Source organism: Chitinophaga sp. XS-30, from assembly GCF_008086345.1.
Classification (GTDB): Bacteria; Bacteroidota; Bacteroidia; order Chitinophagales; family Chitinophagaceae; genus Chitinophaga.
Genome location: NZ_CP043006.1, coordinates 3,171,931 through 3,402,616 on the forward strand (window position 1 = coordinate 3,171,931; position 230,686 = coordinate 3,402,616).

Annotated in this window: 186 protein-coding genes and 3 tRNA genes (1 of these 189 cut by a window edge); 126 read left to right on the top strand and 63 right to left on the bottom strand. The window is 51.3% G+C overall.

The window, feature by feature from the left end:
* Together FW415_RS13060 and FW415_RS13065 are read right to left on the bottom strand one after the other, a co-directional pair.
* Positions 1–1,197, bottom strand: partial view of a TonB-dependent receptor gene (locus FW415_RS13060; RefSeq protein WP_148385650.1) — the 5' portion only. The gene continues 1,188 nt to the left of window position 1, outside the view; only the first 1,197 of its 2,385 coding nucleotides appear in the window; the start codon lies at positions 1,195–1,197; the stop codon falls past the left edge of the window.
* A 267-nt stretch (positions 1,198–1,464) separates the two neighbouring features.
* Entirely contained in the window at positions 1,465–1,674 is a 210-nt protein-coding gene (locus FW415_RS13065) for a hypothetical protein (protein WP_148385652.1), read from the bottom strand.
* Between the two features lie 93 nt (positions 1,675–1,767).
* On the opposite strand from FW415_RS13065, the gene FW415_RS13070 reads away from it, so the two are divergent.
* A complete protein-coding gene (locus FW415_RS13070) occupies positions 1,768–2,766 on the top strand; it encodes an AraC family transcriptional regulator (protein ID WP_148385655.1) in 999 nt (332 codons plus the stop codon).
* An 81-nt stretch (positions 2,767–2,847) separates the two neighbouring features.
* On the opposite strand, the gene FW415_RS13075 is transcribed toward FW415_RS13070, so the two are convergent.
* From FW415_RS13075 to FW415_RS13110, 8 genes are all read right to left on the bottom strand, one after another.
* The gene (locus tag FW415_RS13075; protein WP_148385657.1) at positions 2,848–5,097 is read right to left on the bottom strand and encodes a sodium-translocating pyrophosphatase; all 2,250 of its coding nucleotides are present in this window, start codon (positions 5,095–5,097) and stop codon (positions 2,848–2,850) included.
* 93 nt (positions 5,098–5,190) lie between these two features.
* Entirely contained in the window at positions 5,191–6,699 is a 1,509-nt protein-coding gene (locus FW415_RS13080) for an NAD(P)H-hydrate dehydratase (RefSeq protein WP_148385659.1), read from the bottom strand.
* Positions 6,700–7,031: 332 nt separating this feature from the next.
* Positions 7,032–7,556 carry a hypothetical protein gene (locus tag FW415_RS13085; RefSeq protein ID WP_148385661.1) on the bottom strand — a complete coding sequence of 175 codons (525 nt, stop codon included), beginning with the start codon at positions 7,554–7,556 and terminating at the stop codon, positions 7,032–7,034.
* Positions 7,557–7,581: 25 nt separating this feature from the next.
* On the bottom strand, positions 7,582–8,046 hold the full coding sequence (locus FW415_RS13090) for a hypothetical protein (RefSeq protein WP_148385664.1): 465 nt from the start codon (positions 8,044–8,046) through the stop codon (positions 7,582–7,584).
* Positions 8,047–8,080: 34 nt separating this feature from the next.
* On the bottom strand, positions 8,081–9,271 hold the full coding sequence (gene nhaA / locus FW415_RS13095) for a Na+/H+ antiporter NhaA (RefSeq protein ID WP_148385666.1): 1,191 nt from the start codon (positions 9,269–9,271) through the stop codon (positions 8,081–8,083).
* Positions 9,272–9,285: 14 nt separating this feature from the next.
* The gene (locus tag FW415_RS13100; protein ID WP_148385669.1) at positions 9,286–11,382 is read right to left on the bottom strand and encodes an OstA-like protein; all 2,097 of its coding nucleotides are present in this window, start codon (positions 11,380–11,382) and stop codon (positions 9,286–9,288) included.
* Between the two features lie 5 nt (positions 11,383–11,387).
* On the bottom strand, positions 11,388–12,383 hold the full coding sequence (locus tag FW415_RS13105) for an MlaD family protein (RefSeq protein WP_148385673.1): 996 nt from the start codon (positions 12,381–12,383) through the stop codon (positions 11,388–11,390).
* Positions 12,384–12,479: 96 nt separating this feature from the next.
* Entirely contained in the window at positions 12,480–13,751 is a 1,272-nt protein-coding gene (locus FW415_RS13110; protein WP_148385676.1) for an N-acetylmuramoyl-L-alanine amidase, read from the bottom strand.
* Between the two features lie 436 nt (positions 13,752–14,187).
* On the opposite strand from FW415_RS13110, the gene FW415_RS13115 reads away from it, so the two are divergent.
* The gene (locus FW415_RS13115; protein WP_148385678.1) at positions 14,188–16,752 is read left to right on the top strand and encodes a putative LPS assembly protein LptD; all 2,565 of its coding nucleotides are present in this window, start codon (positions 14,188–14,190) and stop codon (positions 16,750–16,752) included.
* 28 nt (positions 16,753–16,780) lie between these two features.
* On the opposite strand, the gene FW415_RS13120 is transcribed toward FW415_RS13115, so the two are convergent.
* From FW415_RS13120 to FW415_RS25385, 4 genes are all read right to left on the bottom strand, one after another.
* Complete coding sequence (locus FW415_RS13120; RefSeq protein ID WP_148385681.1) at positions 16,781–17,119, bottom strand: helix-turn-helix transcriptional regulator; 339 nt, start codon at positions 17,117–17,119, stop codon at positions 16,781–16,783.
* A gap of 283 nt (positions 17,120–17,402) precedes the next feature.
* Positions 17,403–17,894: a hypothetical protein gene (locus FW415_RS13125; RefSeq protein ID WP_148385683.1), complete on the bottom strand. Its 492-nt coding sequence runs from the start codon at positions 17,892–17,894 to the stop codon at positions 17,403–17,405.
* Positions 17,895–18,135: 241 nt separating this feature from the next.
* Entirely contained in the window at positions 18,136–18,420 is a 285-nt protein-coding gene (locus FW415_RS25380; protein ID WP_246858734.1) for a helix-turn-helix transcriptional regulator, read from the bottom strand.
* Between the two features lie 175 nt (positions 18,421–18,595).
* Positions 18,596–18,982, bottom strand: coding sequence for an AraC family ligand binding domain-containing protein (locus FW415_RS25385; protein ID WP_246858735.1), 387 nt, complete (start codon positions 18,980–18,982; stop codon positions 18,596–18,598).
* A 214-nt stretch (positions 18,983–19,196) separates the two neighbouring features.
* On the opposite strand from FW415_RS25385, the gene FW415_RS13135 reads away from it, so the two are divergent.
* From FW415_RS13135 to FW415_RS25145, 5 genes are all read left to right on the top strand, one after another.
* Positions 19,197–20,015, top strand: coding sequence for a phytanoyl-CoA dioxygenase family protein (locus tag FW415_RS13135; RefSeq protein WP_148385685.1), 819 nt, complete (start codon positions 19,197–19,199; stop codon positions 20,013–20,015).
* Positions 20,015–20,884, top strand: coding sequence for a sugar phosphate isomerase/epimerase (locus FW415_RS13140; protein WP_148385687.1), 870 nt, complete (start codon positions 20,015–20,017; stop codon positions 20,882–20,884). The genes FW415_RS13135 and FW415_RS13140 overlap by 1 nt, the downstream gene beginning before the upstream one ends.
* Positions 20,885–20,969: 85 nt before the next feature.
* Complete coding sequence (locus FW415_RS25135) at positions 20,970–21,713, top strand: hypothetical protein (protein ID WP_148385689.1); 744 nt, start codon at positions 20,970–20,972, stop codon at positions 21,711–21,713.
* A 1-nt stretch (position 21,714) separates the two neighbouring features.
* Entirely contained in the window at positions 21,715–21,984 is a 270-nt protein-coding gene (locus FW415_RS25140) for a hypothetical protein (RefSeq protein WP_148385691.1), read from the top strand.
* A 19-nt stretch (positions 21,985–22,003) separates the two neighbouring features.
* A complete protein-coding gene (locus FW415_RS25145; protein WP_148385694.1) occupies positions 22,004–23,443 on the top strand; it encodes a hypothetical protein in 1,440 nt (479 codons plus the stop codon).
* A 173-nt stretch (positions 23,444–23,616) separates the two neighbouring features.
* Here the strand turns inward: FW415_RS25145 and FW415_RS13160 are convergent, their stop codons facing one another.
* The gene (locus FW415_RS13160) at positions 23,617–25,125 is read right to left on the bottom strand and encodes a sulfatase (RefSeq protein ID WP_148385696.1); all 1,509 of its coding nucleotides are present in this window, start codon (positions 25,123–25,125) and stop codon (positions 23,617–23,619) included.
* A gap of 210 nt (positions 25,126–25,335) precedes the next feature.
* Between FW415_RS13160 and FW415_RS13165 the strand changes: the two genes are divergently transcribed.
* From FW415_RS13165 to FW415_RS13205, 9 genes are all read left to right on the top strand, one after another.
* Positions 25,336–28,497 carry a TonB-dependent receptor gene (locus FW415_RS13165; protein WP_148385698.1) on the top strand — a complete coding sequence of 1,054 codons (3,162 nt, stop codon included), beginning with the start codon at positions 25,336–25,338 and terminating at the stop codon, positions 28,495–28,497.
* Positions 28,494–30,464, top strand: a complete 1,971-nt coding sequence (locus tag FW415_RS13170; RefSeq protein WP_148385701.1) for a RagB/SusD family nutrient uptake outer membrane protein — start codon at positions 28,494–28,496, stop codon at positions 30,462–30,464. Before FW415_RS13165 ends, FW415_RS13170 begins: the two co-directional genes overlap by 4 nt.
* A gap of 26 nt (positions 30,465–30,490) precedes the next feature.
* A complete protein-coding gene (locus FW415_RS13175; protein WP_148385704.1) occupies positions 30,491–31,417 on the top strand; it encodes a DUF5017 domain-containing protein in 927 nt (308 codons plus the stop codon).
* On the top strand, positions 31,414–33,477 hold the full coding sequence (locus tag FW415_RS13180; protein WP_148385706.1) for a VCBS repeat-containing protein: 2,064 nt from the start codon (positions 31,414–31,416) through the stop codon (positions 33,475–33,477). The genes FW415_RS13175 and FW415_RS13180 overlap by 4 nt, the downstream gene beginning before the upstream one ends.
* Before the next feature lie 2 nt (positions 33,478–33,479).
* Positions 33,480–34,616: an exo-alpha-sialidase gene (locus FW415_RS13185; RefSeq protein ID WP_148385708.1), complete on the top strand. Its 1,137-nt coding sequence runs from the start codon at positions 33,480–33,482 to the stop codon at positions 34,614–34,616.
* 37 nt (positions 34,617–34,653) lie between these two features.
* On the top strand, positions 34,654–37,386 hold the full coding sequence (locus tag FW415_RS13190; RefSeq protein ID WP_148385710.1) for a sodium/solute symporter: 2,733 nt from the start codon (positions 34,654–34,656) through the stop codon (positions 37,384–37,386).
* Between the two features lie 12 nt (positions 37,387–37,398).
* Positions 37,399–38,730: an FAD-dependent oxidoreductase gene (locus FW415_RS13195; RefSeq protein ID WP_148385713.1), complete on the top strand. Its 1,332-nt coding sequence runs from the start codon at positions 37,399–37,401 to the stop codon at positions 38,728–38,730.
* A gap of 154 nt (positions 38,731–38,884) precedes the next feature.
* The gene (locus FW415_RS13200; protein WP_210420677.1) at positions 38,885–40,459 is read left to right on the top strand and encodes an arylsulfatase; all 1,575 of its coding nucleotides are present in this window, start codon (positions 38,885–38,887) and stop codon (positions 40,457–40,459) included.
* 105 nt (positions 40,460–40,564) lie between these two features.
* A complete protein-coding gene (locus FW415_RS13205; protein ID WP_246858736.1) occupies positions 40,565–41,800 on the top strand; it encodes an exo-alpha-sialidase in 1,236 nt (411 codons plus the stop codon).
* 243 nt (positions 41,801–42,043) lie between these two features.
* Here FW415_RS13205 and FW415_RS13210 read toward each other — a convergent pair.
* Positions 42,044–42,117 (bottom strand) — tRNA-Arg (locus FW415_RS13210).
* Between the two features lie 87 nt (positions 42,118–42,204).
* On the opposite strand from FW415_RS13210, the gene ung reads away from it, so the two are divergent.
* The gene (gene ung / locus FW415_RS13215; protein ID WP_148385718.1) at positions 42,205–42,876 is read left to right on the top strand and encodes a uracil-DNA glycosylase; all 672 of its coding nucleotides are present in this window, start codon (positions 42,205–42,207) and stop codon (positions 42,874–42,876) included.
* Positions 42,877–42,955: 79 nt separating this feature from the next.
* Positions 42,956–43,654 carry a 1-acyl-sn-glycerol-3-phosphate acyltransferase gene (locus tag FW415_RS13220; RefSeq protein WP_246858737.1) on the top strand — a complete coding sequence of 233 codons (699 nt, stop codon included), beginning with the start codon at positions 42,956–42,958 and terminating at the stop codon, positions 43,652–43,654.
* On the opposite strand, the gene FW415_RS13225 is transcribed toward FW415_RS13220, so the two are convergent.
* Together FW415_RS13225 and FW415_RS13230 are read right to left on the bottom strand one after the other, a co-directional pair.
* Positions 43,655–44,032, bottom strand: a complete 378-nt coding sequence (locus tag FW415_RS13225; RefSeq protein ID WP_148385723.1) for a VOC family protein — start codon at positions 44,030–44,032, stop codon at positions 43,655–43,657.
* A gap of 71 nt (positions 44,033–44,103) precedes the next feature.
* On the bottom strand, positions 44,104–44,931 hold the full coding sequence (locus FW415_RS13230; RefSeq protein ID WP_210420678.1) for a helix-turn-helix transcriptional regulator: 828 nt from the start codon (positions 44,929–44,931) through the stop codon (positions 44,104–44,106).
* 66 nt (positions 44,932–44,997) lie between these two features.
* Here FW415_RS13230 and FW415_RS13235 point away from each other — a divergent pair, with 66 nt between their 5' ends.
* From FW415_RS13235 to FW415_RS13265, 7 genes are all read left to right on the top strand, one after another.
* A complete protein-coding gene (locus FW415_RS13235; RefSeq protein ID WP_168208808.1) occupies positions 44,998–45,597 on the top strand; it encodes an RNA polymerase sigma factor in 600 nt (199 codons plus the stop codon).
* Positions 45,598–45,658: 61 nt separating this feature from the next.
* Positions 45,659–46,741, top strand: coding sequence for a FecR family protein (locus FW415_RS13240; protein ID WP_148385728.1), 1,083 nt, complete (start codon positions 45,659–45,661; stop codon positions 46,739–46,741).
* 195 nt (positions 46,742–46,936) lie between these two features.
* On the top strand, positions 46,937–50,131 hold the full coding sequence (locus tag FW415_RS13245) for a TonB-dependent receptor (RefSeq protein ID WP_210420679.1): 3,195 nt from the start codon (positions 46,937–46,939) through the stop codon (positions 50,129–50,131).
* Positions 50,132–50,141: 10 nt separating this feature from the next.
* Positions 50,142–51,743: a RagB/SusD family nutrient uptake outer membrane protein gene (locus tag FW415_RS13250; RefSeq protein WP_210420680.1), complete on the top strand. Its 1,602-nt coding sequence runs from the start codon at positions 50,142–50,144 to the stop codon at positions 51,741–51,743.
* A gap of 130 nt (positions 51,744–51,873) precedes the next feature.
* The gene (locus tag FW415_RS13255) at positions 51,874–53,154 is read left to right on the top strand and encodes a Gfo/Idh/MocA family oxidoreductase (protein ID WP_148385732.1); all 1,281 of its coding nucleotides are present in this window, start codon (positions 51,874–51,876) and stop codon (positions 53,152–53,154) included.
* A gap of 86 nt (positions 53,155–53,240) precedes the next feature.
* Positions 53,241–56,588, top strand: coding sequence for a family 16 glycoside hydrolase (locus FW415_RS13260; protein ID WP_148385734.1), 3,348 nt, complete (start codon positions 53,241–53,243; stop codon positions 56,586–56,588).
* Between the two features lie 336 nt (positions 56,589–56,924).
* Positions 56,925–57,125: a hypothetical protein gene (locus FW415_RS13265; RefSeq protein WP_148385736.1), complete on the top strand. Its 201-nt coding sequence runs from the start codon at positions 56,925–56,927 to the stop codon at positions 57,123–57,125.
* A gap of 86 nt (positions 57,126–57,211) precedes the next feature.
* On the opposite strand, the gene msrA is transcribed toward FW415_RS13265, so the two are convergent.
* Positions 57,212–57,868, bottom strand: a complete 657-nt coding sequence (gene msrA, locus FW415_RS13270; protein WP_168208809.1) for a peptide-methionine (S)-S-oxide reductase MsrA — start codon at positions 57,866–57,868, stop codon at positions 57,212–57,214.
* A 233-nt stretch (positions 57,869–58,101) separates the two neighbouring features.
* Between msrA and FW415_RS13275 the strand changes: the two genes are divergently transcribed.
* The 6 genes from FW415_RS13275 to FW415_RS13300 all read left to right on the top strand — a co-directional run bounded on the left by FW415_RS13275 (position 58,102) and on the right by FW415_RS13300 (position 67,910).
* Positions 58,102–60,207 (top strand): endonuclease MutS2, encoded by a 2,106-nt coding sequence (locus FW415_RS13275; protein WP_148385739.1) that lies wholly within the window; start codon positions 58,102–58,104, stop codon positions 60,205–60,207.
* A 34-nt stretch (positions 60,208–60,241) separates the two neighbouring features.
* On the top strand, positions 60,242–61,129 hold the full coding sequence (locus tag FW415_RS13280; protein ID WP_148385741.1) for a helix-turn-helix domain-containing protein: 888 nt from the start codon (positions 60,242–60,244) through the stop codon (positions 61,127–61,129).
* Between the two features lie 460 nt (positions 61,130–61,589).
* Positions 61,590–62,771 carry an efflux RND transporter periplasmic adaptor subunit gene (locus tag FW415_RS13285; protein ID WP_148385743.1) on the top strand — a complete coding sequence of 394 codons (1,182 nt, stop codon included), beginning with the start codon at positions 61,590–61,592 and terminating at the stop codon, positions 62,769–62,771.
* A gap of 76 nt (positions 62,772–62,847) precedes the next feature.
* Entirely contained in the window at positions 62,848–66,033 is a 3,186-nt protein-coding gene (locus FW415_RS13290) for an efflux RND transporter permease subunit (RefSeq protein ID WP_148385745.1), read from the top strand.
* A gap of 15 nt (positions 66,034–66,048) precedes the next feature.
* Positions 66,049–67,458 carry an efflux transporter outer membrane subunit gene (locus tag FW415_RS13295; RefSeq protein WP_148385748.1) on the top strand — a complete coding sequence of 470 codons (1,410 nt, stop codon included), beginning with the start codon at positions 66,049–66,051 and terminating at the stop codon, positions 67,456–67,458.
* A 367-nt stretch (positions 67,459–67,825) separates the two neighbouring features.
* Positions 67,826–67,910 (top strand) — tRNA-Ser (locus FW415_RS13300).
* A gap of 333 nt (positions 67,911–68,243) precedes the next feature.
* On the opposite strand, the gene FW415_RS13305 is transcribed toward FW415_RS13300, so the two are convergent.
* From FW415_RS13305 to FW415_RS24995, 6 genes are all read right to left on the bottom strand, one after another.
* Positions 68,244–69,332 carry a type I restriction endonuclease gene (locus tag FW415_RS13305; RefSeq protein ID WP_148385750.1) on the bottom strand — a complete coding sequence of 363 codons (1,089 nt, stop codon included), beginning with the start codon at positions 69,330–69,332 and terminating at the stop codon, positions 68,244–68,246.
* Positions 69,333–69,409: 77 nt separating this feature from the next.
* Entirely contained in the window at positions 69,410–70,402 is a 993-nt protein-coding gene (locus FW415_RS13310; RefSeq protein WP_148385753.1) for a DUF4407 domain-containing protein, read from the bottom strand.
* A gap of 10 nt (positions 70,403–70,412) precedes the next feature.
* Positions 70,413–70,979 (bottom strand): hypothetical protein, encoded by a 567-nt coding sequence (locus tag FW415_RS13315; RefSeq protein ID WP_148385756.1) that lies wholly within the window; start codon positions 70,977–70,979, stop codon positions 70,413–70,415.
* Positions 70,980–72,008: 1,029 nt separating this feature from the next.
* A complete protein-coding gene (locus tag FW415_RS13330; RefSeq protein WP_148385763.1) occupies positions 72,009–72,674 on the bottom strand; it encodes a response regulator in 666 nt (221 codons plus the stop codon).
* A complete protein-coding gene (locus tag FW415_RS13335; protein WP_168208810.1) occupies positions 72,671–74,347 on the bottom strand; it encodes a tetratricopeptide repeat protein in 1,677 nt (558 codons plus the stop codon). The genes FW415_RS13330 and FW415_RS13335 overlap by 4 nt, the downstream gene beginning before the upstream one ends.
* A gap of 112 nt (positions 74,348–74,459) precedes the next feature.
* Positions 74,460–74,603, bottom strand: coding sequence for a hypothetical protein (locus FW415_RS24995; RefSeq protein ID WP_168208811.1), 144 nt, complete (start codon positions 74,601–74,603; stop codon positions 74,460–74,462).
* Positions 74,604–74,960: 357 nt separating this feature from the next.
* Between FW415_RS24995 and FW415_RS13340 the strand changes: the two genes are divergently transcribed.
* Positions 74,961–75,929, top strand: a complete 969-nt coding sequence (locus FW415_RS13340) for a hypothetical protein (protein WP_148385767.1) — start codon at positions 74,961–74,963, stop codon at positions 75,927–75,929.
* An 86-nt stretch (positions 75,930–76,015) separates the two neighbouring features.
* Here FW415_RS13340 and FW415_RS13345 read toward each other — a convergent pair whose 3' ends face one another.
* From FW415_RS13345 to FW415_RS13375, 7 genes are all read right to left on the bottom strand, one after another.
* Positions 76,016–76,774, bottom strand: coding sequence for a methyltransferase domain-containing protein (locus tag FW415_RS13345; protein ID WP_148385770.1), 759 nt, complete (start codon positions 76,772–76,774; stop codon positions 76,016–76,018).
* A gap of 132 nt (positions 76,775–76,906) precedes the next feature.
* Complete coding sequence (locus FW415_RS13350) at positions 76,907–78,022, bottom strand: TlpA disulfide reductase family protein (RefSeq protein WP_210420681.1); 1,116 nt, start codon at positions 78,020–78,022, stop codon at positions 76,907–76,909.
* A 23-nt stretch (positions 78,023–78,045) separates the two neighbouring features.
* Positions 78,046–79,197: a TlpA disulfide reductase family protein gene (locus FW415_RS13355; RefSeq protein WP_148385773.1), complete on the bottom strand. Its 1,152-nt coding sequence runs from the start codon at positions 79,195–79,197 to the stop codon at positions 78,046–78,048.
* An 11-nt stretch (positions 79,198–79,208) separates the two neighbouring features.
* Complete coding sequence (locus FW415_RS13360; RefSeq protein WP_148385775.1) at positions 79,209–80,675, bottom strand: RagB/SusD family nutrient uptake outer membrane protein; 1,467 nt, start codon at positions 80,673–80,675, stop codon at positions 79,209–79,211.
* A gap of 15 nt (positions 80,676–80,690) precedes the next feature.
* The gene (locus tag FW415_RS13365) at positions 80,691–84,038 is read right to left on the bottom strand and encodes a SusC/RagA family TonB-linked outer membrane protein (RefSeq protein WP_168208812.1); all 3,348 of its coding nucleotides are present in this window, start codon (positions 84,036–84,038) and stop codon (positions 80,691–80,693) included.
* A 318-nt stretch (positions 84,039–84,356) separates the two neighbouring features.
* The gene (locus FW415_RS13370; RefSeq protein ID WP_148385780.1) at positions 84,357–85,526 is read right to left on the bottom strand and encodes a FecR family protein; all 1,170 of its coding nucleotides are present in this window, start codon (positions 85,524–85,526) and stop codon (positions 84,357–84,359) included.
* 72 nt (positions 85,527–85,598) lie between these two features.
* Positions 85,599–86,162 (bottom strand): RNA polymerase sigma factor, encoded by a 564-nt coding sequence (locus FW415_RS13375; RefSeq protein WP_148385782.1) that lies wholly within the window; start codon positions 86,160–86,162, stop codon positions 85,599–85,601.
* Positions 86,163–86,497: 335 nt separating this feature from the next.
* Here FW415_RS13375 and FW415_RS25000 point away from each other — a divergent pair, with 335 nt between their 5' ends.
* From FW415_RS25000 to FW415_RS13395, 4 genes are all read left to right on the top strand, one after another.
* Positions 86,498–87,586: a DinB family protein gene (locus FW415_RS25000; protein WP_168208813.1), complete on the top strand. Its 1,089-nt coding sequence runs from the start codon at positions 86,498–86,500 to the stop codon at positions 87,584–87,586.
* Between the two features lie 222 nt (positions 87,587–87,808).
* On the top strand, positions 87,809–88,129 hold the full coding sequence (locus FW415_RS13385; RefSeq protein ID WP_148385784.1) for a helix-turn-helix transcriptional regulator: 321 nt from the start codon (positions 87,809–87,811) through the stop codon (positions 88,127–88,129).
* Entirely contained in the window at positions 88,126–88,632 is a 507-nt protein-coding gene (locus FW415_RS13390; RefSeq protein ID WP_148385787.1) for an SRPBCC domain-containing protein, read from the top strand. Before FW415_RS13385 ends, FW415_RS13390 begins: the two co-directional genes overlap by 4 nt.
* A gap of 49 nt (positions 88,633–88,681) precedes the next feature.
* On the top strand, positions 88,682–89,098 hold the full coding sequence (locus tag FW415_RS13395; protein WP_148385789.1) for an SRPBCC family protein: 417 nt from the start codon (positions 88,682–88,684) through the stop codon (positions 89,096–89,098).
* Between the two features lie 87 nt (positions 89,099–89,185).
* Here the strand turns inward: FW415_RS13395 and FW415_RS13400 are convergent, their stop codons facing one another.
* Positions 89,186–90,055 carry an AraC family transcriptional regulator gene (locus tag FW415_RS13400; RefSeq protein ID WP_210420682.1) on the bottom strand — a complete coding sequence of 290 codons (870 nt, stop codon included), beginning with the start codon at positions 90,053–90,055 and terminating at the stop codon, positions 89,186–89,188.
* 140 nt (positions 90,056–90,195) lie between these two features.
* On the opposite strand from FW415_RS13400, the gene FW415_RS13405 reads away from it, so the two are divergent.
* The 11 genes from FW415_RS13405 (at position 90,196) to FW415_RS13455 (ending at position 102,936) form a co-directional block, all read left to right on the top strand.
* Complete coding sequence (locus tag FW415_RS13405; RefSeq protein ID WP_148385792.1) at positions 90,196–91,953, top strand: PVC-type heme-binding CxxCH protein; 1,758 nt, start codon at positions 90,196–90,198, stop codon at positions 91,951–91,953.
* Positions 91,868–93,721: a plastocyanin/azurin family copper-binding protein gene (locus FW415_RS13410; RefSeq protein ID WP_148385794.1), complete on the top strand. Its 1,854-nt coding sequence runs from the start codon at positions 91,868–91,870 to the stop codon at positions 93,719–93,721. The genes FW415_RS13405 and FW415_RS13410 overlap by 86 nt, the downstream gene beginning before the upstream one ends.
* Positions 93,722–93,788: 67 nt before the next feature.
* Positions 93,789–94,652 carry a sugar phosphate isomerase/epimerase gene (locus FW415_RS13415; protein ID WP_148385797.1) on the top strand — a complete coding sequence of 288 codons (864 nt, stop codon included), beginning with the start codon at positions 93,789–93,791 and terminating at the stop codon, positions 94,650–94,652.
* A 31-nt stretch (positions 94,653–94,683) separates the two neighbouring features.
* On the top strand, positions 94,684–95,817 hold the full coding sequence (locus tag FW415_RS13420) for a Gfo/Idh/MocA family oxidoreductase (RefSeq protein ID WP_148385799.1): 1,134 nt from the start codon (positions 94,684–94,686) through the stop codon (positions 95,815–95,817).
* Between the two features lie 164 nt (positions 95,818–95,981).
* Complete coding sequence (locus FW415_RS13425; RefSeq protein WP_148385801.1) at positions 95,982–96,740, top strand: ankyrin repeat domain-containing protein; 759 nt, start codon at positions 95,982–95,984, stop codon at positions 96,738–96,740.
* Between the two features lie 11 nt (positions 96,741–96,751).
* A complete protein-coding gene (locus tag FW415_RS13430; RefSeq protein WP_148385804.1) occupies positions 96,752–97,519 on the top strand; it encodes a hypothetical protein in 768 nt (255 codons plus the stop codon).
* Positions 97,516–98,127 carry a hypothetical protein gene (locus FW415_RS13435; RefSeq protein ID WP_148385806.1) on the top strand — a complete coding sequence of 204 codons (612 nt, stop codon included), beginning with the start codon at positions 97,516–97,518 and terminating at the stop codon, positions 98,125–98,127. Before FW415_RS13430 ends, FW415_RS13435 begins: the two co-directional genes overlap by 4 nt.
* A gap of 274 nt (positions 98,128–98,401) precedes the next feature.
* Positions 98,402–99,610 carry an Nramp family divalent metal transporter gene (locus FW415_RS13440; protein ID WP_148385809.1) on the top strand — a complete coding sequence of 403 codons (1,209 nt, stop codon included), beginning with the start codon at positions 98,402–98,404 and terminating at the stop codon, positions 99,608–99,610.
* 15 nt (positions 99,611–99,625) lie between these two features.
* Positions 99,626–100,633: an NAD(P)-dependent oxidoreductase gene (locus FW415_RS13445; RefSeq protein WP_246858738.1), complete on the top strand. Its 1,008-nt coding sequence runs from the start codon at positions 99,626–99,628 to the stop codon at positions 100,631–100,633.
* An 11-nt stretch (positions 100,634–100,644) separates the two neighbouring features.
* Positions 100,645–101,709 carry a dihydrodipicolinate synthase family protein gene (locus FW415_RS13450; RefSeq protein WP_210420683.1) on the top strand — a complete coding sequence of 355 codons (1,065 nt, stop codon included), beginning with the start codon at positions 100,645–100,647 and terminating at the stop codon, positions 101,707–101,709.
* A 42-nt stretch (positions 101,710–101,751) separates the two neighbouring features.
* Positions 101,752–102,936, top strand: coding sequence for a M20 family metallopeptidase (locus FW415_RS13455; RefSeq protein WP_148385814.1), 1,185 nt, complete (start codon positions 101,752–101,754; stop codon positions 102,934–102,936).
* Here the strand turns inward: FW415_RS13455 and FW415_RS13460 are convergent.
* From FW415_RS13460 to FW415_RS13470, 3 genes are all read right to left on the bottom strand, one after another.
* The gene (locus tag FW415_RS13460; RefSeq protein ID WP_148385816.1) at positions 102,933–104,438 is read right to left on the bottom strand and encodes a hypothetical protein; all 1,506 of its coding nucleotides are present in this window, start codon (positions 104,436–104,438) and stop codon (positions 102,933–102,935) included. The genes FW415_RS13455 and FW415_RS13460 overlap by 4 nt on opposite strands.
* Before the next feature lie 93 nt (positions 104,439–104,531).
* Positions 104,532–104,879 (bottom strand): high-potential iron-sulfur protein, encoded by a 348-nt coding sequence (locus FW415_RS13465; protein WP_148385819.1) that lies wholly within the window; start codon positions 104,877–104,879, stop codon positions 104,532–104,534.
* 31 nt (positions 104,880–104,910) lie between these two features.
* A complete protein-coding gene (locus tag FW415_RS13470; RefSeq protein ID WP_168208814.1) occupies positions 104,911–107,016 on the bottom strand; it encodes a PVC-type heme-binding CxxCH protein in 2,106 nt (701 codons plus the stop codon).
* Between the two features lie 421 nt (positions 107,017–107,437).
* Between FW415_RS13470 and FW415_RS13475 the strand changes: the two genes are divergently transcribed.
* From FW415_RS13475 to FW415_RS13565, 19 genes are all read left to right on the top strand, one after another.
* Positions 107,438–108,805, top strand: coding sequence for a DegT/DnrJ/EryC1/StrS aminotransferase family protein (locus tag FW415_RS13475; RefSeq protein ID WP_148385823.1), 1,368 nt, complete (start codon positions 107,438–107,440; stop codon positions 108,803–108,805).
* A 14-nt stretch (positions 108,806–108,819) separates the two neighbouring features.
* Positions 108,820–110,157 carry a hypothetical protein gene (locus FW415_RS13480; RefSeq protein WP_210420684.1) on the top strand — a complete coding sequence of 446 codons (1,338 nt, stop codon included), beginning with the start codon at positions 108,820–108,822 and terminating at the stop codon, positions 110,155–110,157.
* Between the two features lie 10 nt (positions 110,158–110,167).
* Entirely contained in the window at positions 110,168–110,569 is a 402-nt protein-coding gene (locus FW415_RS13485) for a hypothetical protein (protein WP_148385826.1), read from the top strand.
* The gene (locus FW415_RS13490; RefSeq protein ID WP_148385828.1) at positions 110,499–111,539 is read left to right on the top strand and encodes a hypothetical protein; all 1,041 of its coding nucleotides are present in this window, start codon (positions 110,499–110,501) and stop codon (positions 111,537–111,539) included. The genes FW415_RS13485 and FW415_RS13490 overlap by 71 nt, the downstream gene beginning before the upstream one ends.
* Positions 111,540–111,563: 24 nt before the next feature.
* Complete coding sequence (locus FW415_RS13495) at positions 111,564–112,448, top strand: hypothetical protein (RefSeq protein WP_148385831.1); 885 nt, start codon at positions 111,564–111,566, stop codon at positions 112,446–112,448.
* A 183-nt stretch (positions 112,449–112,631) separates the two neighbouring features.
* Positions 112,632–115,790 carry a TonB-dependent receptor gene (locus FW415_RS13500; RefSeq protein WP_148385833.1) on the top strand — a complete coding sequence of 1,053 codons (3,159 nt, stop codon included), beginning with the start codon at positions 112,632–112,634 and terminating at the stop codon, positions 115,788–115,790.
* Positions 115,791–115,810: 20 nt separating this feature from the next.
* Positions 115,811–117,649, top strand: coding sequence for a RagB/SusD family nutrient uptake outer membrane protein (locus FW415_RS13505; RefSeq protein ID WP_148385835.1), 1,839 nt, complete (start codon positions 115,811–115,813; stop codon positions 117,647–117,649).
* Positions 117,650–117,670: 21 nt separating this feature from the next.
* A complete protein-coding gene (locus tag FW415_RS13510; RefSeq protein ID WP_148385837.1) occupies positions 117,671–118,741 on the top strand; it encodes a DUF5017 domain-containing protein in 1,071 nt (356 codons plus the stop codon).
* A gap of 40 nt (positions 118,742–118,781) precedes the next feature.
* Complete coding sequence (locus FW415_RS13515; RefSeq protein WP_148385839.1) at positions 118,782–120,134, top strand: sugar MFS transporter; 1,353 nt, start codon at positions 118,782–118,784, stop codon at positions 120,132–120,134.
* Complete coding sequence (gene nagA / locus FW415_RS13520; protein ID WP_148385842.1) at positions 120,131–121,321, top strand: N-acetylglucosamine-6-phosphate deacetylase; 1,191 nt, start codon at positions 120,131–120,133, stop codon at positions 121,319–121,321. The genes FW415_RS13515 and nagA overlap by 4 nt, the downstream gene beginning before the upstream one ends.
* Before the next feature lie 10 nt (positions 121,322–121,331).
* Positions 121,332–122,087 carry a glucosamine-6-phosphate deaminase gene (locus tag FW415_RS13525; protein WP_148385844.1) on the top strand — a complete coding sequence of 252 codons (756 nt, stop codon included), beginning with the start codon at positions 121,332–121,334 and terminating at the stop codon, positions 122,085–122,087.
* Positions 122,088–122,124: 37 nt separating this feature from the next.
* A complete protein-coding gene (locus FW415_RS13530) occupies positions 122,125–123,492 on the top strand; it encodes a mandelate racemase/muconate lactonizing enzyme family protein (protein WP_148385846.1) in 1,368 nt (455 codons plus the stop codon).
* A 15-nt stretch (positions 123,493–123,507) separates the two neighbouring features.
* On the top strand, positions 123,508–124,428 hold the full coding sequence (locus FW415_RS13535; protein ID WP_148385849.1) for an amidohydrolase family protein: 921 nt from the start codon (positions 123,508–123,510) through the stop codon (positions 124,426–124,428).
* Positions 124,418–125,203, top strand: coding sequence for an amidohydrolase family protein (locus FW415_RS13540; RefSeq protein WP_148385852.1), 786 nt, complete (start codon positions 124,418–124,420; stop codon positions 125,201–125,203). The genes FW415_RS13535 and FW415_RS13540 overlap by 11 nt, the downstream gene beginning before the upstream one ends.
* A 144-nt stretch (positions 125,204–125,347) precedes the next feature.
* Positions 125,348–126,421, top strand: coding sequence for a LacI family DNA-binding transcriptional regulator (locus tag FW415_RS13545; RefSeq protein WP_148385854.1), 1,074 nt, complete (start codon positions 125,348–125,350; stop codon positions 126,419–126,421).
* A 73-nt stretch (positions 126,422–126,494) separates the two neighbouring features.
* Complete coding sequence (locus tag FW415_RS13550) at positions 126,495–127,520, top strand: Gfo/Idh/MocA family protein (protein ID WP_246858739.1); 1,026 nt, start codon at positions 126,495–126,497, stop codon at positions 127,518–127,520.
* A gap of 10 nt (positions 127,521–127,530) precedes the next feature.
* On the top strand, positions 127,531–128,892 hold the full coding sequence (locus FW415_RS13555; protein ID WP_148385856.1) for a DegT/DnrJ/EryC1/StrS aminotransferase family protein: 1,362 nt from the start codon (positions 127,531–127,533) through the stop codon (positions 128,890–128,892).
* Between the two features lie 29 nt (positions 128,893–128,921).
* Positions 128,922–130,274 (top strand): hypothetical protein, encoded by a 1,353-nt coding sequence (locus FW415_RS13560; protein WP_210420685.1) that lies wholly within the window; start codon positions 128,922–128,924, stop codon positions 130,272–130,274.
* Between the two features lie 160 nt (positions 130,275–130,434).
* The gene (locus FW415_RS13565; RefSeq protein WP_148385859.1) at positions 130,435–131,208 is read left to right on the top strand and encodes an MBL fold metallo-hydrolase; all 774 of its coding nucleotides are present in this window, start codon (positions 130,435–130,437) and stop codon (positions 131,206–131,208) included.
* On the opposite strand, the gene FW415_RS13570 is transcribed toward FW415_RS13565, so the two are convergent.
* Positions 131,205–132,308, bottom strand: a complete 1,104-nt coding sequence (locus FW415_RS13570) for a DNA alkylation repair protein (protein WP_148385861.1) — start codon at positions 132,306–132,308, stop codon at positions 131,205–131,207. The genes FW415_RS13565 and FW415_RS13570 overlap by 4 nt on opposite strands.
* A gap of 98 nt (positions 132,309–132,406) precedes the next feature.
* Here FW415_RS13570 and FW415_RS13575 point away from each other — a divergent pair, with 98 nt between their 5' ends.
* The gene (locus tag FW415_RS13575; protein ID WP_148385863.1) at positions 132,407–133,723 is read left to right on the top strand and encodes an ankyrin repeat domain-containing protein; all 1,317 of its coding nucleotides are present in this window, start codon (positions 132,407–132,409) and stop codon (positions 133,721–133,723) included.
* A gap of 93 nt (positions 133,724–133,816) precedes the next feature.
* Here the strand turns inward: FW415_RS13575 and FW415_RS13580 are convergent, their stop codons facing one another.
* From FW415_RS13580 to FW415_RS13590, 3 genes are all read right to left on the bottom strand, one after another.
* On the bottom strand, positions 133,817–136,144 hold the full coding sequence (locus FW415_RS13580; RefSeq protein ID WP_148385866.1) for an ABC transporter permease: 2,328 nt from the start codon (positions 136,142–136,144) through the stop codon (positions 133,817–133,819).
* Positions 136,145–136,336: 192 nt separating this feature from the next.
* Positions 136,337–136,669 (bottom strand): YegP family protein, encoded by a 333-nt coding sequence (locus FW415_RS13585; RefSeq protein WP_148385868.1) that lies wholly within the window; start codon positions 136,667–136,669, stop codon positions 136,337–136,339.
* 65 nt (positions 136,670–136,734) lie between these two features.
* The gene (locus FW415_RS13590) at positions 136,735–137,748 is read right to left on the bottom strand and encodes a LacI family DNA-binding transcriptional regulator (RefSeq protein ID WP_148385871.1); all 1,014 of its coding nucleotides are present in this window, start codon (positions 137,746–137,748) and stop codon (positions 136,735–136,737) included.
* Between the two features lie 112 nt (positions 137,749–137,860).
* Between FW415_RS13590 and FW415_RS13595 the strand changes: the two genes are divergently transcribed.
* The gene (locus tag FW415_RS13595) at positions 137,861–138,748 is read left to right on the top strand and encodes an inositol oxygenase family protein (RefSeq protein WP_148385874.1); all 888 of its coding nucleotides are present in this window, start codon (positions 137,861–137,863) and stop codon (positions 138,746–138,748) included.
* A gap of 110 nt (positions 138,749–138,858) precedes the next feature.
* Positions 138,859–140,490 carry a sodium/sugar symporter gene (locus tag FW415_RS13600; RefSeq protein WP_148385875.1) on the top strand — a complete coding sequence of 544 codons (1,632 nt, stop codon included), beginning with the start codon at positions 138,859–138,861 and terminating at the stop codon, positions 140,488–140,490.
* 3 nt (positions 140,491–140,493) lie between these two features.
* On the opposite strand, the gene FW415_RS13605 is transcribed toward FW415_RS13600, so the two are convergent.
* Positions 140,494–141,150, bottom strand: a complete 657-nt coding sequence (locus tag FW415_RS13605) for a response regulator transcription factor (RefSeq protein WP_148385878.1) — start codon at positions 141,148–141,150, stop codon at positions 140,494–140,496.
* A 1,435-nt stretch (positions 141,151–142,585) separates the two neighbouring features.
* On the opposite strand from FW415_RS13605, the gene FW415_RS13610 reads away from it, so the two are divergent.
* From FW415_RS13610 to FW415_RS13700, 19 genes are all read left to right on the top strand, one after another.
* On the top strand, positions 142,586–143,977 hold the full coding sequence (locus FW415_RS13610) for an undecaprenyl-phosphate glucose phosphotransferase (protein ID WP_148385880.1): 1,392 nt from the start codon (positions 142,586–142,588) through the stop codon (positions 143,975–143,977).
* 17 nt (positions 143,978–143,994) lie between these two features.
* A complete protein-coding gene (locus FW415_RS13615) occupies positions 143,995–144,702 on the top strand; it encodes a hypothetical protein (RefSeq protein WP_148385883.1) in 708 nt (235 codons plus the stop codon).
* Between the two features lie 9 nt (positions 144,703–144,711).
* Positions 144,712–146,334, top strand: a complete 1,623-nt coding sequence (locus FW415_RS13620) for a hypothetical protein (RefSeq protein WP_148385886.1) — start codon at positions 144,712–144,714, stop codon at positions 146,332–146,334.
* Positions 146,331–147,068, top strand: coding sequence for a polysaccharide biosynthesis/export family protein (locus tag FW415_RS13625; protein ID WP_210420686.1), 738 nt, complete (start codon positions 146,331–146,333; stop codon positions 147,066–147,068). Before FW415_RS13620 ends, FW415_RS13625 begins: the two co-directional genes overlap by 4 nt.
* Before the next feature lie 20 nt (positions 147,069–147,088).
* Positions 147,089–149,431 carry a tyrosine-protein kinase gene (locus FW415_RS13630; protein ID WP_148385888.1) on the top strand — a complete coding sequence of 781 codons (2,343 nt, stop codon included), beginning with the start codon at positions 147,089–147,091 and terminating at the stop codon, positions 149,429–149,431.
* A gap of 2 nt (positions 149,432–149,433) precedes the next feature.
* Positions 149,434–150,885 (top strand): oligosaccharide flippase family protein, encoded by a 1,452-nt coding sequence (locus tag FW415_RS13635; protein WP_148385891.1) that lies wholly within the window; start codon positions 149,434–149,436, stop codon positions 150,883–150,885.
* Positions 150,882–151,955 carry a glycosyltransferase gene (locus FW415_RS13640; protein ID WP_148385893.1) on the top strand — a complete coding sequence of 358 codons (1,074 nt, stop codon included), beginning with the start codon at positions 150,882–150,884 and terminating at the stop codon, positions 151,953–151,955. The genes FW415_RS13635 and FW415_RS13640 overlap by 4 nt, the downstream gene beginning before the upstream one ends.
* Entirely contained in the window at positions 151,952–153,211 is a 1,260-nt protein-coding gene (locus FW415_RS13645; RefSeq protein WP_148385896.1) for a hypothetical protein, read from the top strand. Before FW415_RS13640 ends, FW415_RS13645 begins: the two co-directional genes overlap by 4 nt.
* The gene (locus tag FW415_RS13650) at positions 153,205–153,633 is read left to right on the top strand and encodes a serine O-acetyltransferase (RefSeq protein ID WP_210420687.1); all 429 of its coding nucleotides are present in this window, start codon (positions 153,205–153,207) and stop codon (positions 153,631–153,633) included. Before FW415_RS13645 ends, FW415_RS13650 begins: the two co-directional genes overlap by 7 nt.
* 3 nt (positions 153,634–153,636) lie before the next feature.
* Complete coding sequence (locus FW415_RS13655; RefSeq protein ID WP_148385898.1) at positions 153,637–154,701, top strand: glycosyltransferase family 4 protein; 1,065 nt, start codon at positions 153,637–153,639, stop codon at positions 154,699–154,701.
* 155 nt (positions 154,702–154,856) lie between these two features.
* Positions 154,857–156,227: a phenylacetate--CoA ligase family protein gene (locus tag FW415_RS13660; RefSeq protein WP_148385900.1), complete on the top strand. Its 1,371-nt coding sequence runs from the start codon at positions 154,857–154,859 to the stop codon at positions 156,225–156,227.
* A gap of 3 nt (positions 156,228–156,230) precedes the next feature.
* Positions 156,231–157,415, top strand: a complete 1,185-nt coding sequence (locus FW415_RS13665) for a delta-aminolevulinic acid dehydratase (protein WP_148385903.1) — start codon at positions 156,231–156,233, stop codon at positions 157,413–157,415.
* Positions 157,393–158,133 carry a WecB/TagA/CpsF family glycosyltransferase gene (locus FW415_RS13670; RefSeq protein WP_148385906.1) on the top strand — a complete coding sequence of 247 codons (741 nt, stop codon included), beginning with the start codon at positions 157,393–157,395 and terminating at the stop codon, positions 158,131–158,133. Before FW415_RS13665 ends, FW415_RS13670 begins: the two co-directional genes overlap by 23 nt.
* A 2-nt stretch (positions 158,134–158,135) precedes the next feature.
* On the top strand, positions 158,136–159,257 hold the full coding sequence (gene wecB / locus FW415_RS13675) for a non-hydrolyzing UDP-N-acetylglucosamine 2-epimerase (protein WP_148385908.1): 1,122 nt from the start codon (positions 158,136–158,138) through the stop codon (positions 159,255–159,257).
* A 398-nt stretch (positions 159,258–159,655) separates the two neighbouring features.
* The gene (locus FW415_RS13680; RefSeq protein ID WP_148385911.1) at positions 159,656–159,901 is read left to right on the top strand and encodes a YqaE/Pmp3 family membrane protein; all 246 of its coding nucleotides are present in this window, start codon (positions 159,656–159,658) and stop codon (positions 159,899–159,901) included.
* Positions 159,902–159,969: 68 nt separating this feature from the next.
* A complete protein-coding gene (locus FW415_RS13685; RefSeq protein WP_148385913.1) occupies positions 159,970–162,444 on the top strand; it encodes a phosphocholine-specific phospholipase C in 2,475 nt (824 codons plus the stop codon).
* A gap of 162 nt (positions 162,445–162,606) precedes the next feature.
* Complete coding sequence (locus FW415_RS13690; protein WP_148385916.1) at positions 162,607–163,125, top strand: hypothetical protein; 519 nt, start codon at positions 162,607–162,609, stop codon at positions 163,123–163,125.
* Positions 163,126–163,176: 51 nt separating this feature from the next.
* Positions 163,177–163,842, top strand: a complete 666-nt coding sequence (locus FW415_RS13695) for a hypothetical protein (protein WP_148385918.1) — start codon at positions 163,177–163,179, stop codon at positions 163,840–163,842.
* 8 nt (positions 163,843–163,850) lie between these two features.
* Positions 163,851–164,588: a sensor histidine kinase gene (locus FW415_RS13700; protein WP_148385921.1), complete on the top strand. Its 738-nt coding sequence runs from the start codon at positions 163,851–163,853 to the stop codon at positions 164,586–164,588.
* 33 nt (positions 164,589–164,621) lie between these two features.
* Here the strand turns inward: FW415_RS13700 and FW415_RS13705 are convergent, their stop codons facing one another.
* The 7 genes from FW415_RS13705 to FW415_RS13735 are packed head-to-tail and all read right to left on the bottom strand — an operon-like array spanning position 164,622 to position 173,033.
* Positions 164,622–165,860, bottom strand: coding sequence for a PAS domain-containing sensor histidine kinase (locus FW415_RS13705; RefSeq protein WP_246858740.1), 1,239 nt, complete (start codon positions 165,858–165,860; stop codon positions 164,622–164,624).
* On the bottom strand, positions 165,841–167,214 hold the full coding sequence (locus tag FW415_RS13710) for a sigma-54 dependent transcriptional regulator (protein ID WP_148385923.1): 1,374 nt from the start codon (positions 167,212–167,214) through the stop codon (positions 165,841–165,843). The genes FW415_RS13705 and FW415_RS13710 overlap by 20 nt, the downstream gene beginning before the upstream one ends.
* A gap of 18 nt (positions 167,215–167,232) precedes the next feature.
* Positions 167,233–168,405, bottom strand: coding sequence for an ABC transporter permease (locus FW415_RS13715; RefSeq protein WP_148385925.1), 1,173 nt, complete (start codon positions 168,403–168,405; stop codon positions 167,233–167,235).
* A 9-nt stretch (positions 168,406–168,414) separates the two neighbouring features.
* Positions 168,415–169,653, bottom strand: a complete 1,239-nt coding sequence (locus FW415_RS13720; RefSeq protein WP_148385927.1) for an ABC transporter permease — start codon at positions 169,651–169,653, stop codon at positions 168,415–168,417.
* A 17-nt stretch (positions 169,654–169,670) separates the two neighbouring features.
* Positions 169,671–170,336 carry an ABC transporter ATP-binding protein gene (locus FW415_RS13725; RefSeq protein WP_148385930.1) on the bottom strand — a complete coding sequence of 222 codons (666 nt, stop codon included), beginning with the start codon at positions 170,334–170,336 and terminating at the stop codon, positions 169,671–169,673.
* A complete protein-coding gene (locus tag FW415_RS13730) occupies positions 170,314–171,792 on the bottom strand; it encodes a TolC family protein (RefSeq protein ID WP_148385932.1) in 1,479 nt (492 codons plus the stop codon). Before FW415_RS13730 ends, FW415_RS13725 begins: the two co-directional genes overlap by 23 nt.
* On the bottom strand, positions 171,789–173,033 hold the full coding sequence (locus tag FW415_RS13735) for an efflux RND transporter periplasmic adaptor subunit (protein WP_148385934.1): 1,245 nt from the start codon (positions 173,031–173,033) through the stop codon (positions 171,789–171,791). Before FW415_RS13735 ends, FW415_RS13730 begins: the two co-directional genes overlap by 4 nt.
* Before the next feature lie 436 nt (positions 173,034–173,469).
* Here FW415_RS13735 and FW415_RS13740 point away from each other — a divergent pair, with 436 nt between their 5' ends.
* On the top strand, positions 173,470–174,141 hold the full coding sequence (locus FW415_RS13740; RefSeq protein WP_148385937.1) for a response regulator transcription factor: 672 nt from the start codon (positions 173,470–173,472) through the stop codon (positions 174,139–174,141).
* Positions 174,142–174,203: 62 nt separating this feature from the next.
* Positions 174,204–176,606, top strand: a complete 2,403-nt coding sequence (locus FW415_RS13745) for a S9 family peptidase (protein WP_148385940.1) — start codon at positions 174,204–174,206, stop codon at positions 176,604–176,606.
* Between the two features lie 127 nt (positions 176,607–176,733).
* On the opposite strand, the gene FW415_RS13750 is transcribed toward FW415_RS13745, so the two are convergent.
* Positions 176,734–179,403, bottom strand: coding sequence for a glycoside hydrolase family 78 protein (locus tag FW415_RS13750; RefSeq protein WP_148385942.1), 2,670 nt, complete (start codon positions 179,401–179,403; stop codon positions 176,734–176,736).
* A gap of 237 nt (positions 179,404–179,640) precedes the next feature.
* On the opposite strand from FW415_RS13750, the gene FW415_RS13755 reads away from it, so the two are divergent.
* The 6 genes from FW415_RS13755 to cls all read left to right on the top strand — a co-directional run bounded on the left by FW415_RS13755 (position 179,641) and on the right by cls (position 186,113).
* A complete protein-coding gene (locus FW415_RS13755) occupies positions 179,641–182,481 on the top strand; it encodes a TonB-dependent receptor (protein ID WP_168208815.1) in 2,841 nt (946 codons plus the stop codon).
* Between the two features lie 17 nt (positions 182,482–182,498).
* On the top strand, positions 182,499–183,065 hold the full coding sequence (locus FW415_RS13760) for an RNA polymerase sigma factor (protein ID WP_148385947.1): 567 nt from the start codon (positions 182,499–182,501) through the stop codon (positions 183,063–183,065).
* Positions 183,066–183,115: 50 nt separating this feature from the next.
* On the top strand, positions 183,116–183,460 hold the full coding sequence (locus FW415_RS13765; RefSeq protein ID WP_148385951.1) for a hypothetical protein: 345 nt from the start codon (positions 183,116–183,118) through the stop codon (positions 183,458–183,460).
* Positions 183,460–183,987 (top strand): Spy/CpxP family protein refolding chaperone, encoded by a 528-nt coding sequence (locus FW415_RS13770; RefSeq protein ID WP_148385953.1) that lies wholly within the window; start codon positions 183,460–183,462, stop codon positions 183,985–183,987. The genes FW415_RS13765 and FW415_RS13770 overlap by 1 nt, the downstream gene beginning before the upstream one ends.
* Before the next feature lie 35 nt (positions 183,988–184,022).
* Entirely contained in the window at positions 184,023–184,430 is a 408-nt protein-coding gene (locus FW415_RS13775; RefSeq protein WP_148385955.1) for a hypothetical protein, read from the top strand.
* A gap of 210 nt (positions 184,431–184,640) precedes the next feature.
* The gene (cls, locus tag FW415_RS13780) at positions 184,641–186,113 is read left to right on the top strand and encodes a cardiolipin synthase (RefSeq protein WP_148385958.1); all 1,473 of its coding nucleotides are present in this window, start codon (positions 184,641–184,643) and stop codon (positions 186,111–186,113) included.
* 93 nt (positions 186,114–186,206) lie between these two features.
* Here the strand turns inward: cls and FW415_RS13785 are convergent, their stop codons facing one another.
* On the bottom strand, positions 186,207–187,886 hold the full coding sequence (locus tag FW415_RS13785; RefSeq protein ID WP_148385971.1) for a CocE/NonD family hydrolase: 1,680 nt from the start codon (positions 187,884–187,886) through the stop codon (positions 186,207–186,209).
* A gap of 255 nt (positions 187,887–188,141) precedes the next feature.
* Here FW415_RS13785 and FW415_RS13790 point away from each other — a divergent pair, with 255 nt between their 5' ends.
* The 9 genes from FW415_RS13790 (at position 188,142) to FW415_RS13830 (ending at position 196,206) form a co-directional block, all read left to right on the top strand.
* On the top strand, positions 188,142–188,417 hold the full coding sequence (locus FW415_RS13790) for a helix-turn-helix transcriptional regulator (RefSeq protein WP_148385974.1): 276 nt from the start codon (positions 188,142–188,144) through the stop codon (positions 188,415–188,417).
* Between the two features lie 303 nt (positions 188,418–188,720).
* Positions 188,721–189,197: a thioesterase family protein gene (locus tag FW415_RS13795; RefSeq protein WP_148385977.1), complete on the top strand. Its 477-nt coding sequence runs from the start codon at positions 188,721–188,723 to the stop codon at positions 189,195–189,197.
* 97 nt (positions 189,198–189,294) lie between these two features.
* Complete coding sequence (locus FW415_RS13800; protein ID WP_148385979.1) at positions 189,295–189,903, top strand: TetR/AcrR family transcriptional regulator; 609 nt, start codon at positions 189,295–189,297, stop codon at positions 189,901–189,903.
* 47 nt (positions 189,904–189,950) lie between these two features.
* Positions 189,951–191,213, top strand: coding sequence for a TolC family protein (locus FW415_RS13805; protein WP_148385981.1), 1,263 nt, complete (start codon positions 189,951–189,953; stop codon positions 191,211–191,213).
* A 184-nt stretch (positions 191,214–191,397) separates the two neighbouring features.
* On the top strand, positions 191,398–192,297 hold the full coding sequence (locus tag FW415_RS13810; protein ID WP_148385984.1) for an HlyD family secretion protein: 900 nt from the start codon (positions 191,398–191,400) through the stop codon (positions 192,295–192,297).
* A 4-nt stretch (positions 192,298–192,301) separates the two neighbouring features.
* On the top strand, positions 192,302–193,234 hold the full coding sequence (locus FW415_RS13815; protein WP_148385986.1) for an ABC transporter ATP-binding protein: 933 nt from the start codon (positions 192,302–192,304) through the stop codon (positions 193,232–193,234).
* Between the two features lie 11 nt (positions 193,235–193,245).
* Positions 193,246–193,977 (top strand): ABC transporter ATP-binding protein, encoded by a 732-nt coding sequence (locus tag FW415_RS13820; RefSeq protein ID WP_148385989.1) that lies wholly within the window; start codon positions 193,246–193,248, stop codon positions 193,975–193,977.
* A 4-nt stretch (positions 193,978–193,981) separates the two neighbouring features.
* Positions 193,982–195,088 carry an ABC transporter permease gene (locus FW415_RS13825; protein ID WP_148385992.1) on the top strand — a complete coding sequence of 369 codons (1,107 nt, stop codon included), beginning with the start codon at positions 193,982–193,984 and terminating at the stop codon, positions 195,086–195,088.
* Entirely contained in the window at positions 195,088–196,206 is a 1,119-nt protein-coding gene (locus FW415_RS13830) for an ABC transporter permease (RefSeq protein WP_148385995.1), read from the top strand. Before FW415_RS13825 ends, FW415_RS13830 begins: the two co-directional genes overlap by 1 nt.
* 51 nt (positions 196,207–196,257) lie before the next feature.
* On the opposite strand, the gene FW415_RS13835 is transcribed toward FW415_RS13830, so the two are convergent.
* Positions 196,258–197,688: a PLP-dependent aminotransferase family protein gene (locus tag FW415_RS13835; RefSeq protein WP_148385997.1), complete on the bottom strand. Its 1,431-nt coding sequence runs from the start codon at positions 197,686–197,688 to the stop codon at positions 196,258–196,260.
* A 134-nt stretch (positions 197,689–197,822) separates the two neighbouring features.
* On the opposite strand from FW415_RS13835, the gene FW415_RS25150 reads away from it, so the two are divergent.
* From FW415_RS25150 to rlmB, 9 genes are all read left to right on the top strand, one after another.
* On the top strand, positions 197,823–198,578 hold the full coding sequence (locus tag FW415_RS25150; protein WP_210420688.1) for a hypothetical protein: 756 nt from the start codon (positions 197,823–197,825) through the stop codon (positions 198,576–198,578).
* A 297-nt stretch (positions 198,579–198,875) separates the two neighbouring features.
* Positions 198,876–199,367, top strand: a complete 492-nt coding sequence (locus tag FW415_RS13845) for a DinB family protein (protein ID WP_168208816.1) — start codon at positions 198,876–198,878, stop codon at positions 199,365–199,367.
* Positions 199,364–199,849, top strand: coding sequence for a methylated-DNA--[protein]-cysteine S-methyltransferase (locus tag FW415_RS13850; protein ID WP_246858741.1), 486 nt, complete (start codon positions 199,364–199,366; stop codon positions 199,847–199,849). Before FW415_RS13845 ends, FW415_RS13850 begins: the two co-directional genes overlap by 4 nt.
* A 141-nt stretch (positions 199,850–199,990) precedes the next feature.
* On the top strand, positions 199,991–201,418 hold the full coding sequence (locus FW415_RS13855) for a pyridoxal-dependent decarboxylase (protein WP_148386000.1): 1,428 nt from the start codon (positions 199,991–199,993) through the stop codon (positions 201,416–201,418).
* 76 nt (positions 201,419–201,494) lie between these two features.
* Entirely contained in the window at positions 201,495–202,406 is a 912-nt protein-coding gene (locus FW415_RS13860; RefSeq protein WP_148386001.1) for an EamA family transporter, read from the top strand.
* Positions 202,390–203,325 (top strand): GNAT family N-acetyltransferase, encoded by a 936-nt coding sequence (locus FW415_RS25005; RefSeq protein WP_168208817.1) that lies wholly within the window; start codon positions 202,390–202,392, stop codon positions 203,323–203,325. The genes FW415_RS13860 and FW415_RS25005 overlap by 17 nt, the downstream gene beginning before the upstream one ends.
* 160 nt (positions 203,326–203,485) lie before the next feature.
* Positions 203,486–203,926, top strand: a complete 441-nt coding sequence (locus FW415_RS13870) for a GNAT family N-acetyltransferase (protein WP_148386002.1) — start codon at positions 203,486–203,488, stop codon at positions 203,924–203,926.
* 14 nt (positions 203,927–203,940) lie between these two features.
* Positions 203,941–204,498, top strand: a complete 558-nt coding sequence (locus tag FW415_RS13875; RefSeq protein WP_148386003.1) for an NUDIX hydrolase — start codon at positions 203,941–203,943, stop codon at positions 204,496–204,498.
* Between the two features lie 18 nt (positions 204,499–204,516).
* On the top strand, positions 204,517–205,293 hold the full coding sequence (gene rlmB, locus FW415_RS13880; RefSeq protein ID WP_148386004.1) for a 23S rRNA (guanosine(2251)-2'-O)-methyltransferase RlmB: 777 nt from the start codon (positions 204,517–204,519) through the stop codon (positions 205,291–205,293).
* On the opposite strand, the gene FW415_RS13885 is transcribed toward rlmB, so the two are convergent.
* Entirely contained in the window at positions 205,290–206,144 is an 855-nt protein-coding gene (locus FW415_RS13885; protein WP_168208818.1) for an AraC family transcriptional regulator, read from the bottom strand. The genes rlmB and FW415_RS13885 overlap by 4 nt on opposite strands.
* A gap of 77 nt (positions 206,145–206,221) precedes the next feature.
* Between FW415_RS13885 and FW415_RS13890 the strand changes: the two genes are divergently transcribed.
* Positions 206,222–207,070: a hydroxymethylglutaryl-CoA lyase gene (locus FW415_RS13890; protein WP_148386006.1), complete on the top strand. Its 849-nt coding sequence runs from the start codon at positions 206,222–206,224 to the stop codon at positions 207,068–207,070.
* Positions 207,071–207,092: 22 nt separating this feature from the next.
* A complete protein-coding gene (locus FW415_RS13895; protein WP_148386007.1) occupies positions 207,093–208,070 on the top strand; it encodes a GSCFA domain-containing protein in 978 nt (325 codons plus the stop codon).
* A gap of 69 nt (positions 208,071–208,139) precedes the next feature.
* Here FW415_RS13895 and FW415_RS13900 read toward each other — a convergent pair whose 3' ends face one another.
* The 5 genes from FW415_RS13900 to FW415_RS13920 all read right to left on the bottom strand — a co-directional run bounded on the left by FW415_RS13900 (position 208,140) and on the right by FW415_RS13920 (position 216,686).
* Positions 208,140–209,666, bottom strand: coding sequence for a RagB/SusD family nutrient uptake outer membrane protein (locus FW415_RS13900; protein WP_168208819.1), 1,527 nt, complete (start codon positions 209,664–209,666; stop codon positions 208,140–208,142).
* Positions 209,667–209,677: 11 nt separating this feature from the next.
* Complete coding sequence (locus tag FW415_RS13905) at positions 209,678–212,860, bottom strand: TonB-dependent receptor (protein WP_168208820.1); 3,183 nt, start codon at positions 212,858–212,860, stop codon at positions 209,678–209,680.
* Between the two features lie 326 nt (positions 212,861–213,186).
* The gene (locus FW415_RS13910) at positions 213,187–214,350 is read right to left on the bottom strand and encodes a FecR family protein (RefSeq protein WP_148386014.1); all 1,164 of its coding nucleotides are present in this window, start codon (positions 214,348–214,350) and stop codon (positions 213,187–213,189) included.
* A 123-nt stretch (positions 214,351–214,473) separates the two neighbouring features.
* Positions 214,474–215,064, bottom strand: coding sequence for an RNA polymerase sigma factor (locus FW415_RS13915; protein WP_168208821.1), 591 nt, complete (start codon positions 215,062–215,064; stop codon positions 214,474–214,476).
* Between the two features lie 116 nt (positions 215,065–215,180).
* Positions 215,181–216,686, bottom strand: coding sequence for an MFS transporter (locus tag FW415_RS13920; protein WP_148386019.1), 1,506 nt, complete (start codon positions 216,684–216,686; stop codon positions 215,181–215,183).
* A 117-nt stretch (positions 216,687–216,803) separates the two neighbouring features.
* On the opposite strand from FW415_RS13920, the gene FW415_RS13925 reads away from it, so the two are divergent.
* Positions 216,804–219,038 (top strand): patatin-like phospholipase family protein, encoded by a 2,235-nt coding sequence (locus tag FW415_RS13925; RefSeq protein ID WP_168208822.1) that lies wholly within the window; start codon positions 216,804–216,806, stop codon positions 219,036–219,038.
* Here the strand turns inward: FW415_RS13925 and FW415_RS13930 are convergent.
* Positions 219,035–219,634 (bottom strand): tRNA-(ms[2]io[6]A)-hydroxylase, encoded by a 600-nt coding sequence (locus tag FW415_RS13930; protein ID WP_148386024.1) that lies wholly within the window; start codon positions 219,632–219,634, stop codon positions 219,035–219,037. The two genes, FW415_RS13925 and FW415_RS13930, sit on opposite strands and share 4 nt — an antisense overlap.
* 55 nt (positions 219,635–219,689) lie before the next feature.
* Here FW415_RS13930 and FW415_RS13935 point away from each other — a divergent pair, with 55 nt between their 5' ends.
* From FW415_RS13935 to FW415_RS25775, 8 genes are all read left to right on the top strand, one after another.
* Positions 219,690–220,805, top strand: a complete 1,116-nt coding sequence (locus tag FW415_RS13935) for an 8-amino-7-oxononanoate synthase (RefSeq protein ID WP_148386026.1) — start codon at positions 219,690–219,692, stop codon at positions 220,803–220,805.
* A gap of 103 nt (positions 220,806–220,908) precedes the next feature.
* Positions 220,909–221,376: a hypothetical protein gene (locus FW415_RS13940; protein WP_148386028.1), complete on the top strand. Its 468-nt coding sequence runs from the start codon at positions 220,909–220,911 to the stop codon at positions 221,374–221,376.
* A 20-nt stretch (positions 221,377–221,396) separates the two neighbouring features.
* Positions 221,397–223,733, top strand: a complete 2,337-nt coding sequence (locus FW415_RS13945) for a penicillin acylase family protein (RefSeq protein WP_148386031.1) — start codon at positions 221,397–221,399, stop codon at positions 223,731–223,733.
* Between the two features lie 162 nt (positions 223,734–223,895).
* A tRNA-Lys gene (locus FW415_RS13950) sits at positions 223,896–223,968 on the top strand.
* Between the two features lie 830 nt (positions 223,969–224,798).
* Positions 224,799–225,410, top strand: a complete 612-nt coding sequence (locus tag FW415_RS13955) for a FeoB-associated Cys-rich membrane protein (RefSeq protein WP_148386033.1) — start codon at positions 224,799–224,801, stop codon at positions 225,408–225,410.
* A 166-nt stretch (positions 225,411–225,576) separates the two neighbouring features.
* Positions 225,577–225,972 carry a hypothetical protein gene (locus FW415_RS13960; protein ID WP_148386035.1) on the top strand — a complete coding sequence of 132 codons (396 nt, stop codon included), beginning with the start codon at positions 225,577–225,579 and terminating at the stop codon, positions 225,970–225,972.
* Positions 225,969–226,394 (top strand): hypothetical protein, encoded by a 426-nt coding sequence (locus FW415_RS13965; protein ID WP_148386037.1) that lies wholly within the window; start codon positions 225,969–225,971, stop codon positions 226,392–226,394. The genes FW415_RS13960 and FW415_RS13965 overlap by 4 nt, the downstream gene beginning before the upstream one ends.
* 17 nt (positions 226,395–226,411) lie before the next feature.
* Positions 226,412–226,609 (top strand): hypothetical protein, encoded by a 198-nt coding sequence (locus FW415_RS25775; protein ID WP_246859037.1) that lies wholly within the window; start codon positions 226,412–226,414, stop codon positions 226,607–226,609.
* Positions 226,610–226,712: 103 nt separating this feature from the next.
* On the opposite strand, the gene FW415_RS13975 is transcribed toward FW415_RS25775, so the two are convergent.
* The 5 genes from FW415_RS13975 to FW415_RS13995 form a co-directional block, all read right to left on the bottom strand.
* Positions 226,713–227,327 (bottom strand): YdeI family protein, encoded by a 615-nt coding sequence (locus tag FW415_RS13975; RefSeq protein WP_210420689.1) that lies wholly within the window; start codon positions 227,325–227,327, stop codon positions 226,713–226,715.
* Positions 227,311–227,691, bottom strand: a complete 381-nt coding sequence (locus tag FW415_RS13980; RefSeq protein WP_148386040.1) for a DoxX family protein — start codon at positions 227,689–227,691, stop codon at positions 227,311–227,313. Before FW415_RS13980 ends, FW415_RS13975 begins: the two co-directional genes overlap by 17 nt.
* 8 nt (positions 227,692–227,699) lie before the next feature.
* Positions 227,700–228,110, bottom strand: a complete 411-nt coding sequence (locus FW415_RS13985; protein WP_148386043.1) for a VOC family protein — start codon at positions 228,108–228,110, stop codon at positions 227,700–227,702.
* Positions 228,111–228,202: 92 nt separating this feature from the next.
* A complete protein-coding gene (locus FW415_RS13990) occupies positions 228,203–228,781 on the bottom strand; it encodes a Crp/Fnr family transcriptional regulator (RefSeq protein ID WP_148386045.1) in 579 nt (192 codons plus the stop codon).
* A 262-nt stretch (positions 228,782–229,043) separates the two neighbouring features.
* Positions 229,044–229,859: a class I SAM-dependent methyltransferase gene (locus tag FW415_RS13995; RefSeq protein ID WP_148386046.1), complete on the bottom strand. Its 816-nt coding sequence runs from the start codon at positions 229,857–229,859 to the stop codon at positions 229,044–229,046.
* A 180-nt stretch (positions 229,860–230,039) separates the two neighbouring features.
* On the opposite strand from FW415_RS13995, the gene FW415_RS14000 reads away from it, so the two are divergent.
* Complete coding sequence (locus FW415_RS14000) at positions 230,040–230,636, top strand: 2OG-Fe(II) oxygenase (RefSeq protein WP_148386048.1); 597 nt, start codon at positions 230,040–230,042, stop codon at positions 230,634–230,636.
* The last annotated feature ends 50 nt before the right edge of the window (positions 230,637–230,686 follow it).

Here is a 230,686-nt window from a genome sequence, read left to right on the forward strand (position 1 = left end):
AGTGAAGGAAGGTTTCACACCATAGTTGATGATGTTGGACACCCAGTTGAACTGCTGCTGTACAGCATCGGATTCGCCGCTTTTAAACTCAAGGCTGTAGTCGTATTTGGTGTAGTAGGTAGACAGGTTGAGGAAAAGACGGCTGTTGAAGATGTGGTTCCAGCGCACGGTAGCGGTGGTATTCCCCCAGTTCATATCTGCTTCGCTGCCGAAGCCGAATACATCCCGGCCAAGATATCCGCTTACAAAAAGGGTATTGTTCTGGTTCAGCTTGAAGTTGGCCTTCGCGGTAAGATCGTAGAAGTACAGCTTGGTATCTTCCATGTCCCCCTTGAGGAAGGGTTTCATCAGTATATCCATGTAGGAGCGCCTTCCGGCGATGATGAAAGAGGACTGGTCTTTTTTGATCGGCCCTTCAATGGCGAGGCGGCTGAAGATATTACCGATGCCGCCGGTCACGCCCAGGCGCTGATCGTTCCCGTCCTTCATCCGGATGTCGAGTACGGACGCGGTCCTGCCGCCGTATTCCGCCGGAAAACCGCCCTTGATAAGGTTGATGTTCTTCACGGCATCAGGGTTGAAAACGGAGAAGAAGCCGAGCATATGCGTGGAGTTGTACAGGGGTGCTTCATCGAGCAGGATGAGGTTCTCGTCCTGTGCGCCGCCGCGTACGTTGAAACCCGCAGCCCCTTCGCCTACCGTGTTCACGCCCGGCAGGGTCTGGATGGTGCGCAATACGTCCACCTCGCCCATCAGTGTGGGCAATTTTTTGATCTCGGCAATATCCAGCTTGTTGAGACTGGTATTGAGCGTATTGATGTTCTTTTCCTGGTGTTTGCTGGTGATCACCACCTCGTTCAACTGGCGGTCTGCCTGTGCCAGCCGGATATCTTTCCGGATGTTTTCGCGCAGGTTGATGGTGACCTTCGTCGGCGCGTAGCCGATATAGGAGTATTGCAGCTCATGTGTGCCGGCCGGCAGTGTGAGGGAATAAAACCCGTATTCATTGGTCACGGTGCCCATGGTAGTGCCGCTTTTACCAATGGAAATGCCGATAAGGGACTCGCCGGACTGTTCGTCCTTTACATATCCGCTGATCGTGTAACGTTGCTGCTGGGCGGCGGCAGGTTGAACCTGCAGCATGGTGAGGCAGAGCAACAGGAGTGTACAGGCTGTGCTTTTAAAGGGCCTTGACATAAGGGACAATATTTTTTGTTTTTTCTGACGGCCTGATGGAACGCCAGGTAAAGATTCCCCTGTTTGTAAACATTGACATGGGTGCTTCATAATTGGTTTTCAGGTTTTTAGCTTTCCGTTAATGAAAAGCAGGTCTGCTTTATGGAGATATGACGTGCAAAAGAGGAGTTACCCCTACAGGGAACAAATAATTCACATGCAGGAAAAACGGTGGTCGCTGACCAATATCATATTTTATCCGTTAAAAAAGGTGCAATTTGATATGGTTTAATCCAGCTGGGAACAATGGTAGCCGAGACTGCGCACGAAGGAGATCAGTTGTTCTTCTTCCAGTTGGTGCCCAACGACCCGCAACACCCTGTCGCAGTCCTCCAGGTCTACCGTACAGGCGGTGGGGTTGAAATGTCCGGCAATGGCGTTGACAACCGTGTTTTTATCTTGTTGGGTATTGATGTTTGTTTTGAAGATGCCGATCATGTGCCTGAATTGAATAGTTTTACACAAAATTCGCCTCCATCTTCGTTTTGAGGTTATACAAAACGGATTATTTTTTATACAAAACGGATTATTATGCCAGTTACGATCAGGAATGACGCCATGGATGTGCTTTTTCACAGCGATGAAACCTTTGAGAGGGCGCCTGCGGCATCCCATGATATAGAAGAGCATATCCACCGGCTGGACTATGATTTTGGCAATGCGCAGTTCCGGGAAATAGCCTTTGAAGGGTTCGTGATCGGCTACGGCGATATGCAGGTGCATCAGCGTCTGCATGTAGAGGCGAAGGAACCGCAACAATATGTTGGAACACATTTTATGCTGAAGGGAGAAATCACCTCCAGGGTAAATGGTGTGGTGGACAAGCTGACCACTTCCAGCCGCCAGTATAATATGTTATATATGCCTGACCTGGATGAATCCATGCTGGTTGAGCAGCAACCGAAGATGAAGATCTTCGGCCTGTCATTCACATCTAAAAAATTCATTGAACTGGCTATGGCGAACAATGGGCCGGTGCTGGACAGGTTCGCGGAAAAAGTGGAGAACCGCAAACCGGTATATTTCGATCACGGAATGCATATCACGCCGCGGATGATGCGGGTGATCGAAGAAGTGCACCAGTGCAATTTCAAAGGAGGGCTGAAAAAGCTTTTCCTGCAGTCGAAAGCCATTGAACTGCTGGCGCTGCAATGCGAGCAGGCCGAGCAGGAGGAGCGGGGAAGTTACAAGGCAGCCGCGGTATCCCGCACGGATGAAGAAAAGATCTATCATGCGCGCGACCTGCTGATCGCCAGTTCGCAGGAACCGCCTTCGCTGAATGAATTGGCGCGGAAGGCCGGGTTGAACGAGTTCAAGCTGAAGAGCGGATTCAAAAAAGTATTTGACAACACCGTGTTCGGCTATCTGAGCGATTACCGCCTGGAGCAGGCGAGAGAGATGGTGGATGAAGGGAGGAAGTCGTTCACTGACATCGCAGATGAACTGGGATATTCGTCTCCGCAGCACTTCAGCCTGGCGTTCCGGAAAAAGTTCGGGATAAGCCCGCGGGAGGCGAAAGGGAAAGGGTAGTGTTCCCGTGTCAGTTGCCCGAATAAGAGAGGGGCTGTCCAAACGTTCTGGACAGCCCCTCTCTTTATTTTGGTAAAACGGTTACTTTATCAGCATGGCCGCAGCTTTGGCAGGCTTTGGCTGTTCAGCTTTCACCTGTTCTGTTTTCGGTGTTGCCGTTTCTTTCGCAGTCACCGGGCTTTCACTGTGCAGATCAGCCAGTGTTGGTGCAATAACCAGCGATACGATGGACATCAGTTTGATGAGGATGTTCATAGAGGGGCCGGAGGTGTCTTTGAACGGATCGCCTACGGTGTCGCCGGTTACAGAGGCTTTGTGCGGCTCTGATTTTTTATAGAATATTTCACCGTTGATCTCTACGCCTTTCTCGAATGATTTCTTGGCATTATCCCAGGCGCCGCCGGCGTTGTTCTGGAACATGCCCATCAGTACGCCGCTTACCGTCGCGCCGGCCAGGAAACCGCCGAGCACTTCAGGGCCGAAGATGAACCCGATCAGCAATGGGGAAACGATGGCGATGGCTCCGGGAAGCATCATTTTTTTGATGGAGGCCTCAGTGGAGATGGCCACGCATTTATCATATTCCGGTTTACCGGTGCCTTCCATGATGCCGGGGATGGTCTTGAACTGGCGGCGCACTTCCTCTACCATGCTCATGGCAGCTTCTCCTACTGCACGGATGGCGAGAGAAGAGAAGATGAAGGGGATCATGCCGCCGACGAACAATCCCGCCAGTACATTGGCTTTGTAGATGTCGATCCCGTCGATCCGGGCTACACCAACGAAGGCCGCGAAAAGCGCAAGGGCCGTCAATGCCGCGGAAGCGATGGCAAAACCTTTTCCCGTTGCTGCGGTGGTGTTGCCCACGGCATCAAGGATATCGGTCTTTTCGCGCACGTCTTTCGGCAACTCGCTCATTTCTGCAATGCCTCCGGCGTTATCGGCAATAGGGCCGAATGCGTCGATGGCCAGCTGCATAGCAGTAGTGGCCATCATACCGGCTGCAGCGATCGCTACGCCGTAAAGGCCGGCGCAGAGATAGGAGCCGTAAATGCCGCCGGCCAGCACCAGGATAGGCAGGAAAGTGGATTCCATACCCACGGCCAGGCCCCCGATCACATTGGTGGCATGGCCGGTGGAAGACTGCCGGATGATGGACATTACCGGGCGTTTGCCCATGGCGGTATAATATTCAGTGATGATGCTCATCAGGGTGCCTACGGCAAGCCCAACCATGATCGCGCCGATCACGCCGTTCCGGGTGATGGCCTTCGCACCTTCTTTCAGGGTGGTAGTACCTTCTATAAAATCACGTTTAAGATAGATGGCTTCAGCGGGTAATACCCAGTACACGAGGCCCGCTGCGGCGATCGCTGTAAGAACGATGGAACCCCAGTTGCCCATGTTCAGGGCTTTCTGCACAGCGTTGGTACTGAGACCGGCCTTGTCGCTGATCCGTACGAACCAGGTACCCACAATAGAGAAAATGATCCCTATTCCCGCGATCAGCATGGGCAGCAGGATGGGGGAAAGTCCGCCAAAATTGTCATTGGCGGTCACTTCGCTGCCGAGTACCATTGTTGCCAGTACAGTGGCTACGTAAGAACCGAAAAGATCTGCGCCCATACCAGCCACGTCGCCTACGTTATCACCTACGTTATCGGCAATGGTGGCGGGGTTGCGGGGATCGTCCTCTGGAATGCCGGCCTCCACTTTACCTACGAGGTCAGCGCCAACGTCGGCTGCTTTGGTATAGATACCGCCGCCAACACGGGCAAAAAGCGCAATGCTTTCCGCACCGAGCGAGAAGCCGGTCAGCACTTCAATGGTCTTGATCATTTCGGCAGTATTGGCCTCCGCGCCGAAATAAGCTTTTAAAATGATGAACAGGCCGCCAAGTCCCAGTACGGCAAGGCCGGCAACGCCCATACCCATTACGGAGCCGCCGGTGAAGGAAACTTTCAGGGCGCGGGAAAGGCTGCTGCGCGCAGCCTGTGCTGTACGAACATTGGCTTTGGTGGCTATTTTCATACCAATGTACCCGGCCGTGGCCGAGAAAATGGCACCGACAATGAACGCCAGTGCGATCGTCCAGTCGGAGTTCTCATGGGACATCCCCATGTAACCCAGCAGCAGGGCGGCTATGATCACGAAATAGGTAAGGATCTTGTATTCTGCCTTCAGAAAGGCCATAGCGCCTTCCGCAATGTGTTTGGCAATTTCCGTCATCCTTTCATTGCCGGCATCCTGCCGGGAAACCCAGGCACTCTGTACGGTGGTAAATAATAGTGCAATCAGTCCGAATAGTGGAATAATGTAAGCGATACTCATATAAGCCTTTTAAATTTACAAGGTTGACGAAGATAATGTATTGGAATTTATTTTACTAGTGGTTAAACATATTAAATCAGGGAGTTATACTTATCAGGTATTCCGGACTTTCAGCCAGGCCAGGCCGAGGTAATTGATGATATCTTCTGCGATCAGGGCTTCCTCCGAAATATCGTCGGCCGCCAGGTCCCCGGCCAGGCCATGCAGCCAGACGCCCAGCAGCAACGCGGCTTTCGGTGTGTACCCCTGGCAGAGGAGGCCGGTCAATATACCCGTCAGCACATCCCCGCTGCCTGCACTGGCCATGCCCGGGTTACCGGTGGGATTGAAATACACGGCGCCATCGGGACAAGCCATTGCGCTGAAGCGGCCTTTCAGCAGGATATATAACTGCAGTTCCTGTGCCTTGGCGGATAGCAGGGCCAGCCGCTCAAAATGGTCTGCCGTAGGGCCAAAGAGCCGTTCAAATTCTTTAGGATGCGGGGTGAGGATGGAGCTGTGCGGGATTTTCTGCAGCAGAAAAGGGTAGTGGCTGATAATATTAAGGGCATCGGCGTCCAGGACCATCGGCCTGCCGAATTTGCCCAGCAGTTTCTCCAGGGCTTTGGCAGTTGTGGCTTCCGTGCCGGTACCCGGACCGATGCCGATGCTGGCATAACTGTCTTTGACGGTTTCATGGAAGTGTGCGCTGAAGTGCGCGGTGTCTTCTGTTTCGCACATCGCTTCGGGTACGGAGGTTTGCGCGATCTCGTATCCGCATCGCGGTACATGCATGGTGAGCAACCCCGCGCCCGCCCGGAGGCAGGCCTTTGCCGCAAGAACAGCCGCCCCCATCTTGCCGTAGCTGCCCGCCACCAGGAAAGCGTGGCCGTAGGTGCCTTTGTGCGCGAAAGGGTCGCGGGGCTGGTAAATGGTGCGGATGATCACCTCATCCACCACATGAAAGCGTGTTTGTACCTGTGCGATATAATCCGGGTGCAGGCCGATCTGCAGGATCACCACCTGTCCCGCTTTGTCCGCATTCTCAGGTAGCAGGAACGCCAGCTTGTAGAACTGGAAGCTCAACGTATAACGGGCATGGATGCACGGTGCATGCCCGGAAGCCTGGTCTGCTAACAGTCCCGAGGGCATATCTATCGAAACGATGGTTTGGCGGCTGCGCTGGTCGTTGATCTTGTGAATGATACCGGCCACCCATCCTTCAACAGGGCGGGAGAGGCCTGTGCCGAAGATCGCGTCCACGATAACGCCATGCTCTTCCATAACCGGAAAATCTGCCAGGGAGTGGATATGCTGCAGTGCGGCATAATGCGGCTGGTTGGCGAGATTGTCTTCCGAAGCTGCGTCGGAATGATGTACCAGCCAGGCCTGGACGGTAAAGCCATGTTCTTTCAGCAGCCTGGCGATCACCAGTCCGTCACCGCCGTTGTTGCCCATACCGCAGAAAATGTAAAAGGGAGGAGGGTTTTCACCGAAGGTATGCACCATCCATCCCGCGCATTCAGCGGCGGCGCGTTCCATCAGCAATACGCTGCGGACAGGTTCATGTTCGATCGTGTAGGCATCGGCAGCCCTGATCTGTGGTGCGGAAAGGATTTTCATCGGGCTAAATATAGATATTTCCCGTCACATCGGGAGCCGCGGCAGGATGCAGGAGCATTTTCAATGCAACTCGCAGCTCATCGAACAGCCCCGTCAGTTTCGCCGCTGGTCATGTCGCAGCTCATCAAACAGCACCCGCCGGTTTCCGCCGCTGGTCATGTTGTAACTCATCAAACAGCACCCGCCGGTTTCCGCCGCTGGTCATGTCGCAGCTCATCAAACAGCACCCGTCAGTTTCCGGGGAACTTCGGAAGCGGGCTCACCATCCTCCGGGCCTCCATCAAACAAAAAGTCCCCCGGTTTTCCGGAGGACTTTCAAAAAGCGTTCGTTATCATTTAAATGTGTACCGTGCGGATACCCCGATCAGCTGTTCACCAATGAAATCATGCCCACCGGTAAAGTTGAAGAACGGTTTTGCGTCCGCACTCAGGTTCAGCGGGATGCTCTTGAAGGTGTACTCCACCCCGAAGATACCGTCAAGTCCCACAACAGCGTCCGTACCGTCGTTATGGCGACGTCCGTTATCCCAGTAGTAGTCTCTCCAGAACCCAACATGGGCACCGCCACCGGCGTACATGTTCCACTCGGATTTGTTGGTAAAGCCCCAGTGAAACTGGTATAGCCCTGTGAAAGTGACGTTGGAGCCTGCATCGTCCCTGCCACCGAAGTAATGGGATACGATCCCCTCAATTGCGTGCGGCCCTTGCAGGAAATGCTTTGCTGTGAAACCTACTGTCCAGGGATTGGTACGTATGCCGAGTGCCGTCTTGTAATCCGCGGGAGAACCGCCGCGCTGCGCATTTGCCTGGAAGGCCATCAAAGAAAGTACTCCGAAGAGCAACAGAATCCTTTTCATATAGTTGTCTTTATTTTAAAAAAAGTTATTTCCTGCGTCCGAAAATATACCTGGCCGAAATGCCGAATTCCGCCAGTTCCGAAGAAGTGGTAAAGTGAATGGCAGGCTTCCAGTCCAGGCTCAGGTTGAGCGGGATGCCGGAAAAATTGTAGTTGATGCCGGCAATGCCGTCTACTCCCGCCAGGAACTCCTGGCTGCCTTCGGTCTCCCTCGTGCCGATGTGCGCTCCGCCGCCTGCATACCATCCAAATCCCTGTATGGTCAGTGCGGAAAGATCGAAATGATGCTGATACAAGGCCGTCAGCGAAGCTGTTTTGTTATACAGTCCCACAATGGCTTCCGCAGCTGAACGCTCCGTAAAGAAATACCGGCCGGTCACCCCCAGCGGCAATCCCAGGCGCACCCCCGCCTCAAGACGGGGCGTTTCCTGTGCCGGTGCTCCGGTCGCAAAGCCCAGTATCATTAAAACGGTAATGGCGCAGTGTCTCATGTGATCTCGTATTTACAATAACAATGCCAAAGGCTTACGCTGCTACTTCCCTGCATGTGGCACGGAGGAAGATGAAACCTCCGAGACCGGCAACAACGGAGGCCAGGATAACGGACATCACGGAGACCACCTGGATGTCCACCTCTTTGAACGCCAGGGTGGCAATAAAAATGCTCATGGTGAAACCGACGCCTGCGATCATGCCTACCCCCCATAACTGTTTCCAGTTTGTGTTGGACGGCAGGCTGGCCAGTTTCAGTTTTACGGCCAGGAAACAGATCAGGAAGATACCCAGTGGTTTGCCCAGGACGAGGCCTGCCATCACGCCGAAACTAACGGAATGGGAGAATGCCTGCATGAGATCGGCCGGGAAGGCAATAGCCGTATTGGCAAGCGCGAATGCCGGCATAATGAGAAAGTTCACCGGATCATGGAGATTGTGTTCCAGGGCATTGATCTTGCCCAGCGGAATGGTGAATGCCAGCAGCACACCGGCTATTGTGGCATGGATGCCGGAGTTGAAGATGCAATACCAGAGGATGATGCCGGGGATGAAATAGAATATGAGCCGTTGTACTTTCAGGTAATTGAGCAGCAACAGCAGCGCAAAGATGCCGCCACCGATGTACAGGTACATCGTATGCAGTTCATCCGTATAAAAAATGGCGATCGTGAGGATGGCGCCGAGGTCATCGATAATAGCAAGGGCGGTCAGGAATATCTTGAGGCTGATGGGCACACGGGAACCGAGAAGGGAAAGGATGCCAAGGGAGAAGGCAATGTCCGTAGCCATGGGTATTCCCCATCCATGCCCGAAAGGCGTGCCGTTGTTGAATAAAACATAGATCAGCGCAGGAGCCAGCATACCGCCTGCAGCGGCAAGGACGGGCAAAAGCGACTTCCTGATGGAGGCCAGCTCACCGGTGGTCAGTTCCCGCTTGATCTCCATGCCTACGAGGAAAAAGAAGAGTACCATAAAGCCGTCGTTGATCCACAGCAGCCAGGAGTTAGGGAGGTGCAACCCCTGCCATTCATAATGATGCCCCCCGGCGGGATCGAACAGCGTGTTGAAGAAACTTACGTAGGGTGTTGCCCAGGCAGAGTTGGCAAGAAACAGCGATATAACGGTGCAGGCAATCAGCACAATGCCTACCGCACGGCTATCCGCCAGAAATTGAAATATAGGTGATATCAGCTTGTTCCTTACTTTCCCGATAATATTCATGCTTGTCGTTTTGTTTATTGTCCGATCAATTCGTATTTCGATTTTGGCTTCCGGTGGATCATCCATTTGAACCCGGGCAGCAGCTTCTGCTCTTCCGGCATCTGGGTAAAGGGATACATTGTAGCTTCCGCTTCCTTGATAAATACCACTCTTTCCAGTTCTCCGTTTTCGAAATATATATGCGTGGTGGCGGACAGCAGCCGGTTCACGCTGATGTAGGCGCTGTCGTCGTCCCTGACATAGTAAATATTCTCCGCATTCCCGTTCACATGCATGGAATCCAGCTTTTCATCACCAAAATACCCCAATACGGTATTCCCTTTCACCTGGTTGTACATACCAGGGCCTGCTTCACTGATAATGAGTGCATTCTGGTCGAGCAGCAGCTTGTCTGCTTTCTGGTTTTTGGTGAACAGGAAGATGGTATCCCCGAACATCTGGTTATCGCTGGCCCAGAGCACCGGGTCTTTATACATCCTGAAAATGGAATCCACCCCCGAGTAATATATGCTGTCCGCTACGCCTTGCAGGGAATCTGAATAGATCTTGACGTTATGGTAGGCGATAATGAATCTTTTCTCTGTAGTGTCTTTAGGCTCGGCTGTTACCGGTGATAGTGCAGCCGGTGTTGAATCTGCCAGCACAAGCGGTACGGGAAAGGCTGCAAGCGAGGAATCCCTTTTTACGAGGCTGGTGTCTGTTTTGACGACCCGTTCCAGCAGGGCGTTGGCCATGGAATCCGCCCGGTTGATGCGTTCCGGCAATGTAGCGTTGACCGAATCGGTTTGCACCGCGAGGGCAGGGGGGACCGTGTCTTTGAGCCGTATGCCTGCCGCTTTGACGGTTGAGATAGAGTCTGCTCTGATAGAAGGGGTTGTATCTTTGATCACGAGACGCGGAGCGATGCTGTCTTTGAGGGCCGGATGAGCGGAATCCCCTTCCGCGATGTAACCGGAATCCGTCACGACAACTTTGTCCAGCAGGGCGGTAAAAGCGCTATCCTTTTGCCGCGGAACGGCCATAACTGCCGCACGAGCGCTGTCTTTCGGTCCCCTGAGCGCAGTATCGCCAGCAACGGCAACGGTGCTGTCTGTTCCATTTTGGGGAGCGGCAATGCTGTCCCGCTGCAATCCGATAATGCCGGAGAACAGCGTATCTGCCGCCACAAAAAGCGTATCGGTCTTTCCCTCCAGGATCATCACCGGCTTTTGTGTGGCCAGCACTGTTTTCAGGTTCTGGTCCACAATACCGTAGTTGGCCAGTACAGCTATTTTCTGGGCGGTATCGCGCCAGATCATATTGCCGGTGGCTACAGAAATACCGGAAGCTTTATCGGTCTGAATGTCATTGGCGGTAAAGGTATTGGTGCTGTCCTCGATCACCGGACGCTGGCTGAAGCTCCCGTAACCGCTCGCGGTGTTATAGTACCCATTGGTAACGTACATGGTGGTCTTGCCATCGTTGATGGTCGTCGGCACCAGGATGGTGGCTATTTTTGAATTGGTGTTGTAGAGGAGCGTGTCTGTGCTGAGGGTGAATCCAGGGTCCACGATCACCACATTTTTCTTGAAATAAACATCCTTGGTTTCGGCATAATAAATGCCCTCCTGGCTCGTGAGCACGGACGATTCGTTGACCAGCCTGCCATTCCGGGTATAGGTGCCGATCTTGGTATTCATATCGTACTGCAACTCCGGGCTGGTAAGCACCACCTTGTTATCGGTTAGTTTGGCGTTGCCGGTGAGGGTTGCCAGCCGCTGATTGCCGAGATAGATCAGGTAGTCGGAATACGTGTGAATGCTGTCATTCTGGTTGATATGAACGTTTCCCCAGGCTTCGATCTTGTTGCTTAACGCATCAATATCCGCACTGTCGCAGTACATGTAACTGGTTCCCTGCCGGAAGGATACATTCCCTTTCACTCTTCGTTTGGAGATGGTATCTGTGGTGGTATTGATCACGAAATCCGCATGCAGGAGATCGATGCGTTTGGAGGTGGTATCCTCCTGTACCGGTGATAAACGCATGCGGTCATGGCTGTTTGCAGCCAATAGGCCGGTAGCACCTGTTACTGCTAGCAGGATAAGGCCGTATCGTAATTTCCTGATCATTTCCTTTATTGTAATTGCAAGGTATCAGAGGGAATAGGCACTACCTTGTTCTTTCTGCCGAAGACGCTCAGGTGTACATACCTCCAGGGGTTGTAACGGAGGTCTTCCAGCAGTTTGTTAAGGCTGCCGAGAGATGTCTGCAGATTGTTATACGCAGCCCTGTCATTCATCAGCATACCGAGTGTGCCATCTGTGCTGTTTACTTTGGATACCACACTGTTCAGCTGTGTAACGGTATGGCTTAATTGAGCGAGCGCAGTGTCCAGCTGGCCGTTGGCCAGTGTGCCGGATGCTTTGTCGAAGTTGCCGAGAATATTGGAGATCTTGTCATTATTATCCTTCAGGTTGGCGGAAACGGCTTCGAAGTTGGCAAAGGTGCCGCCGATCCTGCCATTATCCGCAAGCATGCCGTTGATGGAGCGGGTGGCATTGTCCAGGTTGTTCATAGTCCCGCTAAGTCCCGCTACTGCTGTACGGATATTATGCTTGGTAGTGGTGTCGAACACCGAGTTTACGGTGAGCAGGAGGGTATCCACTGCACCCAGGGTCATTTCCAGCTTTTTCACAAGCGGGCTGAGTTGTTCTTTGAGCGCATCGGTAATGGAACCGTCTACGGCAGCATAAATAGTGTCTTTATTTTTCAGATAGGTGTTGGCGTTACCAAAATCGATCTCTACTTTCCGTGTGCCGAGGAGATCAGAGCTGATACGGGCCACGGAGTTTTCCGGTATCTCTATCTCTTTGCTGATCTGCAGGGTCACCAGAATGCGCCCGGCACGTTTGTCCATTACTTCCAGGCCCAGAACACTGCCAACGGAGAGGCCGTTCACGACTACGGCATTGGAAGGGGCGAGGCCGTTCACCTGGGTATATACAGCGTAAATGGTCTTCTTGTTGGAAAACAGGCTTCTGCCTTTCAGGATATTGAACCCGATCACCAGTAATACTATTCCCAGCGCTGTCAATACGCCTACTTTTGTTTCGTTAGATATTTTAAGCATCGAGATAAATCTAAGGTTTCGTGTGCAAAAATAGATAAAAACAATGGTGCAGCCGCCGCAGGAGACAGAATTAACTCAAAAGACGGGCCAGCGTAACTATGGTTCGACCCTGGTGCCGTTCTGATAGGTTACCACAAAAGCATCTTTAAAGCCCTGCTGCCTTGCTTTATACATGGCAGAGAGGGCTTCGGCCTCTGTGCGGAAATTGCCCCAGGTATATTTATTTAACTTTTTGTTGCCCTGGTTCATTACTTCACGGTCGATCGTACCGTCCAGCTTCTCGAAAAGGTCTGCGCCACGGGCGTACACTTTTTCGGTGGTCATCAGCTGCACTTTGTAGTACACCGCTTTGAGGTCGGTCACAGGAGTGTTGTCCGACTGCACACTAACGGAAGCGGGTATATGCTGGCGGGCGGGGGCAGCAGGTGGTTCTGCCGGCACTGTATTGCCGGCGGCGGAACGGGCGGAATTGTACACTTTTTCCAGTTCGTCCTTATACCGCTTTACAGCGCGGTAGATGCACTGGGCCATTTCATTCTGGCCATTGGCGGAGTTCAGGTAATCTTCTTCCTCCGGGTTGCTGATGAATCCCAGTTCCACCAATACGCTGGGCATGGCGGTGGCATGCAGCACCAGGATGCCTTTTTCATTACGCTGGCGGGCACCGCGGCTGATCCGGCCTACTTTGGTGAATTCATCTTCCACAAGGGTGGAGAGGCGCAGGCTTTGATCGAAGAAAACGTTGCGGAGGGTGTTCAGCATAATGATGGTTTCCGGGTCATTGGTGTCCATCAGCTGCTGGGTTTCCTCAGAGTTGGCATCCAGTACGATCACCGAGCTGTTCCGGAGCGATTCCGCCTTCGCATTGTTCTTCCCGGTGGCCCAGATATAGGTTTCCGTCCCCTTGGCAGGGTTGGGCACCCTTTTATATATGGGCACTTTCCTGGAATATTTCTTGCCTTTGCTGTTCCTCTTCGTTACATATTTGTAACCCGTCACCTTGGAGAGGCTGGCTGCGGCATTACAGTGGATGGATATAAAAAGGTCGCCCTGGGCTTGATTGGCAATAGCGGCTTTTTTATGTACATCATCAAAACGGTCCGTTTTCCGGGTGTACACTACCTTGACGTCCGGCATGGCATCTTCAATGATCTTCCCGAGTTTGAGGGCCACATCCAGCGCTACATCCTTCTCATAAGAATATTTGCCTCTTGCACCCACATCCTGCCCTCCGTGACCGGCATCTATTACAATGGTACGGATAGGCTTATCCTGTACCGGTAAATCCGGTGTAATTTTTGCGTAAACGAACAGGGAATAGATCAGTCCTATACCCGATCCGAAAAGTAAAACTCTTATCCAGCGCATGTCAGCAGTTTATTTTAATGGGTTGTATGTAATGCTAAAAAGGTCAGTATTGATTGTTCACAATAATTTTATACATATATGATGCACGCCGATCCGCTATTCCATACCGTCTTCCCATCCCGGGCCTTCAGCGTACTATGTAATAATTTGTATAAAATCATGTAGGTTTGTGCCCGCTTAACACATGGACCCTTTCTGCAAAAATAATTATAAAAACTTTTTAAGGCGGCTGTTCCTGCCTTTGATTCTTCTTTTATTAACGGCGCTGCCGCTATTAAAAGACGAATTTGCCCGTGCGGGCGTACTTCCGGTTGTGCACTTTAACAAAACTTTCACAGATACCGTCCCACAGCCACATACCGTCAAATTTCCCTCCAAAGAAGATATCGATTCCTCTTTTTTCAAAAATGATACCACCCGGCCGGTCATCAAAAGGATGGCAGATACCATTCCGCCAATGAACCTGGTGGACAGTGTTTTCATACCGGACAGCACTTTGCAGCCTGACAGCAGCCTGACGGTCAAGGACAGCATACCGGTGAAATTGTCGAAAGACAGTCTTTCTGCGCCTGTGTACTATAAAGCGCAGGATTCCATCGTAATGCTGGTAAAGAAAAAGGAATTCCGGCTATATAACAAGGCCGATGTAAAATATGAGCAGACGCAGCTGACCGGCAACACGATGAATTTTAACCAGTCCACCGGTATTCTCACGTCCCGCATGGGTAAGGATACTTCCGGCAAACCTTTCGAGAAGCCCGTCCTGAATGACGGTTCTACCAGTTCGGAGATGGACTCCGTGCAATACAACTTCAACAGCGGCAAGGCCATGATCTTTCAGACCAGGGCGCAGTACGGAGAGGGCTATGTGAGCAGTACCAAAGTGAAGAAACAGCCTGATAACACCGTATTCGGCTTCAAAAACGGATATACGACCTGTAACCTGGATACGCCCCACTTTGCGTTCCGGGCAAGGAAGATCAAGGTGATACCGGACAAGCTCATTGTATCGGGACCGGCAAACCTGGAAATAGAAGGTATTCCCACCCCGTTGTTCATTCCCTTTGCCATTTTCCCGATCAGTCATGGACAGCGTACCGGTCTGTTGCCTCCACAATACGCCGTGAACCAGCAGAAAGGGATCGGCCTGGAGAATGGGGGCTATTATTTCGGGCTGGGGGAGTACCTGGACCTTACTGTTCGCGCCGATGTGTACTCTTACGGCAGCTGGGGGTTCACGCTGAGCCCCACCTACCGGAAGCGCTACAAGTATAATGGTGGTTTCAACATTGCATTTTCCAATTCCCGCTTCGGGGACCCCGAGGTAAAAACAGAGTTTACCACCTCGAAGGACTTCCGCGTGACCTGGAGCCACAGCCAGGATGGGAAGGCCCGCCCCGGAACGAATTTCGGCGCCAGCGTTAACTTCGGTACTTCTGCCTACAACCAGTTCAATGTAACGAATGCTGCCACCCGTATGAATAATATGATGTATTCCTCCATCAACTATTCCAAAAGCTGGGTCGGCAAGCCATATAACCTTACCCTGGCACTGGGGCACGACCAGAATACCAGTACCCGGCAGGTAAACATCAAACTGCCCGACGGGTCTTTTACCGTGAACACCCTCTATCCCTTCCAGGCGAAAGAAATGGTGGGTACCCCCAAATGGTACGAGAAGATCGGTGTCAGCTATAACGGTTTGCTGCGGAATACAGTGAGCTTCGTGGATTCTACCTTCGGCAGGCCTGCGATGTTCGATAAAATGCAGACCGGCATGCAGCACCAGATACCGCTTACCCTGTCCATTCCCATCATGCGCAACCTGACGCTGACACCAAGTGTTTCCTATACGGAAAAGTGGTACCTGAAGCAGCAGGTCGTATCCTGGAACGAGACTTCTGAAGGCTTTGATACAACGTTCAACAGCGGATTCTACCGGAGCAGCGCTATGTCTACTTCCGCATCCCTGGCCACGGCCATATACGGGATGTATGCGTTCAAAAATAAAAATTCAAAGGTGCAGGCCATCCGCCATGTGATGCGCCCGAACGTAGGGGTGAGTTATACGCCTGACCTCGCGAGCAAGGACTATTACATGCTGCAGATCAACAAGGAAGGGAAGATGCAGCGGTATTCCTATTATGACAATTCGCCTTTCGGTCCCTCCAATCCTGAAACCTTCGCCGGTATCACTTTCGGGATAGATAATAACCTGGAAATGAAGGTGAAGTCGGACAAGGATACTTCCGGCATGAAAAAGATCAAGCTGCTGGATGGCTTCGGGTTCAGCGGGTCCTATAACCTTGTCGCCGATTCTTTCCGGTTGTCGCCCATCTCGCTGAATGCAAGAACCAACCTGTTCGATAAAGTGAACGTTTCGGCGGGAGGTACCCTTAATCCATACCAGGTGGACAGCTTTGGCCTGCCGATCGACAAGTACGTCTGGCAGGGCCAGAACTTCAGTGTGGGGCGTTTGACCAATGCCAATATTGCCATCAGCACTTCGTTCCAGAGCCAGGATAAAAAGAGCAAGGAAAAAGAACAGCTGAAGGAAGACCTTGCGGATCAGGATGAACAGCCTGATGCCCAGTTGGAAGAGCAGCGCCGCCAGGCGGAACTGATGAGGTCCAACCCGGGAGAGTATGTGGATTTCGATATTCCCTGGCGGCTCGACCTTTCCTATAGTTTGAATTATTCCCGTGCCAGAACGGTGGACCGTTTGCGGGACACTACGATATTCACGCAATTCCTGGGTTTCAGTGGTGACTTCAGCCTCACACCCAAGTGGAAAATTATCATGAGCAGTGGTTTCGACTTCCGGTTGAAACAGATCTCCTATACTACACTAACGATCTCGCGCGATCTGCATTGCTGGCAGATGAGCATCAACCTCGTGCCTTTCGGCAGCTATCGTCAGTTCAGTATCACCATCAATCCCAAGGCAGGTATCCTGCGGGATCTCCGCGTCAACCGAACGCGGCAGTTCTTCGATTTGTGACGATTGCCCCGCGCAGGGGCAAAGAGGCTCATTTATACACCGGTTTGCTTCCTGTGTTAAACACATTGTCGTCCTCTTCCTGGTCTGTATGCAGGAGTTTGATATGCAATACACGCTCGATATCGGTCAGGGTGTCGATGGTAAAATTGTGTGTGCCGCTCAGCCATTTGGACACCACGGAAACCTGCTTGTGCAGGGCCTCCGCCAGCTGAGTTTGCGTCCATCGTTTGGCCTGCAGGCCTTTATATATACGGGCGGCCAGTTTCATCCTGGCATCCGTGCGGGCCTGCTCTTCGGGCGTAATGGCCTGTACTAATTTTTCCAGGAATTCTCCTGAATAATCGTTGGTATTTGTTTTCCTTTTCATCTGTTAATGTTTTTTACGGGTCAGATGGAATGTTATTTCATCTGTTAATGCTTTTTTACGGGTCAGAAGGAATGCTATTTCATCTGCTAATATTTTTTACGGGTCAGATGGAATGTTATTTCATCTGTACTATTATTCCTTAGTCAGAAGGAATGCTATTTCATCTGCCAATATTTATTTTTACGGCCAGATGGAATATTATTTCACCTGTTACTATAGTCAGATGGCATGTTATTTCATCTGTTTATGGGTCAGATCTTATGTTACTTCATCTGTTCATTTTCTAGTTGATCAATACAAGATTTCCCTGAAGGATCAATTCATCATCCGACAAATACAGGGAACCGTGTTCCAGCTTGGTGCGGATGATCTTCGAAAAATGCATCATCTCATGTACTGCAGAACTAAGCACCGGATCATCCTGCCATTTCCGGATATGCTTCGGCTTTGGGCCCCCGCTGCCGGCAATGACCACTTGATCTGTAAGCCGCAAGCAATACAACCGCATGTTCTTTTCCGGAACATCGTACAGCGCACATACCAGGTCGTCCCATTCAAGCCCTTCTTCCATCTTGAAGAAATTTTCGAGCACCCCCGTTTGTGTGCCTATAGACCTTAGCCGCCTGACGATGTCCATGATCTCACATGGGTAGTTGTTGATGAATTTGCCGCAAAATTGCTCAAACAATACATTCTGCTGATGGCTGCAATAAATACTGTAAACAGATGCCTCCTCTCCGGAAACATGGGTTAAACGAACTAATTTGTTCTTCACAATCTTCTCTTTTACAAAGTTAACAAACTTTTCTGGAATTTCACCTATAAGTGAAAATTTTTCTCAAAAAAGATATTATTTTACCGTAAAGGGATACTATTTTGACGTGAAATTAAATAATACTTCGGGAATAAAAATCACCGGGGGCAGAAAAAACGGCAAAAAAATGTTGTCGCCACCGGCGCTGACTGAAGCGTGAAAGTATGATGCTGTCGAAGATAATTTCCACGGAATCCTTAGGTTACTTCGCCCGAAACACTTTCGGCGATACCCCAAACTTCTCCTTGAATAACCTGGAAAAATAGTACGGTGAATCAAATCCGATATGGTAACCGATTTCTTTGATACTTAGCCTGGTAGTCTTCAACAGTTCCTCCGCTTTATCCAGGCGCAGATCGAGATGATACTGGTTGGGAGATTTGCCGGTCAACTGTTTGAACGATTTCCGGAACCTGGAATAGCTGACAGGAAATTGCGCAGCCAGTTCTTCCATATTGATATTGTTCCGGAGTTGATTCTGTAGCATAAAAACGGCTTGGGAAATCCATATGGATTCAGGATTGCTCTCCGTTTCTTCCATTGATCGCACTTTGTTCAACAGCCCCAGCATCTGCAGTGCTATTCCCGAAATGACTTGCGGGTAGCCGATTTGCGCCTGGGAGACAATGCCCAGCAATTCGGCAAATGCGGACAGCAGCGCTTTATTTAATCCGGGTCCTGATCAGCGGATTTTTTCGATCAAAGAATTTTTCCATAACATATTGCGGGTATCTCCCGTTGAACCCTACCCAATATTCCTCCCAGCCAACAAGTGGATCGGGTTTATAACGGTGCCAGACCCCCGGGAACAGCATGAAGCACGTGCCCGCGCCTACCTCCTGCGGCGCCGTTTCCGCGGACTCGAATACGCCGCTCCCATCGGTGATGAAAACGATATAGTAACCATCGAGGATCCGTCCCTTGTTCCAGGAAAAAACATGGTCTCCCGGATGCTGGTAGTTGTCCGGGTAACGTGCATGCTTGTCTGTTCTGCAATAACCAGCCGTAGTGATATAAAATCCCCAGTCCCTTATCCTGATCACTGACATGCAGGTATTTATGATAGCTTTCCATAACGGGTGTGCTTGGATGACCAGCCCAAACATACTGAAAGCCTGTATTTTATACAAGCAGCGTTTCCTTCGCTTATAGCATGGAAAACAAAATCAGAAAGTGCAAATATCAAGACTGTTTTGTCATTTTATCAGCGGTGCTGCCGGGCTACATTTGAGCCATCATTTTCGCCAACAAAAAAACACGTTTATGAAAAACACCTTGCATAACGAACAGATCAGTTTCTACCGGGAGAACGGCTATGTGATCATAGAGGATTTTCTGGACCCCGAAGAGCTTGAACAGTGGCGGCAGACAGTCACGCAGGCGGTCAAAGACAGGAACGGGTTGAAGATACCGGGAAAAGATATCCGGTTAGGAGAGGACGATGGCATCAATGAAGATGCGGCCTATTTCAATAATGTTTTCGATCAGTTGCTGAACCTGTGGCAAACCAGTACGGCGGTTAAAGCGTTGATGCTGGATGAGCGCATCGGGAAAATGGCCGCAGAGCTGGCAGGAGTGGAGGGTATCCGCATCTGGCATGATCAGGCGTTGATCAAACGGCCATGGGCTAATCCAACCTCCTGGCATCTGGATACCCCATTCTGGTCTTTTTCAGACCGGCGGGCATTATCCATCTGGGTAGCGCTGGATGACGCTACCCTAGAAAACGGTTGCCTGTTCTTTATCCCGGGCTCACATAAAACCACTTCTTTTAAAAATGCCGGTATCGGTAAAAATATGGGCGGCATTTTCGATGTTTATCCGGAGTTCCGGACCGTCAAACCCCATGCCGCGGTAATGAAAGCAGGGAGCTGTTCCTTCCACAACGGGCTGACTATCCATGGCGCACACGCCAACATGACGCCCGGATTCCGGCGTGCCATGACCTGCGCCTATATGCCCGATGGCAACACGTATAACGGCATACCGAATATTCTTCCTGATGAATACGTGAAAACATTGAAAACCGGTGATCTGCTGGATAATGAAGCACTCATGCCCCTCATCTATACAACACGCTGATGCAAATCGATTTTTATTGCCCCCGCTGGGGTTCGGAAGATGTGAGCTGGCCGCGTTTCGCGCAGCGGGTGAAGCAGGACGGATTTGCCGGGGTCGAGGTATTCCCCCTGGCGGATAGCCCCAAAAATACCGATATGCTCCAGTCGCTCGGGGATGCAGGTCTTTCGTACATCCTGCTTCATGCCGAACTTCAGGAAGGAAAAGATTTTAACCGGTATGTGGATGCGTTGACGCGCAATCTTTATACATTACTGGAGTATCAAACTGCTGCCGGCAAACCCGAGTTTATCGTTTCGCAGACCGGGCGCGAATATTATACCCGTGCGCAAATGGAAATCTGTTTTGCGGTATGTGACCGTATAAGCCGTGAATCTTCAGTGCGGATCATCCATGAAACGCATCGCAACAAATGGTCGTTTGCTGCCCATATTGTGCAGGAGTACCTGACGGCATTCCCCTCACTCGAATTGGCGCTGGACCTGTCCCACTGGGTCTGTGTATCCGAGAGTTATCTGGAAGACCAGGCGGATGCTGTTGAACTGGCCATCCGGCACAGCAGGCATCTCCATGCCCGCGTCGGTTTCCCGGAAGGTCCGCAGGTAACCGATCCAAGGGCGCCTGAAAACCAGGAAGCGCTCCGGCATCACCTGGCATGGTGGGATCAGTGGATACACCATTTGATCCAGACCGGGAGCCAGCGGGCCACCATCACGCCGGAGTTCGGGCCTTATCCATATATGGCCTTCCTTCCATTTACCAGGCAACCGCTTTCACCGCAGTACGAAATTAATTGCTGGATGAAGGATCTGCTTGAAACACGATATGCGGGGATGATGAAAGGGGAGGGTTCCCCGGAACCGGCCAAATAGGCTATGTTTGCGTTGCGCCGCTTTCGGAGCGGAAGAGAATAGCATTATAATTTCGTTTTCCCTGAAATTTGAATGGTAAATTTAAATGAGACCAACAATAATTATTTCTACTATCCTTATGTGCCTGTTTACCGGCCTGTCCAATGGGCAGATCGTTCATGACCCCGCGGACAAGACGGTGAGGATAACGACTACAGATCAAAAGTTGTCGCTGCTGATCAACTACTCCCGCGGTTGCCGGATCTCGACCCTGGAAGTAAACGGTGTAAATACATTGTCTCCTTCCGGAATTTTCACCGCCGTCCGGGCGGCAAACGGATCATGGCAGTCCTGGGGCGAACGACAGCAGCTTTCGGTGAAGGAACGGCCCGGCAGGATAATCATTGATGGCATACGCTATGGAAAGATCGGGGAATCGTGGAGTTTTACACTGGATGGAAACAAGATTGCATGGACGATCAGCAGAAGGTACGATGAAGATCAATTGCTTGAGGAGATGGCCTTGCCGGTATGGCATTTCGCGGATATTTCTACGTGGAAAGGAGGGATACTCGATAACGGCGGGGTTGTTTGGTGCAAATACCTCGCAGCCCCAAACGATACTTACGGTGTACATACCGGCGGCGTTACATTCTGGAATGAAGAGAGCGGGGATGCCCTGAAGATTTCAGCAAGGGCAGACGGCTCCCGGTCAATTGCTACCAAATATTCACAGGACGAACAGGGGTGCGTTTACCTGCACTCACCTCGTCACCGGCAACGATCTGCGTCAACGTTACCACCTGAGCCGGTTTGTTTCCCGAAAGGCGGATATATTTGCACCTTTTGAAGTGAGAAAAGGCAAAGTTGAGGTTACCTGCGAATTGCAGTATCTCGATTATTCGGAGACCTATGACCGCGGCACACTACCGGGCATCGATGTCTTGGCCGTACGGGAACTGCTGAATACAACGGGCCGGTACGGCGTGGTTGACAACAAGATCGTAGGCGCCAATGGCTGGCTCACCAACTGGAAGTGCCTGCATGAACCTTTCTTTGCCCAGATTGGACTGGCATTGAACGACAAGCACTATACGGAAAAACCTGTCCGCCACACTTGACCAGGAAAGAGACTTTGCCATGCGGGAAGACGGCCGTGTGCTTTCGCGTTGGCATGATGTACCTGGGGACGAGATACCCGGCACCTATAACCGTGAAACCGGATATTATGAAGCCAAATGGGGATATACCATTGACTCCCAGACGGGCTACGTTATCAATACTGCCGGCCAGTTCGATTTAACCGGCGATCTGAACTGGCTGAGATCGCATCAGCAATCCTGTGAAAGGGCACTGGACTGGCTGATCCGGCGGGATACCGATGATAACGGGATTTTCGAGATGATGAACGGCCATATTTCGGAACAGAAAGCGAGTGACTGGCTCGATATTGTATGGGCGGGTTTTGAAAATGCCTTTGTCAATGCCCAACTATATGAAGCACTCAACCAATGGGCCGGATGTGAGCTGGTACTTGGAGACACGGGCAAAGCGGCCCGCTATCAGCAAGTTGCCCGGCGATTGAAGGATGCCTTTAACAAACCGGTTGACGAAGGAGGTTTTTGGTCTCCCGCCAAAAAACAGTACGTGTACTGGCGGGACAATGACGGCACGATCCGGGGCGATAATCTGGTAACACCGGTAAATTTTGCCGCCATCGCTTTCGGACTTTGTGATGATCCCGAACGCATCGCCACCATTCTCGGGCACATCGAGCAGCGTATGATCGCCGAAAGCCTTTTTCATTGGCCACTTTGTTTTGATTCTTTCAGACAGGAAGAAGTACATAGCAATAACTGGCCTTTTCCGACCTATGAGAATGGCGATATCTTTCCCACCTGGGGTTATCTGGGCATCCGGTCCTATGTACGATACAACAATGCGCTCGCCATGAAGTATATCAGCAATATCCTTGTGCAATACCGTAAAGACGGGTTATCCGCTCAACGCTACACCAGGGTGGGGCAGACCGGCGTGGGCACAGATATCCTGGCGGGCAGCAGCACGACCGTAACGGCGCTCTACAGTGATATTTACGGCATCCGTCCGAAATGGAACCGCATGGGACTGGAGCCGAATATGGTGCCCGCGCTGAATGGTACTCAATTCTCCTACACGCTTCGGGATACTGTTTACACGTTTACGCTGAGTGTGGACGATTACCGGATGAAGACCGCCGGATTTTCCGTGAAAAGCAGCAATGCCTTCGGTGCGGGAAAATCCGGAAACGACCTGGTTTTTTTCCCGGGAAACAGGGAAGACAGTAAGCTGGTATGTTATGCAGGTGCCAACGAGTTCATCAATCTAGAAGTGAACTATTGGGAGGCCGGGGGCTGCAAATGGACAGTCAGGAGTGCCAATAACCGCGGTTTTCGTGTTTACGGGCTAAAGCCGGGCGCACGGTATCAGTTGATGGTCAATGGACAGGCAACGGAATTGCGGGTAGAAATAGACGGCACACTCGCCATAAACACCAGCTTTTCCGGTCCCGCAGCCTTTACGCTGAAGTTGCTCGTATAGCTGACCTGGCAAAACCGTATGTTGCAGCGGATCACCCAACTATCGGCCCCTCCATGATAAATCGCCAGTAATTATAGATACAACCAACGGTAAGAGCGTAAAATCAGCATGCAAAAGGTATGCCCATGAATTTGCATTTGTTCCTGATCATCACTATAAAATACAATAACTATTTATTTTTTGTTAGTCGGAGATTTAGCAGGTATAGCGGTTGTATAGGGATATTTTTCTAAATAATCGCCGCCATTATTTAAACGAGGATCCCTGGTTTCTTTCATCCAATTAGCTAACTCGGTACTTAACTTCTCCCTGGTTTTTAGATATCTTTTATCCAGTGCAACATTTTTCAGCTGGTTCGGATCATTTTTAAGATCATAAAGTTCTTCTGCGGGTCTTTTCAGAAAAGCCAGCTGAAAAAAAGGAGCTATTTCCGGTTCATTTTTATGTGCTATGATATAGGTTTTAGTTGGTGAACCATCAATATCACCATACATTCCAGAACCCATTTCAGGATCTCCGGCAGGCCAGCGCTCAGGACGAAAGTTTCGGATATACAAAAAGTCTTTAGTACGAATACCTCTGGCCGGGTAGCCTATATTACCTTCGCGAACTTCAGCATGCCTTTCTCTTTCAACAAACATTTTATCACGCCCCAGCGTTTTTACTTTTCCGGTAACCAAAGATAACAGGCTTTTTCCTGACATTACAGAAGGAACAGATTGGCCGGCTGCCTCCAGAAAAGTAGGGGCAAGATCATTAAACCCAACAAAATCTGACAATTCTTGTCCCGCTTTTATTTTTCCAGGCCAAATAATAGCTAAAGGAACATGGGTGCCCGCATCATATAAATTAGCCTTGGCACGAGGGAAAGGCATTCCGTTGTCACCGGCAATTACAATTAATGTGTTTTCCAATTCTCCTGCGGCCTCCAATATCTTTATTACCTCTCCAACTTCCTTATCAAATTCTTCTACCTCATAATAATAATCTAAAATATCGCTCCTGATCTCAGGCCTGTCTGGTAAAAAAGCAGGAACTGTAACAGAAGCAAGGGTTTTGCCTGTATGGGCTCCCATCCCTTGCTTGTAGGGACGATGAGGATTTGTACTTCCGTACCAGAAGCAAAAAGGTTTATCTTTAGGTTTACCTTTATAAAATTCTTTAAAGCCAGGATAACTTTGGCCTGCAGGGTTATGTTCATAGCCTCCTAATTGATACTGTCCGGGCCCCCAGCCTTTCTTATATAATCCTACTGTATAGCCCTGAATAGATAATAGTTCTGTATAATTAGGAAACTTCTTTGGCAGAAAACCCCTTAAATGCACCCCTTCTTCAAGGTTGTGTGGCCACTGTCCGGTTAATAAAGAAGCACGGGAAGGTGAACATGACGGCGTTGTAAAAGCATTAGTAAACAATGCTCCACTCTTTGCTAATTTGTCAAAATTAGGCGTTTTAACAGCTTTATCACCATAAATACCCGCATTGGGATATCCCCAGTCATCTGCAATTAAAACCAGAATGTTAGGCATCTGTTTTTGATCAGTATGGTAAGCAACAGCTTCTCTATTTATATAAGCAGAGGAAAAAAATAAGATTGTGGCAAGTAAAATACTTGGCATGCCTATGCTTCTGATTAGCACATTAACATACTTACTTTTGCTATAAAACTGATAGATATTCATTTCAATAATTTATATATAAGGACATTCTTTACCGGGCAACAATGAATTTTTCATAAAAAAAATAAAAACATTTTGATTTATATACTATTTTCTTACATTTGATATGTAGTACATATATACAAAACTACGTAAAAAAACCACGTTATAGACAAAACCACGTTATAAACAAAACCACGTTGTAGACAAAACCACGTTATAAACTGATATGATATGATTAAACACATTGCTACTATGTCTGTGGCATTGCTCCTGTTAATTGTGGGAGCATTTTGTCAAGATAATCCTTTCGTAGTCTCCGGAGTTATAATCGACTCCGAAAAAAGAGCGCCCCTTCCTTATGCCAGTGTCAATTTATTAGGGTCCAGTTTACGCACAACAACTGATAGTGCTGGTAAATTCACTTTGAGGGTGCCTAATGGTAATGGAACCTTAAGAATTAGATTTATGGGGTTTGAAACTCAAGAAATTGGGATTAGGGGGCGAAGTATCATTAATGTGTCTCTTTCGCCTTCAACTAATTCATTAGATGGAATTGTTGTGATAGGGTATGGAACGGTTACAAAGCGTGATCTGACTGGAGCGGTAGGCAAGGTAGAAATGGCTGATATGGAAAAAGCACCTGTTGCTTCTTTTGAGCAAGCGCTAGCGGGACGTTTAGCAGGGGTAAGGGTCGCAGCAACCGATGGTCAACCGGGCGAGGGACCTAGTATTGTAATCAGAGGAAATAATTCTTTGACTCAAAGCAATTCGCCTTTATATGTTATTGATGGGTTTCCAATGGAAAACTTTAATAGTAATTCCATAAACATGGCAGAAATTGAGTCGATAGAAGTGTTAAAGGATGCTTCATCAACCGCTGTTTATGGTGCCAGAGGAGCTAACGGAGTTATTATGCTGACCACAAAAAAGGGAAAAGCTGGAGCAACTCAAGTCAATTACAATGGTTTTAGCGGGTTTGCAAATGCAAATAATAGCAGGCTGGATGTTCTGGGACCATACGATTTTATAGCACTACAATTAGAAATTGATCGTCCAAGAGCAACAAACTTCTATTTTGTAGACGATGATCCAACAACTCATGATTTAACTTTAGAAGATTATAGAAATGTTAAAGGAATAAATTGGTATGATAAAGTTGTTAGCCCGGCTGCTTTTTTTCAAAATCACACCTTACGCGTTAGTGGTGGTTCCGAAAAAACTAAATTTTCACTTTCTGCTTCTTATTTAGATCAGGATGGTGTGGTAATGCGAAGCGGCTTTGATCGTATGCAGGGGCGCTTTACTTTAGATCATAATATAAATAAGAAATTTAAAGTTGGTGTTAATGTAAACTATTCCGATTCTAAAGTTTCTGGAATTAAACCGCGGGATCAAACTGGTATGGCTGCGGGTTCAGGTAATTCACAGGTGCAAAATTTATTCTACAATTTATGGACTTTCAGACCCATAGGTAACCCTGATTACGATGTGGATTTTGAGGATGTGGAAGTAGACCCTGAAGCTGAAACGTATTTATATAATCCTATAAAAACAGTACAGAATCAACATGATGTAGAAAAAAACAAGCACACAACTTTTAATGGTTATTTAGAATATGATATAGCTAAAGGTTTAAAATTGAGAGTAACCGGCGGGGCAGATCTCTCACGTACCATATCAGAGTTGTTTAATAATTCGAGTACACGAAGTGGTAGTCCATCTACTACTATAGGTAGAAGCAATGGTGTAAATGGAAGCCTTAGCCAGAATGAAATTGTTAATTTATCAAATGAAAACATCTTAACCTACAATAAAAAATTTAATAAGAATCATCGTCTTACAGCGGTAGGAGCATTTTCCGTCCAAACAAGAAAATCGTCCGGCTTTGGTTACAAAGCTAACCAGCTTCCAAACGAAGCTTTGGGGCTAAGCGGATTGGAGGAAGGTATAGTGTATGGTAGTTCGTCTACCAGTACCAATTGGGGACTACTGTCTTATACTGGTAGAGTGAACTATACCCTTTTTGAAAAATACATTTTTACCGCTACCATCAGAGCAGATGGGTCGTCCAAATTTGCAGAGGGAAATAAATTCGGATATTTTCCATCAGGTGCTTTTGCATGGCGCCTGGGTGATGAGAAATTTATGGAAATTTTACCTTTCATTTCAAACGCAAAATTAAGAGCAAGCTATGGGGTAACCGGAAACAATAGAATAAGCGACTTCGCTTATTTTGCAAGAATTGCTTCTGCCGGATACTACCCCTTCGGTTCATCAGTTAACCCGGCATTTACGCAAAGCGTATTTGAAAATAGCACTTTAAAATGGGAAACCACGGGGCAATTTGATGTGGGTTTGGAATTGGGTTTATTCAAGAACAGACTTTCAGCTGAACTGGATTACTACCATAAGAATACCTTCGATTTATTGTATAACTCCCGTCTTCCAACAAGTACAGGATATTCAAGTGCCACGGTGAACTTTGGGAAAATACAAAATAGGGGTTTTGAAGTAACATTTAATTCTCAAAATATTGAAACTAAAAATTTTACCTGGAACTCGAACTTGAATATCTCTTTCAACCAGAATAAGCTTGTGGCGCTAACTATGGATGAAGATAGATTATTTACAACGATACCAAGCTTTGGAACCATTTTTTCAAGTCCGGCTTGGATAAGCAGGGTAGGAGATCAACTGGTTCATTTTTATGGATTTGTGTTTGATGGTGTCTATCAATATTCGGATTTTAACAAACAGGGCGAGCTGAAAAGAGAACTGCCAACAACCGCCGGATTACTTGGTACACAAGCAAGACAGCCTGGTGATGCAAAATATAAAGATTTAAACAATGATGGTATAGTAAACGACGCGGATCAAACAATTATTGGCAATCCTTATCCAAAGCACATTGGTGGATTTAGTAACAACTTTACATATAAAAATTTCGATCTGAATATTTTTTTACAATGGTCATATGGCAATGAAGTTCTCAATGCGAATAAAATCAATATGGAGAACATGAATGGTGGAACACTGAATAGAAATGTCAGCGTTAGTTTTCTCGATAGGTGGACACCGGAAAATCAAAATACTTCGATTCCAAGAAGTGGGTCAAACGGAATTACAGCTGTTTTATCAACGCGCTATATTGAAGATGCATCTTTTCTTCGTTTAAAGACAGTTTCCCTCGGATACAATATTAAGAGAGATCTTATTAAAGGATTAAAGTCTGCAAGAATTTCCCTTTCTGCTCAGAACCTGTATACCTGGACAAAATATTCAGGTCCGGATCCGGAGGTTTCTACAAAAGGTTTTGGGCTAACTCCAGCCTTCGACTTTTCCGCATATCCACAAGTGCAAACAATCGTTTTCGGTTTAAATGTAACGTTATGATGAACATAAAAAATAAATTTATGAAACGGAGTTTTATGGTAATGATAATGACTGTTGTAGCGGTTTTTTTCATTTCATCATGTAAAAAAATATTAGAAACTATACCTTCAGATTTTGTTAGTCCGGAAGTTTATTTTACAAAAAAAGCCAATTTCGATGCAGCATTGAACGGTGTGTATAAGGTGTTAGGGACCAATAATTTATATGGGGATAATTACCAGCATCTTGTAACAGCTACTACTGATGAATTGGTGTATGCTACAGGTGGTAGTATACCTAAAATTCCATGGTATAATGCTACCTCAGCCGATCCGCAAGTTGGTAGCGTGTGGACTGCTCTTTATGATGGTGTAGACCGTGCCAATGTAGTGTTGGCGTATATAGATGGTCCATCTGATCTTACGGATACCGATAGAAAGCATATTAAAGGTGAAACTGTTTTTTTAAGAGCCTACCTTTATTTTATGCTTACGCAATGGTATGGCGATGTACCATTAAGACTTACTGCAACTAATTCTCCATCTGATGCTAACATGCCATTTACACCAACAAAAGAAGTTTATGATTGGGTTATAGATGAGATGATTATTGCAGAGGGCTTGCTTTCTGATCAAAAGGCCACAGATTTTCAATACAGTGAACGTGTAACGCAAACGGCAGTTCAAGCTATTTTAGCAAGGGTATGTTTGTATGCTGCCGGAGAACCAGTTAATGATACCAGACGATATGAAGATGCTGCAAAATGGGCCAGATTAGTTGTCGGATCAGGCATTCATAAGCTCAATCCGGATTATCGTGAAATTTTCAAGCTGCAGACGAAGGATCAGTACGATTTGACCTACAGAGAAAGTATTTGGGAAGTTGGCTTTAGTGTTAACTCCAATGCCCCGGAACAAAGTGCCCCAGGTCAGGTGAGGGTGGGTATTCCTACAAGCAGTGATGTTGTGGGAAGAAGCGATGGCCGGCTTTTCGTTTATCCCAGGTTATTCAGAACATACGAGTCATTTCAGTATACAACAGCCACAAATGCTATCCGGGAAGTATCTCCCGATCAAAGACGTGATTGGTGCGTAGCGCCATTTAAATATAGCGGTGGCGGAATTACTGCACCACCAGCGATGGCTGCGGTTGCTTATAACTTATATTATACCCGTTATCCTGGAAAATGGAGGAGAACGGAGGAAAATGAACCTCGCCTTCCAACTCAAAGTCCTACTAATTATTCAATTATTCGCTATGCGGATGTACTATTAATGTTAGCCGAAGCTGAAACCGCATTAAATTCAGGTCAACCCACTTCAGAAGCTATCGAACTTGTAAATCAGGTACGAAGAAGAGCGTATGGAGAATTTAATGGTAAAATTATTACTGGGATAAACGTCGTGAACGGCGGTACTACAGATTATAGTCAGGTTCCAACTGTAACGATTAGTGGAGCGGGAGGTACTGGAGCAACAGCAGTTGCTGTACTTACGGCTGGTAAAGTATCATCAATACAGGTAACAGATCCTGGTGAAAACTACCCTGATAATACTACTGTAACAATTAGTCCGGCACCTGGGGACAATGGCGCTGGTGCTGCAGCCACTGCTGTTTTGAATGGTAATGGTGAATTAAGCCCCGACCAGACTATAGATCAGGGGGCGTTTCTTAAAGCTATTCAGGATGAACGTTTAATGGAACTGAATGGCGAGTTTTTAAGAAAACAGGATTTAAAACGTTGGGGTATATTGGTGTCTACAGTAAAACAAATGCGTACAGATATAACATCTGGCAGCAGCGATATCAAACCATCAGATGGCCTGCAACTTGTGCCTCCCGCAGTTGTACCTTATGCACCCTCAAATGTAACAAAAACGCATTATACACGTTCGGCTGATAATATTGAGGATAAGAATATATTTCTCCCTATTCCTATAGCCGAATTATTATATAACAATCAGGCTAAGCAGAATCCTGGATACTAGTAATAGTAACCTGTAAAAATAATAGTATGAAAAAAATAATATGCTTACTGTCAATTACAAGTGCGTTTTTCACAGCTTGTTCAGATATGGAGGTTCCAGCTCCTGATGATTTTACAGTTTCGGTAGCAGCTGCTACCGCTAAATTAGGCGATAGCGTCAAATTTAATTTAACCGGGGATCCTGATAATATTGTGTTCTATTCCGGTGAGCGAGGGAGTGAGTATGACAAGCGATTTGATTTCAATTCGAATGAAGGAACACTCGTTTTAAGATTTAGAGGAAATACAAGGGCGGGAGCCACGCTCCCGAGAAATATTTCTGTTCTTGTTTCTACCGATTTTAATGGCGAGTATGATGAAAAAAGTGTTAAAGCGGCAAACTGGACAAATATTACGGACAGGGCCACTATGGCGGCAAATACAGCTACAAATGCAGATGTTGCTTCCGGAGACATTAATCTTGATGATTTGAAGGTAGAGGGGAAGCCGATGTTTATTGCGTTCCGCTATCTTTCAGAGAATCCAACAACTACTGCACAGCGGTATTGGAACATAGGATACCTGGAACTTGTAAATATGGTTCCCGGGAATGATGATTACTATATAACGTCAACTATGGCGGGAGGTCTGTTTAAGGTTGTTGAATTTGCAGGAGCTGATAACCAATGGACCATTAATACCGGACAAACAGCGAATCATAGGTTAATACATACCGCAAATCCAATTAATAAGGAATCAGATGATGACTGGGTAATAAGCACCGATTTTCAGGTGTTTCAAACTTATCCAGGGAAACCTGTTAACATAAAAGATATTACCCAGAAGGCGACCGCAACTTTTTCTCATATGTATGCTGAGCCGGGCATCTATAAGGCTACGTTCATTGCAATGAATGCCAATAGGGAGATTCAGCGAGAGGTAGTTAAAGAAGTGACTGTAAATATAATTCCATGATGGATAAGCTAAAGCTGTTTTTAATAATTTCACTAACTGTTGCCAGTCTTGATTCGCTGGCCCAAAATGTGGGTGCCAGGCCCTTTGTTTTTGGGCATGATAAAGATATCCCCTTGGCTGCATCGGTAATAGGAGCGCCGGATTTTCTTTTTATGGACTGGGATGTTGATGGCGATAAGGATATGCTTACAACAGGCCGTGGTGGCATCTCGCTTATAGAAAATATAGGGAGCAAGAAAAAGCCGAAGTTTAATAATGTATTTGAGCATGAACAAGTTTTACTTAAGGATGCGCGTGTAGGAAGATTTTTTTCCGTCATCCGGCATTCGGGGGTGAAAACCCAGCAAAACTTGACGTCTTTTATCGCTTTTGAGCGCCATCGTCAAATTAGTGATGCCGGTAAAAAGCAATTGGGACTTCATATGTTTATACCTGTTCGGCTTAAAGGCAAAACCACATGGGAGGTGATCAAGGCATTTGATCTGAAAGGAAAACCTGTTCAGAACTTTCTCGATTGTTGGATAAGTCCAACAATCGATGTGGCCGATTTAAACGGTGACGGTAAAGAAGATCTTATTGTAGGTACTTCACATCCACGCATTGCCCAGCCTTCGCTAGATTTTGCTGCAGGGTTTAACAATCCACAAGCGTCATGGAACGCAAATGCCAGCCGCCTGTATATTATGTATAACAGGTCTACGGCCGACAGTCTGATCTTTGATGAACCGCAGGTAATTGAGGCGGATCATTCGCCCGTTTCACCTTATGGTTTTCCATACCCCATTGCGTTTGATATGGACAAAGACGGGTTGACCGATTTAATTGTCGGGCAGCACAAACCCGGTATAATGTATTTCAGAAATACCGGCACGAAGGAACAACCGGAGTTTAGCTTTGCAGGATTGCTTGCTGGTCAAAATAAAGCCCCGATACTTAGCATTCTTGCCATTCATCCCCGCTTTGCAGATCTGGATGGCGATGGTAATGAGGAGTTGCTTGCAAGCACTTATTTCGGTTGTGTAGACAATATCCTGATGTTTAAGCAACAAAATGGGGGCTGGGTTCAACAAGGGCCTTTGATGATGGCCGGCGATCAGAATAGTCCGGTGATGCCGCCGGGCATTGGAACGATAGAACCTGTTGATTGGGACGGAGATGGCGATACGGATCTGGTTGTTGGCTCAGAGCCAGCTGCTCCAAAAGTAATTATCAACACAGGTAGCAATGCTAAACCTGTTTGGGCCATACCAGAACCATTGAAATTTGTGGATGGAAGTCCGGTAGAGTATTACAGCATTGAACGTGGGCTAGGCTCGGTGTGGGGCCCAATGGAATGGTATTTTGAGCGTGTGCTCCCCCGGCTTGCCGACTGGGATGGGGATGGTATTCGGGATATGTTAACCGGTTCGATGGGCCTGCGGCAATTATTGCTGAAAGGGCGGCTGGTGAAAGGAGAACTTCGTTTCGAGAAGCCGGTAGTATTTGAAATTGATGGAGAACCATTGGCCGCTGCTCACAGAGTGCAACCAGCGGTTATTGATCTCAATGCAGATGGACATCTTGATTTAATTGCTATGGATGAGCGAAATGTGCTCAAGCTTTGGCCGGGAAATGGCACAAACAAATTAGAACAATCACAAACATTCCTTGACTATAATGGAAAACCTTTACAAATTAAAACCCGTATCCTGGATATTGGTCATGGCCGCAGTTCGTTTACAATGGCCGACTGGGATTTAGATGGCAAGCCTGATCTGCTCGTGTACCATGCTTTTGACAGGAAACGGGGCGGTATTTTCTATTATCGTGCCTCAGACAAACCAATGCAGTTTGAAAAGCCCATCAAATTATCAAACCAGATTTCATTTCATAACGGAGGTATCAGTCTGTCTGATTGGGATGGCGATGGATACCTGGATATTTTTACCGGAGGCGATAATGGGCATATTCGTAAGCACGCTGTACCGAGGGGTAAACTCTTTTTACTTTCAGGAAAAGACCTGCCGCTTCCGCCAGCAATTCGCAAACCAGAACCCACAACTGTAAAGATTAAACATTAAACATGCAGCGCAAGAGATTAATACTTTTTGTTTTCCTGATATGGCCATTGTTCCATTTTGGTCAGAATAAGACAAATAAGGAAATCATCAAAAAACAAGTTTGCAAGACTACAGTATGGGCTGAGAATGAGAACAGGATGTTCGCTCATTTTGTATATGGACTTACCGCAACGGATAGGGGGACAATACTTGCTTTTGCAGAAGCCAGAATTGATAATGGTGCCGATGATGGCGCTCATCACATTGTGCTGAAAAGAAGTACAGACAAAGGTATCAGCTTTTCCGGGTCAAAAATTGTTGTAGAAAGTACACAAGGGCAGTCATGGGCAAACCCTACAGTAGTGCAAGACCGGCAAACTAAAGAAATTTTTCTTTTCTATGCCTTAAACCATAAAAACGTAAGCACACAGGTGTATTTTAAAACCAGTAAAGATGATGGGATCAGCTGGTCGGACGCTGTTGAGATTACTTCGTTGTTTACCGAAAATGTACACGAATGGACTTTTCACTTACCTGGCCCGGGACATGGTATCCAATTGGAAGATGGCCGGCTCATTATTCAGGTATGGCATAGAAAATCCATTTCGTTTGCAACCAAAGAAAGACAATATGGCGTTAATTGCGTGTATAGCGACGACCACGGGAAAACATGGAAAGTTGGAGGCGATACTCCGGTGGGGGAACTCAATGAATCACAGATTGTGGAACAGGAAAATGGCGATATTTTGCTTGTTGGCAGAACGGTAACAGGTAGTTCAAATTCGCATCAGGCTAAGGTGTGGAGCAGCGATAAAGGATTAACCTGGACACAGGCGATGGAATATGACACTGCACTAGGTGGCAAAATGTGTGATATCGGTATGATCAGCTATTCTTTAAAATCCGGAACACTGCTAGTCTCCCAACCAACAGATCCTGAAAAAAGAATGAATCTGACCATCAGGCTAAGTACTGATGAGGGCAAAAGCTGGAAGGTAAATAAATTGTTGGAGGGAGGTGGGGCGACCTACTCAGACCTGGCCATTCTCCCCGACAAAAGCATTGTTTGCCTTTATGGCAATGGTGGCACAAAACACATGCCGCAAAAGGTGTCATTAGCTCGCTTTAGCCTGGAATGGCTACTGCAAAACGGAGAATAGCTAAAGAGCATATTTAAAATTCAATCCCGAATCAACTATGACATTGTCACCATATAAACCTATCAATTTACAAAGCATTAAAACTACCGGCGAGTATTTATTATCAGGACCTGGATTCAAATTTATTTGCGGGCTATTAATATTTTCACTGAAGTTCAGCTTCTTCTCTGTTGCTCAGGAAGTTTCTTCACATGTTGAATGGAGAAAACTTGGATATCTTCCACAAAACAATAGTGCTCATAAATCAGCTGGCGTCGCTGCACATTTTTCCGGAATTCATAATGATGTCTTGATCATGGCCGGTGGTACCAATTTCTTATCCGGAGGTAATCCATGGGATGGGGGTATTAAAAAATGGCATGATGAGATCTATGTGCTTGAAAAAGCGGGAAAGGAATACCAATGGCTTAATGCTAAACTGAAACTGCCGGTTGCCCTGGCTTATGGTGCATCGGTAAGTACAAACAGGGGGCTTTTATGCATTGGCGGAACAGATAGCATTTCTTATAAGGCTAACACTTTTTTACTAAAGTGGAATAAGGATAAACAAGCCGTTGAATATGAAGCCTTGCCCGATATGCCAGTTCGCCTGGCCTATACCGCTGCCGTAATAATGAATGGAAGTATATATGTAGCTGGTGGGCAGGAACAACCGAATGGTGAACCTGCACGATATTTTCTAAGACTGGATTTAAATAATTATGGTAAGCAAACCCTGAAGTGGGAGCAATTAGAATTGTTGCCCGGGGTAGGTAGAACGATGCCGGTATTGGCAGTACAGCATAATGGGACTAATGATTGCATCTATTTATTTAGTGGAAAAGGCAAGGTAAATAATAGCGAGGTGCTTTTACATGATGCCTATACTTATAATCCCAAAACCTTAAAGTGGAGAAAACTTCGTGATATACAACTAAAGGGGCAGCGTTTAAGATGTCTGACAGGGGCTGCATCTATTTCAGTAGGGCTAAACCATATTCTGGTTTTTGGAGGTGCAGATAGTGAAGGCCACAGGGTGTTTAGAAAGACATTAGCAGATTTTAATGCCGCTAAAGACCCCGGGAAAAAAGAAGCGTACCGTGATAAACTGAATGAAATCAGCAATACACATGAAGGGTTCTCAAGAGATGTATTGGCATATCATACATTAACAGACAAATGGACTAAAGTAGGCGAGTTTTCAGCATCCTTGCCAGTGCTTACCCAGGCATCAAACTGGAATGGTAATATCGTCTTTCCGGGAGGTGAGATCGCTCCGGCAAAACGCTCTGCTGAAATATGGCAGGCTCGTATGATATCCAAAGAATCGTCGGTATTGGACGGGTGGGATTATTTGCTGATCGGAGCGTACTTTTTAGCGATCTTTTACATTGGCTATAAGTACAAAAAAAATATTAATACCACAAATGATTATTACAAGGCAGGGAACAGGATACCTGGATGGGCTTCCGGAGTAGCTATTTTTGGAACCTTATTAAGTGCTATTACCTTCCTGACCACCCCTGCCAAAACCTATAATGAAAGCTGGTTGTATTTTTTGCCAACTATCAGTAGCCTGGTAGTCGCACCATTTGTTGTTTTATTCATCATCCCGGTATATTTTAAACTGGATGTAACTACTGCTTATGAATATCTTGAAAAGAGATTCAGTTCCTTGATCCGGATCATTGGAAGCTTGAGTTTTCTGTTTTTTCAGGTGGCTAAATTCGGTGTAATGTTATTGCTTCCTTCATTGGCTATCGCTGCGATAACGGGAATTGATGTAATGACATGTATACTGGTGATAGGCTTGTTTTCGACAGTTTATGGAACCTTGGGAGGAATTGAGGCCGTGGTATGGACTGAGGTGCTGCAGGTTTTTGTATTTCTATTAGCAGCAGTGCTAAGTATTTTGGTTGTTGTGCTGAAATTGGATGGCGGTTTGGGCGAAATCATCACCATCAACAATAATTTTGACAAGTTTGAATTTATAAATTGGGATTTCAGTTTTTCTGAAATTACAGTTTTTGTAGCGATTACGTATTGGATAGGAGGCGGATCAGTTCCTTACATATCTGATCAGACCGTTATTCAAAAATATTTAGTCACTAAAGACATCAAAAGTGCTACCAGGGGAGTGTGGATAAACGGCATTTTAATTTTGGTGTCCTCTGTACTGTTTTTTGCTATAGGCAGTGCTTTATTTGCTTATTATTATTCCTTCCCTGAAGCCTTGAACCCAACCTTGCCAACACAGGAATCTATATATCCATGGTTTATTGTCAACGAACTTCCATCAGGGGTAAGGGGTGTGGTTGTTGCAGGAATATTTGCTGTTGCCATGTCTACTATTAGCAGTACCATGAATAGTATGTCTGCTACGGTAGTTACAGATTATGTACGCTTTTACAAACTGTTGCCGAAACGACAGCTTTTTATGGCAAAGGGAGTGTCCGCTGCTTTTGGAGTGATTGGTACTCTTCTGGCCGTTATCATGTTTGTGTATGAAGTAGGGTCTTTATGGGATATGATCAGAAGATTAACGGGGTTGCTTACAGGAGGACTGGCCGGCCTTTTTCTATTGGGAATCTTTACCAAAAGGGTAAAGCACACTGCCGCCCTGATAGGTTATATAGCCAGTGCAATAATTCTCTTCTATGTTAGTAAATATACAGCGGCTCATTTTATGGTGTATAGTTTAACGGGGATGCTTTCCTGTTTTATTGCAGGATATATAGCCAGTTTTTTAGTTGACGGCAAGCATAACAGTAAAGAAATCGAACAAGTTTAATTAGTAAATGAGATGATCGAAAAAGGAAATTTTATAATAGAACCTTCTAAACAGGTACCGGTAATTTTTAAGGTCGATGTGGTGGTTTGTGGTGGTGGTCCTTCTGGTTTTATCGCCGCAATTGCAGCGGCAAGGAACGGCGCAAAAACTTTGCTTTTGGAGCATTATGGTTTTTTAGGAGGGATGGCGACCGCGGGACTGGTGGGGCCTATCAGCAAGTTCAATTTTAAGAATACCCGTATTGTTTCCGGCATACCAGAAGAATTTATAGAAGAAATGGCGATAAGGGATGGTGCAATAATAGATCTGCCAAGTGGGAATGTACCTTATGATCCCGAAATATATAAATATGTAGCGATGAAGATGGTTGAGGAGGCTGGAGTGCAGATACTCTTTCATTCCAGGGTTGTGGATTGTATATCTGATGTTGACATACCGGAGGAACTTACACATGTAGTGATCGAAAACAAATCAGGAAGGCAAGCTATTGCGGCTAACTATTTTATTGATTGTACAGGAACCGGGGATCTGGTATCCCGGAGTAAATTGCCTTGGGAAATGCGCAACAATCGTGGTGGTGAACTGCAACCGCTGTCACTCTATTTTCGGCTCGGTGGTGTTGATACCCAAGCGTTTAACCTTCTTATGGCACATGATGGTGTGAAATATGCCAGTGTGGAATTAAAAGAACTGCTGAACAAAGAAGTTGAGGCAGGCAGACTTTCCAATTTTGGAGGTCCTTGGGCGGTTCATGGCAGCACACTAAGAGCAGGCCAGCTCTCGGTAAACGCCACGCGGTTTAGCGGGAATGCAGCCGATGGCAATGATGTGTCGAAGGCCGAACAGGAGTTGCGAAAAGATGTGATGAAAATTGTTGAGGTTTTCAAAGAGCAGATCCCCGCAATGAAAGATGCCTATTTGCTGGATACTGCTACGCAGGTGGGTATACGCGAAACAAGAGGGATTATCGGGCTTTATACTATGACTATGGAAGATATCCTGCAGCCCAAAGGCTTCGAAGACACTGTAGCTTATGGAGGTCATCCTGTAGATATACATCGGGCTTCGGATAGTAAACAGGAAGTTAGTTTTCTTCAGAAACCTTATCCCATTTCTTACCGGTCGCTTGTGCCAAAGGGAGCTACCAATCTGCTGGTTGCAGGCGGATGCCTTTCTGCTACGCACGAAGCATTTGCATCGATAAGGGTACAGGCTCAATGTATGGCATTAGGGCAAGCGGCTGGGACTGCGGCCGCACTATGCAATAGAGAAAATATTGGTGTTGCTGAACTGGACGGGAAATTGTTGCGGGAAGAGTTAAGGCGGCAAGGAGCCATCGTATGACAATTTCAGTTTACAATGGGTATTGGAAGTTTAGAATAGCATGCAGTTGAAGTTCAGAAAATTTGCTGATTTCGACCCTGAATAGGGAAGACCAGGTTACAGGTTTATGTTACTTTTTTTAAAAAATAAAATGAAAATTATTAAAACGTGCCTTATGCTTGTGCTGATTATTGCATCAGGCAGCTTTGAAATACTGTCAGCTCAGGGAAAAACCCGGCCTAACATCATTTTGATTCTCGCAGATGATATGGGTTATTCGGATATTGGCAGTTTCGGATCGGAAATCAGCACGCCAAATATTGATAAGCTTGCTTCATCCGGAGTTAAATTGTCTCAGTTCTATAATTCCGCCCGTTGTTGTCCTACAAGGGCTTCTCTCTTGACTGGAGTTTCACCCCACATGGCCGGTATTGGCTGGATGACATCAGACCGCCAACAACCTGGTTATAGAGGAGAGTTAAATAATGAATGTGTTACTATAGCACAAGTATTAAAGACGGGTGGTTATGCTACTTATGCTTCAGGGAAGTGGCATGTAACAGGCGAGACCAAATATAATGGAGACAAGAAAAACTGGCCGTTGCAGCGAGGTTTTGATCAATATTTTGGTATTATTCCGGGAGCTGCTAATTATTTCAACCCTGCAGGGCTAACCTCAGGTAACAATAAGATAACTGCCGGGAAGGATTTTTATCTTACGGACGCTATTGCAGATACCGCTGTAAAGTACATCAACATGCATGCTAAAAGAAAGAAAAGCGAACCCTTTTTTATGTATGTAGCCTTCAACGCACCACATTGGCCTCTTCATGCTAAACCTGAAGACATCAAAAAATACGAAGACAGGTACCTGGCAGGGTGGGAGGAGATCAGGGCGCAACGCTATGCAAAACAGTTGAAACTTGGCTTGTTTGATCCTTCAGTAAAACTGAGCTTAAAAGACAATAAAATTCCCGATTGGAACAGCCTTTCTGCAGCAGATAAAAAACTTTGGGCAAAACGTATGGCCATCTATGCTGCCCAGATTGATTGCATGGATCAAGGTATTGGACGTATACTGAATGAACTGGAAAAAGAGAAAATGACAGAAAATACACTAATTGTGTTTTTGTCTGATAATGGCGGATGTGCCGAAGATATTGAACGAGGTGAGGATAAAACTTTAGAAGGTCTTGGTACTGCGCAAAGCTACCAGAGTTATCGTATCAATTGGGCCAACACCAGCAATACCCCATTTAAGCTATATAAACATTATGTACACGAGGGAGGGATCTCTACACCTTTCATTGCCAGCTGGCCCAATGTTATAAAACCAATCCAACAAGTAATCAGTACGCCGGCAAGTATTATCGATATTATGCCTTCATTTGTTGAGGCATCAGGCACCACTTATCCAACAAGGTATAAAAACACGATAATTCATCCAACTGCAGGAAAAAGTCTGATAGCATTATTCTCAGGCAAAAAATTGGAAGAGAGACCGTTGTTTTGGGAACATGAGGCAAACCGGGCAATAAGATACCAAAATTGGAAACTTGTATCGAAAGCAAAAAAACAGCCTCCTTTTGTCGGGGTTTGGGAGTTGTATGACATCACCAGGGATAGGTCGGAGACCATCGATTTATCAAAAAAATATCCTGAAGTAGTAGAAGATCTTGCATCAATGTGGGATAGCTGGGCAAAGAATAACCGGGTTTATCCTTTGCGTCCCCCCAAAGTAGAAAAATGAATAAATATGGAAATATGGAGGCCGCCAACACTTGAATGGTGGCCTGGATATATGTTTTGATCATTACCTATACGTCTTGTTTAACCACTTATAAATTTCACTGATATGAAAAAAATCAATTTTTTTAGCACGAAAATGCGCCGGCACAACAAGGTTGTGCTGGTATTTTCATTTATCCTGGTAGCTATGGTTGCTTGTAAAAAAACAGGTGTACCACCGGATGCAGCATCTGAACCAGGGAAAGAGATAGAAACCAGGTCATCAACTGAAGGAGAGTTCACAACATTGGCGTTCAATACTCCAATAAAATTGTTTGATGGAGGCAGCGGTTTATACCATTCTTATCGCATTCCATCCATTATCAGAACTAAAAAAGGAACATTGATTGCTTTTTGTGAGGCTAGAGTAGACAATAACAGAGATTACGGAAACATTAACGTGATTTGCAGAAGGTCTGCTACTAACGGAAGTGGCTGGGGTCCCGAGATTTTGGTAAAGAGTACCAGCGGCACCTGGGGCAATCCCACTGCGGTTGTTAATCAAAGCGATGGGAAGATCTGGCTATTTATGTCTTATAATGATGCTGGCCTGAGCCAGTTTGGTGATAACGGAACAACGAAGATTACTCAACCAGGACAAAGAAAAACGTTTGTATGTTATAGTACATTTGACCAGGATGGAAACACATGGTCAACTCCGGTAAATATCACAAATATTGTTAAGCCCGCTAACATGGTTTGGGATGCAATGGGGCCTGGTATCGGCATTCAAAAACGTTTTGGCGCCACAGCGGGGCGCTTGATCATTCCGGCTAGTGGCAGGAACATCTATAGCGATAATAATGGTACTACCTGGCAGTACGAATCTATTCCTGGCGGTACATCTGAGGGTACAATAGTTGAACGGTTAACGGGTGTGCTAATGAGAAACGATCGTGGTGTGGGTTCAGCCGGGTTTTATCGTTATAAATCTGTGGGGGGTATCGGCACGAGCTGGACCGACTTCGAGGCCGTAACAGCCTTGCCTGATCCGCATTGTCAGGGTTCTATCTTAAGATATACTGATTCGCCCAGCCGGATTCTGTTTATGAATTCTGCCAGCCAAAGTACCAGAACCGCCATGAGAATCAGAATTTCCAATGATGAAGGTATTAGTTGGCCAACCAGCAAAGCCATTCCGCAAAACGGCTCTGGGAATGCAAAGCTCGGAGGTTATAGCAGCATGGTAAAAACAGCTGATAATATGATTGGTGCTTTAATTGAATTTAATGAAAATACATCAAATAGTGAGAGCAGCAACCGTAGTATCTATTTCCATAAATTCAACCTGGCCTGGTTTTAATTTTACAAATTAATCTATAGCCATATTTTGAATATCCGCCAGTCATTCGCAAGCTGACCCTTTCGCAATCTCAAAAGTACTTACAAAAAGTTAGTAATAATATGAAGACAGGTCACTGAACAGGCCACCGGGTTCTTTGTATATTTTAATTTGAATTAATACATAAATTAACAAATAATCAATACTGGCGGGAAAAATCCACGAAAAGGGGCCGTCTCAATTACTTTTGAGACGGCCCCTTTGTGAACCGGATTGGATTCGAACCAATGACCTGCTGCTTAGAAGGCAGCTGCTCTATCCAGCTGAGCTACCGGTCCGGAACACTAAATAATTTTTTATGGGAGTGCAAATTTATATAATTTTCCATCAATTAATCAAATATTCCGTTGTTTAAAGCTAATGAAATGGATGTAAAGATCGAAAGCAGTTGGAAAGAGGTATTGAAAGACGAATTCCAGAAAACCTATTTCGAGCAGATCGTCATGTTCCTGAAACATGAGAAAGCGCTCAATAAAGTCATCTACCCCCCGGGAAACCTGATCTTCAATGCGTTTGACAAAACCCCCTTCGATAATGTAAAAGTAGTCATCCTGGGGCAGGACCCCTATCACGGGCCCGGCCAGGCACACGGCCTCTGCTTCTCTGTGCAGAAAGGTGTAAAGCCCCCGCCATCCCTCGTCAATATCTATAAAGAGCTCAATAAGGATGTTGGCATACCCATCCCGGAAACAGGGGATCTGACCAAATGGGCAGAACATGGGGTATTGCTGCTCAATGCCATGCTTACTGTCCGCAACGGGGAGCCGGCATCTCATAGCAAGATCGGCTGGGAAACTTTTACAGACGCCGTCATCCGAAAGATATCCGATCTGAAGGAAGGAGTGGTGTTCATGCTCTGGGGCAAATTTGCGCAGGACAAGCAGGTGCTTATCGATGCTACCCGGCATTACATCCTCAAGGCAGCGCATCCGTCCCCTTTCAGTGCGGACAAAGGTTTTTTCGGCTGCAGGCATTTTTCCAAAGCCAATGAGCTGTTGGTAAAAGATGGAAAGGAACCGGTAGACTGGCAACTGTAACTTCAATATATCTCCCTTTACATGAAATATGAATTGGCTTAGAAATATAGCAGGCCGTGTTTATGCGGTATACGGGCTTTTGATCTTTGTCATCACCCTGCTGCTGATGGTCATCCCTATCTGGATCACCTCCCTCTTGCCCGATCCCCGTAAAACCCGTTACTTCCTTGCACTCGCCCGCGGATGGATGGCTGTTTACATGCCGCTGATCTTTTGTCCCGTTTACCGTCACGGAAAGGAGCATTTCAAAAAGGGGCAGGTATATGTCGTGGTCTGCAATCACAATTCCCTGATGGACGTACCGGTGACAACACCCTGGACGCCGGGTGTCAATAAAACACTCGCCAAATACGAAATGGGCCGTATCCCCTTGTTCGGCATGATGTACAAGATCGGCGGGATCATGGTGAACCGCAAGGATGAGGCCAGCCGCCGCGAAAGCTTCGAGCATATGCATCGCGCGCTGGAAATGGGCATGCACATGATCTTGTTTCCCGAAGGCACACGCAACCGCACCGGCTACCCGCTGAAGAGCTTTTACGACGGTGCTTTTCTGCTGGCGATCGATGCCCAAGTGCCGGTGATCCCGGCCCTGCTGTTCAATACCCGCAAAATACTGGTGCCGGGAAAATTCTTTTTCGCCCTGCCGCACCGGATCGATTATCATTTCCTGCCGCCGGTGGAAACAAAAGGGTTAAACCGGGACGATGTGCGGATGCTGAAAGAAAAAGTGTTTATGATGATGTGGGAATACTATCAGCAACATGGCGGAAAATGATCAGACGGAGGTGATCCACCAGGTATTCCCGAAGGGGTCCCTGATTCCCGCAGCTCTGCCGTAATCCTTGCTGGCCGGCTCCTGACGCGATGTGGAGCCTGCTTCCATCGCCTTCGCGTACGTGGTGTCCGCATCTGTCACATACACAAAAACGGAACTGGTCTCCGGCTCCCAGGCTTCATTGCTTTCTCCGAACATGATGATGCTGCCGTTGATATCGGCTTCGCCATGCATAAGACGCCCCGCCGCATCCCGGTAAGTGGCCTTCTCTTCCGCTTCAAATACCGTTTTCAGGAACACCAGGAACTGATCGCCGTCAGATACCAGGAAGTAAGGAATAACGGCCGGATAACCAGCGGGTATGTTTGCTTTTGACATAAGAAATGTGCTTTTGTTGATGACAAAATTAGGTGGACGTACGATCATCAAATTGGAAAAAAACGACAATCTTACCCCTCCCGGTATTCTATCCCTTCAGGGCGGCCGGAAAAATACTGGCGGGGATGATAACCGGAGAATTCCCGGAATTCGTGGATGAAATGCGACTGGTCATAATACCCGCATGCATAAGCGATATCCGTCATGCTGCGCGGGGTATTGCCGTATTCCGCCAGCGCCCCCTGAAAGCGGATGATACGGCTGTACATTTTTGGCGAAAAACCGCCGAACTCCTTGAACTTCCTTTCAAATTGCCGGGTGGAAAGGCATATCTGCGATGCCAGTGCGGTAACATTCACCTGTCCTTTTGCTGCAATGATATGCCGTATCGCAACATGCGCAGCTGTTTCATCCTGTCGCCGTTTATGCAGCCGTTCCAGGAGGAACCTGCTCAGGATCTGTACTCTCTGAGGATGACTGGCTGCCGTCATCACCTGCTCCTGGAGGAACCTGCCTTCCGTGCTCAGTACCGCCGCCAATTCCGGCACATGGTTGCTGAATGCCGCGGAAGAAAGCCCGAAAAGCTGCGGTAAAGCGGATGGGTAAAGATAGGCGCCGAATATCCCGAAGCTGCCGTGTGTCAGGAATCTGCGGTGCCGGCTGCTCTGCGCATGCAGCACGGCCGGATGATAAGGATGATCGTCAGTATTCAGCCCGGAGAACAGCCCCTTGTAATGGAAGACCATTTCCGCACAGCCGTCTGCCATGGACCGGTACACGTACGGCTCTCCCTGCGGCACATCGTGCTCGAAAACCCAGAACATGCGCACATGTCGGGCCAATTGCGGCGGCGGGGGAAAGGTCCTGTACATATCCGGATACCAAGTTAAGAATATCATACGGCCCATTTCCAAAAGTTTTATATATTGTCGGTTCATCAGCATAAAATTGATCATCAACCGCAAGTGAACAATCTTCCGCAATTTAAAGATGAAAACGAGCTGTGGGCGGCCGTTCGTGAAGGCCAGGCCGGGGCGTTCAAAGTGTTGTATGAAGACTATGCAGATGTGCTGTTCCGCTACGGCATGCGCTATTTCAGTGAAGCGGAAACCGTAAAGGATTGTATGCACGACCTGTTCGTGGACCTCCATCATTATCACCGCAATCTTTCCCCCGCCGTCAATATCCGTTTTTACCTGCTGGGCGCTTTCCGCCGCAAACTCCATGAAACACGCAAAAAGACGGTGCCTTTGTATCCCGATGATGGCGCGGATACCACCTTTATGATAGAATATGACAAGGAGCATCATATTATTGCCGATGAACAGCAAAAAGAAATGCTTGGCCGCCTTTCCGCCGCATTGCAGCTATTGCCGGCGCGCCAGAAAGAGGTATTGTACCTGCGCTATAATTGTGAACTGAGTTATGAAGATGTGGCCGAGGTGATGAAGATCAGCATCCCTACCTGCCGTACCCTGGCCTACAGGGCCTTTCAGCAACTGCGGGAACAATTGAAACATACCCCTGTTTATTATCTCCTCATCTGCCTGTTCAACTCTTTTTAAAAAAAGTTTGATCCGGCAGTCTATATCCCCACGATTTCTCACTCTATATAATAAATGAAGCATGAGCCAGCATAACGAACAGCCTTCCGGTGAAAGGGACCCATTGGAGCCCGAAGTAAAGCAGATCGTCCGTGCAGCAGGGAATGAAAGCCTCGCACCGGATGAGAAAGCGGAGCTTTGGGAGCGCATTGAGACCAGTGTTTCAGAGCGGCAACCGGTGTACCGCCGTCTCTGGTGGAAAGTGGCTGCCGCGGTGATCGTTCTGGTAGCGGCAGGATGGTGGATGCTCCGGCAGAAGCCCGTAGCGGAAAAAGGCGTGCTGGCCTTTGCACAACAACAGCAGCCTGTTGCGGATACTTCCGGCGAAACCCGCCTGGTATTGGGCAATAACAGGCAGGTAACGCTTAGCGGGGCAAGTGCGTCGCTCACCTATAGCCAGAACGGCACACACGTTATGGTGAATGATAATGAGCAGTATCAGCAGGAGGGTGGAGAGGAAATTCAGTATAACACCCTGATCGTGCCATATGGCCGCCGGGCAAAGATCACCATGGAGGATGGTACGGAAGTCTGGCTGAACGCAGGCTCGCGGATGGTATATCCGGTAGTGTTCGATGGCAAAAGCAGGGAAGTGTTCCTGGAAGGAGAGGCATATTTCGAAGTGGTGGGCAGGGAAGGGCATCCCTTCTTTGTGTACACCAGCCAGCTGAAGACCGCGGTACTTGGCACCGCATTCAATATCAGCGCGTATGCGGATGATGCGGAGCAAACGGTGGTGCTGATACAGGGAAGCGTAAAGGTACATGCCAATGTAGGCGCCGCGCAGCAGTTGCTGACACCGGGTTACAAAGCGGGTTACTCCGTGATCGACCACAATATCAGCAAGGAACAGGTCAATACCATGATCTATACCGCCTGGAAGGAGGGGCGGTTGATGTTCGAACACGCACCATTGCAACATATTCTGAAAAAACTGAGCAGGTATTTTAATATCCGGATAACCACGGAATCAAACGGACAGTCAACTTTCTCCGGTGACCTGGACCTGGCGGACGATATCGGCCATGTGCTGGATGCGGTCAGCGTAAGTACCGGAATGAAGTATGAACACACAACGGAGGGAATTATACTGAAAAAGAAGTAGCAGTAACTAGCAACCAATAATCGCTTTATAAAAAAACCGGAAGATGCTGCAAACATCTCCCGGCTACTGGTCCCGATGGCCATCGGGACAGGCTTAACTATTACCTAAATTAAACACCGTAAATGTATGCAAAAAATCCATGTCGGCAAGCGCTTCCCGCGCAGGGAAAGTGCTGTATTAAAAGTGCTACGGATTATGAAGTTGACTACTTTTCTATTGTTCGCAGGCATCTCCTGTGCCTTTTCCTCGGCCTCGTACTCACAGGGGAGGATCAGCGTCCGTCTCACAGACGCCACGCTGCCAGACCTTTTTTCGCAGATCAAACTGCAGAGTGACTGGCGGATCTTTTATAAGGATGAGCTGATCAGCCGGGAACAGAAGGTTACCCTTGATGTGAAGGACAAGGATGTCCGCGAAGTGCTGGACCTGGCGCTGCGGGATACCCGGCTTACCTATCGCATCATCAAAAAGCAGGTGGCCATCATTTCCCGGGACGAGCTGCTGCCTGATGGCAGATTCGTACAGGAAGATACCGGTTTCGTGATCAAAGGCCGCATTTACGACACCCATGAGCCGCCGCAGGGCATCCCCGGTGTAACGGTGCGTATCAAAAACTCCAATAAGGGAGCGATGGCAGATGCGGACGGTTATTTTACGATCCGTGCGAAGAAAAACGACGTGCTGATCTTTTCCCTGATGGGCTATCACCCGGAAGAGTTTACCGTTTCACGGCCATTGAGCAACCTCACGATTTCCCTGAAAGAAAATATTTCCGCGCTGGATGAGGTAGTGGTGGTGGGGCTTTCCGAATTGCAGCGCAAGCATATCGCCAGCTCCGTGGGATCGGTGGACGTGGAATCCAGAATGTCAGGCAAACCGGTAACGCAGATATCCCAGGCTTTGCAGGGCGGCGTAACCGGTCTGCAGGTCCGGCAGGGGTCCGGCCTTCCGGGCGGTGATGCCGCTTCTATCAAAATCCGCGGCCTGAGTACTTTGGGCAACGGCGATCCGCTAGTGCTGGTTGATGGTATTCCGATGGATATGGACTTCATCGATCCGCTGACAGTGGAGAGCATTACTGTGCTGAAAGATGCCGCTGCTGCAGCTGTATATGGTGCCCGTGGCGGTAATGGAGTGATCCTGGTAACCACCAAACGCGGCGTGCCGGGGAGGGTAGCGGTGACCTACGACGGATATTTTGGAGTGCAAGCGCCTTCTCGCATGCCGGACCTAGTGGATGCGCCTACTTATATGAATATGTACAACGAAGCGTTGGTGAACAATGGTCGCCCGGTTTTCTATACCCAGGATGCGATCGACAGCACCCGTATGGGGGTTGATCCCCTAAAGTATCCCAATACCGACTGGCAGGACGTGATCATCAAAAAAAATGCGCCCATCACCAGCCATTCGCTTTCTGTAAGTGGCGGTAACAGCATGGCCCGCTTCGCGCTGACGGCCAATTACCAGTTCCATGACGGTATGATACCGGTGAGCAATTCCCGCAAGTACAACATCCGGGCCAACACTTCCGTCTCCCTCAGTAAAAAATTTCTTGTGAATATGGACATGCTGGCGATCAAACGTAACGTGAGCTATCCCAACCGCCCGAATGGCAGCGGCGGCAACCGCATGCTGGAAGACGTCTATCGTGTTCCGCCGACCGTTCTGCCTAAATACCCTGTAGAGGACGGCTCTCCCGTTATCTACGGGCGTTACGTGGATATTGTGAATCCGCTGGCCTATGCGGAAGTGGGCGGAGCCCGCAGATATGAATCCATGCAAAGCAGTATTAACCTGCAGCCGAAATGGGAAGTGATGCCGGGGCTGAACCTGAAGGGGCAACTCAGTTACCGCCTGAACAGCGATGTAATACGTACCAGTAGGAATAATTATCATTTCTTCGACTACTATACAGGCCAACTGGTGCAAACGTGGGGGCAGCAGCGTACCCGTGATTTCTATCGCACCACATATTATTATGCCAGCGCTTCTGCGGACTATACTTTCGACATTGGCAAACACCACTTTTTTGCTTTGCTTGGGTATTCGCAGGAAGAAACGCAGTCCGGCGACTGGGATATATGGTCCATACTTGGTACCTACAGCAAGGTGAATTATTCTTATGCTGACAAATACCTTGTAGAAGCCGCATTTCGCATGGATGGTAACTCCAAGTTCGGGCCGGGTCACAAGTATGGCTATTTTCCTTCCGTAGCAGTCGGCTGGAACGTACACAAAGAGAATTTCCTGAAAGATTCCCGCGCTGTCAGCAATCTGAAATTACGTGCTTCTTACGGCCAGCTCGGCAACCAGAATATCAACCCGTATCTTTACCAAAACCTGATCAGTACTACGGACGGAGTGGAAGGTACATGGGGTAATCCTGATATCACCTGGGAAACCGTTAACCTGCTGGATATCGGCTTCGACCTGGGATTGTACAACAATCGGATTGAAGTGACATTCGACTACTACGATAAAAGAACTGACGGTATTCTGCTGACACCCCCGGTTTCTTATGTCGGCGGCCTCGGCACGCCTCCTATCAACGCGGGCAAGGTGCGCAACCAAGGCCTGGAGTTGGCGGTAAACTACAATGAGAATTTTGGAAAGGACTGGAGTATTTCCATTCGGCCCGGTATCACTTACAACGAAAACGAAATACTTTCCCTGAAGGGAGGTCCCTATATCACTACCAGTGCTGCACGTATCCATCAGGAGGGTTATACCATCAACAGTATATACGGCTATCAGTCAGACGGCTTGCTGCAGGCAGATGACTTCGAGGCAGATGGCAAAAGCAAAGTGCCTATTTTCCTTGGTCAGCTGCCCGGCGATATTAAATATGTAGATCAGAATGGCGATGGCCTGATCGATGGGAACGACCAGAAACTGATCGGTAACAGGACCCCCAAAGTGGATTACTTCTCGAATTTCCGTGTCGGATACAAAAACTGGGATCTCGAATGGCTCATTCAGGGTGTTTCTGATAACGATGTATTGCTTGCCGGTATGCTGGCCTATCCGCTGGACATGTCGTTCGATGGTGGCGTACCAACAAAATATTACTCCGAAAACTATTGGACGCCTGAGCGCACGGACGCCCGTTTCCCGCGATTGAATACATCGCCCGCCTCCAACAAGCTGACATCGGACTTCTGGTTCCAGAACGGTGCGTACCTGCGTGTGAAATATGTGCAACTGGGATATAACCTGCAAAGCACAGGGTTAAAACGCATGGGCATCCGAAACATACGAATGTATGCCAACGCCCAGAATCCTTTTGTTGCCACGGGAATGAAGCTTACTGATCCTGAAAGCCAGGGCAACCAGTGGACTTATGGCATTATGAAAACCTATATGGTAGGATGTAACGTTCAATTCTAAATCAGCAATCATGAAAAAAATGAAATTTTCTTATATATGGATCGCAACCTGTGTTGGTATTACAGCACTATCGGGATGTGAGAAGTTCCTTACCAACGATCATCCCACACAGATATCCGATGCTGAATGGTGGAATACGGAAGCGAATGCTACCAATGCCTTGGGATCTGTCTACGCTGGCGTGCCTGCGGGATCTACCGGCCGTAATGTGATGCTTATCTCCGGCATGACCGATGAAGGGGTGAGCAGGGGAGAGAACCGAGGTAACTACGATATATTTACGCGCGGGCTGCAGAACGCAACCTGGGACGTAGCAGAGTGGATCTGGCGGGATAACTACCTGGATATCCGCCGGGCCTGCCGTTTCCTGGAGAACGTGGATAAATGTTTCATGGACGAAGCACTAAAAGAACGCATGAAATACGAAGCTCGCGCGCTTCGCGCCTACTATCATATGGAATGCCTCCTTTATTTTGGCGGTATCCCTATCGTTACAAAATCCCTGACACCGAACGAAAACTTTCTCCCAAGGAATACGGAACAGGAAGTGTACGATTTCATTGCTGCCGAATTAAAAGCCTGCGGTGAAAATCTGCCGCCTGAATATAACAATAACGAAGCTTGGCGTATTTCCGGCAACGCTTGTTACGCACTGCTGGCGCGGTTAGCTATGTACTACAAGAAGTATGACGTGGCTAGGGACGCTGCCGCAGACGTTATCACTTCAGGTGTTCACAGCCTATACCGGAGCAGCAATCCTGCCAACAGCTACTCCGAATTGTTCATGTACGCCGGCGAACTGAATAAGGAACGTATCTGGTTCAAACTTAACGGCTGCGGCAATGCCTGGACGACCTTTGCGCCTTATGGTATCGGCGGGGAAACCTATTTGTCGCCAACCCAGAGCGTAGTGGACAACTATGAAACGAAGCAGGGTTACTCGATTCAGGAGCTTGGTCCGGATTCAGTGGAGATCTATCGCAGAGAACCTAACTACAACAACAATCGTGATCCGCGTCTATCCGCTTCTGTCCTTTATCCGGGTCAGTCGTTCGTGCAAAGTTCTTATATCCTGAAGCCATTTGATCCTTCCTTGCAGAACCCTGACAAGATCGGCGTGCAGAAATCTACCGCTACAGGTTACTGGGTGCGCAAATACCTCGATCCAAGAGACCGGCAGTCCGGCCCCCGTAACCTCGATTTTATGTTCATCCGCTACGCGGAAGTGCTGCTGAATTACGTGGAGTCGCTGGTAGAGCTGGACGACTGGCAGAACCCCGATATCGCCACCCATCTCAACGATATCCGCTCCCGTGCGGGTATGCCCGACGTAGACCTCGCCCGGTACAATACCCAGGAGAAGCTGCGCGCTTTCATCCGCAGGGAACGCCAGGCAGAGCTGGCCTTTGAAGGGCAGCGTTACTTCGACATCCGCAGATGGGGTACTGTGAATACCGTTATGAACGGACCTGTGTACGGCGCCACTGACCCCGATACCGGAGAAGCCATCCTTGTGCAGGACCGCGTTTACCGTACCCGCGACTTCTACTGGCCGATCCCTGAAAAAGAGATACTCTCCAACCCGAACATGGAGCAGAACGACGATTACTAGTTTGTTATGATAGCACAGGGGCTGTGCCGGAAGTACATTTACTTTTGGTGCAGCCCCCTTTTAATTTGTCCTGCCGATACAGGCACAGATTCTAATTCGTATTTTGTCAGGAAATCACCTAAATAAAATCATGGGAAAAAAAGAAATCCATTCTTCCAGGAGGTCATTCCTCCGGAACTCGGTTGGAGCGCTGGCTGCGTTTACCATCGTGCCCAGGCATGTATTGGGACGCGGGTACCTCGCCCCGAGTGACCAGTTGACCAAGGCGGTGGTGGGCACCGGCGGTATGGGCCGCGGCCACTTCGGCTATGCCGGCACCAGGGTCGTAGCGATTTGCGATGTGGACAAGAGCCACATCCAGAAAGGACTGGACGCGCTGAAAGACAAGGCTAAAGGCGTCAAAACGTTCACCGATTACCGGGAGCTGATCCAGCTGCCGGAAGTGGACATCGTACACGTTGCCACACCGCCGCACTGGCACGGTATCATTGCAGCGGACGCCGCAAAGGCCGGAAAGGACATCTGGTGCGAAAAGCCGATGACCGCCACCATCGGCGAAGGCAAACGCCTTGTGGAAGCCGTTCAGCAGCATGGCCGCATCTTCAGGCTGAATACCTGGTTCCGTTTCTCGGACCGCTTTTATGGTATGGGCACCACCGTGGAGCCGATCAAAAAACTGGTGAACAGCGGACTGCTCGGATGGCCGCTGAAAGTGACGGTTAGTCGCCATACCGGGTTCGACTGGAAATTCTTCTGGGTAGGCAAAACCAACCTGGCGCCGCAATCCGTGCCCAAAGAGCTGGATTACGACATGTGGCTCGGTCCCGCTCCCTACAAGCCCTACAATCCCCACCGGGTGCACGGCACCTTCCGCGGGTATTGGGATTATGACGGCGGCGGTCTCGGAGATATGGGACAGCATTACCTGGACCCCATCCAGTATTTCCTCGGGAAAGATGACACCAGTCCCGTTTCCGTGGAGATCGACGCTCCCCAGCAACACATCGATGCCGTTGGCACCTGGCGCAAGATCACCTACACGTATGCAGATGGCTGCCAGATCATCCTGGACGGCGCAGGCACCGAAACAAAAGCCGCCTATATCGAAGGGCCCAACGGCAAGCTGTATCCCGGCTTTAAATCGGATATCCCCGATCTGGAGAAAAAGCTGGCCGCATTCCCCGATCCCGCACCACAGGTAACAGATTTCGTGGAAGCCGTAAAGCGCCGGCAGAAATTTGCACTCAACGAAGAGAACGGGCACCGCTCCGCAACCATTGTGAACATGGGTAAAATAGCCCTTCAACTCGGCCGTAACCTGAAGTTCGACCCCGTAAAACAGGAATTTATAGGCGATGAGGGTGCCAATAAAATGATCTTCCAGCCCATGCGCGGGCCCTGGACTATTTAGTTTGTATGATTGATCTTATTAATGAAGCAGGAAGGGACCAGGTTGCGCAAAAGGCCTTCCGGCTTACAAGGAATAAATTTTTTTTAATGAAACAATTACTCCTCATCGTTACATGCGTTATGCTCCAGTTCGCCGCCATGGCGCAACCGAAGCAGGATAACCGTGCAACGCATACCAAGATCGCAGACCTGCTGGCACAGCAGCCTGCCGATAATAAAGCCGCCCTGGAAGCCAATATGGAAGCCATGGCAGCACTCGGGGAAGAAGGCATCACCAGTATGGCCGCCATGCTGAACGCCCCGGGGAAAGGCGATAACACCGCCATTGAATACGCCCTCGCCGGCTACACGTTTTATATTACCCAGGCCGGTCGGGAAAAAGACATGACCATCGCCGCCGGCGCCTACACCAAAGCGCTGCAAAAGGTGAGCGACAAGGAAAACAAGGCATTCATCCTCACCCAGTTGCAACAGGTAGGGAATGACGGCGCGGTACCGGCCATACAGCCGTATCTGCTGGATGAACGCCTTTGCGACCCCGCTGCGCGCGCATTGGCAAAGATCGGTACGCCCGCCGCAAAGCAGGTGCTGCTGGCAGCTTTGCCTGAACAGCGCGGCCGGAACAAACAGGTGCTGGCCCAGGCCATCGGGGACGCGATGGTGACCGATGCGGTTCCAGCACTGACGGCGCTGATCACTTCAGATGACCCCATGCTGGCCAAAACGGCCATGTATTCCCTGTCCCAACTGGCTTCCCCTGCACCCGGCGCTGCCGCTGCAAAAACGGGGTACAGCTACGATGTGACCAATGCCACCTCATCCTATCTCTACGCAGCCCTGCAGATGGCGGAAAAAGGCCAGGCAGCGGAAGCCGCGGCAATTGCGGATAAAGTATTGAAGGAAGCAAAGGAAGTGCATGTGCGCACCGCCGCATTGTATGTGCTGACACGCGCCAAAGGCCAGGCCAGCATGCCGAAGCTGATCGCCGCAGTGAATGACCGGCAGCCGGAATACCGTGATGCCGCCCTGAAGTTCGCAGGCGCATTTCAGAGCGATGCCAACAACGTCCTCTGGCTGAAAGCCCTGGGCAAGGCCAAAGGCGCAAATAAAGCTGCGGTGATCTCCATGCTCGGGGATAACGGGGTAGCCGCCGCATGGCCTGCCATCCTGAAAGCATTGAAAGACAAAGATGCTGCTGTGAAGTTTGCCGCTATCACCGCAGCCGGGCAAACCGGCGGCGCTCAGGCCATTCCGGCCCTGCTGGATGTGCTGAAAAAAGGTAATGCCGCTGAATTGACTGCCGCGCAGGGTGTGCTGAAAACCATCAAAGGCAGCGAAGTGGTGAGCCTCTCCGGAGCGTCCATTGCTGCAATGCCTCCGGCAGCGCAGGTGGCGCTGATAGACGTGCTGGCTTCCCGCAAGGCAGACAGCCGTTTCCAGGACGTATTGCCGCTGACCGGATCGTCCGATGCCAATGTGCGCAACGCCGCTTTTGCCGCCCTGAAAGACATGGTAGGCCCTGAGCAACTGCCCGCCCTGTTCAGCCTGCTTTCCGCCGCGGAACAGCCGGCGGACATCAAGGCCCTGCAGGCCGCGGTCATCAGCGCAGCAACCGGTGCAGCGCCCGTGATCGCTCAAATGGAAAAGGAAACACCCGCAAAACAGGAACGTTACTACCAGGTGCTGGCCGGTATCGGTGGTCCCGCTGCCCTGCAGGTAGTGGCCAATGCCTTCGATAAAGGCTCCGCCGCTCAAAAGCAGGCCGCGGTAGCGGCGCTTACGGCGTGGACAGACCTCCCGGCAGCCAGCGCTTTGCTGAAGATCGCCAGGGAGCATGAAACCTACCGGAATACGGCATTGCAGGGTTTCGTACGCCTGTCGAAAGCCGCCGGTACGCCCGATCAGCGCCTGCTGATGCTGAAAGATGCCATGGCTTTGCAGCCCAATGCAGCCCTGAAGAAAACGATCCTCCAGCATACGGAACAATGCAAAACATTCCCCGCGCTGCTCTTTGCCGGCAATTACCTGGACGACCCCGCCGTACAGCAGGAAGCCGCCCAGGCCGTGATGAACATCGCACTGGCGGATAAATCCCTGAACGGCAAACTGGTGCGCAGCCTGCTGGAAAAGACCGCAAAACTGCTGAAAGGCGGCGATGCCGATTATCAGCGGGAGGCCATCCGCAAATATCTCTCGGAAATGCCCGAAGGAGAAGGTTTTGTGTCCATGTTCAACGGGAAAGACCTCCAGGGCTGGAAAGGCCTCGTGGCCGATCCGGTTAAACGCGCTAAAATGGATGCCGCTACCTTGCAGAAAGAACAAGCCAAAGCAGATGAGAAAATGCGTACCGGCTGGAAAGCAGAGAACGGCGAACTGATCTTTACCGGCAAGGGCGATAACCTCTGCACAGTTAAGAAATACGGCGATTTTGAGATGTTCGTGGACTGGAAGATCACGAAGGATGGGGATGCCGGTATCTACCTCCGCGGTACGCCGCAGGTACAGATATGGGACACTGCCCGTCACGATGTAGGCGCGCAGGTGGGGTCAGGCGGACTTTACAACAACCAGCAGAACCCCTCCAAGCCCCTGACACTGGCCGACAACGCCATCGGGGAATGGAATACCTTCCGCATCATCATGAAAGGGGATCGGGTGACCGTGTACCTGAATGGTGTGCTGGTGGTAGACAATGTGATGCTGGAGAACTATTGGGACCGCTCCCTGCCCATCTTTGCGGAAGAGCAGCTGGAACTGCAGGCCCACGGCACCCACGTTGCCTACCGCAACCTGTACATCCGTGAATTTGAGAAGGTTGAACCCTTCACGCTCAGCGAAGCGGAAAAGAAAGAGGGCTACAAGATACTTTTCGACGGCACCAATATGCATCATTGGACCGGTAATACCACCAGCTATGTGATCGATAACGGCAATATCCTCTGCGCTCCCGCGAAAGGCGGCGGCGGGAACCTCTATACCAAAGAGGAGTTCAGCGATTTTGTTTTCCGTTTCGAGTTCCAGCTGACGCCCGGCGCCAACAACGGTCTCGGTATCCGCGCCCCCCTTACCGGTGATGCGGCCTATCAGGGCATGGAGCTGCAGATACTCGACAATGAAGCGGATATTTACAAAAACCTGCACGTTTACCAGTACCACGGTTCTGTGTACGGCGTGATCGCCGCGAAACGCGGTTTCCTGAAACCGGTGGGAGAGTGGAACTATGAGCAGGTGACCGTGAAAGGCACCCGCATAACGGTGGAGCTCAACGGTACGGTGATCCTGGACGGCGATATCGCGGAAGCACGGGAGAAAGGAACGCTGGACCATAAGGACCATCCCGGCCTGAAAAGGGATAAGGGCCATATCGGCTTCCTGGGCCACGGATCGGTTGTCCGGTTCCGGAATATCCGGATCAAAGACCTTTCAAAACGATAAAATTTATTTATAACAGATAAAAAGCAATGGTGTAATGCCATTGCTTTTTATCTTTATATGTTTTGGATGGAATATTAATGGATAAGCAGTATCAAGTCCACGTCATCTCCACGTCATCTCCACGTTATCTCCACCGACTCCCCGGTGACCCTCCACCGTTCCTCCGCTGACCACCCGCTGTTTCCCCCCACTGACCGCGTACATTTTCCACAAAAGGTGTATCTATTTTACACATCCCGTTTTTTCTTTTTCAGGCCTGTTAACCTTTTACGCTTTGGCACGTTATAAGATACAAGGACTATGTAACCACAATTCGATTAACCCAAAATCGGACTTATGAAATCAATCACTATCATCGGCGGTATAACAGGAATTGTACTGGCAGTGGCAGCGTACTTTGCGGAACTTTACAACTGGACGGCCATAGAAACGGCCATGACAGTGGGGTTTGCCGGCTATGTACTGATCATTACAGCCATTGCCTATTTTCTGCTTTCCTGGTTGTACAAAGGGGACAAGAAGTTTGAGGCCTTGTAAGCCGCTGGCCCCGAAAATGAAAAAATCGCTATAACCCCATGCGAAAACGGGCATCATAGCGATCCTTGTAGCTTTTTGCCTTCCGGCTATTTCTTCAGTTTGTCTTTAAACACCTTTTTGAATTTCTCCAGTTTCGGTTTGATAACATAGGTGCAATACGGTTGGGAGCCATTCAGGTTATAGTAATCCTGATGGTAATTCTCCGCTACATAAAACGCCTTATACGGTGATATCTCCGTAACGATCGGATCGTCATACACCTTTTCCTCATTCAGCTTTTTCTTATACAGCTCTGCCAGACGCTGCTGCTCCTCGTCGTGATAAAATATCACCGAACGGTATTGCGGCCCCACGTCATTGCCCTGACGGTTGAGGGTAGTGGGGTCATGCGCCTGCCAGAAGGCTTCCAGCAGCGTCTCAAAAGAGATCTTTGCCGGATCGTAGGTGATCTGTACCACCTCCGCGTGGCCGGACAGGCCGGTGCTGACCTCTTCGTACGTAGGATTGGGCTTGCTGCCCCCGGAATAGCCGGATTCCACCCTGAGCACACCTTCCAGTTGCTGGAACTGTGCTTCCGTGCACCAGAAGCAGCCGGTCCCGAAGGTGGCGACCGCAGTTGTCATATCTTTGTCAATAGTCATATCTTCGGGTACTTTTTCCGTTTTTTTCGATGGCTGCGCGCAGGATGCCAGACTGGTAACCAGCAGGCAGGCGGACAGCAGATGTTTCTTCAGGTGTATCATAAGCTTGATCTGTCTGTCAAATTACGATATCCCTGGTGTATTGGATCAACAAGTTAAGTAACTTTAACATTCTTTTGAGAAAGCGCATGAGATGACGAACCGCATTTGTCACTCATGATTGTCTGTTGATCAATCATTTTTTTACAATTCAGACGGATAGGCCAACTTTGCGGAACGAAAAAGGAGGGCTGCATGGGCCGGCAGCCGGTAACTATTTAAAAATTGACTAGAAGGTGAAGTATTTTCCAGAGTCGGCGCCGGTGCAGTTGGAGTTTGACAAGGTTAAGGGATTATTGCAGGAGCATTGTAAAACGGAACTGGGCAAGCAAATGGCCGTAGAACTGCGACTGCATACCCATATTGATTATGTGAGAACAGCCTTGCAGCAGGCGCATGAATACAAACAGCTGGTGCTGCTGCAACAGCATTTCCCTAATGACTATGTGCTCAATCTGAAGAAAGAGCTGCGCCTGCTGGAAATTCAGGGCTCCGTGCTGGCAGGTGATCAGTTTATGCAGCTCCGCAAGCTGGCGGACAGCATGCACAGCATAGTACGTTTTTTTGATGCCGACAGGAGAGAGACCTATGCAGGATTATATGAGGTCATCTCCAAAACATATTACGAAAAGAAGATCGTTTCACTGATAGATGAAGTGCTGGATGAAACGGGGCAGGTGCGGGACAATGCCACTCCTGAACTGGCGAAGATCAGGATGTCCCTCTTCCGCCGGCGTTCAGACCTGCGGAAGGTATTTGACCGCATTCTCGGCAAATTGCAGAAACAGGGTTACCTGGCAGATATAGAGGAGAGTTTTCTCAACGGGCGCAGGGTAGTGGCTATTTTTGCCGAACAGAAGCGTATGGTGAAGGGGATACTGCATGGCGAGTCGGATACCCGCCGCACAGCGTTCCTCGAACCGGAAGAGACCATTCAGCTGAACAATGAAGTGTTCTCGCTGGAAAGGGAAGAACAAAGGGAAGTGTACAGGATACTGCGTACCCTCACCGCACAGCTGCAGCAATATCAGCCTTTGCTGCAGGGGTATCACGATATCCTGGGCATCTATGATTTCATCCGGGCCAAAGCCCGGCTTGCCCTGGACATCGACGGGAATTATCCCATGCTGATGCCGCATGCGCAGGTGCATCTGGTAGAGGCCTATCACCCCCTGCTGTTGCTGTATAACCGCAAACAGGGGAAGCCTACCATACCTGTTAACATGTCGCTGGACAAGGACCATCATATCCTTGTGATCAGCGGCCCGAATGCGGGGGGCAAAACGGTGACGCTGAAAACGGTGGGCCTGATACAGCTTATGCTGCAGGCCGGCCTGCTGGTGCCGGTGCATCCCACCAGCCAGTTGGGTATTTTCCGGCAGCTGATGATCCACATCGGGGACACGCAGAGCCTGGAATTTGAATTGAGCACCTACAGTTCGCACCTGAAGAATATGAAGCACTTCATGGAGAACGCCAACGGAAAAACGCTGTTCTTCATAGACGAACTGGGCAGCGGCTCCGATCCCAACCTGGGCGGCGCTTTTGCAGAGGTGATCATGGAGGAGCTGGCCAGGAAACATGCCTTCGGCATCGTGACCACCCACTACCTTAACCTGAAGATCATGGCAGGCAAGGTGAAGGGGATACTCAACGCTGCTATGGCCTTTGATGAAGAGCATCTGCAGCCGATGTACAGGCTCATCATCGGAAAACCGGGCAGTTCCTATACGTTTTCCATCGCGCAGCGCATCGGGCTGGACCCGTCGCTGATCAGCCGCGCCAGGAAACTGGTGGATGAAGGGCACTTCCGGCTGGACAAGCTGCTGAACAAAGCGGAGCAGGACCTGCAAAAGGTGGAAAGCAAAGAAAGGGAGCTGCAGAAGTTGCTGAAAGAGAACGAGAAGCTTAAAAAGGAATACGAGATACTGGCAGACAAGGAGCGGGTGCAGCAACAGCATAATATCCTGAAGCTGCAGAACAAGATACGCGAGGAAGAGATCCAGTACCTGAAAGATATGGAGCGCAAGCTGAAACAGATCGTTGTGGAATGGAAACGCACGGACGACAAGCAGAAAGTGATCAGGCAGGCGGAAGCGCTGCTTTTCAGCAAGAAGACGAAGGCCGCCAATGAAAAGATCCAGCGGAAAGTGCAGGACAAGTTCGAGGAATTAAACGGAGATATCAAAACGGGAGACAAGGTGAAGATAAGGACCAATAGCCAGGTGGGGAAGGTGACAGAGCTGCGCAACAAAAACGCCATCGTGCAGGTAGGGAATATTCCCATCACGGTAAAGATAAATGACCTGGTATTGGTCAGGGAAAAACAAAAGGTGGAATAAACACCGAACCATTTAACCTGAAAATTCTCATCTCATGCAACTGACAAAGCATAATCATATACCGCTCATCAGTATCGGGGATTCGGAGAGTATTACCGAAGGGTCCCAGTTCATGATCCAGCTCATGCAGCTGCGTGATGTGGACTGGGAGGGATTTGACATGCCCCACCGCCACGACGGATATAATATTAATGTACTGCTGAAGGGCTCCGTGACCGAATATATCGATTTCGAGAAACATACCGTTCACGCGCCGGCCATCATCATGCTGGAGCCGGACCAGATACATCAGCACGATATGAGTTCCGATGCGGAGGTGCTGGTGCTGTATTTCACGCGTGACTTTCTCATTACCGAAACGCTCGGGGTACTCAGCTGCTGGCAATGCATATTCAAGGATAATATTGTTCATCTCGATGAAAGTCAGCTGCAGGAAGTATTGTCCTTTGCGCGCATCCTGCTGCAGGAATACCGGAATGACAAGCCGCGGAAAGAAGCCGTGATCCGGAATGTGCTGAGTGCTTTTATCATTGCTTGCGGGCGTATTGCCCGGCCGGAGGACGAAGAGGATTTCCACGCGGATATTTCCATCAACGGGCTCGGTATCCAGTTCAAGATACTGGTAGACCAGCATTTCAAGGAAAAAGTACAGGTATCGGACTACGCGGAAATGCTGCACGTCACCCCGGGGCACCTGAATGATACGGTAAAAAACACCATCGGGCGCAGCGCCAAGCAGATCATCGATGCCAAGCGCATTATGGAAGCAAAGCGCCTGCTGTTCTGGCAAAGGCTGTCTGTAAAGCAGATAGCGGGAGAATTGAACTTTGATGACGATGCCTATTTCTCCCGGTTCTTTAAAAAACATACGGGGCTTTCACCGGCCGTTTTTCAGAAGACTATCCGTGAAAAGTACAACTAAACCCCCGATTTGGTATATACATGATATAGTTTAAACTTACTACATTTGCAGAGTCAATTAGCCGCATCAATACTTTAGGATCATGAAAATGTAATCAATCCATAATCAGTGTAAGCTTTTTTTATGACAGCAGTAACAAAAAGCTAACCTCAAACGATTATGGATATACTGCTAGCCCAGGCAGTTGTTTAGTCTTCCTTTTTTCACACCATGTTTTGAATACACAGGCACTTCCATGCCCGTATGTTCCGCTATGTTAATTGCTTTTTTGTACAAAAGAAGCGGTAGGCATACACGGTGCATAAGATCCGGCGAAATGGAAGCAGTCAACGATGAACTTTGAAACACCAGCAAGCTACGGCATGCCAGGCATTGATCCGCCAACACGGATATGTTCAACAGCATGCCGGCTTTAGCCGCTTGAACCGAACTCATGTTAAATTCTATAACCTAATAACACATGGAACTATCACAAAAAAGAATGATCACACACAAGCCACTCAGTTACTTGCCCGGCATCCTGGCGTTGGCTGTATTCCTATATAGCTGCTCGTCCCCCCAGGCAGGTGCGCCCCCGCAAGGCCCTCCGCAGTTGCCGGTGATGGCAGTTGTATCGGCCCCGGCTACTACTTACCTGGAATTTCCCGCTTCGCTGGAAGGAAAGGTGAATGTAGACGTGCGCCCGCAGGTATCCGGCTATCTGGAAAAGATATTTGTAGATGAAGGCGCTTATGTAAAAGCAGGGCAGCCTTTGTTTAAAATAGACCCGAAAGTATATGCGGAACAACTGAACGGCGCCAGCTCCAACCAGCTTGCTGCACAGGCTAACGTTGAAAAGGCGCAGGTTGAAGTGGACCGTCTGTCTCCCCTGGTTGCCAGCAACGTGGTCTCTGACGTGCAGTTGAAAACGGCAAAGGCAAACCTGGAGGTAGCGAAGGCTGCTTTAGCCCAGGCCAGGGCCGCAGTAGGCAGCGCACGGATCAATGTAGGCTATACCCTGGTCACTGCGCCGGTGAGCGGTTACATAGGAAGGATTCCTTATAAAGTAGGCGCCCTTGTAAGCAACATCGACGCCCAGCCCCTCACCGTGCTTTCCGATGTACATGAAATGTACGCTTACTTTTCAATGAGCGAAACGGACTTCATCACATTCAAGAACAACTTTCCAGGCAAGACGCTTGAAGAGAAGCTGAAGAATACACCTCCTGTTGAGTTGATACTGGCAGATAACAGCACGTTCGCCCAGAAAGGAAAAATAGGAATGATAGAGGGGCAATTCGATAAAACAACCGGCGCCATCACTTTCCGGGCCACCTTCCCCAATGCCGGCGGCGTACTGCGTACGGGCAACACTGGCAGGGTAAGGTTCGCACAGGAAGTTCCTGATGCTATTACGATACCGCAGGGCGCCACATTCGAGATTCAGGACAAAGTATTGGTATATACTGTGGCTGATAGCAATAAAGTAGCCAGCAGACCCATCAGCATCGCCGGAAAAACTGCCAATCTTTATTTTGTAAGCGGCGGGCTGAAAGCAGGAGAAAGGATCGTTTTGTCCGGAACAGCCAATTTAATGGATGGGGCTGTCATCATACCGCTGCCGGTATCTGCGGATAGTGTGCTCCAGTCAAGACCGTTGTAAGTAACAAGCGATACTTTAATTGTAAAGTGTCACATGCAAAATCAATTTTGCTTACGATCTAAAAAGTGAATTTATCATGTTAAGAAGATTTATATTAAGGCCGGTCCTTTCTACGGTAGTGTCCATAATTCTACTATTATTGGGCATCATATCATATTTTGCCCTGCCTGTTACGTTGTTTCCCGACATCGCGCCGCCCAGTGTGACGGTGACGGCTGTCTACCCCGGGGCCAACGCCGAAGTAGTGGCCCGTTCCGTGGCTAACCCGATAGAGGAAGCGGTGAACGGTGTGGAGAACATGACCTACATGACCTCCAACTCCAATAACGATGGCAGTATGGTTTTGACGGTCTTTTTCAAACAGGGGACCGATCCGGATATCGCTGCCGTGAACGTGCAGAACAGGGTATCCAAAGCCACCAGCCAGTTGCCCGCAGAAGTGGTAACGGCGGGTATCAGCACGCAGAAAGTGCAGAACGGTTTCATCATGTTTATGGGATTGTATAGCGAAAACCCTGAAGAATACGATGAAAAGTTTCTGCAAAACTATATCAAGATCAACCTGATTCCGCAGATCCAACGTGTACCCGGCGTAGCCCAGGCGCAGATTTTTGGCGCCAAAGACTATTCCATGCGTGTCTGGTTAAAGCCTGATCGCCTTGCAGCGAATAACCTTTCTCCGCAGGATGTATTGAACGCGATCAGGGATCAGAACATAGAATCCGCCCCGGGCCGTTTGGGCGAAAGCAGTACGGAGACCTTTGAGTTTATATTAAAATACAAAGGTAAGCTGAGCCTGAATGAAGACTATGAGAATATTGTGATAAGGGCCAACAGCGATGGCGCCATGCTTCGCTTGAAAGACGTGGCCCGTATAGAATTCGGGTCGCTCAACTACGGAGCCAACAACCTGCTGGATGGCAAGCCGGCCGCAGGCTTTGCCATCATTCAGACGGCCGGCTCCAACGCTAATGAGATCCTTGATAACATCGAGCATCTGCTGGTGGATTTTACCGCCTCTCTCCCTACCGGTGTGAAGACGGAGGTGATGTACAATGCCAAGGACTTCCTGGACGCCTCCATACACCAGGTCCGTGAAACGCTCGTGATCGCATTTTTGCTGGTGTTCCTTGTGGTGTACATATTCCTGCAGGATTTCCGTTCTACGTTGATCCCTGCTATCGCGGTGCCGGTGGCCATTTTAGGCACATTCTTCTTCCTGCAGCTGTTTGGTTTCAGCATCAACCTGCTAACCCTGTTCGCCCTGGTGCTGGCAATCGGTATTGTGGTGGATGATGCGATAGTGGTGGTGGAAGCGGTGCACGCCAAAATGGAACAAACGCGATGGCCGGCAAGAAAAGCTACCCTGAAGTCGATGGATGAAATATCAGGAGCTGTTATTTCTATTACCCTGGTGATGATGGCGGTATTTATACCCGTTGGTTTTATGGAGGGCCCCGCAGGTGTGTTCTACAGACAGTTTGCATTTACGCTGGCCATTGCTATCATGATCTCGGCGATCAATGCATTGACCCTGAGCCCCGCGCTGTGTGCCTTGTTCCTGAAACAGGAAGAGGGGGAACATGGTGTGAAGACGGGATTCGGAAGCCGCTTCTTTAATGCCTTTAACGCCGGTTTCCGCTCTATGACGAACCGGTATATCAAGAGCCTTAATTTCCTGATCCGCCGTAAGGCGATTGCCATAGGTCTCCTGGTAGTAGTAACGATCGGTGCTTTTTTACTGGCCAGAACAACGCCTACCGGGTTTATTCCCACGGAAGACCAGGGCTTCGTATTGTATGCCCTGAACACCCCCCCGGGCAGCTCAATGGACAGAACGCATCAGTCTACCAAAAAAATAGACGAGACGCTTCGCCAATTCCCTTCGGTGAAACATACCTGGACGGTGGACGGTTTTAACTTCATCAGCAATGCCGCCGCATCTCCTTATGCCGCAGGGTTCATACGCCTGAAAGACAAAGGCGAAAGAGGTGAGGTGGAGAACATTGACCAGATCACCGGAATGATGTACGGGCCCGCGAGCGAGATGAAAGATGCCAGCGCCTTCTTCTTTAACTTCCCAACGGTGCAGGGCTTTGGTAACGTGAGCGGTTTTGAGTTCATGTTGCAGGATAAGCTGGGGCGTCCGCTGGACCAGCTGGGTAATAATGCCTGGGCTTTTATCGGCGCTTTAATGCAAAGAAAAGAGATTGGTGCGGCCTTCACCACCTTCTCCGCCAACAACCCGCAATACCAGGTGCAAGTAGATAATCTCAAGGCCAAACAATTAGGCGTATCCGTTAGCGACCTGATGCAGACTTTGCAGATATATTACGGCAGCAGTTATGTTTCGGATTTCAACCGTTTTGGAAAGTACTATCGTGTTGTAGCGCAGGCTGATGTACCCTATCGTACGGATATTCACTCGCTCGATGGTATTTATGTGAAGAATAGCCAAGGTGAGATGGTGCCGGCAAAATCAATGGTGACGCTCAAGCGTGTGTACGGCCCGGAAACGGTGACCCGCAACAACATGTTCAATGCCGTTACCATCAATGGTACTCCCAAACCGGGTTATAGTACGGGCGATGCCATCAAAGCCATTGAGGAGACCGCGAAAGAGGCGTTGCCGCATGGATACGGGTATGAATGGACCGGAGCGACCCGAGAAGAGATCAACGCCGGCGGCCAGCAGATCTACATCTTCCTGCTCAGTATCTTGTTCGTGTACTTCCTGCTGGCAGCGCAATACGAAAGCTATGTATTGCCGCTTGCTGTTATCCTGACCATCCCTACAGGTATCCTGGGTGTATTTGCCTTCATCGGTTTTGCCGGTCTGGACAATAATATCTATGTACAGATTGGTATGATCATGTTGATCGGCTTGCTTGCGAAGAACGCCATCCTGATAGTGGAATTTGCCGTGCAGCGGCGACGCAACGGTATGGGCCTGCTTGAATCGGCTCTGGCCGGGGCAAGAGCCAGGCTGCGCCCCATCCTGATGACTTCATTCGCCTTTATCGTAGGGCTGATACCCCTGGTATTTGTGCAGAAAGGGTCCGCGGTGGGTAACCATTCAATTGGTTATAGCGCTATCGGCGGCATGTTAACCGGTGTGATACTAGGCATATTTATTATTCCTGTGCTGTATGTTATATTCCAGTTCTTGCAGGAAAAAATAACCGGACGTCCCGGTTTAAGGGTTTATGAAGAAGAGATGGAAGGGGAAACGGAAAAAGAGTTGGAAGAAGCAACTGTATAAAGTAAATCAAGGATCATGACGCAATATTCAAAATATTTAATAGTTATACTGGCAGCCGCTTCCTTTGCCGCATGCAAGGTGGGTAAGGACTTTCAGCGGCCGGAAGTAGCGCTGCCATCACAATTCGGTAATACGGCCGCAACAGACAGCACCGTGGCCAAAGCCTCCTGGAAACAGTTTTTTCCTGATCCGGCTTTGCAACAGCTGATCTCCGAAGCGCTGGCCGGCAACTTTGACCTGCAAATAGCGCTGAAACGCATAGAAACGGCTTCCGCCTATGTAAAACAGGCGAAAGCAGCCCTGCTGCCCTCCGTGACAGCCAATGCCACAGCCAATACCAATATCCCCTCCAAGAACAGTCTGAACGGCCTGAGCCTGAATGAGTTCCTGGGTACCAGTCATATCGAGGACTACACGCTTGGTGTGGGCCTCTCCTGGGAGATCGATATATGGGGAAAGATACGGCGCCAGAAAGAAGCAGCACTGGCCGCTTACCTGCAAACCTTTGAAGCTGCCAAGGCGGTGCAGACCGGGATCGTGGCCAATGTAGCGAACAGCTATTTCAATCTGCTGATGCTGGATGCCCAGCTGCAGATAGCCCGGCGCAATGCCTCCCTCAGCGATACCATCGTACAGATGATCCGCATGCAGAAAGCTGCCGGGGAAGTAACCGAGCTGGCTGTACAGCAGGCCGTGGCGCAACGTCAGACCGCAGAGCTGCTGATTCCGCAGCTGGAGCAGGCGGCCGCTATCCAGGAGAATGCCATCCGCATTCTCACCGGCCAGCTGCCGGGGACGGTTACACGGAACACTACGCTGGACCGCTTTCCGTTGTGGGACAGTCTCCATACCGGCGTACCTGCGGAAGTGATCGGTAACCGCCCGGATGTGAAAGCCTCCGAGCTGAGCCTGAAAGCCGCCAATGCCAATGTGGGCGTGGCTCAGGGTAGCATGTACCCGGCGTTGAGCCTCACGGCAAACGGAGGACTGAACGCTTACGAGATAGGGAAGTGGTTCTCCATGCCCAACTCTCTGTTCGGTACCGTGGCCGGGAACATCGCCCAGCCCGTATTTCAGCAGCGCCGGCTCAGAACGCAGCTGGAAGTATCGAAAGTGGAACGGGAGCAGGCCGTGATTTCCTTCCGCCAGGCAGTCACCACCGCCGTACGCGAAGTCTCCGATGCGCTCATTCAGCTGGAAAAGCTGCAGGAACAGCAGGAGATCGCCGCATCAAGATTGCAAACCACACAACAGGCCGTGGGTAATGCCCGTCTGCTGTTCCGCAGCGGCCTGGCCAATTACCTGGAAGTCATCTCCGCGCAGAGCAACAGCCTGCAGGCTGAACTGACCCAGGTAGATATCCGCCGCCAGCGGCTGACAGCCATGGTGGACCTTTACCGTTCACTCGGCGGCGGTTATCAATAAAGAAAAGGGAATTGATGACAGGTGATAGTTGTATGTTTTTAGGAAACAACAGACAGGTTTACTGAAGAATGCAGGCAGCAACTGTCATCTGTCAACATTGACCTTTCTTCATGAACATCAGGTTTGAACCGGTAAACTTAGCCAGCAAGGCGGTTTACCGGTTTTTTTATGCCCCGGTGAGAGAGGGGGAATACGGGTCGTTCAGGAGGCAGGGTACTTTGCCCGCCGGCCTTTATTGAGGCAGTGCAGGTATGCTTTGAGCGTGTAGCCTTGACTGAAATGCTTTACCGGTAAGGATTACAGGATTTTTCAAAAACGGAAGCAAAAAATATTTTTTTTAATTCGACCGGATTTATACTTTTGCGGCGGAGGAATGGCAGAGCGGTCGATTGCGGCAGTCTTGAAAACTGTTGACTGTAACAGGTCCGGGGGTTCGAATCCCTCTTCCTCCGCAAGACGAAATTAAAGAGGTCGTCTCCTATGTTTGTGAGAAACATGGAGACGGCCTCTTTGTACGTTTTTATGAGCAGCAACTTATTGATAGTCAATATTAAATAGTGCGTTCAAGCTCGTGAGGGCATGATTGAACACATCCATCTTTTTCAACGCCAGCATTAAGCTGGATATTCATTGTGGCGCTACAAAGACGCTTAACTCAACGTAAAGGAATGTTTGTTAACACCGTGTAAGGACTGAACTTAATTTATCGCTGCGCCCAATGAGAAATACCCTGTCGTTGGACCTGCCGTTGTCTGAATGTTGTAGGATGTTTTGCGAGTATTAGTTCAAGTTGCCTGAACTTTTTCTGAATCATACCAATCAACAGTCTTGTAGAGTGTCTCCTCGAATTTAAAGATGTCGTCGACAGTTGAAATCTCAGTCTTTGTTTCTTTTTTCTGCTCATCAAAAGTGCCGATATATCTCCTCGAACCGTTCAAATACAATCTACATACGGTTTTTCGATTATTATCATCCAGCAGTATTGCGAAATAGGATTGGGCATCCCGGTATGCTATTCTGGTGGGCTTTATCTTTTGACGGAGAATTGTCTTTACAATCATATAACCTTCCTTCTCCTCTTCGGTCGTTTCAATAAATGAACCCTTTTCTTCGGCATTTGTTGTTGCCGGCTTCTTTTCAGAAACAGGTTGCTCCGCATCATTTTCCTTTTCCAACGCAGATTTGAGCCTTTCAGTTATCAGATCATTTATGTACTGTTGTATTGACTTCTTAGTAAGCGTAGCGAACTGATCAACAACTTTTGAAGTCAACATTCCCTTATATATCTGTTTGGCAAAGAGTTTAACAAATCCTTCAGAGGGATTTTGAAACTCGATATTTATCAGCGTTTTGAGCTCATTCATATATTTTAGCTCGCTCGCAGTGGTTTGAATGTTTTCTATATTGAAATACGACTTGTGAAATTTCTTTAATTCTTCGATCTGGTTGTCTTTTATATCCGTGACATTGAATTCAAAGAATGGCTTTTCATCCATTTTATTCGGCTCAACAAGATCTGAATAAAACCGGTAAATTATTCCATTGGACAATAGGCCGAACTTGGCGGCTATAGTATGGAAGTACCGGAAAAGCTGGGAATTGTGCGGATCAAGGCTTTCTCCCCAATGCTTACATTCAATTAGTATAGAGGGCTGGCCTTCTTTCATAATGGCATAGTCGACTTTTTCGCCCTTCTTGATCCCGATATCCGCAATAAATTCCGGCATTACTTCAAACGGGTCAAATACATCGTAGCCCAGGACTTTAATGAAAGGCATGATAAAGGCATTTTTAGTTGCTTCTTCCGTTTGAATCTGGGTTTTAAGTTTTTCGACCTTGTCGCCGAAGCGTTTAATTTCATCTTTGAAATCCATGGGAAATTTTTTCGGTTTTGATTTTGTCAGAAATTTTGTTAAGGGAGATATATTACTCTACAGACTTTTCTATTTTTCTACACAAACCCTTTTTCAAGGGCATCAAGTCGTCGAATCTGCAGGTTCCTATGGTGCAATACGGTCTTTTCGTAATCATTAGACCGGTCTCCCATCTTACTGAATAATACCAACATTTCTATAAACAGGAAAAACAGTATCCAAAGAAGCCAGAAGCCCAATGCAACATAAGATGCCGATAGCATTCGCGCCATGATCGTTAATTCATCCAGAAATCCCGTATTCGCTTTCATTTCTTCTTCAAGTGCAGGTTTCATGTGAAGTAACTCACCTTCCTTTTTGGTTTTTTGTTGCCGTAGGGTGCCGATGGTAGAATCGAGGGATTGCTCGATTTTAATTTTAGGATTTGGCACTTCATTCCTTACAACAATAACATTAGTGCGCTTCTCAGGAATAGTCGTGTCCCGGCCTGAAGGAGTTTTGCCTTGAACCTGCACCCAGGTAGATTCTGTTTGTGTGGATACGACTATCAAAGTCGGATGTTTAGCGATGTCCTCTCTAATATTTCTTTGCTCCTCTTCCTTTTTATCAATCGTCGTGTCCAGCGCAGCAATCTGCTTTCTGAGTTCTTCCGTTTTTGAGGGTAATATCTTATCCACTCTTTCTGAGACATAGGAAATCTTTTCGATCTCGATATCTTTCTCAAACAATATCTGATCGATAATCACTGCCCCCAGAATAGACATCATGAAAGCCAAACAGCTTCTGAAAATAAGCAACCACCGGTTCGGATTGATAGATAAGATGATCTGCTTTTCAACCTGTACAATGATCACGGTTGAAAGTACACCTGCCAGTATGCAACCCGGCAGACTGAGTGACAGGTAACGATGCGCGAAAGTAAAACCAATAAAAAACCACAGAATGCAAACGATCAGCATGGCTGCGGTGTATTTCTTCACGGATTTAGAGGCCGCTTCGCTGCAATTTCGCAGGATGTTGTAGTTGTATCCGGTCATGAAGCAGCCGAAACGGATCCATAGATGTTTCATAACGCTCGATTTAAAAGTTCTTATTCAAAATGATGTGACTGGAAATTGCGGCAAGACCATTCCTGAATCCACGGGTATAGCTAATGATGATACCATGCCCGACGCCCTCATTAAGTTTGGACTGCTCTTCGATTTCTTTGACCTGCTTGATATGATTCTCGGCAATTTCCTTCTTGACTGTGAGCTCCTCCACAGTATCTACCATTCCACTCCTGCTTCTGCTGGTGATATGGAAATTGATTTGCTTGATAAAGTCTTCGTAGAATGTTTTTACCTTTCGGATAGATCTCTCCAGATCATTTTTTAAAGCAATCACATTTTGTTCCAGATGGGTTGTATCCGGATTTATCAATGCATCATTGTATCCTTTGGATTCATAATTTTTATCGAGAAAGTCATATAATAGATGAATTCCCCCAATGCTCGCCGTAACTGCCTTTTCTTCAGTCTGTTCTTTTTCCGGTTTTTCCTTTTCTATAAAGGTTTCTTCAGGAATATCGGGTATGGCGTTTTCAATAGCCATAGCGTGGTTATGCCCATTTTGGCGTTGCCGGTTGAAAATATCGAATAAGCCCATACATATTTTATTAAATGGTTATTGTTGGCACTTTGTATTTATTATGTCCCTTGCTATGACAGCATTCGCAAAGGGTAATGAGCAGATGGTTCGGGTACTCCCAGGGAAGACGGAATTTTTGTTGACTTGCAATGAAGTGATATTGCCGGTGATGTACCTGAAGATCCTTATTGCTGCTGCAATGCACACAGCGATTCATATCGCGGGTAAGTACTTCCTTTCGCTTGGCCTTCCAATTTGGGTGAAATAACAGTCCGCCATAACTGCCATGAGATTTAACATTCAGGGAACCATTTTCGTTTGGTTTTCCTGGAGGAGAATTTTTGGTGATCCCACCCTGAATATATCTGCGGTAAGATTCTTGCCCTTTAAACTGTAAATATTTATACGGTGAGTCGCTTGGAGTTGTCATAATCACACAGGTAAGCGTTTATGGAAATGTGGTCCTTTGTGGTAGCCAATTCATTGCTCCCATTTACAAAGGGTCCTGTTTTTCATGGCTTTCTCAATCGGCATGCTGACGATTCGGTGATTGCAATTGCTTAGTCCCGGGCAATCAGATTTGTAGTGGTATTTTGCAGCATGCTTGCTGTCGCAAACATACACTGTTGGCTGATTGCAGCTTAGATAGCTTGTAAGCAGACAGGCATATATGCATAGTTTCATGGCCTGATCGATTCAAAAGATGAATGGTACAGCGGGATAAGTGTAATTGTATTAAGTTGTATGGCAGGGCATGCAACAATGAAGACAGCCATTCGCCTTGCTATGACGCATTTTGGCTACACGAACGGCTTCGTGGCAAGATTCAAATTCTCCCAGAAAAGTCCGGTTGTACATCATCGAAAAGTATCTGCAGGTGGTGACGTGAACTTCATGATCGCCATTGGGCTGGGGATTGTTATTTACGTAATACTTCTGTTTCATAGTGCGTTTTTTGATTTATGAACCAAAAGTATATGTCAAAAAGATCCTTTTCTTATGGGAAACCGTAATTGGTTGTTGGTATTGAGATATTTTTTTGAATATTTATATAACACCTAAATCCTTGCAATAGGCCACCAGTTGTTCATTCTTGGAAAAGCCAAGGGCTTGCTTCATTTGATTGAGCGTTTTTTCTATGCTGCTCAAGCCAGACGGCTTTATCTGGTGATGTTGAAGGTACGCAGGTATATCTTTCTGCAACATTCCCTGTGCAAGCAGCGTAATGATCGTGATATCGAAATCCGAAAATACGTAGGCGTTCTTTTTGTCAATTAACTGCTTGATATGACGGGGGAAATAGCGACGGTGCTGCGCTATTTCGCAGATAGCCTGTTTAAGCTCTCTGGCGTCGTTCCTGGCTTTACGTACAAAGCCGTCGATATCAAGCTCGCGGTAGAGCTGGTCAATGGCAGCCGGTTTGTTTTCCGCCGAAAAGACCAGGATTTTCAGGTCGGGCTGTATTGCCCTGGCGGCAGTAATCAATTCCATTCCTCCGGGTAGTTCCTGTTTGCAACCGTCTGGTTCGAAATAAAGATCGGTGATAAGAAGGTCGAAAGAGCGATCAGCCTGAGCAGCTTTCGCTATCCTGTTCAAAGCATCATCGCAATAATAGACATGCTCCGTATTGACGATGGCCAGTTCTTCCAGTGTTTTTTGAACGGAGATATTGGCGCTTTCGTGATCTTCGGCTATTAATACCTTTGTAATCATGATGATGGAGGTGTTGGAAAGGAGATGTGAATTTTTAATCCTTTAGCAGGATGCTCAAATGTAAATTGGCCGCCAATTTTTTTAATACGGTTTTCCGTATTCCGTAGTCCGTTCCCATACTTAAATTGCGGTGGAAGTCCAATGCCATCATCTGTGTAGTGAATGTGAACCAGGCCGTTTTGGCGTTCAAACTTTATCAATACGGAATGAGCCTGGCTATGCTTTTTCATGTTAATCAGCAATTCCTGCAGGATGTGTTCAACCTCGATCTGGACCGGCGCATTGGTATGGGCCCACAGCATGGGGTTGTTTCCTATGATCAGGACCCTGAGGTTGTCGGAAGCAAAGGAAGTCAGCAAATCTGTTATTCTATCATGAAAAGGGAGGTTTGAGATCGTGGGTTGTTCGTAGGAGATATCGCGGGAACGCTCATACAGGCTCTCGATCCTGTCGACCAATTGATCTTTGTTGATAGACTCCGTATATTGGACGTCTGTCATAATGCGGTATAGGCCATTAGCCACCACGTCATGAACTTTTTGTGAAGTTTTAAGTAGATGTTCCTGGATGGCTTGCCGGGAAGCGGCTTCCAGTTGTCGCCGACGCCTTCGGTACCTAAGGAGAATGACAATGCCAACGGAAATGAAAAACAGGATGGTCAACACCAATATAAACCACTGCACAATCAGTTGGATTTCTTTTTGTGCATTATCCTTTTGGAGCTGAAGATTGTCTGCTTTGTTCTTCTCCGCTTCATACCGGATTAGAGCGAATTGGTTCTTGGCTGCGTTCTTAGCCGTTTGGATACTATCCGTCAGGTATTGGTAACGAATGAAATAAGGTCTCAGCAGTTTGGCGGGACTGAGCGTAATAAGTTTTTGAAGGGCCTCAGCTTCGTTATCCGGACTATTGATTTGCCTGGCGATTTCGTACCTTTTTTCGGCATAATAAAGCGCGGAATCGGGCATGGAGGTTGAATAATAATCTGACAAATGTGCGTAGCTGGCATTGAGCCCTCTGCTGTCATTCGAATCCGTCCGGATTTGCAATGCATATTGAAGCTCAGGCGCAGCAGGATAAGTGGAATCTTTAAGCCACTTGGTTTTGGCATAGTTGGAAAGCGCCCGGGCATATTCTTTTTTCTTTTCTGTACTTTTAGCCAGGAGAGATTTGAATATATCGATGGCCTGGTCATACTCTCCTTTCTTCTGGTAAGTCAGGGCTATACTATTTAAGGCAATAGCCCGTGCGTTTGGATGTTTTATATATTGGAGCGCTTTATAATAGTAGCCGATGGCTGCTTCATAGTTTTTGAGATTAAGACAGATATTGCCAAGTTCGTGATAGTCTGAGCTCAGGCACTCCTGATCTTCTTTTCGATGTTCATCAAGGTAAGTAAGGGATTTTAACAGGCTTTCCTGACCTCCATAGTAGTCTCCCTCATATGCCTGGATGATGCCCATATAGGTATAGGCCATTGCAACCTCCAGACTGTCTGTAGCGCTCGTTGCGACAAGATTGAAATAATAAAAGGCAGAATCGTTGTTGATGTTGAAAAGCGATTCTCCTTTTTCTAAAGTGGGTGCAGAAATCGGGAGTGGGGTATATCGCTTTGATTTACAGGCAAAAAGACTGATAAGCAATATTGGCAGGATAATGTTTAGGGCTCGCACTGATGGACTATTTACCTTAAAAGTATAGAATTCCTAAATTCTGAGGAATTATTATTGATTGGGGATTAAGAAAAGTGAGGCAAGAGCTGTCTTGCCTCACTGGAAGTATGCATCAGGGGTTCCTTGGAGGAATTGTTCCGGTTTCGCCTTCGGTATCGTCAAAAGTAGTGACCTGATCGCCATTGTTATTATTGCCATTATTGGAGTGGCTGGGGCATAAGAATGCCAGCAAGAGGTATAATATTGTACTTAACATTTTTTTGATTTTTTGAAATGAAAAAATGGAGCTGCCGGTTGCCGGGCATCCGGCAGCGGATTTTGAGTGAGTGAAGAAGCGCTTCTTACTTGTGCTGGGAAGTGTGGGCATTGATCGCGGAAGCTCATAATCGCTTCCCAAGCCGGTTACCGGCCTCCACTTTCTTTGCCCGGAGCGAACCGGTCTGTACAGAGAGCCCCTTAGCTATGGAGGCATTGCCCGATCGCAGAACGAAGATAGGACGAGGTAACAGGTTGATTTACAAACAATTCCAATAATTCCGGTAATTCCTGATCTTCCAGGTATAATTCCGGAAATGCGGGGTCAATTCCGATTATTCAGTTTATAATTTCACTTATGACGACATCTTTTATTGATTACGAACGACTGGTCTTGCAAGCCTATGAACAAAAGCAGGTAGATAATACGCTGCCCCACGGTTTGAAGCACCTTACGCCCGCCAGGCTCAAAGAGGAGTGTGTAATGAGATGCAGCAAAGGTTTAAGTAAACGAGATGAAAAGGTAATCAGGGACTTCAGTGGAGATTTAAATGAGTCGAGAACTTACCCGGTTATCATTCAACAGTGTGACACGGATAAGTTCAGGCCCCTGGTGAACTTTCTGAAAGGGAGGTCTGAAAATACAGATCCAAAGAATATTGAGCTCCTGGCCTGGTTAATTGACTTTCCAGACAGGCCCTGGGAAATAGGAAAGGTGTACCCTACCAATCTGATGGAGAGTGATACCGGCCGGATAACAGGGGAAAATCCCCCTACCAGCCTGTCCGCAACCGGAGGTAATAAAACAACGGGGAATCCTGTAATTCCGGAAGATCCAATAACTCCGAATTTGCCTGAAAGCCCAAAGGAAAAGGAAAGTCAGGATGCTAATGCTATGGGAACCAGTAATCAGGAAAAATTAAGGAGGAAACCTGCGAAAAGGCTGGCGGCGGCCATTATGTTATCACTGGCGCTGGGAACGGGTGGCACATGGTGGTGGATGGATAAAAATCAGCCGCCAAACCACAACGGCGGCTGCATGTATTGGATGGAAGATCATTATGAGCCCATAGCTTGTAACCAGAAAATACACAATGCGGTGATCATAGCCTTAGATACTGTGAAGTTGAAAAACTTTAAGAAGATAACTATGCCGGACACCATAACCTACCTGGCCATAGGGAAGGTTTGGTACGCTAAAATTGACAGCAAAATCGAATATTACACATCGGAGGGAGATCATCCTGTAGTCTTTGGCCGCCGGCTGAAGCCGATCACCAAATATATAATCGATAAGTACATCCGCTCGGGTACAATCGCGGAATAGTAACCAAAATCTCGGCCAGGAAGATTAGTGTAAACCCGGTGCTAGCTTGTCTGCCCCAAAGGGCGATCAACGTCAACCGTAGTTTGTCAGAACCGGGCAACGATGATCACCCGTTTGAAAGCATACACCATGGGAGCGGAAGTAAAATGAGCGGCTATTCTGGCCTTAAAAGCTTTCGTGAAAGCTGACTGCAGCGGCCCCTGCAGTTTTTCCATGTAAGGGACGAGGGCGGAACCGGAGATAAATTCGTACAGGGTTTCAACAGATTGAGCAATGATGGGATATACTTTCTGATATACGATGGCCTCTTTTGCGCCATTGCTGAACATTAACGCCGTATAGTCATCCAGCGACAACATGGGGGAGCGGCGTATGGAACCCTTCAGGACTTCGTAATAGGGCGCTTCATGAACAAGTTCATAGAGGATCTGATTCAGCAGGTTCTCCTTCTGGGACGGCATTTGTACCGCAAGCTGGCCCTCCGGCGAGAGTTTTGTAATGATCTTCGGAAAAAGGTCAGAATGATCGTTGACCCATTGCAAAGATGCGTTGGCTACGATGATATCCCATTGATCAGGCAGTTGCAGTTGTTCTTCCACTGACCGCTGTGCAAAGATGATATTTTCCTGTTGGGGAGCCTTGGCCAGCATTTCGGCAGAGGTATCAATACCGGTCACCCGGGTTGCCTGAAACCTGTCCGCAATGATCTTTGTTAATTCCCCCGTTCCGCAACCCAGGTCGAGAACATGCATATCCGGCTTAGCGTCAATATGGCTGATCATATCATAGAACGGCTCGTACCGTTTTTCTTTGAACTTGTTGTATATGTCGGGATCCCAGGGCATATTGTAAAAGCCCCTGAATGGGGCAGGTATTTAAGATAGGGAATAAACGGTAAATTACCAATATCAGGGCGATGCAAAACAAGTGCCCCCGAAAGCATTCCACTTCCGGGGGCACTACAGGTTTTAATACATCTACTGCAACAGTTCTTCCAGCTTCTTCTCCAGCGCTTCGCCCCGCAGGTTCTTTGCCAGTATCACCCCGTCCGGCCCCAACAGGTAGTTCGCGGGAATGGAACGGATGTCATACTGACGGGAAACGGCGTTATCCCACCAGTTCAGGTCAGACACGTGCGTCCACGTCAGCCCGTCATCATGAATGGCTTTCAGCCATTTTTCCTTCGCGCCCGGCTGATCGAGTGATACGCCCAGCACGGTGAAGTTCTTGTCTTTGAATGTCTGGAAGGCTTTTACCACCGCCGGGTTTTCCTTGCGGCAGGGTACACACCAGCTCGCCCAGAAATCGATCAGCACGTATTTGCCGCGGAAATCTTTCAGGGAAACGGGTTTGCCCAATGTGTCGTTCTGCGTGAAATCAGGCGCTATCTTGCCGATAGCTGTAGCTTTTGCCGCGTCGATGCTGAACTGCATCTTTTTAGCCAGCGCATTCTGCTTTGCCGCCGGCTCCAGGGCTTTCAGCTTTTGCTGCAACACTTCCATGTCCTGCTCGCGGATGTAGAACGACAGTACCATCGCGCTGAGCGGCGAGGCGGGATGTTCTGCTACCCAGTTGTTATAATATACCTTCTTCAGCGAGTCCACGCGCATGTATTTTTCCTGCAGGCTGGCCAGCCTTACCGTATCCTTTGCGCTGTAGGCCTCGTTCATTTCTTTGCCCAGCGCCGCTGCCTCAAGGAATTCAGGGCGTGTTTTCGCGGCTTCGGAAAGGCTGTTCATTTCTTTGGCGTAGCTGCTGCCGCTGTACACGATGTCTTTCAGCATGGGGCCTTTCCCGGTGATCTTCAGGTTGCCCGGCTGCAGGTACAACAGTGCTGAACTGCCTTCCGCCATCCTGTCGTTCCCCGCGCGGAGCAGGTAAGTATCACCTTCTTCCACCTGAACATTCAGGCGGAACCGGCCGTTTTCCACGATGGTGGAATCGGCTTTGGCGGAAGAGGTCAACCGGGAGAGATAGACTTTGGTACCTGCTTTGAGACCGGCTACCCGGCCTTCCACTACGGTGTTGGATTGGGCAAACGCGCCGGTGCCCGTCAGGAGCAGCGCAAGCGATAACAATTGTTTTCGGAGCATGTGCATACAGATTTAGTGGTGATTTATTTGAATGCGGCTTCCAGTGCGGCATCCATTTTTGCATCGTCTTCTTCTCCACCTTCATACCGGCCGATGATCTTCCCTTGCGGGTCGATCAGTATCTTGGTGGGCAGGGAATAGATGCCGTATTTTTTTGAAATGTCCCTTTCATTGTATTGCCCGGCCATCAGCTTATCCATATCCAGCCCGCGCAGCACATGTTTCCACATTCCGATGCCATCCTGGTCTACCGCTTTCTTCCAGGCCTCCGGTTTGCGGTCGTCGTCCGACACGCCGATGATCTCGAACCCCTTATCTTTATATTCCGCATACAATTTCTTCAGGTGCGGGTTGCCTTTACGGCAGGGCAGGCACCAGCTGGCCCAGAAATCGATCAGCACGTATTTGCCTTTGAAAGATGAGAGCTGCAACGTTTTTCCGGTAATGTCAGGAGCGGAAAAATCGGCTGCCATCGTACCTGCTGCACCCAGTTTCCTTCTTTCCAGCTCATCGGAAACGGATTTGCCGATGGTGGCTTTTATGTTTTCCGGGAACTGGTCGTAATAAGCCCGCAGGGAATCGGAAGAGAGCGAATGCAGGTATCCCCTCAACAGGTAAGCGGTGAGGTAATTGCCGGGATGCTTTTCAATATACCCGAAATCGATCTTTTCCATTTCCTTGTAATAAGGCTTCAGCCCGCCTTTCATTTCCTGGAACTTGAAGTTGTCAATCTTGTTCACGGAATCCAGTGCGCGGAAGAAGGGCGCCCATTGCTGCTTCAGCGGCTCCTTTTGCTTATTCAGCGCATCCATGTCCGCCTGCGTACGGGAGCCGGTGATGCGGCTGTCTTTGAAATTATCTTCTTTCACGCTGGCGGTGAGCGTTCCGGGCTCCAGGAAAAAATACAGGTAATTGGGATCGTCCATGCCCCTTGATTGCATTTTCCCATACAGGCTCGCCGCGGTTGGTCCGGCAAGCGTACCCCTGAAGGTGAATTTTTTGTTTTGGCTGACGTCGGCGCTGTCCAGCACCATCTTTCCCTGGTCATCGGCATACCGTAAATAAACATACGGTGTAGCCGTGCCGGTAAATTCCCCGGAAAGTGTGAACTGCTGCGCGATAGCGGCGCTACATGTGCCGATCGTCAATAAAGCTGCGGTGACGGTTTTCTTCATGATCAGTGATTTTATTGCTCGTTCTGTGTCAGGTTACCATTGCCGGTGATCTCGTCCTCCGGGATGCGCAGAAGTACTTTTGGGTCGTTGGCGGCGATGGTCATCGGCCCGGAGCTGTTGGAGGCGTAGTTGCGTACCATCGGCAAGCCGTTGCGGAAGTAGTCGTAGCCCGCATGCCCTTCAAAGGCCAGTTCCAGCCGGCGTTGCTTCAATATCTCGTCAAACAGTGCCTGCCCGGTGATGCCTGTTGTATCCCCGATGCCCGCGCGCGAACGTATCCTGTTCAGGTCAGCCAGCGCGGGCCCGTTGTTGCCGGACTTGACGGCGGCTTCGGCGCGGTTGAGGTAGATCTCGGCCAGGCGCAGGTAACGGCCGGGAGAGGGGCTGTACAGGGAAACATATCCCAGCATGTACTTCACGCAGGCCAGCGAATCATCGGGATTGCCGGGCGTGACGTTCTTCACGTAGAATTTCTTCCGCAGGTCGTCTTCCCGCAGCAAACCCAGCAGATCGGGAGAGGGACGGTACAATCCGCCCGAATAGTTGATCTGTGAAGGCATCGCGTACAGATTGCTGATCAGGCCGTTCTTGTAATCGGTGTTCACCGCAAAGATATCTTCCCTGTTGCCGGTGCTGCCGGAGTTGTAATAGGCCGTGTAATCGGCGTTCTGCAACAGCTGGTATCCTCCGTTCAGGATCACCGAATCCGCATATTGCTTCGCTTTCTGATTGGCGGTTGCGTCCGGCTGGGCAAAGGTGCCGCCCATGTACAGATACACGCGGGAAAGCAGCGCATAAGCCGCATATTTGCCGGCAAAGCTGTTGGTTTTAGGTAACGTCATCAGGGGAATGGCATCCTGCAGGTCTTTGATGACCTGATCGTACACTTCCCTGACGGTCGCGCGTGGCGGTGCAAATCCCAGACCGTTGTTATCCGTGGTGATCAGCATCACGCCGGGGCTCTGCGCCGCATCCTGGTAGTAGGGGCGGCCGTACAGGCGCACCATGTTAAAGTACACATAGGCCCGCAGGAAAAGCGCTTCTCCTTTTGCCTGCAGGATCACGGCATTCGTCTCACCTTCCTTTACATTGGCCAGTATCTTGTTTAGCAGCAGGGTGATGTTGTAGCTGCCTCTCCAGTATTCGTAGGTGTACGACAGATCTTTCGCGGCAGAATTGAGATAATTGAACGCGTCTGTGTTTTTATTTACCTGGGCGTCCAATGCCCTGATATTATTTCCATGCGCTTCCGAAAGAAAAAGCTGCATGTCGTTATAGTTGAATGAACTGGCGACGGCGGAACCGGAAACGGCGGCATATGCGCCCCACACGGCTTTCGTGAACCCTTCGGGTGTGGCGAACTGCTGGTCCTCATAGATGACATTGTGCGGTCTCAACTCGTCCAGCTGCCTGTTGCAGGCGCTGGTAATGAGCAGGATGGTCAGCGGGAGCAGTATGTTGATCTTTGTTTGTTTCATTGTTAACGTTTTTTATCAGAATCCTACATTGATACCGGCCAGGAACCTTCTGGGATTGGCAAACCCGGTTCCCACGCCGCCATAAGCCGTGCTGGTGCTCAGTGTTGCGCCTTCCGGGTCGGCCCCTACAAAATCTTTTTTCTTGATGACCGCGAGATTATCGCCGCTGATATAGGCGTTGACGTTCTTCAGCTTCAGACGCTGCACCAATGCGCGGGGAAAGTCGTAAGACAACCGTACGTTGCGCAGGCGCATATGGCTGGCATCTCCCCATATCCTGGAAGAGCGGTAAGTGAGGGATTGCCATGCATTGGGATTGGTGCTGAACACGTCGGGATAGTTGGCGTTCGCATCCCCCGGTCCTTCCCACACCTGCTGATTGCCGCCAAACAACACATTATTCCTGCCGAGCCGCGGTGCTGTAGGCGACTGGAAGTTGTTTACGAGCGACATCATCACATAGTTCCCGTACTGGAACCACCATTCCATGCTCAGGGTGAGCTGCCGGTATTTGAACGTATTGGTGAAGCCGCCGAAGAATTTCGGCGTAGCAGAGCCAACTACCTGCCAGTTGGCGAGGTTCGTAGTGTTGCCGATGCCTTCCACGTCTGTCATCTTGCCGGAAGCATCAACATTCTGATGGATCATATTGCCGTTCTCCGGGTTGATGCCCACGAATTTTATAGCCTTGATCACGTTGATATCTTCCCCGACCTTGCGGTAATAGGCGCCGGAATAGTTGTCCCGCAGCGAATCCTGATAGAGCGAGGAGATATGGTTCTTGTTGAAGCTGATGTTGAAATTCGTGTACCAGTTGAATGTGCTGCTTTTCAACGTATGTGCGTTCAGCATGATCTCCACACCATTGTTGATGATCTCGCCGATGTTCTGGTACTGGCTGAGCGATCCCTGCGCGGAGGTCAGGGAGACGTTCTGCAGCAGCCCGGAGCTTCTTTTACGGTAGATGTCCGCCGTTATATCGATGCGGTTGAAAACCCCGAGGTCCAGCCCGATATTGGTATTGTACATCGTTTCCCAGGAAATGCCGGGATTGGCCAGCTGTGTGATGGTAGAACCGATGTTGTTCAGGTCCGCATAGCGTGCGCCGTCCGAATAAAAAGTGGTGTTCAGATAGCCATCGCCGAGATCACGGCCGGAGGTGCCATACACGGCGCGCAGCTTGAGGTTGTTGATCACGCTGTTGCCGGACAGGAATGCTTCATTGGAGAGCAGCCAGCCGCCGCTCAGAGAATAGAAAGTGCCGTAGCGTTTATCCCGGCCGAAATTGGTGGTGGCATCTGTGCGCACGGACAAGGAAGCGTAGTAACGCTGATCGTAGTTATAGTCCGCCTGGCCGAACACGGAGAAGGTCGCTCTTTCCTGGTAGTTGCCGGATGGTGCGTAAGGCAGCTGGTACACCAGTTGTATAGGCCCGCCGAACCCTTTGGCGGCGCCCATGTTCCTTTCCCCGGGCAGGAGGTTGTACAGATCAACGTTCGTCAGCTCGGTCGTGCGTTTGCCCCATTCCTGCCCGGCCAGGGCGAAGAGGGAATGCCTGCCGGAGCTTTTCCTGAAATTCAATGTATTGGAAGTCAGGTAGTCGGTATAGCGTGTATCATTAAGCGTGAGCGTGCCATTGGGCAGCACGGGGCTGGCAGGGTTGAACAGGTAGGGATAGCCGCCGTATTTACCGGAATACGAACGTGGATCGAGATAGGAATTGATGTGCGTATTCATGTAGTTCAGCGAATTGGAACTTTGCACATACAACCAGGGTGTGATCTCGTACTTCAGCCGCAGCGCGCCCAGGTGGTTCTGCACATTGGTGATCCGGGTATTGTCGTATTCCGTTTCCGCCAGGAAGTTCTGCGACCAGGTGGTAAAGACGGGGCCGTAGTTGCTGGATTGTTTGACCGGCAGGCTGTCGGCCAATGTACCGTCCGCATTGTAGGGATTCATGAAAGGCTGGATCATGTACAGCTCCGGGATGCCGTTCCTCCTTACGGTTTTGTCTACAATAGAGCTGATATTCAAGCTGGCGGTGAATTTGCTGGAGATCACCTGGTCAATGTTCAGCCGGATGCTTTTACGGTCGAAAGTATTGTCGTACAATGCGCCGTTTTCCTTGTACCAGGCAACGCCTCCGTAGAACTTCGTTTTGTCGGTCCCGCTGTTGATGCTCAGTTCGGTATTGCGGAAGTTGCCGTTGCTGTAGATCGCATCCTCCCAGTTGAAATTATTGTTGCGGTCCGCATCCGTATAAGTTCTTCTTTCGTTGATGAAATCCGCCACATCGGGATAGGTCGTACGGATGGAAGGCGTTTGTTCCCAGTACCGCATCATCTGTTTGTCCATAAAAGCGATCAGCTCGGAAGTATTCATGAACCGGATGTCCCGCACGGGCTGAACGGCGCCGTACTGCATGGTGAGGTTCACGCCCAGCTTGCCTGCCTTGCCGCGTTTGGTGGTGACCACGATCACGCCCTGTGCGGCGCGGGAACCGTAGATGGCGGTGGAGGATGCGTCTTTCAGGATGGTGATGTCCTCTACGTCAGCGGGGTTCACCGCATCCTGCAGGTTCTGGTAGTTGGTGATCACGCCATCCACGACGAACAAAGGGCCGTAATAACTGTTGGTGGCGGTAGCCATGGAAGATTGCCCTCTTTCGATGACCTGCCCCTTGGCGCCGGCTTCGCCGGAATTTTCGGTGATATACAGGCCGGTAGTCTTCCCTTTCAACATGGATAAGGCATTCGGCGTGGTCACGCTGCTTCTCAGCTGGTCGCCGGTGACCTTTTGCACGGAACCTGTTAATTCCTTGGCGCTTTTTGCGGTATAACCGGTGATCACCATTTCTTCCAGGCGGGCGGTGGCAATGGCCATCCTGATATCGTAACGGCCGCCGGCTTTGACGGTTTTACTTTGCGTCTGGTAGCCGATAAAGCTGTATTCAAGCGTGGTATTGTCCGGTACGTTGATGGTGTATTCACCGTTCCGGTTGGTGTTGACGATCTTCACCACACCGGTTGGTTTGCTTGTGGAGCGCACCGTCACGCCTTCCAGCGGTTCGCCCTGCTCACTGACCACGCGGCCGGTGACATCGGGCAGGGGAGTGGAGGGATTTGTGCCGGTTCTGACGGTTGGTGCGGGCCGGGTCACGATCACGATATATTTGTTATCGCGAAGGGAATAGTAAAGGTCCTGGTTCATGAAGCAATAATCCAGGGCAACCCGCAGCGGGATCTTTTCAAAGACTACATCTACAGGTTTGGCGTTCCGTAGTTGCGTTTTGCCGTACACGGCAGAATAGCCGGTCTGTTTTTCGATCTCCCGCAGCACTTTTTCAAGTGGAACGTTCTCCATTTTCAGGGTAACGGTTTGCGCGTGTACGAAAAGGCCGGAAAAAATAAAAAAGAGCGATAAAAGACTGAGCCTCCGGACATTGCCGGTTTTAATTTTGGTTGGCAGGCATAAGGCACCATGCTTCGTTTGGCACCAAGCAGTTAAAATCATACATTTGATTTTGGGTGATTAAAAAATTGATTCCCGATAATTCGATTACCCATTGGACCGGCATGTGCATAACAATGCCGTCCCTTCCCGTTCACGGCCGCAATCCGTAAACGGGATTTTTCATGTCTAAAGATCCTGGTTGTTTTTACATGGTCAGTTTGTTTTTTATCATGGTATGACGGTGACTTTTTTTCCGTCTATTTTAAAGTGTATCAGGTTGGTCAGTTCCAGCAGCTCAAATACTTTCGACACAGGAACATCCCTTGGAATGGTCGCATTGAACAGCTCTTTTACAGGCCCTCCTTCGTACACCACTTCAATATCGTACCAGCGGGAGAGCTGCTTCATGATCGTTTCAATATCCGCATCATTGAACATGAACAATCCGTTCTTCCAGGCCACTGCGGCATTGATGTCCGCATTAGCCAGCACCTGCACGGTGTTTCCGGCAATGGCCTGCTGGCCGGGTGCCAGGCGGCTGTTGCCCTGGCCTTTGCTTACCTGCACGGCGCCTTCCAGCAGGGTGGTGGTGCTCTGCGACTCACCCGCATAAGCGCTGACATTGAAATGGGTACCCAGCACTTCCACACTGGTGCCGTCCTGCGCCCGTACCCTGAAGGGTTTGGCGGCGTTTCCGGTCACCTCAAAATAAGCTTCCCCGCTTAGCTCCACTTCCCGGCTGTTCCCGGCAAATGCTGTCGGGTAACGCAGGGAGCTGCCCGCGTTCAGCCATACGCGGGACCCGTCCGGCAATACCACCTGGTACCTGCCGCCAAAAGGTGTAGTGAGGGTATTATAATGTACAACCCCGTCGCCCGCCACACTGTTATATGCCAGGCTGCCGGTACCTGTTTTCACGATCTGCGTGCTGCCCTGCTGCGCTAATGCTCCCGGTCCCGCATCATCCAGCGTGATGGTGCTTCCGTCAGCCAATGTCAGAATGGCCTTGTTCCCGCCGGGCGGGATGTCATTGCTGTAGCGCGTTGTTACCGGCGCCAGGGCAGGCTGACCGTCTCCATAAAACAAGAAATAACCGCCCACGCCAAACATCAGCACCAGCACAGCCGCGGCTGCCCACCGGGTATAAGGCACCCGTTCCCGCATGGGCATGTTTGCCGAAACTTCCTTCACCCTGCTGATCATCTTCTGCATCTCCTCTTTTTCTGTCCCGGCAGGCGTAATGTGGGCTGACAGGTCTGTCAGGATCTGTTTTACGATATCATCGTATTGCTCATCTTTCAAAAAACGAGACAATTCCTCAACCTCTGTTTCCCCAATACTGCCCTCAACGTAGCGGGACAGCAGGGACTGGAGCTTCTCCTGTTGCTGTATTGACATAGTGGAATATTATTGCGCTGTGTATATATAACTAACGAACCGCCCGGTTGGACTAGTCCAGGTAAAAAAAAATTAAAAAAGCAATAATGTGGCGCGCCCGATGAAGTGCCGGATGGACTGGATGGCTTTTACCAGGTGGTTTTTTACCGTATTGGGGGAGAGTTGCAGGCGGGCCGCGATCTCGTGGTTGCTGAGCCCTTCCTGCCGGCTTAGCTTGTACACCAGCTGTTGCTGTGGCGGGAGGCGGAGCACGGCATCATGGATCAGGAGCCCGCTTTCCTTCCAGTTCAAACGTTCTTCCGTATCCAGCGTATGGTCCGCCTGCGCAAGCTGAAGGAGCTTCAGCAGCTTTCCTTCTACAGCGGCCCTTTTGATATAGGTAAAAGAGAGATTGGAAGCGATGGTGAACAGCCAGGAGCCGAGGTGGTAGATACGGTCCAGCTCATCCCGGCGGAGCCAGAGGCGCAGGAAAACCTCCTGTACGATCTCTTCGGCGATGCTGCGGCTTTTGGTAATATTGGACGTGAAAGGAAGCAGGCGGGGATAATAATAATGAACGATCTGTTCGAAGGCCTTTTCGTCAGCCTGCGCCACCCTGTCCAGCAGTTCCCTTTCATTGATTAGCTTCTCGCTCATTCACTTTGATCCCCCGTGCAAAGTATTTGGTTGATTGGTGCTTAAAATTACTAATTACTATCCTGATTTCTAAAAATATTGCAGGTGGATTTGTATTCTCCGGATTTTCTGCCCCGGGCAGGCGACGTTCCCGGAAACAGCTTATATTTGAATGGCAATTGATAACGAGGCAACGAGGTAATCCCTGTAAAACTGATTCAGTCCGGCTTATTTTCTCTATAGTGTACGCCATCCGGCGATGATCATGTGCGGTGACATGCATACTTCAATAAATACCGAAATAACCAAAACCCAATAGCAATCGCTCTATTTTCAGATCACCAAAATTTAAAAGCATGAAAGTACTCAAGAAAATTCTCATTGTATTGGCCATTTTGATCGCTATTCCGCTGATCATTGCACTCTTTTTGAAGAAAGACTACGCAGTGGAGCGGGAGATCGCGATTAACAAACCTAAACAGGAAGTTTTTGACTATGTGAAGTATCTCAAAAACCAGGACAATTACAGCAAATGGGCCATGATGGACCCTGATATGAAGAAAACATATCGCGGTACGGATGGTACGGTTGGTTTTGTTTCCGCCTGGGATAGTGAGCAGAAGGATGTAGGTGCAGGTGAGCAGGAGATAAAAAAGATCACGGAAGGGGAACGGATCGATTTTGAGCTCCGTTTTATCAGGCCGTTCGAATCAACAGAGGCGGCTTACATGGTTACTGAATCGGCTTCGGAAGATCAAACTACGGTAAAATGGGGATTCAACGGGCATATGAATTACCCGATGAACCTGATGATGTTGTTTATGGACTTCGAAGAGATGATCAGTAACGACCTGGATACCGGTTTGATGAGACTGAAGGGCATACTGGAATCCCGGCAAACGGTTGCTGATGGCAGCATGGAATTTTTACTGGGTTATTTCAACCGCACCACCGGTGATCTTGAAAAAAGCGTAGCGGGGCTGAGCGAAGCGCAATTGAAGTTCAAACCGGCGCCGGACAAGTGGTCTGTGAGCCAGTGCCTTGAGCATATTGTCGCCACGGAAAAAATGCTGTTCGATATGGCTAAAAAAGAACTGGCTAAACCCGCGCAGCCGGAGCTGAAAGGGGAGGTGAAAACCTCCGACGCAGAACTGATCGCAGCAATGACCGACCGCAGTGAAAAACACAAGACCTCCAAGGAACTGGAAGGCGCCGGTCTGTACACTGATCCGCAAACAGCCCTCAATGACCTGGCTGCGGCGCGCAAACCTGTATTGGACTATATTCAGAACGCATCTTTGGAAGACCTGCGCAATCATGTCAGCGATTACCCTACGGGTAAGGCTGACGGTTATCAGAGCCTGCTCTTCATTGCGGCGCATTGCGCCCGGCATACTTTGCAGATTGATGAAGTAAAGGGTGATGCGAATTTTCCGAAGAACTAGTATATAGTCCGGTTGTATTTCGGCAGCTGGCATTTTAAAAGATCATGCAGCCGGGAGAACCTCCCGGCTGTTTTTTATATGATGGTTATCGCGGCGCATGCTGATCAGGCTACCCAACTCCCTGAAACCACCATTTTTTCAAAAAAATCAAAAAAATAATTGCGAAACCGAAAAGTTGCATGTATATTTGCAACCGAACAGTTTCATAAACGCTGTGATCAAATGAGAAGAGACGTATTCCAGGCAATAGCAGACCCGACCAGAAGGGCGATCATCGCCATCATCGCCATGCAGGCCATGACGCCCAATGCCATTGCGGAACATTTCGACATGACCCGGCAGGCGGTGTCCAAACACCTGAAAATACTGACGGAATGTGAGTTGGTAAAACCGGAGCACAAGGGCAGGGAGATCTATTATCAACTTGAAATTGAAAAAATGAAGGAGATCGACAAATGGCTGGAGCAGTTCAGAGCGATCTGGCAGCAACGATTTCGCCAACTGGATAACTTATTACATACAATCAAAAACAAGAAAAAATGAACAACAATCTGCAATTCGATTTCGTGGCGGACAAGACGAATAATACCATCACGATGAAGCGTGAATTTATGGCAGACCGCCAGCTTGTTTGGGACTGCTATACAAAAAGCGAGCTGCTGGATCAGTGGTTTGCGCCCGCGCCGCTGACCACTAAAACCAGTTCCATGGATTTCCGGGAAGGCGGACATTGGCTGTATGCCATGGTGGAACCCGATGGTAAGGAGTATTGGGGGCGTATGGACTATCTGGAGATCCGGCCGATTGACGGTTATAGGGGACTGGATGGTTTTTGTGATAATAATGGCGTACTCAATCCCGAACTGCCCCAGGCCAAATGGGATACCACGTTCAGCGACTTCGATGAAAATACAATAGTGCATATGATTGTCACCTATGACTCCCTGGCGGACCTGGAAACGGTCATCAATATGGGCATGCAGGAAGGGATGATCTTAACGCTGCAGAAGCTTGACGATCTGTTGTCCAGGTTGCGCCGTAAATAGGGGCATAGATACCAATACCGTATTATCGTTAAACAATAAAACCAGAAAAATGAACACAACAAAGATCACGGTTGAAGCAACCATTGCAGCGGACGCAAAGAAGGTTTGGGATTATTACACAATACCCGGACATATCACCAAATGGAACTTCGCTTCAGATGACTGGCAGTGCCCGAGCGCTACAAACGACATGAGGGTAGGGGGGAAATACCAGGCCCGCATGGAAGCCAAGGACGGCAGCTGGGGATTTGACTTTGAGGCCATTTATGATGAAGTGGTGGAAGGGCAAAAGTTCACTTATACCATGACGGACGGCAGGCAGGCCAGCGTTGTATTCAAAGACCTGGGCGGTAAAACGGCCGTTACCATAGTATTTGATGCGGAATCCGAGAATCCTGTAGAAATGCAGAAAGAAGGCTGGCAGGCGATCCTCAACAACTTTAAAAAATACGCGGAAGCCAATTGATCCACAGGCGGAAAACTGTCCAATACCCGTTTTACGTCACCAGGGCTGGTGTGCTTGAAGGAGCGCCGGCCCTTCGCCGTTGGGGGATCAGATGCTCATGAACTCCTTTTTGTAATCCATCGGCCGCTTCAGCATAAACTCCTTGAACTGCCTGTTGAAATTCGATAAAGTATTGAACCCCGATTCATAGCAGATGTGCGAAACCGGTTCATCCGTTTCCGTCAGCAATTTACAGGCGTGCTTGATCCGTATCTCGGACACGAACCGGGAGAAGGGTTTGCTGTTCTGCATCGTGAAATACCGGCTGAAAGAAGTGGGCGTCATATGCAGCAGCCCGGCGATCTCTTCCAGCAGTATCTTGCGGCGAAAGTTCTTGAGCACATAGTCGTACACCAGGTTCATGCGGGTAGTCTCGCTTTGCGTCTGCACATCGCTGTAGGCTTTTGCGGAGATGTACGCATATTCCTTCGTGGCGGCCATATATTCCAGTATCCGGAGCAGGTGTATCACGCTTTTGATGCCTTTCATCGCGGTAAGCTCTTTCATCATGGCAATGATCTGTTCCCTCGACCGGCCATGGAATTCCAGCCCCCGCAGCGCCCGGGTGAACAGGTTTTTGAGCGCCAGCATTTCCTCTTTCTCCATGATATGCTCCCCCAGGAAATGCTCGTTGAAATAGATCACGATGCCATTGATCCGCAGTTCGCTTTTCTTTGCAAAATAGGCCTCATCGCTCCGCCACAAATGGGGCAGGTGAGGACCGGTAAATACCAGTTCGCCCGGTTTGAAGGCCTTGATGCTGTCCCCCACGAAGCGGGTGCCGGTGCCTTCCAGCACCACAAAGAGCTGGTATTCAGAATGTGCATGCCATACCGGATCGAAATGCCGGTCATGCAAATGACGGATCACGAATATCTGTGAGGGCGGTATCTCTGACTTATGGACTGCAGTCTTCAATTGGTATAGATTGTCTTTATTTGCCCAAAATAATAAGAAAATAGATATAATTCAGTCACTTTTTGATATAATCCGCGAATGATTTGATCAGGAGGAAAGGGATATTTGTAACAGTCTTTTCACCAATCCAACTTATCGCCATGTTATGGAAGGTCTTCCCTGCCTTTAGCGCATTCCTTGTTCTCGCTTCGGCCATCGCCTGCAATCAGCCCGCAGATGGCCCCAGGCGCCTTGAAATCCTTTTCCTTGGTCATAAAAGCAAGCATCACGATTCCGAGAAGCTGGCCGATATCTTCACCAAAGAATATTTCAAAGACGGCATCAATATTTCCTACACTACCGATCCGGATGACCTCAATGAGGCCAACCTGGAAGGGTATGACGGCCTGATCGTTTATGCCAACCACGATTCCATCAGCCCCTCGCAGGAGAAGGCGCTGCTGGACTTTGTGAACGGCGGGAAGGGGTTCATTCCCCTGCATTCGGCTTCCTTCTGCTTCCGGAACTCTCCCGAAGTGGTGGAAATGATCGGCGGGCAGTTCAAAAGCCATCGCTATGATTCGTTCCCGGCGGTGATCATCAAACCGGAACATCCGGTGATGAAGGATATCCCGGCATTCGTTACCCGGGATGAAACTTATGTGCATGACAAGATCAGCAAGAATATAGAAGTGCTCACCGAAAGGGTGGAAGGGGACCATCATGAGCCTTATACCTGGGTAAGACCGTATGGCAAGGGCCGGGTTTTCTACACCGCTTATGGTCATGATGACGCCACCTTCAACAACCCGGGTTTCCTGGCGCTGGTGAAGAACGGCATCCTCTGGGCGGTAGGCGATGAGGCGAAAGCAAGGCTGGCGGCTTACAAGATCGCGCAGCCCACGTACACGGACGGGCCCGTTCCCAACTACGAAAAACGCGACCCGGCGCCCAAAGTGCAGTCATCCCTCACGCCGGAGGAATCCATGTCCCTCATCCAGGTGCCGGTAGGCTTCGGATTGCAGCTTTTTGCCGCGGAGCCGGATGTGGTGAACCCTATTTATATGAACTGGGATGAAAAAGGCCGGCTCTGGGTGATCGAAACAGTGGATTATCCCAATGAAATAAAGAGCGGCGACCAGGGCGATGACCGTATTAAAATACTGGAAGACACAGACGGCGATGGGCGGGCGGACAAGTTCACCATCTTTGCCGATAAGCTGAACATCCCCACCAGTTTCGTATTCGTGAACGGCGGCATCATTGTAAGCCAGGCCCCTTCCTTTATTTTCCTGCAGGATACGGACGGGGATGACAAAGCGGACGTAAGAAAAGAGATATTGTCCGGATGGGGCAAGAGCGATACCCACGCACAGGCCTCTAACCTGCGTTACGGCGTTGACAACATGATCTGGGGCGTAGTGGGTTATTCCGGTTTCAACGGGAAAGGCGATACGGACTCCCTGCGTTTCGGCAGCGGGTTGTACCGGTTTGCGCCGGATGGGTCCAAACTGGAATTTCTCGCCAAAACCAGCAACAACACCTGGGGCCTCGGCTTTTCGGAGGAATTTGATGTGTTCGCGTCTACCGCCAACAATACCCACAGCGCTTTTATGGGCATACCGGAAAGGTATTTCAGCAAAGCCAGGATCGAGCCTGTTGGTGCGGAAAAGATCGATGCGCATTACGCGATGCACGTGGCTACAAAGAACCTGCGCCAGGTGGATGTGCATGGCGGGTTCACGGCAGCCGCGGGGCATAGTTTGTACACCGCCAGGGCATTCCCCGAAGCATACTGGAACCGCATCGCTTTTGTAACGGAACCTACAGGTCGTGGTGCACCGTCACATACTGGCGCAGTCCGGTGCAGGTTTCAGGGAAGACGGCGATGGCTGGAATATGCTGGCGAGCGCCGATGAATGGTGTGCGCCTATTCAGGCCGAAGTTGGTCCGGATGGCGCATTGTGGGTAACGGACTGGTATGATTTCATCATCCAGCATAATCCCACGCCTTCGCCCGAAAGAGGTGGTTACCAGGCGGAGAATGGGGAAGGGAACGCGTATGTGAACCCATTGCGCGATCATGAGCGCGGCCGCATTTACCGCATCTACAACAAAAAGAATAATCAGAAGAATAAAACAAAGCTGGATAAAGAGGATACGGACGAACTGGTGAAAACGCTGAAGAGCGACAATATGTTCTGGCGCCTCACGGCCCAGCGGTTGCTGGTGGAAAAGGGAGATACTTCCGTTTTGCCGGCATTGTACAGTTTGGTGAGAAATCAGGAGCTGGACGGCGCGGGCATCAATGCCCCGGCCATTCATGCGCTGTGGACGATGAAAGGGCTGCAGGCGCTGGAAGGCAAAAATACCGAAGCCCTGGCCGTAGCGATGGAAGCGTTGAAACACACGTCTGCCGGGGTACGCCGGGCGGCCATCCAGGTATTGCCGGAAACGCCCGTTACCTTCAAGGCCATGCAGCAGGCCAATGCCTTTGATGACAAGGATATGCGGGTGCGCCTCACAGCGGCATTGTCCGTTGCCGGTATGGGCACCTCCGGGGAGATCGGGCAGGCATTGATGAATATGGCCGAGAAAGAGGAGAATATTGCAGATACCTGGCTGCGGCATGCGTTGACGATCACCGGCAAGCTGCATGAAGAAACGTTCAGGGCCGCGCTGCGCGATAAAGGGCTGGATGACAACCCTTCCCTCATCGGGGCTTCTGTGGCACAGCGCCTCGCATTCGGCAGCAGGCTCAGTACTACGCCGTTGCGGCGCGGCTGGGGCAGAAGGTCCGGTGATGAACCTTCGCCGGAGATGGCGGGAAGGGAGTTCCTGCTCTCCGGGAGCGTAGAGAAATTCGAACGCCCCGGCGCGCCGAGGGACAGCGGGCAAAATACGCGCTCGGGAATGATCGCCGCACAGGGGAACAAAACGAACGGATATGGATTGTATATCCTCAACAATACGCTGCATTTTGTCATCAATCAAAATGGCAAGGCAAACCGGATCAGCAGCCCCGGAACACTGCCGGATAATTTCAGCTTCCGGGCAGGTTTGCAAAGGGATGGAACTATGCAGCTTTTTGTAGATGATAAGGAGATCGCTGCAGCAAAAACATCCGGGTTATTCAAAAACGATCTCTCTTCCCCGCTGAGAGTGGGGGCTGATGACAGCAAAGGCAATGAGCGCGTGGCCGATTACCCCACTGCTGAGAATTTCCGGCTGATGGCGCGGCTGAATAATGCGAAGCTGGAAACGCTCGGGGAGGGGATGGCTGCGCCAACCGTTGTAACCGGGAAGATCGACCGCACGGTTGTGCTGGGCGTGATCAAGGATGTGATGAAATACGATCAGCAGCTGCTCACCGTGAAGGCAGGCAGCACCATTGAGTTCGTATTCCAGAATACCGATTTCATGCAGCATAATTTCCTGCTCATCCAGCCCGGTACCACGGACAAAGTGGGCGCGGCGGCGGACAAGCTGGCGCAGGACCCCAAAGGCCCTGAAATGCAGTACGTGCCGAAAATGCCGGAAGTGCTGCTGGCCACACCGCTCGTCAACCCGGGGAATAAATATACCGTGGTGTTCAAAGTGCCGGACACACCGGGAGATTATCCCTACGTCTGCACCTTCCCGGGGCACTGGCGGATCATGAACGGTATCATGCGGATCGTCAAATAAGTTTCCACGTTAAAAAAAGAGCATGCAAAAGAATGCGCAGGGGCCATCAAACGTATAAATCAGTATCATGTCATTACATATCAGCTTTGGCGCCAGCACATGGCTATGGGTATCGCCTTTTACCACCGCATCCATCGGGGAGCTGTTCCCGAAAATTGCGGGAATGGGGTTTGATACGGTGGAGATCGCCGTGGAAGATCCCGCGCTGATCGATGTACGGGCCGTGAAAGAAGCGCTCCGGCAGCATCAGCTCAAAGCCATTATTTGCGGCGCTTTCGGTCCGTCGAGGGACCTTACGCATGAAGATCCCGCCGTTCACCGGAACTGTTTTGATTATATCGGATCTTGCCTGGATATGTGCGCGGAACTGGGCACCGGCTTTTTCGGCGGCCCTATGTACTCGGCCGTAGGCAAGGCGCGAATGGTGGAGCCGGAACAGCGAAAAAGGGAATGGGAACTGGCAGTGAAGAACCTGCGGACCGTATGTGAGATGGCCGCCGCACGTGGACTGAAGATCGCGCTGGAACCGCTGAACCGCTTTGAATCAGATCTGGTCAATACCACGGAGGATGTGCTTCGCCTGATCGGCGATATCGGCCATCCGGCCGCCAATGTTATGCTGGACGGCTTTCATATGAATATCGAAGAAAGGAATGTGGAGCAGGCCATCACGGCGGCTGGCGACAAGCTCATTCACCTGCAGGTCTCCGAGAACTTCCGTGGTACGCCCGGTGCGGGGCATACGCCCTGGGAGGCGTACCGGAAAGGGCTGGAAGCCATCGGTTATTCCGGCACGGTATCTATAGAAAGTTTCACCCCGCAAAACAGGGAACTGGCCGGCGCGGTCTGTTTCTGGCATCCCATGGCGGAAAGTCAGGATGGTCTTGCGACGGAAGGGCTGGCCTTTCTGAAGCGCTGGGCCAATGCATAGCGCATATTATTGAACCTTTTAACCTTACGATATGTCAAAGCAAATCAATATCGCTATAGTGGGACTGGGATTCGGGGCCGAATTCATTCCCATCTACCAGCGTCATCCGCATGCGAACATGTATGCGATCTGCCAGCGGAATGCAGACAAGCTGAAAGAGGTCGGTGATCTCTGGGGTGTAGAAAAAAGATACACGGATTATGATGAGTTGCTGAAAGATCCCGAAGTGGATGCCGTGCACATCAACACGCCCATTCCTGACCATGCCGCGCAATCCATCAAAGCGCTGAAGGCCGGAAAACACGTAGCCTGCACGGTGCCGATGGCTACAACGGTGGAAGAATGCCGCGAGATCGTGGCGCTGGTGAAGCAAACGGGGCTGACCTATATGATGATGGAAACCGTCATCTACGCCCGTGAGTTCCTTTTTATGAAGGAGCAGTACGAGAAAGGCGAACTGGGCAAGATACAGTTCCTGAAAGCCAGCCATCAGCAGGACATGGACGGATGGCCGAGCTACTGGCCCGGGTTGCCGCCGATGTACTACGCCACGCATTGCGTTGGCCCGGTGCTGGCGTTGACACGGGGAGAAGCGGAGTATGTGTCCTGCTTCGGTTCCGGAACGATCCGCGAAGAGTTGCATCAATATTACAATTCACCGTTTGCGATAGAAAGCACGCATATCAAGTTCCGTAATTCGGATCTGAGCGCGCATATCTACCGTTCACTTTTCGATACCGCCCGTCAATACCGGGAAAGCTTTGAGGTGTATGGTTCGAAGAAATCGGTGGAATGGCCGTTGATAGAAGGCCGTCCCCTTGTGGTGCATACTGCGGGAAAGCCGGAGCCGGACATCCCGGAAGAAATGCATTCACCGGACTATGCGCACCTGCTGCCCGAGCCGATCCAGCGTTTCACCACGAAAGGCGTGTATGATACGGACGATCATCAGCATCTTTCCTTTACGCAGGGCGCCGGTCACGGTGGATCGCATCCTCACCTGGTACATGAATTTGTGACCGCGCTGGTGGAAAAACGATCGCCTTTCCCGAATGCCGTGCAATCGGCCAATATCACCTGTGTAGGGATACTGGCGCATGAATCCGCGCTGCAGGGCGGGAAGACGATACCGCTGCCGGCGTTTACGTTTGCACAAGAGAAATAATACCTGACTATATATGCTGTTCCGCCGGAGGCTTCTGCCGTCCGGCGGATTTTTTTTGGTTCATCCCTCCAGGGCAGGCGCGGGAAAATATACAAGATTTTCCATAGCGTCTTTGTGCATGAAATTGCCTATTTTCAAGCCGTTATTTCATAAACCATGGACGAATGAAGATCAATGTTTTAACCCTTTTCCTTTTCTTATCTGTATACACCGGCATTAAATCCCAGGACATCCAACCCAGCGCTGAGACCGTCAATCTGTTCTATGACGCCATTTTTGCCAACAACACGCAAAAGGTGGTCGCCATGCTGAAAAGCAAGGAATTTCCGGCTGATTTTGAGCCGGATAATAAAGTAACGCCATTGCAGGCCGCTATCTGGCAAAACAGGGGGAGAATGGTGGAGGTATTGGTGGAAGGCGGCGCCCATATCGACAGTAAAAAGAAGTCCGCTGTGCTGGAAGCGGCAGAAAAAGGCAGATTCGCCATTCTGAAATACCTGCTTGCCAAAGGAGGGGATATGAATCCTCCGCCCAACGGAACCTTCAACGTTGCGGCAGTGCATGATCATTACGATTGCGCGAGGTTATTGCTGCTGAAAGGCGCCAGGCAGGACCTGGGTGACGGATCCGGCAAACTGAAATTCCTGAAAGCTGCCCTGAAAAAATCGGATATTGAAGCGATGGATGCATTGACATTGAGCAAAGACGAGATCAATATGCATGATTGCGATGGAGCAACCCCGCTGATCACTGCCGTCAAAGCCAATCTTCCCGATATTGTTGCCTGGCTGCTGAAGAAAGGCGCGGATAGAACCAAGCCGGAAACATTCGACTGCGGGGATGATATCACTTACGGAGTAAAGCCCCTGGAGATCGCCCGAAAAATGGCACATACGGATATCATCAAACTACTTACGCAATAACCCCATTCCACATGAAAAGATCCAGAAAGGCAATGATAATTATCCTGGTCATTATATCCATACCATTTCTCCTCCTGCTGGTCAACTACCTGTTCAGCCGTTACTACGACAAGACCTATGCGGTCATTGATGAAGGCGCCGTGTCTGAACACTATAGCATCGGAAAGATCAATGTGCCGGGGCGGAAATTTGAATACCATTTCAGTTCCTCGAATCCCGCCGGAGGCGAACACGATGGTTATCTGTATTACGATACGCTGCATAAACGGGCGATCCTGCAGACGGAGGAATACCGGCCTTCATCCGGGGATAGCGTCAGCAGGAGTGTGTTAACGCACTACCTGCGGATAGATGCCGACGGAAATGTATCCGGTCAGGAAGAAGAAGGGGACAGTCCTTTTGCGAACGCCGTGGTGCTGAAAAATGAGCTGATACCTTTCCAGAAATGGTCAGACGCCACGCAGAAGGTACATCTGCAGCATTTTGGCAAACGAAAGTTCAATTTTGAGTGCCTGAACCCGTTTTCGGGCATGGGCAATCCCACCGGCGGCAGCCCCTGTTATTTCTGGGATGGATACGGATATTATAATATCGTGTTCAATAATGAAACGCTGAAAGTGAAGATACCTTGCGAAAGCGGTTCCATCTTTTTTCCCGCGGACCATGCTTACCGGACCGGGCTGTATTACTACGAACGGCCGGAAGACGACATTGCCTTTTTAGTGTATGCCAAAAATCATGCACAACATCAGCTGTTCATGATCAAACGGAAGAAATGAATCATCGCATCTATTCTATACTGTTCCTGTTTTTGCTGGGTTCCGGTTTGAGATCGTACGGGCAGGACACGCTGCCGGCGAAACGTACCGGCATCTATTTCGGGATCAACGTAGGCACCTGGTTCCCGGACGGCCGGAATAAAGTGCTGGGCCATCCTTTGCTGGCCGGCGTGACCCTCGGCCTGAGAGCGGACAGGAACGCATACGCCCTGAATTTCGATCTGATCGGCATCGGGGTGAACAGCACGAAGGAGCCGGTTGTCATTACATCCGGGGACAGTACCGTGACGCAGGATGACTATTCCGGTATGCAGTTCACGTTCGACTACAGCCGCGAGCTCTGGCGCTGGAAGCGGATGGCCGTTGAAGGCCTGTGCGGCATCGGCTACGGGCGGCTTTCCTATTACAATCCTGATAAAGATACGGACGTGTATAAAGGCAGTTTTGTGCTGAGCCCGGGCGTCAGTCTTCGCTGGTTGCTGGGGCGTAAATATTTCGTGCAGCTCAAAGCGCAGTATTGTGTGGCGGATTACCGGCTCAGGGATAATACCAGTACAGATTTTTCAGGCAACTACATCATCACGAAGCTGGTTTTCGGCGGCCAGTGACCCCAAATGCCTGGTTTTTCTCCACCGCTCCGGGCACGCTTCTCCATTACAGTTTTTTTCCGGCCAAACCGCTGCGAAATCGCCACCTTTTAAAAATGGGTGTCTTTTACCGAAACTCCATTCCACCGGAATATTATCGTCAGGAGGATAGCAGGCATGCTTTACATGCTGGTTGCAAAGGTATGCCCCTCCACTACTCAAATCCCGCAGGGTATTACTAGGAAATTCCGGAATATTGCCTATTTTCGGTAACGTTACCGTAAATTGCCAAAATATGATAGATCGCATCAGATCATGGCTGGGTTCCCTCGGCCCGGGGCTCATCATCGCCGCCCTCGTTTTCGGCCCCAGCAAAATGACCATCACTTCCAAACTCGGCGCCGGCTACGGATTTGCTACGTTGTGGATTGTGGTAGTGGCCATTTTCTTCATGATGATATTCACCGCCATGTCCGCCCGCATCGGCCACGCCACACAGCGGTCGCTCCTCAGCATCATAGCAGACAAGTGGGGGCGCCCGGCGGGTATCATCGCCGGCATCGGCATCTTCCTCGTTTGCACTTCCTTTCAGGCGGGCAATTCCGTCGGCGTGGGCGTGGCGCTGGCGGAGCTGACACATACTTCGGTAACGCCTTGGATCATCCTGTTCAACATCATTGGCATCGGCCTGCTTTTCTTCAGAAGTTTCTATAAAACGCTGGAACGGCTCATGATCGCACTGATCGGCATCATGCTGGCGGCCTTTCTCGTGACGGTCTTCCTCGTGAAGCCGGACCCGGCACAGACGGCCACGGGCTTCATCCCCTCCATTCCAAAAGGCTCCCAGGGTCTCATGATCGCTTTCATGGCCTCCTGCTTTTCCATCGTGGGCGCTTTTTACCAGTCTTACCTCGTACAGGAAAGAAGACGCCTCCAACCGGCAAAAGCATCGCAACGCAAGAGCAACAGCCTCACGGGCATCATCATCCTCGGCTTCATGAGCGCTATTGTCATGATCTGCGCGGCGGCGGTGCTGCATCCCCAGGGCATCCGCGTGAATACGGCAACCGATATGTCCAAGGCATTGGAACCGCTCTTTGGCAGGTATGCATCCGGACTCTTCCTCACGGGCCTGTTCGCGGCCTCTTTTTCTTCCATTGTAGGCAATGCCAGCGTGGGCGGCATTCTGCTGGGTGATGCGCTTGGCTTCGGGAGCGATTTCAGCGCGCGGAAAACCAGGTTGTTCATCGCGCTGGTCATGATAGCGGGCGCGGTGATCGCCATTGCGTTTGGCAGACTGCCGCTGGAACTGATCGTGTTCGCGCAGAGTGTGACCATCTTCATCGTGCCGTTCATCGGCATTGCCATGTACCTCATCGCTAACAATGAAAAGATCATGGGCGAAGCAAAGAACAGCGGGTTTGTCAGGATTGCCGGTGCACTCGGCCTGCTGGTGATCATTTTCCTCGCGGCAGTGAACTTTAAAGATCTTTTTCTCAAATAAATCAAAATTCAGATAATGGAGCATGTATATCAGGAGTTGTTAAAACCATCGCCGGCGTTGTTGCAGGATATTGCCCGCATCGATGGGGACATTATGCTGATGGGCGTTGGCGGCAAAATGGGGCCTGCCATGGCCCGGCTGGCCAAACAGGCGGTGGAGGAAGCGGGCATTCAAAAGAAGATCACCGGCGTGTCCCGCTTTTCGGAGCCCGGACTGCAGGAGGAGCTGAACGCGCTCGGCATCAACACCATCAAAGCGGATCTGCTGAATGATGCTGAACTGCAGGCGCTTCCGGAAACGCAGAACCTCATCTACCTGGCTGGACAAAAATTCGGCACCACCGGCCGTGAATCCTACACCTGGGCCATGAACACGTATCTCCCCGGCAGAGTGGCAGAGAAATTCCGCCATGCCCGGATCGTGGCCTTCTCTACCGGTAACGTCTACCCGCTTTCCCCGGTGCTGAACGGGGGGCTGGCGGAGGACATCCCGGCGGCGCCGGTAGGGGAGTACGGACAGTCCTGCCTCGGCAGGGAACGCATGTTCCAGTACTTTTCATCGATATACAACACGCCGGTATTCATCTATCGCCTCAATTACGCCAATGATGTGAGCTACGGCGTATTGCTGGAGATCGCCAAAGCGGTGTATGAGCAACGGGAGATCGATCTGCGGATGGGGCATGTGAACGTGATATGGCAGGGTGATGCCAATGAAATAGCCATCCGCGCCCTGCTGCATTGCGAAGCGCCGGCGAAAACGGTGAATGTCAGCGGCCCGGAAACAGTGGCGGTACGCTGGCTGGCGCAGGAGTTCGGCAAGCGGATGGATAGAACGCCCCGCTTTGTGAACAGCGAACAGCCGGATGCGCTGCTGAGCAATTCCGCGGAATGTTTCCGCCTGTTCGGCTATCCCCGTGTTACGCTTAAGCAGATGATCGACCTGGTGGCGGCATGGATCACGGAAGGTGGAAAAACCATCAACAAACCCACGCACTTCCAGGAAAGGGAAGGCAAATTCTAAAATTCAACATCGTGAAACAACTGAATGAAGATATCAGCGCCCTTTTGCAACAGGGCGCTTTCATCCCCGCGCATCCGCTGGCCTTGCAGGCGGACTTGTCCATCGACGAAGACAGCCAGCGCAGGCTTACCCGCTATTACATCGCCAGCGGGGCGGATGGCATCGCGGTAGGGGTGCATACCACACAATTCGAGATCAGAAAGCCGGAGTTTAACTATCTTGAACCGGTTTTGCGGATGGCGGCCGAAGAAGCAGCGAAAAATGCAGGCGGCAAACCTTTTATCAAAGTGGCCGGGATCTGCGGGCCGGTGGAACAGGCTTTGGAGGATGCCCGGCTGGCGGTGAAATACGGCTACGACCTGGGCCTCCTGAGCATGGGCGGTCTGCAATCGCTGACGGAACAGCAACTGATAGACAGGGCGCGCGCGGTTGGAGCGTTGTTGCCGGTTTTTGGCTTCTACCTGCAACCTGCCGTTGGCGGCCGCGTGCTGAGCTATGATTTCTGGAAGGCCTTTGCTGCCATCCCGGCCGTGCAGGCCATCAAGGTAGCGGCTTTTAACCGCTACCAGACCCTCGATGTGGTGCGGGCGGTATGCGATTCCGGAAGAGCCGGGGAGATCGCCTTATACACCGGGAATGACGATAATATCGTGGCGGACCTGCTGACGCCTTACCGCTTCGTCAACAATGGAAAGATGCTGGAGAAAAGGTTTGTTGGCGGATTATTGGGTCACTATGCGGTATGGACGCATCGCTCTGTGGCTTTATTCAGAAAGATAAGGGAGGCCATAACCGCCGGAAATACAGACCTGCAGAGCTTCCTGTCAACCGGGGTGGAAGTGACGGATATGAATGCGGCGATATTTGATGTGAAGCATGGCTTTAAAGGATGTATTGCAGGCATTCATGAAGTGCTGAAACGGCAGGGATTGATGAAAGGTGTCTGGTGCCTCAGTCCGGATGAAATACTTTCTCCGGGCCAGGCGGAGGAGATCGACAGGGTAACGGCCCTGTATCCTCACCTGGTGGATGATCCGTTCGTAGCGGATTTTATCGCGCGGGACCAGCGTTTGTAAAAGATCCGCTGCGGGTGATCAACATAAAAAATTGTACCGATCATGATACTGGATGAGATCAAAAAATTGTCCGCTTCCGTGTACCCGGAGGTGCTTCACAACAGGCGGCACCTGCATGCCAACCCGGAACTGTCCTTCCACGAAACGGCCACCTGCGCCTTCGTGAAAAAGGAGCTGGACCGCCTGGGCATCAGCTGGATGGCAGTAGCGGAAACCGGTGTGCTGGCTATCCTGAAAGGCGATCTTCCTTCAGACCGGGTGATCGCCCTGCGGGCGGATATGGATGCCCTGCCGATCACCGAAGCGAATGATGTGGAATATGTTTCGCTCAACAAAGGCGTGATGCATGCCTGCGGCCATGATGCGCATACGGCTTCCCTGCTGGGCGCCGCCAGTATCCTGCAATCGGTCAGACACCTGTTCGGCGGTACGGTCAAACTGTTTTTCCAACCGGGAGAGGAGCAACTGCCCGGCGGCGCTACGCTCATGATCAAAGACGGCGCACTGGCTGATCCGGTCCCTTCCGCGGTCATCGGCCAGCATGTGATGCCTTCGCTGCCCTGCGGCAAGATCGGCATCAGGAAAGGTAAATTCATGGCCTCGATGGACGAGATCAAACTGCAGGTGTACGGTCGCGGTGGCCACGGTGCACAGCCTCACCTGAATATCGATCCGGTGACGATGGCGTCGCAGGTGATCGTGGCTTTACAGCAGGTCGTCAGCCGCATGGCCAATCCCGCTATACCCAGTATTTTATCTTTCGGCCGTTTTATAGCAGAAGGCAGCATTAACGTTATCCCGGACTCCGTGTACATCGAGGGCACTTTCCGCACAACGGACGAAGCCTGGCGAACGGAAGCGCATACACGCATACGCCGCATCACGGAATCCATCGTGGAGGGAATGGGCGGCACCTGCAAACTGGATATCCGCAAGGGCTACCCCTGCCTTGTGAATGAAGCAGGACTGACCACGGCCATCAGGGAACATATAGCGGCATACGCCGGCCCGGAGAATATTGTGGACCTGGATATCTGGATGGCATCGGAGGACTTTGCCTATTATGCCGAGCAGGTCAATTCCTGTTTTTATCTCCTGGGTGTCGGGAACGCGGAGAAAGGCATTTCCGCTTCGTTGCACACACCCGGTTTTAATATCGATGAGGATGCACTGCGCCAAAGCCCGGGCCTGATGGCATACCTCGCGGTGAAAACGCTGGGCAACTAACGCAGCCTTCGTTCCCACTTCAGCAGACGCGCACAGAATACCAGCGATTCCATGCCTTTTTGAAGATAAGCCTGCCGGATGGCCCGGTACACTTCCGGGTGGCCGGGCGATAGTTCCAGCCATCCGTGCAGCTGCTGGAAATACGGCGGATGCGCGGGGCCTTTGCCGTCCACTGTTCTGCGTACATCACTCCGGTCCGGCAACAGTACGTTATGCAGCAGGGTATTGGCAAATCGTTCCATATCCCGCTGGCTGAAAACAGTTTTCTCCGCTGCGGCGGCAGCAACCATGGCAATGTCCAGCGTGCCGTGGGACGCATCTTCCGGGCGCGCGGCTCCCTTGAAATATTTCACATTGAAGGAGAGGTTGTCTTCCGGTTTCCACCCGGTGGTGGTCATCGGCTCATACCAGTAGTTCCATATATACAGGTTGCCCCGCCTGTTATATTGCAGGCGGTTTTTGAACAGGCGGCAGAGTTTTTCCGCAGTATGCTTATAGGTAGCTTTTCCGGTAAGCCGGTGCAACGCCAGCAGCACGCAAACATGCCGCCCCAGGTAATTGAAGGGCTGGCCCACATTATCCGCCGGAAAGGATTCCCCCTTTTCGCAGGTAAGCACATATCCTTCGCCACGGCCGGGACCATCACGCCAGAGCCTTTGCAGCATATCCGCATAAGATTCCTCCGCAGCCTGAATGAAACTGTCCGCAACAGGCACAAGTGACCGCAGCGCGGCATCTTTCTTTACAAATTCCGCAAAACGCAGCATCGGGTGATAGATAATACCGTAGTAACCGGTATAGGCCAGCGGAATGGGTGTCAGCCTGATCTTTTGCGCCGGCAGCGGGCTTTGCTGTTTTACCTGTATGCTCACGAGATTGGATGGCTCCGTGGATGTACCGCGACCGGTAGAGTAGGGGGCCATCGGATCATTGATGACCTTTTCTGCAAAACGTTCATCCGCCGGGTTCAAGCTCAGGTTGACATACGTCTCTTTCCGCGGGTAAAATTCATTGCTGACGATGATCGTGAAACCTTGTGCGCCGGGAACAACCTCCACAGTGGTAAGATGATTGTTGGAAAAAGGTGTGGAACGGATGGCTATGACCGTTTCCCCGGCGGCGTTTTTCAATGCGCCGGAGGCTACCACGTATTTGAACCCCATCGTCCAGCCGGGCCGCACTTCCCCGGAACCGTCCTTCACACCCCGCCGGTCATCCCGGTGAGAAAGCAGCCGTTGCCCGCGTTCGGCAAGCTGATGAAGATAAGCCGGATCTTCGGTGGCCTCATACAGATCAGCCAGCGCATGCAGCACAGGAGATTCCCGCCAGGCTATCGTGCTGGCGTCCTTCGATCGCAGCCAGGCGTCTTCTTTGGGCAAGGCTTCGAGCAGTTCATTTGCGCGTTCAATGGAAATGGCTTGCGCCGGAAGCGGCGTAGTATCCGGAACAGCGGCGGTGCTGTAAAAAAGCGCTGTGGTCAACAGGCATATGACAGGAGGCATAACCCGATTATTAGCATGAGAAAAAAGCGGGAGGGGCTGTTACACCCCGTCCCGCGGCTGCTTATCAAACAAAAAAACATTCATGGTTGGCGATCAGGAAAGCGGTGCATAGTAAGTGCAATACCCGTTTTCCTCCACCGGCCCTTTGAACAGGGAACAGGTGCCGCAGCTTTCCCCTTCGCCCGGAGGCAGGTATAGTTTGCAGTTCCCGCATTTATTGTCGGGAATAGGCGTTTCTTCCACATAGCCCAACCGTTTCCGCTTCTCGATCTCTTCCTCGCTAATGCCGGACAGATCGCTGCAGGAAGCGGGTTTGTGGCTTTTGCCGGTATCCTTCGCGGCCTTTTCGCCATTGCCGCAACTGCCGATGAAAAAAGCGCCGCCCAGCAAGAGGCTGCTCAGGCCAAGGGCGTTTTTGATAAAATGTCTGCGCGTGTTCATAAACGTTTGATTATTGGTCGTATGCCGGTTGTTATTCTCCGATGATCTTCTCCAGGTCCGCTGCCGTTTCCGCGGATACGTTCTTCAATTCCGATTTGAATGATTTCAGTTTGGCTTTCAGTTCCGCTGAAATACCCTCCGCTCTCTCCATGCCGCTTGTAAATCCTTTCAGCGCGGCAGTCAGGCGTTTTCCCGTCTGCATGCCGGGATGTTTGAGCAAAGAAAAGAACGGCTTCACCTGCCCTTTGTCATTCCTCGCACCGATGATGTAAGACAGATCATGTATGAAACCGTCATGCAGTTTTGATGTATCGGTATTGCTTTTGAGCAGAGCGTCCAGCAATCCGGGAGAGGAACCGGCATTGGAGCTGAGTACCGCCATCTGCATCATTTTATCATTTCCGTAACGCCCGAGCGCCTGCACAAATGCATGCGTCACCTGGTTGTTGCTGAACTGGCCGAGGCTGAGCACAACCTGCATGGTGAGTTTAGCGGGACTATCCTTCACCATCGGTAATAATTCAGGCAGCAGCTGCGGATAGCGCTCTGCAAGCATGACGGCGTGTTCCCGCACATGCAACGAACTGTCCGCCAGCGCATTTTTTACGATGCCGGCATCCAGCGCCTCCAGTGCCTCCAGCACATACAAGGCATGCAGGCGTGCGCGGGGATCTGTATTGTCCAGCTGCATTTTTTGCAGTGCAGGGATAACGGATCTATCCTGCCGTTCCACCAATAACCGGTGTGCCTGTTGGGCATACCATTGATTGGGATGCGCAAAAAGCTGTACAAGGCTGTCGCCGGACATTTTGCGCAGTGCAGGTGACGCGCTCCTGTAGCTGCTGCTCGCGGGCATCACCCGGTAGATGCGGCCTTTGTCGGAACCCTCATAAAAATCCATTTCCGCTTTCAGGTCATCCGGAATGGAAACAGGTGTTTCAATATGCTGGCGGTAATAATCAAGCACATACAGGTAGCCATCAGGCCCCGTGGCGAAATTCACCGGGCGGAACCAGTTGTCTTTCGACCAGATGAATTCCCGGTCTTTTTCCGCTTCCGCGCGTTTGGCCGTAAAATGCACATCGTCATGGGCCACGGACAGCACATCCCGGTGAACGAGGTTCCCCGCCACTTCGCCGGTGAAAATATTCCCGTAGAAAGAAGCCGGCAAGGCGTCGCCGTTATAAAAAGTGCCGCCGGAAGCGCCGGTAAAATGCCCTCTTTCATATTCCACCCGGTTAAGTTTCTTCTCCTGGAACTCCGCGTTCCTTCTTTTTGATCTTTCCGCTCTCCAGTAAGGCGTGGCGGATTCCTGGAACATCAGCGGATCATGGTCGGAGATATTCTTGATGGCGCGTGTGGTGGGAAGATAGGGGTGCCGGTGCGTGTATCGCCAGGGGATCAGCGTTTGCTGAATGTGGATGGAGTTTTCCGTCACAAAGCGGTTGCCGTAGTCGTCCAGCGCCTGGCCGAACTGCCCGGGCCCCGTTTCCAGTTCAAACAGCCCGCGGTCCAGCCGGAACCGGAAATCCGCACCGCGAACGGAGAGGGGAGCGGCACCTGGTTTATCTTTGTAGGTTACGTTACCGTCCTGTCCCCGGTTATTGGTATAGATCCAGTTATCCACGCCAAAGCGCAGATTGGTGATCTGTGTTTCCGGATTGTCCTTGAAGAAGCCGCTGAACAGCACTTCCCGGGTATCGGCCACAAAATCTCCCGTGGTATCCTTCATATACAATATCTCCGGCGCGGCCGTTACCAGCAGCCCGCCTTTCCAGGGAAGTATGCTGGTGCCTTCCGATAATTTGTCTGCAAAAACAATAGCTGTATCCGCTTTGCCATCGCCATCAAGGTCGCGCAGTACGCGGATATGGCCCTTCTCCGTGCCGGGCGCCGGCTTGTCGGGGTAGTCGGACATTACGACCACATAACAATTCCCGTCCTCGTCAAACTCCATGGATACCGGGTCCATCACCAGCGGCTCCGCGGCAAACAGTTCCATTTTCAATCCTTCAATGATGTGCAAGCTTTTTAATGCCTCTTCCGGCGCCAGCGGCCCCGGATATTTTTCCTTATTCCCGCAACCGGAAGATACCAGTATGACTGCCGGTAAAATGAGACCAGAACAGCGTTTCATAACATTACGCATGGTGTGTCGAATTTAAATCCTGATAGATAAAACGGTACATTTTTTTTTACATGAAAAGCAAAACACTTGCTTTTCATGCTTTTTACATTTAGATTTGTTCAGGTAACGTTAACGTACACGAATATAGTGCTAAATTTCTGACATCAGGTAGCGGCAGGCGTTTAAAAGATCAAATTTTTTTGCGGGATATCTTCTGATTTATGTGGCGTAACCTTCGCTGCGCGGCCGTCAATAACATTTTTCATATCGTACAGGATAACCGGCCGCGAAAAAAAATCGCCCGGAAAACTAACAGGTGATAATTTTTTTTGTTATTTTCGGGTACGTTAACGGAATCAACCAATCAGCATCAGTTCGTCAGCCTGCACAAGCATTAATATTATCAACAGTTATAAAAAACATTATTCAGATGGGTCATACTTCAAGAAGGAAGTTTCTCCGGCAGGGTTCATTAGGGGCCGCGGGGTTCTTGTTTGCCTCCGGCCTGGCCAATAGTTCCTTTGCCGGAACATTCTCAGGAGAAGGGCGTACACCGGCCATCCTCGGCGGCCGCCCGGTGTGGTCGGACACCGATTGGGTAAAATGGCCCATGTGGGTGCAGTCGGAAGACGAGAAGATATTGATAGACAGCGTCCGCAGCGGCGTATGGTCACGCAACAAACTGGTAGACAGCTTTGAAGGCAAATGGGCGGAAGTCGTCGGCGCAAAACGCTGCCTGACCGTAGTGAACGGCACCAATGCGCTGATCACGGCCATCGGCCAGCTGGACATCGGTCCCGGCGACGAAGTGATCACCACACCTTATACATTCATCGCATCCGTTCAGGCCATACTCGCCAATCATGCCATGCCGGTGTTTGCGGACATCGATCCGGCTACCTACCAGATCGATCCGGAAAAACTGGAAAGCAAGATCACCAAACGCACAAAGGCCATCCTCGTTGTCCATATCCTCGGTCTTCCTGCGGATATGGACCGCATCATGGCCATCGCGCAAAAGCATAACCTGCTGGTTATTGAAGATGCCTGCCAGGCGCACCTGGCCGAATACGGCAACAAAAAAGTAGGCTCCATCGGCAAAGCCGGCTGCTTCAGTTTCCAGAATTCCAAGAATCTGCCCATCGGGGAAGGCGGGGCGATCGTTTCGGACGATGAACAGTTCATCGACAAATGTTTTGCCGCGCATAACCTCGGATATGCCTACGGTACATCCACAGGCGCCGTGGCCGGGGACAGTTTCATGAAGGCCTCGAAGATCAGGCTGACGGAGTATGCCGCCGCCATCGGCCTCGCACAGCTGAAACGCCTGGAAGCGCAGACCATTACCCGCGATGAGAACGCCCGGTACCTCTCTTCCATGCTGAAAGATATTGATGGTGTGACGCCTATCAAATTGTACGATAAAGTGAACCGGGGCGCCTTCCATCTGTATTCCTTCCGCTACCGGCCGGAAAGCTTTGCCGGCCTCAGCAGGCAGAAGTTCCTCGAAGCCCTGCGAAAGGAAGGCTTGCCCTGCTCCGGCGGCTACAAGGTCATGCATACCCAGGAGTTTATGAAAGACGCCTTCGCATCCAGGATATACAAAAGCTTCTATACAAAGAAAATGCTGGACTTCGATGACTATCTCCGGCGGAACAGCTGTCCGGAGAACGAAGCGCTCTGCAAGGACGCCGTATGGCTCACGCAGAACGTGCTGCTCGGCTCCCGCAGGGATATGGAAGGCATCGCGGAAGCGATCAGGAATATCAGCAGGAATGCTGACAGGATCAAAGATTAAAATAAACATAGTTCATGGAAGTAGAAAAGCAAAGTGAGCAGCGCATGCTGATGCCTTATGATGCACACGTAGAAAAACTGATCGCCAAAACATTTGATTCCGGGTTTGAACAGGCCCATGATTCGTATAACGCCATCACGGTGGCCAGCGACGGAAGAGTGTATTATGTGCTGTCGTCAGACAAGCATGATATTGCAGGAAGGATGTACGCCTATGATCCGCTGACGGACAGCATTGCGCTGCTCGGTGATCTTACGGAGATCTGCGGTGAAAAAGGGAAACGGTTTATCTCGCAGGGCAAAAGCCATGTAGAGTTCTTTGAAATGGACGGCAAGCTTTATTTCTCCACCCACGTCGGTTTTTATGAGCTGATCGATGGTATGGACCGCTTGCCGGTGAACGCCCCGGAAGGGTACAAGCTGTACAACGGCGGGCATATCCTGTCGTACGACATGAAAACAGGGGAGTTTGAGGACCTGGCCACCATCCCCGGCGGGGAAGGCGTGGTGTCCATGACGATGGATGTGGAGCGTGGAAATATCTATTGCATCACCTGGCCTTTAGGGAACTTTATCCATTACCATACCGGTTCCCGGAAAATGAAGCAGCTGGGCACTGTGGCCGGAAAGGGAGAAGCAGGAACACCGGGAAATGATTTCCGTTCGCTCTGCCGCTCGCTCTTTGTTGACCCGCGGGATGGTACGGTATATTTTTCCACTGCCGCGGGTGATATCTATGGCTATTCACCGGAAAAGAGTACACTGCGGAAGCTGGAAGATGTGGACCTGCGGATCGATTATTTCGGTAAATACAGTCCGGAGCAGCCGGGCAGCATGGGATATAACTGGAGAAAGATCTGCTGGCATGAAGAAGATGAAGTGGCTTACGGTGTGCATGGCAACTCGGGTTACCTCTTCCGCTTCGATCCTGCCGCGCAGAAGATAGAACTGATAGAGCGCATCACCTCCAGCCTCTCCCGCAAAAGCGGGATGTTCGACCAGTTCAGCTACGGCTACCTGGGCTTTCAGACGGGGCCGGACAGGGAAACGATCTATTATCTGACAGGCGGACCGATCTATGTGGACGGCAAGCGTGTGGGCGGTGTGGACGAGATCGGAAAAGGAGCGGCAAAAGGGTTGGAGAACCTTCATCTCGTTACTTATCACATTCCTTCATCCCGGTACTGCGATCATGGCCCTATCTTTTATGAGAACGGGGACAGACCGCTGTATGTCAACTCGATCGCCGTTGCCGCGGACGGCGCCATTTATACGCTGGCGCGGATAGACAGGAACGGCAAAACGGTCACAGACCTGATCAGCATCCCGAACCCTCTTGTAAAAACGGTATAAATACATGTGAATGTTCAGACAATTGAAATATGGACTGATAACGCTGTTCGCCTTGCTGCAGCAGGTGTCCTTCGCCGGCGGTTTTGACGGTGGCGTAAAGGTAGGCACCGGAAAGATCGTGATCACGCCGGAGCTGCCTTTTCACCTGACCGGTTATGCCGGCAGGGATACCCCGGCGGTGGACAAGGTGCACGATCTCTGGGCGAAAGCGCTGGTGATCGAAGAAAGCCCTTCCAGCAGGATCGTCATCGTCACCACAGACGTACTGGGCCTGACGCCGGCCATCTCGGACGCCGCCCGCCCGCCTGGAGCAGAAGCATGGCATAAAACGTTCGCAGATCATGTTCAATTCCTCGCACACCCATTCCGGCCCGATGATCTGGCCGGCGTTAAGTGTGATCGGGGATTATGATACCGCCACGCTGAAAGGGTTTACCCGGTATGCGCTGGGGTTGACCGATAAACTGGTAGCCGTGGTGGATATGGCCATGCAAAGCCTGGAGCCCATGCAGCTCAGTCACGGTAACGGTATGGCCGGTTTTGCGATCAACCGCCGTCAGCGGACACCCGGGGGCATCGTCAACGGTTTGAATACCGGCGGGCATGTGGACCATGATGTACCGGTGCTGCTGGCCCGGAACGCGCAAGGCAAGGTCAAAGCCATACTCTTCGGGTATGCCTGCCATAACACCACCGTCACCGGGAAAAATAACAGCGTGAACGGGGACTATGCCGGGTATGCGCAGATCGCGCTGGAACACCGTTATCCCGGTGCAACGGCATTGTTCTTCATCGGCTGTGCGGGAGACCAGAACCCCGCGCCCAGGGGAACGCTCGAACTCGCTGAGCAGCACGGCAACACATTGGCAGATGCCGTACAGCAAGTGCTTTCCGGGAAGATGGAGACCATCGGCGCTCCGCTGCGCAGCGCTTTTGTGAAAACGGAGTTGCCCTTTCAGCCATTCCGTGCGCAGACGTATCAGAAGGATCTGCTGGAAGGAAACAAGTACGAACAGCGACGGGCAAAGCTCATTATGGAAGCGATGGACAAGGGATGGGATATCTCCGCGCACAGTTACCCGGTGCAGGCCATGCGCATCGGCAACAAGCTGACCATTCTCTCGCTCAGCGGTGAAACAGTGGTCGATTATTCCCTGAACGCCAAGAAAAAATACCCGAAGGAACATCTCTTTGTGGCCGGATACTGCAACCAGGTGGTCTGCTATATTCCCACGGAGAAGATACTGGAAGAAGGAGGGTACGAACCGGTGAGCAGCATGATCTATTACGGCATGCCCGGTCCATTCAAAAAAAGCGTGGAAAGCAAGGTCAATACAGCTATCGGAACAGTGATGCGGGAAGTGGGAGTGCAGAAAAAATAATTCATAACACTTTAATTCCTTCAAATGCCGCTAAAATTTATGTTGCTATTGGGCGCGCTGTGGCTGACTTCCTGTGCAAACCGGAAAATGCATCAGCAGCATAGCGCCTCCGCCAGCCAGGTGTTGCAGAACACCTATGGCACCTACGGTGCGCCGCCACGTCAGCCGGACGGGCGCGTGAACCAGCAGCAGCTCCTCGCCGAGCTGAAAGAGCTGCATGCCACTACTTATCACTGGCTGATCTGGCAGAATGAGCACGACTGGGACGATCTCCGCATCTTTCTTCCGTTGGCCCGGAAGCAGGGGATCAGGGTTTGGGTGACCGTAGTGCCGCCCTCCGAATCAAAACCCATTGCAAAGTTCTCCTCCGAGCCCTTCGGCATGGATTACAAACGCTGGGCCGCCGAGTTTGCACGGCTGAGCCTGAAGGAAACGAATCTTGTAGCCTGGAGCATAGACGATTTTGCGCACAACCTGAAAACATTTACAAGAGGATACACGGATTCCTGCCTGCAGGCGGCAAAGGCCATCAACCCGCGCCTGCTGTTCGTGCCATGTGTTTATTACCGGCAGATCACGCCGCAGTTCGCGGCCGGTTACGGGGATCTGCTGGATGGCATCCTCTTCCCGTACAGGGCCGAATCCACCGGCGCCAATCTGACGGACCCTTCGCAGGTAGGGCCCGAAATAGCGGCCATACGGAAACTGTTCAGAAAAGACCTGCCGGTGTTCGTGGATATCTATGCCACGGCCCACTCAAGACTGGGCGCTTCCTCTCCGGCATATGTGAAGGAGGTGCTGGCGCTGAGCCTGCGGCATGCGGACGGGGTATTGATCTACTGCCATCAGGACCCGCAAAAGTTCACCGAAAAATACAATATCATCAAAGAGGGTTTTAACGAACGATAGGAGGGCGGCACGGCTGGAGGGGACCATCTCATCAGGCCGGAACCATGCAACACGAAACAGTACAAGTGCCGCCGCCCGGATTTTATGTGAAAGTTTATTCGATTCAGCTATTTCCTTGCATTCATTGTCGTGTACGTACCCGTAGTAGTGAACCAAAATTTAATCCATCATAACTATTCTGCTATGGAACGAAAGTGTAATTATTATTTTGCCGCACTTTTCATTGCACTGTCATGTATCGTTCTTCTGCCGGCAAGGTCAGATGCCCAGGCGCAGCCTGTGGTGACCGGCCGCGTGGTGGAAACCGGAACGAACAGCGTAATGAAAGGCGTGACGGTATCCGTTAAAAACAGTACCCGTAAAACCTATACAGGTGATGACGGCCGGTATTCCATTAATGCCGGTCCGGATGACGTACTTGTTTTCACCTTCATCAGCATGGAGCGGGTGGAGGAAAAAATTGCCGGCCGCCAGGTCGTTAATGTCACCATGGTCCCCAAGGAAGAATCCCTGGGAGAAGTGGTGGTCATCGGGTATAACACGGTAAAGCGTGGAGACCTCACGGGAGCGGTAGGTCAGGCTAACGTCAAAGACATGGCCAAAGCGCCGGTAGGTTCCTTTGCGGAAGCGCTGGCAGGTCGCGTTGCCGGGGTACAGGTATCCAGTGTTGACGGACAGCCCGGTGCGGGCGTGAACATCATCGTTCGCGGCCCGGGTTCCCTCACGCAGGACGTATCGCCATTGTACGTGATAGACGGCTTCCCGGTGGAAGACCTCGATCCGGCTACCATCAACCCGGAAGACATCGAATCGCTCACCATCCTGAAAGATGCCTCTTCCACCGCCATCTACGGTTCCCGCGCGGCCAACGGCGTGGTGCTTATCCAGACCAAAAGAGGGAAGTCCGGCAAAGCCGCCATTTCCTTCGGCGTTTCTACCGGCTTTCAGCTGGAACGCAAAAAAATGGAGCTGATGAGCCCGTATGAATACATCAGATACCAGCTGGAAAGATTTCCCACCACCGGCGAAGGTTGGAGATACCTGGCAGAAGGGAAGACCCTCGAAGATTACAGGGATGTGGAAGGAGAGGATTTCCAGGATTATGTGTTCACCAAAGGGCAGGTCAATATTTACAACCTCTCGGTCAGAGGCGGTAATGAACAGACAAGGTATTCGGTGTCCGGATCGCTGTTCGACCAAGATGGCATTATCACCAATACCGGCCTGAAAAGATACACGGCTAGGATGTCCCTCGACCATACCGTGAGCAAACGCATTAAAGTAGGCTTTACGGCCGGTTACTCGGATGTGACCACCTGGGGGCAGCAGATCAGCAGCACACCCACCAGCAGCACATCCAGCTATGTGATGTTCCGTACCTGGGCTTACCGGCCCATCGGATTCCCGGATTCGGACTTCAGCCTGATCGAAGAGCCGGCGGACGAGGCTTCCATCACTCCCAGCGATTTCCGGATCAACCCGGTGCTGGACCTGGAGAATCAGTACCAGTACAATTACAATAACCTCTTTGAAGGATTGGGCAATGTCAGCATCAATATCCTGGACGACCTGGTGCTGAAAATAAACGGCGGCATAAGGAAAAACGATTATCAGTTCGACAAGTTCTTCAACTCCAAAACCTCCAAAGGCAGTCCCAATAACCCCAACAACGCAGACGGCATCAGCGGCTCCATCCTGCACAGGAAGGCCAGCAGCTGGTCTAACGAGAACACGCTCAACTATACCAGAACATTCCGCCAGAAACATACCATCACGGCGCTGGCGTTGCTGAGCTTCCAGCAGAACAACCTGGATTCGGACGGGTTTTCATCCCGCTTGCTGCCGAATGAAAGTTTAGGCATCGCCGGGCTGAATGACGGGGTGCCTTACAACCCGGTAGCCACTACGTCTTACAATACCCGCCGCTCTTATGGCGGCAGGGTGGATTATAACTTTGATTCCCGGTACATGGTAACGCTGACGTTCCGGGCGGACGGCTCTTCCAAGTTTGCGCCCGGCAACCGCTGGGGCTATTTTCCCGGAGCAGCGGCAGCCTGGAACATGCATAACGAAAAATTCCTCAGCGGGAGCGGGGTGATCAGCACCTCCAAGCTCCGGAGCAGCTTCGGGGTGGTGGGGAACGACCGGGTAGGGGACTTCAGCTACATTTCCCAGCTGGTGACCTCAACGAACGGTTATTCCTTCAACAATGCTGCGCCGCTGCTGGCCGTTTACCAGTCCAACCTCGGTAACGAAGACCTTACCTGGGAACGCACCACATCTACCGATATCGGTTACGAGCTGGGGCTTTTCAGGAACAGGCTGGAACTGATGGTGGACCTGTACAAGCGCACGACAGACAACCTTTTGCTGAATGCGCAACTGCCGCCTACTACCGGGTTTGGTTCCGCATTCAAGAACATCGGGAAGATCGAGAACAAAGGGCTGGAGCTGACGCTGAATGCCCGCGTAGTGGAATCAAAAGCGTTCACCTGGGAAAGCAATATCAATATCACCTTCAACCGGAACAAAGTACTGGCGCTTACCGAAGGCCAGCGCTCGCTGGACAATGCCGTGGCTACGGACGTGAACTACAGTGACAACCTGTACACCTCGGAGATCGGGAAACCTTCCGGCATGATGGTCGGCTATATCTGGGAAGGCAATTACCAGTACGCCGATTTCGACAGCCCGGCCCCGGGCGTTTATGTGCTGAAGCCGGAAGTAGCAGCCAACGGCAGGCCGCGCAATACCATCCAGCCGGGAGATATCAAGTATCGCGATATCAACGGCGATGGCAACGTCAATGCAGATGACAAGACCATCATCGGACGGGGGCAGCCCATTCACACCGGCGGTTTCGTGAATAATTTCCGGTACGGGGGCTTCAGCCTGAACGTATTTTTCCAGTGGTCCTACGGCGGGAACATTTACAATGCCAACCGCATCACCTTCGAAGGCAATACCAACGGCCGCCGGAATATGAACCAGTTCGCCAGCTATGTGAACCGCTGGACGCCGGAGAACCAGACCAACGAACATTTCCGCGCAGGCGGGGAGGGCGTGATCGGGTACCATTCTTCCAAATACATGGAAGACGGTTCCTATCTGCGCCTCAAAACCCTGTCGCTCGACTATGCCCTGCCGGCACAATACCTGAAAAAGCTGTTCATGACCAACCTGTCGCTGAACGTGGCGATGCAGAATCTTTTTACATGGACGAAATATACAGGGCTTGATCCCGAAGTGTCCACCCGTAACAATATTCTTACGCCCGGTTATGATTACTCGGCTTACCCGCAGGCAAGAACCATCACATTCGGTCTGAAAGCAAATTTCTAAATCGCTTAAAATCTTCAGGTATGAAAATCAGATATTTCATTTTGCTGGGTTGCATAGCCATCGTATCCGGTTCCTGCAAGGACTTCCTGGATACGAAGCCCAAGGACGCCCTGTTCCCCGGCAATTACTATAAAACGGCGCAGGAGCTGGACTATGCGCTGACTGCCGTATATCACACGCTGGGCGGGAACGGCGTTTACGGCAATAACGCCCTGTATCTTCTCGGCTGGTCTGCAGACGAAGGGTTCATGAACCGCAGCTCCATCGCCACCGGCGCTTTCCGCCTGAACCATGCGTTGGGCGACTCCTATGTAACGGCCTTCTGGCGGGAACTGTACAACGGCATCAACCGGGCCAACATCCTGCTGGAGAATGTAGATAACAACACGGATATTCCGGAGGAAAAAAGAAGGACCGTGCGGGGGGAAACCCTTTTTCTCCGTGCCTACTACTACTTTTTGCTGGTGCAGAACTACGGCGGTGTACCGCTGAAGCTGGCATCCAGCAAATCCGCGGTGGATGTGCATGTTCCTAAATCTACGATAAAGGAGGTGTATGACCAGATCGTAAACGATATGACGGAAGCGGAAAAGCTGGTGCTCGATATTACCAGTATCGGATTCGGCGGCAGGGTATCCAAATCCGCAGTACGCGGGATATTGATGCGCGTCAACCTCTATATGGCCGGGTATCCGCTGAAGGAAACTGCGCGTTACGATGAGGTCATCCGGTGGGGGGACAGCATCATGACGGACGGATTGGCCGGTCATGACCTGAATCCCAGCTTCCCCGATATTTTTATCACTATGGCCCGGGAGCAATATGATATTAAAGAGAGCATCTGGGAAGCGGAATTTTTCGGGAACGGTACGGATATCTATGAGGAAACAGGCAGGAACGGCTGGATCAATGGTATCAGGACCACCAATACCAATACCGGCAGGTCTGATGGATACATGTCTTACACCGCAAAACTCTATAACATCTACGAACCGGGCGACCTGAGAAAATACTGGTGCATACCGCTGTTCAACTATGCCAACCTTCCGGCAGCCAGCGGTACCAAAACGCTGATCGGGGAAATCACCTCTGAAGCAACGAAGTACGCCAGGTATCCGGGTAAATTCCGGCGGGAATTCGAAACCCTCATTCCCAAAATGCCCACCCGCTCGCCGATCAATGTACCATTGCTCCGTTATACAGATGTATTGCTGATGTATGCGGAGGCGTTGAACGAAAAATCAGGCCCTGTGGCTGCTGCGGTGAATCTGGTGAACGAGGTGAGGCGCAGAGGCTGGTCCACCGGCATAAAAAGCTTTACGATCACGAATGGCGGCAGCGGTTATACATCCGTTCCTGACGTAACGATCAGTGGCGGTGATGGCAGCGATGCGTCCGCAAAAGCTGTGATCAGCGGCGGGGTTGTAACAGGAATTGTGCTGGACCGCGATCCTTCCGGTACGGAATTCTCCCTGGCCGGGAAATACACTTCCCCACCGACCGTTACGATCAGCGGCGGTGGAGGAATGGGTGCAACGGCTACTGCGGAGATCTACACGCCCGCAGACGCCGATGTGAAACCGGCGTTTACCGCTTCCAAAGAAGCTTTTCGCAAGTTTTTGCAGGATGAGCGGATGCGTGAGCTGAACTTCGAGAATTGCAGGAGGGCAGACCTCGTGAGATGGGAGATATATGAACAGGTAAACCGGGATATGGCTGCTACCATGTCAACAGACATCCCCGGCTCCGTCTTCATTTCCTACTATTCAAATATGGAATCTCCCAAACATTTACTACTGCCCATACCGAGTGCGGAAATGGTGACAAACAATGCCATGGTACAAAATCCGGGTTGGTAATAACTTTTAAAATGCAACGATATGCAATATAAATTCTTGTGGTCAATATGCATCTGCCTTGCGCTGGGCGCGTGCTCGGACAAGCTTGGGAAGCTGGATGAACCGGTGTTTGAAGTGACGGTGGAAAAGGCGTCCTACCAGGTGGATGAACCGGTAGTATTCACTTTTAAAGGGGAACAGGACAATGTTTCTTTTTATTCCGGCGAGGTCTTTAACGAATACGAGTTCAGGAACGGGCGTGTGGTGGATGTCAGCGGCCAGGGCGCTACGCTGGATTTTTTCAGCCAGCTTTCCGGTACCGGTACGCAGACCGGCCAGCTGAGCGTATGGCTGTCCGCCAACTACAACGGCAACGGGGATCATGCCAGTGTGAAGTCCGCTACCTGGACCGATGTGACCGGCAGCTTTACGCTGGCCACCGGCACGGCGAACGTCGCTTCCGGCAAGCTGGATATCAGCAGCTGGTTATCGAAGGACCAGCCGCTGTATGTCGGGTTCAAATACATCACCCAGCCGCAGGCGGTAAATGGCCTCGCCCGCGTCTGGTGGATACAAAGCTTCATGATCAGGAGCAAGGCGGAAGGCCTCGGAGGCAATGAGCTGCTGCTCACGGATCAGGAAAATGCGGGTTTCAGAACCATAGACCAATACCCGGAAGATGCGCCGTCGCTGACCACCATCGTTCCCACCCGCGTAACCCTGTTGGGGAATAAATACAAAGACCCCACAGATTCGATCTATCATCCAGACTATTCCATTTATGATCCGGAAAACCCGATCTACGACCCGCAAAGCCCCCTTTACCAGCCAACGGCAAGGGTGCCGGTGTTCGTACCGTACGATCCGGCCAGTCCGTATAACGACCCGATGACGGAAACATGGGTGATCTCCAAACCCATCTTTGAGGACAAGGTGGACCTGGGGCCGGACAAGGCCATTTCCATCAAAGGCATCAACACGGATGTGATCGATCAATATACTTATACTTATAAAACACCTGGGAATTACAAGGTTTATTTCATAGCTTATAACCATAATATAGACGGCGTAAAAACCGTCGTCCGCCAGCTGGACCTGACGATCACGCCGTGATGGCGGGAGGGGTTGCCCATTAAAATTTAAAGTGTAACGAATGACAAAAAACGCAATGATCCCGGTTGAATCGCTTAGCCGGCGCCAGGTGGCCGTATCCATCGCCATCATCGGCGTAATGTTCTTTATGTTCGGATTTGTATCATGGGTGAACGCCATATTGATCCCTTATTTCAAGATCGCCTGCGAGCTGAATAATTTTCAGGCTTACCTGGTGACCTTTGCATTTTACATTTCCTATTTCATCATGTCCGTTCCCGCGTCCTATCTTTTAAAGTCCACCGGCTTTAAAAAGGGAATGATGGTGGGTTTCTGGATCATGGCGTTCGGGGCTTTCCTGTTCGTACCGGCAGCGGCTACACGCACTTACGGGATTTTCCTGGTGGCCCTGTTCATTCTCGGCACCGGGCTGGCCATCCTGCAAACCGCCGCCAATCCATATATCACCATCCTTGGTCCAAAGGAGCGGGCCGCGCAGCGGATCAGCATCATGGGCATCTGCAACAAGGCCGCCGGCATACTGGCGCCGTTGATCTTTGCCGCTGTGGTATTGCGCGCAACGGACAGTGAGCTGATCAAACAGCTGCCGCTGATGACCGAAGTGCAGAAAAACGCCGCGCTGGATGAGCTGATCAGCCGGGTGATCGTACCGTATATCTGTGTGGGGATCTTTCTCTTTCTGCTCGGTCTGATGATCCGGTTCTCACCACTGCCGGATATTGATACGGAACATGAATCTCCCGAACTGCGGCAGGCCAACCAGGGTAAATCGGGCATTATGCAGTTCCCGCACCTGGTGCTCGGCGCGATAGCGATATTCCTGCATGTAGGCACCCAGGTGATCGCCATCGATACCATTATCGGGTATGCCGGTTCCATGAACATTCCCCTGCTGGAGGCGAAGGTCTTTCCCTCATATACGCTGTTCTGCACCATCTGCGGGTATGTGACCGGCATTCTCCTGATCCCGAAGTTCATCAGCCAGGTGAACGCGTTGCGGGTATGCACCATACTCGGCACATGCTTTTCATTGCTCATTATCTTCAGCAGCGGAGAGGTCCGTTTGCTGGGGCATAACGCGGATATTTCCATCTGGTTCGTAGTGTTGCTGGGGCTTGCCAACTCGCTGATATGGGCGGGCATATGGCCGCTGGCGCTGGACGGGCTGGGCAAATTCACCAAACTCGGCGCTTCCGTGCTGATCATGGGCCTCAGCGGCAACGCCATTCTTCCGCTGATATACGGCTATTTTGCAGATCAGCATGGATTGCGGGAGGCCTATTGGGTATTGGTGCCCTGTTATCTCTACCTCGTATTCTACGCCGTGCGCGGGCATCGCGCGCGGCACTGGTCGGCAAGCGCTCCGGAGGAAAAAGTAGCGGTACAATCATGAGCGGACAATTGATCAAAATAACGAACGCGCATATTATCACGCCATTCACCGTGATCCCCAATGGCACGGTGCTGGTGGAGGGCACGCATATCGTTGCCGTTCAGGAAGGGGATATGGAAGCGGAAGGAGCATTGGTATTTGATGCCGCCGGCCACTATGTGATGCCGGGGTTTATTGATATTCACGTACACGGCGGCGGCGGGCATGATTTTATGGATGGCGATGAGGACGGATTCCGGGAGATCGCCCGTACGCATTTACGGCATGGTACGACTGCTATGCTGCCCACCACGCTCACCAGTGACCGGGAGGGCATTATCAGCACACTGGAATGTTATCAGCGCGCAGCCGCCGTTCCTACCGGCGGTGCGCAATTCCTGGGCCTTCACCTGGAAGGGCCTTACCTGTCCATGAACCAGCGCGGTGCGCAGGACCCTGCCCATATCCGTGATCCGGACCCGGATGAGTACGAAGCCATTGTGAAGGCAGGGGGGAAGTCCATCCGCAGATGGAGCGCCGCTCCCGAACTGCCCGGTGCGCTGCCATTCGCCCGTTTCCTCAAAGCCAATGGCATCTTGCCTTCACTGGCGCATACCGATGCCATTTACGAAGAAGCGCTGGAAGGTTACCTGAACGGCTACACGCTGGCTACGCATTTGTATTCGGCCATGTCCGGCGTCACCCGCAGGAATGCTTTCCGCTACGCAGGCGTGATAGAGACCGCTTTTTTGCTGGATGATATGGATGTGGAGATCATTGCGGACGGCAGGCATCTGCCCGCGCCGCTGCTGAAACTGATCTGCAAGATAAAAGGACCGGCACGCATTGCGCTGATCACGGATGCCATGCGCGGCGCGGGAATGCCGCCGGGAGAAAGTATCCTGGGCAATATCCGTTCCGGCCTGCCTGTGATCATCGAAGATGGCGTGGCCAAGCTGCCGGACAGATCGTCTTTTGCCGGAAGCGTAGCCACAGCGGAACAACTGGTCCGCAATATGGTGGAAATGGCCGGTGTACCGGTGCCGGAAGCTGTGCAGATGATGACCGCCACGCCCGCCCGCATCATTGGCGTGGAGGAACGGAAAGGTGTTATCAAACCCGGAATGGATGCGGATATCACCATCTGTGATACCGGTTTTAACGTACAGGCCGTCATGGTCATGGGAGAGTTTTTATACCGCAAGTGAGATATACATCATGAGAACATTCAAAAAAGACAGCCTGGACGTACAGGTGTATGAAGACCGGCAAACGATGGGCCGCGAGGCCGCGGCACTGGTTGCAGGGAGGATTCGGGAACTGCTGGCGGCACAGCCGGAAGTGAATATCATTTTCGCGGCGGCCCCCTCGCAGAACGAATTTCTGGCCACGCTGGCGGAAACGGTGCTGGATTGGGGCAGGGTCAATGCTTTTCATATGGACGAGTACATTGGCCTGGATCCCTCGGCCCCGCAGCTTTTCGGCGCTTTCCTGGACCGTGCCATCTTCGGAAAGGTACCGTTCAGGGCCGTGCATTATATCAACGGCAATGCGCCGGATATCGCCGCGGAGTGCAGGCGTTACCGTGCCTTGCTGGAACAGCATCCCGCGGATATCGCCTGCATGGGCATCGGGGAGAACGGTCACCTTGCCTTCAACGACCCGCCGGTAGCGGATTTCAATGACCGTTACCTGGTCAAAACAGTAGGGCTGGAAGAAGCCTGCCGAGCGCAACAGGTGAATGACGGCTGCTTCGCCCATATCTCCGATGTGCCGGCATATGCCATCACCCTGACCATCCCCGCGTTGATGGCCGCCAAATATATTTATTGCATGGTGCCAGGCCCCACAAAGGCGAAGGCCATAAAAGACACGCTGACAGCGGAGATCAGCGAAAAAGTACCGTCCACCGCGCTCCGGCGCCACAAACAGGCGGTATTGTTCATCGACGCGAAAAGCGGAAGCCTGCTGTAGCGCGCCGGTATTCCCGTTTATGAAAAACTGCCTGCTTATGGACAGAAGAGGATTTGTGAAAAATACCGGCTTGCTGGCCATGTTATATCATTTACCGCAAAGCGGGTGCAAGGAACAACGTATGAAAATGATCAAAGTGACCGGAACGGATGCGCAATTTGAACGTGAGCCGTTGAAAGGGCGTTTCGGATTCAAAGGCGGTTACCTGACAGAGCTGTGGCAGACCGTTGCCCGCCTGCAGTCGGACTCCGGCGCCACCGGCACCGGCATCGCCACGCAAAGCGTTCTCTATGCAGATGCGGAGCTGTTCGCGGACAATACGGAAGCCGGCGGCAATGCTCTCATGTTCGTACTGGTGAACGAAGCGCTGAAGTTCGTGAGGGACACGCCTTTTCGTGACCCGGTGGAGCTGCTGGACAGGCTCCGGCCGCTGGTGGACGCCGCCGGGCGGAGGATCACCGGGAAAACTTATCTGAACCCGAATTTCGTGTACAATGCGCTGGTAAGCATCGATAACGCAGCCTGGCTGCTTTACGCGAAAGAGAACGGGCTGAGCAATTTTGATGAAATGGTCCCCTCACCATACCGTGATGCGCTTTCTTTCCGCAACAACAGGATCGCCATCATGTACCAGGTGTCTTACGACATGCCGGTCACCGACCTTGTTCATGCCGTTAAAGAAGGCTATTTCGTCATCAAGGTCAAAACCGGTTTTCCTGGTACGCAGGAAGAAATGCTGGCGAAAGACATGGCGCGGCTCACGGAAATACATCAGGCGCTGAAGGACCTCCGAACGCCGCACACACCGGACGGAAAGCTGGTGTACACGATGGATGCGAACGGGCGTTATGAAAACAAATCGCTCTTGCTGCGGTACCTGGACCATGCCCGGAACATCGGGGCGTTTGACCGGATATTGCTGTATGAAGAACCGTTCGTGGAAATGAATAACGAGACCGTTGGGGACCTGGGCGTACGCATTGCGGCGGATGAAAGCGTGCATGATGTGGCGGATGCACGGAGGAGGCTGGAGCAGGGATACGGAGCTCTTGTGCTGAAAGGCATTGCCAAAACCCTGAGCCAGTCCCTGAAAATAGCCCGTGAAGCCCATTTGAGAAATGTTCCCTGCCTGTGCGCGGACCTCACGGTGAACCCGGTGCTGGTAGACTGGCACAAGAACCTCGCCGCCAGGATAGCACCCTTCCCTGGCATTGGCATGGGCTTGATGGAAACGAACGGAGACATGAATTATGCGCATTGGGCGGAAATGAGCCGTTATCACCGCATGGCCGGAGCGCCCTGGATGGAGCGGAAGAACGGTGTTTTTACGCTTGATGCGGATTTTTACCGGCAGAGCGGCGGCATATTCGATGTACCGCCGCACTATGAAAGAATGTTCATCTAAACAGCATATCATTCTATGAACAGAAGAAATTTCGTCAGGAATATGGCCACTTCCGCATCGGGGATCATCCTCGGAAATGCCCTGGTACAGAATGCCGTGGCCGCAACAGCATCGCCTGCCGGTCCGGCGGACCGCATGAAGGAAGTGCTGCGTTACCGCAAGCTGGATGCGCATGTGCATCTGGGTCTTTCTAAAGATGGCCCGGAAGTGAATGTGGATTTTGCGGAGCGGCTGGGGATAGACCGGATGTTCATTTCCAAGCCCGTTACCAGCGGGCCGGCTACGCCGGATGATTTCAGGGCGGCCAATGACGTCATCCTGAAAGCCATGAAACGTTACCCGGGCAAACTAACGGGAATGCTTACACTCAATCCTGCTTACCCGAAGGCATCCCTGGAAGAGATCAAACGCTGCACCGGGGAGGGGATGACCGGTATAAAGGTGTATCACCAGGTGAAGATCAATGATCCTTTGTTCTACCCCGTCATCGAACGGCTTATTGATCTGAAAATGATCATGCTGATGCATGCCGAAGCTACGCTGGGGATTGCCGGTTACCGCATGAAATACGACCAGGGCATCAAGCCGAACGCTTCCCGCCCGGAAGATTTTGTAGAGGCCGCCGCAAGGTATCCTGAAGCCATGCTGCAGTATGCCCACATCGGCGGCGGGCCGGATTGGGAATATGCCTGCAAGCTGCTAAAGAACAGTCCGAATGTGTACATCGATGTATCCGGCAGCAATAATGAGAACAATATGGTGGAGTTTGCCGTGAAATGTGTGGGGGCGGACCGGATATTGTTCGGTTCGGACAACATGTACTACCAGTCCGTCGGCAAGATCATCGATGCAAGGCTGACGGAAGAGGAGAAGCGGAAGATATTCTTTGATAATTATTACAACATCCTGAAAAAAGGCGGCTACCATGTTGATTGATATTAATGCCTACACCGGCCACTGGCCGTTCAAGCAGTTGCGGGACAACCATTGCGAAGGGTTGTTGGGGAGGATGAAGGAATATGGTGTGGACCTCTCCGTTGTCACGAACCTGAATGGTATCTTTTACAAGAACACCCAATCCGCCAACGAGGAACTGTATGAAGAAGTGCGTTCCAAACGGGCGTACCGGGACCGTTTTCTGCCGTTTGCCATCATCAATCCCATTTATGCCGGATGGAAAGCTGATTTTCTGACCTGTGTGAAGGATTTCGGGATGAAGGGCATCCGGGTGTTCCCTAACTATCATGATTACACGATAGACGACCCTGCGTTGCTGGACCTGGTAAAGATGGCGCGTGACCATGATGTGCCCGTTGCGCTTACGATGCGGGTGGTGGATTCCCGGCAGCGCTCCTGGATGGACCTTGCTGCGGAATGGGCGATGAAAGATTATGTGCCGCTGGTGCAGGCCGTACCGGACGCAAAGTATATGATGCTGAACCTGAGCACCGGCATGGCGCTTTCCGCGGAGCAGGAAACTGTCCTGAAGAACGCGAATGTGCTTTTTGATACCTCGGGCAGGCACATTACCCATTTCGCGAACGTGTACCGGCGTTTTGGAAAGGAAAAATTCGCCTTCGGATCGCACTTCCCGGTATTTGACTACTATACCGGCCTGCTGAGGATCGAATCGTTGCGCCCGGAGGAGGCAGAGGAAGCGGACAGAGCGCTTTTTTGCAGCGGCAATGCCCGGCGTTTCCTGAAGGTATAAAGCACATTCTCGGGAAATGTCAAACCGCATTTTCCGGGACCGGTGAACAAGCGCTTACCGGAAGCGTACCCGTAATTCATATGGGTATCCGCCAAAGGTTTCATAAATTAGGGCCGGGATTGTTGTCCATAACCGCTTAATGCTATGAAATCATCAAAGAAAGAAAAGAATAATCAGCTTTCAGGTATCAAGGAGATCGCCAGGAGGGCCAATGTATCGATCGCTACAGTGGATCGTGTGATCCATGACCGGACGGGCATTGCGAAGAGCACCAAGGAGAAGATATTGAAGATCATCAAGGAGCTGAACTATCAGCCCAATATCCACGCCCGGCGGCTGGCGCTGGCCCGGCAGTTCCGCATCGCCACGCTCATACCCCTGCGCTCGAAGGAAACAAGCTTCTGGGAAGGGCCGCTCAAAGGTATTGAGACCGCATCCGCAGAGATCAGTCAATATGGTGTGGTGGTAGAAAAATTCTTTTACGATCAGAATTCCATCAGCTCCTTTCAGCAACAATCCCAGGCGCTGCTGAAAACCCGCCCGGACGGGCTGTTGTTCGCTCCGTCCTTCATGGAAGAATCCGTGCTTTTTGCACAGAAATGCCAGAAACTGCGTATTCCTTATGTGCTGATGGACTCCGACCTGCCCGTGGAAGGCAGCCTGGCGTACATTGGCCCCAATCAGCAGGCCAGCGGCAACTTGTCCGCCCACCTGATCAGCTACCTGATCGGAAAAGATCAAAGCATATTGATCGTCAACATATCAAAGGAACTGGATGACCAGCATCACCTGCTCAAAAAAGAGGAAGGCTTCCGGAACTATTTCCGCACCCACCGCTGGGATAACCAGATACTGAAGATCAATATCAATAAAACCGATACCAGGTCGATCGAAAAAGGGCTGGCCACCATGTTCAAAGAACATCCCAATATCGGCGTGGTGTTCGTGACCAACTCCAGGGTGTCCAATGTGGCGGGATTTGTGGAGCAGCTGGACCGGAAGGTGATCCTGATCGGGTACGATTTCGTGAATGAGAATATTGAATACATCGAGAAAGGGGTGATCGACTTCCTGATCTGCCAGAAGCCGCTGGAGCAGGCGTACAAGGGCGTGATGGCCATATATCAGCATCTGGCCATTTCATCGCCGGTAGAAAAGGTCACTTTCATGCCGATCGATATCATCACCCGGGAGAATTACCGGTTCTATAATTATTAAAAACGGGGAAATCCCGTTCTTTTTTGCTAATTTTTCGGGTACGTAAACGGAACCTGTGATCAAAAACAAAAGCATGATGCAAAACAAACATCCAAGAAGGAATTTCATCAAACAGACATTATACGCCGGCCTCGGCGCAGGCGTGTTGTCGCAGCTGCCTTTGAGCGGATTTGCGGGCATGGCGCCGGAAAAGGGCAAACGTATCGGGATCATCGGTCTGGATACTTCGCACAGCACAGCCTTTACCAATCTGTTGAATGATCCTGCTGCAGGGGACAAGTATAAAGGTTATACAGTGGTAGCCGCCTATCCCTACGGCAGCAGGGAGATCGAATCCAGTGCCAGCAGGATACCCGGTTACATAGCAACCGTAAAATCCAAAGGGGTGAAGATCGTTGATTCGATAAAAGCGCTGTTGAAAACAGTGGATGTTGTGCTGCTGGAAACCAATGACGGGCGCCTGCATAAAGAACAGGCGCTGGAAGTCATCAAAGCCGGCAAGACCATGTTCATCGACAAACCGGTGGCCAATGATATCGGAGACGCCATCGCCATTTTTGAAGCAGCGAAACAACATAAGGTCCCCGTTTTTTCTTCATCCTCACTGCGTTTCACGGAAGGCATTGAAGACATCCTGAGCGGCAAAAAGATCGGGAAAGTGCTGGCTGCGGATACCTTCAGTCCCGCCAAGCTGGAAAAAACGCATACAGATTTCTACTGGTATGGCATTCATGGCGTGGAAATGCTGTTCACCGCCATGGGTACCGGTTGCCAATCAGTCACCCGCTTTTACCAGGATGATATGGATGTAGTGGTAGGTGTATGGGAAGACGGCCGTATCGGCACTTTCCGCGGCACCCGCGCCGGTAAAGCAGCGTATGGCGGCACCATTTTCGGGGAGACAGGGAATGCGGCCTTCGGGGCGTTTTCCTATCAGCGATTGCTGGAAAAGATCATTCCTTTCTTTGAAACCGGCCAGCCGCCTGTACGTGCGGAAGAAACACTGGAAATATGCGCGTTCATTGAAGCGGCGCAGAAAAGCAGGGAGCTGGGCGGCAAGCCGGTGAATATTGCGGAGATATTCCGTCAACATCAATAAACTATATCACATGGCAGCTAAAGGTATCGGTCGCCGTAATTTCATCAGCACCCTCACTGCCGCATCCATTGCGGGAATGGTGCCCTCCGGTGTTTTTGCCGCGCAGTCAGGGCGGCAGGCCGGTAAGCTGGCGGCACTTGGCGGTCAGCCTGTACGGCCCGCGTTCAAAAAATGGCCGAAGTGGCCGTATGTGGATGACCGGATGGTCGAGGAAGTGGTGAAAACGACGAAGAGCGGTATCTGGAGCAGGATACAATCGCCCGTGAACGGAGCCGTGGCCAGCTTTGAAAAGCAATTTGCCGGTATGACCGGATCGAAATACTGTATCGGCACCGGTTCGGGTACGCAGGCCCTGGCCATATGCGTGGAAGCGCTGGGCATTGGTCCGGGTGATGAAGTGATCACTTCCCCTTATACTGATTTCGGGACGATCTCTGCCATTCTCACCAGCAGGGCATTGCCGGTACTGGCGGACCTTGATGCGGATTCCTACCAGCTTGATCCGGCGGACGTCCGCAGAAAGATCACCCCGGCAACAAAAGCGATCATGCCGGTGCATATCATGGGATTGCCTGCGGATATGGACGCGATGATGGAGATGGCGAAGGAGTTTAACCTGAAGGTCATCGAAGACGCCTGCCAGGGTGCATTAGCGAGGTATCGCGGCAGAGCGCTGGGTACTATCGGGGACCTGGGCTGCTTTAGCTTCCAGGCCAGTAAATCCATTGCCTGCGGGGAAGGAGGCGCTATTGTCGGTAATGATGAATCGCTCATGGACCAGTGTTATACTGTGCATAATCATGGCACCAACAGGAAAGGCAAACATGTGGCCATCGGCCCCAAGAACCGGATGAATGAATTTGAAGCGGCTATATTAAACGGACAGTTGCCGACGGCCACCGAACGCTTTCGCCTGCGGAACAGGAACGCTGCCTACCTGACCTCGAAGCTGAAAGGATTCCCGGGACTTGTACCGCAGCGGCAGTACGCCGGCACGGAAAGCGGCGGCTATTATAACTACGCCATGTCCTATAAAAAAGAGCACTTCCATAACGCCACACGGCAGCAGTTCCTGAAAGCCCTTGCGGCGGAAGGGATTGCGCTGAGCCCTTATATCCCCAACGGCCTGCACCGCGAGCCGTGGATAGACCACATCCTGGAACTGGATGAATATAAAAAGATGTTCCCGGCGGCGAGATTGCGGGAATACCGCGAGGCCGCCCGGCATCTTTCCGGTTGCGATCAGGTCTGCAGCGAGATGGTGGTGCTGCCGGGCTCTGCTGCACTGATAGCAGGCACCTCGGATATGGACGATGTTATCCGGGCTATCATGAAAGTACATGCGCACAGGGAGCAGCTAACATCGTTATAAATATTGTGATAACATCTTTAACGCGGATCATGAAACGGACGACGGTCATTTGCATTATGGTACTTTTCTGCGCCAAGGCAGGCGCTGCCATTCCCTTGCAGGACACCCTGAAAATATGCAGCTTTGATGTAGATGCCACGCCGCCGCCAGGTTCCTGGCTGGTGTATGACAAGATGCTCAACAGCTGGGACCAGAGCCTGCGGGCAAAAGGTATTGTGCTCACAGGTGCCGGGGAGCCGATCGTGCTTTGCGTGGTGGACTGGATCGGGATCGCCAACGAAGGGTATGACGAGTTCTGCAAGGCGTTGGCGGAAGCTGCCGGTACTACGCCGGACCGGGTGGCCGTTCATGCCCTGCATCAGCACGATGCCCCGGTATGCGACTTTGGGGCGGAAGCCTGGCTGAAAAAGGAGGGGATGGACCCGCTGGGCTTTGAAGGCACTTTTGCCCGCGAGGTGATCCGCAGGCTGCGTGCAGCCGTTACCGTTTCACTGAAGCAGGCAAAGCCGGTCACGCATATCGGCCTGGGGCAGGCGGAAGTGCATAATGTAGCGTCCAACCGCCGCATCATAGGAGATGAAGGCAAAGTGATCGCTTCCAGGACCTCCGCCACCCGCGATTCCGCCGTGCGCGCCAGGCCGGAAGGGCTCATCGATCCGATGGTATCCCTTATCAGTTTCTGGGACAACAACAAACCGCTGGCCGTTATGAGCTACTACGCCACACATCCGCAAAGCTATTACCGCACCGGCGTGGCGAACCCGGATATCCCCGGCGTAGCCAGGTTCTTCCGTCAGCTGGCGGTGCCGGATGCGCTGCATCTGCATTTCAACGGCGCAGGAGGGAACATTACCGTAGGGAAATACAATGACGGTTCGCATGAGAACCGCCTCATCCTTGCGGAACGGCTGGCGGATGGCATGCAGCGGGCCTGGCAGCAAACGAAGAAAGAAAAGATCACTGCCGCCGATGTAAAATGGTCGGTTGTGCCGGTAGCTCTTCCTCCCAAACCTGCGCTCAATAGCCTCGGCGAACTGCTGCACCGGGAAACTTCCGTATTCGTTGCCAACAACGCCTCGAAGGTTGTGTGGCTGGAACGGGCGAAACAGGGCAGGAAGATCGGGATCAGTTGTCTCGGTATCGGGCATGCACGGATGGTGCATTTGCCGGGTGAATGTTTTATTGAATATCAGCTGGCCGCAAAAGCTGCCCGCCCGGACCTGTTTGTGGCGGTAGCGGCTTACGGGGATTATGCGCCCGGATATATTGGTACCGCCGCATCCTATGCGGAAGGCGGATATGAGACCGGGCAGGCTTCTGCGGTGACTGCGGATGCGGAGAAAATTCTGCTGAAGGCCATCAGGAAACTGCTTCGCAAATAATCTGATCAACACGCTGCGGCAGCATGCGGTGTGGAAAGGCCTTGCCGGCCGCCATCAGGAAATGGCAACCATATCAAATGTGATAAATAAGCAAACGAACAGCCGCCGCACCCCGCCCGCTTGCATCAAATTCCTTACATTTGATGCTTAACTTTCCGCAATGATCAGAATCCGTTTACTCCGCAATGCCACGCTCATCATCGAAATGAGCAATAAACAACTGCTGATAGACCCCATGCTGGGCGAAAAGGGCGCGTACGACCCCGTACCCTGGACCAGCAACGGTATCCGTAACCCGGTGACAGACCTGCCCGTTGATGCCGGTGAACTAGAGGAGATCATTGAAGATACGGACGCCGTATTGGTGACCCACACGCATAACGACCACTGGGATGCTGCAGCGCAGCAGCTTTTGCCAAAGGGCATCCCCCTGTTCGGGCAGGTAGAGGATGAGCCGAAGTTCATTGGCCTGGGCTTTGAGGAAGCCGTTGGCATCCCGGGATCATATCAATACGAAGAGATCACGTTTTCCCGCACGGGAGGGCAGCACGGCACGGGAGACATCGGCGCAAAAATGGCCCCTGTTTCCGGGTTTGTGCTGGATAATGATGAATACAAAATTTATATCGCCGGAGATACCGTCTGGTGCGATGACGTGGAGGATGCGATCAACCGCTATGAACCGGATTTCATCATCCTGAACACCGGCGCAGCCCAATTCGACATCGGTGACCCCATTACGATGACGGTAGACGACATCCTCAAGGTCTGCGAGGCCAGCTATGCGGAAAAGATCATCTGTGTGCATCTGGAGGCGATCAATCACTGCTATCTGCAGCGGGAGGAACTGCGGCGGGCCATTCGTGATGCGGGTTTTGAAGGCCGTTGCCTCGTGCCGGACGATGGTGAGGAGATCATCCTCGTTGAGGCTTAGGCCGGTTTCAGCTCAAAATTCTTCCATGCTTTCTCTGCTCCGTTAAGGATGATGGATAAACGGTGCTGCCCCGGATAGAACCTGCGGGTAGTGATCGGCCTGAACGACTGTTTCCGCAGCACGGTTACTTCCGCGCCGGGAGCGTACAGCTTCTCGCTGATCTTGAACACTTTCCTGGCGGACATGCCTTTTGCCGTTTTGTAATGAATGCCGTATTCCAGCCGGATCGTATGTGCCGTTTTGTTCCGGTTGCTTACAGCGAAACTGAATTCCAGATGCCCGCCGACCTTTACTTTAGGTGTGATGATATCGAATCCTGAAAGTGAAATATGGTCGGATGCCAGCCTGAAATGCCGGAGTACATCAGCATGGCCCTGTTTCAGCAGGGTGCGGCAGCCATGTTTGATGATAGCGTCTGTTTCCCTGCTGATGCCGCTCCACTGTGCCGCAATGCTGATGACCACATCCGGATGGTCTTTGGCGATATCATTCAGGCTATTCGCCACACTTCTTCTCACCCATTCAGAGGGATCATTTTTCAGATTTTCCAGCAGGGGGAACAGCGGGGAAGGGTCTTTCTTCAATGCCGGTAAAGCCATGGCCCAGGGCAGGCGGGGACGGCTGCCTTCGCTGGCCAGGCGCCTGACCTTATGATGCGGGTGCAGGGACCAGGCGGTCATTTGCCCGATCATCCGCTCGCCATACTTCAGGATGAATGGCCGCACGGCAAATTCGCAGCTTACGAACTGCGTAACGGTCTCGATCGCTTTAACGGCATGATCATAGTGCTCCAGGCCGTATGCGGCAATATAATCTGCAAAGAATATATAGGCGAGACTGTCTTCTCCCGTATCGTCCTTGCGCAGTCTGCCGATCAGTTGTGTGATCAGCTTTGCCGCTTTGCCGAAATCTTCCGGCAGGAAAGTATGCAATACGCCGGTGGTATGCTGCATCCTTTCTTTCCATTCCATGTCTTTGAACCCGGTGGTAAAGATCCTGCGGATGAACAGCTTTTTATCGAAAGCGGGAATAACGGCTGCCGCGGTGCCGGCAAATTTTTCGTAGAAGGGGCGGGAGTAGATGTCTTTGATCAGGCTCATGATTTATGCTTTTCGTTCGTCACTGCGAAATTAAGGTATGCGGGATGATTTGTTCCGGTTATGCGGCATCTTTTGTAATTTGATAAAAATCTTTGCGTATGGACACCCCCTTGGATGCCTTTATCCGGGAGAGCGCCTGGCATGGTACGCTGGATGCCGCCGGTGCGATCCTGGCCGCCAATCCGGAGATTGCGGAGCAGAATATCTATGCTGCCGCCATTCTCGGCAATGATACCGCTGTGCGCCGTTTTCTGCAGCAGGACCCGCAGCTGGCGACAGCGAAGGGCGGGCCGCTGGAACGGGATGCGCTGACCTATCTTTGTTTCTCCCGGTATCTTCGGCTGGATGCTTCCCGTTCCGAAGGTTTCGTCCGTGCAGCCAAAGCTTTGCTGGATGCAGGGGCAAGTGCTGATACCGGTTTCTTTGACACCAGCCACCGACCTCTGCCGGAATGGGAGAGTGCGCTTTACGGCGCCGCCGGCGTAGCATTTCATGCCGGTCTTACCCGTTTGCTGATGGCGCACGGCGCCAATCCGAATGATGAAGAAGTGCCTTATCATGCCCCTGAAACATATGATAATTCCGCGCTGGAGATCCTGCTGCAAAGCCGCCGCCTCTCGGCGGAAAGCCTCTCCACCATGTTGCTGCGAAAAGCTGATTTTCATGATTACAATGGCATCCGTCTGCTGCTGGAAGCCGGCGCCGATCCCAATTACATGACCCGGTGGCATTATACGCCATTCCAGCAGGCTTTGCGCCGCGATAATGCTTTCCGGAACATTGAAGTGATGCTTGATCATGGAGCGGACCCTTTGCTGGCAAACCGGTACGACGGCCGGTCTGCTGTAGCCATCGCCGCAAGGCGCGGGCGGGGGGATGCGCTGGCAGCCTTCAGGGAGCTGGACATACCGCTGGCATTAACAGGAGTGGAACGCCTGGCTGCAGCCTGTGCAATGAATGATGCGGACACGATACAGGATATCCGGGATAATGAGCCGGCTTCCGTCAGCGTATTGCTGACTAACGGCGGTACTTTCCTCGCGGAATTTGCGGGAGTGGGGAATGCAGCGGGTGTAGCGTGTTTGCTGGACCTTGGTGTGGATATAGATGCGCTGTACGGCGGGGACCCTTATTTCGAAATCCCCTTCGGAAGCACGGCGCTGCACGTAGCCGCCTGGAAAGCGATGCATGAAACGGTACAAATCCTGATCGACCGTGGCGCTTCCCTGGATGTAAAGGACCGTAACGGGCAGAGCGCCCTGCAACTCGCTGTCCGCGCCTGTACGGATTCCTGGTGGATGGACAGGAGAAAGCCTGACTCGATAGCCGCTTTGCTGCGTGCCGGTGCATCGGCGGAAGGAGTGGGCTATCCGACCGGGTATGAGGAAGCAGACCGGTTGCTGAAAAACAGCTGACAGCGCGAGAGGGCCTCATCAGCATATTTTTTATATCTGCATTTCCCGCATATTGAACAAAAACATCGCCGGCCCGGTACGCCGGTTGCGTTTTTATTCCGACCGAAGGCTCTTCACAGGATCAGCCAACGCTGCTTTTATGGATTGGGAACTAACGGTGAACAGCGCGATAAGCAGCGCCGATGTCCCCGCAATTACCGGTATCCACAAGCTGAGGGGAGTTCTGTAATAGAATTTCTGCAGAAAGAAATTCATGAACCACCATGCAACAGGAGAGATAATGATGATCGCTATGATCACGAGTTTAAGAAAATCCGTTACCAGCAGCGATGTGATGCGGGTGGCGCTGGCGCCCAATACCTTGCGGATACCGATCTCTTTTCTCCGGTTCTCGGCGGTGTAGCTGGCCAGTGCGAACAGGCCCATACAGGAAATGAAAATGGCTACTGTGGCGAGGGTGGTGATCATTTTGGCTACATTACGGGGTTGCCTGAATTTGGCGGCATGTTCTTCATCGGCGAAGTGAAAGGATGTAGGGAAACGGGGATTATATTTTTTCAGGATGGCTTCCATGGCCGCAACGTTTTGCGCCGAGCTGAGGCGGATGCTCATCACGTCTGCCCAGGTATCCCCCCGGATGATCAGTGGTTGCACATTACCGATAGGCGCACCGATCAGGAAGTCTTTCACCACTCCGATGATCTTCCATTGCACCGAATCATCCAGCATGATACGGCCCACAGGATCTTTGAACCCAATGGCCTTTGCCGCGGCTTCATTGATCAGGCACGCCCGGGTATCTGCCGGATAACGGTCAACGTCGAGATCCCGCCCCGCAATCAGTGTTAACCCGTTCGTTTCTACAAAATCTCCGCTTGTAGTGATCAGCCCGAAGGAAGTATTGGCTTCGTTGTTCATACCTTCCCATTTCAGCCCTCCCAACCCCGCAGTGCTTTTTGTTACCGTGGTGCTGGACTGGCAAACGGATAGCGCCAGGCCGGAACGGATCAGTTCATCTTTTACAACGGTATAGTTCTTGCGCAGATCATCCGTGAGATAGTGAAAAACGAGATTTTCCTTGACGAAGCCTGGCTCCCGGCTCATTCCGAAATTGATCTGCTGCTTGAAGATAATGGTGAAGTTGATCAGGAAGATGGCAAACATGAATTGTACCACGACCAGTATTTTCCGGGGGGTAACCTGGCCCTTGCCGCCTTTCAGCGGCCCTTTCATCACGGCAGATGGCTTGAAGGAGGACAGGTAAAATGCCGGATAACTGCCTGCAAGTACACCGGTGAGGATGATAAAGCCCGCAAGCCCCAGCCAGAAGGATGCTGAACGATAGGCAATACCGAGGTCCGCTTTTACGATCGCGCTGAACATCGGCAGCGCCAGCTGCACAAATACCAGGGCCAGTAAACCGGCAAAAAAAGCCAACAGCACGGATTCGCCGATAAACTGAAACACGAGCACCTTCTTTGGAGCACCCGCCACTTTCCTGACGCCTACTTCACGCGCTCTTTTTTCACTCCGTGCCGTTCCGAGATTTATATAATTGATACATCCTATCAGCAGCATGATGCCGGCCAGTATTCCCAGAAAACGAAGGTTGCTGATATTGCCGCCGGCGACTTTGCCGTTCTCGAATTGTCCATAGAGATGCAACTTGTCCAGCCGGTGGAGGAACAGCGTTGTTTTATTGCCCTCATCGTAACGCCCCATCACATCTTTGATATTCGCATTCATCACGTCAATATCCACAGACGGCTGCAGCTCCACAAAAATAGCGGTATTGATATGGTCCCAGTGATAACCAATACCGGATTGCGACCAGGGCAGCAGGTAGTCGAATTTGAACTCGGTATTTCCGGGGAGGTCTTTTAGTATGCCCGTTACAGTTACATGCTCCTTGTTGTCCAGCTGGATGGTCTTCCCGAACGGATCTCCCTTCCCGAAAATTTTTCTGCCCAGGCTCTCCGTAATGACAATGGATTGCCTGTCATCCAAAGCGGTACCGGCATTCCCTTTCAACAGCGGAAACGTGAACATCTGCAGAAAATACGGGTCCGCATAATTTCCGTATGCGCTCAGCTTCTGATCGCCATAACCCAGCAGCTTTCCGGTGCCGACTATTCTGGTCATGCCTTTGATCCCGGGGTAATCCTTTTCCAGCACCGGCGCCAGCGGCGCAGGCATCGTACTTGATGATTGCAGCCTGCCATCTACAATACCGCTCCCATATACTTTGTATATCCGCTCTTTCTTTTCATGGAACTTTTCGAAGCTGAGTTCATGCCGTATGCCCAGGATCAACAGGATAGCGCCGGCCATGCCAAGCGCCAGTCCCCCTATATTAATAATGGAAAGCAGTTTTTGCTGGTATAGGTGACGCAGCGCGGTTTTCAGGTAGTGTTTGAGCATAACTGATATTTGATTGAGCTTGCACCTGGAACTATAAAAAAGATGCCAGGCTGGTACGGTTTTGACAATCAGTTATTTGTATTTTCGAATATTTATATATGTGTCCGGTTTTGATGTATGTTTGTCCGCTTTCGGGATAAAAAAAACCGGTCTGCCTGAAGGCTTGACCGGCCGGTTGTTACTTTTTGAACGTTATTCGGATTGATCGTCCGTTTCAGCGTCCGGGGCATTTTTCTTCACGGATGCTATACCATTATCCCTGCCGGAACTGCTTTCATACATTTCGCTTGTGCCGATCACCTGGCCGTTGGAGGCTTTCAGGTTGAAATAATGTTTGTTGTTGCTGGAGGTTTTTAGTTCATACCGGTCATCAATGACCGCATTTGTTTTCACGGATGCAATACCGTTGAGGCAACCCGTCTTTGCGGAGTAACCTTCACTGCTGAGGATCGGCTCGCCGTTACCGGCTTTCAGTTTGAAACGGAATTCGCCATTGGCGCTCTTGGTGATCACAAATTTTCCCATGTCATGTCTGTTTTAGTGTACCGGAAGTTAAGCAATCCTGCCGGGATTTTTTCATTAAGAAATCATCACCGTCCGCTCGATTCCCGTATGATCAGCGAAGAAGGAATGATCACTTCCTGCACTGACGGCCTGGCGCGTTTCTTGTCCAGCGCCTTCAGCAGCACACTGGCCGCTGTTTTCCCGATCTCGAAAGCGGGCTGGGTGATGGTGGTCAGGGGAGGATGGAGTATTGTGGCGATCTCCAGGTTAGAGAAACAGATCACTTTCACATGTTCCGGAATGGCAAGGGAAAGCTCGCGGCAGGCCTGGTAAACGGGGTTGGCCAGTTTCTCCACGGATGCCAGAATGCCATCAGGCCGTTTCTTCCGCTGCAACATTTTTTTTACCTGGTTATAATTGAAAGTGCTGTCTGCGCTGCATTGTACGATGTCGTTCCGCGAAGGCCGCAGGCCATGACCGGATAATGCTTTCAGGTATCCCTCCATGCGCTGTGCGCTGATAGACAGGTTTTCAGAGATGGTCAGGTAAGCGATCTGCCTGCACCCTTTATCCAGCAGATGCTGCGTTGCGGTATATCCGCTGTCGAAATCATCGGTAACGATCTTGTCCGCCTCCACATCGGCCAGCGTTCTGTCAAAGAATACTACCGGGATATCCCTGGCCATCAGATCAAGAATGTGCTGCCCGGAAACGGTTTCCCGGGAAACGGACAGCAGCACGCCGTCTACCCGGCCGCCCTGGAATTCCCGGAGAATGGACTGTTCATTGGCAAATTGCTCATGCGTGAGATAGATCAGTACATGGTATCCTTTTTCTTTCACAACAGATTCAATACCGTTAATGGCCAGCGAAAAAAAGCTGTCCGCCACCTCGGGGATCACCACACCGATGTTCCTGCTTTGCTTGCCCCGCAGGCTGCTGGCATAAGGGTTGGGCATGTAGTTCAGCCTGGCGGCAAGCTCCAGCACCCGCTGCTTCGTTTCCTCACTGATCTCGTAACTGTCCCGCAATGCTTTGGATATGGTGGAAACAGAAAGATTCAACGCTTGCGCCAGCGCCCTGATGGTTACATGCTTCATTTACGAAAACGGTTTCGTAAATAAAGCTAAGCTATTATGCAAATAATCAGTGAAAAACATCCGAAATTTAGCGCAGCAACACGACCAATTTTCCACGTAAAATATTTCACGTATGGGCGATAAAAAGCAATTCACCGCCAAAGAACGTAATCCTTTAAACAGTCTTGATGAATGGGAAGACGCCGTACTGCAGCGTTATCCTGATCCTGAATCCATCGCTTCATCCAAATCCGCAGAGGAGTACCGTAACTACGACAACCCGGAAAGGGATACCGTCCGCGAGTTTTACCGGCTGAACCATACGTACCAGACCTATGATTTCGTACAGGAAAAGCGTAACGAATTCCTGCAGTTCAATAAAAAGGAGATGCCCGTATGGCAGGCATTCGACTTCCTGAACCAGTTGGTAGACGATTCCGATCCGGATACGGACCTGGACCAGTTCCAGCATTTGCTGCAAACAGCGGAGGCCATCCGCGCGGACGGGCATCCGGACTGGATGGTGCTGGTGGGCCTGATGCATGATATGGGTAAAGTGCTGTGCCTCTTCGGAGAGCCGCAATGGGCCGTGGTAGGAGATACCTTTCCCGTGGGTTGCGCGTATTCTGACAAAGTGGTGTACCCGGAGTATTTCAGGAACAATCCCGACTACCAGCATGCCACCTATCAGACACCCACCGGTGTATATGAAGAAGGGTGCGGGCTGCGCAATGTACACATGTCCTGGGGGCACGATGAGTACGTGTACCAGATGATGAAAGACCATTTACCTGAACCGGCGCTCTATATGCTGCGATATCACTCATTTTACGCATGGCACCGTGAAGGGGCTTACAGCCAGCTGCTGGATAGCCACGACCGGGACATGCTGAAATGGGTGAAATTATTCAACCCCTACGATCTGTATTCCAAAAACCCCGTACCGCCGGACTGGAAACAGCTGCGCCCTTATTATGAGGAGCTGGTGGCAAAATACCTGCCACGCACACTGAAATTCTGATCATGTAAATATGCATTTGTACTGAAGAGCGCTGCAGGGAACTGGCCATGGAAAACTGGCACCGGAACCAGCTACAGGCATACAACCCGGGATACAACTAATTAAATTCCATGAATAAATTGCAGCTCGCGGATTACATTGTTTTCTTCATTTATTTCATCATCATAGCTGCCTACGGGTACTACGTTTACAGGAAAAAGAAATCGGCTGGCAACAGCGCAACGGACTTCTTTCTGGCGGAAGGAGCTTTAACATGGTGGGCTATCGGCGCTTCGCTGATAGCCTCCAATATTTCGGCCGAGCACTTTATCGGGATGTCCGGTTCCGGTTTTGCGCTCGGCCTTGCCATTTCCACTTACGAGTGGATGGCTGCTGCTACGCTGATCATCGTGGCGGTTTTCTTTATCCCGGTGTACCTGAAGAACCGGATCTTCACCATGCCGCAGTTCCTGGCCAAACGGTACAACAGCAAGGTGAGCACTATCATGGCCGTTTTCTGGCTGCTGGTGTATGTGTTCGTGAACCTGACCTCTATCATTTACCTCGGCTCCCTGGCCATTGCCTCCATCTCCACCATTCCTTTTGAATGGTGCATTGCGGGGCTGAGCGTTTTTTCGGTGATCGTAACGCTGGGCGGGATGAAGGTGATCGGTTATACGGATGTGATACAGGTACTGGTGCTGATCGTGGGAGGATTGGTGACCACTTACCTGGCCCTTTCGCTGTTATCGGAGAAATTCGGCTATGGCAGTGATATTTTCAAGGGGCTGGCGGTGTTGCGGAAAGAAGCGCCAACCCATTTTCATATGATCTTCGATAGCGATCATGCGTACTATAAAGACCTGCCTGGCCTGTCTGTACTGATCGGCGGCATGTGGATCAATAACCTGGCTTACTGGGGCTGTAACCAGTACATCACGCAGCGGGCGCTGGGAGCGGACCTCAAGACCGCGCGCCGCGGCATCCTCTTTGCTGCCTTCCTGAAATTGCTGGTGCCGGTGATCGCCGTACTGCCGGGCATTGTGATGTATGTGCTGCATCAGAACGGGATGTTCCGGGAGGAGATGCGGGATGCTGCCGGGGTGATCAAGCCGGATCATGCTTATCCCACATTGATGAACCTGCTGCCGCCCGGACTGAAGGGCGTGGCCTTTGCGGCGCTGACGGCAGCCATCGTGGCATCGCTGGCGGGAAAGGCCAACAGCATCTCCACTATCTTTTCACTCGATATCTACAAAAAGTTCTTCAACAGGGAAGCATCTGAAAGGCAGCTGGTAACCACAGGCCGCTGGGCCGTGATCGTGGCCATGCTGCTGGCGGCGCTGGTAACGCCTGCGCTGAAGTCGCTGGACCAGGCTTACCAGTTCATCCAGGAATATGTGGGGTTCATTTCTCCCGGCGTACTGGCTATTTTCCTGCTGGGCTTCTTCTGGAAGCGTACTACGGCCAACGCTGCACTGACGGGGGCCTTGCTCACCATTCCCATCTCCACGGTGCTGAAGTTCCTGCCGGCATGGACGGCCGGGGCTTTCCCTGATTATCCTTTCCTGGATCGTATGTCCATCACCTTTATACTGATCGTGCTGATCATGATCGTCATGAGCCTGACCGCAAAGCGCCCGGTGAGCAGCGGGCAGGTGATCGAAGTGGATACTTCGATGTTCCGCGTGACCCCCGGTTTCATTTTTGCATCCGTGATCATTCTTGGCATACTGGCCGCTTTGTACACCGTTTTCTGGTAACGGTTACCGTTTGTGCCGCTTTATCTGGTCCCTGATCACATAATGCAGCAGCCCGTAGTGCCCGGAGATATTCAGTTTCTTGGAGATATTATAACGATGGTTTTCCAGCGTTTTCATACTGATGCCCAGCTCTTTTGATATCTCCTGGGCGGTAAGCCCGTTGGATACCATGCGGTATATCCTGAACTCGGTTTTGCTGAGCTTGTCGGCCACTTCGGCGGGTATTTCCACCCTTTGAGGCTCTTTGGCGGCGGATTGCGCGGTAAAGTCCGCTATCATATTGAAGCGCCCCAGGCGTGCTTTAATGCTGGTGAGCAGATGCTGGTTATTGAAAGGAGCGGGGAGGTAGTCATCTGCTCCCAGGTTCATGGCAAACCGTACATGGTCCCATCCGGGTTTGCCATTGATGAAGATAAAAGGAATATGGTTGAGGTGCATATTGTTGCGCATTTCAATAAGGAACTGGTGGCTGCTGATATGGTGCAGCTGCATGTCGCATACCACCAGGGCAGGCATCTCCTGGACGCAGAGGGCAATAACGGGCCCGGCAGAGCTGGCTACCACTGTTTCATAGGGTTGCTGGCGAAGCAGTTGCTCCACCTGCCGGCTAATAGCAGGATCATCTTCCAATAATAATATTTTGATGATCTGATCTTTCATTCTCTTCAATTGCCCCCAAAAGAAGGCCCTTCAGCCTGGTACGGATATGGTAATGCCCAGGCGTTTGTAATGGAAACCCTGTTTGTAACTAACGCCGTCCCGCATGCCGGAGCAGGCGGGAAACTAGTAATGTAGACAACAATAGCCTCTGAAGAATGAACGCAGTTGTTTATGCCCGGTCGTTGTACCTCTCATATACAACAGGCTATAGCCTGGCCGGTGTTCGTGTCAATCATATCTCTCAGTATTGTCGGTGTATCCGAGGTGTTGCTTCGGTATCAATTCGTTTATTGTCTTTTTTTAATGGATCAGCCCGTCTGCCGGTCACAGCTTCGCCTGGCTGGAATAGCCGGACGGCAGCCTTTCGGGCCGTTTTTTGTCAGCTTATGGAATAACTTCCGGTAACAGGAGGAATCCCGAGTAACTATACTTTGCATTTTGTCTTGTACAGGAGTTGAATAGGACCATGGTTACTGTTCATATAAACTGGATTAAGCACACTCGGCGGAGGTTATCCGGCTCAGCAATATTCACCGCGCCATTTGCCTGAAATGGCAAGCGGTTGGTATGCAGACACCAGTTCCCGGGAGTGAGGGGTTTTGCAGCTAGATAAGGCTAAAGTTTTTGGGTGTTTCGCCAGAGATTTTGTCGTCAGCATCTGATTGTTTTCCCTGAGGATCTTAATTTCCTGCGAGATGAACCGGTTTACATATGGACGAATAGTATATAGTATACCATTGATCCGGGGTTCCTGCTCGCATTGGCTAATACTCCATAGGTATGATTCGGGGGCAAAATAGAAAAAAAACTGGCAGAATGTCAAATACTAGTTTCGGAAAAAATGGAATCCGGAGCCGGGAACCTTCCCGGCACTGGTCGTTTTGTGCTGAATAGTCCTGATTATGAAGTAAAAGCAGGAACCCCTGAAGGTGATAAATTTTTATACCTGTTTTAAATATTCCCTGCCCCTGGACCGGAAATTGGGTGATTTCACCCAGTTTTAAGGGTAGAATCCCTCATTTATTCCCGCATATCCCGGCTTCTCCCGTTTTTTGAATCCTGCCTTGCGATCTTTGCGTTGTGATACGAACATTCCTGCTTTTTAAGGTCACCGTATCGCCCATAGCCTATACAAAGATCTTTTATTATAACCATTCCTATCATGACCATCCCGGTGGGGGCTGACGAAAAATGAATCCAAGGCCTTTCCCAGGCTCCGTTTTTTAACCACATGTCAGCAAACGATATGCAGTCAGCCCCCCAAGGGAACTTTTCCCGGTCATTTTCATTTTAACCGACCTCTTTATTGACAAGCCTCTTTTTTATCCGTAATGAATTCATATGCCTGGCAGCAGCGACATCAGGACATGAGCTGGCTGTATCCGATCGGGCCTCAAATGGTTAATTGTGAAAATTAATACTACCTGTTTTTTGTATGCAAACTCCTTACCTCTATTCCCTTAGATTTATACTGGCGGTAAGGGACCTGCTGTTGGTGAATACTGCTTTTTTTGTTGCCTGTTATCTTACCAGCAATTTATATCCGGGCATTGCTGTGCAGGCTTACTTTCCTTACCAGGTGGCAGCTTCTTTGTTATGGCTGTTTTCCGCCAACTGGTCCGGCGTATATGGCCAGGGCAGAACGCAGCATTACAAACAGGTACATCGTTCTACCTGGCGTTGCACGGTGCTGCATTTTACCCTGGCAGCCGTATATGTGGCCTTTTCGAAGGATGAGATATTATCCCGCTCTTTTATCGTGACGTTTTATGCCAGCCTGCTATCGTTTTTCCTGTTGATCCGCCTCGCGGGCACCCATATCGAGCAGCTGCTTTCCCGTCGTTTCAGAATATACAAAAGCGTGGCCGTGCTGGGGCGCAATCGTACCGGCGCCCGATTGGCGTCTTATTTCATGGAGCATCACAAACAATACAAGTTTGAAGGCTTCCTGGACGACAATTACAGCAAGCTGATAGAGCGGGACGGGGCCATTATGGTATCTAACGGCGACCAGATCCGCAAGGTGGCGGAAGGCGGCCATACGGATGTGTATGTATCGCTCGCGCCGGAAAGGATGGCGCAGGCACAGATACTCATGGAAGAAGCAGAGCGCCAGTGCGTGAGGCTGAAGTTTGTGCTGGACCTTGAAGAGAAACTGGGCGAGCCTTTCGAGATCAACTACATGGGAGACTTTCCCGTGATCAGCCTCCGGCGGGAACCGCTGGAAGATATGCAGAACCGTTTCAAGAAGCGGGTGGTGGATGTGCTGCTCAGCTTTGCGGTGCTGGTATGCATCATGAGCTGGCTGTACCCTCTGCTGGCCGTATTGATCAAACTGCAGAGCCGCGGCCCTGTACTGTTCCGGCAGCAGCGCACGGGCAGGAACAACCGGCCTTTCTATTGTTATAAATTCCGGAGCATGCGGCTGAATAAAGATAGTGATACGCTGCAGGCCAGTAAAGATGACAACCGCATCACGCCCATCGGGCGTTTTATGCGTAAATACAGTCTTGATGAATTCCCGCAGTTCCTGAATGTGCTGATAGGGAATATGAGCATCACCGGCCCGCGCCCCCATATGCTGAAACATACGGAACAATACAGCACTATCATCAACCGCTTCATGGTACGTCATTACCTGAAACCCGGCATTACCGGCTGGGCGCAGGTGAATGGCCTGCGTGGCGAAACGCGCGACCCGCGGTTGATGGAACGCCGCGTGGAGCATGATCTCTGGTATATGGAAAACTGGTCGCTCTGGCTGGATCTGAAAATAATCTGCAAAACCGTGATCAACCTGTTCAGGGGAGAGGAGAACGCACATTGATCCCTACAACTATCGATATGAGAAAAAGTCTACTATTCTTTTTAACGCTTCCTTGTCTGCTGCTGGCATCTTCACTGCATGCCCAGTATTACTATAATGAGCGGTTCGGCTATGCCTTTTCGGAAAAGCTCAGCTTTCATGCGGGAACGCAGGGGCTGGGCATGGCTTTGTCATTTCCCCTGGGACAGCGGGCGGCCATCCGTTTCGGCGGCAGCGTGCTGCCGTTCAATACCCGCTTGAACAGTGTGATCGGCAGTTATAATATCCGCTCCAAAGCCCGTGCGGAGATGTATAATTTTCACCTGATGCTGGACTGGGCACCCTTCCCCGAGGCCACCACCCTCTGGTCAAAATTCATTGCCACCGGAGGGCTGGCATACTTCTTTAAAGCCAGCGCGAGGGTAGACAGTCATCTGAAAGACAATTATTTCTATGGCGATATCGAAGTGCCGAAAGAAGATGTTGGCATGCTGCGCACAGAGATCAACTGGAAAAACAAACTGGCGCCCTATGCCGGCATCGGCCTGCATCAGCTGTATATCAGCGAACGCTGGAGCCTGGGTGTTTCCCTGGGCACTTACTATATGACGGCTCCCCCTGAAGTAAAGATGACCGGCACCCATCTGCTCGCCGGTAATGAAGTGAATGAAGGGACGCTTACGCGCAATATGAGCAGTTACCGTTGGTGGCCGGTATTACAGATCGCCCTCAGCCATGATTTTTAAAAAGACATTATGAGATATCAACTTTACATTTTATTGCTGGCCTTTTCACTTTTGCAGTGCCAGAACCCGCTGCAGGATGTTGAAATACAGGTCAGCACAGACATTATCAGGTATTCCATGCTGCTGCAGGTGGAGGATGGCAATGGCAACCCGGTGAACGATCTCACCGTGGCCATCAATGGTCCTGATGCAGAGAGCATTTACAACCTTGCCGGCACCCGCACATTCGTACTGCAGGGCGGCGTGCTGGGGCTTGGTGTGCATCCCCGCAATGATCCCGGGGAAGACCGCCCCCTGATGTTCGATGTAACATTGAGCGGCAACGGTTACCTCAGCCAGAACATCCCCATGATCATCTACAAGGGGCAGCTGCAACAGATCAGGAGAGCGGATGTGCTGAATATCAGCAAGGCCCCCGCGGGCATTGCCGTAGCCACGCCTTCAGCGCCGTTGCAGGGGGGCACCACTGCCACGGATGTAACGGTGGAAACGGCGGCACAGAACGGCGCCGCGGAAATCACGACCGTTACCGTACCGCAGGCAACCGTATTCTTTGATGCCGCAGGCAACCAGCTTGCCGGCAGCCAGCTGAACGCGGTGATCGCACATGTGGACCCCTCCAAACCTTCCGCACTGACCATGTTTCCCGGCGGAAGCCTCACCGCCGCCGGCGTGCAGGCGCAAGGCGGTAATATGGCCGGTACCTTCATTCCCGCGGGACTGGCCAGCATAGACATGTCCATAGGCGGTGTGGGCGTAAAGCAGTTCAACCAGCCGGTGAGTGTAGCCATACAGGTAGATCCGGCATTCACCAATCTCAATACCGGCAGTGTTATCAAGGCCGGCGACCTGCTGGGCATCTACAGCTACGAAACGGCTACCGGGTTATGGAAGTACGAGCAGGATGCGCCGGTGCAGCTTGTCAATGGCAAGCTGACCGTAGCATTCGGCACCACCCACCTCACCTGGTTCATGGCCGGGAATTTTGTGGCCAGTTGCCCGTTTTTCCGTACGGTGGCATTGACCGGCACATGGCTGACACCGGGTATCAAATATCCCATGACCATTGAAGCGATGGTGGGCGGCAAAGTGGTCGCCGCTATAAATGCGGATATCAGCGTGGCGGAGAACCAGGTGAAGCTGGAAAATTTGCCGGAACAGGGCGTGAGTGTGCGGGTAAAGAACGAGAATGGCGAAATACTGGCCACATCGGCCCTGTCAGGCTCCTGCGGTTCCCTGAATACCATTACCCTGGCCAGGCCGGGCATTGTCAATAAAAAAGTGACCATGCAGCTGCATGTGCGCTGTCCCAATAACGTAGCCGCCATAGGCGTGCTGCCCACATTCTACCTGTATTACCGCCTGGCCAGGCCTACAAGCGATGTATCCGGCTACAAGCTGCTGGGCGTTGTGGAAAAAGGTTTCATATCCACCACCGCGCTCACGCCCGGTGCGGTAAGTTATGATTTCAAGGCCGTATGGGGAGACCAGGTGAAGTATGCGCACAATAAAACGGTGGCCGCCGATAATACGGCTACGGTAGGGGATGGGGAAGGCGAGCTGATCGGTGAGATCGATCCGGCCAACAACCTGCAGCTGTTACAGGAAAAATGTAAAGAATTCGGATTGTGAAGAATATTGTGAGCGTAGTGATGTTCCCGCTGATCGTCGGGCTATTGTCGTCATGCACTGTTACGAAGAAGTCCGTGTACTTCCATGACCTGGCGGACACGGCAGGCATCCACCGGCTGACACCGGCAGCATTCGAGGACCCGGTCATACAGGTGGATGACATCGTGAGGATACAGATACAGACCCTCGACCCCGAAAGCCTGGCCACACCGGTAAGGGAAGATGCCAACCGCTTCCTGGTAGACCGGGAAGGTATGGTGTACCTGCCATTGATCGGTGCGGTGAAGATCGGGGGGCTGACCACCTATGCCGCGCGGGAACTGGTGCGGAACAAAGCGGCGAAGTATTACCAGTCGCCCGTAGTACAGTTGCAGCTGGCCAGTTTCAAGGTAACCGTACTGGGAGAGGTCACCCATCCCGCCGTGTACACCATGCCCAATGAAAGGGTTACGTTGCTGGACGCGCTGGGCCTGGCCGGCGATCTGACCATTTACGGCAAACGTAATAATGTGCTGCTCGTGCGAAGTACCGGGCAGCAAAAGGAGTTCGTAAGATTTGATCTGAACGCTTCATCCATATACCAATCACCTTATTTCTACCTGAAGCAAAACGACCTGATCTATGTAGAGCCGGGCAAGGGAAAGATCGCCGCGAATAATGCGGGCCGCACACAGGCCATCGCCATTATCGGATCGGTAGTATCTGTACTGATCGTGGCGCTGACCAGGTTGTAAACATCATCAAGCGCGAACCTATGGCAATATCCGGGGAAATGAAAGACAGGGACAGGGATGACATGACGCTGTTCCTGCGCAGGTTTGCGGCGAACTGGTACTGGATACTGGTCTGCGCCGCAATGGGGCTTGCCGCGGCGCTGATGTACCTGCGCTATACCGCGCCCGTGTACAAGGTCAGGGCCAAACTGCTGATCAACGATGAAAAGAAAGGCGGCGGCATCGCCGGGCAGGATAACCTGATAGACCTGGGCAGCCTGCTCCGTACCCGCAGCTCGGTGGATAATGAAGCGGAAGTGCTGCGGACCAGGTCGCTCATGGAAAAGACCGTAGCAGAAACAGCCGCCAACATCACTTACTACCGCAAAGGCCGGATACGCGACGGGGAAATATATCATTCCCCCTTCAGCGTGATCGTAAAGCATACATTGGATACCATCCTTACACGCACCTTCGATCTGGTGCCAGCGGGGGAAGACAGCGTACGCATTACCGATGGTGAGTTTTCCATACAGGTGCCGTTTGACAGCGCTTTCACGCTGGACGGGATCGGTACTGTCGCCATACACCGCAATCCTGAACATGCATTTGTGCATGACAGCTACCGCTTCCGCATGGCCTCCATAGACGCGCAGGTGGCTGATTACATGAAACGTTTATCCGTAAAGGTGACCAACAAGCAGGTAACGACAATAGACCTGGAGTTTGAAACGGCCATCCCCGAAAAAGGGGAATATATGCTCGGCACCCTTATTCAGCAATACGTGCAGGGCAATCTGGACGACAGGAACACGGCGGCGGACAGCACCATTGCTTTCATTGAGAACCGCCTGCTGCTGGTCAGCCGCGAGCTGGGCGCAGTAGAGAACGAGATACAGCTGTTCCGCCAGCAGAACCGCCTGGCCAACCCGCCGGAGCAATCGAAATTGCTGATGAGCAGCGCCGGTGATTACGATACACAACTATTCGAGGCCGAGGAACAGCTCAACCGGACAAAAAGCCTCGCTGCCATGCTGGAGAACAGCGGAACGGAAAAGATAGCACCCGCCGCGGTTTCCCCGCAGGACCCCGTTTTTCTCCAGTTGCTGGAACAGTATAACGGACTGTGGCAGGAAAGAGCGCGTTTGCTGCTGAGCATGACCGAAGAGAATCCCGCTATCGGCAATCTGGATAAACGGATCGCCCGGCTCCGGCAGGATATGCGGAATAACCTGGCTGCTTCCCTCCGCCAGCTCAATGCCGCCCGGGAGGGCCTGCGGCGCAAGGCCGGGCAGATAGAAGGAGCGGTGGTGAATGTGCCGGCCAATGAAAGGGTGTATCTCGATCTTGCACGGCAGCAGGAGATCAAGCAGGAGCTATTCGTATTCCTGTTGCAGAAACGGGAGGAGACCGCCATTTCAAAAACTGCCAACATCGCCAATTCGAGGATCATCGATCCGCCCAAATCCGGCCATCACCCGGTCAGCCCCCGCAGGCTCTTTGTGCTGATGATAGGCCTGCTGGCCGGAACAGCGTTGCCACTGGGTATCATCTACCTGATGGAAGCATTCAATACCCGCGTCACCCGGAAAACAGATATCACTTCCCGTACCCAGGTGCCCGTGATCGCAGAGATCGGGAACAGCACCTACGGGAAAATAGTGCTGATGAATGGCGGCAGCCGTTCCCCCGTTGCCGAGCAGCTGCGCACCCTCCGCACCAATCTCTCTTTCTTCCTGGAAGAAGGGGATAAGACCATACTGCTGACCTCCAGCATGTCCGGCGAAGGGAAGTCCTTTATTGCAGTGAACCTCGCCGCGGCGCTGGCTATCGTGGGAAAGAAAGTGCTGATCATGGAGCTGGACCTCCGCAAGCCCAAGGTAACGGCTAAGCTGGAACTGGAGAATAAACTGGGCATCACCAGCTATATGATCACACCGGACATGAAACCGGAAGAGATCATCAGGCCTTCCGGTGTACTTGATAATATGTTCCTTGTCAGCTCCGGTCCCATACCGCCCAATCCCGCCGAAATTATCCTGCACGACCGGATGGACGGCCTCATGGATGCCATGAAAGCCCGTTTCGATTATATCATCATCGATGCCCCGCCGATCGGTCTCGTTACCGATGCACAGCTGCTGGGCAAGTATGCTGACCTTACGCTGTTCCTCGTCCGCCACCGTTACACCTTCAAATATCAGCTCAGCCTGGCGGACGATCTTTGCCGCGGCGGCAAAATGAGGAATACCGCGTTGCTGGTGAACGACATCCGTAAAGGCGGCGGTTACGACGGCAGCGGTTACTACGGGAACGGCTATGGGTATTATACGGAGGAAACGCCGTCCTCATGGTTCCGGTGGATTTTTAAACGTAAATCATAGCCATGTCTGCCAGGGTGTTAAAGAACGCGGCTATTTATACCATTGTAACGCTGCTGCAGCGGTCCATCGGGCTGTTGCTGCTGCCGCTGTACACCTTTTTCCTGCTGCCCGGCGACTACGGCCAGCTGAGCGTAGTGCTGGCTGTTTCCAATTTCGTTTCGATCGTTATGCTGCTGGCTATTCCATATGCCACGGCGCGCTTCAACTTCAAGCTCACTGCGGACCCCGGCGGCACGCGCGCCCTCTGGGGAAACAACCTGCTGCTGGTGTTGCTCAGCGCGGCATGCACGGGAACCCTGCTGCTGGTATTCCACCCTTACCTGGTGGCGCCCTTTACCAAAGGCATCCCGTTCTATCCCTTGTTGTTCACGGGCATTGTGACCACCATGCTCAACCCGGTATATCTCTTCTACCAGAGTTATCTGCAAACCGGGCAGCACGGCAGGCGATACGGGCTGAACATGTTACTGAACTTCTCACTGAATACGGGTTTGATCATCCTGTTCGTGGCCGTGTTCCGTTTAGGCGTAACCGGTATTCTGCTGGCGAACCTGCTGACGGCGCTCGTTTTCGCCGTATATGCGCTGTTGGCGTTCCTGCCGGTGGTTAGGCCCCGCCTGAACCGGGAGCAGACCGCCCGGACGCTCCGCTATTCGCTGCCGCTGGTACCGCACAGCCTGTCGTTGTGGGCATTGGGGATGACGGACCGGATGTTCCTGCTGAACAGCCGCGGCGCGGCGGAAACCGGTATTTACAGCGTGGGCAGCCAGGTAGGCTGTACCATGAACGTGATCACCGCAGCCGCCAACCAGGCCTGGTCACCCTGGTTCTACGACGTGATCAGGGACCGCAACAACATGCCAATGGTCATCAAGATGTGCAATATCCTTTGTGCCCTCTATTGCCTGCTGGCGCTGGCGATCTCCTTTTTTTCCAGGGAGATCATCCAGCTGCTGGCGGGTGAACGGTACGCAGAAGCGTGGAAGGTCATTCCGCTGACCGCCTTTGCCTGCGTACTGATGGGATACTATCACTTTTTCGCCAACGTGATACTGCTGGAAGAAAGAACAAAATACCTCATGGTAATATCCACCTGCGGCGCCGCGTGCAGTATAGTCCTGAACATTTTTGCCGTACCGGCTTTCGGGGGAATGGGCGCGGCGGTCTCCATGCTGCTGTCTTACCTCCTGGCCAGTCTGCTGGCATTATCGGTTTCCCGCAGGCTCAGGAAAGATATCCGTTTCCGTTACGGCGGAATGTATGGCATGTTCGGGCTGGCCTTTGCCGTATCCCTGATCGCCTACAGCGGGGAGGGTATGCCGGCTATCCGTTTTCTGATACTGAAAGCGCTTGTGCTGACGGCTTTTATCACGGTTTTTTTCCTGCGGTACCGGCACGATATCATTGTCTGGGCCGGGCGCATGAAAGCAAAAATTATAAAGGTCTCCGGATGAAAAAGCAGCTGTTATTATTCGCCTCGCACCAGTTCGGGTACCTGACGGATACCCTGAAATACTGTGAGCATATGGATGGCCGGTACGATGTCACTTACATAGGATGGGATTACGGGAAGATGAAAATAATCATGAAGGGCATCGATGTGAAATATGTCAGCCGCGCGGGCCATCTGCTGCTGCGTAATTACAGGCTGCTGAAAGCGCTGCACCGGGAAGTGCGGAGCGGGCGGTACGATGTGGTGTTTGCCCATTATACCCGGGGCATTTCGCTGGTGAAACTGCTCAATCCCCGGCAGCGGTTCATTTTCGATATCCGCACCGGGTCTACGGACCGGCATGCGGTGCGCCGCCGGGCCTACGATCTGTTCATGAGGCTGGAAAGCACCGTCTTTCGCGAGGTTACGGTGATCAGCGAGGGGCTGGCCATGCAGCTGGGCATCCGCCGCTATGATCTGCTGCCGCTGGGTGCGGATGCTGTGGAAGCGCCGCAAAAGCGTTTTTCCGGTGGATGCATGCAATTGCTGTACGTGGGCACTTTGCAGGGCCGGAATATCCTGGAATGTGTAAAAGGACTGCACCAATATCTGCTGGCCGAAACAGCGGAAAGAACGGTGCTGACCATCATCGGGGATTCCCCGGGAAGGGAATTGGAGGAGATAACAGCGTACATCTCGGCTCATCCGGAGCTGAAGGATAGTGTGGTATGCACAGGGCGTTTGCCGCGTAGGGAGTTGGACAGGTATTTCAGGGAAGCGCATGCCGGCCTGTCGTTTATCCCCGTTACGCCTTGGTACACCCGCCAGCCGCCCACCAAAACATGCGAATACCTCCTGTCCGGCCTGCCCGTGATCGCTACCCGGACGGAGGCGCATATGCGCCTGCTGGAAGGGGAAGAGATGTGTGTGCTGATCAATGATGCAGCGGATGATGTGGCGAAAGCCATTGCCGTGATCAGGGCAAAGCTGCCCTATGCGGACGCCGCAGCCCTGCAGCAAAAATATATCCGGTACACCTGGCGGAATGTGGTGAACGCACATTTCATTCCGCTCATACAACAGGCATTTTGAGAACGAAAGTCAACATAGCGACCGCACTGTTATATACCGCAGCCTTCTCCGGTTTCGCGCTGCAACTGGCCGGCCTGGAAAAGAGCCTGGCTACGCCGGTATTGCTGGTCATGGATATCGGCATCGTCTTCCTGGGTATTGGCACGCTGGGAAAGAACCGGCTGAATGCCGCTGTTTTCCTGCTGATACTGGTTTTGTCTTCCCTCTGTTATGCCGCTCATGACTACGCACTGATCTCGCATATCAACGGCTTGCGGGAGATACTGAACATCGTGCTGGTGTTTTCTTTTTACGAAGCGCTGGCGGAGAGTGAATATAAAACCTTGTTCAGCGAACGTTTCAGCCGGTTTGAAAAGTTGTTCCTGCTGGCGCAGATACCAGTTACGCTGTACCAGTTCAGCCTGTACGGCGCGGGAGACCAGGTGGGCGGCACCCTCGGCCCCGGAAGCTCAGGCGTGCTCACACTGGTCATCATCCTGCTGGTGTACCGGCGCATCAGGGAACAGCTGCCGGAAACAGGCTACAAAGCTTATCTCAATGCCCTGTACCTGTTGCCGCTGGCGCTCAACGAAACCAAGATATCCTTCATCCTCATTCCGCTGCTGTTCCTCCTGCTGATCCGTCACTGGCAGATGAAATACGCGGTCTGGAACATCGCCGGTGCGCTGATCTTCTTCCTCGTGCTGAACGGCCTGTACACCGACCAGGGCAAAAGCACCGCCAACCCTGCCGCCGAAATATTCGATATGGAGTTCCTGGACTTTTACCTGCTGGGCAGCGATCAGGATGCGGATGATTACGAAGATCTCCCCCGTGCGCTCAAGATCGTGCTGGCGGCGGAGTTGCTGGACAAGCGTGCCAGCGATGCCTGGCTGGGCATTTCCTACGGCGTGTTCAAAGGTGGCAGTTATGTGGATAAAGACGGCTTCGCCGATGAGTATCACTGGCTGTTAAGCGGTTCCCGCCCCGCCATTTTCTATCTGCTGATCACCGGCGGATGGCCTTTGCTCATTTTGATCATCGGTTACCTGATCGCTAAAATATATGCCGGAGGCGATATGCCGGACCGGAAGCTGATGATACTGCTCACGGTATTGTTATGCATCATGATGATCTATAACGATGCCATCCGGAGCCAGGCGTTCCTGATGATCTATGCGTTTTTTGCGCTGGAAGCCGGAGGGCGGTTCAAAACATCCCGCGATGCCGAAGTATTGCCGGATGCATACAAACCTGTAAATGCAAGATTATGCTGAATGCCATTCACCTGTACCGGGCGGCCAGCTGGCTGAAGCGGCGGCACATTCCGTTGCTGCCGCGATTGCTGACGCTGCTGATATTCCTGTTGTACAACAGCAAGATCCCCGCCAGCGCAAGCATCGGCAAAGGCACCCGGCTGGGATATGGCGGCATCGGCGTAGTTATTCATGATCGCGCGGTGATCGGCGAATTTGTGATGATCGGTCCGAATGTGACCATCGGCGGGCGTTCCGGGCATTATGAAGTGCCCGTGATCGGCGATCATGTGGATATTTCCACCGGCGCAAAAGTGCTGGGCCCTGTCAGGATCGGCAACAATGTGGTGATCGGCGCGAATGCCGTTGTGATAAAAGATGTGCCGGACAATGCGGTCGTAGCCGGCGTGCCGGCAAAGATCATCCGGATACAGCAAAACTGAAATATGAAAATGGATTACGGTACAATACTTTTTGTAGGGGTGGCTCCGGAAGACCGGGGAGGGATTGCCAGTGTGCTGCGGGCTTACCGGAAGCATTTTACCGGCAGCAGGTTCTTTGCGTCCAATGTTTCACCGGCCGCATTCCCCATTGCCTGCATCCGTTTCAGCCTGCTGCTGCTGACCGCCAGGGAGATCAGGATCGTGCATATCCACGGCGCTTCACGCGGAAGCTTTTACCGCAAATATGTACTGTTCCTGATCGCAAAATACCTCTTTCGCCGCAAGGTGATCTATCATGTGCATGGCGGAGGGTTCCAGGATTTCTATGAGCAGGCAGGCGGTTTTGTGCAGGGGAGGATCAGGCATTTCACCGATCATGCAGATACCGTTATTTGCCTGTCTGACAGCTGGAAACGGTTTTTCCTGCTGCATTTCCGGCCGCGGTACCTCATGGTGCTGCCCAATACGGTAGAGCATGTGGCTACCCGCCGGCACAGGGAACCGGCAAAAGTGATCTTCCTTTTCATGGGAAAGATAGGGGAGCGCAAAGGGATATACGATCTGCTGAAAGCGGCGGCAATGCTGTGTCCGCAATATGATAAACAATTCGAGATATGGATAGGGGGAGATGGCAGCACACAGGCGCTGCACGTCCTCGTGGAAAGCATGGGATTAACGGAAACCGTTTTTTATAAAGGCTGGGTAACTGGTCATGCAAAGGAGGAGCTGTTCGGGAAGGCAACCGTTTTTGTGTTGCCTTCCTATCATGAAGGGCTGCCGGTATCGATACTGGAAGCGATGTCTCACAGCCTGCCGGTGATCGCTACGAACGTAGGCGGTATCCCGGAACTGGTGGCGAACGGGGAATCCGGCCTGCTGGTGAAAGCAGGGGATAAGGCCGCCCTGAGCGCAGCGATGCAGCAGTTTATCCTGGACCGGCAGCTCGCGAAACAAATGGGAATGGTGGCCGCCGATATTATCCGGAAACGCTTTGTGTTTGAGCATACGAGAACGAAGTTGGATAAGCTATACATCGAACTAAACCGAAATAAAAATGGAACAGCCTAAGATAGGTGTTGGAGAACAGCTGCGGAGAACAAAGATGAGCAGACTATATATCGAACTAAATCAGTGTAAAAAACTGCGGGAACAGTATAGCGCTGGCGCCGGTAAACAACTGCCCGAAACAACAATGAACAAAGTATATACTGCTTCAAGCCGAAATGAAAATACTGGAACAGCTTAAGATATCCGTGCTGAAAAACAGCCACCGGTTGCCTGCGGGATTGAATTTTGCTTTGTCCAAATGCAATAACGATCCTCAGCGCATATACGGGAAAGCCTACCAAAGCTGCCTCGCGGAGCTGCGCAACCCTGCTGCCGGAGAGGCTTTACGGGAGGAACGCCTGCTGGCTATCGTAAATAACGCCATCCGCGATGTGCCTTACTACCGCCGCCAGTACGGCGGCCAACCCATCCATTCCGTTGAAGCCTTCAAAGCCATAGCAGGGTTTATCAGCAAGCAAACGGTACAGGAAGACCCCGCGGCTTTCCGGCAAGAACATTTCCATGAAAGGGAGTACGACCTGGTGACCACCGGCGGAACAAGCGGCAAACCTTTGCAGCTGTACGTCCCCCGCAACCGCTACGCACGGGAATGGGCCACGGTACACCACGCCTGGAGCCGCGCAGGTTTCCGCTTCGATCACCGGGCCGTGCTGCGGAACCATCGCCTGCCCGCAGGCCGGGTTTGCGCCGTAAACCCCTTCACCAAAGAGATCATTTTCGACAACTTCCGGCTGACGGAAGAATACATGGCCGAGGTGTACAAAGTGATCCGGAAATACCGCATCCCTTTCATGCATGCCTATCCTTCCGCCGTACAACAGTTCTCCGCATTCTGTCATCGGGAGCAGCTGGACCTTTCCTTCCTGCGTGCTTTCCTCTGCAGCTCCGAGAACGTGTACCCGCATCAGTTAGATACCGTGCGGGAGCAGACCGGCGCCAGGTTGTTCTCCTTTTACGGTCACAGCGAAAAACTGGTGTTCGGCGCTTTCTGCGAGTTTACCGATCATTTTCATATGGACCCGGATTACGGGTTCTTCGAGTTGGTGGATGAAAATGGAGCTACGGTCAATACCCCTGGTATGACCGGCGAGATCACCGGCACCACGCTGTATAATAACGGCATGCCGCTGATCCGGTACAGAACAGGGGATTTTGCGGAATATCTCGGGGACCATTGTCCGCATTGCCATCGCAACATGCCTGTGCTGCGCCGCATCATGGGCCGCTGGAATGGGGAGAAGGTGTACAACCGGGACGGGTCGTACGTCACCACCACGGCGCTGAACCTGCACGACGATCTCTACCGGAAGATAGACGGGCTGCAATATTACCAGCGGGAGAAAGGCCAGCTGGAAATAAGGATCATCAGGAATCCCGCGTTCACCCCGGCAGATGAAGCGAAGCTGCTGCACAGCATCAGCACAAAATTATCGCCATCCTCCACCGTCACTGTGCGGCATGTGGAATGGCTGGAAAGAAAGCAGAACGGGAAATTCCTGCTGCTGATCAGTAATGTAGAATCATAGAACATGGATATTGTTGCATCGTTTAACAGGCTGAAAGATTATTGCGAGCGGGAGGACTTCCGGGGCTGGGACCCCTATGATGGCCTGAACAGCACGGTATTCCGGCGTTTGCCCTGGTTGCCGGACAGGCGTTTGCCCCGGCTGGCCTGGATACAGATGATGAAGCGCACGCCATTCAATTTACGTAAGGTGATGGGCGTGAAGAAAGCATACAATCCCAAAGGCCTCGGCCTCTTCCTGGCGGGTTACTGCAACCTCTACAAAAGAGAGCCGTCCGCGCTTTATCTGGACAAGATCAAATACCTGGCGGACAAGCTCATCAGCCTTCAGTCCACCGGCTACAGCGGCAGCTGCTGGGGGTATAATTTCGACTGGCAGGCACGGGCCTTCTTCCAGCCCCGGAATACCCCCACCGTAGTAGCCACCACCTATATCGCCAATGCGCTGATGGACGCCTGGGAGATCACAAAAGAGCAGCAGTACCTCACCGTAGCGCTGGGCAGCGCCGGGTTTGTGCTGTACGACCTCAACCGCAGTTATGATGATAAAGGGAACTTCGCCTTTTCCTATTCCCCGCAGGACCATACGCAGGTATTCAACGCTTCCCTGCTCGGTACCCGGCTGCTGGCCCGCATTTATCATTACACCCGGGACGTATCCCTCCTGAAGCCCGCGAGGCAATCCGCCGCATTCTGCTGCGATCACCGGCAGGAGAACGGCGCCTGGTCTTACGGCACCCTGCCTTTTCACCAGTGGACAGATAATTTTCATACCGGCTACAACCTGGAATGCCTCGCGGCCTACCAGTACTATACGCACGATCACAGCTTCCGCAAAGCGATTGAAAAAGGAACGGACTATTATCTGCGGACTTTCTTTACCGAAGAAGGCAAACCGAAATATTACAACAACAAACTTTATCCGCTGGATGTGCATAATACCGCGCAGCTCATCATCACCCTGTCCCGCCTCGGCCTCTTTGGCCAGCACCGGCCGCTGATGGATAAAGTGCTGGGATGGACGATAAACAATATGCAGGACCGCGAAGGCTATTTCTATTACCAGCTCCGCCGCGGCCTGAATGTGCGAACACCCTACATGCGCTGGGCGCAGGCCTGGATGTTCAATGCCATGTCGCTTTACCTACTTGAAATAAAATCAGATCATGACCAGAACAGCTATTTGTAACATCCCTGTGGATGTGCTGACGATGCAGCAAACGCTGGATCATATTGAAGACGCCATCACCCGGCGCAAACAGATACAACATGTGGTGATCAATGCCGCAAAGGTAGTGCATGCACAGAAAGACCCCGGGCTGAGAAATGCCATCGTCAACTGTGATATCATCAATGCAGACGGCCAGTCCATCGTCTGGGCCTCCCGTTTCCTCGGCAAGGCCCTGCCGGAACGCGTGGCCGGTATCGACCTGATGGAAGCGCTGATAGCGCTGGCAGGTAAAAAACGCTATAAAATATTCCTGCTTGGCGCAAAAGAAGAAGTGGTAAAAAAGGTGGCAGATATCTACACCGCGCAACATGGCGCCGGTATCATCGCCGGTTACCGCAACGGGTACTTCAAACCGGAAGAGGAAGCGCAGGTAGCCGCGGAGATCGCCGTGTCCGGCGCGGATATGCTCTTTGTCGCCATCACTTCCCCGAAGAAAGAACTGTTCCTCGACGAATACAACGACGTGATCAACATCCCCTTTACCATGGGCGTCGGCGGCAGCTTCGACGTAGTGGCAGGGCTGACGAAACGCGCACCCCGCTGGATGCAGCGCATCGGCATGGAATGGTTCTACCGCCTGGCACAGGAGCCGCGCCGGATGTGGAAACGTTATCTCATCGGGAACAGCGCGTTCATCTATCTCGTACTGAAAGAAAAACTGAAGTTCAAACACTGACCATGAAAATTACCATCGTCGCCGGCGCACGCCCCAATTTCATGAAGATAGCCCCCATCATAGACGCTATCCGCGAGGCAGCATCCGGCGGAGCCGAAATCAGCTACAGGCTGGTGCATACCGGGCAGCATTATGACAAAAAGATGAGCGAGGATTTCTTTGAGCAACTGGGCATTCCGGAGCCGGATGCCAACCTGGAAGCCGGAGGCGGCACACAGGCGGAACAGACGGCCAATATCATGGTCCGCTTTGAAAAAGAGCTGATGCTGCACCCGGCGGACCTGGTGCTGGTAGTGGGAGACGTAACCTCCACCATGGCTTGCGCCATTGTGGCAAAGAAACTGCATACCCGTGTGGCGCATGTGGAAGCCGGCATACGCTCCGGGGACATCAGCATGCCGGAAGAGGTCAACCGCCTGGTAACGGATGTGCTGACGGACTACTATTTCACCACATCGCCCATTGCCAACCGTAATCTCCAGCGAAGCGGCGTGGAAGAGGACCGGATCTTTTTCGTGGGAAACACCATGATCGATACCCTGTTGAAGCAGATGCCCCGTTTCCGGCAACCCGCCATCTGGAAAAACGCAGCCCTGCAGCCGCGGGAATATTTCGTGGTCACCCTTCACCGGCCGGCGAATGTGGACCAGCAGGGGCAGCTGCAGCAACTCCTGCGGGAGATCATTATACTGAGCAGGGGGCTGCCGGTGATCTTCCCGGTACATCCCCGTACGGCAAAAGTGTTGGCCGGTACAGGGCTTGTTGCGCCGAACCTCCATCTCACGGAGCCTTTGAGCTACCTGGAGTTCAACTACCTCGTACAGCATGCAAAGGCCGTGATCACAGACTCCGGCGGCATCACCGAAGAAACCACGGTGATGGGGGTGCCCTGCATGACGCTGCGGGACAATACGGAAAGGCCCGAAACCTGCCTGACCGGTACAAACGAACTGCTCGGCACCGCGCCGGAAGCATTGCGCCCGGCCATGGAAAAACTCTTTGCCGGGCAATGGAAAAAGGGCGGCATTCCCGAACTGTGGGATGGCAAAACAGCCCACAGGATCATACGGCATTTGCTGGGAATATCCACCATTAATCCTCCCATGGTAGCGGATTATAAGTAGGATAAGCCATATCTGATTCATATCAAAGCCATATCCTATTCATAGATAAGTCATCTTGATAATGATATGGCTTATCTATGGCTTGACTTTGGGTAAAGACTGAATAAATAATCAATCGTGCTGCTTGAAGGAGCAATACAAGGCCCTTTGAATATCTGGCCATGATACTGTTATACAGCGGATTACATACTGCCGTCTCGGGTAATGCGGACTCTTTTATAGTCCGGTTTCCTCCTGATATTGTTGTATAGCCGGATTTCAGGCAGCCGTCACAATTTCACCGGAAAAACTGCAGATAATTGCGTATTTTTATCATCCATTCTTATACATCCTGATACATGACATAGCGAGCAGGTAAGCCGAAAACTGTAATTATAGAGTAGGCATAATCTAGTTTGATGATGATCATCATTGCGTTGCTTTGTCCGGGTCTTTCCTTCCTGTTCCGGGGAAAGATCATTTCCGCTCTCTTAGCTTTCATTTTGCAATTTGTGGCGGTGCTGACCTTCGTGTTCTTTGGCGCCGGTTTCCTGTTATGGGGACTGCTGGCCTTCTGGGCGGTATCTTCCTATAACAATGCCCGGGCAGACAGGCGGAACCGCGAGATGGTCAGGGCCATGCAGGCGAGGGGCTACCGTAGATAACCCCCTTTTCTGCCGCTATTAACGGTAACGTCATACCAGCATTCCGGAAATATTGCTATTTTGGCTGAATGGACACGAGAAGGGAATTTCTACGAAAAGCAGCATTGCTCACCGGGGCAGGCGGACTGGCCAACATCCTCCCGGAAACCATTCAAAGGGCCATGGCCATTGATCCCGCTCCCGGAAGCAGCTATCTCGATGCCGAACATGTGGTTTTTCTCATGCAGGAAAACCGGTCTTTCGACCACTGTTTCGGCACCCTCAAAGGCGTGCGCGGTTTCAACGACCCCAGGGCGCTGAAACTCGAGAACGGCAATCCCGTTTTTCTCCAGTCCAATGCGGCGGGCGAAACCTACGCTCCCTTCCGTATGAACATCAAAGACACCAAAGCCACCTGGATGAGTGCGCTCCCGCATGCCTGGGCAGATCAGGTGGATGCGCGGAATAATGGGAAGTACGATAAATGGCTTGATATAAAACGTTCCGGCAACAAAGCCTACAGCAAAATGCCGCTGACAATGGGGTATTACAACCGGGAAGACCTTCCTTTCTATTACGCCCTGGCCGATGCTTTCACGGTATGCGACCAGCATTTCTGCTCGTCGCTGACCGGCACCACGCCCAACCGCCTGTTCTTCTTTACCGGCACCATCCGCCAGGAGCAGAACGGCAAGGCAAAGGCCAATGTCTGGAATTCAGATGTGGATTACGGGAAACAGGCCAGTTGGAAGACCTTCCCGGAAACGCTGGAAGAGCATGATATCTCCTGGAAGATCTATCAGAACGAGATCAGTGTGGGTGTTGGTTTTGAAGGGGAGGAAGATTCCTGGCTCGCCAATTTTACGGATAATCCCATTGAATGGTTTTCCCAATATCATGTGGAATATTCGGAGGCTCATCAGCAGCATCTGCGGAAACTGCAGGATACCCTGCCGCAGGAAATCACCACGCTCGAAACCCGCCTGTCTGCCCAAACCCCGGGCAGCGAAGAACATGCGGCCACAACAAAAACACTGGGCCGCCGCCGGGCCGCACTGGAAAAGGCCAGAGCGGTGCTGGACAAGATCGCGGAAACACCCTTCAGCGCATTGCCGGAAAGGGAGCAACAGCTGCACCGGAAAGCATTTAGCACCAATGTAAACGATCCCGCATATCACCAGCTCACCAGCCTGAAATATAACGATGGCGATACCGAAAGGGAAGTGAAACTGCCTGCAGGCGATATCCTGCACCAGTTCCGCCAGGATGTGAAGAACGGGCAGCTGCCCGTCGTATCCTGGATCGTGGCGCCGGAGAATTTCTCCGATCATCCCGGCGCGCCCTGGTATGGCGCCTGGTATGTATCCGAGGTGATGGATATCCTTACACAGAACCCCGAGGTCTGGAAGAAGACCATCTTCGTGCTGACCTATGATGAGAACGATGGTTATTTCGATCATGTGCCGCCCTTTGTGGCGCCAAAACCCGCCGATCCTTCCTCGGGGAAAGTTTCTGCCGGTATAGACACCGCGGTGGAATACGTAACCCCTGAAACGCAGGCGCCGGGCGATGATGTCCGTGCCAGCGCCATAGGCCTCGGGTACCGGGTGCCGATGGTGGTGGCATCGCCCTGGAGCCGGGGAGGGTACGTCAATTCCCAGGTGTTCGACCATACCTCCGATCTCCAGTTCCTGGAAAAATTCCTGTCGCACAGGACCCGTAAAAAAATAGCCGCAGAAAATATCTCCGCCTGGAGGCGTACCGTTTGTGGTGACCTGACCTCCGTTTTCCGCCCCTGGAACGGGGAGAAGATCAAGCCTCCCGCATCGGTAGATAAAGAAGCGTTCATAAAAACGGTGCACCAGGCGAAGTTCCGGGAAGCACCCGCGAATTTCATCAAGCTTACGCAGAAGGAGATCAGCCAGTTTAATGCCGGTGGCGGGCTGGCTGCCATGCCGCAGCAGGAACCGGGCATACGCCCCTCATGCGCCATTCCATACGAGCTGTATGCTGATGCTAAACCCGATGCCGGACGCAAAAACGTCATCCTGCAACTTTCCGCCCGCAACCAGCTATTCGGCGCATCAGCCGCGGGCGCACCCTTTTCCGTGTACACCGGCAGCCGGATGGAAAACCGCTCCTATGCCGTAAAGGCGGGAGATGAGCTGACAGATGCCTTTGCCTTCGAAGATGGCGCGTACCACCTGCGGGTGTACGGCCCGAACGGATTTTACCGGGAAATGAAAGGAGATGAAAGCGACCCTGAATTGATGATAAAGACCGATTACCGGAAAAGCGGTATCCTGATGCTGGAGCTCCGCAATGATGGCAACGAAACGCTGGAACTGGAAGTGCGCGACAATGCCTACAAAAGCAAACGCCTGTCCGCCGCAACAGCACCGGGAAAGGGTGTGGTATGGCCATTAAACCTCGCAAAAAGCCACGGCTGGTACGATTTCAGCATTATTGTGAAAGGCGCGGGCCGTTTCGAGCGGCGGTATGCCGGGCATCTGGAAACGGGGAAACCGAGTTTCAGCGATCCTTTGATGGGGAGAGTGGTGTAGCATTTCCGCTGACTCATCCATTGAACCCGCCATTATTCCCACCCCAGGCATCCGGGAATTGTCAATACGTAGTTATACCTTTTTTTTCGGGAGCTTTTACCTGACGGATCTTCGGTCCGCCGCCATATCTTGCATTTACTCACATAAAAAAATACAACGGTTATGAAAAGATCTCAATCATTTTTGTATTTCCTGATTCTGCTGCTCATCGCCCTGCTGGTGTACGCCTGGTTCTTCCGCCGCATACCGGTGAATGATGAAGTGGCAAAGGCACATGTGATATCCATGGACGAAGCAGCGGGTTACACCCATGCATTCGCGAATGCCAAAATGCAGCTGGCCCGGCAGTTGCAGGACACCGGTTACCTGAACAGGGAGTTCAACCTCCCGGTATGCGAGATGTTCAATAAAGATGCCATTGCTGCTCTGCTGAACCAGCAAGGCGCTACCGGTATCCGCATCTATCTCGGCCTGAATGAAAAAAAGGAGGTCTGCTTTGTGATCGTTCCTACCTCCGGCGAAGGAAAGGATATCCGCAGCAGGCTGGTGTCGGACAACGGTTTCTCCATACCTGGTATCTCCAAAGCCATGGCACAGGCGAATGAGTTTGAGCAGGCGCTGGAAAGAGGCATCCGCTGCCCGCATATGTGCGACCTCGAAAGCCCGCTGTCCCTGCCCTGAGCCGGCAACCGGATGTGATCCGATCAAGATGAAAATTCAATTGTTAAGCCGATGTCGCTGAATATAGCCCTGCTGTTTAGTAGTACGGTACTGATACCCCTGATCATGGGACTGATACGCGCGAACCGCGTACAGGCGAACTATCAGCCATTTTTGTTATTCCTGCTGCTGGCCTTTACCTCGGAAGTGGTGGGCTATGTGAGCGCAAAGCTCACCCGCAGTAACATGCTTTCCACCAACATATACACCCTGCTGGAAGCAGGTCTGATCCTCTACCAGTTCTATGCCTGGGGCTTTCTCAAAAAGCGGCCCCGGTTGACGATAGTGCTGGTAGGGGCTTACCTGCTCACCTGGATATTGGAGAACCTGGTGGCCGGCCGCCTCAGCGAAAGCTTCTGCTCCTATTTTGTAGTATTGTATTCCCTCGTTACCGTATTGCTCTGCATCAACGAGATCAATTCGCTGATCACGGCATGGAGCGGCAACCTCTTTACCCATTCCAGGTTCCTGATCTGCACTGGTTTTATCATCATCGGCGTGTACAGCCTCATCACCGAAGGCACCATGCTCATAGACCCGGAAAACTCCTTTGTGATCAACAAGATCTTCACATTGTACATTTTTATCAATGCTTTCGTTAATATTGTTTACGCAGTAGCCGTGTATTTCATGCCCGTCAGGGATGATTACTATTTTTCAAAGCGGTTCAAAGCGTAATAAACCCCATGGAAGACAGGATATTTTATACCACCATCCTTTTATGCTCGTTGCTGGCGGTGATCATCATCTTCTTTATCACCTCCATCATCCGCTATCACCGCCGGTACATCCACCTGCAGCGGGAGCGCATCACCGCGGAGATCAAACTGCTGGAAAATGAGCGCAAACGCATCGCCACCGATCTGCACGACAGTCTCGGCCCGCTGCTGTCCACCGTCAAGCTCAATATCAGCAGCGTGGAGGTGAGCGATCAGCGGGACAAGATGGTCATCTCCAAATCATCCCGGTATATTGATGAGATCATTTCCAGCATGCGGCAGATCTCGTACGACCTGCTGCCGAATACGCTGGAAAGAAAAGGCCTGCTCGAAGCCATCCGCGAGTTTACCGACCACCTGGGGCAAAGCGGCCTGCTGGAGGTGAACGTTTACGCCATGAATCACATTCATGCCGATCCTGAAAGGGATATCCATATTTTCCGCATTGTACAGGAGATCATCCACAATACGCTCAAGCATGCGGGTGCAAAAAAGCTGGATATCGGCTTCAGCCAGGATGAAAAGGAACTGCTGATCCTCATTCATGACGATGGAAAGGGCTTTGACGTGGAAAAAGCGAAAGACTCGCGCGGCCTCGGCCTCAAAAGCCTGGAGATCCGCACGGACATCATGCACGGCTCCATCACCTTCCGCTCCCGTCCCGGTGAAGGCACCCATTATTACATCAGGATACCGGTCAGATGATTTGTCATTGATTTTCGTGTTTCCGGGATGCGTCTACCGGAAATGGATGATAAACCGGGTATCCCTTTCCCCATATGTTTCCAGGGAAAAATCCCAGCCGTGACCGAGCAGTATTTCCCGTACCAATGTAAGGCCGATGCCCTGGCCGTCAGGCTTAGTGCTGTAAAAAGGGGTAAATAGACTGGCGGGTTCCTGTATGCCGCCACCGGTGTCTGTTATTTCCAGCGTATCGCGGCCGATGCTGAAGGTGATATCCCCTTCCCGGCCGATAGCGTCGATGCTGTTCCTGATGATGTTGATCAGCGCCTGTTCCAGCTGATGGCTGTCCGCCTGCACCCATACGGTCTGTGCGGGAAGATGGAAGCGGAAACGGATGTTTTTGTCCTTTGCCGGCAACTCCATCAGCAAGGCCACCTGTTTGATGATGGCGGTCAGATCGGTGCGCTTGCGGTCAGGGGGCGGCAGCTTCACCAGGTCTGCAAAGTTGCGCATGAAGCGGTTGAGATGCTGGTTGCGTTCAGCGGCCACTTCCAGGGCGGACCGGTGCTGTGCGTCCAGCGGTTGCGCCTGGAGCGTGGAAGCTATGATAGAATTTACCGGGCCGATAGTGTTGTTCACTTCATGCGCCATCATGCGGATCACTTTGCCGTAAACATTTTTCTCCGCTGCCAGTATTTCGGCTGTCAGCTCTTCCACCATCACGAAATGCCGGGGAAAGCCCCGGTCTATGAAGTGGGATTTCTGCAATTTATAGGTGTTCACCCCGTTCAGTGAAATGCTGCGGGAATCGCCGGAGCCCAGGGCTTTGACCTCGCTCAGCAACGATGGCAGTGTTTTCAGCAGTTGCTGCGCACGGGGATTCACCTGTTGCAGATTACCATCGTAGTCGAGAATGATGATGCCGGTGGGAGAGGTCTGGATCAGTTTTTCGAGGAAGAAATGTTGTTGCTCCTGCAATGTCCGTTCCTCGCGCAGCTGGTCTATCATCTGGTTATATACGCTGATCAGCTGGTCCATTTCGTATTTGCCCGTTGCCAGGAACCTGACATTGAAATCCTTATCGCGGATGGCCTCTATGCCCTGCATGAGCATTTTCAGCGGGGCGATCAGCTGGCGGTAAAGCCGCCAGGCAACTACCAGCGAAAGGGCAATAAATATTTCCGAAACAAGGAAGAGCCAGCGGTTCTCCCTGAAGATAAAATAGGTGAGCACCAGCGCAATGCCGTGCAGGATAGCCACGAACAACAGGTATTTAGTCTTCAGCTTCATCATACGGGATGTTATATTTCTCCAGTCTGCGGTACAATGCGCTCCTGGTAAGTCCCAGCGCTGTGGCCGCTTTGGCGATCCTGTTCTGATGGAAGCTCATGGCCCTGCGGATCATTTCCACTTCCAGCTCCTCCAGTGTGGCGCTGCCTACGCCGGGCAATTGCAGCTGCCCTTTTTTGGAAGGAGAAAGCTCCAGCTGGGAGCGGAAATGCGGGATATCCAGCGTGTCGGTATGGTTCACGAGTATGGTGCGTTCGGTCAGATTTTTAAGTTGTCGGATATTGCCGGGCAGCGGCAGCTGTTGCAGCCATTTCATGGCTTCTTTGGTAACGCTGAGCTGCGGCCGGTTGTAGATCTCGCGCAAGTTGCGGATGAAGCTGTTCACCAGCAGGGGAATGTCTTTCGGCCTTTCGCGCAGCGGCGGCAAGTGGATGGTGATGAGATTGATCCGGTATAGCAGGTCTTCCCGGAACGCGCCTTCCGCCACCATGTCATGCAGGTTTTTGTTGGTAGCGCACACCACGCGCACGTCTACGGTTTTGGTGCGGCTGCTGCCCAGGACTTCATAGGTCCTGTCCTGCAATACGCGCAGCAGTTTCACCTGGCTGCCGGCATCGAGGTCGCCGATCTCGTCCAGGAAAATGGTGCCTTTGCTGGCCATCTCGAAGCGGCCGGTGCGGTCGTATCGTGCATCTGTAAAAGCTCCGCGGATGTGGCCGAACATTTCGCTTTCGAACAGCGTGGTGGAAATGCCGCCCAGGTTCACTTTTACGAAGGGCTTGTTCCGGCGCAGGCTGTTCTGGTGAATGGCTTCGGCGATCAGTTCCTTGCCGGTGCCGCTTTCGCCCATGATGAGCACGGAGGCGTCGGTGGCGGCCACCCGGCCGATGGTTTCCAGGATGCGCAGCATGGCGGGATCATCGCCGATGATATGCGAAAAATCGAACTGCGCATCCAGTTGCCTGCGGCTTTGCTGTGCGCTTTTTTTGCCCTGCAGGCTGAGCAGGGTCCCTACGGATTGCAGGATATTGGCATTGCTCCAGGGTTTGGTCATGAAATCGCTGGCGCCCAGCTTCATGCCCTGCACGGCCAGTGCTATGCTGCCCCAGCCGGTGATGAGTATGACGGGGATGGTATTGTCGAACTGCTTGATCTGTTGCAGTATTTCCATGCCTTCCTGGCCGCTGGTGCCCAGGGAAAAATTCAGGTCCAGCAGCACGAGGTCAGGCCGGTGGCGTTGTATGGCGGCCATAGCCCCGGCGGCGCTGTCTTCAGCCCCGGCTTCATAACCTTCCTGCCGCAAAAGCAGCAGGAGGGAGGTCCTTACGGCAATATCGTCGTCAATGATCAGGATCATACGGTCGTAAATGTAATATTAATCTTCATGCAAAGCCACTGCCGGGTATATCTGCGCCGCCTGCCTGCCGGGATAGAACGCGCAGATCGCTGCAAGCAGGTAGATGAACAGCACGGAAAGCAGGATAGCCGTGACATATACGCCGGAAGGCATGTCGAACAGGTTCAGCAAGGGGAACTGCACAGCGAAGAATACTCCGATGAGGAGCGCGAAGGTGGACAATATCATCGTTTCGCTGACGATCTGCCCCGAAATGCCGTAACCGGTGGCGCCTATCGCCCGCCGCAGCCCGATCTCCGCCCTGCGCCTGCTCACGTTGTACCAGAGTACGCCGAAAATGCCCAGGGCCACGTTCACGATCAGGAATCCGCCCACCACCAGCAGAAATATCATGGGGATGAGAGTGGTATTGTTCATGGCAACACGTTTCTCCGTGAGCCGTTCTATTTCGATGGTAGAAGTTTTCAGCGCGTTGCTGAAAGTGCGGAACAACCTGCTTTCAAAACCCGCGTCCGCGCCGGGCTGATAGGAGATGAGGATGCGCGACAGGAAAGCGCTGTCGTCCATGCGCTTGTAGGTGCCGGCGGTCAGCGGGGCATAATCCCCTTTGTCCTTCAGCGTTTGCACCACGCCAACGATACGGTTCTGCTGCCCGTTCAGCTCCAGCGTTTTACCTACTGCACTTTCATTGGGGAAGAATTTTTCTTTCAGCACATCGTTGATCACCATGGGCTGTTCCTTCCCCAGTGCATCATTGGCGTTGAACCAGCGGCCTTCCAGCATGCTCGCTTCCACTGTCTGCGGGAAATGATCGTCCGTTGTGTAGTAATGCGCCATTTGGTAAATGCCGTTGTAGGTGATGCCGTTGTTCGTGGTATTTACAGAAAAGGGGCTGTTGGTGCTGACGTAAGACATGCCTTTGACTTCCGGCATGGAGGTTACGCTGCGCCTTAGGGACTGGAACACGTTGTACGTGGAATCCTTGTTGGTATTGCTCCCCGGCGGGGCGAACCAGGAAACGGCCAGTACATTATCGTACCGGAAGCCCATGGGCCTGCGGTAATTGGTGTAGTAATACACGATCAGCGTGAACACCGCAAACAGCACCATGAAGGAAACGATCATTTCCAGTATCAGCAGGGCATGCTGTTTTTTCTTGTTCCAAATCAGCGTAAATAGATGCTTGAACATACGATCTTTTTAATAGTTTTTCAATGCGGTCACCACATGCAGCCGGCTCATGCGCCAGGCGGGGTACACGCCGGACATCAGGCCGAATACCAGGCATACCAGCAGGCTGATGGCGAGCACTTTTACATTCAGGTAGAGGTACACATCTTCCAGCACCCCGGAGTTGTTCCATACGGCCAGGATGATCATGGAAAGCGCGATGCCGATGAGGCCGCCGATCGCAGTCAGGATCAGGTTTTCCACGATGAACTGTACGGCCAGTGTGCCGGAGGAGGCGCCGAAGGCCTTCCGGACGGCTATTTCGGAGGAACGTTCCATGATCCTGCTGATGTTGATGTTCACCAGGTTGAGCGTAGGCAAAAGGAGAAAGAAGACCAGTACGAGACCTGTGTACAGCAGCAGTGTATTCACCCCGGAATTTTCCTGGTTGCCGATGAACGTGCGCGTGAAGCTCGCCAGGTAAGGGTCGGCTCTGCTGGATATCTTGTCGTAATGGGGCGTATCCACCGGCAGCCGGCTTATCAGCTCATCGTATTCCGCAGCCATGGCGGATTTTGAAGAGGCGTCCCTTGCCTGTAAGATACCGAAATATTCGCCGTTCAGCTCCTTGTTCCGCGGGTCTCTTTTGGCCAGCGTATGGGGCAGATACATGTCCCCGTAAGTAGAGAACTGTGTGATAGGCACGCTTTTTACCACACCTGTCACGCGGTAGCGAACGTTGTCCGTTTCAATATAACGGCCTGTCACGGAAGGCAGATCACCGAAATACTTTTCACGGGTATTCTCCGAGATGACCGCTACTTTCTCCGCATTGTTGACCTGCCGGAGCGTGTAGGGCTTGCCTTCGAGGAACTCGAAATCCAGCACTTCCCAGAATACATCATCCGTAAATTTCTGGTCGATCACCAGTTTTTTGTTGTTGATATAGGTATTGCTTGGTTTGTGGAAGGAAGATATGGCGACTCTTTCCGGCGTTTTCATTTTTTTGACGTAGTGGTCCAGGAAATAGTAGCTGAGTGGGCCGTTCTTGCTGAACCCGTGCTTTTCGCCGGTAAGCCGCATCATGCTGACGTACAGGTTGCGGTTGCGGTGGGCATCCGGGTAAGCGGAATCCACCAGGTGGTCGGAAAATGCGGTGAGCACCATGATGATCGTAAGGGAAAAGCTGATGCCGAAGAGGCTGATGAAGGTGAAGAACTTTCTTCTTTTCAGCACGGCTATCGCGATCTTGAAATAGTTCCTGAGCATTGGGATAAGTTTAAATGTTACTGCACCTGCGACCCGTCGAACAAGCGCACGAGGCGGTGTGTTTTGCGGGCCATGTTTTCATCGTGGGTGACCATTACGATCGTAGTGCCTTCTTCTTTGTTCAGGCGTACGAGAATTTCCATCACATCATTGCCCATGGCGCTGTCCAGGTTACCGGTCGGCTCGTCCGCAAGGATGATGCCCGGCTTGCCTACGATGGCCCTTGCAATGGCAACGCGCTGCTTCTGCCCGCCGGAAAGCTGGGAGGGAAAGTGTTTGGTACGGTTGCTGAGGCCCACCTTTTCCAGCGCATCCAGCGCCAGCTGCCGCCTTTCTTTGGCAGAGGCTTTTCGGTAAAGCAGGGGCAGCTCCACATTGTCGAGCACGCGGAGATCATTAATGAGATGATAGCTCTGGAAGATGAAGCCGATAGTGCGGTTGCGGAACCTGGCCAACTGTTTGTCGTTGAGCCTGGTTGCCGTGTTGCCGGCAATGCTGATATTGCCGCCGGTAGGCTCGTCCAGCAGGCCCATGATATTGAGTAATGTGCTTTTGCCGCAGCCAGAGGGCCCCATGATGGAAAGGAATTCGCCCTGGGCCACATTCAGATTGATGCTGTTGAGTGCCTGGGTTTCCACCGTGTCAGTACGGTAAACCTTTTCAATGTTCTGTAAATGTATCATAAGTGATCTTTTTATTTTGTTCAAAATCGTAAAGGGATAAATAGCGCAGTTCATAGTAGGCCCCCCAGAATCCGCGCAGCGCCAGTATGAAGTCGCGCTTGGCCTGGTCTTTTTCCGCGAAGGCGATACTGAGGTCTGTAATGCTGAGGTTGCCCAGCACGTAGCGGCTCCGCGCGATCTCGTACTTCTCCGTGGCAATGCTGTCTGCCAGCGCACTGAGCGCCACCTGGCCTTTCATCATGTCGAACAGGGTTACCTGCGTTGTAATGGCTTGTATAAAATTTTGTTTATCCTGTTCTACTTCATACTGCGAAAATTCCAGGTTGGCTTCCGCCGTCCTGGTGCGGGAGCGTGACCGGCCCCAGTCCAGGATCGGGATGGAGAATGCGATTTCCACCAACTGCTGGTTCTGCGGGCTGCGGTACACTTTTGATATCGCAGGCGCCGTGTTGGTATAGCCCAGGTTGGCATTCAGCGTGGCGTTCAGCCCCGTTTCCCCGCGCGCCTTGGCCACATCCCGCTTTGCTTCCTGTATCCTCCGCAGGTAACCAATGGATTCGGCATTGTTGGTAAAGGCCTCTTCCAGCACCCGTTCTGTCTGCACGTTCATGTCGATCTCAGCCGGCGGCAGTTTCAGCGAGATATTTCTGGCCTGCTGCAGGCCGGTGTAGGCGCGCAGGTTGAGGCTGGCGATCTCCATATCGCGCATCGCTGTGCCGACAGACTTTTGGGCCTTCAGCGCTTCCAGTTGCAATTGTAATATTTCATTGCGGGAAATTTTCCCTAAAGCAAATTTTTCGTCAGCGATCCGTTGTATCTGCCGGGTGTTCTGCAGGTTGGCTTCGGCAATCTGGTGGTTCACCTGGGCCAGCAGGAGGTCAAAAAAATAGCCGCAGGCCTTTACAGCGATCAGCTCCATATCGGCAATATACTGCTGGCGGCTTTCCTGGTAACGGAGGGGTGCTATTCGCTTGTCCCACTTCAGCTGGTTGAACCGGAAGAGCGGCTGGCTGTACCCGATCGTGTAGGGAATAGCATTATAGAGGGTGGTATTGCGGTCAAAGTCATCGAACCGCTGCAGCTCGGTGGCGCCGTAGATGCTGCCGCCGGTGGCGGTGATGCTTTGGCTGAAGGCCATGTTGAGCGTAGAGTTGTTGTTATGTATCGGCTCGAACTTTACGGTGCCGTTGGGCTGCGTAACAGGCGTGGTGGTTTTCATGAAACCGGGCAATGTTCCGGTCAGCGCCAGCTGCGGCTGGTAATTGGAGCGGTAGGTGCGCCATTCCCAGTATTTTGTTTTCCTGACGGTGATGGCCTGTTTTGATGCAATGGAGCCGCTGCGGGCCATGCTCACGACCTGCGGGAGGGTGAGCGGGAGCGTGTCGCCGGGCAGGTCCTGAGACACCGTATCTTTTGCGGAAGCCACCCAAAGTAATATGATCAGCAGTCTCTTCATTTCAACGTGATTTCACGGGCGTTCCTGAATTGGCTCATATCTGATGTGATGATGACATCGCCGGGTTGTACATTGTCTTTCAGCTCCACGTAATCAAAATTGCTCATGCCCGTGTGTACCGTGCGGCGAACGGCTTTGTTGCCCCGCAACACGAACACCTGCTGGCCCGAAGCGCCTTTGAACGCCGGTCCGTTGGCGATGCGCATCACATTGCTGCCGGTGGCGGTAACCAGGAATACTTCTACTTTCAGGTTCGGGCGCAATTGCGGATGATGCGGCTCATCGAGTTGTATATCAAATGTAACCGCATTGTTTTGTACAGCAGGGTAAATGGTCTGGATGCGGCCCCTGATATCTTTGTCCTGCATGCGGACCCGCACCGGCATACCGGCCGAAAGCTGGTTCCCGTAACTGTCTGCAATGCTGCCGGTAACCTTGAAGCTGCCCAGGTCCGCGATGCGCGCCAGCGCTTCGCCTTCGCGCACTACGGTACCAATGTTCTTGTTGATCCAGGTCACCACACCGCTGCGGTTGGCAGTGACGCTGGCCTGTTCCAGCTTCCGCTTCAATTCTTTCAGTTCCTGCGCCTGTATGGCCGCGGATATTTCGGATTCGCGCATTTCTACTTTCATGGACTGCTGTTTGTTGTGTATTTCGTTTTCCAGCTGCTTTTTTTCGAGCCGGGCCACTTTCAGGTTCATTTCCGCCTGCTCCACATCCTCGCGTGTGCCGCCGCCGGCCTTGAACAAACGTTTGCTGTTCTCAAGATCGGCCAGCAGCGCATTGATGCGCAATTGTTTGATCTCGTTGCTGTTTTGAAGGTCGAAATAACTTTTATCGAGCGCCAGTTTGAGCTTTCGCAGTTCGTTCTGCCTGGATTCCAGCTGGAATCTGCCTTTTTCGTATTCTCCCTCGATCCCGGATTTATCCAGCTTCAGCAGGCTTTGCCCGGCTTTGATGCTGCTGCCGGCGTCTGCCAGTACTTCCTGGATGGAAGCATTCACGGCGCTGGTGATCACCGCTTCGAATTCGGGCAGAATTTCACCTGCCGCGTTCAGCGTGTTCTCGATATTGCCTCTTTCCACCGTGGCGGTAGTAATGGCGGAGCGGCTGATGGAAGGGTGCAGCCAGCTGCGCAGCAGGAATACACCCGCAACGAGGGCTCCGGCGCAGGCCAGCAATACCAGCAGGCGTTTTCTTTTTCTTTGTGCAACATAGGCGGCAGGAAGCGCTTTGTCCATTGGCGGTTCAAAATTTATACGCCGGGATGTTTCAAGGAAAGTGCCAGAGTTAAGTGTTTTATAATCATATTGTTATAAGAAATGAGGATGCAAAAACCGTTCGATATCGGACAAAGTTTCCGGTTCCGGAATTTAATGGATATGGTGATGTGGCCCCTTTTCTTATCATGAGTTCAGCTTCCGCTAAAAACCGCGGGAATATACAGGGTGTATCACTAATATGAAAGCGTAACGGCAAACGCAGATAATACTTGCCAACTTTATATTTCCTGTTTGCGTCATATCCATTATCGTTTGCGGAATAACATCCGATACCTTGGCTAAAAAATGGCTGTCCGTGGAATTTTCAGTCTTTTCGCATTAGTTGCCGGACACCAGTGATAATTTGTATATTTGTATTGCACCCTGTTCACCACAACCGAGAAGCATTATCCCCATGAATTACGATATACGACTGGTTATTGCCGATGATCACGAGATTTTCCTTGACGGGCTTTCACTGATGCTGTCCAGGCAGGAGCATATTGCGCTTGTGGGCCAGGCTTCCGATGGCCGCGAACTGATCGAGATCGTAGCAAAGGAAAAACCGGACGTGGTGATGACCGATATCAAAATGCCGTATATGGACGGTATCAGCGCAACCCGCCAGATCATCCGCACAGATCCCGATACCCGGATCATCGCCCTCTCCATGTTCGATGAAGAAGACCAGATCGTGGAAATGCTGGAAGCCGGCGCCAAAGGTTATCTGCTCAAGAATGCGGACAAACAGGAGATACTGGAAGCGATCACCAGCGTGTATGAAGACGGGACCTATTACTGCAAAACCACCTCTTCCAAACTGGCCTCCATGATCGCACGCAGCAAATTCAATCCCTATCGCAAGAAAGAACAGGTGGCCTTTACCGAGCGCGAACAGGAGATCATCCAGCTGATCTGCCAGCAGTTGACCGCGCAACAGATCGGGGACAGGATATTCCTCAGCAAACGCACCGTGGAAGGATACCGCACCCGCATCCTGGAAAAGATGAATGTGCGCAATACCGCCGGTGTGGTCATGTATGCCCTGAAGCACAACCTCATCAGGGAAGAAGACCTGATGCTTTAGTTTTCGATTCCCGCCGCTTTTTTTACTTTCGCTATATATCCATCAACACAGATCTGAATCTCATGAGAAAATTACTGCTTTTGTTATGCCTGATGGCCGGCACCGCTTTGTCCGCCCAGGATAACGTCACTTACCAGCGCCCGCCCGCCGTACTGGAAGAGCTGCTGCTGGCGAAGCCCACACCTTCCGTTAGTGTAGACGATAAAGGGGAATGGATGATGCTGACGGAACGTAATTCCTATGAACCGGTAGCAGAGCTGGCCCGGCCGGAGCTGCGCATAGCGGGCCTGCGGCTGGACCCGCGCAACTTTGGCCCCAGCCGTGCAAGTTATGGCGCCGGTTTTCAGCTGAAGCACATCAGCACCAAAGCCGTCTTCAGCATCAGCGGGCTGCCTGAAGAACTGCGCATCGGTTCCCTGCAATGGAGCCCTGACGGGAAGATGGTGGCGTTCACCAATACGCTGGACAGCCGGATAGACCTTTACGTGATAGACATTGCCGCCAAAGCGGCACGCAAGGTGAATAAAGCTGCGCTCAACACGGTACTTGGACAGTCCTTCACCTGGCTGGGCAACAACAGCCTGTTGTACAAGACCGTGCCGGAAGGCCGTCCACCCTTACCGGCCCCGCCTGCGGCGCCCAAAGGGCCCGTTGTGCAGGAAAGCCTCGGGAAGAATGCCGCATCGCGCACCTACCAGGATCTCATCAAATCCCCGTATGATGAAGCGCTGTTCGAATATATGGCCACCGCGCAACTGGTGATCAACGACCTGCAGTCCGAGCAACCCCTGGGGGAACCGGGGCTGCATGCTTATGTATCCGTTTCCCCGGATGAGCAATATCTTTTATGGAGGACGATAGACAAACCCTTTTCCTATCTCGTTCCGGCAAGAGGATTCCCGCATACCTATACGGTGAGGGACCTCCGGGGCAAAGTGCTGAAAACCCTCGCCAAAAACCCTTCCTCCGAAGGTGCGCCCATCGGGTTTGATGATGTGGAAGACCGGCCCCGCGACTTCTCCTGGAAGCTGGACGAACCGCATGCCATTTACTACGCAAAAGCGCTCGACGGCGGCCTGGGCCGCAACAAAGCGGAATACCGCGATGCCGTGTACGTGATGGATGCCGTGGAAAACCGGGAGCCGGAGGAACTGTTCCGCACCAAACGCCGCTTCTCCCGGGTGATCTGGGGCACAAAAGACCTCGCCCTCGTGTACGAATCCATGTTCGCGGACCGCAGGATGCGCCTCTCCACTTATTCCCGGCAAACGGGCCGGCTGGATTCCCTTTTTGAGCGCAGCAGCAACGATGCCTACAGCGATATCGGCACACCCTTTACCGTCCGCAACCAGTATAACCGCCACACGCTCCTCATCCGGAAAGACGGGCAGCTGCTGCTCCGCTCCAACGGCGCTTCCCCGGAGGGTGATATGCCTTTCGTGCAAAGCTATAACGTGAAAACCGGCAAAGGCACCATGCTCTGGCGCTGCACCGCGCCCTTCTACGAAACTGTGGAAGAGTTGCTGGACCCGGAAAAGCTCATCTTCCTGACCCGCCGCGAAAGCCCCTCCGATGTGCCCAACTACTATATCCGTGATCTCCGCAAACGCTCGGCCATCGGTACACGTATCACGGATTTTACCAATCCCTACAAAGCGCTGGACGGCATCGTGAAACAAAAGATCAGCTACAAGCGGGCAGACGGCATCGGCCTGGCCGGGGACCTCTACCTGCCCAAGGGGTACGACAAGGACAAAGACGGCCCGCTGCCGGTGATCATCTGGGCATATCCCCGCGAATACAAGTCCGCCGCGGATGCCGCGCAGATCAGGGGATCGAAATATACGTTTACCCGTGCGGGTTATGGCGGCCCCATCTTCTGGGTAACACAGGGTTATGCCATTCTCGACAATGCGGAGATGCCCATCGTGGGAGAAGGCAACAAAGAGCCGAACGATAATTTCATTCCACAGCTATACCTCAACGCACACGCCGCTATACAGGCCCTGGCCCAAATGGGAGTGGGGGACAGCACCCGCGTAGCCGTTGGCGGGCATAGCTACGGCGCTTTCATGACGGCTAACCTGCTCGCACATACGAACCTGTTCAAAGCCGGTATTGCCCGCAGCGGCGCCTATAACCGCACGCTGACGCCCTTCGGCTTCCAGGCGGAGCAACGCACATACTGGCAGGCGCCGGAGGTATATTTCAATATGAGCCCCTTCAGCTTCTCCAACAAGATCAAAACCCCGCTGCTGCTGATCCACGGGGAAATGGACAATAACTCCGGCACTTTCCCCATCCAGAGCGAAAGGCTGTACAATGCGATTAAAGGGCATGGCGGTACCGTACGTTTTGTGCAGCTGCCGTTTGAAAGCCACGGTTATGCCGCGCGGGAAAACCTGCTGCATCTGTTGTGGGAACAGACGCAATGGCTGGAAACTTATGTGAAGGAAGTGAAATGAGTTGCCGGCACGGCCCTCCATGCCTTCAATGTGCCTGCTGATGACTGAAAACAGCAACATGGCCCGGAGATACTGCAACTAAAAGTTGTTCAGCATCCCGGGCCATGTTCCTTTTCTCTATGGATATTTATTTACCCGCAGCCTGCGGCAGCCTGCATTCAAAATGGTAACTGCCGGAACCGACCTCTGATGCCTTTTCCGCACAGGGCAGGGTGATCGTTGCGGTTGTATTGGCCGGTATCTGCACATCAAGACTGAACAGGCCGTCTTTCAGCGTCCAGGAAGAAGTAACCCGCCCGTAAGGCGTTTCCAGCTCACCTGAAGCGCTGCTGAGGCCGCCGCCGGGTCGGGGAGCGATCCGTATCTTTTTATAACCCGGAGCGGCAGGATCGGAATTGATACCCGCGATGTGCCGGTACATCCAGTCACCAATAGCGCCGTAAGCGTAGTGATTGTAGGAATTCATGCCGGGTGTCTGGAAAGTTCCGTTGGGCTTGATGCCATCCCAGCGCTCCCAAATGGTGGTGGCGCCCATTTTTACCGGGTACAGCCAGGAGGGATAGCTTTCCTGCATCAGCAGGTCGTAAGCCACTTTGGTATGACCAAAGCGCGTCAGTACATGACAGAGGTAAGGGGTGCCCAAAAAGCCCGTGGTGAGGTGGTTCCCGTAGGACCTGATATTGGTGACCAGCCGTTCCGCCGCCGATGCCCGGAGCGCTTCCGGCAGCATATCGAATTGCAGGGCCAGCACATAAGCGGTTTGTGTGCTGGATACCAGCCGCCCGGTAGCGGTCATATATTCTTTGATGAAGGCTTCCCTGATGTTATGGAGCAACGCGGTGTACTGCGCCACATCTTCTTTTTTGCCCAGCACTTCCGCGGCATTGATCAGCAATTGCGTGGAATGCGCGTAAAAGGTCTGCGCGATCAGGTATTTGTCGGTCACCGCAGCCCTGCCGTCATTGTCGTCATCCGGACGGTAGAACAGCCAGTCGCCAAAATGGAAACCGGTGTTCCAGAGATGATCTTTGGCCGCGCCGGTCATATAACCCACCCATTTTTTCATGCTTTCGTACTGCACTTCCAGCAGGCGCTTGTCGCCATACGCCACGTACATATCCCAGGGAATGATGGTGGATACATCGGCCCATCCGGCGGAAGCGCCGTCATTCGCGCCCAGCACATTGGGGATCACATGCGGCACAGATCCGTTGGGCTGCTGATCAGCCTTCAGGTCTTTCAGCCATTTGGTAAAGAAGCCGGCCACATCCATGTTGTAGGCAGCTGTGTTGGCAAAGGCCTGCGCATCGCCGGTCCAGCCCAGGCGTTCATCACGCTGCGGGCAGTCGGTAGGCACATCCAGGAAGTTGCCTTTCTGCCCCCATTGGATATTATGTTGCAACTGGTTGAGCAGGGGATGGGAAGTCGTGAATTTACCGGTAACCGCCATATCCGAATAGATGGCTACGGCGGTAAGGTCTTCCGTCTTCAACTCACCCGGATATCCTTCCACTTTCACGTACCGGAACCCCTGAAAAGTAAAATGAGGCTCGAAGCGCTGCGTGGTATTTTCTTTAAGGATGTAGGTCGTTTGCGCCTTTGCAGATCTGAGGTTAGCGATGTAGAAGTTCCCTTCCTTATCCAGCACTTCCGCATGGCTTAACGTGATCTTTGTGCCTGCGGGGCCACTTGCATCAAGCATTACCCAGCCCACCAGGTTTTGCCCGAAATCCACGACCGTTTCGCCCTTGGGGGTTTTGAATACTTTCAGGGCCTTGAACTCCTCGTGTTTTTTCACGGTAGGGCCGCTCATGCCAGTCAGTTGCTCCGGTCCTTTTTCCAGTATCCGCACGTTCGTCCATGTACCATCTTCCCGATATCCTGCGGTGGACCAGCCGGTCCGCTCCATCCTTGCATCATATATCTCGCCGTCATAGATATCGGATGCCAGTATCGGGCCATGAGAAGCTTTCCAGCTGTCGTCCGTGTTCACCGTTTCCCGGCTGCCGTCAGTATATTCCACTTCCAGCTGCATCAGCAAAGCCCTGGTATCGCCATAAAAGTTGCGTTGCCCGTTAAAACCTATCCTTCCCTTGTACCAGCCGTTGCCCAGTGTTACGCCCACTGCATTGGCGCCGGTCCGCACAGCATCCGTTATATCGTACACCTGGTATTGAAGATGATGCTTGTAGCTGGTCCAGCCCGGCGTGAAATAATCATCGCCAATGCGCTGCCCGTTGATATGCGCTTCGTATAAACCTTTCGCCGTGATGTACACCAGTGCCGATCTCACTTTCTTTTGAAGGGAGAAGGTTTTTCTGAACAGGGGGCAGATGGCCGATGTGTCCGGGCCATTCACGGCGATCCATTGCGCCGTCCAGTCCCCGGCTTTCAAACCGGTCTGCCAGCATTGAACATCGCTCCAGGCGGAAGTATGCCCATGATTGTCCTTCACTCTTACCTGCCAGTAGTAACGTGTTTTGGATTGCAGGGGAGAACCTGCGTAAGGAACGAGCACGGACTGGTCTGATGGCACGGAAGCCTTCCACACCAGGGATTTCCCTGAAGTTAAACCCTTCCTGTCCGTGCCCACCCTGATGTCATAGGCGGTCTGCCGGGTGTCTTTTAATGTGGATGTGATCTTCCAGCTCAACCTTGGCGCCGGGGCGTCTACCGACAGCGGGTTGTGAAGGTGTTCCACACTGAGGCCGCTTACGCTGAGCTTTTGTGCCAGGCACACGGAGCCGGGAATCGTCAATAATGCAAAAAGAAAACTGCGGATAAGAACGTTGATCATATGAATATTTAATGGGATGGTGCTAGTATCGGCATTTTTTTTTGCAATGGCATCATGTACCGTCCTGCATGCGCCGCAACCGGTCTGCTTTTCTGCATTCATCCATGTCAATGGCCGTTCCTCCTTTTTTGGCGGCTTCCCAAAGGTTTTCCGCCGATATAGCGTCCAATCAAACAGAATAATCACACAATTATGCGGCATGCACTGATTTTTACATTCTTATTGTCGATTTTAACCGTGCAACTGACAATTGCACAAAACATCACGCTGAAAGGCGCCCTGCGGGACAAAACGGACAGTTCCGCGCTCCGGAACGCCACGATCCGGCTCACTTCTCCCGAAGACGCCGGGTTCCGGAAACAGGTGTTGACGAATACAGCGGGCGCATTCCAGATACCGGACCTGAAGCCCGCTCCTTATATCATTACTATTACTTACATCGGGTACGGGGAACTGACCCGCGCCATTATGCTGCAGGTTGAAACACAAGACCTCGGCACCATTTACATGCCCAAATCGTCTCGCGACCTGCAGGAAGTAGTGATCAAGGGGCAGGTACCGGCGGCGCAGCAGAAAGGGGATACCCTGCAATATAACGCCGATGCCTACAAGACAAATCCGGATGCCAGCGGTGAGGACCTGGTGAGGAAGATGCCCGGCATCGTAGTGGAAAACGGGACAGTGAAAGCGCATGGGGAAGATGTAAAGCGGGTGTTGCTGGACGGGAAGGAGTTCTTTGGGGAAGATGCTACACTGGCGCTTCGCAACCTGCCTGCCGAAATGATCTCGAAGATCGAGGTGTTTGACCGGCAGAGCGACCAGGCACAGTTCACCGGCTTCGACGACGGCAATTCACAAAAGACCATTAACGTAGTGACCCGCGCTGAAATGCGCTCGGGACAGTTCGGGAAAATTTTTGCAGGATATGGCACCGATGGAAGGTACAACGCCGGCGGAAGTGTGAACCTGTTCAGCGGCGACCGCCGTATTTCCCTTATCGGTCTGTCCAATAACATCAACCAGCAGAATTTCTCGCAGCAGGACCTGCTGGGCGTGATGAACGCAGGTTCCAGTCGCGGTGGCAGAGGTGGCCGTGGCGGCGGCAGAGGAGGCTTTGGCGGTGGCGGAGGGAACTTCATGGTAGGCCAGCAGGACGGGATCAACAAAACCAATTCATTCGGCGTCAACTACAGCGATGAATGGGGCAAAAAGGTTTCCGTTACCGGCAGCTATTTCTTTAATAACAGCAATAACAGCAACGAGGAATTCACCAATACGCAAACCGTGCGGGATGATGGTACCAGCCAGTACAATGCCGAAGAGCAGCGATCTTCCAGCAACAACTATAACCACCGGTTGAATATGCGGGTAGAATACAAGATCGATTCGTCCAATACCATCATTTTTACCCCGGGTATCAGCTTCCAGAACAATCGTTCTTCCTCCAACAGTTTTACCACCATCTCTCCGGACGGATTTGGCATCAATCCTATTTCCAGTTCCGAGAATATCCGCAGCGCAACGAGCTCCGGGTATAACCTGAACGGCAACCTGATGTACCGCCATGCTTTCGCGAAGAGAGGCCGCACAGTGTCCCTCAGCGTTGGCTTTGGCGCGAACGACCGGGACGGGGAAACCTTTAACCGCAACTATATTACGGATATCAAGAACGGTAATTTAGCCGATACCGTTAACCAGCAGATACTGCCTTTCTCCGACGGTCATAACCTGAATGCGAACATTGCTTATACAGAGCCGGTGGGTAAACAGGGGCAGCTGCAGTTCAACTACAGTCCTTCGGTATCCAAAAGCAATTCGGACCGTAAAACGTTCGATTATGATACGGATATTGACAAGTATGCCCTGATGGACACCAGCCAGAGCAGCTTGTTCAACAATACCTACACGGCACAGAATGCCGGAGTGTCTTACCGTATCGGGAACCGGGACAAGATGCTGGCCTTCGGGGTTTCCTATCAGCATTCCACCCTGGCCAGCGACGCACTGTTCCCGCAACCCGCGCAGGTACGCCAGTCGTTCAGCAACATCCTTCCGAATGCCATGCTGATGATGAAAGCCGGTGAATACGGCCGCCTGCGGGTATTTTACCGTACCAACACCAACAACCCGTCTATCCAGCAATTGCAGAATGTGCTGAATGTGGGCAATTCCATCAATGTATCCATGGGTAATCCGGAGCTGGACCAGTCTTTCGGGCATACCCTGGCCACCCGGTACAACTATACCAATACGCAGAGCGGGCATAATTTCTTTGCCAATGTGTTCTTCAGCAGCACGCAGGATTATGTGACCAATGCGATCTACTTTGCCAAGTCGGATACCGTACTGACGCCCACTTTCACCTTGCTGGAAGGCGGTCAGATATCCAAACCGGTGAACCTGGACGGATACTGGAGCATACGTTCCTTCTTCACCTACGGGGTGCCGTTGAAGTTCATCAAATCCAACTTCAACGCCAATGCTGGTGTTGGCTTTACACAAACGCCGAATATGATCGATGAGGTGACCAGCCTCACCGGTAACTATAATTATAACCTCGGAGCGGTGATATCGAGCAATATCAGTGAGTATGTGGACTTTACGGTGAATTATTCCGCGAATTTCAATACCGTGAAAGATCCTACGGCGCTGGAATCTACCACGAAATATTTTTCCCACACTGCAGGGGTAAGCTTTAACCTGCTGAGCAAGAATGGCTGGGTGATGCAGCAGGAACTGAATAACCAGCTGTATTCCGGCCTCAGTGAAGGGAATAACCAGAATTATTTCCTCTGGAATGCCAGTGTAGGCAAGAAATTCCTGAAAAACCAGCGGGGCGAACTGAGGCTCTCCGGTTTTGACCTGCTGAAACAGAACCGCAGCATCAGCCGGATACAGAACGGCAAGGTGACCACGGACGTCAGAAGCCAGGTGCTTACCCAATATTTTATGCTTACATTTACATACAAGCTCCGGAATTTCGGGAAAGCCAATACCAATAGCCGGGATGGCGGTGAAGAACGGCGTTGGGAACGCCCCGGTGGCCCTCCGGGCGGAATGATGAGAAGACCGTTTTAACATCCATACGCTGAACATTGACGGATATCATAGCACATTTGAAGCAGGGGAGCGAGACCGCCTTTAAGCAATTGGTGGGTCAGTGGCAGGGTATGGTATATAATACCGCCCTCGGTATCCTGCAAAATGCAGCGGATGCGGAAGATGTGTCCCAGGAGGTGTTCATGCAGGCTTATGAATCTATCGGAACGTTCAAAGGGGAATCACAGATATCCACCTGGTTATATCGCATAACAGTAACCAAGTGCCTGGACCATTTAAGGAAAAAGAGCCGGAAAAAGCGATGGGGAAAAGTCTACAGCCTGTTCGGCCAGCAGAATGAGCTGGTCATAGATCCGCCGGATTTTCATCATCCAGGGGTGGCGTTGGCCAATAAGGAGCGCGCGAACCTGCTATTCAGGGCCATTGCCCGTTTGCCGGACAGTCAGAAGGCCGCTTTTGTGCTGCATAAGCTGGAAGGCCTGAGCAGCAAGGAGATAGCTTCCGCGATGGATGCCAGCGTCTCCTCCGTAGAAGGCCTTTTGCACCGCGCCAGGCAGAACCTGCGCCAGCAACTGGAGGAATATTACCGGAATGAAGATTAAAACGAGTGCAAGTTTTCTTGTTGTTTATCGTCTAACTAAATACAGCGAATATGAAAAAGAGACGAGATATCGGATTTGAAGTGGAAAGCACCCTCAATAGCCTCGATGGAGCGCAGCGGGCGGAGCCGGGAGACTTTTTCTTTACCCGTCTGCAGGCCCGTATGCGGCAATCCGGTGCAGTGGATACCTGGGAACGCTTCATCGCGATCATTACCCGGCCGTCTGTAGCCATAACCGGACTGGTACTGATCCTGGCCATTAATGCCGGCCTGGCCGTTACGCAGTTGAAACCGGGGCAGGACCGTGTGGAGCAGGCGCTGCTGCAGCAAGCCTTTGCCGATGAATATCAGCTGGGGATCACCACTTTTTATGAATACGAAAAAATAGAACCGTAATGAAGGAAACATTCACCAGGAACAAGATGCTGAGCGTGCTGGTATTGATCCTGCTGCTCACCAACATCTTGCTGCTGGTATTCTTCGTCCGCATGAAACCGGATCACGACCCGAAGAAAACAGCGAACCGGGACGACCGGAACAAAGGCAGTGTTATGCAGTTGCTGGAAAAACAGGTGGGTTTTAATGAAGATCAGATGGTGCAGTACAAGGCGCTGAAAGATCAGCACTGGGACAAAATGAAGCCTTATTTCGGGGAAATGCGCAATGCAAAAGACAGGTTCTACAAGCTGCTCGGCAGTTCCATGGCTGCGGACTCCATCGTGGTTTCATCGGCAGCGGACTCCATCGCCGCCAAGCAGAAACAAATAGATATGCAAACCTTCCGGCACTTCCGTGAAATACGCGATATCTGCACGCCGCAGCAGCAACCGGCCTTCGACTCCATGGTACAGCAGGTGCTCCGCCGGATGAACGGGCCCTGGAAGAAAAGCCCGGCCAAAACAGACAGTACAAAAAATAAATAATACAAACTCCCACAAAACCCTTTAAACGATCCATCATGAAAAAGATCATGCTTTTGCTGGCCTTTGCGCTGGCAGCGAACATCAGTGTGTTTGCACAACAGGGCGGCCCCGGACGCAGCGTGGAAGAACGCGTGAAAATGACCATCGAAAGGCTGACCAAGGAACTGCAGCTCACCAAAGAGCAGCAGGTGAAGCTGGACACGGTGTTCACCCAATCTTTCAAAGCCATGCAGAAAATGCGGGAAGATGCGCAGGCTTCAGGCAACCGCCCGGACCGTGCTGCTTTTCAAAAGTTCAACGAAGAAAGAAATGAAAAAGTAAAAGGCATCCTCAGCGAAGAACAGTACAAAAAGTACCAGGAATCGCAGGCAGCCATGCGCCAGCGCGGTGGTAACCGTGGTGGTGGTGGAGGCAATGGCGGTGCCCGCGGAGGCGGAAGATAATTTCCCCCTGCCAGAACTGCTTGCCGTACTATGCTGCAACTTAATATAGAAGAATGCACGCGGCATGGTACGGCCTTTCTTATGCCCCGGAATACCCTGCCAGCCATCATTCCCATACCTTTTTGCCCGCAACCCTCTCATCTTTCCGGGCCGGATCATTTACATCCTTCCGCCGAATAACGTATTATTGTACACGTTTATCAACACACTATGTGGCAATTCATCCTGGATCACTGGCAAGCCATCGGCATTATTATTCTTTACGGCATTACAACGCTGGTAGCTGTTAAAGCGCTGCTGGAAACAAAGACCACCGGTAAGACCCTGGCCTATCTCATGCTGCTGTTCTTTCTGCCCGGCATCGGGGTGCTCGTGTACCTGCTGGTGGGGATGAACAGAAGGGTGAACCGCATCTACAGCCGTAAATGGCTTAGCAACGTACGGCTCTCCGAACGCCTGCAAACCTACCTGCAGCAGGAGAACCGCCAGACACTGACGGAACACTCCGCCCTTGTCAGCAACAAAACCGGCATTGCCCGCCTGCTGTTCCGGGATTCCCTGTCACCCATCACGGCAGACAATGAAGCCATCCTGCTGCTCAACGGGGAAGAGAAATTCCCGTTGCTCCGGGAAGCCCTGCTGGGCGCCAAACATCACATCCACCTGGAATATTACATCTTCGAGGAAGGTATCATCGGCAGCGAGCTTATTGAAATATTGCAGGCAAAGGCCAGGGCCGGCGTAGAAGTGCGGTTCATTTATGATGATTTCGGCAGCAGCGATATCAACCGCCGCTTCCTGAAACAGATGCGCGCCAGCGGCATACAGGTATTTCCCTTCTATCGCGTACGGCTGCTCGCCAACCGGCTCAATTACCGCAACCACCGGAAGATAGTGGTGGTGGACGGCCATACCGGTTTCATCGGCGGCATCAATGTGGCAGACCGTTATATCAACCACCCGGATTACCGGAAAGCGCATCCCGACTGGCCCTTCTGGCGGGATACGCATCTCTGCATCAAAGGCCCGGGTGTGCATACCCTGCAATTCCTGTTTATGGGCGACTGGAATTTCTGTGCCGATGTGGATATGCCCATTACCCACGAATATTTCCCGGATATCCCTGACACCGGGGACGATCTCGTGCAGATCGCCGCCAGCGGCCCGGATTCCGAACGCTCCTCCATCATGCTCTCTTATCTCGCCGCCATCAACCAGGCGGAAAAGTCCGTGTACATTACCACGCCATATTTCATTCCCAACGATTCCGTACTGCATGCCCTGCAACAGGCCGCGCTTTCCGGCCGGGACGTACGCCTGCTGGTGCCCTCCGTCAGCGACAGCAAAGTGGTGAATATGGCATCCGAATCGTTCTATGAAGACCTGCTGACCTGCGGTGTGCGCGTCTTCCGCTACAACAAGGGATTTGTGCACGCAAAAACCATGGTGGTGGATGAGAACCTGTCCGTTATCGGTACCGCCAATATGGATATCCGCAGCTTCGATTTTAACTTTGAGGTAAATGCATTCGTGTACAGCAAGCAAATGAACTGGAAGCTCACGGAGGCATTTCTGCAGGACCTGATGCATTGCACGGAACTGACGCTGGAAGCCTGGGTGGAGCGCGGCCGCTGGAAGAGGCTGGGGGAGGCCGTGGTAAAACTGTTCTCGCCGTTGTTGTAGCAACTCGCCGTATTTTAACAATAACCGTCAAGCGTTGCCTGATCGTTCATTTTGCAGCATAGACGATCAGTGCCCGGTGCTCTTTTTGTCTGTTTAATCTTTCCAGACAGGAACTTTAATGTAACTTTCGTTGTGCCATTTTATTTGCAATGGTTCTTTGGCATCTCCTGTTGTTTCATCTGAAACAGGTTTTCCTGAACCATAGTTTATAATTTCAAAAGGATGTTTATTGATATTAAGCAAAATGACCAGACGGCTTCCCCTGTTGATTTTCTTGCTTACAAACCGGGTATTGTCAAAAGGGATATTTTCTATTTTACCGGGATGCAATAGCTGTCTTTTTGAATTGTCTTTAGCATAACTTGCCCTGCCAACATACCGGGTAAGGAAAAAATATTTTCCGTTGGGCATTAACTCATACAGCGCAAGCGAAACATCCATATCCTTTTTATTGATTGTTGTGAATAGATTTCCAGTGAAAGAGCCGGTTATCGAAAAATCTTTCTCAAAAGGCTCCGATGCGAATATTAATCCACCACTTGCATTCAACGTATCAAAGATAATTTCCGGTGTGAAATAATTGTTCTGACTTTTCCTGTCCTTGAAATCTACCGTTTGTTTTTGAAATCCTTTCTTTTCGGGCTTCTGAACACAGAGTGTCTTATTGTCCAGATAAAAAGTCAGCGTGTCGTTGCTTGTACTTTGTAAGGTGGGGGCATGTATCCACTCATTTGTCCCCATAAGCTGATAGTTGACTTTGTTTTTCAGCAGATCAGGTTTAGATTTGCCCTTCAGAATGTAGTCAAGCCAGTCATAAGCCAAATTCATCATGTTGATATTTGCTACACTGTCAATTTCGTAACCCATTAGTATTTTTGCAGGTTTGCGTTGACCTCCCCAATGGTCATAAGGCCCGATAACAAAATAGTGGTTGGCATTTTTGTTGTATTTGTTATGAAGTTTGAAATATTGAAGGGCCCCGATCTGGGAGCCATCGTAATACCCCGTTGTAGTCAGGACGGGAATATTGATTTTAGCGTATTCCGCCGGTGCAGGAACCATCGATTGCCAATAACCATCATAATCCGGATGGGACAGCCATTTTTGGAAAACCGGGTTTTTATAGCCAGCCAGACTATCCATATTTTTAAAAGCAATGCCATTTTCAAACCATTCAAAAGGCAGGCTTCTCCTTAAAGGTTCTTTTTTATAGATATTGTCATGAGGCCAATACAAACCCAAATTCATCTGCACATTGTTTTCCATCGGAACATCATAACCCGGCATAACCGCCACTTGTGGAACAATTGTTTTTAAAGCAGAGTGAATGTTTTTAGCTGTTGCCCATTGAGAATAACCTGTATAGCTGCCGCCATACATTCCTACATTTCCATCGCACCAGGGTTGTTTACTGATCCAGTCTATAATATCATAAATATCTGTCCCTTCATGTTCGTAAGGAGCATAGTGTTTTAAATCAGTCTTTATGCCACGAGCATAGACCACAATTCCTGCATAGTTTCTATCGGCAGACTTCTTGCCGAAAAAAGCATCGTTTGCATCCTGGTAGTATGTAGTATAAAACAAGATTGCCGGTAGCGGTGCGGTGTTGTTCTTTTTCCGAACAATAATTGCAGCAATATCAACGCCGCTTCGTGTTGTAATCAGAACACTGTCTTGAATTACGTAGTCACTGTCATTTTGAATTGCTTGTTGAGCAAATGCTATTGTGCCGGTAGCCAGTACAAAAAGCACGCAAAGTAAATATTTCATTGTTTTTGTAGTATCCTGATTGTTTCCAGATGTCGTCATAGCTTGACGCCAAGCCGCCAAATCACATTTGACTATCCCTGCACAACGAATATAGTAAAATATAAAATATTCATTTAGCGCTAATAAAGAACCATATCTATTGTTATTACATACCTGAAGTTGTGAACCAAAAGAGCTTTCTATTGTACACAGGAGTTTTTTTTAAAAATAAATCGATAAGTTTCGATATTTCAAAATTGTTCCTATATTTGCATCATGAACGCAGCGATAGCGATGGTTGAAAAAGCAGCGAATGCACTGGCGGACAAGCACCGGATGGCGATTCTGATGAGTATTGCCTGTAAGGACTGTGTCTGCTGCGGCGATATTAAAGATCTGACCTGCCTTTCTCAACCGACGGTTTCGCATCACATCAAAATATTGGTAGACAGCGGCGTGCTGATCAGCACGAAAGAAGGACGAAATATCCAGCTGACCATTAATAAAGAGATGATGAAGCAACTGTCCATGTTCTTCCTGCAATTGAGTTGACTTTTTTTTGATTTGATATATCGATATTCTTAAATAAATCTATATAAACTCAACATAAATCCAACATCAGCCACCAATCCTGTGTACAGCAATTTGGGCATTGTTGTACACAGGGGCGGGACTGGTGGAGGGCATAAAGACGAGCAAAAGATACAATCGTGGGTTGTTAATTAGTAAGACTGCATATTTTCATGATCCCATTGTGACCCTGATGCGTTAAAAACAAATTGACATAGCAACGCCGGGCAGTTTCGCACTGTTCCCGGCTTTTTTTCTTACATTCATTACCTAAACCATGCAAAGATGATCATCAAGGAACCGGAAACTCCCTACCTGATCCGCTTCAACGATTGCGACCCTTTCGGGCATTTGAACAATGCCGCTTATTTGAATTATTTTATGAATGCGCGGGAAGACCATCTCTCTGCTTCTTATGGTCTGCATCTGAAGGAATATGCCGTAAAAGGACTAGGATGGGTAGTTACCCAGCACCAGATCGCGTATCTGAAACCCGCATTCGTATCGGAAAAGGTGCATATCTTCTCCCGGGTGCTGGATTTTTCCATGCAGCACATCCAGGTGGAAATGTGGATGACGGACGATGCGAAGAAAAAGATAAAATCGTTCCTCTGGTCCACCTTCGCACACATCGATCTGAAAACCGGCAAACGTGCGGAGCATGACCCGGCACTGATGGAACTGTTGGGGCAGATAAAGGTTGACCATTCCGGCATTACCGGCTTTGATGACCGGGTGGCGGCGATGCTGCAGCCCCGGTAGCAGGACGCAACAAAAAAAATCCGTTGAAAATTTGGAAGATCATACCGAAATCATATCTTTGTCCCTGTATTAACCATTTGGTTAAACAACTTAGTTGATGCAGACGAACAATACAACAGAACAGCAGATCATTGCCGCCGCCCGGAAAATATTCGTGCAGAAGGGGCTGGCAGGCGCCAGGATGCAGGATATTGCCGATGAAGCAGGCATCAACAAGGCCATGTTGCATTATTATTACCGCAGTAAGGACAGGTTGTTCGAGATCGTGTTCGAGGAAGCTGTAGGGCAATTGCTGTCCGGCGTGAACGATATTTTTCAGGCGGATATGACGCCGCGGGAAAAGATCGTTGCGGCGGTGGACCATTACATCACCTCGCTGGGCCGGGCGCCTTATCTGCCCCTGTTCGTGGTGCATGAGATCAGTCAGAATCCGGAACGCATTCTGCAAAGGTTTGCCAGTACCACATTATTGCCGAACATCGGCCTGTTCCTGAAAGAGCTGGCCGTGGAAATGGAGCAGGGGCGTATGCGCAAGGTAGATCCCTGGCAGCTGATGGTCAGCCTCATTTCCATGTGTGTGTTCCCCTTTGTGGGCAAGCCCTTGCTGCAGGCTGTTTTTCAGATAAATGACAAGACGTTTGCAAAGATGATGGAAGAGCGGAAACACTTCATTACAGATTTTGTGCTGACCTCGCTGGAGCCCTGATTTTTTTGCCGTGCAATTAACCAAATAGTTAAATAAACGAGTTAATTATGAAACCTTTACCCCCTTTGCTTTTGCTGTTACTGCTTTTACAGGCAGCCCTCGCCCAGGAGCCTTTGCTCAGCCTGGATTCGGCCCGTCAGCAGGCGCGGCGGAACTATCCGCTGCTGCGGCAGCAGGCAGCGCAGGACAACATCACCCGCCTGCAGCTCCGCAACATCCGCACGAACTTTCTGCCGCAGGTGGAGCTGAACGGCCAGGCCACGTACCAGTCCGCCGTTACTTCCATTCCCATCAAACTCCCGAATGTGGACATTCCGGAGCTTTCGCGCGATCAGTATAAAGCCACCGTTGACGTAAAGCAGCTGATCTATGATGGCGGCGCAACGGCCAGCCAGCGGGAGTTGCAGCTGGCCTTGCAACAGGCCGAACGCCAGAAGGTGGAAGTGGAGCTTTACAAGCTGGAGCAGCAGGTGCTGCAGGTTTATTTCAATGCCCTGCTGTGGAATGAGCATATCGCAGCCCGTGAGCAGATGCTGGCGGAAGTGAAACAACGGAAGGAACGTTTGGGGGCCGGCGTAGCCAATGGCACTGTGCTGGCCAGCCAGGTGGACCAGTTGCAGGCAGAACTGCTGAAAACGGAGCAACAGCTTTTTGAAGCGAAAACAGGCAGGGCCACGGCATATAAAGTGATGTCGATGCTCACCGGGAAGGAATTGGCGGAGAATACCCGGCTGAAATTGCCCCCGGCCGCCGGGGAACAAAATGAAACGCTGAACCGCCCGGAGTTGAAACTGTTCAGCCTGCAAACCGGTGTGCTGCAGCAGCAGTCGAAACTCACCGGCACCCGCGCCATGCCCAGGCTCAGCGCCTTTGCACAAGGCGGTTACGGCAGGCCCGGGCTCAATATGCTGGAGAATAAATTCGACTTCTACTACCTCGCCGGCCTGCGCCTTAACTGGACGCTCTGGAACTGGCGGAGCAACCGCACGGAACAGGCCGTGATCCGGGAGCAGGAAGAACAGTTGCGCGCACAGTCGGACGCCTTTTCTCTAAACACCCGTACGCAGCTGCAGCAACAATCCTCCGAGATCACCAATCTAGCTGCAGCCATTGAAAAAGACCAGGAGATACTGGAACTGAGAACGAAGGTAAAACAGGTGTCCGCCGCCCAGCTGGATAATGGAGTGTTGACCGTGCATGATTATCTCACGGACCTCCATGCGGAAACGCAGGCCCTGATCGAAAAGAGAACGCACGAGATACAGCTGGTGTATGCCAGATTAAATTACCAGGTTATTAAAGGGTATTGAACAGATGAAATAGCATTCCATCTGCCCCGTAAAAAATAAACATGAACAGATGAAATAGCATTCCATCTGCCCCGTAAAAAATAAACATGAACAGATGAAATAGCATTCCATCTGCCCCGTAAAAAATAAACATGAACAGATGAAATACCATTCCATCTGCCCCGTAAAAAATAAACATGAACAGATGAAAACAACGGTAACGATTATACTTTCTGCGATCCTCTTTGCCGCATGCAACGGAGGAGATGCCGCCGCCGACGCCTACGGCAATTTTGAATCCACAGAGATCATCGTATCGGCGGAGGCCACCGGCAGGCTGCTTCGCTTTGATGTGGAAGAAGGTACGATACTGCCCGCCCGCACAGTGGTCGGCGCCATAGATTCCACGCAGCTCAGTTTGAAAAAGGCCCAACTGGGCGCCAACATCGAGGCGGTGCTTAGCAAACGGCCTGACGTATCTCCGCAACTGGGAGTCATCCGCCAGCAGATCGCCACCTGGCAGCGGGAAAAACAAAGAGTGGAGAACCTGCTCAAAGCCAATGCCGCCACCACAAAACAACTGGATGATGTCAACGCCAGGATAGCCGAACTGGAAAAACAATACGCCTCAACAGCTTCCTCCCTGCAAACGCAGGTCAGCGGCCTGACCAGCGAAACCCAGCCGCTGCGCTACCAGGTGGAACAGGTGGAGGAACAGCTGGCGCAATCCCGCATCATCAATCCTGTAGAAGGCACGGTGCTGGTAAAATACGTGGAGAACGGGGAAGTGGTGAGCTTCGGCAAGCCGCTGTACAAAATAGCGGACCTCCGCACCATGTACCTCCGCGCTTACATCTCCGGAGACCAGCTGGGCCAGGTGAAAACAGGGCAGGAGGTAATAGTGCAGACGGATCTGCCCGGCGGGGAGATGAAAAGCTGGAAAGGCACCATCAGCTGGATCTCCGCTGAAGCAGAGTTCACGCCCAAGACCATTCAGACGAAAGAGGAAAGAGTACAGCTGGTGTACGCGCTGAAAGTGAAAGTAGAAAACGATGGCGGCCTGAAAATAGGCATGCCCGGCGAAATACGGTTATCCAAAAACTGAGCTTATGCAACCTGTAGTAGTACAAAATATCCATAAAAGCTTCGGCGATGTGAAAGCGCTGCATGATATTTCCTTTACCGTGGAGGAAGGGGAACTGTTCGGGCTGATCGGTCCTGATGGCGCCGGGAAATCCACCCTGTTCCGCATCCTGACCACCTTGCTGCTGGCCGATGAGGGCACGGCATATGTGAATGGCTCCGATGTGGTGAAGGACTACCGTTCCGTACGCAGCCAGGTGGGCTATATGCCGGGGAAATTCTCGCTTTACCAGGACCTCACCATCGAAGAGAACCTGAATTTTTTTGCCACCATCTTCAACACCGCTGTGGAAGAAAATTACGAGCTGATCAGGGATATCTATGAGCAGATCGCACCATTCAAAAACAGGCCCGCCGGCAAGTTGTCCGGGGGGATGAAACAGAAGCTGGCCCTGTGCTGCGCGTTGGTGCACAAACCGCAGGTGCTTTTCCTGGATGAGCCGACCACCGGTGTGGACCCGGTCTCGCGGCAGGAGTTCTGGGAGATGCTGAAGCGCCTGAAAACAAAAGGCATTCCCATCCTGGTATCCACACCGTACATGGATGAAGCTACGCTTTGCGACCGGGTGGCGCTGATACAGCAGGGCCGCATCATGCAGATCAATACACCGGCAGCCATCGTGGAAGGTTTCGGAAGACCGGTATGGGCCGTGCGTGCTGTGAATATGTATCGTTTGCTGACAGATATCCGCGCGTTCGAAGGCACGCACAGCTGCTTCGCATTCGGTGAATACCTGCACGTAACGCTGGATGCAGCCGTATCTGAACTGGAAACTTACCTGCAACCACTGGAGCATGAAGCGCTGCAGGTTCTTCCCGCAACGCCGGGGATTGAAGATTCGTTCATGCAGCTGATGCAGCAAAACGAGGCGGTAGAGGAACGAGCACATCAACATTAAAACAGCACCGGATGAAAAACTATGCGATCATCACAAAAGCCCTGACCAAACGTTTCGGCAATTTCACCGCTACGGACGCCATCACCTTTGAAGTGGCGCAGGGAGAGATATTCGGTTTCCTGGGAGCCAACGGCGCGGGAAAGACCACGGCCATGCGCATGCTTTGCGGCCTGCTCACCCCCACCAGCGGAGAAGCCATGGTAGCCGGCTACGACATTTACCGGCAAACGGAGCAGGTGAAGCGCCGTATCGGTTACATGAGCCAGAAATTTTCGTTGTATGAAGACCTTACCGTAAAGGAGAATATCCGTTTCTACGGCGGCATCTACGGCCTCGGATATGCCCAGATCAGGGAAAAGACCGCCGCGCTGCTGCAAAAACTGCAAATGGAAAAGGAAGGCAATATGCTGGTCAGCTCCCTGCCCCTTGGCTGGAAGCAGAAGCTGTCCTTCTCCATCGCTGTCATTCACGATCCTTCCATCGTGTTCCTGGATGAGCCTACCGGGGGCGTGGACCCGATCACCCGCCGCCAGTTCTGGGACCTTATCTATGAAGCGGCGGACAGGGGCGTGACCATTTTTGTGACTACGCATTATATGGATGAGGCGGAGTATTGCAACCGTATTTCCATTATGGTGGACGGGAAGATCAAAGCGCTGGACACGCCGCACAAACTGAAAGAACAATTCAACGCCGGTTCCATGAACCAGGTATTCCTGCAATTGGCAAGAGCAAAATCATAGTACTATGCGTCAGTTCCTGGTATTTGTCAGAAAAGAATGTTACCATATTTTCCGCGACAAGCGTACGTTACTGATCCTGTTCGGCATGCCGGTCGTGCTGATCGTGCTGTTCGGTTTTGCGATCACCAACGAGATCCATCAAGCGCAGATCGCTGTGCTGGACCATTCGCAGGATGCCTTCAGCCACCGGCTGATCAACCGGATGACCGCTTCCGGTCATTTTGCGGTGAGCCATTACCTTTCTTCCCGCGATGCGGTGGAAACGGCATTCCGGGAAGGAGATATCAAACTGGTATTGGTGATCCCCGACCGGTTCGGGCACGATTTTCATCACGCCCGCAAAGCGCCCCTGCAACTCATCACCGATTCATCAGACCCCAATACCGCCACAACATTGACCAATTACGCCAATGCCATCATCATGCAGTACCAGGAGGAAATGGGTGGTAAAACGGACCTGCCTTTAACGATCACCACAGCGGTGCGGATGGAATACAATCCTTCGCTCAAGGGCGTTTTCCTCTTCGTCCCCGGGGTGATGACGCTGATCCTCATGCTGGTGTCCGCCATGATGACCTCCATCACCATCACACGGGAGAAAGAGCTGGGTACGATGGAAATACTGCTGGTATCGCCGCTGCGCCCGCTGTTGATCATCGCCGGGAAAGTACTGCCATACATCGCCCTGTCATTCATCATCTCCCTGCTGATCCTGGCGATGGGTTACTGGGTGTTCGGCATGCCCGTGAAAGGCAGCCTTGTGCTGTTGCTGCTGGAATGCCTGTTGTTTGGCCTCACCGCTTTGTCCCTCGGTATCCTCATATCTACCATCACCAATTCCCAGCAAACGGCCATGATGATCTCCATGATGGGGCTGCTGCTGCCGACCATTCTTTTGTCGGGCTTCGTATTCCCGCTGGAGAGCATGCCGGTGCCGCTGCGGGTATTGTCCAATATCTTCCCGGCAAAATGGTTCATCATTATCCTGAAGAACATCATGCTGAAAGGCGGCGGCCTGCAACAGGTCTGGCTGCCTACGCTGATCCTCTCGGGGATGACGGTATTTTTCCTGGGACTGAGTATCCGCAACTTTAAAACAAGATTAAGCTGATGCGTACCCTCTTTTTCATATTACAGAAAGAGTTCCTGCAGATCTTCCGCAACCGCTCTATGCTGCCCATCATTTTTGTGGTGCCCGTGGTACAGTTGCTGGTGCTGTCTTTTGCCGCCAATTACGAGATCAGGAACCTCACTATTGATATCGTGGACCAGGATGGTTCATCCTGGAGCCGTCAGTTGCGGGACAAGCTGCTGGCTTCCGGTTATTTTTCCCTGCACCGCCAGACCTGGGACCCCAAAACGGCGTACAACGATCTTGCGATGGACCGGGCGGACCTGGTGCTGACCATTCCGCCGCATTTTGAGCGGGACCTGGTGCGGGAAGATGAAGCCCGTTTGCATATCATGGTCAATGCCATCAACGGCAGCAAGGCCGGTCTTGCGGCGGGATATGCCAGCAGCATCATCGGCAGCTTCAACCGGCAGCTGCGGCTGGACTGGCTGGCGCTGGATGAAGACGACGGCCCCGCCCGCATCGCGGTTGACCAGCGGTATTGGTACAACCCGGACATGAATTACAAGTATTTCATGGTGCCGGGCATATTAGGCGTGCTGGTCACGCTGATCGGCGGGTTTCTCTCCGGCATGAACATCGTGAAAGAAAAGGAGACCGGTACAATAGAGCAGATAAATGTAACGCCTATACGCAAATTTCATTTCATTATCGGAAAGCTGCTGCCTTTCTGGATCATAGCGTTGTTTGAACTGGGATTCGGATTGGTGGCCGGCTTGCTGGTGTTCAACCTCCCGGTGGAAGGGAATATCGTCTGGGTATTCCTTTACGCCGCAGTGTACCTGCTGGCGATCCTGGGCCTGGGGCTGCTGATCTCCACATTTACCGATACCCAGCAGCAGGCCATGTTCATTTCCTGGTTTTTCCTGATCATTTTTATTTTGATGGGAGGGCTTTTTACACCGATAGAAAGCATGCCGGTATGGGCGCAAAAGATCACGTTGTTCAACCCCGCGGCTTATTTCATCAAAGTGATACGGATGGTGATGCTGAAAGGCAGCGGTTGGGCGGATATCCGGTATTACTTCGGTATCATGTTCGTGTTTGCGGCGGTGATCAATGGTATTGCCATCTGGAATTACCGTAAAACCGTTTAGTAAACAGTTGTAGGGTAACAGACGGCCGGGGCATTTTTGCCCTGGCCATTTTTATGAACGCCCCTGCAGCAACTGGTGCGCCAGTTTGCCGATGGTTTTCAGGCCATCGTCCATCTGTTTGCTCCAGGGATGGCTGTGGCTGATGCGCAGGCAGTTATTGTACCGGTCCTGCAGCGAGAATATCCTGCCCGGGGCGAAGCTCACCTTCTTTTTCATGGCCAGATCATACAGCTCAAAAGTATTGATAGCCTGGTTCAGCTCCAGCCACAATACATAGCCGCCCTGGGGGCGGGTAACGCAGGTGTCTTCCGGGAAGTAGTCCGCAATGGCCTGCTGGTACCGGAGGCATTGGGTGTGCAGCATTTTGCGGAGGTTGCGGAGATGGTGCTCATACCGCCCGTTCTCCAGAAAATGTGCAATGGCCGCCTGGGGGAGGGTCGCGCTGGATACGGAGTGATTGAGCTTGAGGCGGAGGACCTTGTCTTTATACTTGCCCGGCATCGTCCACCCCACACGGTAGCCGGGGGCGAGGGATTTGGAGAAGGAATTGCACAGCAGCACATTGCCGTAACGATCGTACTGCTTGCAGCTGGAAGGCCGTGTTTTCCCGAAATACAGATCGGCATAGATATCATCTTCGATGAGCGGGATATCATATTTGTTCACCAGCTTCACCAGCTCCCGCTTGTTCTTGTCCGGCATGCAGGCGCCGAGCGGGTTGGAAAAGTTGGTCACAAAAATGCAGGCTTTGATCCTGAATTTGGGAATGGCTTTATCCAGATACTCCAGGTCCACCCCCGTGACCGGGTTGGTGGGCAGTTCCAGTACCTTCAGCCCGAGGCTTTCCGCCAGCTGGAAGGTGCCGCAGTAGGCGGGGCTTTCCAGTGCAATGACATCGCCCGGTTGGGTGGTAGCGGAGAGGCATAAGGTGAGTGCGTCCATGCATCCGGTGGTGGTCACGATATCCTCTTCGGTAAAAGTGGTCACGCCCCAGTGCATGTTCATCCGCGCGATCTGGCGTCTCAGCTGCAGGTTGCCCTGGAGGTTCTCGTAGTTCACGCCGCCTGCGGGCAGTGCGCGCATGGCCTGAATGAGCGATTTGCTGAGCCTGGCGGCGGGCAGCAACTCCTCCGGAGGGGCCGCTACGTTGAAACGCAGAACGTCATCGGGATTGAGGTGGTTGAACACTTCGGTGATCATATCCCCGACATTCACTTCCGAGGCCTTTTTGACGGGACGGCAGGCTTTGGGCATTTCCGGCAGGCGGCGGGGAGAGAAGCGCACGTAGTAGCCGGATTTGGGACGCGGCTCGATGTAGCCCTTGCTTTCCAGGTGATAGTACGCCTGGAAGACGGTGCTCATGCTGATACCCTGTTCTTTGCTCAGGGAGCGGACGGAAGGGAGCTTGTCGCCGGTCTTCATCACTTCTTTTTCGATCATGGCCTGGATGCGGTCAGCCACCTGGAGATATAGATGTTCCATAAAAGCGAATTGTACTGATCTGGTCAAAATTACGGAAATGGGAACTGTTTGGTGAGAATTTTATGTGATAAATATTTTTCCGGATATTGGGATATAATGTATGTTTATATTTTAAACCCAACACCCTTTACACTATGAAAAAGTTTGTAAATCCGTTTTTGCTGTTTTTACTCTGCTGTACATCCCTGAATGCTCTTGCTCAGAACCATTTTCCCGGAACAGGTAATGTGGGGATTGGTACGACAGCGCCCGTTAATAAATTGACCATTGACAATGGTGCAACAAGAGATGGCCTGACCATTCTGAGCGATGGAAGTAATGTCGTTTATTCCGATATCAATTTCAGGGTGAAGGATTTATCTGCTTTTCCGGCGGGGAATGTACATAACTGGGTCATCTCACACAGAAAAGACGGATATTTTTCCGGCGGGCCAACATTGTCCTCACTGGAATTTTATGGCTCGCGTCCTGGCGGCGGATATGTTGCGCCGCTTGTTTTTGAAGCGAATGGAGATGTAATATTAGCTTCTCCATATGCGGTGTCCAGAAGCGGGAACGTGGGAATAGGTTTGTTGAACCCCCAATACAAACTGACGGTAGCCGGCACTATCGGCGCCCGTAAAATGAAGGTCACACAGGAAACCTGGGCGGATTTCGTATTCGGACCGGAGTATCAGCTGCCTTCGCTGCAGGAACTGGATGCCTACATCAAAGTGCATCAACATCTGCCGGACATGCCTTCGGAATCGGAAGTGCTGGCGGATGGGCTTGATCTCGGGGAAATGAACCGGAAATTATTGCAGAAAGTGGAGGAGTTGACGCTGTATATTATTGAACAGGATAAGCGGATTAAGGTTTTAGAGTCCCGGAGTGTTGCCGGGAAGGATTGAAATCACTGCCGATCATTGCCTGCTATTGGAAGTATCGGAAGGTGCTTTGGGATTTGACGTGATAGAAAAAACGGAACTTATGCAATGTAAGAGTGAAGGGTAAATGATGCATTTTATCTAAATTAAGTCAGTCGGCTGACGCAATTTAGCTAAATTAGGTCAGTCGACTGACGCAATTACGATAATTGCCGGTCTGTTTCAACAGAACAACTCACATAGATGCTGCTGCCCATCAGGGACATCGCTCCATATTTATCCCCGATATTCCATAACTTTACCCTCCATTCAATCATTCAAATGAGCCAGTTGACCTTACCCTTCTCCCTCGATAAACGCCTGCGCGTCCAGCATCTCGCCCTGGAAGAGATCATCGGCGCCGTTCCGGAAGAACAGCTGCATCTGGACCTGCGCCCGGGTAAATGGACGGCTTTCGAGAATGCCGCGCACCTCGCCGCTTTCCATCATGTTTACAAAAAACGCATAGAAAGAATGATGAAAGAAGATGCGCCTGTATTTGAGCCGTATATCTGGGAGGAAGATAAACGTTTTGCGGAGTTCAAGGATATGCGGAAAGATATCCTGCTTGAACAATACGTACAGGATCGCCAGGACCTGATCGCCCTGGTGGATACGCTTTCCGGAACGGATCTGCAACGTACCGGCATACATGGCGTGTACGGACAGTTCAGCATTGCGCACTGGCTGGAAATGTTCGTGTTGCATGAAGCCCGCCATCTGTACATCATCTTTCAACTGGCACATACAAAGCATAAGCAACCATTATTATGACTACCGAAGCAGCCGAGCAACTCATCTATACCCAATCCCCTGTGGGGATGATTGCGATATACGGTACCGCGGAATACATCAGGGCCGTGTCTTTTATCGATGATGAAAAAGCGCCGTCAACACCGGAGGCCGCGCCGCTGCTGCATACCTGCGCGTTGCAGTTGCAGGAGTATTTCGATAAGAAAAGAACAGTGTTCGACTTTCCCATCGCGCAACCCGGAACACCTTTCCAGCAAACGGTCTGGCACCACCTCACCACCATTCCCTATGGGGAGACCATCACTTATCTTGCCCTGGCCAAACGGATCGGCAATCCTAAAAGCATTCGTGCGGTGGGCACCACCAATGGCCGCAATCAACTGGCGGTGATCGTGCCCTGTCATCGTGTGATCGGCAGCAATGGCGCACTGACCGGCTATGCCGGTGGCTTGTGGCGTAAACAATGGCTGCTGGACCATGAAAAGGGCGGCCTTTTGTTCTGATGACGAATGATGTTCGTCATGGATCATTCATTTTGATCAACCCATCTGATCTGGTCAAAATTTACAAAACTGAATCTGTTTTTTTATAGCAAAATGCCGGAATTTTGAGCTGTCAATTTTAAGACTTCGAAATCGCCGGTTATGAATGCTTCCTTTCGCCACGATCTTCTGCAATTTTCCGAACTGCTTCAGCAGACGGCTGATTATGCCGGTGACTTTCTCAGTCATCTTCACGAAGAGAAGGTGAGCAAGGCCATGCCTTCCTTTCCTGCTGCCGCATTACCGGAGAAGGGGATGGGCGCTGCGGCTGCGCTGGAAGCCTTTGATAACCGTTTCGGTGATCACCTGGTGGCGAATGCCGGCCCGCGTTACTTCGGTTTTGTGACAGGGGGCGTTACGCCCGCGGCTTTGGCCGGCGACTGGCTGGCTGCTACCATAGATATGAACCCGGCGGACAGATCGGCGGTATCTTACCATATTGAAACGGAAACCATTGCTTTATTGCGGCAGCTGTTCGGTTTGCCGGAAGACTACCTGGGTTGTTTTGTCAGTGGCGCTACCATGTCCAATTTCACGGGACTGGCCACCGCCAGGCAGTGGCTGGGAGCGCAGCAGGGGGTAGATGTGGCGGCAGACGGTGCAGCCGCGTTGAAAGCGGTACATATCCTTTCCGCCACGCCGCATTCCAGTGTGTATAAAGCCCTGTCCATGCTCGGCCTGGGACGTAATGCGCTCACACTGCTGCCCACGTTGCCGGACCGGGAAGCGGCAGACCTTCAGGCACTGAAAGCGTGGATTGCCGGGCATCCGGACCAGCCTTTCATTTATATTGCCAGTGCAGGTACAGTAAATACAGTAGATTTTGATGATCTGCAGGAACTGGCCGCACTGAAAAAAGAACACACATTCTGGTTGCACATCGATGCGGCATTCGGCGGTTTTGCAGCGGTAAGTCCGCGTTACCGGCATCTGCTCAACGGATGGGAAGCGGCGGACAGCATCACTATCGATGCGCATAAATGGCTGAACGTACCTTATGACGCCGCCATGATCTACACCCGTCATCCGCAGTTGCAGCTGGCCGTGTTCCAGAACCCGGGCGCCGCTTATCTCGGCGATCCCGCGGCAAACTTCAACTACATTCATTACGCCCCCGAGAACTCACGGCGGTTGCGCTCGCTTCCGGCCTGGTTCTCCCTGCAAGCCTACGGGGCGGAAGGCTACAGAGATATGGTCGAATCCAACATCCGGCTGGCCCGGCAATTGGGAGAACGGCTCGTACAGAGCGGGCACTTCCGGTTGCTGGCCCCGGTACGGATGTGCGTGGTCTGCTTTTCGCTGAACCAGCCGGCAGACCGGCTGCAGGAGCATATCCACCTGTTCCTGCAGCAGCTCGTCAAGCGGGGCCTTGTGTACCTGACACCTACCGTGTATAAAGGCACCCCCGCCATCAGGGCCGCACTGGTCAACTGGCGCACTACGGATCAGGATATCGACAAGGTCGTGCATGAACTGGAAACCATCGCCACAGCCATTTCAGACCTTTCCGCCATCATCGGCAACAATTGATTTAGAGGTTGATATTAATAGGAGCGGCGATGGGTCTCTACCTGTCGCCCGGTTTTTTTTACCATCATAAGCAATCATGAAAAAGCAACAGACGAACGCATACCTGGCATTGATCATTGTCAGCATTTTCTGGGGTACCACTTACCTTGCTGCGCGCATCGGGGTGCAGCACATGCATGGCATGATGCTGGCCGGTCTACGCCAGACAGGCGCAGGGGTCATCCTGACGGCTTTCTTCCTGCTGAAGGGTTACAAGATCCCGAAAACGCCGGTACTCTCCAGGCTCTTCGTGATCGGGGTGATCATGCTTTGCGGCAGCAACGGCCTGATGACCTGGGCCATGCAGTACATCCCCAGCGGTCTCGGCGCCATCATCGCTGCCACGGTACCGATATGGATCACCATTTTCAGTTTCTTCCTGGTACAGCGGACAAGGATCTCCTGGCAACTGGTTATCGGCATGCTGATCGGTTTGGCCGGCATCGGCGGGATCTTCTACAATAACCTGGCCCATCTGATGGAGCCGGAATACCGCTTCGGCATCATGCTCATTACCCTGGCCTGCGTGTTCTGGGCCCTGGGCTCGGTATTAACGGCCAAGTGGGCGCTCGGGATAAATTACCTGTACGGCGCGGGTTTCCAGATGCTGTTCAGCGGACTGGTGATGCTGGTGATAGCGGGACTGATGGGCCAGCACCTGACCGTGGCCAGCTTTACCGGTGAGTTATGGGGCAGTTTGCTTTATCTCATCTTCATCGGCTCCCTGCTGAGTTATTCCGCATACGTTTTTGCACTGAACAATTTACCGCCTTCGCTGGTTTCCATTTATGCCTACATCAATCCCATCGTGGCGGTGATCCTGGGCTGGCTGATCCTCAGTGAAACACTGAACTGGATAATGGGCATTTCCTGTATGGTTACGCTGTTGGGCGTATATATCGTTAACAATGCATTTAACAAGAACAAAAGTTATGAACGCAACAAATGATATCCGCGTATTAAGCTGGCATCCTTCCCTGCAGCCGCATTTCGAGCGGCTGAACAAACACTGGATCAGCAAGTATTTTAAACTTGAGCAGGTAGACATCAATGTGCTGGAGCATCCGCAGGAACAGATCATCGATCATGGCGGAGATATCATCTTTGTGGCCGCGGATGGCGAGATCGCGGGTACCGTGGCGTACAAGAAGCTGGACGATCAGACCGTGGAAATGACGAAGATGGGGGTGGATGAACGCTTTCAGGGCCGGAAGCTCGGCTGGCTGCTGGGCACCGCCATTCAGCAACGCGCGGCGGAAGCCGGTTTTACAAAGATGGTGCTGTACTCCAACCGGGTACTGACACCCGCCATCACGATGTACTGCAAACTCGGCTTTGAAGAACAGCAACTCGAAAAGGGCGGTTATGAACGATGTGATATCAAGATGGAGATCAGCCTGACACCGCCGCCACTGGCATCACTTGCCGGAAACTTGCGGGAGACGGTGGCGCAGGCGGCAGAGCGGCTGCTGCATTTTTCGGATATCGAAGCCGGGCTGAAACCAGCTCCGCACAAATGGAGCCGCAAGGAGATACTGGGCCATCTCATCGATTCGGCGACGAATAACTATGCACGCTTTGTTCGTGGCCAGCAGGCGGAATACCAGGAGTTACCTTCCTACACGCAGGATTTCTGGGTGGAAGCCAGGCAATATCAGCGGGAGGACTGGAAAACGCTGGTCAGTCTATGGAAAAGCCTCAATGAGCACATCGCCTCCATCTTTCCGCTGATACCGGAAGCTGCACTGGGGAATATCTGTGTGATAGGGGCGAATGCGCCGGTCACCCTGCAGTATATCGCGGAGGATTATCTGCGGCATCTGCAACACCATCTTGGTCAGATCTTCCCGGTGCGGACGAGTTACTAGAGGGAGCAACAGTGCTTTCCGGTACAATGTCGCAGCACTTGCAATGTTCTTTTTATGCGGCTGCCCGGGCGCAATAGCAATACTTCTTCAGGCCGGCACGGTTCACCAATTAGCCTTCCGCCGGCCGGCAACAACGAATTTTTCAAAAGTTCCATTTCATATGCAGATCATCAAAGCAACAACCGATCATCTCCCGCAACTCGCCATACTTTTTGATGCCTACCGGCAACATTACGAACAGGCGCCTGACACGGAAGGTGCAAAGGCTTACCTCTCCGAACGGCTGTCAAGATCGGAAAGCGTCGTCTATCTTGCGGAGGACGCAGGGCAGATCATCGGTTTTACCCAGTTATATCCCGTATTCTCTTCCATCGGCATGAAGAAGGCCTGGATATTGAACGACCTGTTCGTTCACCCGGATCACCGCCGCAAAGGCGCGGCCAGGGCCTTGATTACCGCATCCCGCATACTGGGCGAAAATACGGATGCCCGTTACATCATGCTGCAAACCCAGATTACGAACGGGCAGGCGCGGGCGCTGTACGAGGATACCGGTTTCAAAAGAGATGAGGAGTTTTATTACTATTACCTGTCGATTTGATTTATTTTGCGGGCATGGATACACAGCAAAGCCCCTGGCTGATACTGTCAACAGCCGTGCAGTACGATAATAAATGGATACGGCTGACGGAGCACCAGGTGATCAATCCAAATGGCGGCAAAGGCATTTACGGCGTCGTGCATTTCAAGAACCTGGCCATTGGTGTAGTGGCGCTGGATGAAGAGATGAATATATACCTCGTGGGGCAGTACCGTTTCCCGCTGGAGGCATTCAGCTGGGAGATACCCGAAGGCGGCGGCCCCCTCGGGGAAGACCCGCTGCTTTCCGCCCAAAGGGAGCTGCTGGAAGAGACCGGGCTTGTCGCGGCCCGCTGGGACCCCATCGTTCAGCTGCATCTCTCCAACTCCGTGAGTGACGAGGCCGGTATCGTGTACCTCGCCAGGGGCCTGGAACAGCGGACTGCCGAACCCGAGGAGACCGAACAACTGTTCATCCGCAAAATACCTTTCGAAACCGCTTACCGGATGGTGAAGGATCATGAGATCACGGATTCCCTCTCCGTTGCCGCCATCCAAAAGATTAAGCTCATGATGCTGGAAGGGGAGCTTTGATGCGTTATCTTTGCCGCGATGAACCATCGATTTAAACCATCGCCGCCCAAACCGAAGCAATCCGCGCTGATCATCGGCCGGCAGCCCCTGGTAGAGGCCATGAAGGCCGGAAAGGCCATAGAACGTATATTTCTCCTGAAAAATGCTTCCGGGGACATCATTCCCCAGATCCGTCAGCTGGCGGCTGAGCAGCGTGTGCCCATCAATACTGTACCGGTAGAGAAGCTCAACAGCCTTACACAGGCCAACCATCAGGGCGTAGTGGCTGTAACGGCCAAAGTGGCGTACCTGGACCTGCAGGATGTGATCTCTCATGTTGTAGACAGCGGCGAAACGCCGCTTTTTCTCATTCTTGACGGCATTACCGATGTGCGCAATATCGGCGCCATCGCCCGGAGCGCCGTTTGCTGCGGTGCGCAGGCCATCATCATCCCGGACAGGGGCATTGCAGCGCTCAACGAAGAAGCGCTCAAATCTTCCGCAGGCGCACTGGAGCGCATCTCCGTCTGCCGGGTGGACAGCCTCCTGAAAGCTATCGACACCCTCCACCTGAATGGCATTAAAATAATGGCCAGCGAAATGGAAGCGGAAAAACAGCTGTTCGATTGCCCCTGGCAGGAACCGGTAGCGGTGATCATGGGCTCGGAGGACAAAGGCGTATATCCCGCGCTGTTAAAAGCTGCCGATATGCAATTCCACATCCCCATGAAGAATGGTTTCGAATCCTTCAACGTATCCGTAGCTGCCGGCATCATCCTTTATGAAGCCATGAAGCAGCGGATGGCGGCTGTTTAGGGATCGTTTTTTACGATGAATGCGGCATTCTCTTCATACACTTTATTCATCCGGAGATATTCGGTAGGCGTATGCCCGGAAAATTCCCTGAATTCACGGATGAAATGCGACTGGTCCGAATAGTTCAGCGCATGGGCAACATCGGAAAGTTTGCCGAACCCGCCGTTGCGCAGCAGGAGCAACGATTTCTCGAACCGCGAGATCCGCAGGAACTGTTTCGGGGAATAGCCGTTGCAGGCTTTGAACCGCCGTTCCAATTGCCTTTCTGAAATATTGCAGGCCCTGGAGATCTTCCTGATCGTGTTAAGGTCGGGATGCAGATCGATCAGCTGCCAGCTCATGGCGCACAAGCGGTCATCCTCTTTGGCGGCCAGCAACCGGTTGGTGAAAAAACGCACGAGTATCGCTATCCGCTGCCGCCAGTCTTTCGTTTCCACGATCTCACTGATCCAGGCACGCGGAACAAAATTGCAGAGGTCGGGCAATTCATTGATCATTTCCGATACATCGAACCGGAAGAATGTTTTGATGGCATGCGGGTAAAAGCTCACGCCGGTAATGGATACGGAAGGCTGTATGCCGCAGGTGTAAGAGACAGCGTTAAGGCCGCTGAGGTAAGATACCGGCAGGTGTTGCTGATCTTCATAAATAGCGGAGTTACCCTCATTGTGCTGGATGACGAGGCGCGGGAATTTTCTCGCAAATACCTTGAACAGACTGTCCCCGGTCGTGATCCTGTCATATTCCAATACCCAGAAATGCCGGATATACTTCTCCAGGTGCCGGGGCGGGGCAATGATCTCGTGCAGCATAGTCAGGTTATTGTAAATGATGTGTTCCGAAATTAGCATAAAAAGCAACATCGCTGTTTTTTCATATTCCCCTTTTTTTATCCTAAATTGATGTTTTTCCGGATAACTATTCCATCATGCTCAAATTCATTGAATGCCCGCGGGACGCCATGCAAGGCTGGCCAACACAAATATCCACGGCAGACAAGGTCCGTTATCTGAATGTTTTGCTGGATGTTGGATTCGATACGCTGGACTTCGGCAGTTTCGTTTCCGCCAAAGCCATTCCCCAGATGGCGGATACGGCGGAAGTGCTGAAAGGTCTGCAACCCGCCGGTAAAACAAAGCTGCTGGCCATCGTGGCCAATGTGCGCGGTGCGGAGGATGCCGTGAGCCATGATGCCATCCATTACCTCGGGTTCCCCTTTTCCATCTCCGAAACATTTCAGCTGCGCAATACCAATAAAACCATCGCGGAGGCGCTGGAGCAGGTACAGACCATCCAGGAGCTTTGCGTGAAGAACAGCAAACAGCTGGTGATCTATATTTCCATGGGATTCGGCAACCCCTACGGCGATCCGTATGATGCCGGTACGGTATTGTACTGGGCGAACACCTTTGCCGAGCTGGAAGTGCCGGTGGTTTCCCTGGCCGATACCGTGGGTGTGGCGCAACCGGCAGGTATCGCGGAACTTTTCTCCAAACTCATTCCCGCTTACCCGGAGATCGAGTTTGGCGCACATTTTCATTCCACTCCGCAGACCTGGGAGGAAAAGATAGCGGCGGCTTACGATAACGGCTGCCGGCGTTTCGACAGTGCCATTCGCGGTATCGGCGGCTGCCCCATGGCGCAGGATGACCTGGTGGGGAATATCGCCACCGAGAACCTGGCGGCTTTCTGCCATACCCGCAAGATTGCGCTGCCGGTGAACGAGGAAAAACTGATGGCCGCCGCCCTGCTGGCAGACCAGATATTTCTGCATTAAGGTATTTTGATACTTTTGCAGCATGAACTTTCGCCTGACCTTTCCCGTTGCTCCCCTGGAGCCAGCTATTCAGTATAGCGACAAACTGCTGCTTTCCGGTTCCTGCTTTGCGGAAGAGATCGGCGCACTGCTGCAGCAGCACAAGTTCAACACCCTCATGAATCCCAACGGCATCCTCTTTAACCCGCTGAGCATTGCGCAAAGCATGCAAAGTTACCTGGACGGGAAGCAGTATGGGAAGGAAGACCTCTTTCTGCATGAGGACCTCTGGCACAGCTGGGACCATCATTCCCGGTTTTCCACGCCCACCCCGGAGGAAACCCTCCGCGCCATCAACCAGTCACAGACCGCTGCCAGCCAGCGCCTGAAAGAAGCAGACTGGCTGATCATCACCCTGGGTTCCGCTTTTGTGTACCAGCTGAAAGAAAACAACAGGATCGTTGCCAATTGTCATAGAGTGCCGGATGCAGCTTTCTATAAAAGACTGCTGACGGCGGACGAAATCATTGCAGCGCTGGATAATATGATGCACCGGCTGTTCTTTTCCAACCGGAAGGTGAACATCCTGTTCACCGTTAGCCCTGTCCGGTATGTACGCGATGGGGTGGTGGAGAACAACCTGGGCAAGGCTGTACTGTTGCAGGCCGTGCATCACCTGGTGAATAAATTCGACCGGCTTTTTTATTTCCCTGCATACGAGCTGGTGATAGATGATCTGCGGGATTACCGTTTTTACAAGGAAGACCTGGTGCATCCCAACGATCTGGCCATCCGTTATGTCTGGGACCATTTCACGGCCGCCTGCCTGCATCCCGAAGGGCAGGCTTTGCTGGCGCAGGTGAAGGACCTGCTCAGGGCAAGGCAGCACCGGCCGTTTAACCCCCAAACCCCGCAGCACCGGCAGTTCCTGGCGGCCTATCTGAAAAAAGCACAGGCATTGGCGGCGGCGCATCCGTTCCTGGACCTGCGGGAGGAGTTGGGATATTTTGACGAGCAGTAGTGCTTAAAAAAAGGGATGCATCTGTTACAATACATCCCCTTCAAACATAAAGCGTAGCGCCTAACGGCTTCAGGGATTCTGCGTGAGATTCTTGTTCACCAGTCTTTCCCTGTTCGGAATAAAGAATATCACCCTGTCGTCAGTGGGCAATATGGTTTGTGTGATGTCGGTATTGGGGGTGTTGTTCAGCGCATGCGTGCCGGGGTAGTTCCGTTCCAGCGGCCTGTTGTTCCGGAAGAGGTCATACGCCCGGTGCCCTTCAAAGGCAAGTTCCAGCTGGCGTTCTTCCAGTACCACATCCAGCACTGTTTTCCCCGCCGCTGCCACACTGGCCAGCGTATGCAGGGCCGTTCCGCTCAGTCCTGCCCGTTCCCTGATCCGGTTCACATCATCCAGCGCTGCCTGCAGCCCGCCGCTGCCGCCTTTGGCATTGGCCTCCGCACGGTTCAGGATCACTTCCGCCAGGCGGAGGTACACGGGAGAGCTGAGATTCACCAACCCTTCCTGGTAGTTGTATTTGTTGATATAATACATCGGCGTATTGGGGTTCAACCTTGTGTTGTACCGGATGTTGGTGACCGGTACGGGATAAGGATAGCTGAGCGTACCATCGGTGGTGTAAGGCGAAATGAAGCTGTGGCGGAGGTCTTCCGGGTATTTATCCAGCAGGTCGATATACTGTTTGGAAGCATAGATTTCTCCCCAGCCGGTTACGCCCTGTCCGCCTTCGCTGAAGTACATGGAGCCGATGGCGCTGAAGTCCCGGTTCTCTGTTTTCATATGCCGGATGCAGAAGATGGTTTCGCGGTTGCTTTCGGGAACGCCGCGGAAGTAGTTTTGGTAGTCGCCGCCCCGCAGCAGTTCGTAGCGGCCGGAATTGATCACCGTGTCAGCATACTTTATCGCTTTCTCATTGTCATTCATATACAGGTACACGCGGCACAGCAGCGCCTGCGCCACTTCTTTTGAAGCGAAGTTGTTGTTCTTGTCCTCCGTCATCAGGTTGGCGGCCCTTTCCAGGTCGCCGATCACCTGTTCGTACACCGTTTTTACGGTCTGGCGGGCCGGGAGCTCTTCCGCCCCGGTTTCCGGCATTACCGGCACGGCTTCGCTGGCGCCATTGTCCTGCGCGTAAGGCCTGCCGAATACACGGGCGAGGTTGAAATACATCATGGCGCGGAGGTACAGGTTTTCGCCTTTCAGCTGCCGGAGGGTAGCGGAGGCATCATCCGGAACGAAAGCGATCACCTTGTTGGCGGCATTGATCACGAAGTAGGACTGTTGCCATACATTGGTAACGTGGCTCATGTCTACCAGGTGTGTGTAGCGGTAGGCGTTGGAAAGATTGTCTGACGATGCCTGCCCCTGTGCAATATTGTCGCCCTGGTATTCCGTGAGGAAGTGTATGCTTCTCACATAGGCAGGGTTTTTCAGTACGGCATAGGCGCCAATGGTAGCGGACGAGACGTCTTCCGGCGTGCGCAGCGCCTCGTCTTCCGATTTGGCGGTAGACGGCTCGAAGTATTTTTTGCAGGCCGGTGCGCCAAGCGCTACCATGCCGGAGATGAATATGGCGAGAATGTGTTTGCTGTTCATGATCTTCATTTTTAAAACCCAATGTTTACACCGAACAGGATCTTCCTGCTGATCGGATATTTGTTGCCGGAAACGCCGGAGCTGAAATCCACTTCGGGGTCCATTCCGGAAAAGCTGGTGCCGGTCCACAGGTTATCCCCGCTGACAAATACCCTGGCGCTGCCGATCTTCACCCTTCCCAGCAGGTCCTGCGGCAGATCGTAGGAGAGGCGCACGTTGCGCAGGCGGATGTAGCTGCCGTCTTCCAGGAACCTCGATGAAGGCTCATTGGAGGCCCTGTTGCCACCGAGCAGCGGTTTGGGATGGGTGGCGATGTCGCCGGCCTTTTCCCAGCGGTTCCAGCCATCGGCCAGCACCATCTGGTTGTAGCTGTCGTACAAACCATCGGAATCAAAAAACTGACGGAAGCTGTTAAACACCTGGTTCCCGCTGACGAAGTTGATGAACGCACTGAGCGTAAATCCTTTGTAGGAGAAGGTATTTAACAAACCTCCTGTAAGTTTGGGTGCGGATGAAGTGCCGGTATATTGCAAAGTGGCCTGATTGTAGGAATTGGTGTAAGTGACGATCTGTTTGCCGTCTGCATCGGTCTCTATCTTTTCCCATTGCGGATCGCCATTCTCCGGATTTACGCCGGCCCATATGCGCATGTACCATTTGTCCATATCATGCCCCAGCCCTACGGGCTGGATATTGCCGGCATTGGCAAACTGGTCTGAACCATTGAGTTTCGTTACACGGTTGCGGTTATGCGCGATATTAAAGTTGGTTTCCCATTTGAATGCACCGGTCAGGTTCTGTGTATGGAGGCTGACCTCGATCCCTTTGTTGTTGACAGACCCGATGTTTTCCAGCACGCTGGTATAGCCGCTGGTGAGTGGCAGCAGCCTGGTCATCAGGAGGGATTTTGCGCTTTTGTCATACACATCCACATTCAGCGCTATCCTGTTCTGGAAGAAGCTGATATCAAGACCGGCATTGTTCACCCTGATCTTTTCCCAGGTAAGGTCAGGGTTCGCTTTCTGGGAGGGATAGGAGCCGGCCAGGCCGGCATAGCTGGCGGATTGATCGTAGATATACAATCCCAGCGCCTGGTAGTTGCCTGACGGGGCATTGCCCACCGTACCGTGACTCAGGCGCAGCTTCAGGAAGCTGATGGCGCTGGTGGAAGGGATGAAATGCTCGTTGCTGAGTATCCAGGAAGCGCCCACCTGGTAGAAGTTGCCACCGGGATTGTTGTTGCCGAACTTGGAGGAGATGTCCCGCACGAACGACGCTACGAGGAAGTATTTATTGGCGAAATCATAGTCGCCCTGCACCAGCCATTTGGAGAAGGCATATTCATCGCGCCCGCCGGAAGGATTGTTCTTTACTTCCGTGGCGGTAGACATAGCGGTCATGCCCTGTGGCAGCCCGCGGCCGGATATCTCGTTATTATCGAAATAGTATTTTTCGGTTTCACCTACGGCCAGTGCGGAAAGATGGTGTTCTCCGAAGTTGTTCTCATAACGCAGCCTGTTGGAGCTTAACAGCCTGTTGCCGTATTCAATGTCGTGAAACAGGTTGCCTTTGTCCGCCACGCCTTCCTGTGAGCGCAGATCGTAGTAATCCATCGATTTGTAGTTGGAAAAATACGTTCTGTTGTAAGAGGAGAAGGTCAGGTTTTTCACGATGGTGTAATCCAGGTTCAGGTCCCCCGTTACTTCAAATCTCCGGTTGCTGGCAAGATTGTATTGCAGGGAATGCAGGAAGTTATGCTGATCGCGCCCCAGCCAGCCCGCGCTGTTACCCGGGCGGGGAGAGCCGTCCGCATTGTAAGGATTGTCCCAGGGCAGGTTCACGAAAGCATCGTACAGTGTGCTGCTCTGGTGATTGTCGTTATTTGTAAAGATGCCGTTCAGCAGTACGCTCACTTTCAGTTTTTCGGTAAGGCGGTGGGAGATATTGGTACGGAAGCTGTACGCCTTTTTGCGGTTGGTGAGCAGCGTACCTTCTTCATTATAGTAGTTGCCGCCTACGTAGAACTGTGTTTTGTCGGAGCCGCCGGAAGCGGAGAGGGAGTAGTTCTGCGTCATGGCCGTTCTGAAGGCCAGGTCCAGCCAGTCGGTATCCGTTTCCAGCACCGATTCCGGGCGGGTGGTGAAAGTGTTCTGGTAGTCGTACAGCTGTTGTGCGTTCATCAGCCTGAACTTGCCGAAGTTGGCCTTGTTGAAGCCGGTGGCAGAGTTGAACTCGATGCGTGATTTGCCTGCTTTGCCCTGGCGGGTGGTGATGATCACTACGCCGTTGGCCGCCCTGGAGCCGTAAAGGCCCGTCGCTGCAGCATCTTTGAGGATGCTCACGGATTCCACATCATTCGGGTTGAAGGTGCCGCCGATATTGCCGTCCACTACATACAGCGGAGCGGAGCCGGCGGCCAGTGTGTTCTGTCCGCGGATGAGCATGGCCGCGCCGGAGGTAGGGTCGCCCGATGCGGAGGACACCACAACACCGGCTGCTTTGCCCTGCAGGAGGTCGGACAGGTTATTGGAGGTCACATCCCGCAGGCGTTCGCCGGAAACGGTGCTGACCGCGCTGGACAGGTATTTCACGTTCTTGCTGGTATAACCCACTACGGTTACCGCTTCAATATCCTGGCTGGAAGGCGCCAGCTGCAAGTCCAGCGTGGTTTTACCCTTGATGCTGACTTCTTTTGACGTAAAGCCGATGAAGGAGATCTCCAGCACGGCATCTTCATCCAGACCGCTGAGTGTGAAAAAACCGTCCGCGTCTGTAGTGGTGCCCCTGCTGCCGCCCTTTACCTTGATGGATACGCCCGGCAGCGGATTGCCGCGGTCGTCCGTAATGCGGCCTTTGATGGTGGCGGCCGGTATGGCGACGGTGGAACCTGCCGGTGTGGCGGGTTTCCGGGTGATGATGATCACCCTGTCCTCGATCGAATAGGCCAGTTCCTGTTCTCTCAGGATATTGTCCAGGAAAACCTGCAGCGGCTGGTTCACCGCCTGTATGCTCAGGGGCTTGCTGCTGCGGATGGTGTTGCTGTTGTAGAAAAAAACATAACCGGTTTGCTTTTTAACGGCATCCAGCGCGGCGGAGAGGGAAACGTTCCTGCCGGTGAAGGTTACCGTTTGCGACACACTTTTTGCGCTCAGGTGCAGGCAAAAGGCCAGGAGCATAATAGTTGTCAATTTCATTGTGTTCACCAGTGTTTTCAGTGTACTGTAGACATGTTCCGGTGCCGGCCGGTGCCGGGTCCCGCAGGTACGCCCTGCCGCTTTCATGCAGGCATGAAAGGGACGTTTCCAATTCGTGTAGAAAGTCATACTTTTGGAATAGTTTTAGGTTAATGATGATGAAGCAGTCCTGTTCGACTTTATTTTATCGGGGTTAGCCTGAAGCTGTCCGCAGGGAAGTGCCGCAAACACTTCCCTGTTTTTTAGTTCCGGATGTACCGAAAAGCAGTTGGCTAGGTTTCTAAAAATTCAGATCCTGGTTGTTGTTGCATTGTTTAGATATTGGTTCATGGTAAAATGATCAGTCGCTTTCCTTCTTCGATACGGTATTTCACTTCTACTTTATGTAATATTTTCAGCACCTGCGAGAGCTGCAGCGTTACGGGCAGTTCTCCGTCAAAGGTCAGATGGGGGATGTTGCCCTGGTAATGCACATCAATATCATACCAGCGTTCCAGCTGGCGCATGACATCCTGGAGGGAGGCGCCGTTGAAATTAAAGTAACCGTCTTTCCAGGCAGTCACCTGCTGCATATCCACGTCATTCATTACATGGATAGCGCCGTTGCTCACCCTGGCCTGCTGCCCGGGTTTGATCCGCTGCTCCTTTCCTCCGCTGGCGATCATCACCGCGCCTTCCAGCAGGGTAGTGTTGGCGGAGGCTTCGTTATCATAAGCCTTGATGTTGAAATGTGTACCAAGCACCACTATGCGCACCTGATCGTTCACATTTACGGAAAACGGCCGGGCTTTGTTTTTCGCTACTTCAAAGTAAGCTTCCCCGGTGATCTGCACGGAGCGTTCATTCCCGGTGAAAGCGGTAGGGTAGCGGATGGAGGAAGCTGCGTTCAGCCATACTTTCGTTTCATCCGGCAATACCAGCATGAATTTGCGGCCGCGCGGCGTACGAATGGTGTTATAACTGACAGATTCGGCAGCATCAGCATCATATAACAGCTGGCCGTTGTTCAGTACCACCTGCGTGCCGCCCTGGTTGGCGATGAGGCCGTTGCCCAGGCTGTCCAGCACAATGGTCTGCCCCCCCGCCAGGGTCAGCAGTGCGCCCTGTTTGCCCGGGCTCACATCCATAGTGGTGTCGATGACAGCAGCGGTTGCAGGCCCGGGAGCTGCGGATCGCTGCAAGCTGGCCCAGATGGCGCCGCCTGCGATGAGGCAGGCCACCGCGGCAGCCGCCCAATAGTAACGTTGACGGGTCGTATGGCGGGGGGCGGCTTTTCGCAGGATACGGCTGGCCAGCGCATCTTTTTCCGCGGCAGTGTACACGGCGGCGGACTGCATCTCTTCCCATGCTTTTTTCAGCAGCGGCGGCAACTGCCGGTCCGTTTCCGGCTGTTCTATCAATTGCTGCAGCTCTTCGCTCTCGGCAGGTGTAGCCTCGTTATTGAACCAGCGTTCAAACAAATGTTCCAGTCTTGAGCGGGATGCGTCCATGAGAAAATACTTTCCTTTATTACAGGAACAACCGGAGGGAGGAAAAGGGGGTATGGGGGAGCGGAATTTTTTCAGAAAGGCAAGAAAAGATCAGCAGCGGTTAATTTTTCATTGGCCGGAAGTTCAGAGCCGGTGGGCCACCAGCAGAGAGAGCAGCAGCAGATCCATGCGGGAGGTCACATGCTGCGTGATGGCATGTGTGGCGTGCTGGAGATATTTTTTGACCGTTTCCCGGGAGAGGCCGGTCTTTTCCGCTATCTCGCGGTATTTCAGGCCCTGCCTGCGGCTCATGACCCATACTTTTTGCTGCTGCGGAGGCAGTTGCAGAATAGCCTCTTCTATCAGGCTCAGGTGGGGTTCCAGGTCGGGCGCCTGTTCAGAATGAAGTTGTGTGGTGTTGCTGATCTCCCATTCCTGCTGCCGCTTTTTTTCGCGCAGCGCTTTTTTCAATACGTTGAGCGCATGATTGCGGGAAATGACGAAAAGATAGTTGCGGAAATTCCGCACATTGGCCAGCAGCTCGCGGCAGGTCCATATCTGTAAAAAGATGTCCTGCACAACTTCTTCCGCCATTTCATGAGATTTCGTGAGATGGTGGATGTAATTGTGCAGGACGTCCGCATACTGCCGGAAAAGTTCCCTGAATGCCCGCTCGTTGCCCGTAGACACCTTTTCCAGCAGGTTTTTATTGATATCTGCGATAGCTGTGGTCAAAGAAGCGCTCCTCCCTTTAAGCTGTAAACTTATAAAAAAAATCATTGGGAGAAACAAAGATGCGACCGCATGTCCGCAGTTTCCTTTACAGGCTGCGCCAATGCTGCAATGCGCGATCAGAGATCTGCAACTTCCGCATAACCCTCCTTCGTTTTCTTTTCTTTTATAAATATCACGCCGATCACTACGCAGATCAGGGCAATGGCGATCGGATAGATCAGCCCCGCCAGGTGATTTCCCGTCTGCTGCACCAGCAATGTGGCGATGGCCGGCAACAGACCGCCGAACACACCGTTGCCGATATGGTAGGGGAGCGACATGGAAGTGTACCGGATACGCGTAGGAAACAGCTCAACCAGGAATGCTGCTATCGGCCCATATACCATCGTTACGAAAAGTACCTGTATGAATACCAGGAAGATCAGCCAGGCGAGGTTAGCATTGCTGACGGAAACCTGTGTTTTCACATCGGTCTTGTTGTTCATGGTGGTGGTGATCTCGCTTACTTTGGTACTGTCTGTGTACGTGTGGATCTTTGCGGATTTTTCTATGGACACGCCATCCGCATCCTTCGAAATGCTGCTTTCGATGCGGTGCATCTCCGCGACCTCGGTTTTGAGCGAAAGATCTGCCGTGCGGTCCATCGCCCCGTAGATGGGGTAATAGGCCAGTGCCGCGATGAGCATGCCCGTCATCATGATCTTTTTTCTGCCCACTTTGTCTGACAGGTGACCGAAATAAATGAAGAACGGTGTGCCGAGCAGCAAGGCTATGGCAATGATCACGTTGGATTGTACAAATTCGATGTGCATGGTGTTCTGGAGGAAAGACAGGGCATAGAACTGGCCCGTGTACCATACCACACCCTGGCCCATGGCAGCGCCGAAGAGCGCCAGCAGTACAAGCTTCAGGTTCTCTTTATTGCCAAAGCTCTCTTTGAGCGGGTTCTTTGATGTTTTGCCTTCCGCTTTCAGCTTGGTGAAGAGCGGGGATTCCTGCAGTTTGATGCGGATATAATAGCTCATCAATACGAGGAAGATGCTCAGCCAGAAAGGAATGCGCCATCCCCATGCGTTGAAGGACTCGGGTGTCATGGACATCCGCGTGAGCAGGATCACGCCCAGCGAAACGAAGAGGCCAAGCGTGGCGGTGGTCTGGATAAAGCTGGTATAATATCCCCTGCGGTGATCCGGTGAATGTTCCGCCACGTAGGTAGCCGCACCGCCGTATTCGCCGCCGAGGGCCAGGCCTTGCGCCAGCCGCAGGATCAGTACCAGGATGGGCGCCAGGATGCCGATAGTGGCATAACCCGGTATCAGGCCGATGGCAAAGGTGGAACCGCCCATGATCAGGAGCGTGAGGAGGAAGGTGTATTTCCGGCCCACCATATCACCCAGCCTGCCGAAAACGATGGCGCCGAACGGCCGGACAATGAAACCTACGGCAAATGTGGCCAGTGTGGCGATGTAGGCGAGGGTGGGATTGGAATCGGGAAAGAATTTTTCGGAAAGAATGAGAGAAAGACTGCCAAAGATGTAGAAATCGTACCATTCGATCAATGTGCCGGCAGAGGAGGCAAAGATCACCTGCCAGATGCTCTGCTTTGAATTCGATGCGTTCATAATGTGAAATTGTTATCCTGAAAAGATAGAAAATTACTTTAATAAATAAAATCACTTTCCCGCAAAGCCCGTAGAATGATTAAATCCGTTACCTTTATTAGCAGGATGGTTGACCGCATGCATCGATTATTTTTCTTACTTCTTCTGGCCGGGTTTTATCCTTATACCCTCTCCGCGCAACAGGCGCCGGAGCAACGGCCGCATATCGGCCTCACGCTTAGTGGTGGCGGGGCAAGGGGACTGGCGCATATTGGTATCTTGCAGGCGATAGACAGTGCAGGCCTTCGTATCGATTACCTGTCCGGCACCAGCATGGGCAGTATCGTCGGCGCCCTGTATGCCATCGGGTATTCCGGTGATTCGCTGGCGGTGATCGCAAAGCGGCTGGACTGGAACACGCTTTTTTCCAATCAGCCTTCCCTGGAAGAGATCAGCTATGAGGAACGCGCCGAATACAACCGTTATATGCTGGAAGTGCCGTTCGAATACGGAAAGCCCAAGATCACATCCGGCGTGATCTCCGGGGAGCAGCTCTGGCTGGAACTGGCCCGGCTGGCCTGGCCGGTGCGTGACGTGAAAGATTTTTCCCGTTTCAATATCCCCTTTAAATGCATTGCTACAGACGTGGCTACCGGCCAGATCGTAACGCTGGACAGCGGAGAGCTGGTAACCAGTATGCGCGCCAGTATGGCTATTCCCTCGGTTTTTACGGCGGTGCGCATCGGCGATAAAAAGCTGGTGGATGGTGGCGTGGTGCGGAACTTTCCTTCCGTGACGGCAAAGGAAATGGGGGCGGATATCATTATCGGTTCAAACGTCAGCGGCGGATTGCGGGAGGCGGACGAACTGGTGACCCCCATCGATGTGATCTATCAGCTTGGATTTTACAAGGACGCGGACGATTTCGTGGAAGCACGCAAGCTGGCGGATATTTATATTCATCACGATCTGAAGAACTATTCCGCCGCAAGCTTCGGGAGCGCGGACTCTATTCTCGCCGAAGGAAAACGGAAGGGGAGGGAAATGTATCCTGTTTTCAAACATCTTGCCGATTCGCTGAATGCCCTGTACCCGCAGCCGCCGTTTGTAAAGAACCGCTTGCCCGCGGTGCCTGATGTGGAGATAGTTTCGATTGCCGTCAAAGGCCTCGTGCATTCCGATGAAAAATTCTTCCGCGGTCGCCTCGGCCTGGACCCCGGCGGTTGCTATACTCCGGAGAAGATCCGGGAGGCTGTGCTGAATGTGTACGGCACCCGTTTTTATAAACAGATCACTTATCACCTCAATCCATTGGGCTACGGGCGCAGCGAACTGGAAATAGATGTGGAGGAGAACCCGCTGACCTTTGTGAAGCTGGCCCTGCATTACAATACCTTTACGAATGTCAGCGCTATTGTCAATCTCACGCAGCGCAATTTTGTGGTACCCAACTCCCGCGCTACCGCTACCGCCGCCATCAGCGAGAACCCGCGGCTGCGGGGGGAATTCTTCAAATACCTCGGGCGTAAACGGAACAAAGGTTTCGGTATCAATGCCTATTATGCGAACAACCCGCTGCATGTGTACGACGGCTTCCGGAAAAGCCAGGAATACCGCAGCAAGTACGCGTCTGTCGGCGCCAATCTCCAGTTTATGCTGAACAGGGTGATGGCCATCGGCGCGGGAACCCGCTGGGAGTACATGCGGCTCAAACCCAATCTCTCTCAAAACATCGAACTGGAGGGGAATACGAGGCAGCTCAACTCATTTTTATATTACGGGCTGAACACGCTCAACAGGAAAATATATCCTACCCGTGGTGCACAGATAGACCTGGAAGGGGGGCTGGTGTATCAGCAGCGCCCGGATTTCAAGGTGCGCCTGGAGGGTTCGGAATTGCCGCTGGACAGTCTGGGCCTGCTGTTCGGGGATTACCAGCGGGTCTTGCTGAAGATGAACTATTATTTTCAGACGGGCCGCCGCTCCGCGCTGAACCTGAGCGGTTATGCCGGCATCAATTTCAACTATGACCAGACGCTGATCAACGATTTCCTGATCGGCGGGGTTACGGATTTCACCCGCAACCAGATCCCGTTCATGGGGCTGTATGAGGGGGAGGTGACCACGCCCAGCGTATCCTCTTTGCAAATGGGGTTTCAGTACGAAGCGATAAAGAACATTTTCTTCATACCGCGGATAGCGGTGGCGTTATACGATTTTAACGGGCTGGCCAGCACAAAATTCCATTACCTGAGCGGTTACGGAATGACGTTGGGTTACAGCACCCGCCTCGGCCCGCTGGAAGGGTCGGTGATGTATTCGGACCAGTCCGGTGTGCTGAAAGCGTACCTGAACCTGGGTTTTCATTTCTAGTGCATCCGGTCCCCGCGCACCTGCAGGGTAGCGATCATTTTTGCCTCAAAATCCAGCCATTGCTGCCAGCGCACCTTCACTTTTTCTTCCGGCAGGTATTCATTGGCCAGGTCTATGAACAGCTTGTAATGCCCGGCTTCGGAGATCATGAACTTGCGGTAGAACTCCCGCAGGTAGGCATCTTCCAGCCCTTCGCTCAGCAGGCGGAAACGCTCGCAGCTGCGCGCTTCTATCAGGGCGAAGACCAGGAGCCTGTCCAGCAGCACATCCATGGGATGCCCGCCTTTGATCTGGAAACCGATCAATTCGTTCACATATGCATCTTTGCGCTGTTTGCCCAGGGTGAACCCGCGTTTTTTCATTTCCGCCAGCACCTGCCGGAAATGCCCCCATTCTTCGGTAACGATGGGCGCCAGCTCGTCCACCAGCCTTGTTCTGTCCGGATACCGCTGTATCAGCGAGATGCAGGAGGTAGCTGCTTTCTGTTCACAGAATGCATGATCTGTCAACACTTCTTCCAGCGAAATGGCGGCCAGGTTTACCCAGCGTGGGTCTGTAGGGAGTTTGAGGCCGAGTATGGAAACTTTACTGCTCATACATTACTGTAATTTGAAGGCACGAAGTTACAGAGAAGATACTTAGTTTTGGCCCATGAGAAAGGAAGACTTTCTGGAGCAGGCATTGGAGAAGCGGCGGGAGCAGCACGCTTTCCGGCGGTTGCGGCTACCCGGCCGGATGGCCGATTTCTGTTCCAATGATTACCTCGGCCTGGCTCGCAGCGAGCGGGTACAGGAAGCGGCGCTCACCATCAGCCGTCAGCTTGCGCAGGTGCATGGCAGCGGCGGATCGCGTTTGCTGGCTGGGAATTACGCGCTGGTGGAAGAAGCGGAGCAGCTGCTGGCCGGTTTTCATGCCGCACCGGCCGGACTGATCTACAATTCCGGCTATGACGCCAATCTGGGCCTGTTTTCCTGCGTGCCGCAGAAAGGCGATGTGATCGTGTACGACCAGCTGATCCATGCGTCTATCCGTGACGGCATCCGTTTATCCGCGGCGCAGGCCTTTTCCTTCCTGCATAATGACCTGCAGGACCTGGAGAAGAAGCTTGTCAATGCGGCAGGCGATGGGCGTGTATTCGTGGCCGTGGAATCCGTTTATTCGATGGATGGCGACCTTTCGCCGCTGGCGGCTGTGGCAGCTTTGTGCGACAAGCACGGCGCGCTGCTGATCGTGGACGAAGCGCATGCCACGGGGGTAGTGGGCGAGAGGGGTGAGGGGCTTGTGCAGGCCCTGCAACTGGCAGACCGGTGTTTTGCCCGGGTGCATACCTTCGGCAAGGCGGTAGGCTGCCACGGCGCCATTGTGCTGGGTTCCCCGGTGCTGCGGGATTACCTGATCAATTTTTCCCGCTCCTTTATCTATACTACAGCGTTGCCGCCCCATGCCATTGCCGTGATCATGGCCAGTTATGATATTTTCCCCGATATGCATGCGGAAAGGCAGCATCTGCAGGCACTGATCGCGCAGTTCCGGGAAGGCCTGGCGCCGGAAAAGCGTCTGGACAGCCAAACGCCCATCCAGGTGGTGATGACGCCCGGAAACGAGCAGGCCCGGAACGTGGCAGGGAAATTGCAGTCACAAGGGCTGGATGTACGACCGATCCTGCATCCCACCGTGCCGAAAGGGCAGGAGCGGTTGAGGGTGGTGTTGCATAGTTTCAATACCTTTGCGGAGGTAGAACAATTACTACAAAGCGTAAATATTTGAAAAGATAATGTAACTTATTGACAGATTGTCGTATATTAATATAGAAATACACCATAAGCGTAACCAAACACCTAATGAAATAACCATGGTATTACAGCCATTAATGAAAAAAGTCCTGGAAGAACTTGATTTTGCGGATTGGTACAAGGAACTTTCGGCAGCGCATCAGCCTGCGGAACGTTTTGCGAACTATGACACAGATGAAGTGCGAGAAATGATCGCAGAGTTCGGCTATCCGAGAACGACCTATATTCCTGCAGCCCTTTTTTATATTGTAGTGGATACGGAAGATGAGGATGTGGATGCCGGTCTGAGCATGTCCCTCAAAGACGGGCAGCTGGAGCTGGTGCTGAACCTCTCAGTAGGCGGCAAACACCGGTTCTCCGGCGCTTTCCCCCTCGTATGCGAGAAGCTCGGTTATAAGGAGCCCATCGAAAAACCGGCTTTTTCCAATTACAAGGAATTATATGCTTTACTGAAAAAGGTATTTGCCATGTATGAGCGCGTCAAGCTGAGCATGACCGGCCTGACCGCCAAAAATACCACCATGCTTTCGTTCGTGAAAGAGTAGGAAATCAGTAACTTCCCGTTATGAGATTCATACCCCTCGTCCTGACGATCGCCCTCGTAACGGCCCTGCATGTCCGTTGGGCAAACAAGCCCGCATTCGGCATGCTTTTCAGCCCGCAGCATGGTTTCTGGCAACATGCCGATCCCGTTGGCCCGCCCGGAGAAGAACAGCTTGATCTCCCCGGCCTCAAAGGCCGCTCCGAAGTGTGGCTGGATGAGCGTATGGTGCCGCATATCTTCGCAACCGACGAAAACGATGCCTATTTCATTCAGGGTTATCTGCATGCGCGGGACAGGCTCTGGCAGATGGAACTGCAAACCATGGCCGCCGCGGGCCGTCTCTGCGAGATCCTTGGTCCGGGTATGCTGGAATACGACCGCCGCCAGCGCCGGATGGGCATGGTCTATGCCGCGGAGCAGACCGTAAAGCAAATGGACAGCGACCCTGCTTCCAAAGCACAGGTAGAATCTTATGCAGCCGGTATCAACACCTATATCCGCAGCCTGCGCCCCCGCAATTATCCCCTCGAATACAAATTGCTCGGCTACAGCCCCGAGCCCTGGGACAAGCTTAAAACAGCCTTATTATTGAAATACATGAGCTATGACCTCGCCTACGGTCATAACGATCTTGAATACACGAACGCGCGCCGTCTTTTCAGCAAGGCTGATTTCGATCTGATGTATCCTGATTTTTCCGATACGCTCGATCCCATCATCCCGAAAGGCACCGCATATCCCGCGCCCGCCGTCCACGCGATAGCACCGGCGGACAGCCTGATCCGGGAGAATGAAGCCTTCTATCATTTCCAGCCCGATCATCCTGATCCGGACAATGGCAGTAACAACTGGGCCGTTGCCGGCAGCAAGACCCGTTCCGGCGCGCCCATCCTCTGCAATGACCCGCATCTGGGCCTGAGCCTGCCTTCGCTCTGGTACGAAATGCAGATACATACCCCGCAAATGAATGTATATGGCGCATCCCTGCCCGGCGCTCCCGGCATCATTATCGGTTTTAACGATCATATGGGATGGGCCGTTACCAATGGCAGCGAAGATGTGCTGGACTATTACCGTATGGAATTCCGTAACGGCAAGGAGGAGTACCTGTTCAACGGCGCTTACCGCAAGGCGGACCTGCGGCTGGAGGAGATAAAGATCAGGGGCGGGAAGACCTTTGTGGATACCGTGGCCTATACGGTGTGGGGACCGGTGATGTATGACGATACCTATAAAGGCCCCGGGTTCCTGTCCGTCCGCTGGAAAGCGCATGACGCCTCCAATGAGCTGCTGACCTTCAGTCGTTTGAACCATGCAAAGGATTATGAGGATTACCTGGCCGCCATCAGCATTTACACCTGTCCCGCCCAGAATTTCATCTACGCCGGGAAAGACGGCAACATCGCCATCTGGCATAACGGCCAGTACCCGCTGCGCTGGAAAGACCAGGGCAAGTTCGTGATGCCCGGTTCGGACAGCAGCTTCGCCTGGCAGGGCTACATCCCGCAGGCGGAGAACCCGCATATCCTCAACCCCGGCGAAGGCTTCGTCAGCTCCGCGAATCAGCATCCGACAGACAGCACGTATCCCTATCACCTGATCGGGGAATACGACCTGTACCGCGGCAAACGCATTAATGAACAGCTGCGCGGCATGCAGGGCATCACGCCGGAAGATATGATGGCGCTGCAGAACGATAACCTGAACCTCTTTGCCACCACCGCCATACCGCTGATCATGGCGCATCTGGACCCGGTGGGTCTGAAATCCGATGCACAGCGCCAATGCATGAAATGGCTCTTTGCCTGGAACGGCGAAAGCACGCCGGACAGCGAGGCTGCCACCGTTTTCAATATGCTGTGGGAAGAGCTGGAGCAACAGATATGGCAGGATGATCTGCAGCGCGACAATATCCCGCTGAAGTATCCGCAATCCAAAACTACATTGCTCTGGCTGCTCCGCGATACCGCCATGCACTTTGTGGACAATATCCATACGCCGCAAAAAGAAACCCTGTCCGAATTGGTACAACGGTCATTCGACAGCGTGGCCGCCCGTGTGGCCGTTATGCCCGCTGTGGCGCTGGGGAAGGCCCGTGGCACTGATATCCGGCATCTGACGCGCAGTTTGCCCGCGTTCAGCCGTATGGGGCTGGAGACCGGCGGCGGTCAGCATATCGTGAATGCGACGAAAAAAACGCATGGCCCATCGTGGAGAATGGTGGTGGAGCTGGGGCCGGAGACCCGGGCATACGGGATCTATCCCGGTGGGCAGAGTGGGAATCCGGGCAGTGCGTTTTATGATAATATGGTAGATGACTGGGGTGTCCGGAAAATATTATTCGTTGAATATATATGAGCAAAGGGCAGGAGCCGGCGCATTTGCGCGGCAAGATATTTTTTGCGCCTGGAAAGTAGTGTGGGAGGGCGTTTCCGTGATTTTTTGAATTTTGTTTATTGAATTATTTGGGAAAAATAATTTAATACATATCTTTGCACTCCCTTTGAAAATGAAGGGAATGATTCTGTAGCTCAGTTGGTAGAGCAATACACTTTTAATGTATGGGTCCTGGGTTCGAGTCCCAGCGGAATCACTACAGGTATTCTAAAGAATGCCTGTTTTCGTTTAAATATGCCGCCGCGGCGGCTTTTGCGAAAATTGTATAGCAAAGAATATCAATCAATGGCAACCTGTTCGGTGACTGAATTTTTCCCTGAAATTTGGTCACTGAATAATTGGTGAGGCTTTGAAAAGATTTGAAAGAACGCAAAACATTTCATTCTTCATCTTTTTAAAAAACAGTTGTCATGAGCAAGCAGAACCTCTCTATCTTAATCTATCCCAAAAAGCACCTGGCCAAAAAAGCTAAGGACGGCAAAGCCACTCTATCCGCCTGACCGTCCGGCCATCCCGGTTGACCCCATAGCGGAAATTTCCCTGCAGGAAGCCTTCGATTATTTTATTGCCCATTTTGAAAAGCCGGTAAAGAAAAAATGCGCTCCGGCGAAACCTTGGAAATGGCGCAGTAATAAAAAAGGGGCGCACTATTGCCGATAGACAGTAATGCCAGGTACGCAATGGCTACTTGAAGGAAGTAGTCGATCTATACAGCATTAAGAAGAAGCTGACCACGCTTTTTTTTCGCCATACACTTGCCATCACTATTGCATTGGAGAACGGCATTTCATTGAAAGTGGTCCAGGTTTGTATTACGGTCACGGCGAATCGAAAAACAATACACAAAATGCGCAATAGAGAAACCTAGTGTGAGTTAAAGTAATTAATTTATAAACAGTAACTTACATAGAGTTATAAAAAATAATTACTGTCCTTGCACCTGGAGAGTTATTGTGTATATTTGGGAGTTAGTGGCAAGATTAACAGACACTACTCGCAGACAGACAAATTCAAAGTAAGGGAAGAATGAAAATAGTTTTTATAGTAATCGGACTGATAGTTTTAGCAATTGTAGTTTTTGCCGTTTACAGACTTATTACTGTTAACCGACAGAACAACAAGCTTAATGCAGAACGCTTTGACAGAGTTAAAGAACTCTACGACAAACTTGAAAGTGGACAAGAACTGACCGAAAATGACGTACTGCCATTTGCAAAGAATATTTTGACAAGACAAATGGCATTTCAACTTTTAGCCGACCACAACAAAACAAATCTTTTTCCCAAGGAATACAACACATTGATAAAGGGTGCTGAAAGTAATCTTGCAAATTGGTTAGAGTTCCCGACAGAGCTTGATGCTTGTCCTGATGAAATAGAACATATTAAACGGGTTACTTTTGACTTTGACGGACAGAATAACTTCGTTCACTACGAAGTTTTTAAATATAGAGTTAACGAACCTCATTGGGCTGCAAAAGACGGTTGGATTTTAGGCGTTGTTGGTCCATATTTTGATGACAGTAAACCTTACGATTTTGCACAAGCAACATTTAGCAGAGTAAGCAGCACATTGGACAAAGTAACACCAGACGAAGAGGTAAAATGGGTACACGAAAATATTTCGATGAGGCGATAGACGACAAGCCCAGACACCAACACCGGTTTGGCAATATGGCGGCTGAAGTGTTTCTGTGAAGCATTTATGCAATGATCAACAGTAAGGATTCCCTTTAACTTTTGTGCTAAAATTCGCCACATCGACAAGGCGAAAATAGTTATGCGACACTTAACGAAACACACCCATGACAACAAAGCGGTATGGCATATTTCTTGACGACAAAATAATCGGTACTACTGAACTTGAAAAAGCAGACGTACCAATGGGTGTTGTATTTGGACTAGTACATTTTACCAATATTATTTCGGGGTACGACTTTTTTAAAAAATATTGCCTTGAAAAAAAACTCGAATTAGCTGACGACTATCCAGAAGACAAATTAATATCAATTCGAACAATTGAGAACTTAAAAGTTAGAAACGAAAACGGAATTGAAATTAAAGGGTTAGGAAACCAAATAAGTGGAATGGATGGAAACGAATTTGAAATCACATTAGAAGGTGTAGCTTATCCATTCTTTGAAGAGGAATTTCCTCACCACGTAAAAGCATATAACAACCAATTCAAAGAAAGCGAATGACGATAGACAAAATTCTAGAAATTGGTATTGACGAAAAAGAACGACTTTTTATTAAGCCGGATAAAGAACGTTTTACGTTGATTTATAGAACAGCAACCGAAGTTCATTGGGACAACAATGGACTTTTTCTGTTTTCGCCAAAACCAAAAGAATGGACATATTTTGATTGGTTTAGACAAATCACAGGAGTAACGGAAACAGAATGTAGCTGTAGACTTATTTTGACAGACGAAACAAAATGGACAAATATATCAGACGAACTAAAACGGCAAATAACTGATTGCCAGAAATCGAGCCTGCAAAATAAACTGGATGAACTGGAAGGAAAATGGAGCAAGAAATATCCGGTGGTGACAAGTTCCTGGCGTAATAACAGGGACAAGCTCAGCGCTTTGAATATCCGCCAGCCATTCGCAAGCTGATCTACACGACCAACACGATTGAAGGCTTCCACCGGCAGGTACGCAAAGTAACGAAGAGCAAAGGGGCCTTTACGAGCGATATAGCGCTGTTGAAGCTGATCTATCTGGCAACCCGGAATATAGAGAAGAAATGGACGGAGCCACTACAAAACGGGGGCATCACGGTATCGCAGTTGTCGATAATTTTTGGCGACCGGGTGCAGCTCGATATTTAAAGATTTGCCCGGGCTTAGAGTCCCCTGCAGTCGGCTCTAAGCCCGGGCCCTTGACCCAGTTTAATGGCACTCCCTCAAGAACTGTATTTCTCGTCTGTATGCTTTACTTTTTGCTTTTCCAAAATCTGCTTTTTCCTTCTGTAATCCAGTCCAATGCCTGGTCCATTCGTTTCTGTCTTGTTTCATCCGTTTTGGCGTCTGAAATCCAGACGATGTATTCCTTTCTGAACGAATTGGATTTGCTTTCAAAAATTTCTTTTGCTTTCGGATTTTTCGCTAATTTTTTGACCAGGTAATCTGGCGTTTCTAAAACTTTTGGCTTGTCTGATTTTTTAACTTCCAATTTTATTCCTTTTTCGTTCAGTTGAAACGCCTCTTTGAGCATTGCAGTGAATTCCTTGTCAGAAGGCAAATCGTCAAGCTTTGTGATTTTACCCAAAAAACGTTGAACCGGTTTAAGGTTTTTACTTTCCCTTAACCTTTGGTCGGTCATTATTTCTGCTTTAATGAAAGTGAATGAACAGTGATTTTTGTAGGAAGCCATAACAAACATAAAATCGCCTTTATAGTCAAAATGCGGAATACTCCATTTTATCACTTCAACAACATCAGGACAATTTTTGTGAACCAATTTTCTCCAATGTTCTAAAATTGGTTTTGCAAAATCTTCTGATTGTGCAATGTAGTTGTCAATGTCCGGGTTATACTTTGCCATCATTCTGATTTTTTTGATTATAAATATATGAAACGGCAAGAATTCCAAGAAAAGCCAAAGGCATAAGCATATATCCAATGTTCCTGTCTACACAAGCGTGACTTATGAAAGCAAAAATTAGCGTAAATGATAATCCTGCATACGCCCATTCTTTTATTTTTATTGATGCATTTGGATATACAATTGCAATAACGCCAAGTACTTTTGCTATTACTACTGCATAAGCAAAATAGTCGGGATACCCTAATGCTCTAGTACCAAATGTCATATACTCGGGTGCAAAAATCCAGGTACTGATTGGCATTACAGCTTCCATTATTGCGATAATAATTGTTGCAGTCCAAAAAATAATTTTACTTTTTTTCATAACCGTTATTATTCCTGGTTAGGTAGTTGATTTTCGTCTATATAGACAAGTTCCCATTGATGGCCGTCAAGATCGGCAAAACTATGTTGATACATCCAGCCGTGGTCTTGTGGTTCGGCGTAGACCGTTGCCCCTGATTCTTTTGCATTTGCTACCATTTTTTGAACTTCTTCTCTCGAAGTTGTGTCTAATGAGATAAGTACTTCTGTTGTAGTTTTAGCGTCTGCAACTTGCTTTTTAGTAAAAGTTTTAAAATAAGTTTCAGTCAAAAGCATCACAAATATGTTATCACTGATAATCATACATGTTGCATTTTCGTCTGTAAACTGAGGGTTAAAGCGGTACCCAAGTGCGGTAAAGAAAGACACTGATTTGTCAAGGTCTTTCACTGGTAAGTTGATAAATACTCTTGTTGCCATTTTTGCATTTTTCAAATTGTTAATTGATAATGCAAAAATGTGGCAACATTTTGGGCTAAACTTTTACAAATGTTGAGAAAACGGAAAATAGCTTATTTGTTGGCAAAAAATATTCTGCTCAACTGTGTTGGCGTAATGCCGAGATAGGAAGCAATATGATGTTTTTTAAGTCGCCTTAACAGGTTTGGATATTTTTTCAGAAGATCATCATATCGTTTTGCAGATGTTTCGGTACGCATAGAAATTTCCAAAGGCTCTTTTTCAATAATCCAATGTTGTTCGTTGTATTTGATGTAGAACTGTGCAATGTCCGGGTATTTGTCAAAGAGTTTTTTAAATTCAAAGAAGTCGTATTCAAAAACCGTAGTATCTTCAATGGCTTCAATGTAAAATGGGCTCGGGTGTTTTCCTAACATTGCACTTAAAGAAGTAGCCATTCGTTGTTCAGGGAAAAAGTATTTTATGACTATGTTACCTTCGTCTGTAATAAAGTTTTGAGAGAAAAGTCCGTTGATTACAAAAGCCACTTTTTTTGGGTGTTCTCCGATGGAGATAAAGTTGTCGCCTTTTTTATATTTTTTATGAGTCAAAAGTTCTGCCCAAGCCTTTTCGGCTTGTTCTGAAATGTTGTAATAGGTTCTGATTTTTTGAAAAAATAGGCCCGTATTCATTTGTACATTTTCTATGTTTGTCGGTTGTGTTGTTCGGTAAACTTGCCTCTAACTTGGTTATAACCCTCATGAAATGTCGCCAATACAACTAAATATGCTGGCCTTCGGCGGAAGACGTAAGGGTTCATTTTTATAAATGGCTAAAGTACAGAAAAAGCCAATGCGCTTTGCATTGACTTTTCTTGATCTGGATTAACGTGTTGTGCCATTGGAATGTGGTTTCTGTATTCGATATGTGATCAATCCACCTCATTTTAACAGATCAATCAACTTTCCGCCCAATACCAACAAGCGCCCTTAACTCAAACTCAAACGCCCCGGTCCCGAATCGTTGAATAACCGCTTCTTCCAGCTCATTGGCGATACGATCAAAGTCAGCCGGTTCTTTTTCTTTTGCGGCTCTGCCTAAAGGATGTTTCAGAAAATAGCTGTTTACCACCTGTTGAGGAGAATTCGCGTGACCTTTAAAGGAAACGAACATTACCCGGTGATGCTGGAACCCCGCATTTTCCAGGTAAGTGTTCAATACAGCAGGATCGTGCAAAGCGGTGGAAATACAGAAACGGGTGGTATCCTCTCCTTTAAATACAGGAATGATCAGGGTATTTAGCAGTAATTCGGTCAATGGCATGCTGTCCGCACGATCCCAGGTAGCAAAAACAAAATGGCCGCCAGGCTTCAGTACGCGGAAGGCTTCATTTACCCCCGTTTGTTTTTCCGGCAAAAACATCAATCCAAATTGATTCACTACCAGGTCAAAAGAGTGATCGGCAAAGGGCAATTGTTGCGCATCGGCTACCTGGAATGAAATGGAAGGATCATTTAATTGTTGCCGGGCTATGTCCAACATATCGGTGTTTATATCAGTAGCCACCAGCCTGGTAGCTGCAGGGAAACTTTCCCTGAGATGCCTGGTGACCCTGCCGGTGCCGCAGGCTACTTCCAGAATGGAATGAGCGGGCAATGTGACAATATGCGACAATAATTCTTTTGCCGCAGGTTCAAATATAAGAGGACCGAGGTGCTCCTCATAATCAGCTGCGCCGTTCTCCGGAGTTTCACGAACATCTTTATTCATAGTCGTACTTTGATTATTAATGTGATTTACTTATCGGCTATCTGCTGCAAGTTACTTCCTGTACTATGAAATAAAAGGGCTGAGCGGGACAAGATTAAGGGGCAATAGCGACAAAACACCGGTTTTAAACCCTACCTTCACCGCAATACGGACAATGCTGTCCCTATACAATCCTCTTCCTTGCAAGCTATCTTTGAAACCCTCATCAACAGTTTTGTTGAAAACGGGGTTGGCATCGCAGACAATTTTTTAAGCCGCCAGCTGGCAGGGGACCTTAAAAACAATCTGGTACGGTTATCAGAAAGCGGGCAAATGCAGCCCGCCGGAACTGGTAACAGGCAACTGGTTTCGCATGACAAAACCGTGCGCAGCGACCTCATTTACTGGCTGGACAAAAAACACAACGATGTCCACGAAAACGCCTTTTTTGTGCTGATGGATGCCCTCATCCTGCACCTGAACAGTTCCTGCTATACCGGCATCAATGGTTACGAATTCCATTATGCGTTGTACGAAACGGGGAGTTTTTACAAAAAACATATTGACCAGTTCCGCAACAATTCCGGCAGGCAATACTCTATGATCATTTACCTCAACACAGACTGGGTTGCCGGCGACGGCGGGCAACTTTCCATCCATCATGCCGGAAAAGCCTCTCAGGAAATCGATCCTGTGGGGGGCAAAACGGTTTTCTTCAAAAGCAGCGAGGTTGAACATGAAGTACTGGTGGCAAACAAGCCGAGGATGAGCATCACCGGTTGGCTGAAAAGAGATTAATATCCTTCCCTATACGCCAAATTTCCTGCGGATAAGAACGCTGTGATTAA

What these genes read in the sequence shown, in the direction of transcription:
- FW415_RS13065 (WP_148385652.1), bottom strand. Translation starts at nt 1,674, where the DNA reads ATGATCGGCATCTTCAAAACAAACATCAATACCCAACAAGATAAAAAC.
- FW415_RS13070 (WP_148385655.1), top strand. Translation starts at nt 1,768, where the DNA reads ATGCCAGTTACGATCAGGAATGACGCCATGGATGTGCTTTTTCACAGC.
- FW415_RS13075 (WP_148385657.1), bottom strand. Translation starts at nt 5,097, where the DNA reads ATGAGTATCGCTTACATTATTCCACTATTCGGACTGATTGCACTATTA.
- FW415_RS13080 (WP_148385659.1), bottom strand. Translation starts at nt 6,699, where the DNA reads ATGAAAATCCTTTCCGCACCACAGATCAGGGCTGCCGATGCCTACACG.
- FW415_RS13085 (WP_148385661.1), bottom strand. Translation starts at nt 7,556, where the DNA reads ATGAAAAGGATTCTGTTGCTCTTCGGAGTACTTTCTTTGATGGCCTTC.
- FW415_RS13090 (WP_148385664.1), bottom strand. Translation starts at nt 8,046, where the DNA reads ATGAGACACTGCGCCATTACCGTTTTAATGATACTGGGCTTTGCGACC.
- nhaA (WP_148385666.1), bottom strand. Translation starts at nt 9,271, where the DNA reads ATGAATATTATCGGGAAAGTAAGGAACAAGCTGATATCACCTATATTT.
- FW415_RS13100 (WP_148385669.1), bottom strand. Translation starts at nt 11,382, where the DNA reads ATGATCAGGAAATTACGATACGGCCTTATCCTGCTAGCAGTAACAGGT.
- FW415_RS13105 (WP_148385673.1), bottom strand. Translation starts at nt 12,383, where the DNA reads ATGCTTAAAATATCTAACGAAACAAAAGTAGGCGTATTGACAGCGCTG.
- FW415_RS13110 (WP_148385676.1), bottom strand. Translation starts at nt 13,751, where the DNA reads ATGCGCTGGATAAGAGTTTTACTTTTCGGATCGGGTATAGGACTGATC.
- FW415_RS13115 (WP_148385678.1), top strand. Translation starts at nt 14,188, where the DNA reads ATGGCAGATACCATTCCGCCAATGAACCTGGTGGACAGTGTTTTCATA.
- FW415_RS13120 (WP_148385681.1), bottom strand. Translation starts at nt 17,119, where the DNA reads ATGAAAAGGAAAACAAATACCAACGATTATTCAGGAGAATTCCTGGAA.
- FW415_RS25380 (WP_246858734.1), bottom strand. Translation starts at nt 18,420, where the DNA reads ATGCTACAGAATCAACTCCGGAACAATATCAATATGGAAGAACTGGCT.
- FW415_RS25385 (WP_246858735.1), bottom strand. Translation starts at nt 18,982, where the DNA reads ATGTCAGTGATCAGGATAAGGGACTGGGGATTTTATATCACTACGGCT.
- FW415_RS13135 (WP_148385685.1), top strand. Translation starts at nt 19,197, where the DNA reads ATGAAAAACACCTTGCATAACGAACAGATCAGTTTCTACCGGGAGAAC.
- FW415_RS13140 (WP_148385687.1), top strand. Translation starts at nt 20,015, where the DNA reads ATGCAAATCGATTTTTATTGCCCCCGCTGGGGTTCGGAAGATGTGAGC.
- FW415_RS25135 (WP_148385689.1), top strand. Translation starts at nt 20,970, where the DNA reads ATGAGACCAACAATAATTATTTCTACTATCCTTATGTGCCTGTTTACC.
- FW415_RS25145 (WP_148385694.1), top strand. Translation starts at nt 22,004, where the DNA reads ATGCGGGAAGACGGCCGTGTGCTTTCGCGTTGGCATGATGTACCTGGG.
- FW415_RS13160 (WP_148385696.1), bottom strand. Translation starts at nt 25,125, where the DNA reads ATGAATATCTATCAGTTTTATAGCAAAAGTAAGTATGTTAATGTGCTA.
- FW415_RS13165 (WP_148385698.1), top strand. Translation starts at nt 25,336, where the DNA reads ATGATTAAACACATTGCTACTATGTCTGTGGCATTGCTCCTGTTAATT.
- FW415_RS13170 (WP_148385701.1), top strand. Translation starts at nt 28,494, where the DNA reads ATGATGAACATAAAAAATAAATTTATGAAACGGAGTTTTATGGTAATG.
- FW415_RS13175 (WP_148385704.1), top strand. Translation starts at nt 30,491, where the DNA reads ATGAAAAAAATAATATGCTTACTGTCAATTACAAGTGCGTTTTTCACA.
- FW415_RS13180 (WP_148385706.1), top strand. Translation starts at nt 31,414, where the DNA reads ATGATGGATAAGCTAAAGCTGTTTTTAATAATTTCACTAACTGTTGCC.
- FW415_RS13185 (WP_148385708.1), top strand. Translation starts at nt 33,480, where the DNA reads ATGCAGCGCAAGAGATTAATACTTTTTGTTTTCCTGATATGGCCATTG.
- FW415_RS13190 (WP_148385710.1), top strand. Translation starts at nt 34,654, where the DNA reads ATGACATTGTCACCATATAAACCTATCAATTTACAAAGCATTAAAACT.
- FW415_RS13195 (WP_148385713.1), top strand. Translation starts at nt 37,399, where the DNA reads ATGATCGAAAAAGGAAATTTTATAATAGAACCTTCTAAACAGGTACCG.
- FW415_RS13200 (WP_210420677.1), top strand. Translation starts at nt 38,885, where the DNA reads ATGCTTGTGCTGATTATTGCATCAGGCAGCTTTGAAATACTGTCAGCT.
- FW415_RS13205 (WP_246858736.1), top strand. Translation starts at nt 40,565, where the DNA reads ATGAAAAAAATCAATTTTTTTAGCACGAAAATGCGCCGGCACAACAAG.
- ung (WP_148385718.1), top strand. Translation starts at nt 42,205, where the DNA reads ATGGATGTAAAGATCGAAAGCAGTTGGAAAGAGGTATTGAAAGACGAA.
- FW415_RS13225 (WP_148385723.1), bottom strand. Translation starts at nt 44,032, where the DNA reads ATGTCAAAAGCAAACATACCCGCTGGTTATCCGGCCGTTATTCCTTAC.
- FW415_RS13230 (WP_210420678.1), bottom strand. Translation starts at nt 44,931, where the DNA reads ATGATATTCTTAACTTGGTATCCGGATATGTACAGGACCTTTCCCCCG.
- FW415_RS13240 (WP_148385728.1), top strand. Translation starts at nt 45,659, where the DNA reads ATGAGCCAGCATAACGAACAGCCTTCCGGTGAAAGGGACCCATTGGAG.
- FW415_RS13245 (WP_210420679.1), top strand. Translation starts at nt 46,937, where the DNA reads ATGAAGTTGACTACTTTTCTATTGTTCGCAGGCATCTCCTGTGCCTTT.
- FW415_RS13250 (WP_210420680.1), top strand. Translation starts at nt 50,142, where the DNA reads ATGAAAAAAATGAAATTTTCTTATATATGGATCGCAACCTGTGTTGGT.
- FW415_RS13255 (WP_148385732.1), top strand. Translation starts at nt 51,874, where the DNA reads ATGGGAAAAAAAGAAATCCATTCTTCCAGGAGGTCATTCCTCCGGAAC.
- FW415_RS13260 (WP_148385734.1), top strand. Translation starts at nt 53,241, where the DNA reads ATGAAACAATTACTCCTCATCGTTACATGCGTTATGCTCCAGTTCGCC.
- FW415_RS13265 (WP_148385736.1), top strand. Translation starts at nt 56,925, where the DNA reads ATGAAATCAATCACTATCATCGGCGGTATAACAGGAATTGTACTGGCA.
- msrA (WP_168208809.1), bottom strand. Translation starts at nt 57,868, where the DNA reads ATGATACACCTGAAGAAACATCTGCTGTCCGCCTGCCTGCTGGTTACC.
- FW415_RS13280 (WP_148385741.1), top strand. Translation starts at nt 60,242, where the DNA reads ATGCAACTGACAAAGCATAATCATATACCGCTCATCAGTATCGGGGAT.
- FW415_RS13285 (WP_148385743.1), top strand. Translation starts at nt 61,590, where the DNA reads ATGGAACTATCACAAAAAAGAATGATCACACACAAGCCACTCAGTTAC.
- FW415_RS13290 (WP_148385745.1), top strand. Translation starts at nt 62,848, where the DNA reads ATGTTAAGAAGATTTATATTAAGGCCGGTCCTTTCTACGGTAGTGTCC.
- FW415_RS13295 (WP_148385748.1), top strand. Translation starts at nt 66,049, where the DNA reads ATGACGCAATATTCAAAATATTTAATAGTTATACTGGCAGCCGCTTCC.
- FW415_RS13305 (WP_148385750.1), bottom strand. Translation starts at nt 69,332, where the DNA reads ATGGATTTCAAAGATGAAATTAAACGCTTCGGCGACAAGGTCGAAAAA.
- FW415_RS13310 (WP_148385753.1), bottom strand. Translation starts at nt 70,402, where the DNA reads ATGAAACATCTATGGATCCGTTTCGGCTGCTTCATGACCGGATACAAC.
- FW415_RS13315 (WP_148385756.1), bottom strand. Translation starts at nt 70,979, where the DNA reads ATGGGCTTATTCGATATTTTCAACCGGCAACGCCAAAATGGGCATAAC.
- FW415_RS13330 (WP_148385763.1), bottom strand. Translation starts at nt 72,674, where the DNA reads ATGATTACAAAGGTATTAATAGCCGAAGATCACGAAAGCGCCAATATC.
- FW415_RS24995 (WP_168208811.1), bottom strand. Translation starts at nt 74,603, where the DNA reads ATGTTAAGTACAATATTATACCTCTTGCTGGCATTCTTATGCCCCAGC.
- FW415_RS13340 (WP_148385767.1), top strand. Translation starts at nt 74,961, where the DNA reads ATGACGACATCTTTTATTGATTACGAACGACTGGTCTTGCAAGCCTAT.
- FW415_RS13345 (WP_148385770.1), bottom strand. Translation starts at nt 76,774, where the DNA reads ATGCCCTGGGATCCCGACATATACAACAAGTTCAAAGAAAAACGGTAC.
- FW415_RS13350 (WP_210420681.1), bottom strand. Translation starts at nt 78,022, where the DNA reads ATGCTCCGAAAACAATTGTTATCGCTTGCGCTGCTCCTGACGGGCACC.
- FW415_RS13355 (WP_148385773.1), bottom strand. Translation starts at nt 79,197, where the DNA reads ATGAAGAAAACCGTCACCGCAGCTTTATTGACGATCGGCACATGTAGC.
- FW415_RS13360 (WP_148385775.1), bottom strand. Translation starts at nt 80,675, where the DNA reads ATGAAACAAACAAAGATCAACATACTGCTCCCGCTGACCATCCTGCTC.
- FW415_RS13365 (WP_168208812.1), bottom strand. Translation starts at nt 84,038, where the DNA reads ATGGAGAACGTTCCACTTGAAAAAGTGCTGCGGGAGATCGAAAAACAG.
- FW415_RS13370 (WP_148385780.1), bottom strand. Translation starts at nt 85,526, where the DNA reads ATGTCAATACAGCAACAGGAGAAGCTCCAGTCCCTGCTGTCCCGCTAC.
- FW415_RS13375 (WP_148385782.1), bottom strand. Translation starts at nt 86,162, where the DNA reads ATGAGCGAGAAGCTAATCAATGAAAGGGAACTGCTGGACAGGGTGGCG.
- FW415_RS25000 (WP_168208813.1), top strand. Translation starts at nt 86,498, where the DNA reads ATGAAAGTACTCAAGAAAATTCTCATTGTATTGGCCATTTTGATCGCT.
- FW415_RS13385 (WP_148385784.1), top strand. Translation starts at nt 87,809, where the DNA reads ATGAGAAGAGACGTATTCCAGGCAATAGCAGACCCGACCAGAAGGGCG.
- FW415_RS13390 (WP_148385787.1), top strand. Translation starts at nt 88,126, where the DNA reads ATGAACAACAATCTGCAATTCGATTTCGTGGCGGACAAGACGAATAAT.
- FW415_RS13395 (WP_148385789.1), top strand. Translation starts at nt 88,682, where the DNA reads ATGAACACAACAAAGATCACGGTTGAAGCAACCATTGCAGCGGACGCA.
- FW415_RS13405 (WP_148385792.1), top strand. Translation starts at nt 90,196, where the DNA reads ATGTTATGGAAGGTCTTCCCTGCCTTTAGCGCATTCCTTGTTCTCGCT.
- FW415_RS13415 (WP_148385797.1), top strand. Translation starts at nt 93,789, where the DNA reads ATGTCATTACATATCAGCTTTGGCGCCAGCACATGGCTATGGGTATCG.
- FW415_RS13420 (WP_148385799.1), top strand. Translation starts at nt 94,684, where the DNA reads ATGTCAAAGCAAATCAATATCGCTATAGTGGGACTGGGATTCGGGGCC.
- FW415_RS13425 (WP_148385801.1), top strand. Translation starts at nt 95,982, where the DNA reads ATGAAGATCAATGTTTTAACCCTTTTCCTTTTCTTATCTGTATACACC.
- FW415_RS13430 (WP_148385804.1), top strand. Translation starts at nt 96,752, where the DNA reads ATGAAAAGATCCAGAAAGGCAATGATAATTATCCTGGTCATTATATCC.
- FW415_RS13435 (WP_148385806.1), top strand. Translation starts at nt 97,516, where the DNA reads ATGAATCATCGCATCTATTCTATACTGTTCCTGTTTTTGCTGGGTTCC.
- FW415_RS13440 (WP_148385809.1), top strand. Translation starts at nt 98,402, where the DNA reads ATGATAGATCGCATCAGATCATGGCTGGGTTCCCTCGGCCCGGGGCTC.
- FW415_RS13445 (WP_246858738.1), top strand. Translation starts at nt 99,626, where the DNA reads ATGGAGCATGTATATCAGGAGTTGTTAAAACCATCGCCGGCGTTGTTG.
- FW415_RS13455 (WP_148385814.1), top strand. Translation starts at nt 101,752, where the DNA reads ATGATACTGGATGAGATCAAAAAATTGTCCGCTTCCGTGTACCCGGAG.
- FW415_RS13460 (WP_148385816.1), bottom strand. Translation starts at nt 104,438, where the DNA reads ATGCCTCCTGTCATATGCCTGTTGACCACAGCGCTTTTTTACAGCACC.
- FW415_RS13465 (WP_148385819.1), bottom strand. Translation starts at nt 104,879, where the DNA reads ATGAACACGCGCAGACATTTTATCAAAAACGCCCTTGGCCTGAGCAGC.
- FW415_RS13470 (WP_168208814.1), bottom strand. Translation starts at nt 107,016, where the DNA reads ATGAAACGCTGTTCTGGTCTCATTTTACCGGCAGTCATACTGGTATCT.
- FW415_RS13475 (WP_148385823.1), top strand. Translation starts at nt 107,438, where the DNA reads ATGGGTCATACTTCAAGAAGGAAGTTTCTCCGGCAGGGTTCATTAGGG.
- FW415_RS13480 (WP_210420684.1), top strand. Translation starts at nt 108,820, where the DNA reads ATGGAAGTAGAAAAGCAAAGTGAGCAGCGCATGCTGATGCCTTATGAT.
- FW415_RS13485 (WP_148385826.1), top strand. Translation starts at nt 110,168, where the DNA reads ATGTTCAGACAATTGAAATATGGACTGATAACGCTGTTCGCCTTGCTG.
- FW415_RS13490 (WP_148385828.1), top strand. Translation starts at nt 110,499, where the DNA reads ATGTTCAATTCCTCGCACACCCATTCCGGCCCGATGATCTGGCCGGCG.
- FW415_RS13495 (WP_148385831.1), top strand. Translation starts at nt 111,564, where the DNA reads ATGCCGCTAAAATTTATGTTGCTATTGGGCGCGCTGTGGCTGACTTCC.
- FW415_RS13500 (WP_148385833.1), top strand. Translation starts at nt 112,632, where the DNA reads ATGGAACGAAAGTGTAATTATTATTTTGCCGCACTTTTCATTGCACTG.
- FW415_RS13505 (WP_148385835.1), top strand. Translation starts at nt 115,811, where the DNA reads ATGAAAATCAGATATTTCATTTTGCTGGGTTGCATAGCCATCGTATCC.
- FW415_RS13510 (WP_148385837.1), top strand. Translation starts at nt 117,671, where the DNA reads ATGCAATATAAATTCTTGTGGTCAATATGCATCTGCCTTGCGCTGGGC.
- FW415_RS13515 (WP_148385839.1), top strand. Translation starts at nt 118,782, where the DNA reads ATGACAAAAAACGCAATGATCCCGGTTGAATCGCTTAGCCGGCGCCAG.
- nagA (WP_148385842.1), top strand. Translation starts at nt 120,131, where the DNA reads ATGAGCGGACAATTGATCAAAATAACGAACGCGCATATTATCACGCCA.
- FW415_RS13525 (WP_148385844.1), top strand. Translation starts at nt 121,332, where the DNA reads ATGAGAACATTCAAAAAAGACAGCCTGGACGTACAGGTGTATGAAGAC.
- FW415_RS13530 (WP_148385846.1), top strand. Translation starts at nt 122,125, where the DNA reads ATGGACAGAAGAGGATTTGTGAAAAATACCGGCTTGCTGGCCATGTTA.
- FW415_RS13535 (WP_148385849.1), top strand. Translation starts at nt 123,508, where the DNA reads ATGAACAGAAGAAATTTCGTCAGGAATATGGCCACTTCCGCATCGGGG.
- FW415_RS13540 (WP_148385852.1), top strand. Translation starts at nt 124,418, where the DNA reads ATGTTGATTGATATTAATGCCTACACCGGCCACTGGCCGTTCAAGCAG.
- FW415_RS13545 (WP_148385854.1), top strand. Translation starts at nt 125,348, where the DNA reads ATGAAATCATCAAAGAAAGAAAAGAATAATCAGCTTTCAGGTATCAAG.
- FW415_RS13550 (WP_246858739.1), top strand. Translation starts at nt 126,495, where the DNA reads ATGATGCAAAACAAACATCCAAGAAGGAATTTCATCAAACAGACATTA.
- FW415_RS13555 (WP_148385856.1), top strand. Translation starts at nt 127,531, where the DNA reads ATGGCAGCTAAAGGTATCGGTCGCCGTAATTTCATCAGCACCCTCACT.
- FW415_RS13560 (WP_210420685.1), top strand. Translation starts at nt 128,922, where the DNA reads ATGAAACGGACGACGGTCATTTGCATTATGGTACTTTTCTGCGCCAAG.
- FW415_RS13565 (WP_148385859.1), top strand. Translation starts at nt 130,435, where the DNA reads ATGATCAGAATCCGTTTACTCCGCAATGCCACGCTCATCATCGAAATG.
- FW415_RS13570 (WP_148385861.1), bottom strand. Translation starts at nt 132,308, where the DNA reads ATGAGCCTGATCAAAGACATCTACTCCCGCCCCTTCTACGAAAAATTT.
- FW415_RS13575 (WP_148385863.1), top strand. Translation starts at nt 132,407, where the DNA reads ATGGACACCCCCTTGGATGCCTTTATCCGGGAGAGCGCCTGGCATGGT.
- FW415_RS13580 (WP_148385866.1), bottom strand. Translation starts at nt 136,144, where the DNA reads ATGCTCAAACACTACCTGAAAACCGCGCTGCGTCACCTATACCAGCAA.
- FW415_RS13585 (WP_148385868.1), bottom strand. Translation starts at nt 136,669, where the DNA reads ATGGGAAAATTTGTGATCACCAAGAGCGCCAATGGCGAATTCCGTTTC.
- FW415_RS13590 (WP_148385871.1), bottom strand. Translation starts at nt 137,748, where the DNA reads ATGAAGCATGTAACCATCAGGGCGCTGGCGCAAGCGTTGAATCTTTCT.
- FW415_RS13595 (WP_148385874.1), top strand. Translation starts at nt 137,861, where the DNA reads ATGGGCGATAAAAAGCAATTCACCGCCAAAGAACGTAATCCTTTAAAC.
- FW415_RS13600 (WP_148385875.1), top strand. Translation starts at nt 138,859, where the DNA reads ATGAATAAATTGCAGCTCGCGGATTACATTGTTTTCTTCATTTATTTC.
- FW415_RS13605 (WP_148385878.1), bottom strand. Translation starts at nt 141,150, where the DNA reads ATGAAAGATCAGATCATCAAAATATTATTATTGGAAGATGATCCTGCT.
- FW415_RS13610 (WP_148385880.1), top strand. Translation starts at nt 142,586, where the DNA reads ATGCAAACTCCTTACCTCTATTCCCTTAGATTTATACTGGCGGTAAGG.
- FW415_RS13615 (WP_148385883.1), top strand. Translation starts at nt 143,995, where the DNA reads ATGAGAAAAAGTCTACTATTCTTTTTAACGCTTCCTTGTCTGCTGCTG.
- FW415_RS13620 (WP_148385886.1), top strand. Translation starts at nt 144,712, where the DNA reads ATGAGATATCAACTTTACATTTTATTGCTGGCCTTTTCACTTTTGCAG.
- FW415_RS13630 (WP_148385888.1), top strand. Translation starts at nt 147,089, where the DNA reads ATGGCAATATCCGGGGAAATGAAAGACAGGGACAGGGATGACATGACG.
- FW415_RS13635 (WP_148385891.1), top strand. Translation starts at nt 149,434, where the DNA reads ATGTCTGCCAGGGTGTTAAAGAACGCGGCTATTTATACCATTGTAACG.
- FW415_RS13640 (WP_148385893.1), top strand. Translation starts at nt 150,882, where the DNA reads ATGAAAAAGCAGCTGTTATTATTCGCCTCGCACCAGTTCGGGTACCTG.
- FW415_RS13650 (WP_210420687.1), top strand. Translation starts at nt 153,205, where the DNA reads ATGCTGAATGCCATTCACCTGTACCGGGCGGCCAGCTGGCTGAAGCGG.
- FW415_RS13655 (WP_148385898.1), top strand. Translation starts at nt 153,637, where the DNA reads ATGAAAATGGATTACGGTACAATACTTTTTGTAGGGGTGGCTCCGGAA.
- FW415_RS13660 (WP_148385900.1), top strand. Translation starts at nt 154,857, where the DNA reads ATGAAAATACTGGAACAGCTTAAGATATCCGTGCTGAAAAACAGCCAC.
- FW415_RS13665 (WP_148385903.1), top strand. Translation starts at nt 156,231, where the DNA reads ATGGATATTGTTGCATCGTTTAACAGGCTGAAAGATTATTGCGAGCGG.
- FW415_RS13670 (WP_148385906.1), top strand. Translation starts at nt 157,393, where the DNA reads ATGACCAGAACAGCTATTTGTAACATCCCTGTGGATGTGCTGACGATG.
- wecB (WP_148385908.1), top strand. Translation starts at nt 158,136, where the DNA reads ATGAAAATTACCATCGTCGCCGGCGCACGCCCCAATTTCATGAAGATA.
- FW415_RS13680 (WP_148385911.1), top strand. Translation starts at nt 159,656, where the DNA reads ATGATGATCATCATTGCGTTGCTTTGTCCGGGTCTTTCCTTCCTGTTC.
- FW415_RS13685 (WP_148385913.1), top strand. Translation starts at nt 159,970, where the DNA reads ATGGACACGAGAAGGGAATTTCTACGAAAAGCAGCATTGCTCACCGGG.
- FW415_RS13690 (WP_148385916.1), top strand. Translation starts at nt 162,607, where the DNA reads ATGAAAAGATCTCAATCATTTTTGTATTTCCTGATTCTGCTGCTCATC.
- FW415_RS13695 (WP_148385918.1), top strand. Translation starts at nt 163,177, where the DNA reads ATGTCGCTGAATATAGCCCTGCTGTTTAGTAGTACGGTACTGATACCC.
- FW415_RS13700 (WP_148385921.1), top strand. Translation starts at nt 163,851, where the DNA reads ATGGAAGACAGGATATTTTATACCACCATCCTTTTATGCTCGTTGCTG.
- FW415_RS13705 (WP_246858740.1), bottom strand. Translation starts at nt 165,860, where the DNA reads ATGATGAAGCTGAAGACTAAATACCTGTTGTTCGTGGCTATCCTGCAC.
- FW415_RS13710 (WP_148385923.1), bottom strand. Translation starts at nt 167,214, where the DNA reads ATGATCCTGATCATTGACGACGATATTGCCGTAAGGACCTCCCTCCTG.
- FW415_RS13715 (WP_148385925.1), bottom strand. Translation starts at nt 168,405, where the DNA reads ATGTTCAAGCATCTATTTACGCTGATTTGGAACAAGAAAAAACAGCAT.
- FW415_RS13720 (WP_148385927.1), bottom strand. Translation starts at nt 169,653, where the DNA reads ATGCTCAGGAACTATTTCAAGATCGCGATAGCCGTGCTGAAAAGAAGA.
- FW415_RS13725 (WP_148385930.1), bottom strand. Translation starts at nt 170,336, where the DNA reads ATGATACATTTACAGAACATTGAAAAGGTTTACCGTACTGACACGGTG.
- FW415_RS13730 (WP_148385932.1), bottom strand. Translation starts at nt 171,792, where the DNA reads ATGAAGAGACTGCTGATCATATTACTTTGGGTGGCTTCCGCAAAAGAT.
- FW415_RS13735 (WP_148385934.1), bottom strand. Translation starts at nt 173,033, where the DNA reads ATGGACAAAGCGCTTCCTGCCGCCTATGTTGCACAAAGAAAAAGAAAA.
- FW415_RS13740 (WP_148385937.1), top strand. Translation starts at nt 173,470, where the DNA reads ATGAATTACGATATACGACTGGTTATTGCCGATGATCACGAGATTTTC.
- FW415_RS13745 (WP_148385940.1), top strand. Translation starts at nt 174,204, where the DNA reads ATGAGAAAATTACTGCTTTTGTTATGCCTGATGGCCGGCACCGCTTTG.
- FW415_RS13750 (WP_148385942.1), bottom strand. Translation starts at nt 179,403, where the DNA reads ATGATCAACGTTCTTATCCGCAGTTTTCTTTTTGCATTATTGACGATT.
- FW415_RS13765 (WP_148385951.1), top strand. Translation starts at nt 183,116, where the DNA reads ATGAAAAAGAGACGAGATATCGGATTTGAAGTGGAAAGCACCCTCAAT.
- FW415_RS13770 (WP_148385953.1), top strand. Translation starts at nt 183,460, where the DNA reads ATGAAGGAAACATTCACCAGGAACAAGATGCTGAGCGTGCTGGTATTG.
- FW415_RS13775 (WP_148385955.1), top strand. Translation starts at nt 184,023, where the DNA reads ATGAAAAAGATCATGCTTTTGCTGGCCTTTGCGCTGGCAGCGAACATC.
- cls (WP_148385958.1), top strand. Translation starts at nt 184,641, where the DNA reads ATGTGGCAATTCATCCTGGATCACTGGCAAGCCATCGGCATTATTATT.
- FW415_RS13785 (WP_148385971.1), bottom strand. Translation starts at nt 187,886, where the DNA reads ATGAAATATTTACTTTGCGTGCTTTTTGTACTGGCTACCGGCACAATA.
- FW415_RS13790 (WP_148385974.1), top strand. Translation starts at nt 188,142, where the DNA reads ATGAACGCAGCGATAGCGATGGTTGAAAAAGCAGCGAATGCACTGGCG.
- FW415_RS13795 (WP_148385977.1), top strand. Translation starts at nt 188,721, where the DNA reads ATGATCATCAAGGAACCGGAAACTCCCTACCTGATCCGCTTCAACGAT.
- FW415_RS13800 (WP_148385979.1), top strand. Translation starts at nt 189,295, where the DNA reads ATGCAGACGAACAATACAACAGAACAGCAGATCATTGCCGCCGCCCGG.
- FW415_RS13805 (WP_148385981.1), top strand. Translation starts at nt 189,951, where the DNA reads ATGAAACCTTTACCCCCTTTGCTTTTGCTGTTACTGCTTTTACAGGCA.
- FW415_RS13810 (WP_148385984.1), top strand. Translation starts at nt 191,398, where the DNA reads ATGAAAACAACGGTAACGATTATACTTTCTGCGATCCTCTTTGCCGCA.
- FW415_RS13815 (WP_148385986.1), top strand. Translation starts at nt 192,302, where the DNA reads ATGCAACCTGTAGTAGTACAAAATATCCATAAAAGCTTCGGCGATGTG.
- FW415_RS13820 (WP_148385989.1), top strand. Translation starts at nt 193,246, where the DNA reads ATGAAAAACTATGCGATCATCACAAAAGCCCTGACCAAACGTTTCGGC.
- FW415_RS13825 (WP_148385992.1), top strand. Translation starts at nt 193,982, where the DNA reads ATGCGTCAGTTCCTGGTATTTGTCAGAAAAGAATGTTACCATATTTTC.
- FW415_RS13830 (WP_148385995.1), top strand. Translation starts at nt 195,088, where the DNA reads ATGCGTACCCTCTTTTTCATATTACAGAAAGAGTTCCTGCAGATCTTC.
- FW415_RS13835 (WP_148385997.1), bottom strand. Translation starts at nt 197,688, where the DNA reads ATGGAACATCTATATCTCCAGGTGGCTGACCGCATCCAGGCCATGATC.
- FW415_RS25150 (WP_210420688.1), top strand. Translation starts at nt 197,823, where the DNA reads ATGAAAAAGTTTGTAAATCCGTTTTTGCTGTTTTTACTCTGCTGTACA.
- FW415_RS13845 (WP_168208816.1), top strand. Translation starts at nt 198,876, where the DNA reads ATGAGCCAGTTGACCTTACCCTTCTCCCTCGATAAACGCCTGCGCGTC.
- FW415_RS13850 (WP_246858741.1), top strand. Translation starts at nt 199,364, where the DNA reads ATGACTACCGAAGCAGCCGAGCAACTCATCTATACCCAATCCCCTGTG.
- FW415_RS13855 (WP_148386000.1), top strand. Translation starts at nt 199,991, where the DNA reads ATGAATGCTTCCTTTCGCCACGATCTTCTGCAATTTTCCGAACTGCTT.
- FW415_RS13860 (WP_148386001.1), top strand. Translation starts at nt 201,495, where the DNA reads ATGAAAAAGCAACAGACGAACGCATACCTGGCATTGATCATTGTCAGC.
- FW415_RS25005 (WP_168208817.1), top strand. Translation starts at nt 202,390, where the DNA reads ATGAACGCAACAAATGATATCCGCGTATTAAGCTGGCATCCTTCCCTG.
- FW415_RS13870 (WP_148386002.1), top strand. Translation starts at nt 203,486, where the DNA reads ATGCAGATCATCAAAGCAACAACCGATCATCTCCCGCAACTCGCCATA.
- FW415_RS13875 (WP_148386003.1), top strand. Translation starts at nt 203,941, where the DNA reads ATGGATACACAGCAAAGCCCCTGGCTGATACTGTCAACAGCCGTGCAG.
- rlmB (WP_148386004.1), top strand. Translation starts at nt 204,517, where the DNA reads ATGAACCATCGATTTAAACCATCGCCGCCCAAACCGAAGCAATCCGCG.
- FW415_RS13885 (WP_168208818.1), bottom strand. Translation starts at nt 206,144, where the DNA reads ATGCTAATTTCGGAACACATCATTTACAATAACCTGACTATGCTGCAC.
- FW415_RS13890 (WP_148386006.1), top strand. Translation starts at nt 206,222, where the DNA reads ATGCTCAAATTCATTGAATGCCCGCGGGACGCCATGCAAGGCTGGCCA.
- FW415_RS13895 (WP_148386007.1), top strand. Translation starts at nt 207,093, where the DNA reads ATGAACTTTCGCCTGACCTTTCCCGTTGCTCCCCTGGAGCCAGCTATT.
- FW415_RS13900 (WP_168208819.1), bottom strand. Translation starts at nt 209,666, where the DNA reads ATGAACAGCAAACACATTCTCGCCATATTCATCTCCGGCATGGTAGCG.
- FW415_RS13905 (WP_168208820.1), bottom strand. Translation starts at nt 212,860, where the DNA reads ATGAAATTGACAACTATTATGCTCCTGGCCTTTTGCCTGCACCTGAGC.
- FW415_RS13910 (WP_148386014.1), bottom strand. Translation starts at nt 214,350, where the DNA reads ATGGACGCATCCCGCTCAAGACTGGAACATTTGTTTGAACGCTGGTTC.
- FW415_RS13920 (WP_148386019.1), bottom strand. Translation starts at nt 216,686, where the DNA reads ATGAACGCATCGAATTCAAAGCAGAGCATCTGGCAGGTGATCTTTGCC.
- FW415_RS13925 (WP_168208822.1), top strand. Translation starts at nt 216,804, where the DNA reads ATGCATCGATTATTTTTCTTACTTCTTCTGGCCGGGTTTTATCCTTAT.
- FW415_RS13930 (WP_148386024.1), bottom strand. Translation starts at nt 219,634, where the DNA reads ATGAGCAGTAAAGTTTCCATACTCGGCCTCAAACTCCCTACAGACCCA.
- FW415_RS13935 (WP_148386026.1), top strand. Translation starts at nt 219,690, where the DNA reads ATGAGAAAGGAAGACTTTCTGGAGCAGGCATTGGAGAAGCGGCGGGAG.
- FW415_RS13940 (WP_148386028.1), top strand. Translation starts at nt 220,909, where the DNA reads ATGAAAAAAGTCCTGGAAGAACTTGATTTTGCGGATTGGTACAAGGAA.
- FW415_RS13945 (WP_148386031.1), top strand. Translation starts at nt 221,397, where the DNA reads ATGAGATTCATACCCCTCGTCCTGACGATCGCCCTCGTAACGGCCCTG.
- FW415_RS13955 (WP_148386033.1), top strand. Translation starts at nt 224,799, where the DNA reads ATGAAAATAGTTTTTATAGTAATCGGACTGATAGTTTTAGCAATTGTA.
- FW415_RS13960 (WP_148386035.1), top strand. Translation starts at nt 225,577, where the DNA reads ATGACAACAAAGCGGTATGGCATATTTCTTGACGACAAAATAATCGGT.
- FW415_RS13965 (WP_148386037.1), top strand. Translation starts at nt 225,969, where the DNA reads ATGACGATAGACAAAATTCTAGAAATTGGTATTGACGAAAAAGAACGA.
- FW415_RS13975 (WP_210420689.1), bottom strand. Translation starts at nt 227,327, where the DNA reads ATGATGGCAAAGTATAACCCGGACATTGACAACTACATTGCACAATCA.
- FW415_RS13980 (WP_148386040.1), bottom strand. Translation starts at nt 227,691, where the DNA reads ATGAAAAAAAGTAAAATTATTTTTTGGACTGCAACAATTATTATCGCA.
- FW415_RS13985 (WP_148386043.1), bottom strand. Translation starts at nt 228,110, where the DNA reads ATGGCAACAAGAGTATTTATCAACTTACCAGTGAAAGACCTTGACAAA.
- FW415_RS13990 (WP_148386045.1), bottom strand. Translation starts at nt 228,781, where the DNA reads ATGAATACGGGCCTATTTTTTCAAAAAATCAGAACCTATTACAACATT.
- FW415_RS13995 (WP_148386046.1), bottom strand. Translation starts at nt 229,859, where the DNA reads ATGAATAAAGATGTTCGTGAAACTCCGGAGAACGGCGCAGCTGATTAT.